At 42.8% G+C, this 230,686-nt stretch carries 201 protein-coding genes, 1 tRNA gene and 2 pseudogenes (1 of these 204 running past the window's edge); 119 read left to right on the top strand and 85 right to left on the bottom strand.

Annotation, left to right across the window (positions count from 1 at the left end):
* Positions 1 to 29: 29 nt before the first annotated feature.
* The 4 genes from SJY28_RS01450 (at position 30) to SJY28_RS01435 (ending at position 9,060) form a co-directional block, all read left to right on the top strand.
* The gene (locus SJY28_RS01450) at positions 30 to 6,893 is read left to right on the top strand and encodes an Hpt domain-containing protein (protein WP_379543185.1); all 6,864 of its coding nucleotides are present in this window, start codon (positions 30 to 32) and stop codon (positions 6,891 to 6,893) included.
* Positions 6,894 to 6,942: 49 nt separating this feature from the next.
* Entirely contained in the window at positions 6,943 to 7,878 is a 936-nt protein-coding gene (locus tag SJY28_RS01445) for a chemotaxis protein CheB (protein ID WP_379544887.1), read from the top strand.
* A gap of 17 nt (positions 7,879 to 7,895) precedes the next feature.
* Complete coding sequence (locus tag SJY28_RS01440; protein ID WP_379543184.1) at positions 7,896 to 8,393, top strand: hypothetical protein; 498 nt, start codon at positions 7,896 to 7,898, stop codon at positions 8,391 to 8,393.
* Between the two features lie 139 nt (positions 8,394 to 8,532).
* A complete protein-coding gene (locus tag SJY28_RS01435; RefSeq protein ID WP_379543183.1) occupies positions 8,533 to 9,060 on the top strand; it encodes a cytochrome b in 528 nt (175 codons plus the stop codon).
* An 85-nt stretch (positions 9,061 to 9,145) separates the two neighbouring features.
* On the opposite strand, the gene minE is transcribed toward SJY28_RS01435, so the two are convergent.
* From minE to SJY28_RS01410, 5 genes are all read right to left on the bottom strand, one after another.
* Positions 9,146 to 9,436, bottom strand: a complete 291-nt coding sequence (minE, locus tag SJY28_RS01430) for a cell division topological specificity factor MinE (RefSeq protein WP_057762631.1) — start codon at positions 9,434 to 9,436, stop codon at positions 9,146 to 9,148.
* Positions 9,437 to 9,438: 2 nt separating this feature from the next.
* Positions 9,439 to 10,251 carry a septum site-determining protein MinD gene (gene minD / locus SJY28_RS01425; RefSeq protein ID WP_057761560.1) on the bottom strand — a complete coding sequence of 271 codons (813 nt, stop codon included), beginning with the start codon at positions 10,249 to 10,251 and terminating at the stop codon, positions 9,439 to 9,441.
* Between the two features lie 289 nt (positions 10,252 to 10,540).
* Complete coding sequence (gene minC, locus SJY28_RS01420) at positions 10,541 to 11,365, bottom strand: septum site-determining protein MinC (protein ID WP_379543182.1); 825 nt, start codon at positions 11,363 to 11,365, stop codon at positions 10,541 to 10,543.
* A 71-nt stretch (positions 11,366 to 11,436) separates the two neighbouring features.
* Positions 11,437 to 12,534 (bottom strand): hypothetical protein, encoded by a 1,098-nt coding sequence (locus SJY28_RS01415; RefSeq protein ID WP_379543181.1) that lies wholly within the window; start codon positions 12,532 to 12,534, stop codon positions 11,437 to 11,439.
* 351 nt (positions 12,535 to 12,885) lie between these two features.
* On the bottom strand, positions 12,886 to 13,848 hold the full coding sequence (locus tag SJY28_RS01410; protein WP_379543179.1) for an acyltransferase: 963 nt from the start codon (positions 13,846 to 13,848) through the stop codon (positions 12,886 to 12,888).
* A gap of 375 nt (positions 13,849 to 14,223) precedes the next feature.
* On the opposite strand from SJY28_RS01410, the gene SJY28_RS01405 reads away from it, so the two are divergent.
* The 7 genes from SJY28_RS01405 (at position 14,224) to SJY28_RS01375 (ending at position 22,974) form a co-directional block, all read left to right on the top strand.
* A complete protein-coding gene (locus SJY28_RS01405) occupies positions 14,224 to 14,880 on the top strand; it encodes an OmpA family protein (protein WP_057761553.1) in 657 nt (218 codons plus the stop codon).
* Positions 14,881 to 15,236: 356 nt separating this feature from the next.
* The gene (locus SJY28_RS01400) at positions 15,237 to 16,697 is read left to right on the top strand and encodes an imelysin family protein (RefSeq protein WP_379543177.1); all 1,461 of its coding nucleotides are present in this window, start codon (positions 15,237 to 15,239) and stop codon (positions 16,695 to 16,697) included.
* Between the two features lie 285 nt (positions 16,698 to 16,982).
* The gene (locus tag SJY28_RS01395; protein ID WP_379543176.1) at positions 16,983 to 18,635 is read left to right on the top strand and encodes a di-heme oxidoredictase family protein; all 1,653 of its coding nucleotides are present in this window, start codon (positions 16,983 to 16,985) and stop codon (positions 18,633 to 18,635) included.
* Between the two features lie 69 nt (positions 18,636 to 18,704).
* The gene (locus SJY28_RS01390) at positions 18,705 to 19,856 is read left to right on the top strand and encodes an imelysin family protein (RefSeq protein ID WP_379543174.1); all 1,152 of its coding nucleotides are present in this window, start codon (positions 18,705 to 18,707) and stop codon (positions 19,854 to 19,856) included.
* 3 nt (positions 19,857 to 19,859) lie between these two features.
* A complete protein-coding gene (locus SJY28_RS01385; protein WP_379543173.1) occupies positions 19,860 to 21,416 on the top strand; it encodes a DUF1513 domain-containing protein in 1,557 nt (518 codons plus the stop codon).
* A gap of 216 nt (positions 21,417 to 21,632) precedes the next feature.
* Positions 21,633 to 22,166, top strand: a complete 534-nt coding sequence (locus SJY28_RS01380) for a M48 family metallopeptidase (protein ID WP_379544885.1) — start codon at positions 21,633 to 21,635, stop codon at positions 22,164 to 22,166.
* A 205-nt stretch (positions 22,167 to 22,371) separates the two neighbouring features.
* A complete protein-coding gene (locus tag SJY28_RS01375; protein WP_379543172.1) occupies positions 22,372 to 22,974 on the top strand; it encodes a methyltransferase domain-containing protein in 603 nt (200 codons plus the stop codon).
* Here the strand turns inward: SJY28_RS01375 and SJY28_RS01370 are convergent.
* Together SJY28_RS01370 and SJY28_RS01365 are read right to left on the bottom strand one after the other, a co-directional pair.
* Positions 22,952 to 23,623, bottom strand: coding sequence for a hypothetical protein (locus SJY28_RS01370; protein ID WP_379543171.1), 672 nt, complete (start codon positions 23,621 to 23,623; stop codon positions 22,952 to 22,954). The two genes, SJY28_RS01375 and SJY28_RS01370, sit on opposite strands and share 23 nt — an antisense overlap.
* Positions 23,624 to 23,663: 40 nt before the next feature.
* Complete coding sequence (locus SJY28_RS01365) at positions 23,664 to 24,575, bottom strand: hydrogen peroxide-inducible genes activator (RefSeq protein ID WP_201568716.1); 912 nt, start codon at positions 24,573 to 24,575, stop codon at positions 23,664 to 23,666.
* A 268-nt stretch (positions 24,576 to 24,843) separates the two neighbouring features.
* On the opposite strand from SJY28_RS01365, the gene ahpC reads away from it, so the two are divergent.
* Complete coding sequence (gene ahpC / locus SJY28_RS01360; RefSeq protein WP_057761534.1) at positions 24,844 to 25,410, top strand: alkyl hydroperoxide reductase subunit C; 567 nt, start codon at positions 24,844 to 24,846, stop codon at positions 25,408 to 25,410.
* 170 nt (positions 25,411 to 25,580) lie between these two features.
* On the opposite strand, the gene SJY28_RS01355 is transcribed toward ahpC, so the two are convergent.
* Positions 25,581 to 25,829, bottom strand: coding sequence for a YdcH family protein (locus SJY28_RS01355; protein WP_057761532.1), 249 nt, complete (start codon positions 25,827 to 25,829; stop codon positions 25,581 to 25,583).
* 439 nt (positions 25,830 to 26,268) lie between these two features.
* Here SJY28_RS01355 and ahpF point away from each other — a divergent pair, with 439 nt between their 5' ends.
* The 3 genes from ahpF (at position 26,269) to SJY28_RS01340 (ending at position 31,353) form a co-directional block, all read left to right on the top strand.
* On the top strand, positions 26,269 to 27,846 hold the full coding sequence (ahpF, locus tag SJY28_RS01350) for an alkyl hydroperoxide reductase subunit F (RefSeq protein WP_379543170.1): 1,578 nt from the start codon (positions 26,269 to 26,271) through the stop codon (positions 27,844 to 27,846).
* Positions 27,847 to 28,105: 259 nt separating this feature from the next.
* A complete protein-coding gene (locus SJY28_RS01345; RefSeq protein ID WP_379543169.1) occupies positions 28,106 to 29,554 on the top strand; it encodes an alanine/glycine:cation symporter family protein in 1,449 nt (482 codons plus the stop codon).
* Positions 29,555 to 29,664: 110 nt separating this feature from the next.
* The gene (locus SJY28_RS01340; RefSeq protein ID WP_379543168.1) at positions 29,665 to 31,353 is read left to right on the top strand and encodes an SIR2 family protein; all 1,689 of its coding nucleotides are present in this window, start codon (positions 29,665 to 29,667) and stop codon (positions 31,351 to 31,353) included.
* Between the two features lie 85 nt (positions 31,354 to 31,438).
* Here SJY28_RS01340 and SJY28_RS01335 read toward each other — a convergent pair whose 3' ends face one another.
* From SJY28_RS01335 to SJY28_RS01315, 5 genes are all read right to left on the bottom strand, one after another.
* The gene (locus tag SJY28_RS01335; protein ID WP_379543167.1) at positions 31,439 to 32,296 is read right to left on the bottom strand and encodes a bile acid:sodium symporter family protein; all 858 of its coding nucleotides are present in this window, start codon (positions 32,294 to 32,296) and stop codon (positions 31,439 to 31,441) included.
* Between the two features lie 387 nt (positions 32,297 to 32,683).
* Complete coding sequence (locus SJY28_RS01330) at positions 32,684 to 33,016, bottom strand: TIGR01244 family sulfur transferase (RefSeq protein ID WP_057761521.1); 333 nt, start codon at positions 33,014 to 33,016, stop codon at positions 32,684 to 32,686.
* Between the two features lie 66 nt (positions 33,017 to 33,082).
* On the bottom strand, positions 33,083 to 33,409 hold the full coding sequence (locus SJY28_RS01325; protein WP_057761519.1) for a beta-lactamase hydrolase domain-containing protein: 327 nt from the start codon (positions 33,407 to 33,409) through the stop codon (positions 33,083 to 33,085).
* Positions 33,410 to 33,645: 236 nt separating this feature from the next.
* Positions 33,646 to 35,349 carry a SulP family inorganic anion transporter gene (locus tag SJY28_RS01320; RefSeq protein WP_379543166.1) on the bottom strand — a complete coding sequence of 568 codons (1,704 nt, stop codon included), beginning with the start codon at positions 35,347 to 35,349 and terminating at the stop codon, positions 33,646 to 33,648.
* Positions 35,350 to 35,395: 46 nt separating this feature from the next.
* On the bottom strand, positions 35,396 to 35,731 hold the full coding sequence (locus SJY28_RS01315) for a helix-turn-helix transcriptional regulator (RefSeq protein WP_238052827.1): 336 nt from the start codon (positions 35,729 to 35,731) through the stop codon (positions 35,396 to 35,398).
* Between the two features lie 330 nt (positions 35,732 to 36,061).
* Here SJY28_RS01315 and SJY28_RS01310 point away from each other — a divergent pair, with 330 nt between their 5' ends.
* The 3 genes from SJY28_RS01310 to trxC all read left to right on the top strand — a co-directional run bounded on the left by SJY28_RS01310 (position 36,062) and on the right by trxC (position 38,298).
* Positions 36,062 to 36,934: an MBL fold metallo-hydrolase gene (locus SJY28_RS01310; protein WP_114701566.1), complete on the top strand. Its 873-nt coding sequence runs from the start codon at positions 36,062 to 36,064 to the stop codon at positions 36,932 to 36,934.
* A gap of 159 nt (positions 36,935 to 37,093) precedes the next feature.
* Positions 37,094 to 37,714: a class I SAM-dependent methyltransferase gene (locus SJY28_RS01305; protein WP_379543165.1), complete on the top strand. Its 621-nt coding sequence runs from the start codon at positions 37,094 to 37,096 to the stop codon at positions 37,712 to 37,714.
* Positions 37,715 to 37,860: 146 nt separating this feature from the next.
* Positions 37,861 to 38,298, top strand: a complete 438-nt coding sequence (gene trxC / locus SJY28_RS01300) for a thioredoxin TrxC (RefSeq protein ID WP_379543164.1) — start codon at positions 37,861 to 37,863, stop codon at positions 38,296 to 38,298.
* A 171-nt stretch (positions 38,299 to 38,469) separates the two neighbouring features.
* On the opposite strand, the gene SJY28_RS01295 is transcribed toward trxC, so the two are convergent.
* The 4 genes from SJY28_RS01295 to SJY28_RS01280 all read right to left on the bottom strand — a co-directional run bounded on the left by SJY28_RS01295 (position 38,470) and on the right by SJY28_RS01280 (position 40,899).
* Complete coding sequence (locus SJY28_RS01295) at positions 38,470 to 38,865, bottom strand: hypothetical protein (RefSeq protein ID WP_057761508.1); 396 nt, start codon at positions 38,863 to 38,865, stop codon at positions 38,470 to 38,472.
* 166 nt (positions 38,866 to 39,031) lie between these two features.
* Complete coding sequence (locus SJY28_RS01290) at positions 39,032 to 39,391, bottom strand: SirB2 family protein (protein ID WP_379543163.1); 360 nt, start codon at positions 39,389 to 39,391, stop codon at positions 39,032 to 39,034.
* Between the two features lie 74 nt (positions 39,392 to 39,465).
* Positions 39,466 to 39,786, bottom strand: coding sequence for a BolA family protein (locus tag SJY28_RS01285; protein WP_379543162.1), 321 nt, complete (start codon positions 39,784 to 39,786; stop codon positions 39,466 to 39,468).
* Positions 39,787 to 40,086: 300 nt separating this feature from the next.
* Positions 40,087 to 40,899, bottom strand: a complete 813-nt coding sequence (locus SJY28_RS01280) for a M48 family metallopeptidase (protein ID WP_057761502.1) — start codon at positions 40,897 to 40,899, stop codon at positions 40,087 to 40,089.
* Between the two features lie 530 nt (positions 40,900 to 41,429).
* On the opposite strand from SJY28_RS01280, the gene SJY28_RS01275 reads away from it, so the two are divergent.
* Both SJY28_RS01275 and SJY28_RS01270 read left to right on the top strand, forming a co-directional pair.
* Positions 41,430 to 41,504, top strand: a tRNA-Gly gene (locus tag SJY28_RS01275).
* A 210-nt stretch (positions 41,505 to 41,714) separates the two neighbouring features.
* Positions 41,715 to 43,122, top strand: a pseudogene (locus tag SJY28_RS01270) (Na+/H+ antiporter NhaC family protein).
* A gap of 34 nt (positions 43,123 to 43,156) precedes the next feature.
* On the opposite strand, the gene SJY28_RS01265 reads toward SJY28_RS01270, so the two are convergent.
* Positions 43,157 to 44,062 (bottom strand): LysR family transcriptional regulator, encoded by a 906-nt coding sequence (locus SJY28_RS01265; RefSeq protein ID WP_201568728.1) that lies wholly within the window; start codon positions 44,060 to 44,062, stop codon positions 43,157 to 43,159.
* Between the two features lie 137 nt (positions 44,063 to 44,199).
* Here SJY28_RS01265 and SJY28_RS01260 point away from each other — a divergent pair, with 137 nt between their 5' ends.
* From SJY28_RS01260 to SJY28_RS01250, 3 genes are all read left to right on the top strand, one after another.
* A complete protein-coding gene (locus SJY28_RS01260) occupies positions 44,200 to 44,580 on the top strand; it encodes a DoxX family protein (RefSeq protein WP_379543161.1) in 381 nt (126 codons plus the stop codon).
* Positions 44,581 to 44,926: 346 nt separating this feature from the next.
* Complete coding sequence (locus SJY28_RS01255; protein ID WP_379543160.1) at positions 44,927 to 45,640, top strand: pirin family protein; 714 nt, start codon at positions 44,927 to 44,929, stop codon at positions 45,638 to 45,640.
* A gap of 105 nt (positions 45,641 to 45,745) precedes the next feature.
* The gene (locus SJY28_RS01250) at positions 45,746 to 46,357 is read left to right on the top strand and encodes a nitroreductase family protein (RefSeq protein ID WP_379543159.1); all 612 of its coding nucleotides are present in this window, start codon (positions 45,746 to 45,748) and stop codon (positions 46,355 to 46,357) included.
* Positions 46,358 to 46,540: 183 nt separating this feature from the next.
* Here SJY28_RS01250 and SJY28_RS01245 read toward each other — a convergent pair whose 3' ends face one another.
* The 3 genes from SJY28_RS01245 to nadR form a co-directional block, all read right to left on the bottom strand.
* Positions 46,541 to 46,975 carry a DUF962 domain-containing protein gene (locus tag SJY28_RS01245; RefSeq protein ID WP_379543158.1) on the bottom strand — a complete coding sequence of 145 codons (435 nt, stop codon included), beginning with the start codon at positions 46,973 to 46,975 and terminating at the stop codon, positions 46,541 to 46,543.
* A 394-nt stretch (positions 46,976 to 47,369) separates the two neighbouring features.
* Positions 47,370 to 48,101 (bottom strand): nicotinamide riboside transporter PnuC, encoded by a 732-nt coding sequence (gene pnuC / locus SJY28_RS01240; protein ID WP_379543156.1) that lies wholly within the window; start codon positions 48,099 to 48,101, stop codon positions 47,370 to 47,372.
* A gap of 127 nt (positions 48,102 to 48,228) precedes the next feature.
* The gene (gene nadR, locus SJY28_RS01235; protein ID WP_379543155.1) at positions 48,229 to 49,287 is read right to left on the bottom strand and encodes a multifunctional transcriptional regulator/nicotinamide-nucleotide adenylyltransferase/ribosylnicotinamide kinase NadR; all 1,059 of its coding nucleotides are present in this window, start codon (positions 49,285 to 49,287) and stop codon (positions 48,229 to 48,231) included.
* Between the two features lie 746 nt (positions 49,288 to 50,033).
* Between nadR and SJY28_RS01230 the strand changes: the two genes are divergently transcribed.
* From SJY28_RS01230 to SJY28_RS01215, 4 genes are all read left to right on the top strand, one after another.
* Positions 50,034 to 50,246, top strand: coding sequence for a PspC domain-containing protein (locus SJY28_RS01230; protein WP_238052839.1), 213 nt, complete (start codon positions 50,034 to 50,036; stop codon positions 50,244 to 50,246).
* A 460-nt stretch (positions 50,247 to 50,706) separates the two neighbouring features.
* Positions 50,707 to 51,693 (top strand): glycine--tRNA ligase subunit alpha, encoded by a 987-nt coding sequence (gene glyQ / locus SJY28_RS01225; RefSeq protein WP_379544884.1) that lies wholly within the window; start codon positions 50,707 to 50,709, stop codon positions 51,691 to 51,693.
* Between the two features lie 9 nt (positions 51,694 to 51,702).
* Positions 51,703 to 53,796, top strand: coding sequence for a glycine--tRNA ligase subunit beta (glyS, locus tag SJY28_RS01220; RefSeq protein WP_379543154.1), 2,094 nt, complete (start codon positions 51,703 to 51,705; stop codon positions 53,794 to 53,796).
* Between the two features lie 298 nt (positions 53,797 to 54,094).
* On the top strand, positions 54,095 to 54,385 hold the full coding sequence (locus SJY28_RS01215) for a hypothetical protein (RefSeq protein WP_379543153.1): 291 nt from the start codon (positions 54,095 to 54,097) through the stop codon (positions 54,383 to 54,385).
* Positions 54,386 to 54,463: 78 nt separating this feature from the next.
* On the opposite strand, the gene SJY28_RS01210 is transcribed toward SJY28_RS01215, so the two are convergent.
* On the bottom strand, positions 54,464 to 54,925 hold the full coding sequence (locus SJY28_RS01210; protein ID WP_201579181.1) for a cell division protein ZapA: 462 nt from the start codon (positions 54,923 to 54,925) through the stop codon (positions 54,464 to 54,466).
* Positions 54,926 to 55,033: 108 nt separating this feature from the next.
* Complete coding sequence (locus tag SJY28_RS01205; protein ID WP_379543152.1) at positions 55,034 to 55,474, bottom strand: hypothetical protein; 441 nt, start codon at positions 55,472 to 55,474, stop codon at positions 55,034 to 55,036.
* A gap of 212 nt (positions 55,475 to 55,686) precedes the next feature.
* Here SJY28_RS01205 and SJY28_RS01200 point away from each other — a divergent pair, with 212 nt between their 5' ends.
* The 5 genes from SJY28_RS01200 to SJY28_RS01180 all read left to right on the top strand — a co-directional run bounded on the left by SJY28_RS01200 (position 55,687) and on the right by SJY28_RS01180 (position 60,939).
* The gene (locus SJY28_RS01200; protein WP_057761477.1) at positions 55,687 to 56,340 is read left to right on the top strand and encodes a UPF0149 family protein; all 654 of its coding nucleotides are present in this window, start codon (positions 55,687 to 55,689) and stop codon (positions 56,338 to 56,340) included.
* 48 nt (positions 56,341 to 56,388) lie between these two features.
* A complete protein-coding gene (gene argE / locus SJY28_RS01195; RefSeq protein WP_379543151.1) occupies positions 56,389 to 57,657 on the top strand; it encodes an acetylornithine deacetylase in 1,269 nt (422 codons plus the stop codon).
* Positions 57,658 to 57,827: 170 nt separating this feature from the next.
* On the top strand, positions 57,828 to 58,556 hold the full coding sequence (locus tag SJY28_RS01190) for a LysE family translocator (protein ID WP_379543150.1): 729 nt from the start codon (positions 57,828 to 57,830) through the stop codon (positions 58,554 to 58,556).
* 781 nt (positions 58,557 to 59,337) lie between these two features.
* Positions 59,338 to 60,552: an RtcB family protein gene (locus tag SJY28_RS01185; RefSeq protein ID WP_379543149.1), complete on the top strand. Its 1,215-nt coding sequence runs from the start codon at positions 59,338 to 59,340 to the stop codon at positions 60,550 to 60,552.
* Between the two features lie 132 nt (positions 60,553 to 60,684).
* Complete coding sequence (locus tag SJY28_RS01180) at positions 60,685 to 60,939, top strand: hypothetical protein (RefSeq protein WP_379543148.1); 255 nt, start codon at positions 60,685 to 60,687, stop codon at positions 60,937 to 60,939.
* A gap of 103 nt (positions 60,940 to 61,042) precedes the next feature.
* On the opposite strand, the gene miaB is transcribed toward SJY28_RS01180, so the two are convergent.
* The gene (gene miaB, locus SJY28_RS01175) at positions 61,043 to 62,536 is read right to left on the bottom strand and encodes a tRNA (N6-isopentenyl adenosine(37)-C2)-methylthiotransferase MiaB (RefSeq protein WP_379543147.1); all 1,494 of its coding nucleotides are present in this window, start codon (positions 62,534 to 62,536) and stop codon (positions 61,043 to 61,045) included.
* Positions 62,537 to 62,883: 347 nt separating this feature from the next.
* On the opposite strand from miaB, the gene SJY28_RS01170 reads away from it, so the two are divergent.
* The 4 genes from SJY28_RS01170 (at position 62,884) to SJY28_RS01155 (ending at position 68,088) form a co-directional block, all read left to right on the top strand.
* Positions 62,884 to 65,016 carry a transglycosylase SLT domain-containing protein gene (locus SJY28_RS01170; RefSeq protein WP_379543145.1) on the top strand — a complete coding sequence of 711 codons (2,133 nt, stop codon included), beginning with the start codon at positions 62,884 to 62,886 and terminating at the stop codon, positions 65,014 to 65,016.
* A gap of 488 nt (positions 65,017 to 65,504) precedes the next feature.
* Complete coding sequence (locus SJY28_RS01165; protein ID WP_379543144.1) at positions 65,505 to 66,185, top strand: hypothetical protein; 681 nt, start codon at positions 65,505 to 65,507, stop codon at positions 66,183 to 66,185.
* Positions 66,186 to 66,561: 376 nt separating this feature from the next.
* Entirely contained in the window at positions 66,562 to 67,545 is a 984-nt protein-coding gene (locus SJY28_RS01160; protein WP_101205831.1) for a malate dehydrogenase, read from the top strand.
* A gap of 303 nt (positions 67,546 to 67,848) precedes the next feature.
* Positions 67,849 to 68,088 carry a DUF2789 family protein gene (locus tag SJY28_RS01155; protein WP_379543142.1) on the top strand — a complete coding sequence of 80 codons (240 nt, stop codon included), beginning with the start codon at positions 67,849 to 67,851 and terminating at the stop codon, positions 68,086 to 68,088.
* Positions 68,089 to 68,165: 77 nt separating this feature from the next.
* On the opposite strand, the gene ribF is transcribed toward SJY28_RS01155, so the two are convergent.
* On the bottom strand, positions 68,166 to 69,245 hold the full coding sequence (gene ribF, locus SJY28_RS01150) for a riboflavin biosynthesis protein RibF (RefSeq protein WP_379543141.1): 1,080 nt from the start codon (positions 69,243 to 69,245) through the stop codon (positions 68,166 to 68,168).
* Between the two features lie 227 nt (positions 69,246 to 69,472).
* Between ribF and SJY28_RS01145 the strand changes: the two genes are divergently transcribed.
* Entirely contained in the window at positions 69,473 to 70,093 is a 621-nt protein-coding gene (locus SJY28_RS01145; RefSeq protein ID WP_379543140.1) for a GNAT family N-acetyltransferase, read from the top strand.
* Positions 70,094 to 70,104: 11 nt separating this feature from the next.
* On the opposite strand, the gene SJY28_RS01140 is transcribed toward SJY28_RS01145, so the two are convergent.
* The 3 genes from SJY28_RS01140 to ampD all read right to left on the bottom strand — a co-directional run bounded on the left by SJY28_RS01140 (position 70,105) and on the right by ampD (position 73,150).
* The gene (locus SJY28_RS01140) at positions 70,105 to 70,728 is read right to left on the bottom strand and encodes a hypothetical protein (protein WP_379543139.1); all 624 of its coding nucleotides are present in this window, start codon (positions 70,726 to 70,728) and stop codon (positions 70,105 to 70,107) included.
* Positions 70,729 to 70,857: 129 nt separating this feature from the next.
* Positions 70,858 to 72,408, bottom strand: coding sequence for a murein biosynthesis integral membrane protein MurJ (murJ, locus tag SJY28_RS01135; RefSeq protein ID WP_057761456.1), 1,551 nt, complete (start codon positions 72,406 to 72,408; stop codon positions 70,858 to 70,860).
* Between the two features lie 112 nt (positions 72,409 to 72,520).
* On the bottom strand, positions 72,521 to 73,150 hold the full coding sequence (gene ampD / locus SJY28_RS01130) for a 1,6-anhydro-N-acetylmuramyl-L-alanine amidase AmpD (protein ID WP_379543138.1): 630 nt from the start codon (positions 73,148 to 73,150) through the stop codon (positions 72,521 to 72,523).
* Positions 73,151 to 73,301: 151 nt separating this feature from the next.
* On the opposite strand from ampD, the gene SJY28_RS01125 reads away from it, so the two are divergent.
* From SJY28_RS01125 to lpxC, 12 genes are all read left to right on the top strand, one after another.
* Positions 73,302 to 75,476, top strand: a complete 2,175-nt coding sequence (locus SJY28_RS01125; protein ID WP_379543137.1) for a DUF4105 domain-containing protein — start codon at positions 73,302 to 73,304, stop codon at positions 75,474 to 75,476.
* A gap of 101 nt (positions 75,477 to 75,577) precedes the next feature.
* Positions 75,578 to 76,417: an SDR family oxidoreductase gene (locus SJY28_RS01120; RefSeq protein WP_379543136.1), complete on the top strand. Its 840-nt coding sequence runs from the start codon at positions 75,578 to 75,580 to the stop codon at positions 76,415 to 76,417.
* 87 nt (positions 76,418 to 76,504) lie between these two features.
* Positions 76,505 to 77,539 carry a hypothetical protein gene (locus SJY28_RS01115; RefSeq protein ID WP_379543135.1) on the top strand — a complete coding sequence of 345 codons (1,035 nt, stop codon included), beginning with the start codon at positions 76,505 to 76,507 and terminating at the stop codon, positions 77,537 to 77,539.
* Between the two features lie 62 nt (positions 77,540 to 77,601).
* Positions 77,602 to 78,318: an orotate phosphoribosyltransferase gene (pyrE, locus tag SJY28_RS01110; protein WP_379543134.1), complete on the top strand. Its 717-nt coding sequence runs from the start codon at positions 77,602 to 77,604 to the stop codon at positions 78,316 to 78,318.
* Between the two features lie 65 nt (positions 78,319 to 78,383).
* Positions 78,384 to 79,355, top strand: coding sequence for a glutathione synthase (gene gshB / locus SJY28_RS01105; protein ID WP_379543133.1), 972 nt, complete (start codon positions 78,384 to 78,386; stop codon positions 79,353 to 79,355).
* Between the two features lie 296 nt (positions 79,356 to 79,651).
* Positions 79,652 to 80,737, top strand: a complete 1,086-nt coding sequence (murG, locus tag SJY28_RS01100; protein ID WP_379543132.1) for an undecaprenyldiphospho-muramoylpentapeptide beta-N-acetylglucosaminyltransferase — start codon at positions 79,652 to 79,654, stop codon at positions 80,735 to 80,737.
* Positions 80,738 to 80,803: 66 nt separating this feature from the next.
* Positions 80,804 to 82,243 carry a UDP-N-acetylmuramate--L-alanine ligase gene (gene murC, locus SJY28_RS01095; protein WP_101205772.1) on the top strand — a complete coding sequence of 480 codons (1,440 nt, stop codon included), beginning with the start codon at positions 80,804 to 80,806 and terminating at the stop codon, positions 82,241 to 82,243.
* A gap of 23 nt (positions 82,244 to 82,266) precedes the next feature.
* On the top strand, positions 82,267 to 83,259 hold the full coding sequence (locus SJY28_RS01090; RefSeq protein WP_240990988.1) for a D-alanine--D-alanine ligase: 993 nt from the start codon (positions 82,267 to 82,269) through the stop codon (positions 83,257 to 83,259).
* A 377-nt stretch (positions 83,260 to 83,636) separates the two neighbouring features.
* Complete coding sequence (locus SJY28_RS01085; protein WP_379543131.1) at positions 83,637 to 84,425, top strand: cell division protein FtsQ/DivIB; 789 nt, start codon at positions 83,637 to 83,639, stop codon at positions 84,423 to 84,425.
* Between the two features lie 164 nt (positions 84,426 to 84,589).
* Positions 84,590 to 85,882, top strand: a complete 1,293-nt coding sequence (ftsA, locus tag SJY28_RS01080; protein WP_057761435.1) for a cell division protein FtsA — start codon at positions 84,590 to 84,592, stop codon at positions 85,880 to 85,882.
* A 265-nt stretch (positions 85,883 to 86,147) separates the two neighbouring features.
* Complete coding sequence (gene ftsZ / locus SJY28_RS01075; protein ID WP_379543130.1) at positions 86,148 to 87,353, top strand: cell division protein FtsZ; 1,206 nt, start codon at positions 86,148 to 86,150, stop codon at positions 87,351 to 87,353.
* 323 nt (positions 87,354 to 87,676) lie between these two features.
* On the top strand, positions 87,677 to 88,594 hold the full coding sequence (lpxC, locus tag SJY28_RS01070; RefSeq protein WP_379543129.1) for a UDP-3-O-acyl-N-acetylglucosamine deacetylase: 918 nt from the start codon (positions 87,677 to 87,679) through the stop codon (positions 88,592 to 88,594).
* Positions 88,595 to 88,892: 298 nt separating this feature from the next.
* On the opposite strand, the gene SJY28_RS01065 is transcribed toward lpxC, so the two are convergent.
* Complete coding sequence (locus SJY28_RS01065; RefSeq protein WP_379543128.1) at positions 88,893 to 89,408, bottom strand: hypothetical protein; 516 nt, start codon at positions 89,406 to 89,408, stop codon at positions 88,893 to 88,895.
* A 249-nt stretch (positions 89,409 to 89,657) separates the two neighbouring features.
* On the opposite strand from SJY28_RS01065, the gene SJY28_RS01060 reads away from it, so the two are divergent.
* Positions 89,658 to 90,386: a CHAP domain-containing protein gene (locus SJY28_RS01060; protein WP_160022325.1), complete on the top strand. Its 729-nt coding sequence runs from the start codon at positions 89,658 to 89,660 to the stop codon at positions 90,384 to 90,386.
* Positions 90,387 to 90,505: 119 nt separating this feature from the next.
* On the opposite strand, the gene SJY28_RS01055 is transcribed toward SJY28_RS01060, so the two are convergent.
* Together SJY28_RS01055 and SJY28_RS01050 are read right to left on the bottom strand one after the other, a co-directional pair.
* On the bottom strand, positions 90,506 to 91,279 hold the full coding sequence (locus SJY28_RS01055; RefSeq protein ID WP_379543127.1) for a hypothetical protein: 774 nt from the start codon (positions 91,277 to 91,279) through the stop codon (positions 90,506 to 90,508).
* Between the two features lie 219 nt (positions 91,280 to 91,498).
* A complete protein-coding gene (locus SJY28_RS01050) occupies positions 91,499 to 91,810 on the bottom strand; it encodes a YhbY family RNA-binding protein (RefSeq protein WP_057761426.1) in 312 nt (103 codons plus the stop codon).
* Between the two features lie 334 nt (positions 91,811 to 92,144).
* Between SJY28_RS01050 and SJY28_RS01045 the strand changes: the two genes are divergently transcribed.
* The 6 genes from SJY28_RS01045 (at position 92,145) to SJY28_RS01020 (ending at position 98,300) form a co-directional block, all read left to right on the top strand.
* Entirely contained in the window at positions 92,145 to 92,777 is a 633-nt protein-coding gene (locus SJY28_RS01045) for an RlmE family RNA methyltransferase (protein ID WP_379543126.1), read from the top strand.
* A 401-nt stretch (positions 92,778 to 93,178) separates the two neighbouring features.
* A complete protein-coding gene (gene ftsH, locus SJY28_RS01040; protein WP_057761422.1) occupies positions 93,179 to 95,074 on the top strand; it encodes an ATP-dependent zinc metalloprotease FtsH in 1,896 nt (631 codons plus the stop codon).
* A 457-nt stretch (positions 95,075 to 95,531) separates the two neighbouring features.
* Positions 95,532 to 96,425, top strand: coding sequence for a dihydropteroate synthase (gene folP / locus SJY28_RS01035; RefSeq protein ID WP_379543125.1), 894 nt, complete (start codon positions 95,532 to 95,534; stop codon positions 96,423 to 96,425).
* Positions 96,426 to 96,552: 127 nt separating this feature from the next.
* Complete coding sequence (locus SJY28_RS01030) at positions 96,553 to 96,834, top strand: succinate dehydrogenase assembly factor 2 (RefSeq protein ID WP_296207081.1); 282 nt, start codon at positions 96,553 to 96,555, stop codon at positions 96,832 to 96,834.
* 52 nt (positions 96,835 to 96,886) lie between these two features.
* Positions 96,887 to 97,345: a hypothetical protein gene (locus SJY28_RS01025; RefSeq protein ID WP_379543124.1), complete on the top strand. Its 459-nt coding sequence runs from the start codon at positions 96,887 to 96,889 to the stop codon at positions 97,343 to 97,345.
* Between the two features lie 241 nt (positions 97,346 to 97,586).
* On the top strand, positions 97,587 to 98,300 hold the full coding sequence (locus SJY28_RS01020; RefSeq protein ID WP_379543123.1) for a YidB family protein: 714 nt from the start codon (positions 97,587 to 97,589) through the stop codon (positions 98,298 to 98,300).
* Positions 98,301 to 98,486: 186 nt separating this feature from the next.
* Here the strand turns inward: SJY28_RS01020 and SJY28_RS01015 are convergent, their stop codons facing one another.
* The 3 genes from SJY28_RS01015 to trmB all read right to left on the bottom strand — a co-directional run bounded on the left by SJY28_RS01015 (position 98,487) and on the right by trmB (position 102,563).
* Positions 98,487 to 99,578, bottom strand: coding sequence for a regulatory protein RecX (locus tag SJY28_RS01015; RefSeq protein WP_379543122.1), 1,092 nt, complete (start codon positions 99,576 to 99,578; stop codon positions 98,487 to 98,489).
* A 40-nt stretch (positions 99,579 to 99,618) separates the two neighbouring features.
* On the bottom strand, positions 99,619 to 100,671 hold the full coding sequence (gene recA, locus SJY28_RS01010) for a recombinase RecA (RefSeq protein WP_101205782.1): 1,053 nt from the start codon (positions 100,669 to 100,671) through the stop codon (positions 99,619 to 99,621).
* A 1,058-nt stretch (positions 100,672 to 101,729) separates the two neighbouring features.
* Complete coding sequence (gene trmB, locus SJY28_RS01005; protein WP_379543120.1) at positions 101,730 to 102,563, bottom strand: tRNA (guanosine(46)-N7)-methyltransferase TrmB; 834 nt, start codon at positions 102,561 to 102,563, stop codon at positions 101,730 to 101,732.
* 201 nt (positions 102,564 to 102,764) lie between these two features.
* Between trmB and SJY28_RS01000 the strand changes: the two genes are divergently transcribed.
* Complete coding sequence (locus tag SJY28_RS01000; protein WP_379543119.1) at positions 102,765 to 103,694, top strand: DUF2628 domain-containing protein; 930 nt, start codon at positions 102,765 to 102,767, stop codon at positions 103,692 to 103,694.
* Positions 103,695 to 103,752: 58 nt separating this feature from the next.
* Here SJY28_RS01000 and SJY28_RS00995 read toward each other — a convergent pair whose 3' ends face one another.
* From SJY28_RS00995 to gmk, 8 genes are all read right to left on the bottom strand, one after another.
* Complete coding sequence (locus SJY28_RS00995; protein ID WP_379543118.1) at positions 103,753 to 105,639, bottom strand: monovalent cation:proton antiporter-2 (CPA2) family protein; 1,887 nt, start codon at positions 105,637 to 105,639, stop codon at positions 103,753 to 103,755.
* A 91-nt stretch (positions 105,640 to 105,730) separates the two neighbouring features.
* Positions 105,731 to 106,435 carry a hypothetical protein gene (locus SJY28_RS00990; protein ID WP_087815101.1) on the bottom strand — a complete coding sequence of 235 codons (705 nt, stop codon included), beginning with the start codon at positions 106,433 to 106,435 and terminating at the stop codon, positions 105,731 to 105,733.
* A gap of 307 nt (positions 106,436 to 106,742) precedes the next feature.
* A complete protein-coding gene (locus SJY28_RS00985; RefSeq protein WP_379543117.1) occupies positions 106,743 to 107,930 on the bottom strand; it encodes a cation diffusion facilitator family transporter in 1,188 nt (395 codons plus the stop codon).
* 234 nt (positions 107,931 to 108,164) lie between these two features.
* Positions 108,165 to 110,453, bottom strand: coding sequence for a primosomal protein N' (locus SJY28_RS00980; RefSeq protein ID WP_379543116.1), 2,289 nt, complete (start codon positions 110,451 to 110,453; stop codon positions 108,165 to 108,167).
* Positions 110,454 to 110,600: 147 nt separating this feature from the next.
* Positions 110,601 to 110,981: a RidA family protein gene (locus SJY28_RS00975; protein WP_057761400.1), complete on the bottom strand. Its 381-nt coding sequence runs from the start codon at positions 110,979 to 110,981 to the stop codon at positions 110,601 to 110,603.
* Between the two features lie 113 nt (positions 110,982 to 111,094).
* On the bottom strand, positions 111,095 to 113,293 hold the full coding sequence (locus SJY28_RS00970; RefSeq protein WP_057761397.1) for a bifunctional (p)ppGpp synthetase/guanosine-3',5'-bis(diphosphate) 3'-pyrophosphohydrolase: 2,199 nt from the start codon (positions 113,291 to 113,293) through the stop codon (positions 111,095 to 111,097).
* Between the two features lie 339 nt (positions 113,294 to 113,632).
* Positions 113,633 to 113,893, bottom strand: coding sequence for a DNA-directed RNA polymerase subunit omega (gene rpoZ / locus SJY28_RS00965; protein ID WP_057761396.1), 261 nt, complete (start codon positions 113,891 to 113,893; stop codon positions 113,633 to 113,635).
* 164 nt (positions 113,894 to 114,057) lie between these two features.
* Complete coding sequence (gene gmk / locus SJY28_RS00960) at positions 114,058 to 114,684, bottom strand: guanylate kinase (protein WP_379543115.1); 627 nt, start codon at positions 114,682 to 114,684, stop codon at positions 114,058 to 114,060.
* 373 nt (positions 114,685 to 115,057) lie between these two features.
* On the opposite strand from gmk, the gene ispH reads away from it, so the two are divergent.
* The 11 genes from ispH (at position 115,058) to SJY28_RS00905 (ending at position 125,414) form a co-directional block, all read left to right on the top strand.
* Positions 115,058 to 116,014: a 4-hydroxy-3-methylbut-2-enyl diphosphate reductase gene (gene ispH / locus SJY28_RS00955; RefSeq protein ID WP_057761392.1), complete on the top strand. Its 957-nt coding sequence runs from the start codon at positions 115,058 to 115,060 to the stop codon at positions 116,012 to 116,014.
* Positions 116,015 to 116,073: 59 nt separating this feature from the next.
* On the top strand, positions 116,074 to 116,322 hold the full coding sequence (locus SJY28_RS00950; RefSeq protein WP_379543114.1) for a hypothetical protein: 249 nt from the start codon (positions 116,074 to 116,076) through the stop codon (positions 116,320 to 116,322).
* Positions 116,323 to 116,376: 54 nt separating this feature from the next.
* The gene (locus SJY28_RS00945; RefSeq protein WP_102092784.1) at positions 116,377 to 117,192 is read left to right on the top strand and encodes a thioesterase family protein; all 816 of its coding nucleotides are present in this window, start codon (positions 116,377 to 116,379) and stop codon (positions 117,190 to 117,192) included.
* Positions 117,193 to 117,725: 533 nt separating this feature from the next.
* Positions 117,726 to 119,687 carry a molecular chaperone HtpG gene (gene htpG, locus SJY28_RS00940; protein WP_379543113.1) on the top strand — a complete coding sequence of 654 codons (1,962 nt, stop codon included), beginning with the start codon at positions 117,726 to 117,728 and terminating at the stop codon, positions 119,685 to 119,687.
* 320 nt (positions 119,688 to 120,007) lie between these two features.
* The gene (locus SJY28_RS00935) at positions 120,008 to 121,489 is read left to right on the top strand and encodes a C13 family peptidase (RefSeq protein ID WP_290178802.1); all 1,482 of its coding nucleotides are present in this window, start codon (positions 120,008 to 120,010) and stop codon (positions 121,487 to 121,489) included.
* A 120-nt stretch (positions 121,490 to 121,609) separates the two neighbouring features.
* On the top strand, positions 121,610 to 122,500 hold the full coding sequence (fghA, locus tag SJY28_RS00930) for an S-formylglutathione hydrolase (protein WP_379543112.1): 891 nt from the start codon (positions 121,610 to 121,612) through the stop codon (positions 122,498 to 122,500).
* A gap of 229 nt (positions 122,501 to 122,729) precedes the next feature.
* Positions 122,730 to 123,011, top strand: coding sequence for a TIGR03643 family protein (locus SJY28_RS00925; protein WP_371547594.1), 282 nt, complete (start codon positions 122,730 to 122,732; stop codon positions 123,009 to 123,011).
* A gap of 114 nt (positions 123,012 to 123,125) precedes the next feature.
* Positions 123,126 to 123,815: a ribulose-phosphate 3-epimerase gene (rpe, locus tag SJY28_RS00920; protein ID WP_057761380.1), complete on the top strand. Its 690-nt coding sequence runs from the start codon at positions 123,126 to 123,128 to the stop codon at positions 123,813 to 123,815.
* 211 nt (positions 123,816 to 124,026) lie between these two features.
* Entirely contained in the window at positions 124,027 to 124,425 is a 399-nt protein-coding gene (locus SJY28_RS00915) for a hypothetical protein (protein ID WP_379543111.1), read from the top strand.
* A 144-nt stretch (positions 124,426 to 124,569) separates the two neighbouring features.
* A complete protein-coding gene (locus tag SJY28_RS00910) occupies positions 124,570 to 124,881 on the top strand; it encodes a hypothetical protein (RefSeq protein ID WP_379543110.1) in 312 nt (103 codons plus the stop codon).
* Positions 124,882 to 125,102: 221 nt separating this feature from the next.
* Positions 125,103 to 125,414, top strand: a complete 312-nt coding sequence (locus SJY28_RS00905) for a hypothetical protein (protein WP_101205798.1) — start codon at positions 125,103 to 125,105, stop codon at positions 125,412 to 125,414.
* A gap of 186 nt (positions 125,415 to 125,600) precedes the next feature.
* Here SJY28_RS00905 and rpmG read toward each other — a convergent pair whose 3' ends face one another.
* The gene (gene rpmG / locus SJY28_RS00900; RefSeq protein ID WP_010201403.1) at positions 125,601 to 125,756 is read right to left on the bottom strand and encodes a 50S ribosomal protein L33; all 156 of its coding nucleotides are present in this window, start codon (positions 125,754 to 125,756) and stop codon (positions 125,601 to 125,603) included.
* A 128-nt stretch (positions 125,757 to 125,884) separates the two neighbouring features.
* Positions 125,885 to 126,121, bottom strand: a complete 237-nt coding sequence (gene rpmB / locus SJY28_RS00895) for a 50S ribosomal protein L28 (protein ID WP_057761372.1) — start codon at positions 126,119 to 126,121, stop codon at positions 125,885 to 125,887.
* 484 nt (positions 126,122 to 126,605) lie between these two features.
* Between rpmB and SJY28_RS00890 the strand changes: the two genes are divergently transcribed.
* Both SJY28_RS00890 and purU read left to right on the top strand, forming a co-directional pair.
* On the top strand, positions 126,606 to 128,675 hold the full coding sequence (locus SJY28_RS00890) for an Ig-like domain-containing protein (protein ID WP_379543109.1): 2,070 nt from the start codon (positions 126,606 to 126,608) through the stop codon (positions 128,673 to 128,675).
* 206 nt (positions 128,676 to 128,881) lie between these two features.
* Positions 128,882 to 129,802, top strand: coding sequence for a formyltetrahydrofolate deformylase (gene purU / locus SJY28_RS00885; RefSeq protein ID WP_379543108.1), 921 nt, complete (start codon positions 128,882 to 128,884; stop codon positions 129,800 to 129,802).
* Between the two features lie 85 nt (positions 129,803 to 129,887).
* Here the strand turns inward: purU and SJY28_RS00880 are convergent, their stop codons facing one another.
* Positions 129,888 to 130,652, bottom strand: coding sequence for an inner membrane protein YpjD (locus SJY28_RS00880; protein WP_379544881.1), 765 nt, complete (start codon positions 130,650 to 130,652; stop codon positions 129,888 to 129,890).
* A gap of 436 nt (positions 130,653 to 131,088) precedes the next feature.
* On the opposite strand from SJY28_RS00880, the gene ffh reads away from it, so the two are divergent.
* The 7 genes from ffh to SJY28_RS00845 all read left to right on the top strand — a co-directional run bounded on the left by ffh (position 131,089) and on the right by SJY28_RS00845 (position 137,623).
* Positions 131,089 to 132,633, top strand: coding sequence for a signal recognition particle protein (ffh, locus tag SJY28_RS00875; protein WP_057761369.1), 1,545 nt, complete (start codon positions 131,089 to 131,091; stop codon positions 132,631 to 132,633).
* 270 nt (positions 132,634 to 132,903) lie between these two features.
* Entirely contained in the window at positions 132,904 to 133,605 is a 702-nt protein-coding gene (tsaB, locus tag SJY28_RS00870; protein WP_379544879.1) for a tRNA (adenosine(37)-N6)-threonylcarbamoyltransferase complex dimerization subunit type 1 TsaB, read from the top strand.
* Positions 133,606 to 133,763: 158 nt separating this feature from the next.
* Positions 133,764 to 134,606 (top strand): undecaprenyl-diphosphate phosphatase, encoded by an 843-nt coding sequence (locus tag SJY28_RS00865; RefSeq protein ID WP_201608189.1) that lies wholly within the window; start codon positions 133,764 to 133,766, stop codon positions 134,604 to 134,606.
* 66 nt (positions 134,607 to 134,672) lie between these two features.
* Complete coding sequence (locus tag SJY28_RS00860) at positions 134,673 to 135,572, top strand: class I SAM-dependent methyltransferase (protein ID WP_379543107.1); 900 nt, start codon at positions 134,673 to 134,675, stop codon at positions 135,570 to 135,572.
* Between the two features lie 91 nt (positions 135,573 to 135,663).
* Positions 135,664 to 135,906: a hypothetical protein gene (locus SJY28_RS00855; protein ID WP_379543106.1), complete on the top strand. Its 243-nt coding sequence runs from the start codon at positions 135,664 to 135,666 to the stop codon at positions 135,904 to 135,906.
* A 129-nt stretch (positions 135,907 to 136,035) separates the two neighbouring features.
* Positions 136,036 to 136,953 carry a 4-hydroxybenzoate octaprenyltransferase gene (ubiA, locus tag SJY28_RS00850; protein ID WP_379543105.1) on the top strand — a complete coding sequence of 306 codons (918 nt, stop codon included), beginning with the start codon at positions 136,036 to 136,038 and terminating at the stop codon, positions 136,951 to 136,953.
* On the top strand, positions 136,946 to 137,623 hold the full coding sequence (locus tag SJY28_RS00845) for a DUF4112 domain-containing protein (protein WP_379543104.1): 678 nt from the start codon (positions 136,946 to 136,948) through the stop codon (positions 137,621 to 137,623). The genes ubiA and SJY28_RS00845 overlap by 8 nt, the downstream gene beginning before the upstream one ends.
* A gap of 143 nt (positions 137,624 to 137,766) precedes the next feature.
* On the opposite strand, the gene SJY28_RS00840 is transcribed toward SJY28_RS00845, so the two are convergent.
* The 6 genes from SJY28_RS00840 to ispZ all read right to left on the bottom strand — a co-directional run bounded on the left by SJY28_RS00840 (position 137,767) and on the right by ispZ (position 142,634).
* Positions 137,767 to 138,411 carry a hypothetical protein gene (locus SJY28_RS00840; RefSeq protein WP_379543103.1) on the bottom strand — a complete coding sequence of 215 codons (645 nt, stop codon included), beginning with the start codon at positions 138,409 to 138,411 and terminating at the stop codon, positions 137,767 to 137,769.
* 82 nt (positions 138,412 to 138,493) lie between these two features.
* A complete protein-coding gene (locus SJY28_RS00835; RefSeq protein WP_379543102.1) occupies positions 138,494 to 138,928 on the bottom strand; it encodes a secondary thiamine-phosphate synthase enzyme YjbQ in 435 nt (144 codons plus the stop codon).
* Positions 138,929 to 139,029: 101 nt separating this feature from the next.
* Positions 139,030 to 141,081, bottom strand: a complete 2,052-nt coding sequence (gene mnmD / locus SJY28_RS00830) for a tRNA (5-methylaminomethyl-2-thiouridine)(34)-methyltransferase MnmD (RefSeq protein WP_379543101.1) — start codon at positions 141,079 to 141,081, stop codon at positions 139,030 to 139,032.
* 124 nt (positions 141,082 to 141,205) lie between these two features.
* On the bottom strand, positions 141,206 to 141,595 hold the full coding sequence (locus tag SJY28_RS00825; RefSeq protein ID WP_102091916.1) for a hypothetical protein: 390 nt from the start codon (positions 141,593 to 141,595) through the stop codon (positions 141,206 to 141,208).
* A 56-nt stretch (positions 141,596 to 141,651) separates the two neighbouring features.
* Positions 141,652 to 141,978, bottom strand: coding sequence for a YciI family protein (locus SJY28_RS00820; RefSeq protein ID WP_379543100.1), 327 nt, complete (start codon positions 141,976 to 141,978; stop codon positions 141,652 to 141,654).
* A gap of 104 nt (positions 141,979 to 142,082) precedes the next feature.
* Positions 142,083 to 142,634 (bottom strand): septation protein IspZ, encoded by a 552-nt coding sequence (ispZ, locus tag SJY28_RS00815; RefSeq protein ID WP_379543099.1) that lies wholly within the window; start codon positions 142,632 to 142,634, stop codon positions 142,083 to 142,085.
* 291 nt (positions 142,635 to 142,925) lie between these two features.
* On the opposite strand from ispZ, the gene SJY28_RS00810 reads away from it, so the two are divergent.
* Together SJY28_RS00810 and SJY28_RS00805 are read left to right on the top strand one after the other, a co-directional pair.
* Positions 142,926 to 143,807 carry a PHP domain-containing protein gene (locus tag SJY28_RS00810; RefSeq protein WP_379543098.1) on the top strand — a complete coding sequence of 294 codons (882 nt, stop codon included), beginning with the start codon at positions 142,926 to 142,928 and terminating at the stop codon, positions 143,805 to 143,807.
* A gap of 293 nt (positions 143,808 to 144,100) precedes the next feature.
* Positions 144,101 to 145,558: a diguanylate cyclase gene (locus SJY28_RS00805; RefSeq protein ID WP_379543097.1), complete on the top strand. Its 1,458-nt coding sequence runs from the start codon at positions 144,101 to 144,103 to the stop codon at positions 145,556 to 145,558.
* Positions 145,559 to 145,663: 105 nt separating this feature from the next.
* Here SJY28_RS00805 and truD read toward each other — a convergent pair whose 3' ends face one another.
* Positions 145,664 to 146,989, bottom strand: a complete 1,326-nt coding sequence (gene truD, locus SJY28_RS00800; protein ID WP_379543096.1) for a tRNA pseudouridine(13) synthase TruD — start codon at positions 146,987 to 146,989, stop codon at positions 145,664 to 145,666.
* Between the two features lie 243 nt (positions 146,990 to 147,232).
* On the opposite strand from truD, the gene SJY28_RS00795 reads away from it, so the two are divergent.
* A complete protein-coding gene (locus tag SJY28_RS00795; protein WP_379543095.1) occupies positions 147,233 to 148,882 on the top strand; it encodes an FAD-dependent oxidoreductase in 1,650 nt (549 codons plus the stop codon).
* Between the two features lie 366 nt (positions 148,883 to 149,248).
* Positions 149,249 to 149,872 carry a GNAT family N-acetyltransferase gene (locus tag SJY28_RS00790; protein WP_379543094.1) on the top strand — a complete coding sequence of 208 codons (624 nt, stop codon included), beginning with the start codon at positions 149,249 to 149,251 and terminating at the stop codon, positions 149,870 to 149,872.
* A 44-nt stretch (positions 149,873 to 149,916) separates the two neighbouring features.
* Here SJY28_RS00790 and SJY28_RS00785 read toward each other — a convergent pair whose 3' ends face one another.
* A complete protein-coding gene (locus SJY28_RS00785; protein ID WP_227511163.1) occupies positions 149,917 to 150,078 on the bottom strand; it encodes a hypothetical protein in 162 nt (53 codons plus the stop codon).
* A 417-nt stretch (positions 150,079 to 150,495) separates the two neighbouring features.
* On the opposite strand from SJY28_RS00785, the gene SJY28_RS00780 reads away from it, so the two are divergent.
* Positions 150,496 to 151,083 (top strand): hypothetical protein, encoded by a 588-nt coding sequence (locus SJY28_RS00780; RefSeq protein WP_379543093.1) that lies wholly within the window; start codon positions 150,496 to 150,498, stop codon positions 151,081 to 151,083.
* 100 nt (positions 151,084 to 151,183) lie between these two features.
* Here the strand turns inward: SJY28_RS00780 and gorA are convergent, their stop codons facing one another.
* The 3 genes from gorA to SJY28_RS00765 all read right to left on the bottom strand — a co-directional run bounded on the left by gorA (position 151,184) and on the right by SJY28_RS00765 (position 153,965).
* Complete coding sequence (gene gorA / locus SJY28_RS00775) at positions 151,184 to 152,548, bottom strand: glutathione-disulfide reductase (RefSeq protein ID WP_379543092.1); 1,365 nt, start codon at positions 152,546 to 152,548, stop codon at positions 151,184 to 151,186.
* Between the two features lie 174 nt (positions 152,549 to 152,722).
* Entirely contained in the window at positions 152,723 to 153,175 is a 453-nt protein-coding gene (locus SJY28_RS00770) for a threonine/serine exporter family protein (RefSeq protein ID WP_160022269.1), read from the bottom strand.
* 1 nt (position 153,176) lies between these two features.
* Positions 153,177 to 153,965 (bottom strand): threonine/serine exporter ThrE family protein, encoded by a 789-nt coding sequence (locus tag SJY28_RS00765; RefSeq protein ID WP_379543090.1) that lies wholly within the window; start codon positions 153,963 to 153,965, stop codon positions 153,177 to 153,179.
* Between the two features lie 129 nt (positions 153,966 to 154,094).
* On the opposite strand from SJY28_RS00765, the gene SJY28_RS00760 reads away from it, so the two are divergent.
* The gene (locus tag SJY28_RS00760; protein WP_379543089.1) at positions 154,095 to 154,376 is read left to right on the top strand and encodes a DUF503 domain-containing protein; all 282 of its coding nucleotides are present in this window, start codon (positions 154,095 to 154,097) and stop codon (positions 154,374 to 154,376) included.
* A gap of 142 nt (positions 154,377 to 154,518) precedes the next feature.
* Here SJY28_RS00760 and SJY28_RS00755 read toward each other — a convergent pair.
* From SJY28_RS00755 to uvrA, 4 genes and pseudogenes are all read right to left on the bottom strand, one after another.
* Positions 154,519 to 155,801: pseudogene (locus SJY28_RS00755) on the bottom strand (IS256 family transposase).
* A 3-nt stretch (positions 155,802 to 155,804) separates the two neighbouring features.
* Positions 155,805 to 158,021 (bottom strand): SEC-C metal-binding domain-containing protein, encoded by a 2,217-nt coding sequence (locus tag SJY28_RS00750; RefSeq protein ID WP_379543088.1) that lies wholly within the window; start codon positions 158,019 to 158,021, stop codon positions 155,805 to 155,807.
* 161 nt (positions 158,022 to 158,182) lie between these two features.
* Positions 158,183 to 158,458 carry a hypothetical protein gene (locus SJY28_RS00745; RefSeq protein ID WP_379543087.1) on the bottom strand — a complete coding sequence of 92 codons (276 nt, stop codon included), beginning with the start codon at positions 158,456 to 158,458 and terminating at the stop codon, positions 158,183 to 158,185.
* A 314-nt stretch (positions 158,459 to 158,772) separates the two neighbouring features.
* Positions 158,773 to 161,679 (bottom strand): excinuclease ABC subunit UvrA, encoded by a 2,907-nt coding sequence (gene uvrA / locus SJY28_RS00740; RefSeq protein ID WP_296208579.1) that lies wholly within the window; start codon positions 161,677 to 161,679, stop codon positions 158,773 to 158,775.
* Between the two features lie 682 nt (positions 161,680 to 162,361).
* Between uvrA and SJY28_RS00735 the strand changes: the two genes are divergently transcribed.
* The 11 genes from SJY28_RS00735 (at position 162,362) to SJY28_RS00685 (ending at position 175,283) form a co-directional block, all read left to right on the top strand.
* Positions 162,362 to 163,726, top strand: coding sequence for an MFS transporter (locus tag SJY28_RS00735; RefSeq protein ID WP_057761326.1), 1,365 nt, complete (start codon positions 162,362 to 162,364; stop codon positions 163,724 to 163,726).
* A gap of 129 nt (positions 163,727 to 163,855) precedes the next feature.
* Positions 163,856 to 164,467, top strand: coding sequence for a DUF3833 domain-containing protein (locus tag SJY28_RS00730; protein ID WP_379543086.1), 612 nt, complete (start codon positions 163,856 to 163,858; stop codon positions 164,465 to 164,467).
* Between the two features lie 317 nt (positions 164,468 to 164,784).
* Positions 164,785 to 165,408, top strand: a complete 624-nt coding sequence (ssb, locus tag SJY28_RS00725) for a single-stranded DNA-binding protein (RefSeq protein ID WP_101204383.1) — start codon at positions 164,785 to 164,787, stop codon at positions 165,406 to 165,408.
* A 1,043-nt stretch (positions 165,409 to 166,451) separates the two neighbouring features.
* Positions 166,452 to 166,775: an H-NS family nucleoid-associated regulatory protein gene (locus tag SJY28_RS00720; RefSeq protein ID WP_101204384.1), complete on the top strand. Its 324-nt coding sequence runs from the start codon at positions 166,452 to 166,454 to the stop codon at positions 166,773 to 166,775.
* 229 nt (positions 166,776 to 167,004) lie between these two features.
* On the top strand, positions 167,005 to 167,832 hold the full coding sequence (gene gspN, locus SJY28_RS00715; protein WP_379543085.1) for a type II secretion system protein N: 828 nt from the start codon (positions 167,005 to 167,007) through the stop codon (positions 167,830 to 167,832).
* Complete coding sequence (locus SJY28_RS00710) at positions 167,833 to 168,738, top strand: type II secretion system protein N (protein ID WP_379543084.1); 906 nt, start codon at positions 167,833 to 167,835, stop codon at positions 168,736 to 168,738.
* 77 nt (positions 168,739 to 168,815) lie between these two features.
* Positions 168,816 to 169,568, top strand: a complete 753-nt coding sequence (locus SJY28_RS00705) for a secretin N-terminal domain-containing protein (RefSeq protein WP_379543083.1) — start codon at positions 168,816 to 168,818, stop codon at positions 169,566 to 169,568.
* A 25-nt stretch (positions 169,569 to 169,593) separates the two neighbouring features.
* Positions 169,594 to 171,060, top strand: a complete 1,467-nt coding sequence (locus SJY28_RS00700; protein ID WP_379543082.1) for a secretin N-terminal domain-containing protein — start codon at positions 169,594 to 169,596, stop codon at positions 171,058 to 171,060.
* Positions 171,061 to 171,532: 472 nt separating this feature from the next.
* Positions 171,533 to 172,489: a TatD family hydrolase gene (locus SJY28_RS00695; RefSeq protein WP_379543081.1), complete on the top strand. Its 957-nt coding sequence runs from the start codon at positions 171,533 to 171,535 to the stop codon at positions 172,487 to 172,489.
* A gap of 100 nt (positions 172,490 to 172,589) precedes the next feature.
* Complete coding sequence (locus SJY28_RS00690) at positions 172,590 to 173,450, top strand: ThiF family adenylyltransferase (protein ID WP_379543080.1); 861 nt, start codon at positions 172,590 to 172,592, stop codon at positions 173,448 to 173,450.
* 36 nt (positions 173,451 to 173,486) lie between these two features.
* Positions 173,487 to 175,283 carry an ATP-binding protein gene (locus SJY28_RS00685; RefSeq protein WP_379543079.1) on the top strand — a complete coding sequence of 599 codons (1,797 nt, stop codon included), beginning with the start codon at positions 173,487 to 173,489 and terminating at the stop codon, positions 175,281 to 175,283.
* Between the two features lie 157 nt (positions 175,284 to 175,440).
* Here the strand turns inward: SJY28_RS00685 and efp are convergent, their stop codons facing one another.
* A complete protein-coding gene (efp, locus tag SJY28_RS00680) occupies positions 175,441 to 176,013 on the bottom strand; it encodes an elongation factor P (protein WP_160022040.1) in 573 nt (190 codons plus the stop codon).
* A 160-nt stretch (positions 176,014 to 176,173) separates the two neighbouring features.
* Here efp and epmB point away from each other — a divergent pair, with 160 nt between their 5' ends.
* From epmB to SJY28_RS00640, 8 genes are all read left to right on the top strand, one after another.
* Positions 176,174 to 177,181, top strand: a complete 1,008-nt coding sequence (gene epmB, locus SJY28_RS00675; protein WP_379543078.1) for an EF-P beta-lysylation protein EpmB — start codon at positions 176,174 to 176,176, stop codon at positions 177,179 to 177,181.
* Between the two features lie 357 nt (positions 177,182 to 177,538).
* Positions 177,539 to 179,296, top strand: a complete 1,758-nt coding sequence (locus SJY28_RS00670) for a hypothetical protein (protein ID WP_379543077.1) — start codon at positions 177,539 to 177,541, stop codon at positions 179,294 to 179,296.
* 310 nt (positions 179,297 to 179,606) lie between these two features.
* A complete protein-coding gene (locus tag SJY28_RS00665) occupies positions 179,607 to 181,694 on the top strand; it encodes an EAL domain-containing protein (protein ID WP_379543076.1) in 2,088 nt (695 codons plus the stop codon).
* A 64-nt stretch (positions 181,695 to 181,758) separates the two neighbouring features.
* The gene (locus SJY28_RS00660; RefSeq protein WP_102090425.1) at positions 181,759 to 182,217 is read left to right on the top strand and encodes a cytochrome c family protein; all 459 of its coding nucleotides are present in this window, start codon (positions 181,759 to 181,761) and stop codon (positions 182,215 to 182,217) included.
* A gap of 43 nt (positions 182,218 to 182,260) precedes the next feature.
* Positions 182,261 to 183,286 carry an AAA family ATPase gene (locus SJY28_RS00655; protein WP_379543075.1) on the top strand — a complete coding sequence of 342 codons (1,026 nt, stop codon included), beginning with the start codon at positions 182,261 to 182,263 and terminating at the stop codon, positions 183,284 to 183,286.
* 247 nt (positions 183,287 to 183,533) lie between these two features.
* Positions 183,534 to 184,550, top strand: coding sequence for a DUF58 domain-containing protein (locus SJY28_RS00650; protein ID WP_379543074.1), 1,017 nt, complete (start codon positions 183,534 to 183,536; stop codon positions 184,548 to 184,550).
* Complete coding sequence (locus SJY28_RS00645) at positions 184,547 to 186,811, top strand: transglutaminaseTgpA domain-containing protein (RefSeq protein ID WP_379543073.1); 2,265 nt, start codon at positions 184,547 to 184,549, stop codon at positions 186,809 to 186,811. The genes SJY28_RS00650 and SJY28_RS00645 overlap by 4 nt, the downstream gene beginning before the upstream one ends.
* 95 nt (positions 186,812 to 186,906) lie before the next feature.
* Positions 186,907 to 187,194, top strand: a complete 288-nt coding sequence (locus SJY28_RS00640) for a DUF4031 domain-containing protein (RefSeq protein ID WP_057761296.1) — start codon at positions 186,907 to 186,909, stop codon at positions 187,192 to 187,194.
* A 90-nt stretch (positions 187,195 to 187,284) separates the two neighbouring features.
* Here SJY28_RS00640 and SJY28_RS00635 read toward each other — a convergent pair whose 3' ends face one another.
* Together SJY28_RS00635 and SJY28_RS00630 are read right to left on the bottom strand one after the other, a co-directional pair.
* Positions 187,285 to 187,803, bottom strand: coding sequence for a DUF302 domain-containing protein (locus tag SJY28_RS00635; protein WP_379543072.1), 519 nt, complete (start codon positions 187,801 to 187,803; stop codon positions 187,285 to 187,287).
* Positions 187,804 to 187,914: 111 nt separating this feature from the next.
* Positions 187,915 to 188,835 (bottom strand): LysR family transcriptional regulator, encoded by a 921-nt coding sequence (locus tag SJY28_RS00630; RefSeq protein ID WP_379543071.1) that lies wholly within the window; start codon positions 188,833 to 188,835, stop codon positions 187,915 to 187,917.
* A 292-nt stretch (positions 188,836 to 189,127) separates the two neighbouring features.
* Here SJY28_RS00630 and SJY28_RS00625 point away from each other — a divergent pair, with 292 nt between their 5' ends.
* A complete protein-coding gene (locus SJY28_RS00625; protein ID WP_057761290.1) occupies positions 189,128 to 190,258 on the top strand; it encodes an S-(hydroxymethyl)glutathione dehydrogenase/class III alcohol dehydrogenase in 1,131 nt (376 codons plus the stop codon).
* Positions 190,259 to 190,380: 122 nt separating this feature from the next.
* Here the strand turns inward: SJY28_RS00625 and SJY28_RS00620 are convergent, their stop codons facing one another.
* The gene (locus tag SJY28_RS00620) at positions 190,381 to 191,076 is read right to left on the bottom strand and encodes a haloacid dehalogenase type II (RefSeq protein WP_379543070.1); all 696 of its coding nucleotides are present in this window, start codon (positions 191,074 to 191,076) and stop codon (positions 190,381 to 190,383) included.
* Positions 191,077 to 191,120: 44 nt separating this feature from the next.
* Positions 191,121 to 191,774, bottom strand: coding sequence for a DsbA family protein (locus SJY28_RS00615; RefSeq protein ID WP_379543069.1), 654 nt, complete (start codon positions 191,772 to 191,774; stop codon positions 191,121 to 191,123).
* Between the two features lie 391 nt (positions 191,775 to 192,165).
* Between SJY28_RS00615 and nfsB the strand changes: the two genes are divergently transcribed.
* The 9 genes from nfsB to SJY28_RS00570 all read left to right on the top strand — a co-directional run bounded on the left by nfsB (position 192,166) and on the right by SJY28_RS00570 (position 201,203).
* On the top strand, positions 192,166 to 192,822 hold the full coding sequence (nfsB, locus tag SJY28_RS00610; protein WP_290178934.1) for an oxygen-insensitive NAD(P)H nitroreductase: 657 nt from the start codon (positions 192,166 to 192,168) through the stop codon (positions 192,820 to 192,822).
* A 334-nt stretch (positions 192,823 to 193,156) separates the two neighbouring features.
* On the top strand, positions 193,157 to 193,828 hold the full coding sequence (locus SJY28_RS00605) for a 2Fe-2S iron-sulfur cluster-binding protein (RefSeq protein ID WP_379543068.1): 672 nt from the start codon (positions 193,157 to 193,159) through the stop codon (positions 193,826 to 193,828).
* On the top strand, positions 193,825 to 194,817 hold the full coding sequence (locus tag SJY28_RS00600; RefSeq protein WP_379543067.1) for an FAD binding domain-containing protein: 993 nt from the start codon (positions 193,825 to 193,827) through the stop codon (positions 194,815 to 194,817). The genes SJY28_RS00605 and SJY28_RS00600 overlap by 4 nt, the downstream gene beginning before the upstream one ends.
* 2 nt (positions 194,818 to 194,819) lie before the next feature.
* Complete coding sequence (locus SJY28_RS00595; protein WP_379543066.1) at positions 194,820 to 197,258, top strand: molybdopterin cofactor-binding domain-containing protein; 2,439 nt, start codon at positions 194,820 to 194,822, stop codon at positions 197,256 to 197,258.
* A 111-nt stretch (positions 197,259 to 197,369) separates the two neighbouring features.
* Positions 197,370 to 198,683 carry an XdhC family protein gene (locus tag SJY28_RS00590; RefSeq protein ID WP_379543065.1) on the top strand — a complete coding sequence of 438 codons (1,314 nt, stop codon included), beginning with the start codon at positions 197,370 to 197,372 and terminating at the stop codon, positions 198,681 to 198,683.
* Positions 198,680 to 199,402 (top strand): nucleotidyltransferase family protein, encoded by a 723-nt coding sequence (locus tag SJY28_RS00585; RefSeq protein ID WP_379543064.1) that lies wholly within the window; start codon positions 198,680 to 198,682, stop codon positions 199,400 to 199,402. Before SJY28_RS00590 ends, SJY28_RS00585 begins: the two co-directional genes overlap by 4 nt.
* Positions 199,403 to 199,450: 48 nt before the next feature.
* A complete protein-coding gene (locus SJY28_RS00580; protein ID WP_379543063.1) occupies positions 199,451 to 200,017 on the top strand; it encodes a GNAT family N-acetyltransferase in 567 nt (188 codons plus the stop codon).
* Between the two features lie 88 nt (positions 200,018 to 200,105).
* Positions 200,106 to 200,318, top strand: a complete 213-nt coding sequence (locus SJY28_RS00575; RefSeq protein WP_379543062.1) for a hypothetical protein — start codon at positions 200,106 to 200,108, stop codon at positions 200,316 to 200,318.
* 165 nt (positions 200,319 to 200,483) lie between these two features.
* A complete protein-coding gene (locus SJY28_RS00570; RefSeq protein WP_379543061.1) occupies positions 200,484 to 201,203 on the top strand; it encodes a hypothetical protein in 720 nt (239 codons plus the stop codon).
* Here SJY28_RS00570 and SJY28_RS00565 read toward each other — a convergent pair.
* The 11 genes from SJY28_RS00565 to hutU all read right to left on the bottom strand — a co-directional run bounded on the left by SJY28_RS00565 (position 201,200) and on the right by hutU (position 213,054).
* Positions 201,200 to 201,865 carry a class I SAM-dependent methyltransferase gene (locus tag SJY28_RS00565; protein ID WP_379543060.1) on the bottom strand — a complete coding sequence of 222 codons (666 nt, stop codon included), beginning with the start codon at positions 201,863 to 201,865 and terminating at the stop codon, positions 201,200 to 201,202. The genes SJY28_RS00570 and SJY28_RS00565 overlap by 4 nt on opposite strands.
* 401 nt (positions 201,866 to 202,266) lie before the next feature.
* Positions 202,267 to 202,881 carry a hypothetical protein gene (locus SJY28_RS00560; protein ID WP_102090409.1) on the bottom strand — a complete coding sequence of 205 codons (615 nt, stop codon included), beginning with the start codon at positions 202,879 to 202,881 and terminating at the stop codon, positions 202,267 to 202,269.
* Between the two features lie 140 nt (positions 202,882 to 203,021).
* The gene (locus SJY28_RS00555) at positions 203,022 to 203,645 is read right to left on the bottom strand and encodes a hypothetical protein (RefSeq protein WP_102090408.1); all 624 of its coding nucleotides are present in this window, start codon (positions 203,643 to 203,645) and stop codon (positions 203,022 to 203,024) included.
* Between the two features lie 124 nt (positions 203,646 to 203,769).
* On the bottom strand, positions 203,770 to 204,519 hold the full coding sequence (locus SJY28_RS00550; protein WP_379543059.1) for a PhnD/SsuA/transferrin family substrate-binding protein: 750 nt from the start codon (positions 204,517 to 204,519) through the stop codon (positions 203,770 to 203,772).
* A gap of 3 nt (positions 204,520 to 204,522) precedes the next feature.
* Positions 204,523 to 205,017 (bottom strand): PAS domain-containing protein, encoded by a 495-nt coding sequence (locus SJY28_RS00545; protein ID WP_379543058.1) that lies wholly within the window; start codon positions 205,015 to 205,017, stop codon positions 204,523 to 204,525.
* A gap of 176 nt (positions 205,018 to 205,193) precedes the next feature.
* Positions 205,194 to 205,556: a roadblock/LC7 domain-containing protein gene (locus SJY28_RS00540; RefSeq protein WP_010201036.1), complete on the bottom strand. Its 363-nt coding sequence runs from the start codon at positions 205,554 to 205,556 to the stop codon at positions 205,194 to 205,196.
* Positions 205,557 to 205,803: 247 nt separating this feature from the next.
* Positions 205,804 to 207,144 (bottom strand): imidazolonepropionase, encoded by a 1,341-nt coding sequence (gene hutI, locus SJY28_RS00535; protein WP_379543057.1) that lies wholly within the window; start codon positions 207,142 to 207,144, stop codon positions 205,804 to 205,806.
* Positions 207,145 to 207,191: 47 nt separating this feature from the next.
* On the bottom strand, positions 207,192 to 208,235 hold the full coding sequence (gene hutG, locus SJY28_RS00530; protein WP_379543056.1) for a formimidoylglutamase: 1,044 nt from the start codon (positions 208,233 to 208,235) through the stop codon (positions 207,192 to 207,194).
* 23 nt (positions 208,236 to 208,258) lie between these two features.
* Entirely contained in the window at positions 208,259 to 209,821 is a 1,563-nt protein-coding gene (gene hutH / locus SJY28_RS00525; protein WP_379543055.1) for a histidine ammonia-lyase, read from the bottom strand.
* A 79-nt stretch (positions 209,822 to 209,900) separates the two neighbouring features.
* Positions 209,901 to 211,265, bottom strand: coding sequence for a YjiH family protein (locus tag SJY28_RS00520; protein ID WP_379543054.1), 1,365 nt, complete (start codon positions 211,263 to 211,265; stop codon positions 209,901 to 209,903).
* Between the two features lie 70 nt (positions 211,266 to 211,335).
* On the bottom strand, positions 211,336 to 213,054 hold the full coding sequence (gene hutU, locus SJY28_RS00515; protein WP_379543053.1) for a urocanate hydratase: 1,719 nt from the start codon (positions 213,052 to 213,054) through the stop codon (positions 211,336 to 211,338).
* A gap of 367 nt (positions 213,055 to 213,421) precedes the next feature.
* Between hutU and SJY28_RS00510 the strand changes: the two genes are divergently transcribed.
* The 4 genes from SJY28_RS00510 to SJY28_RS00495 all read left to right on the top strand — a co-directional run bounded on the left by SJY28_RS00510 (position 213,422) and on the right by SJY28_RS00495 (position 217,022).
* Positions 213,422 to 214,195 (top strand): UTRA domain-containing protein, encoded by a 774-nt coding sequence (locus SJY28_RS00510; protein WP_379543052.1) that lies wholly within the window; start codon positions 213,422 to 213,424, stop codon positions 214,193 to 214,195.
* 429 nt (positions 214,196 to 214,624) lie between these two features.
* Positions 214,625 to 215,461, top strand: a complete 837-nt coding sequence (locus tag SJY28_RS00505) for an amino acid ABC transporter substrate-binding protein (RefSeq protein WP_379543051.1) — start codon at positions 214,625 to 214,627, stop codon at positions 215,459 to 215,461.
* Between the two features lie 74 nt (positions 215,462 to 215,535).
* Positions 215,536 to 216,219, top strand: a complete 684-nt coding sequence (locus SJY28_RS00500; RefSeq protein ID WP_179797881.1) for an amino acid ABC transporter permease — start codon at positions 215,536 to 215,538, stop codon at positions 216,217 to 216,219.
* Positions 216,220 to 216,278: 59 nt separating this feature from the next.
* Complete coding sequence (locus SJY28_RS00495) at positions 216,279 to 217,022, top strand: amino acid ABC transporter ATP-binding protein (protein WP_057761251.1); 744 nt, start codon at positions 216,279 to 216,281, stop codon at positions 217,020 to 217,022.
* 113 nt (positions 217,023 to 217,135) lie between these two features.
* On the opposite strand, the gene SJY28_RS00490 is transcribed toward SJY28_RS00495, so the two are convergent.
* The 5 genes from SJY28_RS00490 to SJY28_RS00470 form a co-directional block, all read right to left on the bottom strand.
* Positions 217,136 to 218,089: a DMT family transporter gene (locus SJY28_RS00490; protein WP_379543050.1), complete on the bottom strand. Its 954-nt coding sequence runs from the start codon at positions 218,087 to 218,089 to the stop codon at positions 217,136 to 217,138.
* A gap of 321 nt (positions 218,090 to 218,410) precedes the next feature.
* Entirely contained in the window at positions 218,411 to 219,157 is a 747-nt protein-coding gene (locus SJY28_RS00485; RefSeq protein WP_379543049.1) for a lysozyme inhibitor LprI family protein, read from the bottom strand.
* 6 nt (positions 219,158 to 219,163) lie between these two features.
* Positions 219,164 to 219,811 (bottom strand): anthranilate synthase component II, encoded by a 648-nt coding sequence (locus SJY28_RS00480; RefSeq protein WP_379543047.1) that lies wholly within the window; start codon positions 219,809 to 219,811, stop codon positions 219,164 to 219,166.
* 72 nt (positions 219,812 to 219,883) lie between these two features.
* Entirely contained in the window at positions 219,884 to 221,302 is a 1,419-nt protein-coding gene (locus tag SJY28_RS00475; RefSeq protein WP_379543046.1) for an anthranilate synthase component I family protein, read from the bottom strand.
* Between the two features lie 86 nt (positions 221,303 to 221,388).
* Positions 221,389 to 221,664, bottom strand: coding sequence for a Trp family transcriptional regulator (locus SJY28_RS00470; RefSeq protein ID WP_114700514.1), 276 nt, complete (start codon positions 221,662 to 221,664; stop codon positions 221,389 to 221,391).
* A gap of 502 nt (positions 221,665 to 222,166) precedes the next feature.
* On the opposite strand from SJY28_RS00470, the gene SJY28_RS00465 reads away from it, so the two are divergent.
* Together SJY28_RS00465 and SJY28_RS00460 are read left to right on the top strand one after the other, a co-directional pair.
* Positions 222,167 to 224,254 carry a TonB-dependent receptor domain-containing protein gene (locus tag SJY28_RS00465; protein ID WP_379543045.1) on the top strand — a complete coding sequence of 696 codons (2,088 nt, stop codon included), beginning with the start codon at positions 222,167 to 222,169 and terminating at the stop codon, positions 224,252 to 224,254.
* Positions 224,255 to 224,476: 222 nt separating this feature from the next.
* Positions 224,477 to 225,751 carry a PepSY-associated TM helix domain-containing protein gene (locus SJY28_RS00460; protein ID WP_379543044.1) on the top strand — a complete coding sequence of 425 codons (1,275 nt, stop codon included), beginning with the start codon at positions 224,477 to 224,479 and terminating at the stop codon, positions 225,749 to 225,751.
* A 98-nt stretch (positions 225,752 to 225,849) separates the two neighbouring features.
* Here the strand turns inward: SJY28_RS00460 and SJY28_RS00455 are convergent, their stop codons facing one another.
* From SJY28_RS00455 to SJY28_RS00440, 4 genes are all read right to left on the bottom strand, one after another.
* The gene (locus SJY28_RS00455; RefSeq protein ID WP_296208453.1) at positions 225,850 to 226,620 is read right to left on the bottom strand and encodes an ABC transporter ATP-binding protein; all 771 of its coding nucleotides are present in this window, start codon (positions 226,618 to 226,620) and stop codon (positions 225,850 to 225,852) included.
* A gap of 77 nt (positions 226,621 to 226,697) precedes the next feature.
* Positions 226,698 to 227,783 carry an iron chelate uptake ABC transporter family permease subunit gene (locus SJY28_RS00450; protein WP_296208451.1) on the bottom strand — a complete coding sequence of 362 codons (1,086 nt, stop codon included), beginning with the start codon at positions 227,781 to 227,783 and terminating at the stop codon, positions 226,698 to 226,700.
* Positions 227,784 to 227,879: 96 nt separating this feature from the next.
* Positions 227,880 to 228,965, bottom strand: coding sequence for an ABC transporter permease (locus tag SJY28_RS00445; RefSeq protein WP_379543043.1), 1,086 nt, complete (start codon positions 228,963 to 228,965; stop codon positions 227,880 to 227,882).
* A gap of 81 nt (positions 228,966 to 229,046) precedes the next feature.
* Positions 229,047 to 230,099, bottom strand: coding sequence for a siderophore ABC transporter substrate-binding protein (locus SJY28_RS00440; protein WP_165598517.1), 1,053 nt, complete (start codon positions 230,097 to 230,099; stop codon positions 229,047 to 229,049).
* Positions 230,100 to 230,583: 484 nt separating this feature from the next.
* Between SJY28_RS00440 and SJY28_RS00435 the strand changes: the two genes are divergently transcribed.
* A protein-coding gene (locus SJY28_RS00435) for an energy transducer TonB (RefSeq protein WP_379543042.1) crosses the window boundary here: on the top strand, positions 230,584 to 230,686 show its 5' portion. It continues 857 nt past the right edge of the window; 103 of the gene's 960 nt are visible here — the first part of the coding sequence; it begins with the start codon at positions 230,584 to 230,586; the stop codon falls past the right edge of the window.

Here is a 230,686-nt window from a genome sequence, read left to right as displayed (position 1 = left end):
TTAGTGCATAGACGAGTTAGGATAACCCTATGAAGAAACAGCCCAATGACATAGTGACACTTGAATGGTTACTACCATTATTTAATCAGCAATTATCACAGGTATCTGATGGTTGGCAATTGGGTGAGTCCAATATTGATCATAAGCAACTGACATCACATTATCACCAGATTAGTGGTGCGCTAATCATACTTAACCTTCCTTTGTTGGCAAGTATCGCTAGCAATTTGAGTCAACTTGCAACACTAGCAAGTAACGATGACTTTTCTATCAAAGAGCGTCGTGTAGGCCAGTTTTCTCACCGGTTATTGCAACGTGAGATCAACCAATATGCACGTACAGGAAGTTACCATACTGGCTTAGTAACTAAAGCTACTCATGAACTGACTCGAGCTTTGTCTCAACGAGATATAGAAACTAACTTATCTATAAAAGTTAATGATATTGAGCATGAATATGCTAATAACGAAAATATTATCAATAGTATTGAAGTGGTCGTACCAACGGGTCCAGCTACTTCTACTTTAACCAATGAACAGTATCAGCAGTTGCTACTCGTATGGCGTCAACAAGTACAAGAGTTATTGATCACTAATACAAACCAATCATCTTTACTAAGTACTCTAGAAAAAGTTAGTCAATACTTATGGCAGACTACACATGATAAGGGACTACAGAGACTTTGGTACTTAACTGAACTGTTGCTAAGTGATCTTACTCACAATGAAACACCGATACCTGAGCATTACTCACCATTATTGAGTCAGCTTGATCAAATTATAGAGTCCTATATCTATTCAGATGTGTTGCCTTCAGGTACGATTTTCAGATTGACTACGGAAATATATATAGAACTAAGCTATCTAACTTATAGTAGCAAACGCACTCAATCTATTTTGGATGAAGTAACACGAAATGCAACGACAGCCCCACGTTTTTTACCAAGATTATTGAATGAACTTGAAGAACTTATCTTCAAGCTAGATGAGCCAGATACTTTGGTAATACCTCTAGAACGCATCAAGAGCCAACTTAAAAACCGAGGCTGGACTTATTACGTGTCTCAAGTGGAATCAATTCTTGCAGATTTAGAACAGGCTTTTTCATCCGAAATGGGCTTTGCGCAAGAGCAATGGCAAATTGAACGCAAACTACAAGAGTTATATAACGCTATTTATAGTACTGAAAAAACAATTTCACTCAAAATTGGGGGGGCAACCTCTTTTACTACTGTGCCAGATATAACGGATGGCGAAGAGAGCAATTCGATAGGTAAGAGTGAAATTATTCCAACCGATGATGGCATACGTGAGCTGCGAATCGCAGTAGAAGAAATAAAGCAAAGTTTCAATGAGTATATACAGCGTCAAGACATTCTATTAATACCAGCTAATAATGATTTTATTAGTATTGGTCAAGCTTTTGATGATATGGGGCTGCCAGTAATTCGTCAAACAATAGAAGACATAGGTAGCATATTTGCACGATTGAACACTCATCAAATTACGACACCAAGTTGGAGTTTGGTTCAAGCATTGGCTGAGAGCTTAACCTCTATTGAGCTATTACTTGATTACCTCGCACAGCAGGTTTTCGATCAGCAGTTACTTACATTGGCAAATGAACATACAGACAAAGCAACACAGCTTCTAAATACTTATATTGAAACACCAGAGCTGCTTGATCAGACAGTGCCTACTCAAAAACTGTCAGCGAACGATGTTGTGCGTTATGACGATAGTGGTGAGGTTGAACCTATTGTCAATGAAGATGCGGAGCAGGTGGCTAGTCAAAATAGTGTGCATTTATCTAATAATATCGAAAGTGATTTGTTGAAACAGGCTCGTCAGCAAGTCAAACCTGACAGTTTTGAGACTGATGTAGAAATTCATAATATTTTCATTGAAGAAGTGACAGAAGTAATTGCGGATCTCAGAGACTTTTTACCAATTTGGCAGCAAGACTCACAAGATTTGACACCACTGACCGAAGTGCGGAGAGGGTTTCATACTCTAAAAGGTTCAGGTCGTATGGTTGGTGCTTTTAGTATCAGCGAGATAGCATGGTCAATCGAAAACCTACTCAATCGTTTATTGGATAAGACGCTGCCTGTAACAGATGAAATTGTGAGCCTAGTGATTGATACGACAAAAAGCTTACCAACACTGGTAACAGATTTTGAAGCGCAGCGCTTACCAAGCTTTGATCCTGCGATTACTATCTTACAAAGTAGCAATCTAATGCGCCAACAGCCAGTTAACACTGGACTGACGCTAGCTGAACTTGCTCCTAAAGAGGTTATGTCAGATGATGCAGAATTAGAAAAATCTCTACTAGAAATTGATGATGCTGATAACAATTCTAATAACGATAGTACCGAATTGGTTACTGACTCGAATAACGAAGAAGCGAATATCAACGAATATTTATCTACGTTGGATATTCCAGAGAATCTTGTACCTTTTATTAGAGAGACTGATCAACTACCAGCTGATGCCAAAGATGCAGATCCTGATATCAAAGAGATATTCATAGAGGAAGCCAATGAAGTATTGGCAGAAATTGTGCCATTGTATGAAAGCTGGCAGAAAACACCGAGCGATCTAGAGGGCTTAAAGGATATTCGCCGTGGTTTCCATACCTTAAAAGGTTCGGGCCGCATGGTAGGCGCTAACTATACAGCTGAACTAGCATGGTCTATAGAAAACATGCTTAACCGTGTTTTAGATAACAGTGTCGCTATCTCAGCTGATATGCGTCAGTTGATTATAGATGTACTGGCAGCGTACCCCAAGATGCTTGTAGCATTTGAACAGGGTACTCAAGACTATCCAGCTGTAGTTCCAGTGTGGATTGCGTGTGCTGATGCCTATAGCAAACAGCAGGGTAATGGATTTAGCTATTCTGCTTTGTTTGCACAATCAGTAGTTAGTTCTATAGATGAGATGGAGGAAACGAAGCCATGGTCTGATACGGCTGAGACTAACAATGCTTATGATGACAACAGTAATGAAGCAATAGATTCTACCTTACAGACCTTTCATTCAGTTAACGAAAGAATGGCTGAGGCAGCGGTTGTTCTTACCCCTCAAAGCGAGGAAGAGAAAGTATTTTGTAAGATATTTATTGATGAAGCAGAAGAGTTGCTTGAGCGTATCGAACAGTTTGTCAAAGACAACAGAGAGCAACATTGTATAGAAATCACAGATGAAATCGTACGCGCATTCCATACTTTGCGCGGCGCTTCTGGTTCTAGTGCCTTGGCCGCTATCAGCGAAGTCAGTGCAACTATTGAACATAGCCTAGAGTTATTACAGCAGCAGGATACTGGGATGAATGCTCAACACCTAGAGGCGTTGGCTCAGTCAGCGAAACTAATAGATGGCTATTTAAATAATTATAAACAAAATACAGAACAGCATGATGTATCAGTAGAGAACAAGGATTCGCAAAGTCAACAAGATATAGCATCATTACAAGCAATGCTAGACGAACAATATGTTGTCAGTGATACTACCGTGATGACAGATAGGAAACCGTCGATAGAAGAGCTATTAGATAGTAATATTGATGCCTTGTTAGATGCTGAATGGGAATTGGAAGATGCACTTAACCATACTGAAATAGAGCATGTCCAGAGCTATGTAGAGCAGCAAGTTTCACAAATAGCTGCTCTCATAGAAAAGGCGCAAGCATTTCCAAAATTTGTCACAATTCTTGATGAACTTGGCAACACATACCGTTATTTGAGTAATTATATCGATAAGGCTCAAGATAAAGACATTCAAGCAATATTACATGCAGGTCACGCTCAACTGATAGGCTTGTTCGATGCTTTAGCCGGAAGTACCTCCTTAAAAATAGATAAACAAGTCATTGATGAGCTACGAAGTATTTATCAAGAAAGGGATGAAAACGAAGACGTTGGTTTTATCGTTAGAGCCGTTCCAGCACCTGAGCTACAGTTTGAGACTATTGATACTGATATCGAGCTGTTAGAAATATTTTTAGAAGAAGCACAAGAGCTTGATACTGCACTAGATGAAAGCTTCAATAAGTGGCGTGCCGATATCGCCAATATCAATGCGCTAAAGGTTCTACAGCGTCATTTGCACACGATCAAAGGCGGTGCACGGATGGCCGGTATCCGTAGTATTGGTGATTTAACCCATGAAGCAGAAAGCGTCTACGAGTCATTTGTAGAGAACCGAAGAGCGCCAACAGCGCAGTGGCTTGAAATTATGCAAATGGTGCAAGACACGATGTCACTGCAAGTGATGCATATTGTGAGTCATAAGAAATCTTTCTTTACCCCAGAGCTGATTGAACAGTTGCGCCAGCTTGAAAAAGCAAAAACGTTACCAGAGGTAGTCGATCTAGTCATACCAGTACCAAAAAATCATTTTGAACCTACAGAGCGTAGCATTGCTGCCAATGTTGTTGACAGTGATAATGAGGTATTGAGTACCCTAAGTCTGGATAGCATGATTAAACAATCATGGGCTAACGGACTCCCTGATCCTGATATATTAGCAGTATTTTTGGAAGAGGCAGAAGAGCTTACCAATCGTAATAAGTATCTGCACTTGTTCTTAAAAGACACGAGTAATACCACAGCGTTACAAGCGCTCCAACGTGACTTGCATACCATAAAAGGTGGCGCACGAATGGTCACTGCCTCTGGTATTGCTGACTTGGCTCATGAAATGGAGTCAGTTTATACAGACTTTGTCAGTGATCGACGTCCAGCCACCAAAAAAGTATTAGAGTTGCTGGTTGCAAGTCATGACTGGCTAGCTGATGCAGTATTTATTCTTCAACAACATATTAACCCACCGACGCCTACGCTATTAATTGAAGCGTTGGAACAATTTGGTAGAAACCCTGATAGCCTAAAAACGATACCTAAAGAGTCTCTACAAGCCCAGCGTGAAGCAATCTTGATTGCCAAAGAAAACCAAGATTCACAGTATCTTGCAAAAGATATCAGTGAAATGCCGTCTATGCTTAGAGATACTCACGAGGAAGGTCAGAGCGCTAGTAGCAATGAGATGATTCGTATCTCAGGTGGTTTGATTGAGCACATGATTAATTTGTCTGGTGAGTCAGCGATTAACCGTGCTCGTATCGATATGGGTATCAGTAGTTTAACAAACAGTATTGAAGAGATGGGTACGACAGTACAACGCTTGGCAGATCAGCTACGTCGTATGGAGATCGAGCTAGAAGCACAGATTTTGTCTCAAATAGATGAGGAGCTCATCGATAATGAAGACTTTGACCCTCTAGAGATGGATCAATACTCATCTTTGAATCAGCTGTCTAAATCTTTAACAGAGTCGGCCTCGGATTTGGTTGATATTAACCATACACTATTAGAAAAGACACGTGATAGTGAAAGCTTGCTGCTACAGTTATCTCGTACCCAGACTGAACTGCAAGACGGTTTGATGAATTCACGTATGGTGCCATTTACACGCTTGACACCACGTCTTGAACGTATCGTACGTCAAACAGCTAACGAGCTTAATAAGTCTGTTGAACTGACCATCATTAATGCTGATGACGAGATGGATAGAACCATCCTAGAGCGCATTACGTCACCGCTTGAGCATATGTTACGTAATGCTGTCGACCATGGTATTGAAACCACATCGACCCGTCTAAAGTCAGGTAAAGAGCGTAGCGGCCGTATCACACTTGAGGTACATCGTGAAGGTAGTGAGATCGTCATCCAATTAACAGATGACGGGCGAGGCATTGATGTTGAAGCAGTACGTAGCAAAGCCATCTCTCAAGGTCTAATTGATGCAGATGATAATAGTCTATCAGACATTGATATTATGCAATATATTTTCAACGCTGGATTGAGTACTAGTAAGCAAGTAACTCAGATTTCTGGACGCGGCGTTGGTATGGATGTTGTTATTAGTGAGATTCGCCAACTAGGTGGAGCGGTATCCGTCGTTTCAGAGTTGGGTAAAGGCTCAAGCTTCACAATGCGCCTACCATTGACGGTAGCCGTGTCTGACGCGTTGGTTGTTCGTGCTGCAGATCGCTACTATGCGATTCCACTGGTACAGATTGAGCGCGTGGTTCGAGTGAATCCAGAGAAGCTTTATGACTATTATCAATCAAATGATGCCACATTGAATTTTGAAGACACTGAGTATCGAGTACGCTACCTAAATGAGATTTTATCAGGCAATAAGTTGAATGAGTTGGTCGTAAATACCAATACTAGCTTACCACTTATCATTATTAAAAATCGTACCGGACAGAATATTGCTTTGCAAGTGGATCAGATTGCAGGTTCGCGCATAGAAGTTGTTGTCAAACCTCTAGGCCAACAATTATCAAATATTCCAGGAGTTTCAGCTGCTACTATCATGGGTGATGGCTCGGTCATGCTCATCTTAGATCTGATTGCTCTTATGCGTAATGCGCAATTGGTCAAGAATATTACGAAAGCTGCTGATGCTAAAAGAGGACGTATAGAGTCTAAATCTACCATTCTAGTCGTCGATGATTCAGTGACAGTGCGTAAAGTAACCTCACGTTTCTTAGAACGCCAAGGGTTCAATGTGGCAGTCGCTAAAGATGGTATTGATGCAATTGAGATATTGCAAGATATGACACCAGATATGATATTGCTTGATATCGAAATGCCTCGTATGGACGGCTTCGAGGTCGCCACTCAAGTCCGACATAACAATCGTTTAAAGCAAATTCCGATTATTATGATAACGTCACGTACTGGCGAAAAGCATCGTGAGCGTGCCTTAGAGATTGGTGTGAATGACTATATGGGTAAACCATTCCAAGAAAAAGAGCTGCTTGATAAAATGCAAAAACTACTAGGTGAAGGGGTCAGCCTGACTAATGAAGGATAATGCACGTGTTTTAGCGCTGCGAAAAAAAAATAGAAACGATATTAAAGTGATGGTGGTGGCAGAAGATCACCGCCAGCGCATGGCTTTTTCAGATACGGTACGTGGTTTTGGCTTTACGCTGGTCGGCTGTGTGTCACGAACACAGTGGCAGGAAACAGGTGAGCTTTCTAACTCAGCTATCGATATTTGGCTGATAGACAGTGATTATGATGACAGTGTGGCAATAGCGACGGTGGCATCCAAACCAGCAGCAGTACTGGTTGGCTTCAGTCAAGCACCGTATCTAAACGAATCGCAAGAATATGCAAAGTGGCAACGTAAGTTAAAGCGTAAATTTGCCCAACTGCTTGACTTGCCAACACTGATAGATGCTCCAGTTTACAAGAGTGCTGATACTGACTGGCATTATGTCGTATTTTTGGGTGCTTCTATGGGTGGCCCTAGTGCGGTTAAAGAATTCTTAGATAACGTACCAGCCACACTGCCAATTTGTATTTTATTGGCACATCATTTTAATCAGGCTATGATTGGTACGTTGCCCCGCATACTTAATCGTCATAATGACTGGCGCTGTAAGATTATCGCTTCTTCACAGCGATTACGAGCAGGAGAGTGTCTGATAGTACCTATTGATAAGCAGGTTGTCTGTGATTCAACAGGTCGCGTGATACTATTGGATCAAGATTGGCATGGTGAATATAAGCCTGCAATCGGGCAGCTGCTCAAAAATACCAGTGATGTTCATGGTAGCGAGCTTATTAATATTATATTTTCAGGTATGGGTAATGATGGCTCTCAGTACTTGGACCTAATCCAAGACAATAACAGTCAATTATGGGCACAAGATCCGAGCTTGAGTGCATGTCCAAGTCAACCTCAGGCTATCATTGACTCAGGGTATTGCAACTTTATTGGTAGCCCTACCGATTTAGCAAAAAAACTAACCGATTACATTGGTGAAAGGGCAGATAGCCATTCACATTAACTTATTGCGAGTGACGTATGACACAAATTTTGAAACATTCGTTTGAGGCTGTGAGTCTGTTGACTACCAACAACGGTATGCTTGACGTCACTATTGTTCCAGCATTTAACCAGCCGGACTGGATCATTCCAAGTAGCCTAATTTTGAGTGTGGATGAGCTCCAACAGCAGGTTTCTAGATACGACTGGCAACAACAAGATTTGGCTGTATTTCATTTGCTACTGCAAGATCAAGCTCCAGACAAAATGATTGTTTTGGAAGGTAATACGACTGATCACCGTTTTGCCTTACAAACGGCAGGTGACTTGCGTCAGCTGCAAGCACGAATTTCTGAAGTGAAAGATGTAGAGACACCGGAACAGTTTAGTACTACCAATGGCAAAGATAGGGAAGAGTATTTTGATAAAAATGACGTCTCCTCCTACCTATATCAAACAGTGATGGTTGATGACGAAATCTACTTAGTGCCAGATTTGGATAAAATTGCCTATCACCTGATTGATTTAGATGGCTAGATTCTCACCTGTATTTAAGGTATTCTCCATTCTATAAATAGTAAGCCAGTAATGTTAATGACTTCATCTGTTGAAGAGTTATTAACTGGCTTATCAAACTGATTAGAGATAATTCCTGATAAAGGTAGTAGAGTCACTCATGAATAATGCCAACTCGAATGTATCAAAGTGGTCGGTTAGTAGCCGTATTTTTCATTGGATTAGTGCAGCCTTACTGTTAGCCACATGGATAATGATACTGCTATATGAGAATTTAGATAGCAATGTGTTTATTGGATACCATAAAGCGTTCGGCGTGAGCTTATTATTTTGGATGATTGCCCGAGTCATCAACCGCGTTTTTACTAAGGCGCCACCACCGTTAGCCATGCCAAAATGGCAAATGCTCATATCTCAACTGTCACATTTTGCTCTTTATGCCATACTGATTGCTATGCCACTAGTTGGCTTACTGATGGCAGTATATGGCGGTCGACCGGTTGATATTTTCGGTATCTTTCAGATCCCTGTATTCGTGACCCCAGATAGAAGCTTGGCTCGTTTTTATAATAACTTGCATACTGAGATTATCTGGCCAATGATTATTGGTTTTACGGTCTTGCATATAGCAGCCGCGTTATATCATCAGTTTGTCAAAAAAGACAATCTTATTGCCCGTATGAAATAATCTGTAATCGATAAACATTAAAAAGCCCCAAGTATCAAACTTGGGGCTTTTTTTATTCATTGTAGAAATACGTACTGTTAGAACGTTATTTCTTATGCTCAGGTAAATTGATATTCATCTCTAACACATCTAAGCTGTCTTCAGAACGATGGTTAATATTGACATCATCAATCTGCACACCGTTAACGTATTTGTTCACAACTTCTAAGATTTCACGTTTCATTTTCTCGATACGATCAACCGTTAAGCGATTGTTCAATCTGTTTTCGCTAGCAACGATAACTTTTAAACGCTCAGTTGCTAAATTTGCGCTACCTGCGTTACTGTTGTCGTCAGTACCGAATAGGCTACTCCAAAATCCTTTTTTCTTAGTCATCATTATCCTCCAAACCAGCGCTGTAATAGACTCTTTTTCTTCACGTCAATATGACGTAGTGGGCGCTCTTCACCCAAGAAACGGGCGACAATGTCTTCATAACATTGACCAGCAACAGAGTCGGTATAATGAATAACTGGTTCGCCATGGTTGGACGCTTCAAGCACTGAATGGCTTTCAGGAACAACCCCAAGTAGTGGAACTTTTAGGATATCATTTGAGATAGTGTCAATATCCATCATCTCATTGGCAGCCGCACGTTCAGGATTATAACGAGTGATAATCAAATGCTCGCGAACAGTCCCTTGGTTCTCTTCTACTTTTTTCGTCTGACTTTGCAGAATACCGATGATTCTATCTGAGTCACGTACTGAAGAGATCTCAGGGTTAGTGACAATAATAGCTTCATCCGCATGATACATCGCTAGCTGTGCACCGCGCTCGATACCGGCAGGTGAGTCACAGATGATATAGTCAAACTGCTTTGAGAGTTCAGCCATCACCTCTGATACCCCTTCGTCTGTCAATGCGTCTTTATCACGCGTTTGACTGGCGGGCAGGATATACAGGTTTTCAAGCTGTTTGTCTTTGACAAGTGCTTGCGACAAGCGCGCGTTTCCAGTGATGACATCAACGAAGTCATAAACAATTCTGTTTTCGCAACCCATGATTAAGTCTAGATTACGTAGACCTACATCAAAGTCGATAACAACCGTTTTATAGCCACGTAACGCCAAACCAGCGGCAAAAGAAGCACTTGTCGTGGTTTTACCCACACCGCCTTTACCTGAAGTGATTACAACTATCTTCGCCACAATGGCACACTCCTATGAATCAATGGGATATCTTTTATATAAATAGCAAAATTACATGTTATTTACCTAACATATATACACTATCTTCGAAGCTAGCCTAGCATAAATAAACAAAAATTTATAGCAGCTCGATACTAAAGCAGAAAAACAACCTATGTATCGCTCAATTAGCCTCTCTGCATGGTATTAGTAGGGTTATAACTATGCTTTTTGGCTTGTTGAACAGAGCAGCTTAACTACCTTAGTTTTCTATAAAGTCACTTCACGGTGTATTATTTTTAATAGTGTCTTAAGCTTCATCCATCACGGTAAACACTAAGCCTTCGCCTTCTACAAATTTTACTTGCACAGACTTGTCGATAACGTGCTCAGGTAAATTGTCTCGTAAGCAATAGGTTCCTGCTACTGACACCAATGACGGATTAAAGACTTGGCAGAATATACGGGCATCTTTATCCCCTGTTGCGCCTGCCACCAAACGCCCTTGTGCCCGGCCATATACATGCAGGCTATTGTCAGTAATTGCTTCAGCGCCGCTATTGATACTACTGGTCAAGATCAAGTCGCCGCCAACGTGATTGAGGCTTTGTCCTGAACGCAGCATTTGATCATAGATTAAGCTAGTAATATGCTGAGTACTTACCAATGTCTCGGTGGGCATATTAGATAGTGTGGTTTCAGTAGCAGGTTCGCTCGTGGTAGAAGTATCATCGACGCTATTAGCATTAACTGCTTCGGCGTTGTTGTTCTCTACTGCCTTTTGAGTAGGAACTGGGGCTTTTTTACTTGGTAATATACGCTCAATACGCTTACCATCTGCTGGAAATATCGCTAAGCGCTGCTCACGTGCTTGCGCATCAAGTACTCCTGTCACCACGCCAATAGGCTGCAATCCCCATGCCCATAACAGCTCTACCAATGCTGATAAATCCTGCTCAACGTCACTATCAATAAGGATAGGAATATTGCTCGATTTATTGCTGAGCGTTTCAGTTAGCTGAGCTTCTATAGCTGCTAGATCGCTCGTACTAAACTGTACGCGTGAAAACGTCAGCATCTTGCCATAGAAAGCTAGCGCTGGTGCAGTCTGGTTATCGTTAGCTGAAACTGTCATATACAAACCCTTAAAAATAATTCTGTCACGGTATTATGTCTCTTATTACGTCATGCTATTAGACAGCTAAACTATAGATTTAGCATATCTTGGTGCTTCCATTGCTGCACTTTTACTTGCGCTTCAAACGCAGTCAAACTGTCATCAATGATACTAGAAATTAAGGTATCTAGCGCTGTATTATTGGTATCTATTTGCGCAATACCGCTAGCAATTTCCATCATTAATATATCCAAGCGCTTAGGGTCTAAAAGTCGCTTGTTTAATGCAGTTACGACGTTCTCACCGATATTGTGCCCGACGTGATGTAGCTGTGATTCAATCAGGCTGCCCGCGATAGGTATCATGCGTAGATAGCGGCGCAATTCAGGTGTGTTGGCCAATCCTTCTTCAATAGCATTACCCATTTCGCTCGCCAATATACTGCCGCCACCTGATGAGGCAGTCAGTTCCTGCAGCTTCGGTGCAAGCTCTGTACGCAGTACGGACAATACGGCCGCTTCAATCTCATTTCGATTTTTTGCAATCGTCGACTCAATGAATGATTTATGCGTGTCTGAACTGGTTAGCTCTTGTCGAAAGTTCTGTATCGCTGTCAAAATAACGCGATCGGAGAGCTCTTCTAACAGTAGGTCAATGTAAAACTTGATTCGGTTGATCCACGTCTGCGGCAGTACTTGATAGCCAAGCTGATATAGACGTCGTCCAATAACGACCGCTCGCAGTAGTCGCAAAGCACGTAGCTGCGGAAAACAGCCTAATACTTCGTACCAATGAACGAATGGGAAAAAGAACCAGCGATAATAGACTTTTTGTTTAATGGCAATCGCCCAGCGCAATAGCAACTCAACGACCAAAAAGATAGTAAAAAAACCTCCAGCAGTGCGTAGAGGATCATGTAGAGTGCTCTGATACCAATTGAGCGCTTCACTGATGGTTAGCCATTCTGCAGCATTACTACTAAAATTGCTCATCAAAATAGCATCGATACTGATCAATAGTAGATCAATACTGATGGCAATAATCATGACAATATCGTAAGTGAGCTTAAAACGACTCGGCTTTGGATGGTTAGGTTTTGGTGGCTCATCACTTATTGGATAAGGAGGCTGACTCAAAACAGATTCGGTAGCTAACGGCGAGCTAGTAGTAGAGGTGGGCACAGTCATACCTTATAAGTAATAAATGGCACAAAAAATGGGTCAGAAATCGATATTTGCTACCATTTACTATCAAAGTAGACATCGAAAATCTATGGGTTCATGATTAGTCACATTATCAATGAATAGGGCTAAAAAACAACCCATCTTTGATTAAAATTTATTTATGATGCATGGCTGTTTTAAGAGAATACATCACAAGTAAGATATGAATATTGTGACATCTGCACCCGTAACTTTGTTGCCTAATAACTTTTTATCTCATTATCGATATTTATTACTTAGTACGCTTGCATAAACTGTTCTTGGCATTTGATAAGGTCTAACAGTCAGCCAGTTTAGTATTGCTGAGCGTCTTTGTTAGGCATCTTGCGTTTTAGGATTGGTTTCAAAATCTGCCAACATAGTGCTAATACGCTCATCTTTTTGACGCCATACTTGCTCAACCCAGTCGAACATTTGAGCTTTTGTATCCTCGTCATTTTCGTAGCCACCTTGCTTGATACTTTCGAACAAGGCATCTGGTATGTCGATGTAGCGCAAATCAACGCCCAAACGTTTGATATTGCCTTTCCAAAGATCGCCGTAGCTTGGCACACCATCAGGGTATACGATGGTCATGTCTAATATGCCATCGATATCTTCACCTAATGCACTGATAGCCAATGATAATCCGCCTGCACGAGGTTTTAATAAGTGTGTATAAGGCGATTTTTGCTGAGCTTGTTTGGCTTTGGTAAAACGAGTACCTTCCAAATAATTTAATAAGGTAAAAGGTTTGTCTTTTAATAGGGCGCAGGCACGTTTGGCTTCTTCGATGTCTTTACCTTTTAGCGCAGGGTTTTTGGCAATGGCCTCTTTCGAGTGTCGGCGCATCATTGGAAAATCTAAAAAGTAAAAAGCTTGACCAACGATAGGGATATAGATCAGCTCAAACTTGGTAAAAAATCGCGTGAGTGGCAAACGTTTTTCGCCAATATACTGCACGATGCTGGTATCGACCCATGATTGGTGGTTGCTCACTAGCAGGTATTTACCATTAATATGAATATCATCTGGTAGATTGATACGCCAATCTTTGCGAGGCAGCATATTGTCGATTAAGGCACTGTTGCTACTGATCCAGTGAGTAGCAATTTTGATAACGGCTTTATCTGCAATAGAGGCGCCAGTAATGACCTTACCAACGCCCATTAGCCATAAAGGAATACTACCACCGAAGCTATTGGCGGCGATGACACCAGTGGCTGTTGCAAGCGACACAGCTTTACCCAGTTTAGGCGAACGTTTATGCATTTTTCGAATGGTAGATGTCAGTCGCATGCTCAATCCTTTTCAGTCTATCTGATTAATAATAAGCTGTATGTCGCTGAATCTGTCATAGTCAAGTCAGGAGCATTATGAATGTAAAGCTTTAAATCATGACTATTTAAAGCCGACAAATTCAGCGATATAATTTTAGCAGAAACATGTTGTAGTGTACGGTTGTAAACGTGACTAGTGGTAGCAAGGCGCGGAGATTTGACCTGTAAAATCATTGAAATATAACCTGCACTTCTCATACATAGGTATGACAAAATATTACACAGAGATAGGTTGTAGTTGCCATAATAATGGGGAATGTAGATAAGTACTTAAAAAAGATTAATGGACAATCTTTATAAAAAGCACGATTTTTTAAACTTAAGAGGAAATATTATGCGTAATACTTTAATGATTGCAGCAGTAGCATCAGGTCTAGCACTTAGCGGTTGTACAACAGATCCAAACACTGGACAACAGCGTCTAAATAAAGCTGCTCTAGGTGGTCTAGTTGGTGCAGCAGGTGGTGCAACTATTTCAAAAGCAACAGGCGGCGACAAAACTGGTCGTGATGCAGCTATCGGCGCAGCACTAGGTGCAGGTGTTGGTTACTACATGGAGCGTCAAGCTCGTCAGCTTGAGCAGCAAATGGCTGGTACAGGCGTAACTGTTGAGCAGAACCCAACCACTGGTAACATTGATTTGGTTATGCCAGGTAGCATCACGTTCTCATTTGATGATGCAACCCTTAGCTCATCATTCAAGCCAACGCTTGATAAGCTTGCTTCAACGATGAACCAGTACAACCAAAACACAATTACTATCGCTGGTCACACTGATAGCAAAGGTTCTGCATCTTATAACATGGGTCTGTCACGTGATCGTGCTTACTCAGTTGCTAACTACTTAACAGCTCGCGGTGTTGCTTCAAACCGTGTAAACGTTGTTGCTTACGGCGAGTCACGTCCAATCGCAGACAACAACACTGAATACGGCCGTGGTCAAAACCGCCGTGTTGAATTAACAGTTAACGCACCACAGAGCGTAAACTAATCAATAGTTATAACTAATAAATAGCTATATAGCTATTAAGTATGTGCTAGATATTTGAGCACATATATTTCAAAAAGAGTCAGCGATATGCTGGCTCTTTTTTTTATGTTTTCATTTTGAATAAAACAGTGATGATTGATAGATATAGTTAATATTAAATTAAATATTGATAATGATTATCAATAACACTATAATTTGTCAGTGTTTGCTATTGATGCAATATTAAACGTCTTATCGTGCGCACTGAGATTCAATGTGCATGGCTAAGATAGCCTGCTGTAACATGGCTTGATTATCAAAATAATTGAGGCTACTTAACCAAAACGAATTTTTTGCTATATTTCTTGAGGATATGTATGACGATTACCACAGTAACGAGCCGTAAGCTTTTACCAACTACTTTAGCTGTTGCACTTGCAGGATTGTTAATGGTGTCGGGCTGTACAAAGCAAGCCGATGAAGACACCAATGCTGCGACAGAAACGCAAACAGAAGTAGCAAACACAGAGACGGCTGATAATACAGAGATGACTGCTGCCGAAAAAGCACATATTGATAGATTGATTATCAGTTATGCAAATATGGCACACGCCGCTTATAAAGATTCGTTAGATACGGCTAAAGCGCTACAAACTGCGGTAGAAACTTACGTGGCCACTCCAACACAAGAAAACCTTGATGCTGCAAAAGCTGCCTATAAAGCAGCACGTCAACCGTATTCACAAACTGAGATTTTCCGTTTTGATGAAGGCTTTGTGACTGCTAATGACAAACGTGCTATCAACAGCATCGATAGCTGGGAAGGGCAGATCAATGCTTGGCCACTTGATGAAGCATTGATTGATTATGTTGGTGATGACTATGAAGGCGAATATAACAGCCAAGAGAACATCATCAATAGCGATAGTATTACTGTCGGTAGTATCAAGCAAGATACCAGTACGATTACGCCTGAGCTACTTGCAGAAATGAATGAAATCGGTGGTAGTGAAGCCAACGTAACGACTGGCTATCATGCGATTGAATTTATGCTGTGGGGTCAAGACAACAATGGCGTAAAAGAAGGCGCAGGTAATCGCCCAGTCACTGACTATGCGACTCAAGCCGGACAGTGTACTAGTGGTGAGACCGTCAATGAAGATGCCAGTATCTGTGAGCGCCGTGGTGAATTCTTAACTGCTGCAACTCAACTATTGGTTGATGATTTGACCGCGATGGAAGCCCAGTGGCAGCCTGATACTGAAAATACCTTACGTAGTGATTTGATAGCGCGCAAATATGACAATGGTCTGCGCCAAATTATGTATCAAATGGGCAGCTTAGCATTAGGTGAGCTTGCTTCTGAGCGTATGCAGGTCGCTTTTGTTACTGGTTCTACTGAAGATGAGCACGAATGCTTTAGTGATTTGACCCATTTAAGCTATGCCAATAATGCGCGCGGTATCCAAAACGTCTTTAATGGTAGCTATACAACAGTCGCTGGTAAGACAGTGGGCGGCTACGGTATCAAAGACTATCTAACGGATAACGGCCATACAGAAGCTGCTGATAAATTGGCTGCTGAGTTCAACAAAGTAGAAGGCGCGTTTAACGTTATCGTTGAAAAAGGCGAAAAAGACGGCATCAAGATTGACCAGATGATTGCAACTGTCGGTCAAGCCAGCCAAGAGGGTATCTCTGCTGAAGAACAAAATGTCCGTCGTGGATGGGTTGAAGCGGGTATCACTAGCTTACAAGAGCTGACGGCCAGCATCGAAAACGCTGCAAAAGCAGTTGGCATCGATAATCTAGACGCAGATGCCGGGTCACAGTTTTAAGGAAAATTTAAGCTAGCGGCCCTTACTTAAAAGCCTTTCATTGGCTTTGCGACGTTTTATTAGTCGTTATAGGTCAGTAACCGCTGTTTATTAGATACTTAGATTAGATATAATACGTGCGTTGTCAGCCACCGTTGGCAACGCATTTTTACGAGCATTAAATAAGCCAATTGGCCGGTGTACCATTTCATTATATTTCGATAAGCAATGATTGTGACGACATATAATGAGATGGTATGACAAAATTTTAATGGTTCTACTCTAGCGCTAAGGCAATTAATTTCTATGAACGCCAATTATGTTAACCCCTCTGAGTCTTATCTTGCTACTCAAATCCTACGACATATACCCTCTAAGATTGCGCTAATTATCGCCAGTGCAATGGCTATCAGTGCGTGTCAACCATCTGACAGCGTTTCAGACGATACTTCAGAGCAGGCCACAAGTAATGAAAGCAGCAGTGAAAAAAGCCAGTCACTGTCATCCGAACATGTCAAAAATATAGAAACACTGGCGGGCATGCCGATGCAGCAACTGGTGAGCTTTGACCCTCAGGAGATCAAGCAAGGCGGCGACTCTGGTATTAGTATTAGCAGTGCTGAAAGCTACTCAAAGCCTTCATCGAATCTAGCAGCTTCTCGTAAAGGGTCGTTCTTTATCGGTAATGCGTTCTTTAAGCAGCCATGGGTGGTCGCTCCTGCTAGTACTGATAGTCGTGATGGACTGGGTGCATTATTCAATGTGGCCGCTTGCCAGTCCTGTCATGTCAAAGATGGGCGAGGTCATGCGCCGATGACTGCCGATGACGATGCTGATAGTTTGTTAATTCGTCTGTCTATGCCAGCGACGACCGATGAGCAGCGCCAACAGCTACAGGATTCGCTGATTGAAAAAGTGGTTCATCCTATGTATGGTGGGCAGCTACAAGATCGTGGTATTCAGGGCGTGCCTGCTGAAGCCAGAATTGCGGTGCAATGGACAGATAAACCAGTTACCTTTGCTGACGGATATGTCGAGACACTACGTGCGCCAACGTTTAATTTGACCAAACCTGGTTACGGTGCTTTTGACGATGACATGATGGTATCACCGCGTGTGGCGCTACCGATGATTGGGCTTGGGCTGCTAGAGCAAATATCTGACGATGACATTAAAAAACAAGCCAGCGACAGTAATGATAGCGATATCAGTGGTAAGTTTAACTGGGTCATGGATCCGCAAACGGGCAAGCGTGCACTTGGACGATTTGGTTGGAAGGCGGGTCAAACCAAGCTGATTACCCAAAACCAAAGTGCCTTTAACGAAGACATGGGTCTGACGTCGAACATCCGTCCTAACGAATCCTGTATGCCAACACAGACCGCTTGCCTAAATGCAGCGACAGGTGCTGATGAACAGGGCAATGGTAAATCACCTGTGGAAGTAAATGATGAGGTTGCGAAATTTGTAGAGTTTTATACTCGCAATCTAGCAGTACCGCATCGCCGTAATGCAGATGATAAGCTTGTGCTAGCTGGCAAAAAGCGTTTTTATGACATGGGTTGTCAAAGTTGCCATACGCCAAGATATCAGTTGCCAAAAACCGACGATGATCATCTTGAGCAGCATGGACAAGTGATTTATCCTTACACAGATTTGCTATTGCACGATATGGGCGATGATCTCGCTGATCGTACGATTGCTGGCAAACTACCACCAAAAGATGCCCAAGTTGAATTTTTAGCCAACTCTTATGAATGGCGCACGCCAGCACTTTGGGGCGTAGGGCTTGCTCAGACAGTTGATCCTCAAGCGACGTTTTTGCATGATGGCCGTGCCCGTACGTTGATGGAAGCTGTTTTATGGCATGGCGGAGAAGCCGAAAAGCAAAAGCAACAAGTATTGAAGTTGGACAAACAGGGTCGCGCAGAGCTTAATGCGTTCCTAAAGTCGCTATAATGAAGTTGCTATTATAAAATCAGTATAAAAACGCTATAAATTACTACCTATAACATTACCGAGAAAACTATGAAAATAAACCACGCTTTGGCAATGGCGCTATCTGCATTGAGTGCTGGACTGCTGATCAGTTGTGTCAAACCTGCCGATGACAACAAAGCTGCAGATGTAGACAGCCAAAAAGTTGTGCAAGACAGTGCAGCTACTGACAGCTCAGTAGAAAACAGCAAAGAAAGTACTGAGCAAGTCGTTGCAGTAGATATCAGCCCTGAGACTGCAAAAACGTACTTGACGCATGTGGCAGACGATATCGTGATTCCTGCGTATGCTGATGCAGCCAAGCAAAGCGATCTGTTGAACGAATTGGCGCAGAAACATTGTACCCAAGCACCAGTAAGTGGCGATGAGCTACAAGCATTACGTGCGCAGTGGCTAGTATTGGCACAAGCCTGGTCAAGTGCTGAGATGGTCAACTTTGGTCCTGCGACTGCCAGTATGAGCAATCTATACATTAACTACTATCCTGACGAGCGCGGACTCGTACATAGTGGCGTGGCTGATTTAATCGCTGCCAGTCCAAAACTAACGCCAGAGCAGCTAGCTGGCGAGAGCGCTATCGTACAAGGCGTACCAGGGTTGGAAGAGGCTTTGTTTGCCAATGACAGTTTAGACGCTGGTCAGTGTGCTTACGTGATTAGTGCCAGTAGTGCGTTGAGCACGCGTCTAAAAGACATCGAGAAAAACTGGCAGCAAAACGCGACTGATTTATTGGCGATAGACAAAACAGCAGAGAGCGATAGAGGCCTAAATCAGTGGATTAACTCTCTACTATCATTGATTGAGACCATGAAGTCTAATGCCATTGATCAGCCACTCGGTCTAACAGGGAAAGCAAAAGGTCATTTACCTGCTGCTACTGCTGGTCAAAGCCGCGCTATCATCAATGCTAAGTTAGATACGATTAATAAAGCCATGACTGACCCTGTGTTGACGGCTATTCTTGGCAGCAATGACGAAAACAAAGTTTCGGATAATCTATCAACTGCATTGGCTGATACAACCGCATTATTGGCACAAATGCCAGAAGATTTATCAAAGGCTAGTAAGGACGACCAACAAGCGTTATACGATCATCTGACTGATGTCACTCGTCTGATTAAACGCCAGTTAATCCCAGCACTTGGTATCCGCGTAGGCTTTAACAGCACTGATGGCGATTAGACAATGTCTACTATCGAAGCGGGTACAGCAGTGTCATTAGCCCAGACTCATGACCAGTTAAATAGGTCTAATCGGTCTGGGACAACTTCGTCAACTCATGAGCTTTTGACGACTTCAGTGCTGACAGCAGTGGGTACGGCAGCATTGGTTGGTATTCACCATCGTTATCGTAAGCAGCAGCATCCAGATGCCAGTCTACAAGATTATGTAGATGGTATTCGTACACAGTTGCAGGCATTACGAGCGGCACCTGATTCAACGCCGAAACTTTCGCGCTTGCGCTATGCTTGTGAGCAAGCAGCGGTAACATGGAAGCAGGCTTATCATGCTGTAGGTGATAATAATAGTGATGTACCTGATTTTGCTGTCATGCATACGACAACGATGCTGGCGCGCCCAGTCAGCTGGGTCAGTGGCGTCGCATCACTACCAAAAGATCAGGCCACATTAAGCCAAAATGAGCATGACTTTGGTGTGGTAGGTATTGATGCTGACAGACAAATCGTTTGGCAAACGACTATGCCTGAGCGTGTCCACGACATCGTTGTTCAGCCTGTATCTGTCAATGTATCTGAAGCTCAGCATAATACTGTCGAGCAGAGACGTGATGTCGTCGTCATGGGTCGTCGTCCAAGCGAAAGATTCTGGGTGCTTAATACGTCAAATGGGCAAGTACAACATGCGATCAAAGCTGATGTAAACCGTCACTTTTATGGTCATGCTTGCTATAGCTTAGATGGCAGCTTGCTCTATGTAACTGAGAATGACACAGTGAGTTTGGCAGGTAAAATTGGTATCTATGATGCCAATGATTCTTATAAAAAAGTAGCAGAGTTTGACTCATATGGTATCGGGCCGCATGAACTGATTATGCATCCTGATAGCGAAACGCTCATCATTGCAAATGGTGGTATCAAAACCGAGCAGGCTTCACGCGAAGAGCTAAATCTAGATACCATGCGACCATCACTGGTTTATCTGAATCGTCATGATGGCACACTGCTTGAGCAAGTGACTCCCGAACATAATCAGATGAGTGTACGTCATTTAGCCATGCACGATGACGGCACAGTGATGATCGGTATTCAGTTCCAAGGTGAAAAACATATCAATGTCCCATTGGTATTGACCCATAAACGTGGTGACGGCAGCTTTACTCCATTGACCATGCCAAACAATCAATGGCAGCGCTTTCACCAATATATCGCTAGCGTGGCGGTGGATAGTGAGCGTAACCTACTGTGTGTGACCACGCCGATTGGTGGCTGTGCAGCGATTTATGATTTACATACTCGCAAGCTGATCGATGATGTAAGCCTGCCAGATTGTGCAGGAGCTTCGGTGTTAGCTAATTCTAGTGTTTCAATGAGTAAAATTGATAAATATGCCGAACCAACAGGATTTATCGTTAGTGATGGTCAAGGACAGTTAACCGCGCTAAGAGTAAATGCCTTACCAAAAGTAAAGTTGGACGTAAACGACATCGAATTTCATGAGCGAATTATAAAAGACAGTCAACTGCATATGATGTCGTTTGACAACCATTTGCAAGCACTGTAATACGTGACATTCAACAAGAGCGACAGACGAACAGGCATGGTGATTAATAATGACTATTACTAGAATGGCAGTAATAGTCAGCCAAGGAGATAGAGCATTAGCTTAGACACCAATTTAGACACTGTCAGACAGCAGCTTGCACAAGCAGGCATCGAGCTACATATCAGTCAAAAGCGTGTTAAAAATATCAATTTTCGCTTAAAGCCCCATACGTTGATGGTCTCTGCACCGATGCATGTCAGCGCATCACAAATGTTGTATGCTGTGGCTAAGCGGGTGCCTTGGGCTATTTCAAATCACCCGCAGGTATTAGAACAGTATAGACGTAGACAGAATACATCGTCTGACCCTTCAGCTGCGAATAACTCAGTTTTATTATGGGGCACGGTGCAATCATTTACGCTCAGTCCCGATCAAAAAATCACCTATTATCGGCAACAACTTTCTGAAGTCGCACCTGCACTATTTGATAAGTCGCAGCCAATCGTTGGCGTTCATGCCAATGAAATACGATTGAAAAAAATGCACACACGTTGGGGCAGTTGCAACACGCGTGCAAAACGAATTTGGCTATCGGTTTATCTTCCTGCCTATCCTATCGAATGCACCGAATACGTAATCGTTCATGAGCTGTGCCACTTGCATCATGCCAATCATAGCCGAGCGTTTTGGCAAACGGTTGCAACAGCGATGCCAGATTATCAGCAATGGCATAATATCCTAGCGGGCAAGACAGGGCAGCTGGACTAAACGTATCATCTAAATATCTAACCATCTAAATAGCCCTGGTAAATAGCTCGGTATCATCTGAGAAACTTTCACTGTGTAGAGGCTTATCATCCCATTTTCGTTATTATTTTTAAAATAAGGACACGTCTGAATAAGCCTGATATGATAAGGAATAACGGTACAAATTGTTTCATTTAATCAGCAGGTTTATATACAGGGATGTTATATGGAAAACGTCAACCAAGCGGAGTTTTGGCAACAGCGTTATGAGAAGAACAGCATCGGTTGGGATATGGGACAGGTATCACCACCGCTCAAAGCTTATATTGACCAGTTACCTGAAAGCGCGAAAGATCAAGCGATACTAGTGCCAGGTGCAGGTAATGCTTATGAAGTGGGCTACTTATATGAGCAAGGTTTTACCAATGTCACGCTGGTTGACTTTGCCCCTGCACCGATTGAGACGTTTGCAGAGCGCTATCCTGATTTTCCTTCTGAACACTTGATCTGTGGGGATTTTTTTAGCTTGTCAGCTGAGCAGTATCAATTTGATTGGATACTTGAGCAGACGTTTTTTTGTGCGATCAATCCATTGCGCCGTGATGAATACGTGCAACAGATGACAAGGTTGTTAAAGCCACAAGGTAAACTGGTTGGATTGTTATTTGACACGGATTTTGGACGAGAAGAACCACCATTCGGCGGCAGCAAGGAAGAGTACCAACAGCGTTTTCAAAGTCATTTTGATATCGATATTATGGAGCCTAGCTATAATTCACATCCAGCGCGGCAGGGTAGTGAGCTGTTTATAAAGCTGCGAGTAAAGTAAGCTCGCGCTTGATATTATCTCGAGCTTGCGTTTCTAACTGATTGTAGTAATGGTCAGTCAGATAAAGTTTGGGATGCGCTAGTAATCCTTGTAGCACTGCAGTGCGCCCATCACGGTAGTTATCATCTGCGACATGCTTATATTCTTGACGTATTGCCTTTGCATACTGCTTGTAGATAGGCAAAGGCGCACCCAAAATACTCAAATCCATATCTAACAGATACGCAGCATCATTATATTTGTCACTGTCTACCAACGTATCTATCTGATGATTAGCCGTCATCATAATGAGAGCATGAATCTGTTGGCATTGCTCTGGACTGAGATATGAGCTCAAGGCATCTGTCGCAAATTCTGCACTTTTTAGCTCGTTATCGGAGCGGGTTGGGTCGTATATTACATCATGATAGTACAATGCCAATGCAATGATATGCGGCTCAGCAAGATGGTGTTTAATACTTTCAAGCTGTATCAAGAGCTGCTCAATATGATTGAGTGTATGGTAAGCACGTTGTGGTTCGCCATAGCGCGTCACGATATTTTGCCAAAGTCTATCTATTTGCTTTGGCGAGATATCGCTGGTCATAGCTGACAAATACTGTGCAAAGCACTTGCCAAGCTCATCGTGCTTATTTGAGGCAGTTTTCATATGTCATTTTTTCACTATGACCGTGGCAAAGATGGTTTGATTATTCTTTGTTAGCTACCGCATCTTTAAATGCTTTATTAAACACCTCACCAAGCAAGCTAACATCATCGACACGCGCATAGTTTAGACGGGTGACAAAGGCAATATGGCGATGCGGCCCGTCTTCAGCCAATGGTATGGCGACGGCATTTTGGTTTTGCAGGTGTAGCTGATCGAGCGCCATTTCAGGCACTAGCGTTGTGCCCATGTTGGCAAGTGCCATTTGAATCAAGGTATTTAAACTGGCATCTGAAAAGCTTGATTTCATTTGTGCACGGTCGAAATGACAGACAGACAGGGTCTGATCGGTTAAGCAATGACCTTCACCAAGTAACATCAGATTGGCAGTCGCCAGTTCGTCAGCATTGATGGTATCAAGCTTGGCATGTATGTCATCTTTTGGAAATACAGCGAAGAAGTCTTCACTCCAGAACTCAAAACTGTGTAGCCCATCTACCGCATACGGTAGTGCAATGATAGCCGTATCGATATGACCGTAGCGTACTTGCTCAAGCAGACGCTCTGTCTGTTGTTCGACGATGGTCATACGGAACTCTGGATATTGTGCACGCAGCGCAGGCAGTACTTTTGGCAGCAAATAAGGTGCAATTGTCGGAATAATACCGACAGTCATAGGATAGGCAAGCGGCGTCTGATGGCTATGGGCACGTGTGGTCAAATCGCTGACCTCAGAAAACACTCGCTGCGCCCGCGTGAGGATATCTTGACCGATAGGGGTAATCAACACCTGCTTATTATTGCGCTCAAAAATCTGAGTATCTAACTGTTTTTCTAATTCTGCGATACCCAAACTCAGTGCAGACTGTGAGATATTGCAATCCTCAGCAGCACGTTTAAAATGACGATGTTTGGCGACGGCTAGGGCAAACTCAAGTTGTCGTAAAGTAATCATAAAACCTCTCTTTTAATGGGTTTTTAATACAATTTATTATGTTTGGTCAACCTTTATAAGGTAGCAAATTACCAATTAAGCACCAATGATAAAATGTAGAGATAATAGTTTAACAAGTTTAATAAAACAAAACATCACATTAAAAACTTTTAACTGGATTAACCATAGAATTCGCGTATAGTTTGTCAGGTAGCCCAGAGAGCTAGAGGGCTAATTGAAAAAACCATATAATTAATTTCCAATTTACTTAACTATAGAGGAGCCAACCATGGCGTCTATCATCAATCAAGAAATCCCAGAATTCTCAGCAGATGCATACGTAAATGGTGAATTCAAAACCATCACTTCAGAAGACGTAAAAGGCAACTGGGCGATTTTCCTATTTTACCCAGCTGATTTCACGTTTGTTTGCCCAACTGAGCTAGAAGACATGGCCGCTCATTATGACGAGCTAAAAGGCCTCGGTGTTGAAGTATACTCAGTATCTACTGACACGCATTTCACACATAAAGCGTGGCATGATTCTTCAGAAGCTATCGGTAAAGTACAATACCCAATGATCGGCGATCCTACTGGTAAAATCACTCGTGGCTTTAATGTCATGATTGAAGAAGCAGGTTTGGCTGAGCGCGGTACGTTCCTAGTAGATCCTGATGGCTTGATCCAAGTCGCTGAAATCCATGCTGGCGGTATCGGCCGTAGTGCAAAAGACATGCTACGTAAAGTAAAAGCAGCACAGTATGTTCGTGAAAATGACGGCGAAGTTTGCCCAGCAGCTTGGGAACAAGGCGGCGACACATTGAAGCCAAGTCTTGACCTAGTTGGTAAAATCTAAGTAGACATTCCATACTTAGATAAAAGTAGTGCTGTATCTTAAATATCTGATTTAAGGCAGTACTACAAATAAAGACCCCATCAACATAAGTTGATGGGGTCTTTTTACGTCTTAAGCATAGATATTGTTAGTATTATTTTCTCAGCATATCTCTAAGTATAGACGCAATATTAAGCGCGAGACTGTGCTTTATTTTTATCAATAGTTTTATAAATCTCGTCTTTGAGTTGTAGCTTTCGTCGTTTCATCTGTTCGATTTCTTCGTCGCGACTGGCATGCTTGACCACATCGTTTTCAAGCTTATTTATTTGTCTATCTAGAGTCGTATGCTCATCGAAGATACTCGCAAAATGCGTGTCCTTTTGCTTTAACTCATCGATAATATCACTGTGATCTTGCCATGTGTCTGTCATTGTCATGTTGTCATCCTTGTTATTTAGTGCAAGCTTAGAATAAGCGTAAGCACGTTATGGTTAAGACGCTTATGATGGTGAGACTTTGTTTGGAAGGGGTGAAAGTTTAATGGTAATAAAGATAGTTGTTTCACGATATTGATAATGCATATTGCTATCAATACCATTCGATTGTAGCGAAAAAATAGACCATGTACCATCACTATCATTTGTTTGTGTATTTGTATTTAATTATTTAAATCAGTAAACGATTGGTTTTATAAAACATAAAGTTTGAGTTTCTCAGCTTGCCGAAACTCGCTAAACGCTTGATAATAGACACATCAAAGGGCAAGAGCCCACTATATATAACCTTTTATACAAAATTATTAACACCAACTATTTCATATTTAGACGCGTAGCATGACAGCTGCCGTTACATATTCAGTCATAATGAGGAACAAACATGATAGATCAGAATTTATTAGATGCCGTTAAGAGCTATAGCGAAAACATGACACGTCCAATTACCTTTGTACTAGGTAATGGTACGCATGCAAAACGTGCAGAATTGGTAGATTTTTTGACCAAGATTGCTGGAACAACAGACAAAATCAACTTCGATGCAGAAGCAACTGACGATAGTTTGCCTAGTGCGATTAGTTTCAAAGTAGTCAGTCATATTAATGGCGCATCAAACGACACTGGTATCGTATTTAGCGGTATCCCAGGTGGTCATGAGTTTACGTCATTGGTTTTGGCTATTCTGCAAGCAGGCGGTCATACGCTAAAGTTGGATGAAGGCATCCAAAAGTTAGTTAAGCGCTTCAATAAGCCATTACAGTTTCAGACCTACGTGTCATTGTCATGCCATAGCTGCCCAGAAGTCGTTCAAGCATTGAATCAGTTTGCGCTACTAAACGATGGTATTAGCAACGAGATGATCGATGGTGCATTGTTCCAAGAGCAAGTAGAAGCGAACAAAATCCAAGGCGTACCAGCTGTATTTTTAAACGGTAAGCCATTTGCTAACGGCCTAATCGATACTGCTAAATTGATCGGAAAATTGCAAGAGCAGTTCCCTGATCTGTTGTCAGAAGTAGAAGACGATGCTGAGCAATTAGAGCAGCAAGATGTTACTATCATCGGTGCTGGCCCTGCAGGTGTGGCTGCTGCTATTTATACAGCGCGTAAAGGCTTAAAGGTCACAATGGTCGCTGACCGTATCGGTGGACAGGTGAAAGACACGCAAGACATCGAAAACTTGATTTCAGTGCCGCTAACTAATGGTACAGATTTATCGACTAACTTTGTCAAGCACTTGGCCGAATACAATATCACGTTAAAAGAGCATGTGAGCGTTAAAGAAATTGGCGAGACTGAAGAAGAGAACTACAGTATTCACCTAAACACTGGTGAGACTTTTAATACACGTAGTATTATCTTAGCGACAGGTGCTCAGTGGAGAAAGCTTGGTGTACCGGGTGAAGAAGAGAATATCGGTAAAGGCGTGGCTTTCTGTGCGCATTGTGATGGCCCATTCTTTAAAGGGAAAGATATCTCAGTGATCGGCGGTGGTAACTCAGGTGTTGAAGCAGCACTAGATTTGGCAGGTATCGTCAAGCACGTTACTGTACTCGAGTTCGCTGATGAATTAAAAGCTGATCAAGTACTGATCAATAAAGCGAAAGAGAAAACCAACATCGAGTTCATTACCGGTGCAGCAACGCAAGAGATCAAAGCGACTGATGGTAAAGTATCGTCTATCGTCTACCAAGATCGCAGCACAGGTGAGACTCATGAGCGTGATTTATCAGGGGTGTTTGTACAGATTGGTTTAGTACCAAACACTGGATTCATCAAAGGCTTCGTTGATCTAAACCGCTTTGGTGAGATCGAAATCGATGAGCGCTGCCGTACAGATCGTAAAGGTATCTTCGCTTGTGGTGATGTAACCACCGTGCCATTTAAACAGATTAACATTGCGATGGGTGAAGGTAGTAAAGCGGCATTGTCAGCGTTTGAATACTTGGTTATGCAGTAAGTTATTCGGTTTAGTTTCAGTATAAAAGGCCACCTCGGTTGAGGTGGTTTTTTTATGCTATCGCATAAATACGTCTCTATAGAATAAATCTTAATATTTAGGAAATAGCCATTTGCGTGAGCCAATAACGCGATTTCACTCAGAAAATATCAGTATTTACGTTACAAATTCGACATTTGCATTACAAACTCGTGTTGTTGATGCAATAATGTATGCAATAAAACCTATCATAGCGTCATGAACTATAAGGAAAATAGGCATGGAATACATTGAAGCTTTTTTTGCCCTAGTCGGGGATCTAACGTGGGGCTGGGCGCTCGTGCCTATGCTAATTATCTTTGGTTTATTATTTACCATCGTAGGTAGGTTTGCCCAGTTTAGATATTTTAAACGTATGTTCCGCGTATTTAAAACGGATGAAGTAGGAGACGACGGGATTTCTGCCCGTCAGGCGTTGCTCGTTTCTATCGGTGGACGTGTGGGCGGCGGTAACATTGCTGGCGTTGCGGTTGCCATCTCTTTAGGAGGACCGGGAGCGGTATTCTGGATGTGGGTTGTGGCCTTAATTGGCATGATGACCAGCATTGTCGAGTGTAGCTTAGCTCAGCTTTACAAGCGTAGAGACAATGATGGTAACTTTCGCGGTGGCCCTGCGACCTATATCTTACATGGGTTAGGTAAAGACTATCGCTGGCTTGCCGTTATTTATGCTATTGCTTTACTACTGTCTTTCTCTATCGGGTTTATCGCATTCCAAGGCAATACGGTAGCAGGCTCAGCGCTTGAAAGCTTTGGGATTGAGCGCTGGATATCGGGTGTGGTATTGGTCATTGCGGGTGGGTTTATTGTCTTTGGCGGTATTCAGCGCATTGCCAAAGTAGCTGACGTTATCATTCCTGTTATGGCATTAATCTATATTGGTATGGCACTTGTTGTTATATTGCTCAATGTCACAGAGCTTCCTGCACTGATGGTAATGATTGTCAAAAATGCATTTGGCATTGAGTCTGTCGTGGGCGGTGGTATTGGTGTGGCGATTGAGCAAGGCATGAAGCGTGGTTTATTCTCTAATGAGGCAGGTCTAGGTTCTGCGCCTAATATTGCTGCCACCGCTTATGCCACTCATCCTGTGAGTCAAGGTATCTCGCAGTCATTATCTGTATTTATTGATACGATAATCGTATGTAGTGCCACCGCATTTATGATTTTACTGAGCGGCGTGTATCAACCAGGTGCTGAAGTCGATGGTATTGTACTGGCACAGCAAGCGCTAACGACTCAGCTTGGGAATTGGGCACAGTATATCCTGACCATATCGCTATTGTTATTTACACTAAGCTCTATCATGTATAACTACTACATGGGCGAAAACGCTATTAATTTCTTGATCAAAAAGAATATTAAAAAAGCGACCTTGGTTTTACGAATTGTCGTAATGGCGATATTATTCTTGGGCGCAGTGGCTCCTGCCGCTACTACAGTATTCTTCTTCGCTGATCCGTTGATGGGTGTGCTAGCGTTAGCAAACTTATTGGCCTTGATAATGTTGTTTCCACGAGCTAAGCGTCTACTTGACGACTTTGCAAGTCAGTTAAAATCAGGGGTTAAAGAGCCGCTATTTGATGCAAAAGAGTATGAAAAATTAGATCTCGATCTGAGCGCATGGGGTAAAAAAGCAGTAAAAGAGGCATTAGAGCAAAAGCAGTAAAACGTTATGCTCGAAGTCTTATCAAACAAAAAACCACTCTGGCTAAGCTGAAGTGGTTTTTTTGTTATGATAACCAGACAAGTATAAGGCTATATAAAGGCGCTTTGACCATGAATAATAATGAAAATCCATATGCAGTAGAAGATTTGGCTAAATTTATGCGGCTTGCCAAAAAGGCAGAGAAGCCATTTATATTTATTACAGGTGCAGGATGTTCGGTAACCGCAGGTATCCCTTTAGCCCAGAAAATTGTATCAGAACTGAATGAAAAATTTGCTTTGGAGTTAAAACCCTTATCTGATGAAGACCGTAGAGATTACGGTAAGTGTATGGGGCGTCTAGAGGCTTCCAAACGTCGCGAATATTTACAAAAATATATTGGAACAGCAAAGATAAATTGGTCACATATCGCTTTGGCTTGTTTGATAAAAGAAGGTTATATTCGCCGTGTGCTGACTTTTAATTTTGATAATCTATTAGCACGTAGTTGCGGGTTACTTGGGCAGTATCCACCGACTTATGATTTTACCGCTGCTAATTTAAATCTGCATCGTTTGATAGATGACCCTGCTATCGTGCATTTACATGGACAGGGACACGGTTTTGTTCAGCTGAATACAGATTCTGAGACAGAAGAACATGCGGCACGGCTCAAAGAATTCGTCGGTCATACTTTGAGTGAGTCACCAACACTGTTTATTGGCTACAGTGGTAAGAATGATGCGTTTTTACCACAAATTGAAGAACAGTTCGACGATCAGCATCGGTTGTTTTGGGTAGATATGGGCGGTCAAGCACCAGATCATCTACAACGCAAACTATTATCCTCTCGTTTGGCACATTATATGAGCTGTGAAAATGGTTCAGATTTATTTCTTATTCAGTTGGCACGGGAGTTAGGCTGCTTTCCACCCACTATTTTTGCAGACCCTTATCAGCATTTACTGGATGAGCTGGATGAGATAGCAAGTTTTCCAATATCAAAGAATGAACTATCAGCACATGAGGAGAATGGAGCAGCACGGTTTAGTGATAGTACACAAGACATTTTGCTAGAAACCAAAAATAAGCTCAAGGAAGTGCAGCGAGATAGAAATGGAGAAAATGATTTTTTACAGGAATATTTGCAGGGTAATTACCAAAAAATAGTCAGAATACTGGAGGTTAAAGACTCTTTAAATCATGACCAATCTTTGTGGCTTGCGCGTTCTTATCTTAGTCTAGCTTTGGAAGAGCCGAACGAATTAGAGAAAATAAGAATATACGATAAGTTAATTAACAAGTTTAGAGAAGGTAATATTTTAGATATACAAGAGCAAGTAGCAAAAGCGCTAGTTAATAAAGCAGTTATGTTAGAAAAAATTGGAAACTTAGATGATGCAGTTGACGTTTGCGGTGAGCTTCTTAATAAATTTAGTGCTTCCAGCGATCTTGTTATACAAGTGCAAGTAGCAAGAGCTCTTAATGGTATGGGTTATTCAAAATTGTTAAAGGCTAAACAGCAATGGAGTATGCCAGATGAAGCAAAGTTCTATCTAAATGCCGCTTTAGAAGACTTGACTATAGCTTTGAGACTACTACCAGAAAATCTTCATGCCATAATTTTAGGCAATATAGCGTATATTAAGTTCTTGCAAGAAAAAATCACTCAATCTGAAACATATTTACGTAAAGCGTTACATTATGGTGGGCGACATTTATATGAAGCAACATTACAAGATATTGTACGATTTCCGATTAATCCTGATTCGGAATTTAAAGAGTTATTAGAAATTATTTGGAAAGAAATAAATGAGTAATCTAAAAACTATAGGCTACTATTTGTTAAAAAAACGCCCGTCCAAATTTTGGATGGGCGTTTTTCATTTCTCGTACTTACTACAATCAGTTCTTGTTTTTGATTAGGAAAATAACGGGCAGCGCAACGACATACATCAGCACACCGTACAAAGCAGCAGGTAGCGCAATAACAGGCAGTGTGCTCACACCCATGATGATAGGGGCTAAGGTGATAGCCGTCGTACTATTTTGGATACTGGTTTCTATCGAGATGGTTTTGGTATCAAACCAGCTGAGCTTTAGGACTCTAGAGATTAAGATGCTAATAGCAAATAAAATAGCAATGATAAAGACTAGCTCTAAACCAATTTGAGTGAACTGTGATTGTAGTAGTTGCCAGTTAGAGGCAATAGCAGCAAAGACAATTAAGACAAAAAACACGCTGGCCAAGCCGTTTAGAAGACTGCTACGACGTATCATAAAGTCCGTAAATTTGTGGCGAGCAAGCATACCAAGAGACACTGGCAATGTGGTCAATAAGAACATGACTAGGCCAATCTTTATCGCGCTAATAGAGTTCGCTTGATCTTTCATAAAATGATCAAAAGCCAACGTAATTAAGATAGGCAGCGTAATGACCGATAGTATGCTGACTACACCGGTCAACGCGATAGAGAGCGCGACATTTCCTTTGGCATAGTAGGTCAGCATGTTGCTAGTGACGCCGCCGGGGCAAAAACTAATCAGCATAATTCCAAAAGCAATGGCTGGTGGCGGAGCCGTTACTAACACGACTGCGAGCGCAACCAACGGTACCAACACAACTTGATTGATTAAGCCAACAAAGAACGCTTTTGGATATTTGGCAATGACCTTAAAATCACTCAGTTTTAGCCCTGCTCCTAGAGTGAACATAATGTAGGCAAGTGCTAGTGGCAGTAATGCTAGCGCGGTATTATTCATCAAACATTCCTTGTAAAACTAAAATGCCATATCAAGATGGCGTTTTGAAAGTAAATAGCAGCGAGGTGACCTTGTCACCATACAGCTGCTCACATTCCATGTGTTTAGGTATTTAATCGTCTAGCTATTTAGGTGTCTCAACCACCAAGCTAGATCAAGCCTATCAAGTGATAATAGCGGTATTACGCTCGTAAAGTAACCCACTTGTCGTGACTATTGAGGTTGGTCGAGGTTGTTGGAAGCTATCGGGAAGTGATTGGGCTGTGACTAGGTAGTGATTGTACTGTTTGTAGTTAATGCAACTTTGAGCATAATGATAAGCGCAATAAAAAGCCCACAAGTTTCTGTGGGCTAAATACTCTAACTGTCTAGTCTGTTCATGCTGTACTAGTCGTCTAGTAAATCCATTTGCTTAGCTGCTTCATAGATACCGTTTGAGCGGTTACCTGTGCGGCAAAAAATCAACATTGGCTGCTCAGCTTGATTAAAGAAATCTGCAAACGTTTCGACATGAGTTTGGTTCAGCTCATTACCTGCAAAAGAAATCTCTTTATAAGCAAGTCCAGCTTCTTTGGCTGCTGCTTCGATTTCGGCACTGGTTGGCTGATTTGGCTCTTCACCATCAGGACGGTTGTTGATAATGGTTTTGAAACCATTTTCGGCAATCATTGGCACTTGGTCAGGCGTGATTTGTCCGGTAAAGCTAACTTCATGGCTCATAAGAGCTCCTTTTTTTATTGGTGTTGTTGGGTTTATAAAACGTGTGAGTTCGTGTGACGGTTATCGTTATAACAGACCTTGCATCAATGCACTTTGGTACAGTAGCTTGGCGCGTGCCCCAGTACCGCAAAACATTAATATAGGCTTGGGCATTGAGTGATAGAAATCGGCAAACTGCTCGACCGTCAGCATACTTAAACGCTCATCATCAAATGGCAGATGCTGATACGCTAGGTTTGCCTGTTCGGTAGCAGTCGCCAAATCGCAGCTATTAGGCTGTGTTTCAATTTCGGCATCTGGGCGAATATTAAGCACTGAGCGATAACCAAGCTCAGCAATCTTAACGCATTGGCTTGGGTATATTTGCTTATAAATCGTTAAATCATCGGTCATAAAATAGGTTCAGTTATATTTGTTAAAGTATATTTATTATTGAGGGTTGGGCTAAGAATATCAAAGGACTATACACCAGCATTCTTTAGGCGGATTTATAGGTTAATTGATTCCCTATTTAGTGCGTCTAGCATAACACAGGCGCTATCATAGCGATATTGTGTTGTAGGCGACAATAGTAATTGAGGTTGAGAGAAGTTAATGTCGCAGCGACTTTGTTGTGGTCAAACTATAGATTATTTTAATGCATCGACAGCATCTAAAGTACTCAGATAGACCTGCCCTGATAGCTCACTAATCAATGGGGTGTGACCGATAATGTCCATCACAGGACCTTTGATAAAGCTAAAATGTAAGCGCTTGTTCTGTAACGCCAACTCGTGGTTTAAGGTACAAAGCATTTCTTGAGCAGTCAGATCTATATGATTGACAGCAGCCATAATCAATATGATTTCATTGGCATTGGGATATTGCTGCATGGCATTTAGGATGTGTCGGTGTACGGATTCACTATTACCAAAGAACAGACTCTCATCGATACGCAACATCAATAAATTGCTAAAAGTCACTACATCATGGCGATTAATATTACGAAAATGCCCTGTGCCGCCCAACTGTCCAACGACAGCCACGTGCGGCTTACTCAACTGCCAGATGAGACTGGCGAATGACACCATTAGACCAATGACCAGTCCCGTGTTTAGTCCAAATATAAGCACACCGACGAACGCAGCCAAAAAGCTAGCACCATCTAAGCGATCACGCTGCCATGCAGATTTCAACGTCGCAATATCTATCAGGCCAATGATAGAGGCCATGATAGTTGCGCCCAGTAGTGCATAGGGTAGTGGAGCAAGCGCATTGCTAAAGGCTATGAGCGCGGCAATCATTACCAGTACGGTAACGAGACTAGCTAGTGGTGTCTTCGCGCCTGAGTCGGCATTGATAGCCGTACGCGAAAAACCTCCTGCAACCGCAAAACTTTGGAACAGTCCACCAGACAGATTGGCCAGCCCAAGTCCAGTTAACTCACGATTGGCATCAAAGCTTTCACCACGCAAGCGCGCATAAGTACTGGCAACTGAACTGCTCGATACAAATACGATCAGTGCCATCAATCCTGCGGTTGGTAAAAGCTTCAGTGCTTCTTGCAGGTCTGAGATATGCGGTAACGTAAAGCTCGGTAGCCCTTGTGGAATACGACCGATGGTCGCCACACCATGTGTGCTCCAATGCAGTGCCATACTGAGTAAGATAGCGATGCCAAGTAAAATAAGCGGGAATAAGCGCTCTGCCCATTTGGCATATGACGATGATAGCCACGTCTGCCATATCCACTCACTTGCATAGCGATTGGCAACCAATAGCGCAAATGCGGTCACACCAATAGCTAAGGTCAATGGATGCAGCTGGCTGGCATAGCGTTGCATGGTAGTCAAATACCCAATCAAACTATTGCCAGTGACCGGAATGTCTGTCAGATATTTGAGCTGACTGACAAATATAAGGACCGCTGCACCGCTTACAAACCCTGCGGACACACCGCGACTGATAAACTGCATGATCCAGCCAAGTTTTAACCTGCCTGCAATCCAGAGCAGTGCACCTACCATCAGTGCCAATAGGCTAGCCATCAGTGCATACTGTTCGGTACCTTGCTCGGCATAAGGCAATAAGCCACTGGCGGTCATGATGGCGGTAATGGCAACCGGTCCTACGGCTTGCACGTTGCTAGAGCCGAGCCACGCATAAACGAGGACAGGTACGATCGCTGCATATAGGCCATAGACAGGTGGCAGTCCTGCAAGCACCGCGTAACCTAGGCTCTGCGGTATGACCAACACGCCCACCACTATGCCTGCGACGAGATCAGTCGGCAACGCTGAGAGCTGGTATTGACGCAGCCAAGCTGGAATCAGACGAGCGACGATAGAGGACATATCAATCACCACAGTAGATAGTACAAATAATTATGCGAGGGCGGCGTTATTCTGCTTTGGCACAAAAACGTTGATACAGCAGATCGAGTACAGCTAGCGCATCTTCGCTTGCGATACTATAGTAAATTTGCTTACCTTCGCGGCGTGTGGCGACCAGCTCGTCTTTACGCAATATACCCAGTTGCTGCGATAAGCTCGGCTGTCCAACTCCAACCAAATCCTCAAGCTCACCGACGCAATATTCACCTTGGGTCAATTGACAAAGAAGAAGTAGGCGATCAGGGTGCGATAGCGACTTTAATAGTTGGCTGGCTTGTAGCGATGCTTGCTGCATTTGCTTGGCAAGATCGGCAGGTACTAAATCTGCAGTATCAGATGACACATCGTCAGTGGTACTGCGAGTAAGTGTACCTTCGGCTGAAATAGAAGTAGTCAGAACAAATTCCTTACATTAGATGGTAACAAATGCCATGATGTTTTGAGCAATATATAGTTGATTATCAATGATATCACGCCACATAGCAAGTTATCATTAATTACATTATATAAATTGATAAATTGTATGGTGGTTGTTATATTGATGGCATCAGATAAGTCGTAGGAACGCATTATATACGACTGAATATCATACTTAAGGGTTAATTAAAGATAAAAATCCCTATGACCAAAATATGTATAAATAACTTATGTATAAATAATTGAAGAGGCCGCCATGCAAGTTCATTCTTTTTTAGATAGCGATACAGAAACTTATACCCACGTACTTGCTGATACTGAGCAAAAATTATGCGCCATTGTCGATCCTGTATTGAACTTCGATGCTAAGTCAGGCCGAACCAATACTAGCAGTGTCGATGAAGTGATTGAGTTTGTACGTGAGCAGGATTGGACGCTCAAGTATATTATCGAGACCCATGCGCATGCAGATCATTTATCTGCCGCCATCCATGTAAAAGAAAGCCTTGGCGGACAGTTAGTCATCGGTCAGCATATCACCGAAGTACAAAAAATCTTTAAGCAAATTTTTAACTTTGACACCAGTTTCCGTACTGATGCCAGCCAGTTTGATATTTTGACAGACGAAGGTGAGACCTTAGAGCTTGGCAACATTACTATCACTGCGATGTATGTACCCGGTCATACGCGTGCTGATATGGCCTATCTAGCCGCTGATGATGAGAAAACAGTGGTATTCGTTGGGGATACGTTGTTTGCGCCTGATGTCGGTACAGCACGCTGTGATTTTCCTGGTGGCGATGCCAAAACGCTTTATCAGTCTATTCAGAAGCTGCTAGCACTTCCTGAAGATACCGTCATGTATCTGTGTCATGATTATCCAAGCAAAGGTCGTCAGCACTGCCCAACGACGACAGTAGCGGCGCAAAAACTAGAAAACATCCATGTCAAAGACAGTATAAACGAAGCAGAGTTTGTACAGATGCGTGAGCGCCGTGATGCGACTCTAGATATGCCTCGCCTTATCATTCCTGCTGTACAAATCAATATCGATGCAGGGCATTTTCCAGAGCCAGAGGACAATGGTACACGTTATCTAAAAGTACCGATCAATGTCCTTGGTGGATAAGTTAAACAGTGCAATAACTGAAAGTCATTACCCGATGCAGCTCTACGTAAGTATCGTATGATTGATATCTATAAGAATGCTAACCTATAGACTGTCCATTTTTAGATGCTATGTATGACCACCTGCAAGCGCTAAGTGCGGCAATAACTGGAGAGAGCAATGAACCCTTACGAGCGCTATGTGTTGCCAAAGATGATAGATATTGCCTGTAGTACAGGCAATGTGATGAAAGCACGTTCCAAAATTGTTCCGCAAGCGCTCGGTAAGGTGTTGGAGATCGGCATTGGTAGCGGTCTGAACTTACAGTTTTATGATGCTAACAAAGTCTCCTCTATCATCGGTGTGGATCCAGCGGCTCAAATGCAGTCGCTGGCTCGTGAGCGCGCGGCTGACATTGGCATTCCGGTTGAAGTGATAGCTGTCGATGTACAAGGTATCCATGCTGATACGGATCAATTTGATACGATTGTGATGACTTTTACCTTGTGCAGTATTGATGATCCAATAGCGGCGCTTCGAGAAATGGCGCGCGTGTTAAAACCTAGCGGACGCTTATTATTTTGTGAGCATGGACTGGCACCAGACTCTTCTGTTGAGCGTTGGCAGCATCGATTGACACCTTTTTGGAAACCTATAGCAGGTGGGTGTCATTTAGATCGCGATATTCCGGCGCTTATCAGAGAAGGTGGGTTTGCTATTGACGAGTTGAGCGAGGCGTATTTGCCCGGCCCAAGACCAATGAGCTATGTGTATAGCGGTGTGGCACAGCAACTGGCATAAAGAATAAGCCCAATTAACTATGCTAAAATTATTTACCAATCAACGCAACGAGACTATAACTACAGCAAGCAACGTAAATAGCCTTTAGATAAAAACATCATGAACAGTATTTGAAATAACAAAATAATTAGAATAGGAATTAAATAATGAGTGAGCAAAGTTTTCATCTAGTATGCCCACATTGCCAAGCAACCAACCGTGTACCTGCTGCACGATTAAGCGCTGCGCCAAAATGCGGTAAATGTGGTCAGCCATTATTGACTGCCAGTCCGCATGAGCTAAATGCGCAAACAGTCAATAAGGTTATCCAAAAAAATGATGTGCTGACTATCGTGGATTTTTGGGCGAGCTGGTGTCAGCCTTGTATCATGATGGCGCCAGAGTTCAAGAGCGCTGCTAGCCAATTACCGCAGGTGGTCTTCGCTAAGGTACAAACGGATAAATACGAGCAGGCAGCCGCGCCTTACAATATTCGCAGCTTGCCAACGATGGTTGCTTTTAGAAATGGTAAGGAAGTCGCACGTCAATCAGGTGCGCTACCAAGTCATCAAATCATCCAGTGGGTGCAAAGCTTACAGTCTTAGTATTAGTCAGGCTAGATTGCTTATCATCCAAGCATTATGTTTTCTTATAAAAATCGCAGCAATAAAAAAGCCAATATGCGATCTGCATATTGGCTTTTTGCTATTTCATGTACTATTTTATGGTGTCATACACCATCTTGATCGTGCAGATAACTTTGCACTTGCTTAACCTTACTCACCATAAATCTTGATGCCATTGGCAAAGCTACAGCGCTGAATGCGCGCCGACTGGACAATTGCATCACGCTCACCGTAGAGACGCGATAATTTTGCATCACGTGCTTTGGTATTGTTACTTTTGCCTAGACCAAAGCTGATATTCGGCGAGATACCCCAGCGTCCGGCAGAGACACCAACACCGACGCCTGATGCCGATAGGGTAGATTGCTCATTGCGAGCCGCTTCGACATAGCGGTTGACGCGAGTGTACTCTTGGCTAAGTGCTTGGCAATTATAATTTTGATAAGTACTTGGCGGTACATATTGCGGGGTGATGTTACCAGTAGAGGCACAGCCTGAGAGCGCAAAAATGCCAGCTAGTAGTGTCGCTGTCGTAAACGTTTTCATAATGGCTCCAGTAGGCTAAGTGATTGTATTTATATCTATTTAAGATAGCAAAAATAGCGCAACTAAGATATTGAAAATCCATCGATGATGAAAAATTTTCGCATCATGTCATCAAAATATCGATAGCTTTCTAAAACGGTTGCTTAGTAATAAAGAAAATCGCTTATTAAAATAAGTTTGCTGGCTTGGCAATGGCAAGTATGACGATCCCGATATAAGCAACGGCAGCAATAAGGATACCTGTTTTTCTTTGCACAGGTGTCGCATCAACCTTAAACGCTTTGATACTTGAGCTAATAGCCGCGATCAGTAAGATGATTTTGGCAAATACCCACTGGACGGGAGCGTTGGCACCCATCAATTGCATTAGCATCATCGCACCTGACAGGATAAGTAGGGCATAGATAATATGTGTGGCTATTTTGACTGCTCGTGGTGCGCGGCGGTCTGCGCTGAGTACTAAGTAACTTTGATATAAAAATAGCACAACAGTCAGCGCTGCCATCAGCATATGTAGATGTTTCATTGAATATTGCTCCCTCTAAAACTGCAGTATATAGGCTAATTTAAAATATGTAGTTGCGATTCAAATCCAGTCGGCTATTTGTTTTGACCAGCACATAATGGACTCGCAGGGCTTTGACCTTGCCATTCTGTCGGAGTATAGGCATGGATAGCGAGGGCATGCACTTTGCCGCCTTGTGAAGTGAGCAAAGGCGTGACTAAGCCGTATATAAGCTGATGACGCCCGACCAGTCGTTTACCTTCAAATGCATCGCTAATGATAGTAAGTTTAAAGTGACTTTCTTTACCTTCAAAGTAACCGGCATGCGACATCGACTCATTGAGCAGTTCGATGTGCTGCGGCGCAAGCGCTTGTAATTCGGCATGAAGTGCGTCGGCAGTAGGTGTGGTACTCATAACAATCCTTCAATGTATTTTGCGCAATTTGATTGGGCAATCTGCAAATAATATTTATCGGTATTATAACAGACACGGTAAGCGGGATAGCGTGCGATTGCCAAATCGATCAATTGCAAATCCTGCCGATTACAGTACTTATCAACTACAATGCTTATCACCTGCAATGCTTGCCAATTATAAAACCTGTTATGTATGGCTATAACTAAAAAAGCAAAGCACAACACTGTGGCTGTACTTTGCTTCTATGATATCTAAACACGCACTGCTAAAGCGTAAAGGTAGCTAATTAGCTACTTATTAACGGCGCGACTGTTGATATAGAGGCGTAACTTTTGGCATCAATGACTGTAACTCTGCGATACGGCTGCTGCTCGTTGGGTGAGTGCTAAGGAATTGTGGTGGCTCACCTTGGCTGGCTTTTTGCATTTTTTGCCATAGGGTAACAGCCGCCTGAGGGTTATAACCTGCACGTGCCATCAGCTCAAGACCAATCTGATCGGCTTCGCTTTCTTGAGTGCGACTGTGGGGTAGGCTCAAGCCTAAATTACCAGCAGTACCAGCTAACTCAGCCTGTCCTTGTGATAGGCCAAATATACTAGCAGCCAGACCGATACCAGTTTGGGTTGCATACTCACGTGACAGACGCTCACGTGAATGCTCACGCAATGCATGAGAGATTTCATGACCCATAATGGCAGCAATCTCATCATCAGTGAGGTTCAGACGATCGATGATGCCTGAATAGAACATAATCTTACCACCCGGCACCACAAATGCATTTAGATCGTTAGACTTAATGGTGTGTACTTCCCATTGCCATTTGGCTGCATCAGCGCGGTAGACGCCAACTTGACCAACCAAGCGATTCGCAATATTTTTTAAACGGTTTAGTTGAGCGGTATTGGTATCTAGCACACCTTTTGATTTTGCGTCTTGTATTGTTTTAGCATAGCTTTGGGCAGATAGTGCTAATACTTGCTCACTAGACACTAATAGCAACTGCTGACGATCAACACCAACTGCGCCAGAATTGGTAGTGCTGGTACAACCAGTTAAGGTCAGTGCTGACAACGAAGCGGCCATCACTGTCGTGGTTAATAACTTCTTCATAAAAATATCCTCTCTATAAGTTGGAAAAACGTAAAGTCAAACAAGTTGAAAAATAGTGCAGCAGATATTGGAGCCGTGTTTATTAATCTTTTAGTAGTGCTCATTCATCCGCTTAAACAGTAAAAGTCTACCTTAACTGCCATTGGACATAAGTATAATAATGTTAACCACTTAAAACCAAGATAGGAAAAGTAACAATAAAGCGTATGATTGTAAGTGCGATATCTTTTTATTAGAGTAAAAATAGTAAGTTTTTCTTTTATCGATTGTCTTATGACCATTATGAAGCTAAAGGAAGTAGAGCTCAGACTTAAAGTCCTATAATTAATGTGAAATATTTTTCATTTAATTAAAATTAATTCCTGTTTTTAAATCAATTGCTTATGTTGATTTATCCGATAAAAAGGGCATTTAGCTAAAAATATTAGAAATAAATTCTAAAAAAGGTGTTGACACCCACAGAATATTTGCTAAAATAGCCAGCCTATCGAGACGGAGTAGTTGTTAACAACGCTGCGGATTGATACTAAGCGGGAATAGCTCAGTGGTAGAGCATAACCTTGCCAAGGTTGGGGTCGAGAGTTCGAATCTCTTTTCCCGCTCCAAATATGGCTTGAAAAAGCGCAAAAAGCCTCACTTCACAGTGAGGCTTTTTTTTATGTGTAAAATCTGTCCTAAGTCAGCTGATAGTGGAAGTATAGAAAGCAAAGGCTAAAGCTAACTATAAGTAGGACAGAGGTTATCAATATTGAAAAATGGATGTGCACACCCTAATACCTGAACGAATTAAACCTATAGCAACATAAGGGCATCCAATGCCACCAAAACCCCTCACATTAATCAGTGCCAAGCTCGCTTTTATTATATCCGCCATCGTCATCGGTATCATGGGTATCACCATGATCGGCTTTGGCTGGGTGCCTCATCTGTCTCTTATCCTCGCCATCTGTGTGCTACTGGCTATCGGTATGTACAAAGGTCTCAGCTTTGATGACATGCAAGCGCAAATGGCCTCAGGTGTCATGCGCGGTATTGGTGCCATCTATTTGTTCTTCTTTATTGGACTGATGGTTGCGGCTCTGATGATGTCAGGAGCGATTCCCACACTGATGTATGTAGGCTTTCAGCTTATCTCACCTGAGTATTATTATATCTCCGCCTTTGTCCTAACCTCCATTATCGGTATTGCCTTGGGTAGTAGTTTGACGACTGCTGCGACATTGGGTGTTGCCTTTATTGGTATGAGTAATGCCTTTGATGCCAATGTGGCGATAGCAGCAGGGGCAGTGGTATCAGGGGCGTTCTTTGGTGATAAGATGTCGCCATTATCTGATACCTGTACTATTGCTTCCTCTGTCGTTGGTATCGATCTGTTTGAGCACATTCGCAATATGATGTATACGACAGTCCCTGCGTGGATACTCACGGTGATCTTGTTTTGGATGTTCTCAGGACAAACGACTAGTGCTGATCTGAGTCAAGTGACTATATTGCAAGGTCAGCTGATAGACAGTGGTCTGGTGCATGGGTACTCGGTATTGCCGTTTGTGGTATTGGTTGGGTTAGCACTGTTTCGGGTCAATGCGATCTATACGATTATCTGTACTATAGCAGTGGCACTGATTATTACTTATATCCATAGTTCACCAAGCTTTGGTCAATTGGGTGGTTATCTGTTTGCAGGCTATGCCCCTGCTGAGTCATTAGAGTTGGGTGAGGTAGGTGGTATGCTGTCACGTGGCGGTGTACAGAGTATGTTCTTTACTCAGGCGATTGTGATACTGGCATTAAGCTTAGGTGGGTTATTAACGGCACTAGGGATTTTGCCAGCACTGCTATCTGGTATTAAGGATACACTCACGACTTCAGGAAGAGCTATCTTTGCGGCAGCGATGTCGGCACTAAGCATTAACGTGCTGATTGGTGAGCAGTACTTGAGTATTCTACTATCAGGTACGGCATTTCGCTCGAACGTTTGAGCGTCTACACCTACATCCTAAGAATTTGTCGCGGACGATTGAGGATGCGGGAACGGTGATTAATCCATTAGTGCCTTGGAGCGTGTGCGGGGTGTTTATCAGTCAGGCGTTAGGGGTGCCGGTATTAGACTATCTACCTTATGCGTTCTTCTGTTACTTGTCATTGCTACTGACGTTGCTATTCGGGTTCACGGGGCTGACGATTAGTCGGGTTAAAGAAGGGAAGGTGGCTCGTAGTCAGTAGCAATTGATATCGTTAGGAATAACAGAAACATGGACTAATACTGATCCCAGTACGGATTGTCACCGAATTGCTCGGCAATAAAATCAATCAAGTAACGACAACGCTGCGACAAAAAACGATTCTTTGGATAAACAGCATAAGCCGTTAGGGTTGGCAATTGATAGTGTTGGAAGACAGGTACAAGCTCGCCCAGCGCCAGTTGTTTATAAGCAATAAAAGTCGGTACAAAAGTAATCCCATGACCTTTGACTGCCAAATCCACTAAGAACTCACCATTGGTGGCTTTGATTTTGGCATCTATCGTACGATGATGACTTCTGCCTTCAGTATCCACCAAGTTTATACTATTGGTTTGACCGAGACTGTATTGCAACAGCGCATGGTTGTCTAAATCGTCTAGCGTCTCAGGCGTGCCCATTCTTGCTAAGTAGTCGGGACTGGCGCAAATCACACAACGAATCAATGCAAGCTGCTTGGCTTGATAGCTAGAATCTTGTAACTCGCCGATTCGAATGGCCAACTCATAGCCTTCTTCAATCAAATCGATACGTCGGTCAGAAAAATCCAGATCGAATCTCAGATTGGGATGTTTATTGGCGTATTTATCAATCACATCGTTCAGATGCATGAGTCCAAAGGACAACGGCGCTGTCATTTTTAGCGTACCTTCAATACGCATAGGAGCATCAGTAGCATGCTCATTGACAGCGTCAACCGCACGCAAGATATTGTTCACTTGCTGATAGTATTGCTCGCCAGCTTGCGTCAATTTAGATTGGCGGGTAGTACGGCTGATTAGTTGACTGCCTAAACGTTCTTCCAATTCTTTAAGTCGGCGACTGACGGCTGATTTTGCAATATTTAACTGCTCAGCAGCCTTGGTAATACTACCTGCCTCAACAATGCGTACAAACATCGCCATGTCTTCTAATTGACCCATTATCGATGCCTCATGATTGTTCTTACACCAAGAACTTATATTTGTGATTATTGCTGTTTATCCCATGCTAGTCAACGCCTATAATCGCGCTATTCTCTACTTAGAGACATGATTAAACACACTTTTGGAGCATTATTATGGACAAATTACAGCAATTGAGCGCACCGCTCGGTCGTCTATTATTATCAGTCATTTTCATCTTTGCAGGCATTGGTAAAATCACAGATTATGCGACTACTCAAGGCTATATGGAGTCAGTAGGTGTGCCTGGTATGTTACTACCATTGGTAATCGCGTTTGAGGTACTAGGTGGTATCGCTATCTTGCTAGGTTATAAAGCTCGCCTGAGTGCCATGCTATTTGTAGGTTTTAATATAGTATCAGCCATTATTTTTCACCAGTTCTGGGTTGATGAATCGCAAATGAATTCATTTATGAAGAACGTCGCGATAGCTGGTGGATTTTTGATGATTTTTGCTCATGGTGCGGGTGTTTACTCAATAGACAATAAGCGATAAACAATCAGTAGCTGAGTTACCTCTTATACGCTTACGAAGAACAATCATGAATGGGTACTTTCAAATAAAGAGCGTCATGAACATTTTCACAGAAAATCTCAACAGCAGACAGTTTTTTATATAAGCATAACTTAAAGTAATTTATATAAAGTTAGCTGTGCTAATATATGTAAAAAATCAATATTACGTTAAAACTGCTCTGATTGTTCTACAAAACAGAATAGTTAATTGCATTTAGCGTTGTTTATCTATGTAGAATTAATAATTATAATAAGCCCATTGTTTAAATAGATTAATCGATAATAAGTATATATAGGATTAATCTGTTGATAGCTAAGGATAAATAATGAAAACAATCTATCATGCAGCAGACTCACGTGGCGATGCCAATCATGGCTGGCTTAAAAGTAGACATACCTTTAGCTTTGCCAATTATCACAATCCTGAGCGTATGGGCTTTGGTGCCTTACGCGTTATTAATGATGATTTTGTCATTGGCGGTCAAGGGTTTGGCAATCACTCGCACCGAAACATGGAAATTATCAGTATTCCTCTATCCGGCAAGCTCGCTCATGGCGACAGTATCGGCAACGAGGGCGTCATAGAGACTGGTGAAATTCAAGTGATGTCAGCGGGTACAGGCATTACCCATAGTGAAATGAACGGTGACGATGCAGAGGCTGTGAGGTTTTTGCAAATTTGGGTGATGCCAAACAAAATGAATGTCGCACCGCGTTATCAGCAGGTGCATATGGGCGATATCCTGCGACCTAACGAGTTTAGCCAAGTGCTATCATCTAATGCCGATGATGTAGGGGTTTGGATTCATCAAGATGCTTGGTTTAGCATGGGTGATTTTGACGAAGGTATATCGCAAACTTACCAGTTAAATAATCCTAACAACGGTGTCTACGTATTTGTCCTCAGCGGTGAAGTCGTGATAAATGGCCAAGTCCTGTCTGCTCGTGACGGCCTTGGCATTTGGGATATTCAGAGCTTTACGATGGACGCAACAGTAGCTAGCCGTGTGCTAGTGATGGAAGTACCACTATTTATGTAGTCAAGAACAAAGCTCTTTATCAATTAAAGCACTTATATCAATAACCATTAACGCTAAAAATTATTTTTATTAACAATTATTTTACTAACAATATGGAGAAACACTATGTCAGATTTAACAACACTACAGCAGCTAGCAGAGAAACGTCGTTCTATCTATGCGCTAAGCAACCAACTGCCAGTAGCTAACGACGAAATCGTGAAAATAGTTGAACATGCTATTTTGCACACGCCATCGTCGTTTAACTCGCAATCTACGCGTATCGTTGTATTGTTTGGCGATGATCATCGTAAGTTATGGGATATGACCGAAGATACATTACGCGAAATCGTTGGTGACGAAGATAAGTTCAAATCGACCAAAGAGCGTGTCAATGGTTTCCGTAACGGTGCTGGTACGGTACTGTTTTTTGAAGATCAAGCAGTCGTCAGAGGCATGCAAGAAGCAGCGCCACTATATGCTGACAACTTCCCAATCTGGGCAAGTCAAACCAGCGCCATGCATCAATATGTTATCTGGACGGCACTAGCCAGTATCGATGTTGGTGCAAACTTACAACACTACAATCCAGTAATCGATCAAAAAGTAGCTAGCGCTTGGGATATCGATAAAGACTGGACGCTAAATGCACAATTGGTATTTGGAACGATTGAGCAGCCAGCGGGCGAAAAAGCATTCAAGCCAGTTGAAGAGCGTATGAAAGTTTTTGGTGCTTAATATAAGCTAGTTTATTCTATTTTATACAGTCCTAAAAGCTTACGTAAACAAAGCGCCACTCAGTAATTGCTGGGCGGCGCTTTTTTATTGGTGACATTCTTTTGTTGAGGGTCAAGATTGTAGAGGTTATCAATAGCCTGCAGCTAAGCTACATTCTTACAGAGATTGCGCAGAAATTGACGACTATTTGCGTTGCATCAAACTATTAGCCACCCATGCTGGACCAATTAACAAAAACTGTAAATCTTTAAAGAAAGAAGGTTTTTTGCCTTCGATTTTATGACCAATGAACTGGCCAATCCATGCAACGACAAATACCGCTGCCCATGCTTTAAAGCCCCATGGCATCGCTGCCATCACTGACAGACAGATAAGAATAAATATTCCCATTGCTAAAAACAGCGGCGTAGATAAACGCATATAAAACAGTAATACCAATGCGCTAAGCACCAAGGTAAACCACACAGATAATGACATACCCATACCTAGCAGACTGACAAAGATAGTTGGCACACATAGCCAATGGATTTTTTTATTGACCAAGTTTTGGTGACTGACAGAGTACTCACTAAGCCATTGCTCTAGCGTACGTTTGGACATTTTTGGTTGACGAGACATACTAACCTCCCTGTTAGTAAATAAGATGAGTAACTCATACTCGCTAATGGACTCGCTACTAAACTCAATGCGAAGATGATTGTTAATATCAGTTGTAGCACTAATTGCGCCTGTCTACCATGTTATCTGATAGACGGCACAGTCAAGCTCACTCGTACTAGGGCGTGTCCTCAATTCAATCGATAATTATCTAAATGGGTTAAAAATGGCTAAATCTTGCCAAACGGTGTCAAATAGCTGACTAATATCTCGATATTATCTGCGCCATTTTCCTTGTTTGACGGCAATTTATCTCATTTTTATCACCATTTTTAAAATGAGGACACGCCCTAATAGCAATATGTCAGCAAGATTTTATTCAAACTCCTAAGGGTTCTTTTGTATAAGAGACGCGTTATCCTTGCTCGCTGCGATGCCATTCATAGAGGCCGATAAAAGCGTTTACTTGATACACCATAGTCTGAATAGCAAAAATATAGTTGCCAGACATCAGATTCACAATGAGCCAAACAAAATTGACGATAATCCACAACCACCAGTTAAATGAATAACGCAGAATCATAGCTGCCTGAGCGGTAATAGAAAGCACAAAGGCAATCACATTAATCCAAAAGAAAGAGATAAATCCCAAAAACAGACTACTATCATCTTGTACGACCGCATAACCATAGCTTGCTAATAAGTCATTTACCGTAGGGAACAGTGCAAGTCCAACGATGATAAATGCAGCAGTGATTAACCAGACAGCTTTACTTGCTGATTTAGGTATCATGTCGCCATCAGGATCGGTGTGTTTGGACCAATAGAAGATACCGTAAACATGGGTAAAAAAGTTAAATAATGGAGCAAGCATCAAACCAACTGCGCCAGACGTTGCCTGTACGATGACTTCGCCAGCCGTTGCCCCCATACCAAAGCCATTGCCCATAACGTTTTTGCGGAATGATAGCGAGACCACGCAAACCAAACCAATGAACGAGACCGCTAAATAAAACCAGTCAAGCGTGGTATGGTCTGTCGTGAGCCAAAAACCTGCGGATAAGGCAAGAACACCACAAATAAACCAAATGATAATCCATTGCATTGCCCATTTTCCGGTGATGTTGTCCAATAGCTGAATACGCATCGCTTTTCCCCTAAAGTAAATACTGATATCAATATAGTGCTAACTACCATGCGCTAGTTGAATAAAGTGTGCATGTTAAATAACATGTGCTAGTTGAATAAATTATTATAAATATGCTCAGTACAGCTTATGATTTTTTGCCATAGATATATTGATCAATAAATAGTAGTGCTTGCTGATAGCGAGCATCATAGTCGGGCTGATCGATCATATGCGGCGCAATATCGTGACGTGCAAAAATATCTATCAGACGCTGCTCAAAGCGTCCACGAGCTTCAGGCGTGCCCAAAGATCGCATACCATCATCAACCCATGGCGTATTGTTATCTAGCATGATGGTGTGGTCTAAACGAAACTCATCAATACAAGCAGCTACAAAAGGATGCGTGCGACCTTCATACTCTTCACAAAATGCTTGCGTAGTGACAAAGTCAGTATCAACGATGGTGATAGGGGCCGTTGCATTGGCTTTAGCTTCTCGGATTGCCTCAGCATGGTCGAGACAAATAGGGCCATAATCACTGTACTGTAATCCAACCTCGCTACCACCCAAATCTGTACTGACATATAGGCGACCCATTTCTAGGGCAAAGCTAGCACCATAATAATTGGCAAGCTTATGGACTAGCGTTGTCTTACCTGAGCTTTCACCGCCGACGATAGCGACAGTCTTGGTATAGTCGACGCGCGCTTGTGGGTGAAGTGCTGACCAATGGGCAACTGGATCACGCGCAATCGCATAAGAATCAAATTCCGGCTGTAGCGGCGTAGTAACGACTGGCAAAAGCAACTGCTCTTGTATGTCATTGCGAGTGAGCGGATGGTTGTCTGCCATAAACAATACAGTCTCTGCTGACAGTGATAGTGCGTCCATTAAGCGTTGCAATTTGGCATTACTAGTAGTGACGTCGATACTGACACCATCGCTAGTGCTATACAGATGTTCGTGCAGCGGTAGCTCGATCTCATGAGTAGTATGAATATGAATAAATGGCAAGTCGGCACAGGCCATCTGTAGCCAACGCGCTTTGTCTTGTAGGGTAATGGTAAAATCAGGATGCGGCGATGGATGCGCCATAATGACGATATGCAAGGTTTTGGCTTGTCCTGCTGCATCCAATATGCTGCGCATCTGTCCTAAATGTAGGGGCTCGAAATGTCCAATCATTAATCCAGTATCGTACATAGTTATCCTTATTATTTTTTTATTCTAATCTCAGTGTTCTATGTCTATTCCAAAAAATATGGCTGATGCTGTCTAAGTTAAATGATCCAAACTAGACATCTATCAAGATCCAAAGCAGAAATCTATTAAGAATCGTAATACCAACCACGTTCTTTACTTCTACTATTCTTCGTAAAGGTATTCTTATCTAATAGTTGAGCACTGTCCTAACTTTCATCATGGAATATCTGAAATCTGAGTTGCTTATCAGCATGGTATAAAGGTTTTGGAGGATTTGCAGGTGGGTTATTGTAAAAATAAGGTATATCGGATGTACAAGGAATCGCAGGTTTTTTAATTGAGAGTTCTTTTAATCGAGTAAAATTGGTCAGCTAAAAGATTATTCAGACTATCAAAAGTTTGACTCGATTTTAGCGTTATAAAGCGAGCTTATCTCTTTGATTAAATTAAAAATAATAAGATATGTAAAGCTAGATTGCAAGGTTATAGCAACAAAGGTAGTTTTGAAACATTTTGAAATAACTATTTAAAATCAGGGGCTTGCATGGTGCTATGACAGATTAGGGTAAGCTTGAGTAGCATAAACTCACAAAGTACTGCTATACCTTCAACAGATAAATCCTGAATTATTGATATACTGATTCGTAAGTTAGCAAAGTAAGATAATGTTTTAGCTAAATACGTAAGAAAATCAGAAAAATAGACTAAAAAAATAAACAAGAATAGAAAATAGAGAGGTATTTGATTTGGCTAAGTTAGCAAAATTACATCGCTCACCAAACAATCGCATGATAGCAGGTGTGATGGGTGGCATTGCAGAATATGCTGGTTGGTCACCAACATGGGTGAGAGTATTATTTGTCATTATCTCATCGTTAAGCGCAGCAGTACCAGGCATTTTGATTTATATCATCCTATGGATAATTATGCCAAAAGCCAATAATCAGTCTTATCAATAATGGGAGCCTAATAGTTATTTTTAAAATTAGGTTTTCTGAACCAGTTAAAGAGTCAAGTTTAAGTTAGACATAGTTGCTAAAAACAGTAGACCTCCAAAAAATAAAAAGCCTGATCAATCAGGATGCCCAAGATACAATTTTCCTCCTGCCCGAATGCTAGCGCATTTGGGTATTTTTTTATTCATGGTATTGGTACGACTTCCATGATGATTTGCCTGAAAATATGCTATACAACTGAGATTTTGTGCTCGCTATGCAAATTTAGTTGATGTAAATATGGATAAAATAGTCAATTTTTAGTAAGGTGAGCAGGCAGATAGAGTCGTTGCCGAATAGGTCGCGCGTGCGCTATCAGAGATTTATTTAATAATACTCATTTCACAGTGGCTTTACTATGAAAACCGAAACTATGACATCCCAAGCGATAACCCCGATGACACAAGATAAAGACTCTCAACCGATGACTTTTCAAGATTTAATCTTAACTTTGCAAAATTATTGGGCCGACAAAGGCTGCGTTGTATTGCAGCCTTACGACATGGAAGTCGGTGCAGGTACTTTTCATACCGCGACGTTTTTGCGCTCATTAGGTCCTGAGCGCTGGAATGCGGCCTATGTACAGCCATCACGTCGTCCTACTGACGGGCGCTATGGTGATAACCCAAACCGCCTGCAGCATTATTATCAGTTCCAAGTTGTACTAAAGCCAAATCCACCGAACATCCAAGAGTTGTATTTGGATTCACTACGAGCCATTGGTATCGATCCATTAGTGCATGATGTGCGCTTTGTAGAAGACAACTGGGAGTCGCCAACGCTTGGTGCGTGGGGACTTGGTTGGGAGATTTGGCTAAACGGTATGGAAGTCACGCAGTTCACGTACTTCCAGCAAGTCGGCGGTATCGAGTGCTTCCCAGTCACTGGCGAAATCACTTACGGGCTTGAGCGTTTGGCCATGTATGTACAAGGCGTTGATAGCGTTTATGATTTGGTCTGGGCAGACGGTGAGTTTGGTCGTGTGACTTATGGCGATGTTTTTCATCAAAACGAGGTCGAGCAGTCTACCTACAACTTTGAGCACGCTGATGTGCCGATGATGGGCGAGATGTTTGATTTTTATGAGCAGCAAGCCGACAAGTTGGTCGATGCAGGACTGCCATTGCCAGCGTATGAGATGGTATTAAAAGCATCTCATGCGTTTAACTTGCTTGATGCACGTGGCGCTATTTCAGTGACTGAACGTCAGCGTTTTATCCTACGTGTACGTACGCTTGCTCGTAAGGTCGCCATTGGTTATGTCGAAGCTCGTGCCAAATTGGGTTTCCCATTGGCTGATGAAGAACATCGCCAAGCGGCGCTTGATAAGTATTTGCCAAAAGAAGACGTGGCAGCAGACGGCATAACAAAAGAAACTACTGACACTAACCAATCTACTAACGATAAATAGGAGCATCCCATGAGTACTATTCTATTTGAACTGGGGTGTGAAGAGCTACCTCCAAAAAGCCTAAAACCATTACGTGATGCACTACAAACCAGTGTCACTGAGCAATTGACGGCAGCAGACATTACTTTTGATAGCATCAAAGCCTTTGCTGCTCCGCGCCGTTTGGCAATTCAGATTCAAGGTATTAGCGATAAGCAGCCTGATCGTACAGAACAAAAACGTGGCCCTGCGATTAAAGCGGCGTTTGATGCAGAGGGTAACCCAACACGTGCGGCCATGGGTTTCGCCAAAGGTTTGGGTATTGAAGCTAGCGAGCTAACGACGATTAATACCGATAAAGGTGACTATGTCGGTTTTGAGCAGACTATCCGTGGTCAAGCGACAACTGAGCTACTGCCTGCTATTTTTCAAACCGCGCTAGATAATTTGCCAATTGCTAAGCGTATGCGCTCAGGTGCTAGCCGTAACGAGTTTGTGCGTCCAGTACAGTGGGCAGTATTGATGCAGGATGATACTGTCATCGATGCCACTATCCAAGGTCATCAGACTGGTACACAAACGCGTGGTCATCGCTTCCATAGCCCTGACTATCACAATATTGCTCATGCCAATGATTATGAGCAATTGCTAGACGGTCTAAAAGTGGTGGCAGATTTTGATAAGCGTCAAATGCTGATCAAAAACCAAGTAAAAGCGTTGGCGGATGAAGTTAATTCTGACGCCATCGTACCGCAAGATTTGTTGGACGAAGTCACCGCATTGGTCGATTTTCCCATTGCGCTACGAGCGAGCTTTGAAGCGCGCTTTTTACAAGTGCCGCAAGAAGCACTTATCTCGACTATGCAAGCGGATCAAAAGTATTTTTGCTTGACTGATAAGACTGGCAAATTGCAGCCGTATTTCATTTTTATTACCAATATTGAATCAAAAGATCCTAACCAGATTATTGAAGGTAATGAAAAAGTTGTGCGTCCACGTTTGGCTGATGCAGAGTTTTTCTTCTTGCAAGATCAAAAACAGCCATTGTTTGCGCTTACAGAAAGCCTAAAAAATCGCGTATTCCAAGATAAATTGGGGACGATTTGGGAGAAGTCTGAGCGTATTGCTAAACTGGCAGCATTCATCGCCACGTTGATGCAGCAGCAAGGCCATGATATTAATGTTGATGAAACCGTACGTGCGGGCATTTTGTCTAAAGCAGATTTGGCCAGCTCGCTCGTCGGCGAGTACCCTGAATTACAAGGTATCGCAGGTACTTATTATGCACGTTTGAATGATGAGCCAGAAGCGGTCGCCGCCAGTTTAGAAGAGCAGTATCTGCCTAAGTTCAGTGGCGATGTGCTACCACAGACACCGATTGGCATTTGCTTAGCGTTAGCGGATCGTTTAGATACATTGGTTGGGATCTTTGCGATTGACCAAGCACCGACAGGTTCAAAGGATCCATTTAGCTTACGTCGTTCTGCCATTGGTATTTTACGTATTCTCATTGAAAAACAGCTACCGATTAACTTGGTAGCATTCGTTGAGCAGGCAATTAAGAACTACACTACGGAAGAAGGCAGCAAGATTACCAAAATGGGCGATACCTTTACCCAAGTTATGGCGTTCTTGAACTCGCGCTATCGTGCGATGTATACCGAGCAAGGTGTCAGTGTTGATACGATCCAAGCCGTACAAGCGATTAACCCGCATATGCCGCTAGATTTTGATCAGCGTATCCGTGCCGTGCAAGCGTTTAGCGAGTTGTCACAAGCGTCAATGCTAGCCGATTCAAACAAGCGCGTTGCCAACATTTTGGCCAAGTCAGAAGTGAGCGTGGCTGATACAGTCGATGAAACTCTACTGTCTGAATCTGCTGAGCAAAACTTATATGCAAATGTGCAGCAAGCACAGACAGTGGTACAACCATTGCTGGAGCAAGCAGACTATACGCAAGTATTGCAAACACTGGCTAGCTTAGATGAGCCGTTGACCCAGTTCTTTGATCAAGTAATGGTCAATAGTGAAGATGCTGCACTTAAAAACAATCGCTTGGCATTGCTAAAGCAGGTTCGTGCCTTGTTCTTGACGGTAGCTGATATCAGCGAGCTACAGCTGTAACTCTGCTAAAAGCTGATAGTTACTTTAACCTAATTATTGTTTTAACTTGATGGTTACTTTTGATAAAAAACCTGGCTTATCATGGCCAGGTTTTTTTATTATAAAGTTGACTGATTTGTTAATAGGTTTATCTAGTGGATATAACTCGTCCGTTAGCGCAATCAGCAATTAAACGGTAAAGGCATTGTATTGTCGCTATTATTGACGGTAAAATTTATGCTATCAAAACGTCTTAAATAATCTTATTTAGTAGATTTCATTATTTCTCACGTTTACCCGTAATCGAAGGAGCACTGCCGTGTTTGCTGTTATTATCGTCATCCTTATTATTTGGGCTTCAATGTGGGCTTTTTATAAGTTTATGTACCCACGTGCGCCTAAAAGCATGATGCCAAAAGAAGGGGATGTGACCACTCCGCGTCAGTGTAATTTCTGTGGCAACAGCTTGGCTGAGTATCGCGGCGTACTCGAAACCAAACCAAGTACAACTATCGATAGCGATGTTGAAGCGAACCAAGAGTTATTCTTTTGCAATTATGAGCATCAGGCAGACTTTCACGCAGGCAAGACCTACACGCCTTATGCATAAATAGATAAATGATTGACCATAAAAAAGCGCCTAACTTTATTGGCTAGGCGCTTATGTGTTTAATACAGTACGATGCATCTATAGAATAGAATGAGCGTCTTTCATAATTTTATTGAGCAATGCCTCAGACTGTTTATCTTTCTGCAAACGATCTTCATCACTTCTTTGATTGGCATGGATTTTTTCATATAGGTTCAAGCAGCACAGTACCAGTATGCTTTCTTGGCTAAGGCTTGGCGCATCTCTTTTTAGATCGAGCGCATAGTTGTTGATATACGAAACCGCTGACAGTAGCTCTTCTTGCTCATGTACTGGACAAAAGATTGGATAAGTAACCCCAGCAATCGCAATATCAACTTTTTTGATTTGTGGTTCTGGCGCTTTAGGTGTTTTGGTATTAGATTGTGCCATGGCGCTTGATATATTCGATGCTGCTGGTGTCGTTTTTTGCGCTGGTACTGTCGCACTTGTTACTGGCGCACTTGGCGCTTGAGTATTTTTTGGTTGTTTTTCTATCGATTTGCTTTGGTCATCGGTCATGATAAATCCTACAATGTCTGGTCAGTGAAATGAGTGATATCAGATTTTATAAATAGCGTTTGGCAATTTAATAAGCAGTACGTCTTTGCTATCTGCTACAAGAATGCGTTAGCCTTCTGCTTGATCGATACGGGTTAGGCGCTGTAATACGACTTGCGTACGCTCGGCTGCCAATTGGTTCTTCTTTTGCAGTTCACTGTTTTGTTGTTTGATATCGCTATACTGCTGCTTTAGCTCATTATTGTGTTGTTGCAGCTCGCTGTTTTGTTGTTGTAATTGGCTGATCTTTTTTTGCAGTTTGTCTTGTTCTTCACCGATCATATGGTGCGCTTCTGCAAGACTTTGATAGCGCTTGTCGAGATCGTTCAGTTGTTTTTTGGCACCGTCACGTTCGTTATGACTGTTATCTAATTTGGTTTTTAGTGCGGCAAATTCTTTTGAATCAGTAACAGGGTGTTGTTTTAAGCTGCTAAGTTCAGCACTGACAAGCTGATACTGTTTTTTGATGTCGAGTACCATTTTTTCTAATATTCTAAGTTGATCATACATAGTCAGTTTTTATCCTTAACAAGTAAGCGTGAATGAATTTTGTTCGCTGCATTTAATAATGCCATAGGTGACCGCATAATATCTATATCAACAAAGTAATTACAAGCATCAGGCTTTGTCTTTTCACTTTTATTTATCGATGACTTGTCTATGACATCTTATCGCGACTATTTTTATTTTATGAGCAGTAATCAATTACTAGGACATCTATTATGAATGATAATATCTCTGGCTGGAATACTTGGCTGACCGCGTTTGATGATTGGACTGACGTGTCTATCAGCGAAGTGCATGGCATGATGACAGGGCTTATGACGGCTTGTAATGCACCCGACGAAGCAACTTGGGCTAAGGTGTTTGAAGAGCTCAGCTTTGCTCCATTACCAGAGCCTGCATTGACCTTGCTAACAGAAGAAGCGGAAGACATTGTGTTTCAGCTAAAAGACAAAGATGATGCCTACGCGTACATGCCGCTCATACCAGATGATGAACATGATTTATACGAGCGCGTGATGGCGTTGAAACAGTGGGCAAACGGTTTTATGACCGGTTTTGGTATTACCGATTGTGGTTTGACCAGTGAAGAAAACGAGATGTTATCTGATTTGGCTAAGATTGGCGCAATTCGTCTCGAAGATGATGAGGATTTTGAAGGTGGGGAAGAGTCTTATCTTTATATCTATGAATTTGCTCGTATGGTACCAGTAAGCTTTGCCACGCGTAAACGCAAGGCTGTCAAAGACATCGCGCTCATCGCTGGTTTGTCTATCGATGCCAAAACAACCAAAGAGCTACAGGCAGAAGGTAAGTTACCAAAACCAATGCCGCCAGTGGTTGATGTGATGAATCATAACAATCCATCATAAGGCAGCTCTGACACATCATAGTTCTGAAAATTGTAGTAAGGATATTTTATGATCCAAGATAACAGTAGTAATAGCGATAACGTTGATAATAGCAGCGATGTTCAGCTGAAAAGTGTCGAACATCCTACTCAAAGCCTTGATTGGCTAACACGTCTCATCGCCTTTGATACGGTCAGTCGTCACTCTAATTTGGCTTTGATTAACGATGTAAAGTCTTATTGTGAGCAGTTGGGTTTGACGGTAGATTTGACCTTTAATGAAGCTAAGACCAAAGCCAATTTGTTTGTGACTGTACCAGCTGGTGAAAACGCTGATATTATCAATAACGGTCTGGTCTTATCAGGTCATACCGACGTTGTGCCAGTTGATGGGCAAGCGTGGTCTTCAGAGCCATTTACCGCGACGATACGTGGTGATAAGCTATATGGTCGCGGTGCGTGTGATATGAAGGGCTTTATCGCTTGTGCGCTAACGATATTGCCGCAAGCCGTGCAGTTATCGAACAGCGGTCAGCTACGTCGTCCGTTGCATTTGGCATTATCGTTCGATGAAGAGGTTGGCTGCTTGGGTGCGCCATTGATTTTGGCAGACCTAAAAGCACGTGGTATTACGCCTGATTATTGTATCGTTGGTGAGCCAACTAACATGGCTATGGTAGTTGCACATAAAGGCATCGCGGTTTATCGTTGCCGTGTACACGGCAAGTCGGCTCATTCCTCATTAATCGCACAGGGTGTCAATGCTATTAGCTACGCCAGCAGATTGGTTGGCTATGTAGATACGCTTGCTGAAGAGCTGAGTGCTCGTGATGATAACGATGCCTTATTTACAGTGCCTTATTCGACACTGTCAGTAGGTACCATACATGGTGGTACAGCGACCAATATCGTACCTAACTTATGCGAGTTTACTTTTGACTATCGTAACCTGCCGCACATGACGCAAGACGATATACTAGCGCCCATTCAGGCAAAAGTCGCTGAGCTAAATGCGCAAATGCAAGCGCGCGCGCCAGAGACCGGTATTGAGCTAATGCAAGAAGAAAGCGTCCCCGCCATGACAGATGACGATAGTGCTGAGTTGCAATCATTGATCGCTGCGCTGACAGGAGATGATGAGCGTCATAAAGTGGCTTATGCGACTGAAGGCGGTCAGTTTACCAATGCAGGTATCCCAACGATTATCTGCGGCCCTGGTAGTATTGAACAGGCGCACAAAGCGGATGAGTATGTGAAGCTTAGCGAAATTGAACGCTGCGATGCATTCTTAAAGAAGCTATTAGATAGCTGTACGACTCAGCCGTCTATGCAGTCATAATTATTCAGTAGAAGGCGCGTAGTTTCTTTAATGATTTTTTCGAGACTTCTTTGACATACAGGTATAAGTGACACCGTCTTAATGACGGTGTTTATTTTTTAGTCGCATATTTGAATCGTATAGCCGTTCGTATTAGAACCATTTACACATGACAAAGTAGGGGTGGGTTGATGTCTTGGCATCTGTTTGCAGTGTTTTTCGCAAGTACGTTTTTTATCTCAGCGACCCCTGGTCCTAATATGCTGCTGGCATTTCAGTACGGCATGAACTATGGCGTCAAACGAACTTTATGGACGCTAGCAGGTCTGAGCCTTGGCTTGTTTGTATTACTGCTATCGACACTGCTTGGATTGGATGTAATCAGTCGCCAGTCACCGTGGTTACTGACCATTATCAAAGCCGTGGGTGCAGCATATTTAATCTATTTGGGTATCAGCTCTTGGCGCGATGCTGGCGACGGTAGCTTGATGAGCGATGCTAAAGAGTTGAGTGCAGAGGTAGCAGCAGACTATGCTGCCACTGACGGCGTACCCAGTACACCACAGCCGCGTTCACTCTCTAGCGCTGCTACTAAAATAGCGCCGAGCAATACGACCTTGTTTCGTACTGGTGTTTGGGTGTCATTATCTAATCCGAAAGCTATCTTGTTCTTTGCTGCTTTTTTTCCTAAATTTATCAATTTTAGTGCGCCACTATGGCCACAATATGTCCTATTGACCATTGGCTTGTTTTTGAGCGAAACGATTTGGCAAATCATATATACACTAGGTGGCAAAAAGCTGGCAAGTTGGCTCGATGTGGGTAATCGCTTAGCGTGGCTCAATCGTGGTTGTGGGGTGATATTTATAATCATTGCTGCCGCTTTATTGGCTGAAGTGATAAACAGTTTTATAGCTTAAAAACTACCGATAATATTTCAAATTAAAGTGATTAATTAAACACACGTTTATTAAATTATTTTTTATACAAGCCAAATTAATTATTGACTTTAATTTTTAAATCGTTATTATTGGCTCATTGATTTATATTGCTTATCTTTCATAAGCGATAAATCGTTTCAATTAACCTGCTATTGTCGTCCTGACATTAGCCACAATCTATGGAGGAATCATCGTGTCCTATATAACTACCAAGACGTTTTTAAAGATTGAATGTGTAAACCACATGACAGCAATGACACCTTCGAAAAGGTTTGGCTAAATTTTTATATAAGCTATTGAGTGATATCCCATCTATCGATATCAGCGAATAGCTTTCTGTATCTACTTGCGCTATCTCTTTTCTAAGTCTACTGTGCCAAATTTGCTCTGCGATTGTGCTAAGCCATATTGCGCATACTGTTATCTGTTTGCCTAACATTTTTCTTTACCGTTATTGCTAATAAAGCGACTCAGGCTATGATTTAGCTAAAGCTTTTCTATGCGTATAATATTTACGCTGTGGCCGACGGTTTTGATTTATATTATATTTCTTTAAAATGTCCATAATAAATTAACCATGCATTTTTATTAATTTTTTAATTAATAAAAATACGGTATTTTATTGTCTTTATTTTATGATTTATTAACTTATGTGCTTATTAAACGTATCGTTTAATGGAGACGGGTAAGTAATGTCTAAAAATTAGTAAATTAAAAAATATGTATGGTTATAAAAATAATAAAACGGAAATAATAAATCATGAGCATTCAATTAATATTAAATGAAAACCGCAAACACGGCGTACCCGTCAAGATTTACACCTCAGATGTTGAGCAAGGTGCGATGCAGCAACTACGCAATTTAGCTCAGCTAGAGTTTGTACACTCACATATTGCGGTGATGCCCGATGTGCACGTTGGCAAAGGCGCAACAGTCGGCAGTGTGATTCCGACCAAGTCTGCCATTATTCCTGCGGCAGTTGGGGTAGATATTGGCTGCGGTATGAACGCGGTACGTTTGTCCCTGACGGCGAGTGATTTGCCTGACAGCTTAAGGTCATTACGATCGATCGTTGAGCAGCAAGTGCCAGTCGGCTTTAACATGCACAAGCAAATCCAAGCTAAGAACTCAACGCTTGATCCGTTGGGCAAACGCCTTAAACCGATTACTGATAAGCACCCAGGTTTACTCAAAATGCTTAAAGGCTTTGAGCGTACGTGGGCGAAGCAGTTGGGAACACTCGGCGGTGGCAATCATTTCATTGAGCTGTGCTTGGATGAAAACAACGATGTCTGGGTTATGCTGCATTCTGGCAGCCGCGGCATCGGTAATTGTATAGGTCGCTATTTCATCAACCTTGCCAAAAAAGAACGTCAATCGCGCTTTGGTCATGTACCAGATCGAGATTTGTCTTATTTCGCTGAAGGGTCTGATAGTTTTGCTGATTATGTCGAAGCAGTGGGCTGGGCGCAGGACTACGCGTTAGAGAACCGCCGTGAGATGATGCGTTTGGTGATTAAGTCATTGCAGTCGCCACAAGCGGAGTTGCCACGATTTCAGCTGACCAAAGAAGCCATCAATTGTCATCATAATTATGTCAATGAAGAGGTGCACTTCGGTGAGCAAGTCTATGTGACGCGTAAAGGCGCGATCAGTGCTTATGAAGGTGAGCTTGGTATTATTCCAGGCTCTATGGGCGCAAAGTCTTTTATCGTACGTGGTCTTGGCGCAGAAGAAGCGTTTTGCTCATGTTCACATGGGGCAGGACGACAGATGAGCCGAGGTAAAGCTATGCGAGCGTTCACCATCGATGAACTAAAAGCGCAGACGGATGGCGTCGAGTGTCGCAAAGACAAAGGTGTCATAGATGAAATACCCGGAGCGTATAAAGACATCGATGAAGTGATGGCCAATCAAACGGATTTGGTTCAGGTGGTGCATACGCTTAAGCAGGCCATGTGTATTAAAGGCTAATACCAAGCCTGCAAATCATCTTAGTATCGTCAAACTCGTTTAATGTACTGAATGTACAATTAGCACTCCTTTTCCTCGCTAAGATGATTTTCGGCATTGGTATCTCAAAGAAATAAAAAAACAGGTAACAACATGAGCTTAAAACAAACCTTAAAAAAGGCCAAACAGATTGAACGGCAGTTAGAACAGCAAGAGCAGTTAGAACGTCAAAATATAACAGGTACACAGCAATCGCTAGGTACTGTCAAACCGCGTAATTACTTGGCGCTTGATCCGCTGTTAAGAAAAGGTGGTATTCATGAGAAAGAAGACATTGATATCGTCCGAAAAAAACGTCGCCGCGAGACCAATCAACAGTTACGGAAGACAGACTGGTTATCAGAATAGTGATGATTGACCTTCACCCGCAAAAAAGCCGTTCGCTATTATAGTGAACGGCTTTTTCTTATTCTTACTCAAATTTATAACTTAACCATTGTTACCTTAACCACTATGCCAATACTTCGATTAGCTCACCTTTCACCATGTGCGGACTGACGAAATCGGTAATACGTACACTCACAAGTTTGCCCAACAGCTCATCCATTTTCTCGACATTATGAGGGAACATAACAGTACGAGTGTTATCTGCTGTACCGATTAGGCAATCGGGATGACGGTTGGCAACTTGTTCAACCAAGACGCGAGTAGTGGTGCCGACCATTTCATGCGTTTTAGCAAGTGTTGAGTCGATAATAACTTTTTGGAATTCAGCCAAGCGAGCCTTTTTAGTCGTGAAGCTTACATCATCTGGCAACTCAGCGGCTGGCGTGCCTGGGCGCTTAGAGTAGATAAAGCTGTAAGAGTGATCGAAGTTCAACTCTTTCGCCAAGTTCAAAGTATCTTGGAAGTCTTGATCTGTCTCACCAGGGAAGCCAATGATAAAGTCACTCAACAAATGAATATCTGGACGAATGGCTTTTAGCTTATTAATCTGGTTAATATAAACGTCGATTGTATGGTTGCGCTTCATCGCTGCCAAGATAGCATTTGAGCCACTCTGAACCGGTAAATGTAAGTGCGAAACCAGCTCTGGCAGTTGTGCATAGGCATCAATGATGTCATCAGTAAACTCTAGCGGATGGCTAGTCGTATAGCGAATACGTTCGACGCCATCGACGTGCGATACATAGTGTAATAGCTCAGCGAAACGGCAAATACTGCCATCGTCTTTTTCGCCGCGATAGCCGTTGACGTTTTGACCAAGTAAATTGATTTCGCGAATACCTTGCGCCGCAAGGCTATCAATCTCAGCCAATACATCATCTAGTGGACGTGATAATTCTTCACCGCGCGTATAAGGAACGACGCAAAATGAGCAATATTTTGAACAGCCTTCCATGATAGAGACAAATGCTTTGTAGCCTTCTACTCTTGGCTCTGGCAAAAAGTCAAACTTCTCAATGCTAGGGAATGACACATCAATCGTACCGATACGGTTTTTAGGCGCGATTTCACGCTGTTCGTTTGATTGATCGTACAGCTCTGGCAGGCGATGCAAGGTTTGCGGGCCAAATACCATATCAACATAAGGCGCGCGTTTTTGAATATTATCGCCTTCTTGGGAGGCAACGCAGCCACCGACGCCAATGACGAGGTCAGGGCGTTTTTCTTTTAGTTTGCGCCAGCGACCCAATTCCGAAAAGACTTTTTCTTGCGCTTTTTCGCGGATAGAGCAGGTATTCATCAGTAGTACGTCGGCCTCATCGATATCATGAGTCACCTCCATACCATGTGAGTCGCCTAATACGTCTAGCATTTTGCCAGAGTCATAGACATTCATCTGACAGCCTTGGGTCGTGACAAAGACCTTTTTTGTCGCTGCTTTTTCGACAGGCGCTTGGGCTGAACTTGCTTCTTTGAGTGCAGTGACAGCACGTGCGGTGACAGTCGTCTCAGCAACAGCATCGTCATCGATGCGGGGATTGAATACAGTAACACTCATAAGGATAAGTCCATGATTGACCAAAAATATAGCGGAGTAGCCGATTAACAGGTGGCGTATTTTATCACAACCCTGTGCCAATGTGAAAAATTAGCACGAGCGATAGGTCCTCAATATGATAAATAATTCATAGCAGTATCAATTATTTACTGTCGTTCATATTACTATTCATAAAAACTGCGGCTCATTATCACTTCTATGTTACACCGTGCTGTCCTATTTATTAACAAAAGGTAAAGGAGATAGTTGAAAGCACAATGAGTATAGTATGATGATTGCTATACCCTTGGCGGTACTTAGCGAACCGTTATTCACATATTTATAGAGATATCATAAAGAGAGTCAGTATGACAAAGTTGCGTGTTGCGCATAGCATCAAGGATGAAGAGTCTATCAGTCAAAAACACGCGTCAAGGCGAATCACAGTAGGTACGCTACGGCTGAGCGCGTTGAGCGTGGCAACAGCAGTAAGTGCACTTGGTGTGTCACAAGTCGCTTGTGCCGAGTTGACGTGGGGCGATGAGGAAAGCTATCAACAAGAAAGTAACTATCAACAAGATTATCAGCAAGACAGTAGTATTGACTCATTTATGGCAGCTGCTATCGCCGCAGATCGTGGTGATGTGAGCGCGCTCTATAACTATGAGCAAGTCATGAGTGGCGGCTTGTTTGCGATGTATCCGACCTATTGGCGTATGAATCTAGATCTCAATTCACAAAGTTCAGCGGCGGTCTCGCAGTTTGTGCGTCAGTATCCAGATACGGTCATGGCTGAGAAATTGGTGGCTGATTTTGCGGAGACCAAAGCAGGATCGAATGATTATGCCTCGGTTAGACAGGTAGCCAATTTGATTACCAATGCCGATGCCAGTGAGCGCTGTGCGGTTGCGCTTGGGTTTAATAATGGCGGTGACACCATGCGTGCTATGGCAGCCAAATCTGATGTGTGGCTAACCACTAAAAAGCAACCAGCATTGTGCGATCAGTTAGCGATGGAGATGAACAACAACGCGCTGATTAGTAATCAAGATCGTGCGGCTCGTCTCAAGCGTATGCTACGTAAAGGTAAGACAGGCGATATTATGGCATTGTCCTCACGCCTTGGTACGCCAATTGCTTATTCGGCGCTTAGTGAAATTCAGCTTAATCCGTCTTCTTTCTTTAGCCGTTTTGGTCGTGAGCCTGCAAGTCAAACCAATCAATACCTATATATGTATGCAATCGGCCGTATGGCTGACAAGTCTTATCGTGAGGCAGCGCTACAGTTAGACTTTGATATCAAGCAAGACAATCAGCGCGCGGTCAGATTGTTGAATGACGAAACCCAACGCTATGCTTATCGTACGCTTGGCGTACAGCGTATGAATCACAACACTGATGACGGCTTTAACGCTGAAGCAGTCGATTGGTTCCGCAACAGTTTGGACAATGATTTTAATTTTGAAGAAGCAGAAGATTACGCTATGGCAGCGATTCGCTTCGGTCGTTGGGATGATGTGGTAGAAGCTATCTCAAAAATGGACGGTGAAACCCAAAAAGAGGCCCAGTGGCAGTATTGGCTAGCTCGCGCGTATGAGCAGTCAAGCGATAGTAGCAAGCGCAATACGTCTAAAAAAATGTATCAGAACTTAGCAAAGAGTAATGACTACTATGGCCTGATGGCAAAAGACAAAATAGGGCAGCGTTTTGATGCTAGCCGTTTAGGCGGTAGTAATTTGCCTAATGTCAGTACTGCTGATCGCGCGCGCGTCATGCAAGATGCTAACTTTGCTCGTGCGTTTGCGTTATATAACTCTGAGGCCAGTCGTGCTTATGCCAACCGCGAGTGGAACTGGGCAGTGAAGCAAGCTCGTGACAATCGTGATGACAATTTAATTATTGCCGCTGCTCGTCAAGCCTATGATATGGGCTGGCTCGATCGAGCGATTTATGCGGTTGATAATACTGATAGAGTGGATAGCTTAGCACTCTCGCATCCGATGCCGCATCAAAGCGCAGTCGTACGTTATAGTGAGTCAGCAGGTATTGATCCAGCATGGGCGTACGGTATTATGCGTCAAGAAAGCCGTTTTGTATCTTCTGCGCGCTCAAACGTAGGCGCGAGCGGACTGATGCAAGTTATGCCTGATACCGCAAAATATATCGCTCGTAACCTAGGCGAGACGTATAGTGCGAGCCGTGCCAACAGTGGTGATACCAATATCCGCTATGGTACGTGGTATATGAGTGATATCTTGGGCAAGCTTAATTATCAGCCAGTATTGGCAACCGCAGGCTATAATGCTGGTCCCAATAACGCCAAACGCTGGCAGCCAGTTTATGGTTCGCTGGCCGCAGATCAGTATGTAGAGTCGATTGCATTTCCTGAGACACGTAACTATGTCAAACACGTAATGGAAAACGCCACTATCTACAGCAGTCTATTGGGTCGTGGTCAGCCGATTACTCAGCGTATGGGTACGGTGCCAGCTGGCTTTTAATCACTGAACTTGCATTTGATAAACCACTAATGATTTATTGTTAGTGGTTTATTTTTATCTACTGATTTGCTTTGTCAATTGATCAACTCTGATTTGCCCAAGCAGCACTTATCTGGCTAAAATAAATTTCACAGCAGTTATCTTTCAGTGATTTATCAACATTTATCGAGATTCCTGACGATGTCGTCAACGTTTACGTTTTTGCTATAGATTAAAAAAAACGTTTTGTTACCATTGCCTTAATGGGAAACCCTATTTTTCAGTCTTGTTCTTAGGTCAATGCGTGTTTTATATATCGCGTCTAATGATTTAAGTTATAGCCTGTGTCTTATCATTGCTAACTAACTGCCTTCAGTCCTATGATCAAAAAATATTTTAGTCTGTCTACGTCGCCAAAAACCAAATATTCGTTATCTAATCGGATATGCTCTTTATCGAAGGCAAATACAAAGACAGATACAAACGCAAGCAACAAGGCTGCTAACTCTATGGTGCAATTGCGTGCAGATTTGGCTAGTAAACACAGCGTAGGCAGTATCAAAGCGACGATGAGCTTTGGCGCTTTACTGCTTATACAAGGCGTTATACTGCTACCAGCACAGGCGGCTAGCACGGTTAAGACTGGTCAGCGCGTATTGATGATTGAGATGACACCAGCATTATGTAATATGCAGCCAACGCGGGCACGTATGCGCCAGTGTTTGGAAGGTTATTCGTTAACCGTATCTGGTCTGGATATGGGATATGGTGAGCGCTGCGGTCGTGGTAGTGAGCCACGTCTCACACCGTTACAACTAAAAGTCGTCAACCGCATCATGCCTGACACAACGGTACGTAGCCAAACGTGGCAACGTTATGGGGCTTGTAGTCCGCTTAGCGCCAGCAGTTACTTCCGCCAGATTACCAATTATGCAGGTGGATTAAAATTACCGAATGAGCTAAATACGGGTAATAGTTATACCGTTTCCAAATCACGATTTATCAGTCAAATGACCCGCCTCAATAGTGGTATGTCTTCAAATAGTGTGGATCTTATCTGTCAAGAAGGCAGCCGTCGCCAATCAATACTCACTGATATACACGTGTGTTATGAAGGTGGTGACTTTGGTACTTGTCATGACGTTGTAGACAGCTGTGGCAGTAAATTTATCATTTCAGGTGGACGATAGCCTTTACTTAGTTATCTGCTCAAACTTCTTTTTTGATACCGTTTTTCATTCCACTTAATCCAATCTAATAGTACAAATTGCCTATTTTAATCATTATATCTACGCATAACACAGTGAAAATGTGCTTGAGTTATTATGTACTAAAACCCTCTAGAGCTTTATCTATAAGCGCTTAGCCTCTATAGAACTCCTCTCGTATAAAATGTAACAATATAATCCCTGACGGGTCTATGACTGTATCTAGACGGTCACTGCGATGAAGTGCTACACTAGCTCTCGGTTTATACATGCTGCTATGCGGCAAACAAGTCGATATCTAAAATGATAATCGTTCATTAGAATTATCTAATAATTAATTAGGGAGTATTCAATGTCAATGAAACAGCCTTTACGTGTTGCCGTCACTGGTGCCGCTGGTAATATCAGCTACGCGATGCTATTTCGTATTGCATCTGGCGAGATGCTAGGTAAAGATCAGCCAGTTATTTTGCAATTACTTGAAATTACGCCAGCTCTTGACGCCCTAAAGGGTGTGGTCATGGAACTAGAAGACTGTGCATTCCCATTGTTGGCTGGTATCGTCCAAACTGACGATGCTAATGTCGCATTCAAAGATATCGATTATGCTTTACTGGTTGGCGCACGTCCTCGTGGCCCAGGTATGGAGCGTAAAGATTTGCTAGAAGCCAACGCTGCGATCTTCTCAGCGCAAGGTAAAGCATTGAACGAAGTCGCTAGCCGTGATGTAAAAGTATTGGTAGTCGGTAACCCTGCCAACACCAATGCACTTATCGCTCAGCGCAATGCACCAGATCTTGATCCACGCAACTTCACTGCAATGACTCGTCTAGACCACAACCGTGCTATGGCACAGTTGGCTGGTAAGACTGACAGCACTGTAAATGACGTGAAAAAAATGATCATCTGGGGCAACCATTCGTCAACTCAGTATCCAGATCTAACTGCTTGTACGGTAAACGGCAAGCCTGCGCTAGATTTAGTTGATCGTGAATGGTACGAAGCGACTTATATCCCAGAAGTACAACAGCGCGGTGCTGCGATCATTAAAGCTCGCGGTGCATCATCTGCGGCTTCTGCTGCCAACGCTGCTATCGCACATATGCGTACGTGGGCACTAGGTACTGATGAGAACGATTGGGTATCTATGGGCGTTTACTCAAACGGCGAATACGGTATTGCTGAAGGTTTGATCTACTCATTCCCATGCACATGCACTAACGGCGACTGGTCTATCGTAGACGGCGTTGATGTATCATCAGATTTCTCGAAAGAGAAAATGGCTGCCACTGAGCAAGAGCTTAGTGAAGAGCGTGATGCAGTAGCACATTTACTACCGTAAATCTAAGCTGCTATCCAGTAAGCTATGATTCAAGTAGTAGAGATAAGTAGTATGAAAAAGCCCTCTGGAATATGAGGGCTTTTTTGTGTCTATAAGAAATATAAGAAATGGGTAAGCGAAAATAATTTATGTCACTACCTTAAATGGATAAAAGCAGTTTAGCGTTAATACAATTGATAACGTTAGATAAACGTTGATTAACAGCTATTAAAATAAAGCTTGTTACAATGAATATGTCAATTTGAATAATAAGCACATTAAACAATAAGTACGACCATATTCGTATCATTTAAGGAGAAAGTTATGTTGGGTGAACCAGAATATAGTATGAATGAGTTATTTGCTCAGTTAGGTCTAGATAGCTCTGATGAAGCAATTGATGATTTTGTCGCAGCAAACCAACTAGCTAGCGAAGAAAAACTGACAGAGGCTAGCATTTGGACGGATAATCAGCGTATGTTCCTGCAAGAAGAATGGCAAAAAGATGCCGCATGGGTAGAAACCATCGATGAGCTAAATGTCCGTTTACATCCTGATGCATAAAAGTTTATCAAGAGATAAAAAACCCCGCAATAGTCTTAATATCGCGGGGTTTTTTATGTCTGGAGTAACACTAAAAATCAAATTTGCTTTTCGCGCCACTCAAGTAGATCTGCAACGTCTTGATGAATACCCGCTTTTAATGCTTCTATTCCATCATAGCGACGCTCACCATGCAAAAAGTGTAGGAAACGTACGTGTAAGTTCAGTCCGTATAAATCAGCTTGCAACTGTGGAAAATGGACTTCTAGTCGCCAGTCATCGCCTTTATCAACAGAAGGTCTTTTGCCAATATTAACCGTGCCAAACAAACTATGCGGACGCAAGCCGGCAACACCTGTATGACCATCGGTGGCAAGCGCAGTCAAACCATCAGCGATCACATTACCATTATCCTCTAAGCTCACCACGTCGACTGCAAAAATACCATGCAGGGCAGGCTTTATACGTTGCAAATCGATATTTGCGGTAGGGAAGTCTATTGTTCGACCTATCTGATCGCCTCGCACAACCACTCCTGTGATTGCATAGTCGCGGCCAAGCAACCGGTTAGCTGCTTGAAGATCACCTGCCAATAGTAAATCACGAACCCGAGTAGAGCTGATACGGGCAGCGTCATTATCGATAGTATCAACACTGTCGCCATCAATACTATTATCAGTACTATTATCAGTGACCGTATGCAGGTTGGTCACATCCAAACCATAACTACGCAAAAACTGACTGTCGCCAGTACGATCATGACCGAAGCGAAAGTCATCGCCCAACACCAACGCTTTGACGTTCAAACGCTTGGTTAATATATCGGCAAACGCTTGTGCTGATAGCGAGCGAAATTCTGTATCAAAACCTGCTACGATCAATGTTTCAACACCATATTCTGCTAGAAGTGCTTGTTTTTCTGCCAGATTGGTCAGGCGCGCAGGTGCTTTAGCAGGTGCAAAAAACTCGCGTGGCTGCGGCTCAAATATCATGACCGCCGCACCCAAATTTTGGGTATGTGCAATCTCACGAACTTGGGCTAGCATGGCTTGGTGACCAAGGTGCACACCGTCAAAATTGCCGATAGTGAGCACGCAAGATGCCAACTCTACTGGGACAGTGTCCGTAGATGAAGCGTGTGGCGACGAAATCAGTTGCTCAAGAAAATAGGTTTTCATAAGTTTTCAGCTATGATGAGACCAAATAAAAAACGAAAAAACACATCTATGCTTAAAATTGATGTGTCTAAAACCAGCCATTATAAAGTAAAATAGCCACACTAACATCCTATAGTCTACGTGTAATGCAAGTATGGCACGTAGGGTAGCTATTCTTTATTGCCAATGATGCTAATAGTAATCCTAACAACAATCCTAACAACAATCCCGACAACGATGGAGATCTTATGTCTGCTGCTGCCTTAAATACTATACCAACTGAACTATCGACATATCAGCTTACCGATCAGTTCGTTGTGCAGCGTGCAAATAAAGAAGATTTAGCAGAAGTCTTAGCCATTTATAATCAAAGCATACCGGGCAAACAAGCAACAGCCAATCTTGCATTGGTTACGCTAGAGGAGCGTGCTACTTGGTTTGAGGAACATTTGGATAGTGCAACCAGACCAATATATGTGGTCAAGGCATTACCATCAAATAATATAGATCAAACAAAAGCACCGATAGTCGCATGGGGCAGCTTTAGCGATTTGTACGCACGTACGGCCTATCACATCAGTACCGAGATTAGCATTTATCTAAATCAAGATTATCAGGGCAAAGGGTTAGGCAGTTTGCTGACCCGTTGGATGTTGACGCAAGCACCAAGTCTAGGTATTCGAAATGTCATTGCCCTTGTCTTTGCTCATAACCATCCAAGCTTAGGATTATTCCGTAAGCTTGGCTTTGAACAATGGGGCTATATGCCCGAAGTCTGCGATATGGAAGGGTTTATCGCTGATGTTGTGATGCTTGGCAAAGCAGTCACGTCAGACGATATTTTAGATAAAGCGTCTGAAACAATTTAACTTAAAACGCTCTAACCCAAAATCTTCCATTGACCTTCTATCTTCTGTAGCTGGTAGGTCAGTGGTGCAGGTTCGCTCTGTCCTTTTAGCATCAGCTCGCCAGTGATAGTGGCACGAGTTTTGTCATCATTATATTTGGTATCAGTAATCGTAACGTCATCCACCGTTTGCTGAAACGCAGACTGAGTATTGGCAAGCTCTTCTTCAAAGTTTGCCATATCGACTTGGTAATATGACGCGGCATCCTTCACGTCACCATAATATAAGCTGTTTAGTGCTTGCTTGACAGTATCCTCTGGCGTACCGGCTTGAGTCGGATTGGTCACTAGGCTTTTCTGTTCGGCCGCATCGGTGACTGGATTAATATTATCACTATCAATCGCTGTCTTGTCTTCAGTGCCATCTGTAATTTCGCCTGTTTCGCTAGCACTGTCATCGGTCATCGCTTGGTCAGTCGTATCATTGTCTAATGTGACGTCTTCTGATGTATCAACGGTCGCTGCCACATCTTCATTATCGGTAGCAGTTTCAGCCGATTCATTATTACTACAACCGCTAATAAGTAGTCCAGTGCTTAGTACACCAGTTACTAGCAAAATTGGTAAGCGCTGGAAGATTGGCTGTTTCGTTGTCATATCAAACCTCAAATGTCATGTATTCATTAGTGATCTATTATGACAATTATCAGCAGCGAGCATTGTCATTTCTCATAACAGGCTTGTTTTGGTTTCGTAAGCCCGTCATGGATTTACTTTTACTTTATCCTAACCGTGCTTTAGCTGACGCGGACGGAAACCAGTTGCTAGCAATACTACACCGTAAACCAGCGCTCCGACGGCACACATAATAATCAGCGCGACGATACGTTGCCACTGAGCCTGATCGGTAGGAAAGTAAGGCAGCATAAAATAAAGCACGCCAATCATAGAGCCAGTCGAGATAGCAAACTGCGTAAACAGCTTTTTCCAATGCGGACCGAAACGGAAAATATCACGCTTGTGCAAGAAGTAATATAGTAAGCCTGCATTTACAAAAGCAGCGCCAGTCGTAGCCAATGCCAGACCACCATGTAACGGTATCTCTAAGAAATAGAATATCCCGATAAAAATAACACTAAAGATCATATTGGCGATGACAGAGATGATACCGATTTTGACAGGAGTTCTGGTGTCTTGACGCGCAAAGAATGCAGGGGCAAAAATCTTAATAAGCATAAATCCTAAGATACCGCCTGCCATACTACGTAGGGCCAGTGAGCTCATTTGGGCATCACGTAAGGTAAACTCACCACGTAAAAACAGCGCTTGCATCAATACATCTGCCAGTACAAATAAGGCAGCTGAGGCAGGCACACCGACCAAGATGATAAGACGTGCTGCCCAGTCGATGGTTTTTTTGAAACTGACGTCGTCCTTTTGAGCTTCACTTTTTGATAGGCTTGGTAATATGACGGTACCAATCGCTACGCCAATCAGACCTAATGGTAGCTCGCTCATACGTTCAGCTGCATAGAGCCAAGAGACGGAACCGCCAATCATTAACGAGGCAAAGATAGTGTTCAATAGTAAATTTATCTGAGTGACAGAGACACCAAAGATAGCAGGTAACATCAGTTTCAAAATTCGACGAACACCTTCGTGCTGGAAGTCAATCTTTGGCGCGACAAGCAGCTTTTGTTGCCAGAGCTGCGGTAGTTGGATCAAAAACTGTAGCAAACCTGCGATGGCGACTGCATAGCCGAGTGCCATAATAGGCGTATCAAACATTGGCGCAAAAATCAGCGCCCCACCAATCATACACAGGTTCAATAACACGGGCGCAAACGCCGGTGCGGCAAAACGACCGTAGCTTTGTAGAATACCACTGGCAAAAGCTGTCATAGAAATGAATAGCAAATACGGAAAGGTAAGACGTAGCAACTCAGCGGTAATGGCAAACTTATTGGGTTGATCGGCAAACCCAGGGGCAAACAACGTTACCACCCAAGGAGCGATTAAGATGACCACCACTGTCAGCATTGATAGCACTAGTAACAATGCGCCCGAGGTACGACTGACCAAGATCTGCACTTGTTGTAAGCTGTACTTTTCTTTGTATTCAGACAGTACTGGCACGAAAGCTTGGCTAAACGCACCTTCTGCAAACAGTCGTCGTAAGAAGTTTGGAATTTTGAAGGCGACCAAAAAGGCATCCATCAAACCACCTGCACCAAAAACCCCTAGCAATACAACATCACGTACCAAACCTAAAATACGCGATAACATGGTCATACTGCTGACCACCATGGTTGAACGAAATAACCGACTTTTTGCCATGAGAACCTATCTTGCCAAGTTGTATATTGAGTTATGTGCCGATGTGATATGGATGAAAAACTGATGAATTATATCACTTTCACCATTGAGATAAATGGATTGAGTGTGGAAATCACTTCTGCGACGGTACATCGTTTTTCGTTGCATCAGCAACTAACTGGCGCAACCTTGCCCATTCAAAATAATCACCAGGGTCAGTCTTACGCCCAGGCGCGATATCGCTATGGCCCGTCAAGTGGCGACGTGTTTTGGGGTAGGCCTTGTAGATGGCGGCAATTACTTCGGCTAGCTTCTCATATTGAGCAGAGGTGAAGGACACAAAATCCGACCCTTCAAGCTCGATGCCAATGCTATAATCATTACATTCAGGTCGACCTAAGTAACTAGACCGCCCAGCATGCCACGCCCGTTCGTTGAAATTGACGAACTGGGTGATAGCGCCATCACGTTCGATAAACAAGTGCGCTGATACTTCTGCACCTTTGATTGTTTGAAAATAAGGATGAGCATCCCAGTCTAATTGATTGGTAAATAATGCTTTTACATAATGTGTGCCATTAGTGTCGCAGGCACCAAATTCATTCGGTGGTAGGCTGATATTGTGTACGACGATGGCGTCAATACTTAAATCTTTTGGCCTTACATTGTAATTGGGTGAGGCCAGCCAAGTGGCTGCTGATAGTAGACCGTCTTTGATGATCATTGACGACGTAGATGATGAGTTTGGCAATAATACGGGCATAATGCTCTCTTTTTATACTAGTATTGATAATGGTGTGATAGACAATCTACCTAAGTAGCTAAACGATAGTGGGCTATGTGTTTGATTTTTTGACCCAGAAACTTTAATAACGCTGATAGCGTATGAATAATAACGTGCGAGATTTTACCTCATGTCTATAAAACTGACGTCCATACCTATCGATTGTACGCTAATGACCATTGGCCTGCGAGCACGTCTGCCATTGGCTATAGCAGGGTTATTGCTCTCGGCTCAAACACAGGCATTTTTACCAACGCCGCTGTCCGTCCTTGAATCAGATGCATTGTCACCTGATGCATCTAGCTTAGCACCTACTAGCACAGCACCTACTAGCACAGCACCTACTTATTCTAATTCAGATGCATTATCTGAGCCGGACAATATTAATAGTGCTGAACCTAACATTCAAAAGAGTATTTTATCTGAATCAAGTTTAGCGACAGACCAGCTGCTATCGACATGGCGGCAACAAGTAAAAATAGACAAATTGGCACAGCATACAACATGGCGACGCTTGTTGTATTTTTACGATGATAAAAACAGTGTATTGGGTAAAAAGAAAACCGAGAGTTTGGTTGACGACCCGAGCTTTTTTTTAAGTGAAAATGGTCAACGAGATTCAGGTGCAGAGTTAGATGCGATGCTCGTGGCACTTGCGCAAGAGTTGGCATCATCAGCGACTGATAACGACCAAGCCAAAACTAATACCAATAATAATTCTGTCTTATGTCGTTTTCCAGCGCGAGTGGCATGGTTGACAGAGGTGCTAGCGATCGATGCTGCAAGTCTATCTGTTGACTGTGCAGAATTGGATGAGTGGATGTCGACATTGGCGCCTGAGCAGCTGTCTATCATGTTTGCGCAGGAGTATTTGGACAATCCGCTCTCTGCGTTTGCTCATACGCTGTTACGCATTGACTCAAAAGCGAGTATCGCCGATCCAAACCAAATTGATAAGGCTTATGCGCTGAACTATACGGTAGACGGTGATTCAAACGACAGTTTTCCAGTCTATGCTACCAAGTCAATGATTGGTAGCTACAACAGCGCTATCGAAATTGACCCTTATCCAGAGATGCTAGCGAAATACCTGCAAGATGATGAACGTGATACGTGGACATATCAGTTGAGTCTGACGCCCGCGGAAGTTCAGCAGATTATGCGCCACGTTTGGGAAACCAAAGCATTGAAAATGCCGTATTACTTTACCACGGACAACTGTGCTTCTGAGATTTTGCGTCTTATTGATGTGGTCCGTCCGCAGCAAAACTTACTGAGCCAATTGTCTTACGCCGTCGTGCCTTCTGATGTGATTCAACTATTAAATGATAAGCAGTTACTGGCAAGTACCACTTATACACCTGCTGATAATACCTTACGTCAAAATCAGCTCAATGAGAAAAAACAACAGCGCGCGCAGTTGGGCTATCATAATAGCGCCAAACAAACCGTGAATGAAATCAAGTCTGCGCAGCTCAACCCTGTATCGAGCATGTCAGATGATGGGCAAACACTACTCAAGCGTCAAATCGACGTATCGGATAATAATCCAATAGACAGGCATCCGCTACAGTTGGGCACGATAGGTATAGGGCAGCGTGGCGACAATGACTATATGGATATTGGGTTTCGAGCGGGGTTTCATGATACGCTTGACCACGCCTCAGGGTATCCACAGTTTTTCAACTTAGAAGGGCTGGCTGCGACATTACGACTGTATGACACAGATGATAATAATCCCAATCAGCCAGATAGTGTGGTCTTGCAAAATGTCACTTTGATTCGAGGTCGCTCTTTTAACCCTGTTAATGCTGCCAAAAAAGGCAATACTTGGGGTGCCAGTATTGAGGCGACGCGAGTAAACGATGGATCGCAAGAGGCAGGTACGGATCATTTGGTCGGTAGCGTGGGTTACGAAAAAGGCTGGTCATGGGCATTTGGTACACCAGCCGCAGGTACTGGTGAGATGCCGCCGCAACTGTGTTATACCTTTTTGGCAGGTACGGGACAAGTAGGACGAGGTATCAATAAAGGTTTTCGTCTAGGCGCAGGTATCAATGCAGGCTGCCGTTATCAGATTAACAATCAGTTACGCGCGCAAGCTGAATTGCAATTGCCATATTGGTATCATGGCAGCAGCGATGAAACCAACGTCCGTGGTCATTATTGGCAACCAATCTCAAGCTTAGGGCTACAATACGATATTGATAAAACACAAGCACTACGTATCAATGCCAATTACGAATGGCAAGATCGTATCGATGCCAATGATGATATACAGCTATCATACAGACGGTACTTTTAGTCACTGGTTTAGACACTGATTTAGGCATTAATTTAAACAAAATGGCTTCTAAGCGCTGTAATCGTTGCATAAAGGAAGTTGTATAAAGGAAAACATGCTTTATGAGTACGCAAAATTTACTAATTATCGGACAAGGTGATATCGGCCTGCCAGTGACCAACAAACTTGCCCAAGATGACTATTGTGTGACTGGCCTTGCTCGTAGTGAGCGCCACCATTATGATTTGGTAGATAGCGCCGATTTTTTGCAGGCTGACGCGTTGACTTTGACGACTGAGCAGCTACAAGCATTTACTCATATTGCGATTATCGTTACCCCTGACGAGTACTCGACCAGCGGTTATCACGACAGTTATCTAGCGATTAGCCAGCATTTGGCAGCGCTTGCTCCACAGCTCACTAAAATTGAACGTGTGGTATTCATTTCTTCTACTGGTGTCTATGGTCAGGACAATGGTGAGTGGATTGATGAGCATACTGTACCTGTTACGCCTGCGCGTGAAGCCTCAAAAGTTATATTGCAAGCAGAACAAGCGCTGCAACAAGGCTTCGGTGATAAAGCCATTATTATTCGCCCTAGTGGCATCTACGGTCGCGAGCGCTTAATGCGACTACGCAAGGCTCGTGAGCCAAATAAAAATCCAGTGCCAGCTGAGCATTGGAGCAACCGCATCATGGATCGCGACTTGGTCAATATCATCGCCAAAGTGTTGACGATAGAAACACCAAAGTCTGTCTATCTAGCGACGGACTATCGACCTGTTACTACGTTTGAGCTAGGGGTTTGGCTTAGTGAGCAGGTTGGCGAGACACCTCCTACTATTGATAATACAAAAACCTCAGTGACAGGAAAACGCTTGCACAGCAACATTCCGTTAGCTTGGCTTGATTATGCTGATTGGCAGACAGGCTACCGCGATATTTTAAATCATCAAGAGTAAGCTTTTAGAGTTAAGCCCTACAGAGTAAAATAGCCCTCGGTATAATCGTTTTTGTTTGTTTCATATTTTATAATCTATGGAGATTTCATGTCCCAGCCTTCTACTTCTGATGACCGTTTATCTCATGCTAATCTGGCAACAGAGGGCGGGCAGCTGGCAGAAGGTCACGTCCAAAAAAAGGCTGAGCAATCGTCTATACTAGCTGATTCACAGCAGCCTGCGATCTTACATCCTAACTTTGATCCCAAACAATCTCCTCTGGATCCTGCCAGACCATTAAGTGATATACCTGAGCCTGCTCGTCGCCTAAATGGTCAACTGCGTAGGCTCTACGGTAACTCGACTCGGTTCTATCAGCCCAATGCAGACAGCTTATCGAAATGGTCGCTGATTGCTTCAGAGGCATTGGCTGAGCATTTATCATTGCTGAATGCGGCCCAGCTTATCGAATTGCCGGATAGCTTTTATCAGAATCACAGTGAGCAGCCACTAATATCGACATTATCAGATATGACGTTGTTAGATATGTCGGATATTCAACAGGCGATTCGCGCTTATCCAAAACTGAACCGTTATGGGTTTTTGCCGACTGATAGCGCTACAGGGGTTGAGCCAAACAACGATTCAAATAATGACTCAAATAATGACAGCAAGGCTCAAAATTCTGCACTATCTATGCGCGCATTGACCAAACGTTATAATCCGGATGAGCTACTCAATAGTCTGTATGCCGACGATTGGCAAGTGATACTACAACCGCAGCAGTTTGAAACAGGCGAGGGCAGTTTGGCCACGGATATTATGGCATGTAGCGTGGCTGTCCATGCGCTAAAGCAATGTAGTACCCGTAAGAGTATCAATCATAGTTATAGCGCCGCAGAAATCTGCCAGCATGTGCGTAGCTATTTGCTCAGTCAGATCGTTTGTGAGCCGTCACAGCGCCATGCATATCGTCAGATTCGACTGTTTGCTGGCCATATTATTGTTGCCGCTTATCATTTGGATTGGGAAATACAAGTCCGAGCAGATGGACAGAGCTATTTTAATATCTCGTCGCGTAGTGGTTTGTTGACTCGCTATGCCAATATGCAGGATTATGAGATCAATGGTTGGTCAAGCTGATCAATAATGCGTACAATAATGCAAATTTTTTGTCCCCTCTTTTTGCTGATAGGAATGTCATAATGTCTCATGTAATACGCCCTCAAGACCCTACATTTTCATCTCATCAATTTATTCAACTGGCTCTAGACAACCAAGTGCTAAAGTTTGGTGAGTTTGTCCTAAAGTCTGGTCGTATCAGTCCATACTTTTTTAATGCAGGCTTGCTGGCGACTGGTGAGATGTTGTCACTGCTAGCACGTGGTTATGCAGATGCCTTGGCTGAACAAATGAGTACGGCAAATAATGGCGATAATGAGCAAGAGCTGGTCATCTTTGGTGCGGCTTACAAAGGTATTCCTTTTGTCGCAGCGACGGCGCAAGCGTTATGGCTACATCATGGCATCAATGCCAAATGGGGCTATAATCGTAAAGAGGCCAAAACTCACGGCGAAGGCGGTAATTTGGTCGGTGCTGACGTAACTGGCAAGGCCGTTTGGGTGCTTGACGACGTCATTACAGCGGGTACAGCCATGCGCGAAGTGGTAGAGATTTTAGAGCAAGCAGGCGCAAGCGTTGCTGGTATTATCGTCGCACTTGATCGTAAAGAAAAAGGTCAAGCCGAGCACTCTGCTATTCAAGAGCTTGCCGCGACACTAGAAGTGCCTGTACGTGCATTGGTCGATATCGATGATTTGATCAGTTATTTGGCCGATGACCATGGTGCACAAAACGGCCAGCATAAAGACGCGACCCAGTTAGCCAAAATGCAACACTACCGTGAGCAGTACGGCGTATAGTTGGGCACTGATGTTGTTTAGTAGGTGTGTTTCATATTAATAATATAACGTAAGTGAGTTTTATCATGAGCCAACAAAAACAAGAAAAGTCGCTAAAAATACTCGTTATTATGGATCCTATCGAGCGGGTCAATTATAAAAAAGACACCAGTCTCGCCATGATGTGGGCCGCTCAAGATCGTGGCCATCAGCTTGGTTACTGTCAGATTCATGACTTGTGGTTGGACCGTGGTCAGTTGATGGTTGATACGCAGCCGCTTACAGTAAAGCGTGATCCTGCAGATTTCTATACATTGGGTGATAAAAGCACAGGGCCAGTCGGCGACTATGACGTGATTTTGATGCGCAAAGATCCGCCGTTTGATATGCGCTTTATCTATGCCACTTATATGCTTGACCATGCCAAAGCAGCAGGCGTGCTCGTGGTCAATGACCCACAGGCGATTCGCGACTGCAATGAAAAGTTATTTGCGACGTGGTTTAGCGATTATATGAGCCCAACGATTGTGACCAGCAAACAAGCACATATTCGTAAGTTCATCGCTGAACAGCAGGACGTCATCGTCAAGCCATTAGATGGCATGGGCGGCACTGGCATCTTCCGTTTGACTGCTGATAGTCCAAATATTGGAGTGACGTTAGAGATACTGACTGAGCTTGAGACTTTGCCCATCATGGCGCAGCGTTATTTGCCAGAAATCAAAGAAGGCGATAAACGCGTATTAATCGTCGATGGAGTCGTGGTAAATTATAGTTTGGCTCGTATTCCAACCAAAGGCGAGACCCGTGGTAATCTAGCAGCTGGTGGTAGTGGCGTTGCTATGCCATTGACTGATATCGAACGCCAAGTAGCAGAAGTTGTGGCACCAATCGTCAAAGAAAAAGGCCTAATGTTCGTTGGTCTAGACTTGATCGGTGGGCGTATCACTGAGATTAACGTTACTAGCCCAACATGCGTACGTGAGATTGATGACCAGTGTGGTACAGATATCGCGACCGATTTTATCATGGCGGTTGAGAATAAATTTACTGCGTAGCTTTCGCTATGTCCAGGAACGTTTTGAATTAAAGAATGTTTTGACTACGTAAAACCCATATTTTGAGGTATTGTTAGTCATTGATTTTTCTTACCGTTTATTAGCATTACACGATGCCAAGCCGTGACTGATCATGGCTTGGATTTTTGTTATTTTTGCTGCATAAAGTACTGTATATAAGACAATGATTTCCTCTATACTATGCGGGCTTTGGCTAGGTCATTATTTTTTATAATTGTTACCGCCGCAGTGAGATAAACCCTTCATATAAATAAAGTAAAGATAGGCAGGCGTTCATGAAAACACCGCATATATTGATGATGGCAGCTGGTACGGGCGGGCATGTTTTTCCAGCGCTTGCAGTGAGCGACGAGTTGACCCAGCGCGGTGCGGTAATTCATTGGTTGGGAACGCCAAACGGTATGGAAAACGGTTTGGTTGAGCCAGCAGGTTATCCTTTTCATGCTATTAATATGCAAGGACTTCGTGGCAAAGGCATTGGTCGACTACTGAAGCTACCAATGACTCTGCTATCCGCGACGATGGCAGCCGTAAAAGTGATTCGTAGTAGTCAGATCGATGTAGTCGTTGGGTTCGGTGGCTATGTCACTGCACCCGGCGGTATCGCTGCGCGTATGACTAATACGCCATTGATCATCCATGAGCAAAATGCCATTGCTGGCATGAGCAATCGCTACTTATCTAAGCTGTCGACCAAAACATTACAAGCGTTTGAAAACACCTTTGCCAATAGTCAGCAAGATGCCAAGCTTGAGACAGTGGGCAATCCTGTGCGTAATGCCATTACTGGTGTCGCAGAGCCAACGGTACGCTACGATGTAAATGACAGTTCACCGCTTAAGCTGTTGGTAGTCGGCGGTTCACTTGGCGCTCAGGTATTAAATGATACAGTACCAAAAGCATTAGCATTACTAGATCAACCATTTGAAGTCCTACACCAGTGTGGACGCAACAATGAAGCAGCCACGCAAACGGCTTATAGCGCACAAGACCTAAACAACCATCAGTTTACTGTACAGCCTTTTATTGATGATATGGCTGCAGCTTATAACTGGGCAGATATCATCGTTTGCCGCGCAGGTGCATTGACCGTGACGGAAATTCAAAACGTCGGCATCGCCGCTATTTTTGTACCGCTACCGCATGCAGTGGATGACCATCAGACGGCTAATGCGCGCACGTTGACCTCACATGATGCTGCAATTCTACTGCCACAGTCAGAGCTATCTGCCAAAAGTCTAAGTGACGAGCTTGGCGCACTCAATCGAGAGAAGTGCTTGGCGATGGCGAAAAAAGGCCATGCATTAGCTAACCGTAGTGCGAGTAAGCAAGTTGCTGACATCATTTGGCAAGCGCTATAGTCTGTCGCTCATACCCCTTATTTGAATTTACTAAGTTTTATTGACCTTTAATAAAGAGAGATCCTTATGCCTACCTCTGCGAAAGCTCTACCTAAGCGTTTGATTGAAATACCAGAAATGCGCCGCATTCAGCATTTGCATTTCATCGGTATTGGTGGCTCAGGCATGTGCGGTATCGCTGAGGTGATGAACAATCAAGGCTATCAAGTCAGTGGTTCTGACATCGCAGAAAGCTTGGTGACTAAACGATTACAGCAAATCGGTATTGAAATATCTATCGGCCATGACTCTAAAAATATTGCCAATGCTGACGTTATCGTTGTCTCATCAGCGATTGATCGTAGCAATCCTGAGGTAAAAGCAGCACTTGAAGCTCGCCTGCCAGTAGTACGCCGCGCTGATATGCTTGGTGAACTAATGCGCTATCGTCACGGCATCGCAGTTGCTGGCGCGCATGGCAAGACGACGACGACCAGTTTGCTAACCACAATGATGGCAGAAGGACAGCTAGATCCTACTTATGTCATTGGCGGTAAGTTAAATGCGTCAGGCAAAAATGCAGCATTGGGTAGCAGCCGTTTCTTGGTAGCAGAAGCTGATGAGTCTGATGCATCATTCTTGTCATTGCATCCGATGGCCGCGATTGTGACCAATATCGACCAAGACCATATGGAAACCTACGAAAACAGCTTTGATAAATTAAAAGCCGCTTATATCCAGTTTCTACAAAACATGCCGTTTTACGGTTTGGCAGTGGTCTGCGGTGACGATCCTGAGCTGTATGCAATGATCGATGATATCGGTCGTCCAGTATTGACCTTTGGTCTTGAGCCGTTCAATGATGTACAAGCTGTAGACTTAGTGACAGAAGGAACCAAAACTCACTTTACCGTATTGCGCCGTGACCGTGAGCCATTACGCCTGACGTTGAACATTCCTGGTACACATAACGTTTATAACGCGCTTGCTGCCATCACGATGGCGACTGATGAAGGCGTTGATGATGCAGCGATTGAGCGTGCCCTGCAAAAATTTGAAGGCGTGGGCCGTCGTTTTGAGCAGCATGCTTCTGTCGATATCGATGATGGTAATGTCTTATTGATTGATGATTATGGTCATCATCCAAAAGAAGTCGATGCGACCATTAAAGCCGCTCGCCAAAGCTTCCCTGATCGTCGTTTAGTGATGCTATTTCAGCCACATCGTTACAGCCGTACCCGTGATTGCTACGACGATTTTGTAGAAGTGCTATCGAGTGTTGATGAGCTATTGTTATTAGATGTTTATTCAGCAGGTGAGAGTCCAATTACCGGCGCTGATACCAAATCACTAGCGCGCAGTATCCGTTTGCGCGGTGAAGTTGAACCGACTATTATTGATAAAGACAATCTAGCCCCTGTTATGCAACGTTTGCTAAAAGCCAACGATATGCTGATTACCCAAGGCGCTGGTAATGTCGGGCAGATTGCTATCGATTTGGCTGCCAATAACCTTTATATTAAGTAAGCTAAAATTTAGGGACGATTCTCATGACAACTGATAATAAAGACAATAATAGCACTCAAAATGCAGCTATCAATGATACATCTTTAGACACGACGACTCATACAAAAGACGCTAGTCAGTTTGGCAAAGTAGCCGTTATTTATGGTGGCAGTAGCAATGAGCGCAGCGTGTCTTTGGACAGTGGTGCGGCAGTATTGCAAGCGCTGCAAAACCAAGGTGTTGATGCGACTCATTTTGATCCAAAGCATCAAGACATCACTGAGCTACGCAAATATGACCGCGTGTTTAATGTATTGCATGGTCGCGGCGGCGAAGATGGCCTACTGCAAGGCGTATTACAGTGGTTTGATATACCGCAAACTGGTTCAGGGATTCTAGCTTCGGCATTAGGCATGGACAAAGTACGTACCAAGCAATTGTGGCAAGGTTGTGGCCTTTCAACTGCACCATTTTCATTATTGACGGCTGATACTGACTGGCAGCAAGTGGTTAACATGCTAGGTTTGCCACTCATCATTAAACCAGTTCATGAAGGTTCAAGCATTGGCATGACCAAGGTTAATCATCTTGATGAGCTGCCTGCCGCTTATGCAACTGCAGTGGAATGTGGTGATGCGGTGATGGCTGAGCGCTGGATTACAGGTCGCGAATTTACAATTGTAATTATCGATGATGAAGCCTATCCAGTGATTCGTCTCGAACCAGCTGATATCACTAATTTCTATGATTTTGAAGCCAAGTATAATCGTAACGATACCAGTTACTACATTCCCTGTGGATTGAGCGCTGCTGATGAAAAGCACCTGCAAGATTTAAGCCTTGCAGCATTTCGTGCAGTAGATGCAAAAGGCTGGGGACGTATCGACGCCATGCAAGATGAAGCAGGCAATTTTTGGTTGCTTGAAATCAATACCGTACCAGGTATGACCAGTCATAGTTTGGTTCCGATGGCGGCCAAAGCTCGCGGACTAGATTTTGATGCACTATGCTGGCACATTTTGGCGCAAACACTATAACTGTCAAATCAACTAAATTGAGCAGATAGTGACGACTCTTTGTGTCACTAGAGCTGCTATACCACAGCTTCATGTAAACTTGTGTAAATTCGCTGCTGGTAGTTGGTGTTTGGCTATTGTTTAACCATAAAATACGTTAATATTGTAAGAATAGGTCTATTTCGGTGATATTTATGTTGTTTTGTGAATACAACTGATAACTTATTCATAATTTAAGAAAAATGTTACGTTTAAATCAACGTAATCGCTGTATATAAGCTATATTTTTAATAAAATTTGATAACATATCGACTTAATAAGCTTCTGCCAAAAATACGCAGATTTATATCAATAAATAGCATGATCAGTTTTATGCAAATATAGGGACAAAGGTCGTTATGGCTCAAACTGTCAACGAGGTAACTGACTTGATGAGTGATAAAGCCGGTCGCCCAAAATCTAAGATCCAAATACCGGCAACGGTAAAGTATCTATTTATGGTACTGGTCTTAGGTTTGCTAGTGCTAATATTAATGATGGGCGGCAAAGCGTTACGTGATGCACCGCCAGCAAATATTTATGTCAGTAATCAAGGTTTGTCTGCTGCTCAATATCGCTCATTACAAGACGTGATGGAACAACAACAAGTAAGCAGCTTTTTTACTTCTGATTTGCAAGCATTGCGCGATATTACGATGGGCTTAGCTTGGGTAGACCAAGTGAGTATCTCTCGTGATTGGCAACGCGGCATCGTCGTCAATGCATTACCCAAGCAAGCAGTTGCCAATTTTGGTACAGAACGTTTGGTTGATGCAAAAGGGGCTGTATTTGTTCCTGCTGATAGTAGAGATTTAACACAAGAGCGTTTTGCGACCTTGCAGGGTGAGATGTCTCAAGCACCAGTTATTATGCAACAAATGCAGCAAGTTAATGATTGGTATGCACCGCTTGGTATGCAGGTCGACGATATCATTCTGTCACCGAGAATGACTTGGTTAATCCGTTTTGACAATGGGCTACGTGTGATTGTAGACAATGAAAATACGGCACAAAAACTACTGAATTTAAGCCAGTTGCTTGGCAATCAGTTAAGTACGCGTCGAGATGAAATGCAGTCTGTAGATTTACGATACAAAAATGGCTTTACCATTGCTTGGAACGTGACACAGAGTGCTGAATCAGAATAGCCTAAGTAAGCACTACATCTATGCATAACCGATGTGAGCTAATACGGTTTATTTAGTTTGAAGAAAATATGTACAACATCATAGCGTATTAGTAACGCTTTTTTTAATGATTTAATAGAAGAGCATCACCTGCTCTTCTATTTAGCGATAATTTGTCTGGTACCATGAAAAATAATGAAAATCTGGTTGTTGTCCATCTAAGTGCCACGGCAGTATATGTCGTCATAGGCAATGTTGTCTCTGCAAAAGACATTCGTATTTTGGGCGTAGGACAAGTTAAAAACAGCGATTTTTATCAAGGTCAAATAAAGCATCGTGAACGTCTGCAAGGTGCTATTAAGCAAGCCATTCAAGAAGCGGAAGACACCGCTAACTGCCGTGTGCATAGTGTTTGGTTAACCCTTGCGACCCCTGAGCTATCTAGCAAAAACAGTGCTGGAGAGGTCAAAGTAGAAGATGAAGTCGTACGTGCCAAAGACATGGTACAAGCATTGGCCAATGCAAAATCGCGTGATTTATCATCAGACTATTATTTGATGCATTGCTGTCAGCAAGGTATCTATGTCGATGAGCAAGATTTTATGGTGGATGATGTCATCGAAATGATGGCACACAATATCACCGTGATGTACCACATGATGATGATGCCTGTTGCCAGCCGTCAGAATATCCAAAAACTATTGCAAAGTTGTGACGTCGGTATTGATCATATTGTTTTCGATGCAGTGACCAGTGCTGAGTATAGTTTGATGACTGAGGAACGCCAGCAAGGGGTTTGCTTAGTAGACATCGGTGCTAGTACGACCAGCATTTGTGTGTATAAAGAGAATAAACTGATTTTTACACATTGTATAGCAACAGGCAGTCATGAAGTGACAATGGATATTTCAGCTGATTTTGGTATTTCCATGATTGAAGCTGAAAAGCTGAAGAAGTCCCATGGCACAGCTGATGTTAATAGTGTCGACCCAAGCGCCTTCTTTTTGTTCAAACCTCAAGGATCGGGCGACGAAATCAATATTGGCATCTATAACCTAGCACGTATTATTGAAGCTCGTTACGTTCAGATATTTACTGAAGTAGCGCGTCAATTACACGAAGCAGGTTTGATAGGCTATATCGATAAAGGGATTGTGTTGACTGGCGGCGGTAGTACGATTAAAGGTATGATACCCTTTGCCAAGAAGCTACTAAAAATGCCTGTCGTACTGACCAACACTCATCCTGCTATCAGTGCTTATAATCATTTTGATAATGATGAGTCATTTAAGCTATTAAATAGTCAAGTGAATGACCGTGCTTATCAGACAGCTTTTGGCACATTGCTATATAGTCAAAGTGAGCAATTCCGCCGTAGCGAAAAAAGCGAACCTGAAGCGATTCAAAACAATCGAGTATCAGGCGTGTTTCGGAGTGCGGGTCAACGGTTTGCAAATGTCTTAAAGAAAATATTATAGATCTGTTTAATCTCATATCTAGAAAATCCATATATTATGGAATGTCTCTAAATTAGTTAAGCAAAAAATAAAGTAACATTGCGAATAAATTAGTTTTAAAAATAAAGTATTAAGTGATAATGACATATTATTGTCTATACTGATCGATTTTAGCCATACCCTGTTTTATTTAAATACATTTATATATAGTATGTCGATAGCGCGCCACATGAGTGCGTTACTATGTATCGACTTACACGCTATCTGCAACTGGAGAATCTTTTTTATGTCAAAATACACCATGCCAGATGATAATCAGCTTCAAAACAATGGCCAAGCAAGCTTCACTGTATTCGGTGTTGGTGGCGGCGGCGGTAATGCAGTTGAACATATGGTACAGCAAGGCATCAGAGGTGTAACGTTCGTTTGTGCCAATACAGATAAACAAGCGCTAGATCGTCTTACTGCACCGCATAAACTGCAACTGGGTGCAAAAACGAACCGTGGTCTAGGGGCAGGCGCAAATCCAGAAGTGGGTCGTGAAGCAGCAGAGAGCGAAGAAGAAGCGATTCGCGCATTGCTTGAGCACTCTGATATGGTATTTATCACTGCTGGTATGGGCGGCGGTACTGGTACAGGCGCAGCGCCAGTTGTTGCTCGTATTGCGAAAGAAATGGAAGTACTAACAGTTGCTGTTGTGACCACGCCATTCAAGTTCGAAGGTGGTAAGCGTATCAAAGCTGCTAAAGCAGGTATTGAGCAGCTGACTAACTTTGTCGACTCAATTATCACGATTCCAAATGATAAGTTAATGAGTGTATACGGCAACATCTCTATGCAAGATGCTTTCAAAAAAGCGGATGATGTATTGCTGCATGCCGTTCAAGGTATTGCGGAAACCATCGCTAGCGAAGGTATGATCAATATTGACTTTAACGACATCCGTACGGCGATGACTGCGAAAGGTCATGCTATGATGGGTATTGGCCGCGCCAGCGGTGATGATCGTGCGCGTCAAGCGACTGAAAAAGCCATCAGATCACCACTACTTGATGATTTGCGTTTAGAAAATGCAAAAGGCCTATTGGTTAACGTTATTTCTTCAGAGTCACTGTCACTAGATGAAATGAGCAAAATCAGTGCAATAGTCGAAGAAATTACTGATATTGATGACGCTCACATTTTCTATGGTTCTGTGATTGATGAAAAAATGGGTGACGACTTACATGTAACCGTCATCGCAACTGGCTTAACGTTAGACGAAAATGCAGGTCAAGAGCCAGAAGTAGTAGAGCAGCCAGTACCTTCTGTTAATAGCACGCAACCTGTCGATCCTAACGTGCATACCAGCGCTTTAAACAGTCAGAAGCAGTCACAAGCTCAGCAGTATCAGGATAGCGTTGCACGTTCTAGTGCAAGTGCACCTCAAGAGCAGCCTAAGACTAAAACAAACAGTATTCAAGACTATTTAAAGCGTCAACAGAATAAATAGTACTTCTAATTTACTGTGAATAAGAAAAGGCCAGCGTTTTGACGCTGGTTTTTTGTGTTTAAGGAAAGATGAAACGTTTTCTATAAGAAAAATCATGAGAATTTTCTATGTAAACTATATGTATATGACTGTCGAAACGTATATGAGCATCGTTGTTTTATAGCATTAGATAGGCTATATAAAGTACAAATCAGTAATAGGATATTGACGATAAGTGTTATCAATCAAGGAGATAAGAAAATTAGCGCTTTTTATATATAGCGAATAAGGGGTCGGTAATGGTACACTATGTCAATTGTAACAAAATATGTGAGAAGACAACCATGAACCAAAGAACCATAAAAACAGCAATAGCCGTTACGGGTACTGGTCTACATAGTGGTCAGCCTGTTGACTTGGAGTTTCATCCACAGCCGATTGACACTGGTATTGTTTTCGAGCGCTCTGATATAGAAGGTAGTCAACCAATTCCAGCGAGTGCGTTTTTAGTACAAGACACCATGATGTCATCGAATTTAGTGTTTGGTGGTACGCGCGTGGGCACCGTTGAGCATCTGCTTAGTGCCATCGCTGGTCTAGGCGTGGATAACCTATTGATTCGTGTCTCTGCTTCAGAGATACCAATTATGGATGGTAGCGCTGCGCCTTTTGTTGCGCTCTTACTTGATGCAGGATTTTGTGAGCAAGAAGCGGCCAAGAAATTTATTAAAATTATACGCCCAGTACGGGTAAAGCTAGAAGATAAATGGGCAGAGCTACGTCCTTATGAAGGGTATGAATTAAATTTCGAAATTGATTTTGATCATCCTGCGTTTGATAAGAACTTTCAGCATGCACAGTTGCAGTTCTCTACACAGAACTTTATCGAACAATTAAGCACTGCGCGTACTTTTGGGTTTTTACGTGATATAGAAGCGCTACGTCAGAATAACCTAGCACTTGGCGGTAGTATGGATAATGCTATCGTTATTGATGATGCCAACATACTTAATGCCGAAGGCTTACGTTTTAACGATGAGTTTGTCCGTCATAAAATCTTAGATGCTTTGGGAGATTTGCATCTGATTGGCTACCCAATTTTAGGTCGTTTTAATGCCTATAAGTCTGGTCATGCTCTAAATAATTTATTAGTACGTGAAATACTGTCTGATGAAGATAACTTTGAAATTGTAACTTTTGATGACAATGTAACCTGTCCTATCGAGTATTTGCCACTTAGTGATTTGGTTATTGAAGGATAAATACAGGAATATACAGGAAGTATCGAAACATTTACGCAATATTACATAGACGGCTCATAATTACATTTATACAATATGCTATATTTTGAATATATTATCTATATGATTATATGAATTTTCTGTTAAGGCATATAATACAAAAGCTGTAGATGGTTTTTAAATCCTTCGTTAGCTATATCCATAATCTGGATGTAACTAACGAAGGATTTTTTTTATCTGATACATTACAAAAATCCATCTTTATCAATGCCATCACCTGCTCTTATTTACATAACTTTACATTTAATGGTCAGTATTTTTAATGATTAATCAAACGCAAAAGGGCTTTTCTGAGATTTTCATCAGTGGTGACATGCTCTGCGGCCTGTGATATAGTCCGTTTTGTGTTCTGGCTAAGCGCCTGATTTTCATTGGCTTTACGAGAATTTGGCAAGTGCAGTGATGATGTTGACGATTGTTTAGATGAATAATTATCGGCAGAGCTTTTAGCCACAACGACACGAATTTGCTTGAGTTGTTTAAATGTAATTGACTGCTCTGTTAGTATTTGCAAATACGAGCTATGTAAATAGCGAATATGATTTGCTGCTGTCATTGAGCTAACACTTAATATCAACTGCTCAGGTGTTAAGCCTACAACCCAACAGGTATTGAGTATTTCTTCAGGTAGACAGTCTACCAATAGCTCTTTTATCTCGTTGGTTGCTTCTATATATAGTCGCATGTTGTTAGCAAGTGTTTGAGGTAGCGCGCTACCAGCAAATGCTTGATGATCTATAAGCTGGGCAAGCCGATTAGGCTGTTTTTTTGACATCGTAAGTACTCATCTAATAGGTGACAAACTCGATACTCATAATAGACATGCTAAAAGCAATATATAGCAGATGGCTTATAAGATAGTTGACTAGGTGGGAAGTACTACTGGCACTAGTCACTATTTGAAAAGAATGAACCGTTGTAATAGGGATTTTATCACGTCTATTTGATGATTATATCCTCTAAATTAATTGATGCTTCGTTACGGATGACGAGCAGACTTGTATTAACAATAGGTAGTAAATTTATGAAACAAGCTTTATTAATTTTGTCAGTATTGGGAATGGGTATCGCACAGACGAGTGGTGCTGCCGAGACAACCTTTCAACCAAATAATACCTTGAGTCATACCATCACAAATATTTCTACTTCTGCGAACTATGGTTCTAGTCGCAATATCTATAGCACTAACAGTGGTGCACATGTATATAGCAACGATGAGATCAGTCAAGCAATTGACAACCTAAGCGCTCATGCTAAGCAAAAAGAGTATCAGCTCGCTTCACTGACCAGTCGTTTGTCTTACGAGCAGCGTCAGCAGCAAGCAAGCCGCGTACCTGACCGCAACTCTGCTCCTGCTATTGCAGCAGCAAATGCCTCTCGCGTCGCTCTATCTAGAAGCTCTGGCTACTGTGCTCGCTATGTACGTAAAGCGTTACAATCAGCAGGTTACGAATTTACACCTAACCCTTCGGCCTATCAGTACGCCTCTCGTGGCACGCTAGCCCAAGCTGGCTTTACCAAGATCAGTAACGACATGGCACCACAAGTTGGTGATGTCGTTGTCTATAACCGCACGTCAAGCCGTCCACATGGTCATATTCAGATTTTTGATGGCAATGACTGGGTATCTGATTTCCGTCAAAACAGCATCAGCCCGTATAGCGGTACATACAGCTATACGACATGGCGTGATTCGCAGTATGTTGATGATGCATCAGATCGTGGTATCTACCTTGCAATGGCTGATAAATAAACATCAGTTAAATAAGATTAAAGTTTTCTCCAAACTCAGTAATGCTCTTTATGACATTACTGGGTTTTTTTTATGCTTTAAACTGGGATGTCTAAGTGAGTACAGCTCATATAAACAAATCAAAGCTCAAAATTTGGCCAATAGTCGCGATTGTGAAAGTCAGGAGGGGAGGCATGGCCCGAGGCAAAATATAAGTCAGTCTTGCCAAACCATAAGATGACACAAGGATGTATTTGTTCGATCATCATGTTTGCAATAGCGTATTGTTGATTCTGTAATTGAGTTATAGGTAGGCTAAAGCTACGCTCATAATGAGCAGGTGTCTGCACTACCGTTGGAGTGCTAGATAAATGGCTTTCTATTGATGTGGCTGTCAAATCATTATGCTTATTCCAGTTAATAGATGCGCGTGTGGTTCCATCGGTTTCGTACAACGGTGCTGGCGGTAGTGTCGAAGGATTACGATAGCTCTTAAATTGATAAAGAGCGTAACGACCATCAGGGCTAGTATTGATCTCTATATAAGCGGTTGCTTGCTGAAGTGGTATCTTGTGAGGTTCGGTCTGGTCAGATGCTACGACATCTTCATTATTAACCTTACTACCATCAACCTCACTGCCAGCAATAAAACATTCAAGGCAGGTTTCTTCCCATAGATAATCAGTGAAATTTACTTGAGTTTGTTGCCATGTTGGCCAATTGAGTTGATTAGCTAGAATTTGACTAGGCAGAGTCACTTGATAGGTCAGCACTAGTTGCAAAGCTGGTTGCTGGATGATCTCTACACTTACTTCGATAGAGATATTCTCAAGCGCTTCTATAGATACACCTAGTTGCTGAGCGTCTTTCGCTATCGTCTCGGTGGCTAGACGGAGGTTAAAAGCTTGTTTCATTATAAGTACATCTCGACGGTAATAATAAAGAGGGGATAGTGACAAGAGAAATTATACTGATTCAGGGAACTAATACTATATGTTAAGTATAACCGAGACTATCGGAGAACATAAAAGCCGCGAGCAAGATGCGTCGCGGCCTTTGTATTTCATTATCGTTTGGCTATGATATAAGTGAACATAAAACCCAGTCACTTAATGCCAGTCTATCATGACATATTACTGCGCGTGACGTGCTAGGTTAGACAGTTTTGGGTTGGCATTTGGGTTTTTGCGTAGTAATAATGCCATACGACCAATAGAGTGAACCAAAGACGCATTAGCCGCTTTAGCAAGTTCAGCGCCAACGATGTCACGCTCTTCTTTCGTACCAGCAGGCAATTTCACTTTGATAAGCTCATGATCTGTTAGCGCGCGATCAATCTCTTCAGTAATGGTTGGAGTAATACCCTTGTTGCCGATCATAACGATAGGCTTTAGCTCGTGACCGATGCCTTTTAGACGTTTGATGGTAGCGTTATCGAGTTGCATAGAATTCCTAGGTGTTGGTAAAAATAAAAATGGTACTGTCAAAAACAGTTATTGATCATTATAGATAATCTGTGACCATCTTGCATGAGATCAGCAGGATTTTGCACGATTTTACGTGACGAAAATGTTAAACTGAATGTTTGGTACATTATAAACGCTACTGCCTTATAAAACAGTTATTTAACCAATAGAATTTGGTCAGTTTGCAACCAACCATGAATAAAAAATTTGATTAACACCGTATTTAGAATAATCCGCATCTGATTAATATCAGTTTGTAAGTGATAGAGCAATTAAAGCAGCTAGATTTAGTAAAGCAATAGGAGCAGGTATTTTGGCCACGCGTATCGAAAACAAAAAACTATCAAAGAGCAGCAGTGCTTGGATGAAAGAGCATATTGACGATCATTATGTACAAAAAGCTCAAAAAGATGGCTACCGTGCCCGTGCCGCTTATAAATTATTAGAGATTAATGAAAAAACCAATCTAATCAAAAAAGGTATGACGGTCGTAGATTTGGGCAGTGCGCCTGGTAGCTGGTCACAAGTCGCTGGTCGATTGGTAGGTGACGATGGTATCTTGATTGCCTCTGATATTTTGGCAATGGATACCTTGCCTGATGTGACCTTTATTCAGGGTGATTTTCGTGAAGCTGAAGTGTTTGACGCTATTATGGCAGAAGTGGGTGATAGACAAGTCGATGTCGTATTGTCTGATATGGCACCTAATACCGCTGGGAACAGTGCTATCGATCAGCCACGTATGATGTACTTATGTGAGCTGGCTGTAGACTTCGCGCTTGCAACCTTACCAGAAGGTGGCGCACTTATTATGAAAGTGTTTCAGGGTGAGGGTACACAAGAATTACGCAAGCAGATGCAGCAGGATTTTAGTAAGATTCGTAGTATAAAGCCAGGTGCGTCACGACCACGCTCAAAAGAGATGTTTTGGATAGCGGTTAAATAGTTTTAACATCAATAGGTTGCTGCTCTTGTAAGCGAGAGTGTAAACCACCATAAAGTGTTATTATCGCGATATAAAATCTGCGTCAATTGTTAAATGAATAATCGTGAAACCTGCTTGAATTATGCGGGTTAGCACCACATATCATGGTATATTACCTTTGTTTTTAGCATACGTTTTAGGCAAAGTCGTCTGATAATAAGCGTTTTACAAGCTCAATGATCGTATATCTATGTTTATCTCATACTGATTATTTATAAAAACAATTTTTATGCTACCTATAAATCATATAAGTTTAATTTAGCAGCTTTTTATTATCGGGATATTCGTTAAAAATGAGCAATACGTTTATAGACGTCACGTGTTTAATAAACACACCAATAAGTAAGGGATGGGAATAACTAGTGAGCGACATGGTAAAAAATACCTTATTGTGGCTGGTGGTAATCGGCGTTTTGGTGCTGGTGTTTAGCGGCTTTGATCAATCTTCTGAGCCGGATAACCTTAACTACTCTGAGTTTGTGACCGCTGTGTCAGAAAACCAGGTAGCCAGTGTCGAGATCGACGGCGAACAGATCACCGGCGAAAAGAAAAATGGCTCATCTTTTGAGACCATTAGACCAGCTGTGTCAGATGACCAGCTCATGCCAATGCTACGTGAGAACCAAGTCGAAGTTCAAGGAACTGCACCAAAGCGCCAAAGCGTATTGATGCAACTACTGATAGCCAGCTTCCCAATTCTATTGATTATTGGTCTGTTCTTATTCTTTATGCGTAATATGCAAGGCGGCGCTGGCGGTAAAGGCGGCGGCCCAATGAGCTTTGGTAAATCAAAAGCGAAAATGCTGACCGAAGATCAAATCAACGTTAACTTCGAAGATGTGGCCGGTTGTGAAGAAGCCAAAGAAGAAGTTGTTGAAGTGGTTGAGTTCTTACGTGATCCAGACAAATTTACCAAACTGGGTGCAACGATTCCTCGTGGCATCTTGATGGTAGGTCCTCCAGGTACAGGTAAAACCTTGTTAGCGAGAGCTATTGCTGGTGAAGCTAAAGTGCCGTTCTTCTCAATTTCAGGCTCTGATTTTGTTGAAATGTTCGTCGGTGTTGGTGCATCACGTGTTCGTGATATGTTCGAACAGGCGAAGAAAAGCGCTCCTTGTATCATCTTTATTGATGAGATTGATGCAGTCGGTCGTCATCGTGGTTCCGGTATGGGCGGCGGTAACGATGAGCGCGAGCAGACATTGAACCAGTTATTGGTTGAGATGGATGGTTTTGAAGGCAATGAAGGCGTTATTGTTATTGCTGCAACTAACCGTGCCGACGTGCTCGATAAAGCATTACTGCGTCCAGGTCGTTTTGACCGTCAGGTGCAAGTAGGCTTGCCAGATATCAAAGGCCGTGAGCAAATATTGAAAGTTCATTTGAAGAAACTGCCGAACACAATCAGTGTAGATGCCAGTTCTCTTGCTCGTGGTACGCCTGGGTTTAGTGGTGCACAGCTTGCCAACCTTGTAAACGAAGCTGCATTGTTTGCCGCACGTCGTAACAAGACTAGCGTCGATATGAATGACTTTGAAGATGCGAAAGACAAGCTATATATGGGTCCTGAACGTAAATCCATGGTAATCCGCGAAGAAGAGCGCCGTGCAACTGCATATCATGAAGCAGGTCATGCGCTAGTAGCTGAGCTATTGCCAGGTACAGATCCGGTGCATAAGGTTACTATTATGCCGCGTGGCTTTGCTCTTGGTGTGACTTGGCAGTTGCCTGAGCATGATCAGACCAGTATGTATAAGTCGAAAATGCTGAGCGACATTGCTATTTTGTTTGGTGGTCGTATCGCTGAAGAAGTGTTTATCAATCAAATGTCGACGGGCGCTTCGAACGACTTTGAACGAGCTACCAAAATGGCACGTGCGATGGTCACGAAGTACGGTATGTCTGATGCACTTGGTATCATGGTGTACGAAGATGATGACAACTCGCAAGGATATTTCGGGGGTGGTGGACGTACTATCTCTGAAGCTACCCAGCAGAAGGTCGATGAAGAAGTGCGTCGTATGCTAGAAGAGCAGTATGATATCGCTCGTGAACTGATTGAGGCTAATCAGGATAAGATGCATGCAATGGTTGATGCGCTTATGAACTGGGAAACTATTGATCGTGACCAACTGCAAGATATCTTAGCAGGTGAAGAACCGCGACCACCAAGAGTTTACCAGCATAACGAAGTAAACTTGTCGAAAAACGATGTCAAAACAACGGGTGCTACACCGCCACCATTACCGGCGATGTAAATGCTAGCGTACTCATGTTTTATAAAAAGCCCTTTATGACAGAGGGCTTTTTTTATTGTCATCATTTTATGAAGGGTTTAGAACCCTATAAGATTTACTGGTATCATAAGCATAGATAACAATAAATAGGGCGTGTTGAACATTCACAAATAGGCACTGCTAATCGCTAAAACTGTTCCAGACAAGGCATAAAGTGACGGTAATGCTCCAGCCTTAACTAGGTTTGCAACGTACTGCTTGTATGGATCTGGGGGCAGTTTTAGGCTCAGCTCTAATATTAACAGAAGGAGACAGGACTCTTTTTTACCATTTCATTGTTAAAAATACACGCTTAGAATGACTAAACTTACTATTTTTAACGTCGAACTGTCTAAAAAATAGTCTCTGTCAATGCCATGGTCGAATGTTCAATACGCCCTAAAGCTGCATTATAAATTTTACTTGTGATGGATTATTCATGTCATTTTTTCAACCTTTACCCAACTATCAAATGTCTAGCCGTGATAAAACATTAGATTTGTCGCAGCCACATGTCATGGGCATCTTAAACGTAACGCCAGATTCATTTTCAGACGGTGGGCAGTTTAACGCAGTAGATAAAGCCGTCGCTCATTGTCAGCAGATGATAAATGAAGGCGCTACTATTATTGATATCGGTGGTGAATCTACTCGTCCAAATGCGAAAACTGTGGCGACTGATGATGAGATACAGCGAGTTGTACCAGTGGTTCGAGCCATTCGTAAGTATTGTAGTGACAGTATTTGGTTATCGATTGATACTAGCAGTCCTGAAGTCATGCAGGCAGCATTTAATGAAGGCGCTGACATTTGGAACGATGTACGAGCACTGAAACGTACTGGTGCGGCAGAGCTGGCGGCTAAGCTTAATATACCTGTTATGCTAATGCATATGCGCGGTGAGCCAACGACAATGAATAATCTGGCACAGTATGACGATGTGATCAATGAGGTGCGTACGGAGCTGCTCGACCGTATTAACGAAGTAGTGAGCATCGGCGTCAAACAAAGCAATATCATTATCGATCCAGGCTTTGGTTTTGCTAAGAACTATGAGCATCATTGCGCGTTATTAAGTCAGCTGAGCAGCTTGCAGACATTAGGGCTGCCAATGATGTTTGGCATTTCTCGTAAGCGTTTCTTGGCAGAAGTATTGACCAAAAGTGGGGCTGAAGTTGTGAGTACGACGCAAGCGGTAGAACGTGATTCGGCAGGAACGGCAGCTGGGCTATTTGCCTTACAGCAAGGAGCAAGTATCATTCGTACGCATAATGTGGCGATGATGCAGCAAGCAGTGGCCTTATGGAGTCAACTGTCAGCATATCGTTGTTAATATCAATTTATACACGCAAATGCGCAATAATATTCTTAGGCTTATAAATATTCTATACGCTATGCTTAACGTCTATTTCTAAACTATCTAAATCCACAAGACTATCCAATTTAATAAGAGTAAATCTATGACTAGTACAACTCAACCAGAACCAACCAATGAGCAACGCCGTATTATCTATCAAGCTCGCCGCGGATTAAAAGAATTGGATTTTTATATTGATCCTTATGTTAAAGAGCTATATCTGACAGCAGATGCTATTGAACAAGCAACATTTGCAGAAATGCTCACTCATGAAGACCCAGACTTGCTTGATTACTTTACCAATCAAAATCGTCCAGAAGAGGACGACATCTGGGCATTGGTCAATAAGATAAAAACATGGCGCCACACCAAAGACTTGGTTTAGGTCTTAAGGAACGGGTCAGCACAATATCTAACGTTTCCCATGGTACGCTTATATGACGCTAGTAACCTCGCTACGTATTGATACAGCTATCACGCCTGCCAGTTATTTACGCGCGCTGCTGTATGTAGGCTTGACTGGGGTTATGATGATATTGGCATGGTTTGCATCTTTGGCTTTGTGGCAGTATTTACTAATCTTAATAGTCTCGGCAGCAGTTGCAAGTTATCTGATTATATCGAGACCAATACTATTACATATTAGTCAGCCATCGCTCAGTCAGCGTATTGATAAAGAATGGCAATTACTGATACGAACGGGCCGCGGCGATGAGTTATGGCAAGCAGAGTTAGTTGATATAAATCGCTATCAGTGGGCAATGAGTGTCGAATTCAATATTGTTGAGCCTTATCAAAAAACGTTTTCGACTACTATATTTCGCGACCAAGTAAATCACGAGCACTGGCGACAGTTAAATATTTTAGCCAATACCAGTAAGAGTAATGCTAGATAACTGGTTATCTACTGGTCTTAGACTTCTCCTTTTACGGTGAAAAATCTCTACACGTCATAACAAAATAGCTATCTCAAAGGACAAAGAGGTTTGTTATATTAAAATCTGTTATATTAAAAATAGAAAATAAAACTCGTAATTCTGCTGTCCCGTTATTAAAGAACATGTATGCAGATATGGTGTTTCATAAATTTTAGCAGTATTTTTGTACTAAACAATACGATAAAAAGAGGAATAGATAATGAGCTTATTAGGGAATTTAGTGAGCCAAGTGGCACGTAGTGCAATGAATCCAGACGATGCTCAGCGCAATCCAGTTAACCAACGTACTGAAACACGGCAGACTGGCGGATTAGGTGATATTTTAGGTAGCGTATTAGGCGGCGGCAGTCAGGCAGGTGGTTATAGCCCTCAACAAAATAGTCGTCAAGCAGATAATGGTTTTGGCTTAGATGACATCATTGGTGGTCTCACGGGCGGTAGTCAGCGCGGCGGTATGAGTTCAGGTGCTGGCGGACTAGGTGATATTTTAGGTAGTGTATTAGGTGGTCAGCGTACTAATAGTGGGTTCGGTGGTAAAGGTATGCTCGTCGCTGCGTTGATGCCTATGGTACTCAGTTGGATCAAACGTAATGGTGGTTTGAGTGGGGCGTTGTCAAAAATCACTGGTATGGGCTATGAAGGTCAAGCACGCTCTTGGATGAGTAATAACGAAGCAAACGATAATTTAAATCCAGACGAAATTAACCGTTTGTTTGACGAAAATGAAATTCAGCAAGTGGCCGCTCATACTGGTGCTAATGAAACTGAGGTAAGACAGGGACTCGCTGAGCTGTTGCCTGAGGTCATGAATCAGCTAACGCCTAATGGTAATCTGGACAATGAGTCTGAGGCCAATGAAGAGATAGATCAAATCATTAGCCAGCTATCTAGCCGTCTTGGTAATTTTAAGTAGTTTGTTCAAGTAGTTTGGCAGCTCAAAATTCGAAAATTTCTAATGGAATACTTAAAAGTCATGTAGATTAAAATAATTGATAGTGTTGATTAAAGGGCACGTTATATAACGTGCTCTTTTTTATGTCTATCACAAGAGTATGACTGTCGATAAATACCGCTTGGCAGTGATAGCGATAGTAAGCCCTTAAAATCGTTCGTCTAGGGTCTCTGTAGTATGGTTAAGTGCGGCAAAGCAGATATCGGTATTAAACCCTCTATACTGTAAAAAACGTAGCTGCTTAGCTTTTTCCTTTTGCTCGATTGGTATCTCATTACCGTATTTTTTAGTACGAGCTATCACCGCCAGTTTTAGCCAATCTACACCATCGACTAGGTTGTCTGCATCATCATCTACAAACTCACTAAATTCATCAGACTCAGTATTTGCCATATCGATTAGCTCATCGATGTTACCTGGCATAGCAATCTTCTTACGATAGAACTCTTGTTTGATCCGACCACGTCCGCGACCTTTACGGATATTCTCACGTATCAGCATTAGGGTAGTGCGGTAATCACTTTGGTAACCTTTTTCTTCAAACTCATCGAGCAGTGCATCAATTTTTTCTGGGTCTTGTTCTTTGTCGATCAGCTTTTGCTTTAGCTCAGCCTTACCGTATTCACGGCGTGATAAATAATAAAATGCGAGCCAACGCAATCGACTTTCAGCTTTGATCGCATCGATTTCTGCTTGTTTTTGTTCAGGGGTTCGTAAGTAGGCTTTGAGCGCGGCTGGTATGTTATCGTTTTGGCTGTCTGTTTCACTATCATTGATAGAAAAAAGCTCAGCTTCATTTTCTGAGTTTTTGGATAGCGGCTCAGTGCTACGACCATTGTCTGTTGCTAAGCTGTTGTCAATTTCGTCATTATGAATGTCGAGTTTAACTTCTGCTAGCATCTCTTTGATGGTTTGCGCTTCAGGTGGTTGATATATAGGGGTGTCACTAGGCTCAGCGGTAAAATTAGCCGCTGGATGAAAACGCTTTTTACGTTTTTTAGATTTAGAGTTCTTTTTTGGCTTAGGAGATGAGTCTTCGAAAAACGCTGTATCAATAGTAGCATCATTCGTGACTGAATCATCTTTACTTGAACGGATAGTCCGTTTACTAAATTTCTCTGGTTTTTTAGACTCTTTCGTATGAGAATCTTTGGACAGTTTTTTTGGTTTACTATCAACAGAACTAGCTGAGTCGGCACCCGACTCAGCTAGGATTTCAGCTAAGGTTTTAATTTTCATAATGAATCATAGTGACTGACAACGGTTAATTGTTAAACCATTATTGTACAGGTTCAGAAGCCTGTTCTGCTTCTTCAGTTTCGTCGGCTTTGCTATTTTTCTTCGTACCAAGCTTTTCGTCACGAATCTTATCTTCGATTTCTTGCGCAATGGCAGGATTCTCTTTTAAGAAAAGCACAGAGTTGGCTTTACCTTGACCGATTTTTTCGTCGCCATAGCTATACCAAGATCCTGCTTTACCAACCGCTCCAATCTCTACACCTAAGTCAATAACTTCAGCTAAGTGGTTAGTACCTTCACCGTAAGTAATTTCGAACTCAGCTTGGCGGAAAGGTGGTGCCATTTTATTTTTAATGACTTTGACACGGGTCTGGTTACCGATGATTTCATCACCGTTTTTGACCGCACCAATACGGCGGATATCCATACGTACAGAGGCGTAGAATTTCAGCGCGTTACCACCAGTCGTAGTCTCAGGGCTACCGAACATAACACCAATTTTCATACGGATTTGGTTAATAAAGACCACCATACAGTTAGAGCGTTTGGCGTTACCAGTGATTTTACGTAGGGCTTGGCTCATCAGGCGCGCTTGCAGACCCATGTGTGAGTCACCCATTTCGCCTTCAATCTCGGCACGTGGTGTCAAGGCGGCTACTGAGTCAATTACGATCATGTCGATCGCGCCTGAGCGTACCAACATATCGGTGATTTCAAGTGCTTGCTCGCCATTGTCAGGCTGAGAAAGCAATAAATCATCAGTGTTTACCCCAAGCTTGCGTGCATAAACAGGGTCAAGCGCATGCTCAGCATCGATAAAGGCACAAGTACCACCTTGCTTTTGACATTCTGCAATAGCTTGTAGAGTCATTGTCGTCTTACCTGAGCTTTCTGGACCGTAAATTTCAACGATACGGCCTTTTGGTAGACCACCAATGCCAAGCGCAATGTCTAATCCTAGAGAGCCCGTAGAGACCACATCGACATCCATAATGGCCGAGTCATCGCCTAGATGCATGATGGTGTTTTTACCAAATTGCTTTTCAATTTGACCTAATGCCGCTTTGAGGGCTTTGGCTTTATTGTCGTCCATATTGGATTCCTTGTTTTCGGTAGTTAAGTTGATGCTATAAATAAAATATTGGTACTGTTAAAACCTTTGGCAAACGCATACTGACTGTTATGAAGTCGGCAATTATTGTTTGGCTGTTTTATCAAAAAATAGGTTGTCACGTGACTGGTATAGGTAGTAGTATCGAATGTATCGTTCTACTATACAGTAAAATTAAATAGCGAGAGAAGTAAAAATAAGTCCGTAATACACTGCCGTTATCGTTGTTTTTAAGTCAGCCTTGGCGTGCTGATTACTTGAATCAACTTCTTGACGCTGTTGATTTGATAAGGTAATTATAACAAAAGCAAGGCACTATAATGAGCATTGAGGGATGCTAGACGACACTATCTGTCGTATGGTATGACACTGAAAATCTATAGAAAAGATGCGATAGGTCGCTGTCTTTTTGAACCTGATAACGACTATGCTTGTCAATAGATTTAGGAGTTGTCCACAACAAATAAAAGGCTTATTTTCGCTGATTGTGAAACATTATGAATAATTAAATTATTTTAGAAATTATTTAAAATAATTTTTTATGTGTGTAGATTTAACGTAAGTTACTGATTTTAAAGGTTTTATAAATTGTACAAAAAATGAACGATTTTACCTTATCCTTTAAGTTGCTTAGCTATAAAGTTGTCAAGTAGTGACTTATGCACAGGGTTATCCACAGCTTATGGGGAGAACTCTGTAAAGCCTTATAATACATAAGTTTACGTAGACTATTAGTATTAGGAATGGATTCTATATTTCGTTTCTAATCACTTTAGAGAAGCAGTTTTGTCTACAAACAACGCTATGAGCGCTATGTTTCACAAATTATAAATTTATCTTTTTTTATGTATAATCATACTATAGGCATTAAAAGTCAGGAGTATGACTCAAGATATACACCTAAGATGTCAGCAGACATAGTTATGTATAGGATGTCTAGTATTTTTAGAGATATTTTCTATAGCCTATAGAAGGCCACAAAAAAGCGGCTACATCAGATAGCCGCTTTGTCAAAACACTTAAAAGTAAAGCTGTATTGATCAGTCTTTGATATAGATCAAATCCCACACACCATGCCCACGGTCGAGGCCACGACGCTCAAACTTGGTCATTGGACGAAAGTCAGGACGCTCAGTGAAATTACCTGTACCTGCTTTGTTGGTTAGTCCAACGAAACCATCCAATACTTCAACCATCCAAAATGCATAATGCTCCCAGTCAGTTGCTGTATGGAACCAGCCGCCTTGTTTTAAGCTGCGCGTAACGATGGTCATACGTTCAGGACTGACAAAACGACGCTTATAGTGACGCTTCTTTTGCCATGGATCAGGGAAGTATAGCTGAATACGGTCGATATGGTTTTCTGGTAGCTGCTTGAGCAATTGAATGGCATCACCGTTGATGATTTTTACGTTGCTCAAATCTTGGGTGCCAGCCATATACGCACATTTACCGATACCAGGCTCATGCACTTCTACACCGACAAAATTACGAGTAGGGTCAGCGGCCGCCATCTCAATAAACGAATCACCCAAGCCAAAACCAATCTCTACCGTAAGCGGCGCATCTGGACCGTTAGGGCTATCAGCGAATAACGTACGTAGGTTGTCAATACCGGTAAGATCGCCATCACCAAAACTGTTGTTGACCAAATACTCAGAAAATTCTGGAGCAGTTAGTGCAAGCTCGGCGTTTTTGTTCATGTGCGTACGGCGCTTCATAAACGTATTGACGATGCGGATATGCTTGTCAGAGGTCGGCTCTATCTCTTGGCTAGTGCTGTTATCGATAGGCTCGCTTGTGCTATTAAGGGTTTGCTCATCAGTAGTATCAGTACTATTGACGTTGTCATTGATATCAGAATGTTGACTCATAGGATTCGTAAGGCTTAATTAGGTGGGTGATGTTTGCTTATTATAAGTCAAATCCATACAACTGTGAACGGACAATCCTATTTTCGCGTATTTGCTGGTAAGTGCTGTGGTTTCTCTATGTTACACACGGGTTTTGGCGTTATCATATAATGGTATCTTTCAAATGATTTTTCTAAGAGTCAGTAAGTAGAGCGTGCTGCCATGTTATTTATCGAGACAGATTCACCGCCTCCGTTTTATCAAGAGTCGTTAACACCTGCTAAACGTAAGCAGTTAGATAAGTGGTTCATCGGTAATCGTACCCAGCGTTATTACCTCAAACGTTTTGAACAATTCGATCAGCAAGGTTATCTGTCGCCAAAATGGCACTGGGCTGCATTTTTTATCACTTTTCCTTGGTTGCTATATCGCAAGCGCTATATGGATGCGATTGTCTATAGTGTCGCAGGGTGGTCTTTTATCCAGCTTAATGTCGCGCTGGTGCTAGTCGCTTTTGAGTTTGTAGCGATGTCCTATGTACCAGATGCTTATCAAATGGCAACACGTATCGGTATTGCTGCTGTTATTTGGCTATTTTGGTCGTTTATGGTGGCACGTTGGACAGATGCGTATTACTACCGAATGGCAAGGCGTGAGATCGCTGATGCGATAAATGACTATCCGCGAGATGAGGCAGCACAGAAAGCGCATCTGCAAAGAGAAGGCGGTGTTAGCTTATTCGGACTGGCATTAGGGTTTGGTTTTTTTGCGTTTTCGCTATTGGTAATTAAGGTGCAGTTTTTACCGATTATTGCCAAGCCAAAAGCAAACGAAGTGTTGTTTGATGCTTATGATGTTGCAAAGAATGCCCAAAATCGAGTGGCGTTGATTTATCAACAGACAGGGCAGTGTCCAGTAAATTTGCCACTTAGTACCGAGCAGCAGCAACTACGCATGCATGTCGATACTCAGGCCGCTGGCGTAACAGAAACCGACTGCGCGGTAGTGGCAACGATTCAGAACGTGACGTTTCCAATACGCTATTTAAACGAGCAGACGCTGGTATTTTATCATATACCAGATAGTGATAATTGGGATTGCACTAGTTCATTGAATAAAAAACAAGCCCCTAAAAACTGCATAGCTGATTAGGGGCTGTATTTCACGAGTACTTGTAGATGTTGCTAGTGCTGAGAGCTGATTCTTAGAGCTAATGCTTAGAGTCCGTTGCAGTATCATCCTTTTCCTCAACTGGTGTTGCTTGGCTCTTTAACGCCTCATAAAAATCGGTCAAATCCATTTTCCGTGCTTTACCAATGTCTTCGTCAAACAAGCTTTCAAGCTCAGCCATTGCTGATTGCGCGGATTCAATCATGCTAGCTTCATCATCGTAGATAGCTTGTTGGCGTTCGATCAAGTCATCATCATAATCACGGAATGTTTTGACTGTTTCTCGCGCTTTTTCTGGTGAGATACCTAATAACTGTAGTGATTCACGTGACATGTCCAAAGATGACAAATAAGTCTCACGCCAGATGTGCCGCACACCAACCTCACGCAAACGATAATAGTGCTGACGATCGCGCGCTCTTGCTAATACAATCAGTTCAGGATAATTCTTACGAAGATACTGAGCGGTAGTGATAGAGCGTTCTAAGTCATCGATGGCAAGAATAAACACTCGCGCTTTCTGAATACCTGCCGCTCGTAAAATCTCAGGATTTTTCGGGTCGCCATAATAGACTTGGTTACCGAATTTTCTTACAAAATCTACTCGGTTTGCGGAGCGTTCGATGGCGGTAAATTCGATATTATGCATGCGTAGTACACGGCCAATAATCTGACCAACGCGGCCAAAGCCTGCAATAATGACCTGATGCTCATGATCGGGAATAGTATCGTATTCGCGACTCGGTTTGCTCTTGGCAAATAGCGGCTCACCCACTTTTTCTAATAATAAGAATGCCAGAGGTGTTAGCGCCATCGAGATGGTAACGATTAAATTAAGGGTGTTAGCAAGCTCAGGACGTAAGACATTTTGGGCAGTGGCGACACTGAATAGGACAAAGGCAAACTCACCACCTTGGGCTAAGGTCACGCCTAATCTAATACTGGTCGGCCACCGATTGCCCGATACTTTGGCAATCCCTGCAATCACTGCAAACTTGATAAACATCAATGCAAGCGCGCAGCCAATAATAAAGATGGGCTCTGCCAAAATGAGTTTGACGTCGGTAAGCATACCGACCGACATAAAGAATAGACCTAATAGCAACCCTTTAAAAGGTTCGATACTGGCTTCTAATTCGTGACGATACTCAGAATCAGCGAGCAACACACCTGTCAAAAATGCACCTAACGCCATTGATAGACCGATTTGACCCATCAAAATAGACACGCCCATCACAATAAATAGCGCGACCGCTGTCAGTAGTTCTGACGCACCACTAGAAGCCACAAATTTAAAGAAGGGCCGAACCACATAACGGCTGGCAAAAATCAGACCGGCAAAGACAGCAAATACTTTCCCAAAATAAATCAAGTCGTAGCTTTGCTCACGCACCCCTGATAAGAACGGAATGACTGCTAACAACGGAATGACCGCAATATCTTGGAATAGTAAGATAGTGAAGGCTTCTCGACCATGTGTGCTCGAAAGCTGCTGTTTTTCAGTCAGTATCTGTAGTACAAACGCGGTAGAAGATAGGGCTAAACCAAAACCAACAATAAAGGCGGTATCTAGTTGTAAGGAGAAAAACTGATGTAGGAGCCACATAAGTAGCGTACCAGTCAAACCGACCTGCAAACCGCCCAATACAAATATAGAGCGGCGCAATGCCCAGAGCCGCGAAGGCTGGAGCTCAAGCCCGATAATGAACAGCAGCATGACCACGCCAAACTCTGAAAAGTGCAATAGACTTTCAGCGTCGCCTGCCACATCCAAGCCACTTGGGCCCAATATGAGTCCAGTGATGAGATAGCCTAAAACCGTTGCAATGCCGAAGCGTTTACCGAGAGGGACAAAGAGCAATGCTGCTCCCAAAAAGATAGTGGCTTGCAACATGAGATTTGGTGAGCCGGCGGCGGCAGCAAACATCTGGGCTCCTTAAAAATTTGAATAAAATACACAATATAAAATGGACGTGACTAAAATCAGTATGGCTAAAACGATATCGCGCTAGTATCTATTATTTTTTGCGATAAATTTTCCACACACCATTGTCTGCAAGCGGATTATTATAAGCATCGTTGCGGCGTTTACGCGGTGTCTGGCGACTATCTACAATCTTAAAGTCAGGCAGGGCATGTACAATAAGACCAGTACGATAAAAGCGTACCCGCTCAGGCTCTAGCATCTCGCCCTTACTATCGCGACAAAAAACATAAGCACGCAGATCGATAAATTCACGATGCGCTACCAGTCGCGCTTCCTCGTCGTTATCTAGCACCGCTGTCATGCGCTCAATTTCATCATCCGTATATTGACCACATTTATCAGTCAGGGCGCCTACTGATCCAAAGCTTTTAGATTCTTTAGCGCGTGTCTTAGTTAAATGTAGACGCTGAACGTGATAGATGAATTGTGGTATTTCAAGGCTGGCAGGGAGCGGTAGATAGTCAGGTGGCATGTTGGCCGCTGGATAAAAATCTTTGGCGCGCTCAAGCAGATTTTGCCAACACTGCTGATAAGTCTGGACTTCGGCTAAGTTGCCTTCGTAGATAGGCATATCGCGAATTTGTCGCAAAATATCAGGCGGAAACTGTTCATTACGAAAGTTTGCAATGTCTTCTTGCAATGTCGATAACAAAACTTTGGCGTGTTTTTTGCCATCTTTTGATGCAGGATCATCGATATAGTCTGGGGCGACAAAGGGTGCTGAGCGTCTAGACATAGTGTTGTATCATCAATAGATAGAGTGAAAATACCAAAAAGTATGATTATAAAAATTAACTGGGGTGCTAAACAAAACTTTATAATAGTTATTATAACCACATAAGCTGATTTGGACTTGAGTTTTTTGAATTGAATAAAGCAAAAGTTTGTCGCAAATCATGACTGCTTTAATGTGATTTAGATTCTAGTTCTAATTCTACGTAACTTTTAGTATAAACCAGTATCAGATGCTTATACTTGTATTTTCTAAGTTATGGTTTGAGTTACTGACTTCTTTATTCAATCACTTAGCTGAAAACGTATCATCAATGATTATGACCAATATGACTATTGTCATCAGGTAGCTGTCCCGAAATATCACAGATCAATGCATCGCTATGTGCGATATTCTGCGGGTGAGACGAGCTTTCGACCTGAATAGTAGCATGGTGAATACCAAGCTCTAGTAGTCTTTGTTCGAGACTGGCAATTAGAATATTTGATTCATGGATACTCATTTCACCATCGACCACCACGTGACAAGAGAGTGCATTGAGACCGCTAGTAATACTCCAAACATGTAGGTCATGTACTTTTTGTACTTGAGCATCTTCGAGTAATTTTTGCTCCAGATCGACTAGCGATATATTGGCAGGCGTTCCTTCCATCAATATATGCACAGAATCACGTACGACGCGGTAGCCACTGATTAAAATAAGTACGGCAACGATTACTGATGCCACTGCATCTGCCCATACCCAACCAAAACCCATCATAAGTAGTGCAGCGATAATCGCAGCTACTGACCCTAATAAATCGCTCAATACGTGCAAATAGGCGCTTTGCATATTAAGGTTGACGGGTTCTGCATTATTAGGTTTCTGCTCTGTGATTTGGGCATCATCCGTACCATGGTTATGAATATGACCATGTGACTCGCCACCTTGACTACCTCGGTGCATTAGCCAAGCGACTAGAATATTGATCAGCATACCGATAGTGGCCACGATAAGCATGCCTTGGGTTGCAATTTCTGGCGGTGAGTTAAAGCGTTTGATCGCTTCATAAAAAATCATTAAGGCGATTATCACAAGTGTCGCGCCATTTACCGTAGCGACTAATATCTCGAAACGCTTGTAGCCGAAGGTTTTCTGGTGAGTGGCTGCTTTTTCGCCAATTTTAAATGCGACCAAAGTGGCACCAAGCGCTATCGCATCGCTTAACATATGCCCTGCATCGGACAGCAAGGCTAAACTACCGGTAAGCCAGCCACCAATGGCTTCGATAAACATGTAACCAGTAATGATAATAAAGCTGAACAGCAAGGTGCGCTGATAGACTTTGGTATCTCGTGCTGTGGTTGTCTGTTCTAGATGCTCATCATGATCGTGATGGTCTTGGTTTTCTTGAGTGTAGTTATTTTCTTCATCTTCGCGAACGTACTTAGGCACATCCGTATTATCATGCTGTTGGCTATGATTGTGCTCGTCAGAGTTTGGATTATTTGGATTCATAATAATACTCAAATTCGCTGATAGTTGCGTTCGATAGATGGTGCTTACTGATAAGTGACGTTTACTGATAAGTGATGCTTGCTATGGGTAGAGTGGGCGTAGAGCCTTTACCACATACCATTTGATAGTTATAAATTTAACATAGCCAAGCATGAGAAGCTGTAACGACGAAGTAAACATAATGAGAGGATGAGCAGAAAGATACACACCTATTTGTTGAGAACTAAGTGAGAACTACCAACCGACAGGATCAATGTCCAAAGTAAGCTTAAGGTATTTAGCGCTTGGTAGGGCAAGCACTGGCTGCCACCACTGTCCCAACACATGGTGCAATTGACGGCGGTCTTTAGCCAATAGCAAAAGCTGAGCATGGTAGCGGCTGTTCTTTTTACTCATGGGCGCATCAATAGGACCGAGAACAGCGAGGTTATGAGCATTCGGCAAATGCGCAATAGCATCCTTGAGCGCTTGAGTGGTAGCTGCCAATGTTTTGCCTTCACAGCGTATCAATGCAGCATGTCGATGAGGAGGTAAGCCCATCATTTGACGTTCTTGCAGTAGCTCGCGTGCAAATGACAAGTAGCCGTCTTTGACCAGTTTTAATAGTAATTCGTTATCAGGTTGCAACGTTTGAATCAATACGCGGCCAGCTTTGTCACCTCGACCAGCACGGCCAGCCACCTGAATCATGAGCTGTGCGGTATGTTCTGGTGAGCGAAAGTCTGCTGATAAAAATCCGCGATCGGCATTGGGTAAGCAAACCAGAGTAACGTTGGGGAAGTGATGCCCTTTGGCGACCATCTGTGTACCGACCAATATGGCAGGGTTGCCTTTATTGATTTGCTCATAAATGTTTTCCCAGCTGTCTTTGCGTCTTGTGGTATCACGGTCTATCTGAATAATCGGATAGAGCTCTTTGCTAGTTTGAGGGTTAGCAAAGATTGCATGTAGATTTTCACTGAGCCTTGTCGTTCCCATACCTTTGGCATCCAGATTTTGACTGCCACAATCAGGGCATACGGTAGGGATATAGGCTTGCCAATCGCAATGATGGCATTTCAAATAAGAGTTGCTTGAGTAACTGTTTCGCTGGGATTGGCTATTATAGTGAACGGTCAGATGAGCGTCACAGCGCGGACAATCAGCTTGCCAGCCACAAGCCTCACACAATAGAACAGGCGCATAGCCACGACGATTCAAAAATATCAATACCTGATCACCGGCTTCTAGCGTTTGCCGTATCGCCCCGATCATGGCATCCGTCAGCCCTGTATCATAGAGCGCACCGTCATCTTGAGCCTGTTGATGGGTACTTTGCAAGCGAGCATCGATCAGCTGCATGGTTGCAGGTCTGGCATTACCCGGACGAGTAAGCAGTTGGTATTCTGATAGTTTGCCATCATCGACCAGTTTTAAATGCTCAAGAGAAGGTGTGGCAGTACCAAGTATCACTGGGATTTTGTACTGCAAACCTCGATAGAGAGCGACATCAGCGGCATGATAACGTAACGTGTCTTGTTGTTTATACGAGCCATCATGCGCCTCATCAACGACAATCAAGCCTAAGTCTGCAAAGGGGTATAGCACAGCTGAGCGTGTACCGATCACGATTTGTGCATGACCCGTGCGGCAGTCTTGCCAACCTTGCAAGCGATGAGTGTTGGTCATGCCAGAGTGCAATAGCACAATATGGGCGGCAAACCGACTGGCAAATCTTGCCCGCGTTTGCGGTGTGAGGCCAATCTCTGGTACTAAAATAAGAACCTGTTTACCAGCCTCTAATACAGCTTGCATCGCTTGCAGATAGACTTCGGTTTTACCACTACCAGTAATGCCGTTGAGCAAAAAACCAGTATAAGTATCAGATTTATGAGCAGCAATAATAGCGTCGACAGCAAGTTTCTGCTCATCATTGAGATCAAGTGGCATTTTTGCCAGCTTAACTGGAGTAGGCGCTTGCTTTGGCTGAATATAGCGCTCGACTAGCCCTTTATCTTCTAGCGTCTTTAAAAATGCTCGTTGCATACCTTCTAGTAGCAATACATCTTCGCTTGCGCCATGCTGACCATGTAGCTTTAGCATGTCGAACTGCTGCTTTTGTTTCTTAGCATTGGCTCGAAAATCATCATCAGTGATATGAGGCAAAATGCGCCAATGGGTAATCAGCAAGTCTAATGGTTTGCCTTGACGGACAAGGCTTGGCAGGATAACTGCTAACACATCGCCAAGCGGATAGTGGTAATAGCGCGCTAACCAATAGGCAAGCTTGAGCATGCTAGCGTCCAAAATAGGCTCAGCATCTAGACATTTATTAATAGATTTGATTTTATTGACAGGTACGCTGCTATCGTCTTGTGAAATATGAGCAATCACAATGCCAATCAGGGTCTGACGACCAAACGAAACTTCAACACGGCTGCCGATTTTCGGTATCGCACTGTCTGGCAAAGCAAGCATATCAGCTGGTAGGCTATAGTCAAACACCCGATAAAGGGGAACGGGCAGAGCAACTTGTACCAACATAAACGGCTTCGCAGTCTTATTAGGTGAATATGAGATCAGAATAATAGAATGGAGACCAATAAGCTTAGCATGACGCTAAGCTTATTGTGATATGACTTATAGGCTGTTGCTAAAATTAGCACTTAATACTAAGCATTCAATATTGTCTTATTCGATATAAAGAATAGACTCAATTTCTACCACACCACCTTTAGGTAGAGCAGCTACCTGGACGGCAGCGCGGGCAGGATATGGCTCGCTTAGATTGGCGACAAACACTTCGTTCAAGACAGCAAAATCACTCAAGTCAGTCAAAGATACATTGAACTTGACCACGTCATTTAGACTGCCACCAGCTGCTTCACAGATAGCTTTGATGTTTTCAAATACTTGCTCAGCTTGTGCTTTAAAACCTTCTCTTAGTTCCATCGTGTCAGGATCAAAACCAAGCTGACCTGAGATATAAACAGTATTGCCGACTTTTACAGCTTGAGAATAGGTGCCAACTGCTGCAGGTGCTTTATCAGTTTGGATGGTTTGACGAGTCATGGGGTATCCCTTTTATATGTTATGTGAGTGATTCATTGCTACTATAATAGCAGTTCTATTTTAGCTATTTGCATCATGACTATAGCAGTGATGCAAATCAGCAAATGCGCTTATTATAATTGATATAACCGTATAATGTTAGGGAAACCTAGCAACGAGCGTAGTTCACGAATGCCCTGTGCTAAGTGATTGCGACTACGCACCACGATATGAATGATGGTATCAGTATTGCGAACATCAACGGTTTCAACACCCATATTGAGCTGGCGTAAGTGATAAATAACTTCACTGATTTGCTCGTCACTAAGCGCAATAGAGAGCTTTAAATAAGCAGGAAAACGAATCTTGCCACTGTTTTTTAAGTCATGCTCGCCGATATCACCTTGTTTGACCGCATTGTCATTGCGCCAACGTAATTGGATCACCTGATAAGGATTGTCTTTGCGGATATCGTCCAGTGAGAAACACTTATGACGATGAACGACCAAACCATGACGTGATAGATGCCCTACGATAGGGTCGCCATATATCGGATGACAGCAATTGGCAAAATCAAGCTCGACGCCAGCAGCATTTGCAATCAGCTGTTGCGGTTGGGTCATGTCATCGCTATGTACTTTTGCCTGTAGGTCGCTCAGCTCATCGCTAAATAAACGTGTCACTACTAGCTGAGGAAGTAGCGTACCTGAGCTTATTTGTTCAAATAACGCATCTTTTTCAGTTAGGCCACGCCATTCAGTCAGGTCTTTCCAGTCAGCATCTGTCAAGTCGTCAAAACTTTTCTGATGCGTTCTGAGCGCACGATCTAATGCTTGCCTGCCATGGTGTTGTTTGTCAGCGACAGACAAGTCTTTGAACCAACGTAAAATCTCTTCACGAGCTTTGTTAGTCACTACAAATCCTAGCCACTCCGCTTTTGGTTCTGAGTGGCTATTCACTTCTATCTCAACGGACTGTCCATTTTTTACCACGGTACCAAGCTTTGCAGCTTTACCATCGATATTTGCACCAACGGCAACGTTACCAATCATAGGCCCGACCGCGTAGGCAAAATCTAGTGCCGTTGCACCCTGTGGAAGCTCGTAAGCACGCCCTTGAGGACTGTAGCAAATGATCTTACTAGAGTGCAGATAATCCATCAGCTCATTGATGGTAGAGACTGCTGCTGAGAAATCAGGACTGTTTTCATTTAGATTGTCTTCGTCGACCAAATCTTTCATGTTGCGCAATGATGCTTGGATAACCGATTGACTAACATCAGACGCGTGCTCTGCCCCGATGACACCAAGTCTCGCAGCGCTTTGCATTTGCTTAGTCAATATAGTGACCTTTACCACGTCATTGTCACGCTCATAGATGAGGGTGAGGGATTGGTTACCACCTGGCAGCGGTCGACGAATATTATCCGCAATATGGGTATCATCAATCTGATATTTTTTGATTAAATAATAGGCCAGCTTGTCGCATGCTTCGATATTGTCGAGGACGATTTCAAACGCATAGTGACGCAGTAGCGCATTAATTTCACCGCGATTGCGGAAAAACTGACGATATATGACCACACGATTGTCTAAGACTTTGACTAGACCATTGAGATCCAAGTTGTTTAGCACGATACTCAAATAACGATGAATCGACTCTCTTTGAAAGTTACGTCCAAGTCCATGCTGGAGCAGTTTATCGGACAGCTTGTTGTACATATCGGAGTCTAAATTGCGATAACACAATACTTCGATATAGTCAGCAATATCATTCAGACCCATTAATCGGGCAAATGGCACATAAAAATCCAAGGTTTCTTGAGCTGTGGTGCGCTGTTTTTCAGGACGTACTGCGTCAAGCGTAGACATATTATGTAGACGGTCAGCAAGCTTGATAATGAGTACACGCGGGTCAGCGAGGGTGGCGGTCAGAATTTTATGAAAGGTGGCTGCTTTATTCTGCTGCTTGTTATGTGAAGATGACTTTAGCTTAGTCACACCATCGACCAGTCTTGATACAATTTCACCATAACGCTGCTTGATTTGCTCATCACTGACTTCGGTATCTTCGACCGTATCATGCAAAATTGCTGCAATGATGGTATCTCGATCTAAGCGAAAGCCCGCTAGTATCTCAGCGACAGCGATTGGATGCGTGATATAAGGTTCCCCTGATTTGCGCTTGTCTTTAATGTGCGCAATATCTCCGAACTCACAAGCATCAACAATATCACGGCGCTCAGCAGCAGTGAGATAACCTACCGAACGTAGTAAATTATATTGAGCATCATCGACGAGGTGATGACTGAGTTTGGGTAGGGTTTGACTCATAAAATGATGATCCTATTTTCCATGACCTACTTATTGGGCCATTTACCGAAGCAAATGGAGGCTAAATAATGACCTACCATACAAAACTTGAGGATGAGTACGCCATTATCTAATTAATCGCAAATCGCTTTCAATGTCAACTGATAAGCGTGTGGGCGATGAAAAAATTTCACTCAGTGGTCTATTTTGGAGATAAATGGTGACCAAAATAGCCAATACATTATTATTACAACCAAAAAACCACAGCCTATGCTGTGGTCTCTATAGTTGATCAAGATGTGTATTTATTTTATAAAAACACGATTGGCTTTATAAAATACATCTTATCAAAACAGCTTATTAGAAGCTGTGGTCGCCTGACAATGCTAAATCTAATGAGCTAGTAGCAAAATTATGCTCTGGCTGATTTAGGATGTCGCGTGTGATTTTGCCAGCGGCAATTTCACGTAGTGCCAATACTGTAGGCTTGTCGTTATCAACGTCAACCAACGGCTCGGCAATACCTTTGGCCAATTGACGGGCGCGTTTGCTTGCGACCAAAATTAGCTCAAAGCGATTATCAACATTATCCAAACAATCTTCAATCGTCACTCGTGCCATAAATAGCTACCTCGGTTGTTTTTATTAGTAACGGACCTTGCCCGCCACTCAATAAAAATAATATCAAAAATATAAAGGGGGATAGCTAAATATTATAGCATTTTTTGCCAAGTCGCGTAGTTGCTTTTTATATCTACTTACGAGATTAGCTGCTTGTGCGTAGTTTACTCTTCTACCTGAGTGTTTAGCAAGTTGCTAATCGTACGATGATAGCGCTGCTGCTGACGACCAAGCGTTTGCCTGTCGGCCACGATAATGGCTTTTAGCTCAGCTAAGGCTACGTCAAAATTATCATTGATCACTACATAGTCAGCATTCACATATTGTGCCATTTCGGTGACCGCGCCAGCTAGACGGCGCTCTATAACTTCTACAGTATCCTGCGCGCGGGTTGAGAGACGTTGACGTAATGTCGCAATGCTAGGTGGTAGAATAAAAACCATAATGGCATCGGGGAAGATATTTCTGATTTGCGTCGCGCCTTGCCAGTCAATCTCCAAAATAACGTCGATACCCGCCGCTAGCTGAGTACGTACACTTTCCTCTGACGTGCCATAATAATTACCAAATACTTCAGCATGCTCTAGAAATAGACCCGCATTGATACCATTGGTAAAACTATCGGTATCTGTGAAATGATAGTGCTGACCATCAATCTCGCCTGGACGCGGTGCGCGAGTCGTATGTGAGACACTGACCGTTAAGTCATTGGTGGTAGCAAGCAACTGCTTGACCAGTGAGGTCTTGCCAGTACCTGAAGCGGCAGTAACGATGAATAATGAACCTGTCATACAATTTATCCTAATAGAAGGTGTCTTAGTAACTCGTAAAATGTATCGTAATAAATGTGTGTTGATAAAAAGTTAAGCAGTGCCTCAGTCAAAAACAAAGACTGGAAAAAATAAAAAACGCCATCATGTATGGCGATAGAAATTATAATAGATGCATTATTATAAACTGCTTTTATACAACTTAAAGCTGGTTTTGCAATATGTCGTGAGTATGCTGAGATTTGCCTATAAAATATTGCTATGAGTAGACAGCTATTTTAGAGAGCGATAAAAGCAAATTATGCTAAAGTAGGGCATTGATTTCGCCTCAACTTTTGAATAAAAAATTCAAAAATACGTTTTAACTATAAATTATCCAATGATAGGCCTTTTTATGCAAATTTATCTTGCCAATCCCCGTGGATTTTGTGCTGGTGTGGACCGTGCAATTGCGATTGTTAATGAAGCATTGACACGTTTTGAGCCGCCTATTTATGTCCGTCACGAAGTTGTGCATAATAAGTTTGTGGTGTCAGACTTGGCCAATCGTGGTGCGGTGTTTGTTGAAGAGCTTCACGAAGTGCCAGACGGCTCTATCGTTATTTTCTCCGCTCATGGGGTCTCTAAAGCAGTCGAAGATGAGGCTGAGCGTCGTGATTTGACGGTGTTTGATGCAACATGCCCGTTGGTGACTAAAGTACACATCGAAGTGGCAAAGTTCGCGCAAGATGGTATGGATGCCGTGTTAATAGGACATGCAGGACACCCAGAAGTCGAAGGCACTATGGGGCGTTTCAATCGTCGCCATGGTGGGCAGATTCATCTGGTCGAAGATGAAGGTGATGTGGCTGCATTAACTGTACAAGACGCCGAACGCTTGGCATTTGTGACTCAGACAACTTTGTCGATGGATGATACTGCGCGCGTCATCGATGCGCTGCGTGAAAAATTTCCTAGTATCCAAGGTCCTCGCAAAGACGACATTTGCTATGCTACTCAAAACCGCCAAGATGCGGTAAAAGATTTGGCCAGTCGCTGTGAAGTGGTTTTGGTAGTCGGTTCACCAAACTCATCAAACTCTAATCGCTTGCGTGAGCTGGCTGAGCGTATGAATTGCCGAGCGTATTTAATCGATAATGCCAGTGAGATGGACAAGCGTTGGTTAGATGGTGTGCAGAGTATAGGCGTGACCGCTGGTGCATCCGCGCCCGAAGTGTTGATCCAAGAAGTATTGCAACAGCTGCAAGACTGGGGTGGTGATCTGCCTAGTGAGCTATCTGGTATTGAAGAAAATGTGACGTTTAGTCTGCCAAAAGCGTTGCGGATACCTGTTACTCAGGTTGGTAAGTAACTAATATTCGTGTTTGTATTTATATTTGTATGAACCATCATTGATATGGATAAGGTCGCATGAAAGAACCAAAAGCCAAATTTGTATTGGCAGAGGCCACGCTCGCTGAAGTCAACAAGCAACTAAAGCTCAATATGCTAGTGATGGCAGCAGTAGTTTTTGTATTGTTTATGAATATTATGAAGTTTATGGCAGAAAAAAGCTTTTTTTATGCGATGCTCGCAGTAGTCATGATCTGTTTGTTATTTTTCATACAAAAAGCTCGCCGTATTCTCACGCTCAGAAAACAAGAGCTTATCCATAAATAGAAAGTACAAGCATAAATAAAAAATACAGATGAAAGTGCCAAATATAGGATAGCTATGACTGCTTATTACAAATTTATTAAACGAGAACTACAAGAAGACGGTGTCAGTGTGGCGCATTATCAGCCAACCAAGCATGCTCAAGGTGCTTGGAATGAGCATGAGCAGCACATGGCGCCAGCAACAGGCCTACTGACAGCTGAGATCAATAGCTTTGCGCCGCAGCCTAATACCCGTATCGCACGTGTGAGCCTTGATATCTTGGGGTTAATACCGCTTGACGATTTTACTATTACTACGCGCTGTATCCGACCGGGCAAGACTATTGAGCTGGTCGAAGCGGTCATGAGTAGCCGTGGCCGCGATGCTATCATTGCAAGAGCATGGCGACTTATTACTCAAGATACCAGTGAGATTGCTGGACTTGAAGATCAACCAGCAGAATACAAACCTGAAGAGTTGCCAGTTTGGGAAGGCATGAAAGGCTGGCCGGGCGGCTTTATCGAAAGCGTACGTCTAGTAGCGACAGAAGACCGTCGCTCTGGTCGCGGTATGGTATGGATTACTAATGATCTCGACATGATTGAAGGCAAGCCGACTGATGACTTGGTGCATCTGTTAGGTATGGTCGATACTGCCAATGGTGTTGTACCAAGATTGGGTCTTGGTTTATCTAAGTTGGAGTGGATGTTTCCCAATACTGATTTGCAAATCCATATGCATCGCTCGCCAAAAGGTCGTTGGCTAGGTATCGAGGCTGTACAACAATATGGCGATGATGGTATCGGATTGACCAGTGCGGTACTGCACGATGTACATGGGCCTTTTGGTCGTAGTGAGCAAATCCTTACTATTCGTCCGATGCCACGTTAAAAACTAAGAGTCAGTCAGGCTATAGTTTTGCAAAATGAAATGATACGTTGTAATCAATTAATTATACAAATAATAGAGAAATGGTTTTAATAGTAGCTAACAAGACAATATTACTAAAAAGATAATATTACTAACAAGCCGATGTTAATCGACATAGAGGTTACTATGAAAACCCATACTCAATTTTCAAAAAAGCTGACGACTCTCTGGGATATATTGATAGAAGCATATTCAGAGTAGTTGCTGTTGTTTGCACTTTGATTGCTATATCAGAAAATGACTGAGCAATTAAATAACCAAGTAAGTAAAGACCAAGCAAACAAACAACTGATACCAGAACACCGCCTTGGTAAACAAGCGCGGTGTTTTTTATTGAATAAAGATTTTGAGCTTGAATTTTTTCTCAATGCCCCTATTAGTATAGACAGTTTAACGGTATTACATAAGGCAAGTTCTCTAACATTATGAGAACGGCTTTAGTGAGTATATCGTTATCTGATAATAGGTCTTTCATAGAATTTAAAGGAGTTTTTATGAGTGAAGCAACTCAAGCTGAAGGTCTGAATCCAGAATTAAAAAAACATACGTTTGAAGCGGAAGTGGCGCAGTTACTGCATTTGGTAACGCATTCACTATATTCTAACGCTGATATTTTTGTCCGCGAGTTGGTATCTAATGCGTCGGATGCTTGTGATAAGTTACGCTTTGAAGGCACAAATGATGATAGCCTTTATGAAGATGATGGCGAATTAAAAATCCGCATCGCTGTTGATGAAGCTGCCAAAACTATTACCTTTACCGACAATGGTATTGGTATGAACGAAGCTGACGCAATCGAAAATTTAGGTACGATTGCTAAATCAGGCACCAAGGCGTTTTTGGACAAATTGTCTGAATCACAAAAGCAAGACGGACAATTGATTGGTCAGTTCGGTGTTGGTTTTTACTCAGGTTTTATCGTGGCTGACACCATCAATGTTGAATCACGCAAAGCGGGCGAGCCTGCGGATAAGGGCGTGCGCTGGGTATCAGATGGTACTGGTAGTTTTACTGTTGAACCTATTACCAAAGACACACGCGGTACGGCGATTACTTTGCATCTAAAAGAAGAATATAGCGAGGGCGAAGATAACTATTTAGATCGCAGCAAAATCAAGCGCTTGGTTAATAAATACTCTGACCATATCAGTCTGCCAATTCAGATGCGTAAAGAGATCTGGCAAGAAGATGTAAAAGAAGACGAAAACGACGACACGCCTGCTGGTGGCGAGATGGTACTCACTGATGAGTGGGAAACAATCAACAAAGCCAGTGCACTATGGACTCGCTCAAGCTCTGAAATTGAAGATGATGAGTATGTCGATTTTTATAAGAATATCTCTTATGACATGGATGCGCCGCTTACTTGGACGCATAACCGTGTAGAGGGTCGCGTACAGTATACGCAGCTATTATATATCCCTAAAAAAGCGCCAGTTGATCTATACACTCGTGAGCAGCAGCATGGTCTAAAGCTATATGTGAAGCGTGTCTTTATTATGGACGAAGCTGAGCAATTGCTACCGATGTATTTGCGTTTTGTGAAAGGTGTGATCGATTCAGCAGACCTGCCATTGAACGTGAGCCGTGAGCTATTACAAGAGTCACGTGATGTAAAATCTATTCGTGATGGTAACGCTCGCCGTATTTTGACCTTACTCGCCAGCCTTGCTAATAGCGAAGACAGTGACAAACAAGAAAAATTTGCCCAGTTCTATGCAGAGTTTGGTGATGTTATCAAAGAAGGCCTAGGCGAAGACACAGGCAATCAAGAACGTATTGCTAAGCTATTGCGTTATGCAACTAGCACCCAAGACGGTCTAGTGACGAGCTTTGAAGACTACAAAGGCCGTATGAAAGATGGCCAAAAAGCCATCTATTACCTCACCGCTGATAACCTAGCCGCTGCAAAAAACAGCCCGCAACTTGAGCTATTCAAGAAAAAAGGTATCGAAGTTATCTTGATGACCAGCCGTGTCGATGAATGGGCAATGAACTTCTTGACCTCATTCGATGAGACACCGCTGCAAAACATCGCCAAGGGCGCAGTAGATTTAGGCGACTTACAAGATGAAGCAGAAAAAGCGGAAGCGGAGAAAGCCCAAGAAACGCTAAAGCCTGTTGTTGATAAACTAAAGGCTGCATTGGGTGAGCGTGCTAAAGACGTCAAAGTGTCTACTCGTTTAGTCGATAGTCCAGCTTGCTTGGTTGTAGGTGAAGGTGAGTTATCGCCACAAATGATTCAGATGCTACAGCAAATGGGTCAGGACGTACCAGCAAGTAAGCCAACACTAGAAGTAAACCCGGATCATCCACTCATTAAGAAGCTTGAAAGTAGTGAGCAGTTTGATGATTTGGCACAAGTGATCTTTGATCAAGCATTATTGGCAGATGGCGGTCAGCTAGACGATCCAGCCGCTTACCTAAAACGCGTCAATGAGCTATTGATGAGATAATGTTTAGTAATTAGCAAAAAAGGGAGGCTTCTTATATAAAGCCTCCTTTTTTATTTGAATTTTTGGCCAAATTTGAGTGAATTTTACAAATCAGCCTTATCCTCTTAACCGACAATCCGTTACAATCGCGATAGATTAGCGAGCTAAAATATTAGGCAATGCTAGTCATCTTCTATAATCACTCCATCGTGAATTCAATATAAATCGATGTCTGCATGCTGTACAAAGAATCGTCAACTGATTACACCGCGCGGCTGTTACATTAAGGTAATTATCATTGAGTCATTTTATTTTTCTCGACTGGCTAGAGGTCTAAGTCTTTGTCACTTACGTCGTTAAAAACCGTCTCGCTTCAGCGTTTTTCGCTCAATTTCGCTGCCAATATTATTGCAACCTTGTGGATGCTAGTGGGCTCAACACGGGCTTTTTCTTGGGTTAAACCCACTTTTGTACAGTTTGCCGTATTTGCGCTATTGGCGCTTGGTAGTAATGTCTTATTTTCATGGTTAGCTGCTGAAAGTGGCAGCATATTTAATGAGCAAGGATTGGTTAGTTATTTGATCTGGCCGATGATTATTTTGCTTGGTGGTATTATTTTGGCTCGGCGAGCGAGCAACCAAGCATTGGTATTTGTACCAGTAGTTCTTTGGTTGGTTGCTGATACATTGTCAGCCCTATTGCAGAGCTTGGTGCAGTTTTTTGGTAGCTATGGTTGGTTGCCAAATTGGAGTTATTCGTTCTTACCAGTACTGTTTTTAGTATTGTTCTTATGGCAAACGCTAGCTCTATTGTGGATTTTCTCCCGTCGTCTGCGTATACCATGGTGGGAGCGAATCATTGTATTGGTTGGCGCGGTAGCGTTGCTGACTATTTGGCAACGTAATGTCGCTGATCAGCCAATCTTTAAGCAAATACCTGTAGAGCCTGTATTAGAAGAAGCGGCACTGTATCAGCAGCCGCGTCTATTACAGCAAGCACTGGATAGTATAGACCCGAGTATCGATGGCAAAACCGACTGGTACTTTATGGGAGTCGCAGGATTCTCAGATCAAAACGTCTTTCGTTCTGAGATTAATAAGGTACGCGAGCTGTTTGATGTGCGCTTTGGTACCAGTGGGCATTCACTATCGCTGATTAATAATACTTATAGCTGGCTAGATGAACCAATTGCTACTAAGACCAGCATTTTGCGTGGTCTAAAGAAAATCGGTCAGCAGATGAACGCTGATGAAGATGTATTGTTTCTGACGTTGTCTTCACATGGTAATCAGGATATCGTCCAGTTGGCAAATCCGCCGCTTGCGATGGATAATTTAGATGCTACATGGTTGCGTGACGCGCTAGATGCATCGGGTATTCGCTGGCGTGTGATTGTGGTGTCTGCCTGCTACTCAGGTTCGTTTATTGACGAATTGGCATCGCCAACCACGGTAGTGATTACTGCATCAGCCGCTGACAAAGCGTCATTTGGCTGCACCAACACAGCTGAGATGACCTATTTTGGCCAAGCGTTTTTTGCTGAAAGCCTACGAGGAAATACCAGTTTTGAGTCGGCTTTTAAGGATGCCAGTATACGGGTCAATGAGCGTGAGAGCGCCATGGGCTTTGAGCCATCAGAGCCGCAAATGGTCATTGGTAGCTTAATGGAGACAGCATTGCCTGCGTTTGAGCAAGTATTGTTTGATAAGGCGCGGCCATCCGTTGCTAGTATTACAAATAATGCTACTTCTATAACGGTTAATACTCTACCTGACAGTGCTACTAATCTGTCAGTAGACGAAGTAGAGATAGCTGCTGAATAGCTGAATAAATACAAAGTATGATTTGGCATTTAATAAATGCCAATATCAGATTTACTATTAGATGATGAGCATTTATTAAACATCGTCATTGGTTCTATTTTGAATAAAAGGATATCACTCATGCAAAATTCCTATAGTCATAGTTTATCTACCAATAAACAGCTTACCCAAAAAAGCGTGAATCGTTGCTTTAACGGTGAGCAGTATTATTATAGTCACGAGTCGACATCTACCAAAACCTCTATGACGTTTAGTATTTATCTACCTGATGAAGCCTTGGCTGGACGACGTTGTCCTGCGATATTGTACCTATCAGGTTTGACATGTAATGCCGATAATGTCACCCATAAGGCGCATTTTCAGCAAAAATGTAGCGAGCTTGGTATGATACTTATCGCACCTGATACCTCACCTAGAAGTAGTGAAGACAGCGATGTACCAAACGACGATCGCTATTTTGTCGGTCAAGGCGCTAGCTATTATGTTGACGCGACCCAAGCGCCGTGGTCAGACAATTTTAATATGCAAAGCTATATTGTCGATGAGTTATATGACTTACTACGTTCAGAGTTTCCTATTCACAGCATCGGTGTCACAGGACACTCAATGGGTGGTCATGGCGCGTTATTGCTAGGGTTTAAGTTCCCAAGTAAGTTTGTCAGCGTATCGGCTTTATCGCCAGTATGTGCGGCGAGTGAGTCTGCATGGGGGCAAGCTGCCTACACAGAGTATTTCGGTGATGATAAGTCTCTATGGGCACAAGCGGACGCCTCACAAATGATTGAAAAGGTCGGTCAGCAGTATTCGAGCATTTTGGTTGATCAAGGCGCGGCTGATAACTTCTTAGCAGAAGGTCAGCTACAGACCTCTAAACTACAAGACGCTTGTGCAAAAGCCAAACAGCCTTTAACATTACGCTATCAAGCGGGGCATGACCACAGCTATTATTTTATCCAAACGGTGATTAATGATCATATCGAACATCATTGGCATATGGCTCAAATGAGCTAAGATGTCATTCAGATGACCGTGTTACATTTTTCGCTATTCCATTCATGCTCAACAGGTGATTTTTATGGCAAGTTATCAAGATTTGACAGCTTCTAATTCAAAGAGTAGGTCAGTAGATACGAGCTCTACAAAAGCGACTATGAAGGCTGATATGGATGCTGCTCTACAAAATAAACAACGTAGCAATGATTATAGTGATGAAGTATTTCAAGTTAAATCAGACGAGTTGATTGCAAAAACCGTCAACGACGCTGGCGATAGAGTACTTGATGACGTGCAGATATCTCGCGTGATAGAGATGGCGTGGGAAGATAGGACGCCATTTGGGGCTATAGAGCATAGCTACGGTCTCGATGAGACTGGGGTTATCAAACTCATGCGCCAAGAGCTAAAGCCGTCATCTTTTCGCTTATGGCGTCAGAGAGTGAGCAATCGCGCCACCAAACATGAGGCAAAGCGCTCTTTCGAAGTTGGCCGTGCTTATTGCAAAACTCAATATAAGCAACGTTAAATAATTAAGTATTTAACATCATTATATAAAAGGCTCTCAGCATATGTGAGCCGCTTGAAATTTTCTTTTTAATTTATCAATATCTTATATAAACATAAATTAGGTAGCTCAATTATGAACAGTCCTGCTAAACCTTATCTTATTGCACCGTCGATACTCTCAGCTGATTTCGCGCGGTTGGGCGAAGAAGTTGAGAAGGTACTAGAGTCGGGTGCCGATGTGATTCATTTTGATGTAATGGACAACCACTACGTACCCAATTTGACGTTTGGTAGCATGATTTGTAAGGCATTGCGTGACTATGGTGTTGAAGCGCCAATTGATGTGCATCTAATGGTTTCACCTGTCGATAGTATGATTGAGCAGTTTTTGGAAGCGGGTGCTAGTATCATTACCTTTCATCCTGAAGCCAGCGCTCATATCGATCGCTCACTTCAACTTATTAAAGATGGTGGCGCAGAGTGTGGCTTGGTATTGAACCCAGCGACGCCATTACATTATCTTGATTATGTCATGGATAAAGTAGACCAGATTTTATTAATGAGTGTGAACCCGGGCTATGGTGGACAGTCGTTTATCGATAGTACTTTAGATAAAGTCCGTCAGGTACGTCAGCGTATCATTACTAGTGGCCGAGATATTCGATTGGAAGTTGATGGCGGTATCAAAGCCAGTAATATACGTGCGATTGCTGAAGCGGGCGCTGATATGTTTGTCGCGGGTTCTGCGATTTTTAATCAAGAAGATTATAAAGCGGCTATCGATGAGATGCGCGCAGAGTTGTTATTAGCCAACAACAGCTAGCGAGTGTTGTATGGTTAATAAACGCTATTAGCCATACAATAATAATATTAGAATGTGCTGTATAACTTATGACTATATAGTTAATCCTCTATAAAAGAGCTACAGCGTTAACCTCGCTTGAAGTATCACGTATACATCTGCACTCAGTTGCCTTGTATCTCTTTTAAATTGAACCAACTCTATATAACGGTCAGTCACGTAAAGGTGAAATATGGACACAAACAATTCTAGCAGTTTAACAGAACCTTCTGCGCAAGCAAGCTCTCATGAAGCGTTGAACCAGCAGGCTAGACAATCACTTGCAAGTGAAACATTGCAGCGCAGCTTGGTGCCTAGAGGTATTACCATTGGCTTAGCGATGTTTGCACTGGTACTTAGTTTGGCAGGTTATGGCTTTCGCCTGATGATAGGTGATGATGTCGAAACCGTACTGCGTCACGCTGCAGTCATTGTGCCTGCATTTATGCTAGGCATTCCGCTGTTTTTTTGGGTAGGCTCTCGCATACTTAATAAAGTTAAAGGTCTGCATATTGAGAGTTGGAATGCGATTAGTTTGGGTTATTTGACCTCTTGTATCTCAATGCTATGGCTGATGGGTACTTATAGTTAAGTTATTTCACTGTAAATATAATGCTTTTTCGCATCCGTATTGTTTATTCGCATCTATATTGTTTATTCACGCCTATATAATGTCGTGATAATTTATATTTTTTAATTATTAAGCCATGTCCTACAAGCATGACTGGAATTTTATATGAGAATCGTACCAGCCAGTATTGCTAAAATTATCTATCCTAAAGACTTACCAAATGGCTTATTTACCAGCTTAATTATCACTTGTTTATTAATGGGATTAGCGTCATTACGTCACGGAACCGACTTACAAGGTTGGCTAAATGTCATTGAGAATTGGCTGCTTATGCTGCTGATATTGCCCACTGCGACTGCCACCGTTGCATTGCCTTTTAAATACCGTGATCCTAGCCTTGAGCTAAAGCTGGTTTATTACCTTGGAATGTTTGTGGCCTTCTTATTTACATTAGGAAAGTTGCGTTATTGGCACTAATATATACAAACGACATGGCATTCAAGTTTGCTTTTATAGCGAAGACTTATGTGACAGCCCTTGAATTCCAGTGTTAAAGCGTCCATTGTATGAGTAAGACAGATTTACCCGCGTTACTGTAAGACGATAGATTTGCCGAATGAGTTTATTTTTAAGAAATGACTGCTTTGCAATGACCAGTTTCTCTACCAGTACTAAACGGGATAATAAGGAACACATTAATGCCATACGATATCGATAATGATATAGAAGTAGATAACGAGAGTAGCGATCAGTTTGCAGGATTTGCCAAAGAAACCACGTTAGAGTTGGTGGAAGCAGATGATGGTAGATTGTTGTTGCGTGATGCTGAACAAGATGAAGCGCCGCTAATGACTATTGATTTTTCTGACAAGCTGAAAGAGCTACTTGGTAGCGATACTCAAGCGATTGGTCAACATATGATTCATGCTGCGATTCAGGTCATTATGCAAAAGCAAATGAGTAAATGGCATGCGCATGTATATGATAAAGAACCAACACACTACAGCTAATCTTTGGTTGTTTTTGGAGCACCAGTTAAAGCAGATGCCAGTCAAAGCGAATAATTGAAGATATAGCTTAGCAACATGAAACTACATGCATAAAAAAAGGGTTTATCAATTGATAAACCCTTTTTTTGTTCAAATAACTTCTTTATAGAAAGTATTTATAAAAATGCCTTCTACAAATGATGGCAGTTATTTGATTTTAGCTTCTTTAAAGATCACGTGCTGGCGTACTTTTGGATCAAACTTTTTGATTTCCATTTTGCCAGGCATAGTGCGCTTGTTTTTAGTAGTGGTGTAGTAATACCCAGTACCAGCTGTTGATACTAATTTAATTTTATCTCTCATGATAGCTTTCCTGTAAATGAGGGGTCTTCAAACGATAGGTACGTGTCTCAAAGAATGAGTTGCCACAATTAATGTAGCAAAACAGCAGCTTAAATGATGAGAGTCATCATTCAGCTGCTATTTTTAACTTAAACTTTTTGACCTTGTGCGCGTAGATCCGCTAACACTTTATCGATACCAAGTTTGTCAATGATGCGCATACCTTTGGTAGACACACGTAGACGTACAAAGCGGTTTTCAGACTCTACCCAAAAACGATGGTTGTGAAGGTTTGGTAGAAAGCGACGACGGGTTTTGTTGTTTGCATGCGAAACATTATTACCCACCATAGGGCGCTTTCCAGTCACTTGGCAAACTCGAGACATGGCGAACTCCTAATCTATGAGGTATGAGTTTTTCTCATACCAGTCTGGGCAAGTTGCACGTTTTTGCGGCATGGACACAGCAAGCGGCAGCTTTGCACCAAACAAAACTATATGAAGGTTGAGCTGGTTTTGCTGCTATCTAAAGGCAAATAACAGGCTGACCAATTCAGAAAATTTTAAAGCCGACATTTATACCATAAAACAGTTGAATACTCAAATATTTTTACAATAACTGTCGAATTAAAGAAGGGCTATTATACCCTGAAATGAGCGATCTATGTTGTTGATTGTTTAATAGTAAAGATTAATTTTTAGTTGTAAGTTATAACAAAAGTCAGTAAAGTTGCTGTTATATATTTAATACAATCTGTTAATACACCAGTATTACTGTAAATCTATGTATCATTACCAATCTCTTTTGATTCTGGGTAATGATTTTTTGCTTATTTGCTCAGATAAATTACTGCTCATGCGGAGTTAAAACATGTCATATACATCCCTGCCCACTTCTAAGTTGTTTCAATTAACAGCACTCACATTATCATTAGCCCTAGCGGGCTGTGGTGGTGGCAGTGACGGTACTGATACTATCGCGCCAGCACCTGATTTGGGTGTGAATGTAGGTACTAGCGACGGTGGCGTGGGTAGTGGGGATATTGGAGACGTTTTAAATGTTAGTACAGTATCTCTATTAGACGCAAATGCTAATCTGACTAGAGTAATTTCTATGTCAGGTGTTACGGCTAGAGTAGTTGTTACCGACTCTGAGGGTAATGGGGTAAGTGGTGCTTTGGTGACATTTAGCGGCGATGGTGTACAGTTTGGTACATCCAATGGAGCAGTATTGACTAATGCTGACGGCGTAGCAACAACGTCTGTCGTACCATTATCTTCTACTGATACTGGTAGTTACAGCTTATCTGCGACAGCAACATATGACGATGTGAGTGCAACCACTGCTAGTTATAACTACTCATTGCAAGCGGTTGATATTACGCTGGTGAATTTTTCGACGGGTGAAAACACTTTAGAGTCTGGTGGCTCTACAATCGTTACCCTGCAAACCAAAGACACAGTAACTGATCAATTTCAGAATGACGTGACTGTTAATTTATCATCGACTTGTGGTTCATTTGAGAACGCTAGCATCAGCTCTTCAAATCAGGGCAATGTGAGCTCGACTTATAGTGCTATTGATAGTAGTGGTAATTTGTGTGAAGGTACCCAAACCATCACTGCAGTCACGGCAAACGACACATCGTCTTCACAAAGTATCGATGTAAATATTAAAGCCATCGAAGCGAGTTCTATTGTCTATACGACGACCAACTCTGTTGTGTTGGGTGCAAAAAATAGCGGCTCATCTTCATCTAGCCAGATAGATTTTACTATTTATGCTAATGGTGTGCCTGCAGCGAACCAAGAAGTTACTCTAGATTTAATTAAATCACCAAGTGACTTTAATTTCGTCTCGCAAGGCAATCGAGCCTCGAAAACTCTAAAAAGTGATTCTTTAGGGAAAGTCACAGTAAATTTATATCCTGGAAATATTCCAGGCCCTGTGGAAATTAAGGCTTCTTTAAAATCAAATGCTGATACTTTTGCCTTGGCGAAGAATATATCTGTTGCAACAGGCCGTCCTACACAGAATGGCGTGACATTAGCAATAGGCAAAAATGTTTTGGCTGATAATGCTATTGACTCTACAAATATATCGGCTTATTTGACTGACCGTCAAGGTAACTTCGTTCCTGATGGCACTGTAGTAAGTTTTGTAGCAGAAGGCGGGACTGTAACGCCAAATTGTGCCACAGTGAGCGGTAATTGCTCAGTAACTTTCACATCGCAAAACCCTAGACCTGCCAATGGTCGTGTTAGTGTCATTGCTTATGTAGAAGGCGACAAAACGTATTCAGACTTAAATGGTGATAACGTCTATACTGTTGGTATTGACGAACTATTAGATAATATTGGTAATTTTTTCCGCGACGATAATGAGGATTTGAAGTATACGCCAGGTGAGTTTGTCTATAAAAGAGGTGAACAGGAAGGTGGTGACCAAGCGACTTGTGCAGCAGCGACGTTGTCACAACCTAATTTACCGAACTTAATAGTAGACAATGGTACTGATGCTACCCAATGTGATAATTTATTGCCGACAGTGCTACGCAAGCAAGTCATTATGGGTTTCGCGAACGATACACCAACTTTCTATAATTATAGTCAGGTGTCTGGGTTTGTCTCTTTCGAGATGTATGGCAATAGCGTGAGAACTGTTTCTATGCCATCCGGAACGGCTTTGAGTCTGACAGTTAAAGATAATACTGATAACGGTGCTACTTGTGAGCCTGAGATTGCTAGTGGTAATATTACAGTACCAAACATTGTTAACCTCAACAGAGTAGATAGTGCTGCTAATCAGAATTACTTTGATGGTAGTGGAGAAGTACGTTATACGGTATCAACGGCTGGATGTGCTACTGGTGACAGTATTAAGTTGTCTGTCGCAACCCCAGCACCAACCTCAAAAACAACTACGGTCCAAATTTTTTAATCAATCTTTCTTATTTATAGAATAAAAACCCCTGACCACGTGTCAGGGGTTTTTAGTTTGTCCTTCTAAATAACCAAATCAGCCTAAATAACTAAAAACAACCAACTCGCTCAGCAAAGTATTGCAAAAAAGATTAAAATAACCGGTTTACTATGCTGTCAGCAATTTTTCAGCGATAAGTCATCATTTTTTATATTGGGCGAATTATGTCAGACAACACTAAAACCGTTTCATTATCGACCATAGCTTCTCAGAGCAAACAGATTCCTAGCGCCATTGATACAGCAACGTTGCTCATCAAATGCAAAGATCAGGCAGGTATCGTACAGGCAGTCTCTGAGTTTATTCATCGTTATGGCGCTAATATCATTACGCTTGATCAGTATTCAACGGCGCATGAAGGCGGTCAATACTTTATGCGTTTAGAGTTTGCTTTGGCAGGATTGGGCGATATTATTGAAAATTTTGAAGCCAGCTTTGCGCATACGGTTGCTAAGCGCCACGATATGGATTGGCGTCTACATAATAATGCAACGAAGACCAAAGTCGGTATTTTGGTATCAAAGTTTGATCATGCGTTGTTAGATCTATTATGGCGACATCAGCGTGGACTGCTCGATTGCGAGATTACTTGCGTGGTCAGCAACCATCCTGATTTAAAGCAAGCAGTACAGAATTTTGGCATTACTTTTCATCATGTGCCAGTGACCAAAGATAATAAAGTAGAGGCAGAAGAGCAGATTCATAAGTTGATGGCAGGTAACGACTTGCTAGTATTGGCGCGCTATATGCAGATATTGTCATCAGATTTTGTCAAACGTTGGCCGATGCAGATTATCAATATTCATCATTCTTTCTTGCCAGCGTTTGTGGGTGCAGATCCTTATCGTCAGGCTTACGATAAAGGCGTTAAGCTTATCGGTGCAACTGCGCACTATGTCACAGCTGAGCTTGATCAAGGGCCTATCATCGAGCAGGATGTACATCGTGTGACGCATCGCCAAGGGGTGACAGAGCTGCGTGCTATCGGCCGTGATATCGAACGCAACGTATTAGCACGTGCTGTAAACTGGCATGTCCAAAACCGTGTGATTGTGGCGGGTAATAAGACAGTCGTATTTAACTAAGAAAACTTAGTAGTGAGTTGGCTAAAAATATAAAAAAGGCGGTCAGTAACTAGTGTTGCTGACCGCCTTTTTTTGAACATATATTTTATAGAAGCATTTCTAAGACGAATTTGCTACCAACAAAGCCAATAGCTAATAGGATAAAGGCATAAATAGTGATATTGGCCGCACGTTTGCCTCGCCAGCCTGCACGCCAGTTACCGAATAGTAGTACACCAAATAATAACCACGACAGCAGACTAAAAACAGTCTTATGCACAATATGTTGCGCCATCAAGTCTTGTACATAGATAAACCCAATCCCCAGTGCGATACTGAGCAATACAAAGCCAACCAAGAGCATATCGAATAATAAACTCTCCATACTTTGCAAGGAGGGTAGTTTATTGACCCAAAAGCGGTGAATGGTATGATGCTTGAGCTCACGTATTTGTAAACGTAGAAATAGCGCTTGTACCGCAGCCATCAACAGCACACAATAGGCAGCCAATGATAATATGATATGGATTTCAAGCCCAATACTTACATCCGTTAATGGTTGATAAGGGGCGCGGCCGACATAACCGACCGTCATACCTATTAACGCAGTGGGTGCAGCCAAAATACCAAGACTAAGAATAGGGCGATATAAACAGAACAACAGATAAAAGAATAAGAAAAATAAACTGGTCAGACTGATTATATTAAATAAGTTGAAATTTAAACCATACAGCGTCACAACGTATGGATATAGCAGTGCTGCATGTGCCGCCATGCCAACCAGCAATAAGCCCAAACTGAGGCTTTTGTGGATAGGTTTGTCCTGAACCAGCGCCCAACCAATATGGATGCTGATTAAGGTATAAGCCATGCTAGCAAGTAAGAATGCAAAGTGCACAGATAAAAAGCCTCATCTTATACTGAGCATAAACTGCCGCTCAATGTGTCGCTAAAGTGGTATTATCAGAATGATTAGAATAATCGTCCAATTTATCATAAAATGGGTGCCAATTGAGCACCATCTTGCTTATAACTTATAAATGATCGGCAGTACTGCATAGCGCAAAACATAAAATATGTCATCTGTAAAAAGTTAACTACAATTATAAGCGCTGTGTCCTTTGCGAAACGACTATAAGTTTTGAGCCATGCTAATGCTATAGTATTGATAATATAATTCTTTTATCATGTCCCTTGTCATGCAATATCCTAATATCTTATAGCGTATCCTAATATTATTTATGAACCATTTTAATGGTTTGATTTAGAGTTATTTTAATTGCGTATTATTTAATTGAGAGTTATTTATGTTTGATACCTTAACAGAACGCTTATCGTCGAGCCTACGTAACATCGTCGGTACTGGGCAGTTGACCGAAGACAATATCAAAGACACGCTACGTGAAGTGCGTATGGCGTTGTTAGAAGCTGATGTGGCGTTGCCTGTCACTCGTGATTTTGTAAAACGCGTAAAAGAACAAGCGCTTGGTGCTGAGGTGCTAAAAGAGTTAGCGCCAGGTCAAGCCTTTGTCAAAATCGTACACGACGAGCTGACCGAAATGATGGGCAGCGCCAATCAGCAGTTAGAGATGACAGGTAAGCCGCCTGTTGTTTATTTGCTAGCAGGTCTACAAGGTGCGGGTAAAACGACTACAGCTGGTAAGTTGGCAAAATATTTACAAGAGCGCCAAAAGAAAAAAGTCATGCTAGTCTCTGCTGACGTTTATCGTCCAGCGGCTATCAAACAGCTTGAGCAAGTAGCCGGTCAAGTGAATGCTAAGTTTGTGAATTCAAGCACGGATGAGAATCCAATTGATATCGCAAAGCGTGCGATTGAAGAAGCCAAAATCCAATATCAAGATATTCTGATCATTGATACCGCGGGTCGTCTACATATCGACGATACCATGATGGATGAGATTAAGGCGCTAACTGCTGCAGTTAATCCATCTGAGACGCTATTCGTCGTCGATGCCATGACGGGTCAAGATGCCGCCAATACTGCAAAAGCCTTTAATGATGCGTTGCCATTGACGGGTGTTATCTTAACCAAGACTGACGGTGATGCTCGCGGCGGTGCGGCGCTCTCTGTACGTGCTATCACTGGCAAGCCAATTAAGTTCTTGGGTCGCGGTGAAAAACTAGACGAGCTAGAGCTGTTCCACCCTGAGCGTATCGCGCAGCGTATCCTTGGTATGGGTGACGTACTGAGTCTGGTCGAAGAAGTTGAGCAGAAAATTGACCGTGATAAAGCCGAAAAAATGGCGAAAAAGATGCAAAAGGGCGGTGACTTCGACCTTGAGGATCTATTGACCCAGTTCCAGCAGATGAAGAGCATGGGCGGCATGGCAGGCTTTTTAGACAAAATGCCTGGTATGGGCGGCTCAGATATGCAAAAAGCGGTCGAAGATGCTAAGCCAGAAGAAAAAGTACGTGAAATGGAAGCATTGATCAATTCAATGACACCATTTGAGCGTAAAAACCCCGATAAAATCAATCCAAGTCGTAAGCGCCGTATCGCTGCAGGTTCAGGCCGTGAGATTCAAGACGTTAACCGTTTGCTCAAGCAGCACAAGCAAATGGCAAAAATGATGAAAATGATCTCCAAACCTGAAGGCATCAGTAAAATGATGAAGTCTATGCAAGGCCTCATGGGTGGCGGTAGTGCTGGCGGTGGCGGCGGTCCATTGTTTGGTGGCGGGCAGCAAGGTGGTGCTAAAGACGTGAACCCAGAACAAATGGCCAAGCAAATGGGACTGGATCCAAATAACATGCCGAGCACCGAAGAGATGCAAAAGCAAATGCAAGAAATGCAAAACCAAGCACCAAAGAAGTTCAAAACCCGCTTTTAAATAACAGTTAGTTATTTCTAAGAAGTTTGATCAAAGCCCCGAAGCCAATGAAGCTTTGGGGCTTTTTATCGTTAGCAGTTGTAGATAAACACTGATGGATAAAGTGTGAAAAATATAGAAATTAATAAAATTCGTGTACCCTAAATGCTATGATAGGCGCTGCTTCACTCTGTCTAGATTATTATAGGACATGAATGACAAATCGTTATAAAAAATTAGTGAAATCTGATAAACCCATTTAGAACGCCAAAAGTAAAAGCCGAGGTTGTGATGTTTTTAGCAATGGATACCGTGTTCGACCAGTGTTCGATCGCGATTTTAGATTCGAGCGGACAGGTACTGTCGAGCCATACCGAAACAGGGAAGCGTCAGCAGACTCAGCAGATTTTACCGATGATTGATGCTGCATTGTCTGAGGCGCAGTTACGTCTTGCTGATATACAGGCTTTAATATTCAATCGCGGGCCAGGTGCGTTTAGTGGTATCCGCATTAATACGGCAGTGGTACAGGCTCTGTCTGTAGCGCATGATTTACCTTGCGTTGGCGTCTCAAGCCTGCAAGCAATCGCACAATGCGCGTATCAGAAGTACGGGCTGACACACCTATATAGCGCCCTTGATGCTCGTATGCAGCAAGTCTACTTTGGACAGTATGAGTTGGTAACTGATGACCAGTTAGGTCATAGCATTATGCAGCCAGTCTTGGCTGATGATAGCGATAGCACTGAGCAGCTATTAGATTATGATAGCCAAACAGTACTCAACCTGCCTATCGCGGGTAATGGCGCGCCGTTATTGGCACGACATGATCAGCAAGACTGCCATGAAGATGTTTGGCCAGATGCGGTTGTCATTGGGCAGCTTGGTATTGCTCAGTTTGCAAACGATGGTGGTACAGAAGCGTCACAGGCATTACCAAAATATCTACGTAATCAAGCTTGGAAAACACTTAAAGAGCAAGGCAAAGCATAGTTTTATAAATATGCTTTTTGCAGCGTCAATTGATAGCAGATAGCTTTTTAGTGTTTAGCAAGCGCATACCAATATAAAATCAACGTTAATATAGGACAGCCAATCGGTCTGTTTTTAGGCCAGTTTTTTTAGGCCAGTCTGTTTCTAGGAAAGTCACTGTGGATATAGTTTTATTCGTTCAAGCTGTCATCATGGGTATCGTTGAAGGTATCACTGAATTTTTACCCATCTCTAGTACGGGATATTTGATTTTATCAGCAGATGTGATGGGTTTCTGGACTAAAGAAAAAGTCGATTTATTTGTCGTGGTGGTACAGCTTGGCGCTATTTTAGCAGTGATTTATGACTATTGGGGTAGATTGTGGCAAGCGCTGATGGGTTTGCTAACTGGTAAAGCAGAGGGCATGACCAATCCTAGACAGCTGGGACTGAGTCTGATTGTCTCTACTATCCCTGTGATGATTGTTGGTTTTACCTTTGCCGATGAAATCAAAGCTTATTTGTTTAATCCTATCGTCGTTGCCATTATGCTCATCATCGGTGGTCTGCTGATATTTTATGTGGAAAAGCGTCCTAAAACGGTCATTGCAGAAGAAGCAGAAGATGTCAGTATAAAAACTGCGTTGATGATTGGTCTGTTTCAATGTTTAGCTCTTATACCCGGGACGTCACGCTCAGGTGCCACTATTATCGGTGCGCTGTGGTTAGGTGTCTCACGTAAGGCTTCTGCTGAGTTTTCTTTCTTTTTGGGTATTCCTGTCATTGTAGGGGCAGCACTGTTGGATTTACTCAAGCATGGTGACGTACTGACGAGCAGTGAAGACTGGCTAGTGCTAGGTATAGGTACCATCGTATCATTTGTAGTGGCGCTACTTTGTATCCGCTTACTTGTGGCATGGGTAAGTCGCCGCGACTTTACTATCTTTGCTTGGTTGCGCATTATCACGGGTGTTATCGTGCTGGTCGCCGCTTGGGGCTTTGGTTATCAAATGGCTGGCTAGATTTGCGTTATGATTTAACACGGCAGTAATTTATAGTGAAAATAAGCAGCAAATAGGATGATGGTTATGACAGATGTGCCCCAGACGTATGACGAGACAGGTGTTTTTGTACATTGTCAGCTATTCTACGTCAAGGACAGCCAGCAAGCACAGGTTGAGAGTCTACAGTCATTGATAGCTAAGCATACATTACCAATTATCTTAGATATAGAGGTCGCTACAGAGAAATTAACTCAAAAGCGCCGTCAGCAATTGAGCCAAGCATCTACTCAGCCTATTTTATTGTTAGATGATAAAGATAAGCTATCATGGCTAAGTGATGGGCTCAGTGTGGCACCTGAGTGGGACAAGTTGCAGCGCCGTGTAGTGAGTGCTGGCCGTAAGTCTGAGTTGCTATTACAAGCGGCCAAAATCACATCAGATAGTCATGTTATTGATGCAACCGCTGGCTTTGGGCATGATAGTTTGATATTGGCCAGTACTGGTGCCCAAGTCACTATGCTTGAGCAGCAGCCGTTGATGGCATTGCTGTTACTTGTAGAGCAGCAGCGTATGAGTGCGCTACCCAATTGGCAAAAGCTCATGAGCCGTCTACAAATTATTAACACTGATGCGCTCAGTTATTTTGCGAATCTAGAAGCAAGCAATGCAATAGATAATGCTACGGCAATCGATGTCGTCTATTTGGATCCGATGTTTCCAGAGGATAGCTATCAAGATAGCAAGACAGGCAAAGGGGCAAAAGTCGGTAAGCATATGCAAGCACTGCATCAATTGGCTCGTCCACCAACTTCAAATGAAGAGCGACAACTGCTAAGTAGGGCGCAGGCCGTTGTCAAACAAAATACGCAAGGCCAAGGTCGCGTGGTCGTGAAGCGCCCACAGTTTGCACCGCTGCTTGCTGATGAGCCTGCAAGTGAAAGCTGGCACAATGAAGCCGTACGCTTTGATGGGTATTTTGTCTGACAGTTGCTGTTTGTGATAACAAATGTACGAGTATAAATGTACGCAATTAATTAGCTTATGTGGGCAGAATTAATGGATTTAGGAGCAAGGAATGTCAGCGTTAATCATTTGGGTTATGGGTGCAGTTTTACTGTTGATTAATATCATGCTGCGTACTCGCATTCTTCGGCTTGAGGCACGGTTAAAAGAGCTGAGCAATCCACAAGAGCAGCTGGTATTTTTACGTCAACAAGCAGCAAAGAAAGACAAAGTCCCAGCGTTAAAAGCTTTGCGCAAGCAATATCCTGAGCTATCACTGATCGAAGCGAATAAATTATGGCAACAAATTCAGTAACCAGGCCATTAACTTAGGAATTAGTCTATTAAAATTTAGTAACCAGCCCCTTCAAAAGTTGATTTAGTTGTTCTGAGCGAAATAGATAAGCGCACATAAAAAGTATTCAATTAATGATAATAAAAAGCCATGACATTTAAAGACAAGCTACAAGCCTACATCCAGCTAACCCGTTTTGATAAGCCAGTTGGCATTGAGCTGCTCTTATGGCCAACGCTTTGGGGTGTACTACTCGCTGCAATGGGTCAAGCGCAGCAGCAAGGAATGACGGCAGCGTTGCCAAGTATCAAGGTATTTGCGATATTTGCCCTTGGTGCAATATTTATGCGAGCGGCTGGTTGTGCTATCAATGACTTTGCCGATCGCAAAGTAGATGGTCATGTGACCCGTACTAAAGGACGACCGTTAGCAGATGGACGCCTATCTGGCAAAGAAGCCGTCGCTGCATTCTTAGTACTGGTGCTGTTAAGTGCCAGTCTGCTATTTTTCTTACCCATAGCTGTATTCTACTGGTCGCTTGGTGCCGTTGTATTGGCGTTTATTTATCCATTTATGAAACGCTATACGCACCTGCCGCAAGTATTTTTAGCAGCTGCTTTTGGATGGGCGATACCGATGTCTTATGTGGCGGTGCAAGGCGCTCCCGATATTTGGTGTTGGCTGCTATTCTTAGCTTATATGTGTTGGACAGTGGCCTATGATACGCAGTACGCGATGGCTGACCGTGAAGATGATTTAAAGATTGGCGTAAAATCAACGGCGATACTATTCGGTCGTTATGATGTGATTATCATCTCAATATTACAGATGCTATTTTTGCTAATGATGGGCGTGGTTATGTGGCACTACTTTGCCCCGACCACATTAGGCGTAACGCCGGTATTTGGATTGGCGCTTGTTGCGCTGATGTTTGCCAAACAAAACAGCGCTTGTGCCAGTCGCAATCCTTTGGCTTGCTTTCAGGCGTTCTTGGCCAATATCTGGGTAGGGCGCTATGTCTTTGCGCTCATCGCAGTTACTTGCATATGGACGACGCTAAATGGATAAATTCGATAAGTTGCCGAGATTCAAATCAAAGAAATTGTCTGATACAAATGGCTCAGGCGTAAACTATCAAGCTAAACTTGCAGAGCATGGGCTAACTCGCGAGCAAGTTATCGCAACTGAGCGTAAACTGGCAAAATTTGCTAACACCATGGATTCACTAGTACGATTGCCTTTTACCAAGCAAGGAATGGGTGCGGATGCGGCGCTTTCAACCATTCCACTAGCAGGAGATTTGGCAGGATTGGCATTGACCAGTTATGCATTTATATTAGGACGTCAGTTAGGTGTGCCTGCTCATAAAATGACACCAGCGGTTAGATTGGCATTTATTGATATGGTCGTTGGCATCGTACCTGGCATTGGTACGCTATTAGATATTTTTATTCGCCCTAGCCGTAAGACGCTGGGTATTGTGCACGAGCATCTACATCATGAGTATGGTATTACCGAAACCATGCATATGGATCGACCGTTTTTGCACCAGTCATTAGAAGACAAACAACAGCAAAGCCGCTTTGGGTTTTTTTGGCGTAATCCAATCGTTGCTTGGTTATATCTGCACATCCCTGATTTTCTTGGACTGCTAGTCATTGTATTTGTCGGTTGGGGGCTGTGGGCATTGATAAGCTGGTTGGTCGGTATGTTTGGGCAATCGACTGGGTTTGGTTAAATACAATCACTCATTAGACAGCTCAGTAGAGACAAGTCAGTAGAGAGCAATACACAGAAACGAAAAAGGCGGCAACGATAATAACGTTTGCCGCCTTTTTTATGGTTTTAAATAGGGCATTGAAACAAAGGCCGCCTCAGACTTTATTCAGTGATGACTTCTGCTTCAGCACTGACGGCATCAAAGCTAGTCACTTTATTATTTCGGATAAGGTCGATAGTGCCGCCACCAGCATGACTGACGAGTTGGATGTTACCGTCAGCTGATTGATAGGTAGGATTGTTGCCTTGGCCTTCTGGTGCGCTCAATGTCATTTTTGGCTGGTTGGGACGAGTAATGATAGCGTTAAGCATACCAGCTGCCGAAGTCTCAAAGACCACAGATAAACTCTCACCTGCTGCACTCTTATAACGGACATCAGTGATTTGTGCGCCTTTGATAGCTTGTTCTGGATTAGGTTTTTCAGCGCTATCACTTACCGTGGAGGTAGTATCACCAAGATCTTTATCTAACTCTGTTAAGCTCATATCACGTTCTGAATCAGTATCGGTCTGCGCTACATTTTGAGCATCATCTGCATTGCTATCTTTAGCTTCATCAACGTTGATATTGGTCGTTACTGGCGTGGTTTGCGTGGAAGTTTCAGCTGTAGTTGTATCAGTTGCTTCAGGTTCTGGATCTTTTTGACAAGCAGTCAGTAGCAACAGGCTGAAGAAAATAGCAGGAGCCGTAATACATAGACGCTTAGACTTATTTGAGTGTATTATTTTTGAGACAGAAGTATTCATAATCAGCTTTATCCGTTAATGGCGCTCTACGTAAATGGGATAATTTGCAAGGGTTAACCTGCTATTTATTGACAGTATCTTATTACGTATTTACCGTAATCACCAGCTTACGCTGTCCGCCATGTTCTTGAAGGTTTCTATGCTCACATAAATAAATACCTTGCCACATGCCTAGACCTAACTCACCATCGACAAGCGGTATAGTCAAGCTTACTCCAAGCATCATGCTTTTGAGATGCGCTGGCAAGTCGTCTGATCCTTCTAAGGTATGGCGATACTCTGGCTGATTTTCTGGTGCGATTTTATTAAGCCAATCCTCTGTATCTAGTCGGACATCCGGATCAGCATTTTCATTGATCGCAAGACTGGCTGACGTATGCAGCAAAAACAGATGAACCAACCCTACCTTATCAGAATGAGGTAACAGCTGAGAAATAGCTTCTTCAATCCTCGGAGTAATGATATGAATGCCGCGCGCATAGGCGGGTAGAGTAAGGGTGGTTTGGTGATAGCTCATGGGGTATATCTCATTATTCGAGTCGACATTAAATTAAGATATCATAAGACAGAATAAACCGTAGAGAGCATTGTTGTTATTTACACAAGAGCCATTTATTCTTAAACAAGCGGCGTCTGTAGCCGTGTACGATTGGGTGATAGACGTGCGAGCATTGCCTCTGACAGTGGTGAAAATGACCCTAGCATCATATCTGCTAATGCTTCAGCACAAATAGGTGCTAATGCATAACCCTTTGCGCCCATCGCACTCATTGTCCATATCCGCTGACTATTTATCAATTGTCCAACGATAGGGTGGTAATCAGGCGTTTGGGTGCGAATGCCAGCTCGTCCCTGCCACAGACTCGTATCTGCCGGAATGACAGATGCCATTTCAGGAATAGCATTGATGAGCTTGTCTCGGCTAATCTGATGTTCCTCATCACGTATGTCAGTACTTGTGTCATTGCGGATAAAACTTGCGCCAAGTAATAAATAGGGCTCGTCAGCGACGACTGTATTTAACTCATCATCTCCAGTCTGTGCGTTGAACCGCGCACAGTAACCACTATATTTAAGCGGTATTTTAGGTAGCTTTATTAATTGCTCCGCTGAGGGGGTAAACCAAGACAACTGCCCACGAATTTTACGACAGTCAAAAATACGCTGATCCAATTGATGACTTTCAAAAGCCGCGCAAATGACGATATTATCAGTAGTCATCGTGACAGTGTTACGGTTTCCATCGATACCTTCGATACGAACTTGCTGCTCAGTCTCGTTGATTTTAGTCACTTCTAATTGCTGAAAGCGAATGAGTGGATGAGTTAGTACGATGTCTTTTAATGCTTGCGGATTGACCAGACCAGACTGAGGTAAGTATAAGTTCTCTGATAAGTTCTGCTCTTTCAGGCCACTAGCAATCTGTGCTTGCTCATGCGATAGGGTGGTCGCCATCTCATCAGGATAGTCGGCAATTTGTTCTGTACCGATATTGGCTTTTATGAGTAAATCAAGGGCGCCAGTCGGTTCAAGTACCGGTGCTGTATTAAGCTGTACAGCTGTTTGATTAAGGTCTCGATATAGCCTGCTGCTATGGAGATAGCCTATGGTATGCAGATGCTCGTCAACATGGTGAATCGGCGTCATTTTGGGCGCAAGTAATGCTCTAGGATTGCCCGATGCACCTGCCAAGGGCGCTGATTTATCTAATAAGGTGACGGTAATGCCACGATTGGCAAGCGACCAAGCTGTCAGTAAACCCGAGACACCTGCACCAACGACGACAGTGTGATCAAATGTGATATAAGTCGTTTCTTGCTTTGCATCGCGACCTTCATTAACACTATCAGTATCACCATTTTCTACATTGGTCATGATGGCCGTTAGCATTTCTCGCTTTCGACCAAAACCTCTGACTTTTTTAATTTGAAAGCCATGTTGTTTTAGTCCACGCTTGACGATACCTGCACAGCTATAAGTAGCGGCAGTCGTATGAGGGCGTGATAGGCGCTGCATTTGGGCAAAGATACTGTCAGCCCACAAGGTGCTGTTGCAAGAAGGCGCAAAACCATCCAAAAACCAAGCATCAATATAAGGCGTATACTGATGGGAGTGGTCTAATGCCAGTTTGCTTAGACTTCCCGCTGCATCACCAAGCCACATATCGACAGTTAAGTTATCATGAGAAAAACTTAAACGATGACAGCCTGAAATCAGGGGCGGATATGCAGCCAAAAGTGGCTTAATAAATGCCATTAGCTCAGGCGCACGCTCACCCCATAGCGCAAGTATCTGGGTCAGATCTGCTAGCGGTATAGGAAATTTTTCAGTAGTGATAAAGTGTAAACGAGCCGTTGCTAATTGCGGATTGGTTTCACGTAATTGTTGCCACAATTGCCATGTTGCTAGTAGATTAAGCCCAGTTCCGAAGCCTAGCTCAGCAATCGTAAAGCATTGCTTTGGTGCAAGGTGTGCTAAACGTTCTGGTAACTGATTGTGCTCTAGAAACACGTGACGCGTCTCTGCCAAACCATCTGCATGAGAAAAATACACATCCCCAAACTCACCTGATACTGGCACCATATTGCCAGTATCATCCATTTGCCAGTCAATCTTGGCAGGTGTGATAACGTTTAAATGTTCAGGGTTTTGATAGTTAGCGATAGACATGAGGCACTTCTTAGAAATATCAGGAACGGAAGCTAAACGATCAGTTATTACGAATCAATGATATCGACATTTGGTCAGACACAGCGAAGTAGAGTAATGCAAGTCAGTGCGAGCACAGCTTACGCTACCAGCGCTCACGACGGACAAATACTAACCACGAGACAAAAATACCGACTAATAGACTGATCAGAACGGTAAACGCACCGTATAGAAACAACTGTCCTTTACTTTCGTAGACCAAGACATTTACTTGAGTCTGTAAATCGTTCACTTGGCGCTGTAATTGTGCATTACGGCTGAGCAGCTCTTGATTGGCAGCTGACAATGCTTTAGTAGATGGTTGCAGCTGTGCCGCCAAGGTATCATTGATATCTAAAGCTGAGTTTTTCGTTGGCAAAGCGCGCGCCGCTACTGGGCCAGTCAGCGGCAGCACTGCTGTCGGATCGGTTGCATCGACAGCAGGTGTTATGGGCGCAGCAGGTGCAGCCTGCGCCGAAACGGCTGTCACTAACATGAGACCAATCAGGGCACTTTTGTATAAACGCGTAGGTGAAAAAGAGACTCTCTGGATCACGATGCAGCTACTTGATTGTTGCTATCAGTTGGTGCTGGCAATGCTTGAACAAATGGTTTGATATCGACATGACTATACACGCCATCACGTAAGTAAGGCTCATGGTTTGCCCATGCTTGAGCCGCTTTGATAGAGTCAAAATCTGCAATGATTAAGCTGCCTGACATATCACTCTTGCCATGCTCGATAGGCGTTGGACCTGCGATAACGAGGCGTCCCTCTTGGTGCAGCGCTTTTAAACGTTCAATATGTTCAGTACGAGTGATCAGACGTTGTGCACTGCTATTAGCCACGTCATGACCAATGATTGCAAATAAAGACATGAGACTTCCTTAGTGAATAATAAAAAAGTAATGATGAGCTTATGTGGGCTTAGTATAAACGTCATAGCGACAAAGTGATTGCTGCTATGACCAGGCAACAGAAATTATTTTGTGGCTTTGTCTGTTAGGGCAGGGTTGAGATGCTTTTTCAACATGGCAAATTGAGCCACGACAAACACCAGCATAATTGGAATCCAGCCATAGGTCTTAAAGTTGATCCATGCTTCATCTGACATTGTGAACGCTGTGATATAATGTAGTACAGCCATTAGGGCAAAAAACAATGCCCAAGCAACGGTTAGCTTTTTCCAGCCGCTAAGCGTCAGGGTAAATACCTCTTTCATAGCAAGCTGCATCAATGGCTTATTAATAGCGGCACTGACGAATAGTGTCAACGCAAAAATACCATTGATAATGGGCGATTTCCAACGTAAATAAATATCATCACGCAGCAGTAATGTGCCGCCGCAGAATAAAATCGTTAATAATAAGACAACCCATTGCTGCTTATCAAACTTACCTTTTTGACGAATAAAATGAATGGCGTAAACGATAATAGTGGCGACGAGCAAAGCCCCTGCCGCTGCTAAAATACCGTTATAACGCGCCGCGATAAAAAAGGCAATTAAGGGAATAAAGTCTAATAATGCTTTCATAGCAAAGGGTATATCCAACAAAAACGTATGGGGTAGTTTACACGTCTACCGCACCAAAAAAAAGCAATCAACACGATAATCATGCGATATACGCAACCTACAGAGTAATACTTTCTTATTGCGCCTGATGACCATGCCACTGGCCAAATATAAACACGAATACAGTAACGATAACGGCTAAATCTACAGAATCAGCAAGACAAATCACAATACTCATAGTAGTAACAATGACTGTCTGCTCACTAGCTTTTATTCTACTTCTACTTTATTTAACACTTTAAGGCTCAGCTTATGAAAATTGACTTACATTGCCACAGTACTTGTTCAGATGGTACCTATGCACCGACCGAAGTCATACAACGTGCCCATGCAGCGGGCATCAACGTATTGGCATTGACTGACCATGACACGCTGGCAGGAATTGACGAGGCGAGAGACGCTGCCAGTGCCTGCAATATGCAGATTATTAATGGCGTTGAAATCAGCTGTGAACATACGTTAAGCGGTGGTTACGGAAAGAATAAATCCACCAATAAAATTATTCATGTACTTGGACTGGACTTTACTGATCGCGAAAAAATGCACGCAACGCTGCAGCAACTGCAAGACAGTCGAGCCACTCGTGGTCAACGTATCGCTGAAAAATTGAGTGAGCTATTAGATATTAATTATGATGAGCTATGGCAAGCAGTGCTCGATAAAGCAGGCGGCAACCCACAAGCAGTCGGGCGCGCCCATATTGGACAGGTATTGTTTGAGCGCGGTGAAGTCAAAACCGTTCAAAAAGCTTTTGATAAGTACCTAGCAGATAATAAACCTGCTTATGTAGCAATTGAGGCATTGACGATGCAGCATGGTATCGAGCTGATTCATGCTTGCGGCGGCAAAGCGGTGCTCGCACATCCCACGCGATATCAACTATCAGCGACACGCGTGCGTAAACTGATCGAAGAGTTTGCGCAGCTTGGCGGAGATGCTTGTGAACTACCAGCCACTAGTGAGCCGATTAGTACCCGCAGAATGGTCGACCGTAGCATTGCTGAGCATGGTCTTGCGGCTTCTATTGGTAGTGATTTTCATGGTAGTAACATGCCTTGGCGACGTTTGGGCGACGTTCCTATTTTGAATGATGATCAGCAAGGGGTTTGGGAGTCTTTTGCAACGCTTGCTTAGTGAGTAGGATTTACCTTTTTACAGTTACTTCTAATAAGGTTATTTTCAGTAGCGATAGGGCCTTATTTATCATGATGAATAAGGCTAAAAATGGGCAAGTAAACAAAATTACATTCATAGAGAAATTATTGGGAAATAAATGCGTAAAATAGATTGATAATAAGGCCAGAACTTGTAACACTTGATATGAAAATTTCAGAGCGAATAATATGCTTTGGCTTTGATTTTAGCGCTTATGTATTCAACGCATTTATACCTTTTAATGTATTTACACTCTCTGCGGTAGCCCTTCTATGGCTGTATCGATATCCCATCTAGGTTACAACAAAATCTCTCAAATGATTTTTGAGTGGCAGGCTGCTGACCGAACATCGCTGATGGCCTTATTTATCGTGTTAGAAGTGTCATTGCATTGGTTCTGGTGCTTGTATGTCTGGTGGCAGCAAGATGCGTTAAACACCTATGTGAACATACATTATTTATATCCATTATGGCTTGGAATTAGCTTTGTCGGTTTGTTCTTTTTGTGCATGGTCAAAGGCTTATTTCATTCGAGCAATGACAACGACATTGTCTTAAGCAGATGGCAAATAGCTTTGGTTTTGGTTTACACTGCTTACATTTCTACTGTTATTGTGATGATAGGGTACAGCAGTCTGTTTGCAGGCGTGTCGCTCGTCGGCGGCGCTATGCTTGGCATGATGCTGATTAAGCGCCGCTATGCTTGGCGTATGTTTTGGCTGCATATTATCTTGATGCTATTAGCGATTATGTCACCTTACTTTGGTATCAGTCTGCCTAATTTACGCCAGTTAACCGTCATTCATCCCATGCTTGAAAGTCATAACTATCTAACTTACAACGAGATTATGGCTGCTGAAAATGCGGTGGCTGCGTTAGCTTTTGAAAATAATGTCTTAAATTGGGATAGTATCAGCGAGTTACAGCGTTCATCGGCCTTTTTTTGGCGGTCGACGCATTTATATTTAGCGCTACCAAAAGCGATTTTTATCGTCTATATGTTCCGTGCCTTACTGTTGGTATTAGATGATAGTCGGTTTGAGACCCTTCTACATGCCAATCAGGACGAGCTTACTCAGCTTAAAAATCGCCGCTACGGTCTGAAAAAGATGAAGTATGCCTTGGCTACTGTGCGAGAATATCAAGACTTAAGCGTCATGCTGTTAGATTTGGACTGGTTCAAACAGATTAACGATAATTATGGTCACGACGTAGGTGATCAGGTTCTGATTGAAATATCGCAGACGCTATCGCAGTCGTTAACAGATGAGTCAATCATCAGTCGTTACGGCGGCGAAGAGTTTTTAATTGTACTACCAGACACGAAGCATGATAGTGCTATGGTGATAGCTGAGCAATTACGACTAAATATTGCTGAGCATGTCATGAAGATTGAAGGTCTGGCTGATTTTAATGTGACAGCAAGCTTTGGGTTATATACCTTAACTCATGAAGAACGAACTTGTATCGCGCAAGGCTACAAAACAATCACACAGCAAAAGACTGTCGCTCAAACGTCACCTCTTATCAAGCCAATTGCTACTCAGCGCGCGGAAAGCAAAATCGCCTCAATGCAAAAGCTGCCTAGTGATATCTGCCAACGACTTATTAGCATAGCGGATAAAGCCTTATATGAAGCCAAGCACCGTGGTCGCAATCAAGTTGTCAGTGCAAACGAGATGTGGGCTGAAAAAGAAGGCGGTAAGCAATCGCTTTACAAAAGTCGCTAGTCGTTCATAAACAGCCATACCGCTAACATTGTGTAAGTATTATCGGTATGGCCGATATTCTATTGATTAGTCCAATTTAGATGCCAGTCTCATTCATCCATCCAATCAATATATCAACTGCTGTACCAAGCTTGCGAGCACACTTGTGGCAAAGCTACCCGTAGTCAAAGTAAAGTTTAATACTAGTGTCTGATCGTCCGACCATTCCCAGCTTAACGCCTCAATCGGTAGGCGTAGCGCTCGCCTTTGCGCCTTAATATCGCGCTGCTCTAATCCAGTTGCTAGTTGCATGAGTAGTGGGCTGTGTTGTACTACCGTGGTCTCTAAATCTGCAGCGCTACCGGTAACTTTATCGTTACCCGTGCCCCATAGCACAGCAGTTGGATGAATATCGCCACTGTCAATACGAGCATGCAACGTATCATCTAGTGTTTCACTAGTAAATATCGATCCTGAGCCATCTAAATTAAAAACCTCGCCTGCTAGGCCAGTGTTCCAGCTGCCATCACGTACTCGCGCTGCCAATATCTCATTAAATATCAAGCTACGTGCAGCAGACAATTCCATCGTATTTTGCTCGCGCGGGGCACGCTTGCGTTTGCTCTTTTTTGGTTGTGGGCGAGGCTCTCGCGGCGGACGAGCAAACAGTGATAAAGCTTCTCTGACGTTATTACCCTGACGTCCAAAGCGCTGTGGACCAAAATAATTGGGTACACCGTTTTTGCCAATGCGCGTTAAGTGCTGCTCGACGGCCTCTTTTGCAGATAGTAGTTGCTCAGGTGATACGTTATTTTCGTCATCAACGTTTTCGTCACCATCGCTCGCAAACTGGATATCACGTAAAGTAATAACAAACTGATTGGCACGGTGCGTACCGCGATTGAGTTTTTTATTGTGCCAATTCTGCGCAAGGATAGTGACAGTCTCATTTTCGCCGATGTCTACTGGTGCAAACTCAGTAGGCGGTAATTGTTTTTTTGGTATGCGAAGGCTAAACCACTGAGTCGTCAACGCATGACGATCCTTCAACCCTGAGTAGCCGACGTCACGCAATGGAATGTCTGCCCACTCTGACAGTAGTTTCGCCAGATAAGCAGTATTCATGCCTGATTTTTCAATATGCAACCATAAATGCTCACCTTCACCAGTGAAATCTAATGGCAATAGCTCATTAACGATAAAATCAGTCGTATTGGCTTTATAAGTCGCTTGCTGTATTGGCTGCAAACTTGGCTGTGGCAAATTTGCAGTATCTGTAATAGTGGCAATATCAATATGAGCTAGGTCAATTTGCTCACTGGCTGTTTGTTCATTAGCGTTTTGATCAATAGCTGTTGGATCAATAGCTGTTGGATCAATAATAGCAGCTTGGCTATCTAAACTATCTTGAGCAGTAGTAGTTATTTCGTTTTGGTTATCTTGAGAAGTCATAAGGTCGTCTTTTATTTTGTTTATTAATAATGATTAGAAGTAAAAAGAGTGCGGAAAGCAAAGTTGCATAATTACGTTTTGCAACGCAGCAAACATACAAAAAAACATCGTGTGCGCGGCGCTCTTGCTACTATCAATGCATAGCATATTAAAAATAATAGGATAAGTTGAATTTGTCTGGTTGGTTACGGTCATTTTCAACCTGCTGTCATCAGACATCATTATAACTGTTAAGGAAGCATTATGACCGACGCAACGATCAACACAGTCACCATCAGTAAAGCGGATATTCCAAGCGGTGGCATGAAGTCGTATAAGCAAGAAGACGATAGTATCATTTTAATCACTCGCGATGACGATGAGTTCCGTGCATTCGATGGCAAATGCCCACATGCGGGCGCAGATTTGGGTAACGGATTACGCTGTGGCAATCGGGTAGTTTGTCCTTGGCATCATGCGACTTTTGATAGTCGCGACGGCACCCTATTAGAGCCGATAGCGACTAAAGGCTTGACCCAGTATGAGCTGATTCATGATGGTGACAATTTGACAGTCGATACCTCAGCTCAGGTAACGGGGCAGGTCGAAAATGACAAATTAACTGACACCCATACTATTATCGTTGGTGGGGGCGGTGCAGGATTTATGACGGCCAACCAATTGCGTCAGGGTGGCTATGGCGGCAAGATTACGTTGATTAGTAAAGAGGATAAGGCTCCTTACAATCGTCCTTTATTATCCAAAGCGTTTTTGGCAGGTAAGATGGACGAGGATAAGCTGCTATTGGGCGGTGTTGACTGGGCGAATAATAACAATATTGAGTTACGCCTCAACCAAACGGTTAGCGAAGTGCTACCCAATGAAGCGTCCGTCGTCATAGAGGATAATGAGGGCAACAGCGAGCAACAAACTGCAGACTTCTTGGTCGTCGCCACTGGTGCTAAACCAAACTTACCACCTATCAAAGGTGCTCAGATAGATGGCGTATATACGCTACGTAGCATGAGTGATGCCAAATTAATTAAAGCGGCCAGTCATGACCAGCGTGTGGTGATCATCGGTACAGGTTTTATCGGTATGGAGACCGCTTCGGCATTAGCGCAAGCAGGCACGACAGCTTCTATTACAGTGATTGGGCAAGGTAGCCGTGTGATGGGCAATATTGTCTCTGAAACGGTGAGTAACGCCTTAATTAAATTACATGAAGAGAAGGGCATTAACTTTGTGTTTGACGCAACCGTCAATGAAATTACTAAGGTTGACCGTCAAGTGGACAAGGATGGAGATAACAATAATCAGGCTTTCTCTAATGTAGGCGGTGTCACGCTGGCGAATGGTGAGCATATTGATGCCGATATCGTGATATTGGGTACTGGCGTGTCTCCACGTACAGAGATATTGAGCGCAGTTAACGATCCAGATGGTGTGCAAGTCGATGCGCATCTACAGCTGCGCGATGGCGTCTATGCGTTGGGTGATATCGCTAAAGCCACCAACCAAATGGGTCGCATGCGTATCGAGCATTGGCGCGTGGCGCTGCAGCATGGCATGGTCACGGCTGCTGCAATCCTAAATGATGACAGTATTGATTCATTAGAGGCGCGTATTCCGTTCTTTTGGACCATGCAATATGGCAAGAGCCTACGCTATAGCGGTCATGCCGAGACACCAGATCACAATATCCTATTTGGTACGCCAGATACGCATGATTATATCGAATACTATTTTGATGATGAAGGCGAAGATACACGGGCTAGTGCAGCAAGTACGCTTGGACGTGACAAAGAGCTGGTTGCCTTCTCTGAGCTATTACGCCGTGGTCATGCACCGACGCGCGCACAGCTTAATGCAGGGCTCGATATTATTGAGCAAGCGCATGCACTATCGCGATAGTACTATCAAGCAATAAGTATTAGTATTTGGGGCATGTTATCAATTAGCACATCAATACATTTAGTGGTCTTAAAATGACTAAATTTTGCTAAACATCGTCAGAAATCTTGCAAATATGTTCATATTAACGGCAATTTCTTCCTCGTTTATCTATAATTTTTCTCATTTTAAGCCGCACAATCTAATTAAGGACATGCCCTAGACTGGCTTAGTGATCTAAGTCAGTTTTTTATATGGCTAAATCCACATAAGTCCGCTACATCGTCACCCTCATTAAGTATACTAATGTATAACTTGCACTCGGTTTTCTTGTATCGAAATTATTTGAATGCAACTATACATAGACGGAAAAGGAAAAATTATAATATGAGCGAAAATAATATAAATAACAGCAATATAAACACAGACCATTTTGATAAAGAGTCGGTATTTTTGCGTGAAGCGACATTAGAGGATATTGGCGCACTTGAGCAGTTATTGAACTGCTGCTATCGCGAGACAGCAGGCTGGACCAATGAGGCCGACTTAATCGGCGGTATCAGGACCACATCAGCGGAGCTCGCTGCCGTAATCAATGATCCTAATCACTATTATTTTGTTTATCCAAAAACCACAACAGGCGACCGTGATGGAGAAGAAACGGATGAAATACTCGGCTGTATCGCTGTCGATATCAAAACCGATGCTGACTCAAATAAAAAAGCCTATATCGGTATGTTTGCGGTACATCCTATGCTACAAGGGAAGGGTGTTGGCAATGTGATTTTACAAGCGGCTGAGACCTTTGCAGATCGCCACTTACAGTCACTGAGTCAGCCTAGCCGTCTGACCATGTCTATACTAAGTCATCGTCCTGAGCTTTTGGCTTACTATCAGCGCCGTGGTTATCAGTTCAATGGTAATAAAATGCCGTTTCCAAACGATGGCAATAATGGCGAGCCAAAGCGTGATGATTTAGAGCTATTAGAACTAGAAAAAATCGTTAGCTAATCAAGTTGGCCTAGTAAAAAACACTAAAAAATATTCTATCTCGCTCAACCCCAAAAATGTCCAAAAGTCATAAATAGACCGATACTCAGCAGCATAAATGCCACAATAATCAAGCGCTTGAACCAGTTAAATGCGGGCAAGCGCGTGGCATTATCATCCGACATCAGATAAGCGAACAAAAACAATAGGCTTGCTGCCAAGGTCATTATCCCAAGCCCAATCGGTAATATAAATAAGTACACCTGCCACACAGTCATCTCTCAACGGTCAGTATTAAGCGCATCATAACAGCAACGGGGTTATGCTGTCTGTAAGGGCAATCCTTACAAATTTAAAAGTAATTAACTCACAAAGCCAGTAATCGATAAAGTGAACGGAAAATAAGAAATTAAGCTGGGTTTATCAGAAATATATCTGTATATTTATGGAAACATTACAGAAATATATAGCATAATATGCATTGTTTAAAAAACTTTGTAATGATACGAGCAAGCTAGCCATTGCAAATAGAGTTAGGAGTATAACTTACACTAGCAAGGTCGTATCTAACCCTACAGTGGGCGTTATAAGCTTAATTTAATATAAGAATTTATTTCTGTTTATTGAAGTATTGGAGAGTAAAAATGAATATCTTGAAAGGCCTGCTGATTGTTGTATTACCATTTTTAGTAATATCTTGTTCTACAACAAACTCTATATATCAACCTAGTAGTCCAGTCGGCTTAATTAATCAAGCACCATCATCAATAGACAATTTTGTATATTCAGACTCAAAAGTTTATCCAAGTGAAAGCTTGGGATATCTTTTAAGATACAGAACAAAATCTAATGGGTTAGCTGATGTTTATGTTTATCCTGTACCAAAGCAGTTGATTGATAAGACTCATGGGGATATTGTCAAAGCTATGACCTCTAGTGCAGTAGCTGATATTAGAGAGCTGGAAAGTCAGGGATTATACAAGAATTTTAATATCATTAAACAAGACTATGAGGTTACAGGTCAAAAGTCGACTGGTAAAGTTTATGCCACAGTAGTCAATAAAGGATTAAATACTTCAACAGCACTATACTTGACTGAAGATAAAGGAAAGTTATTCAAAATACGTATATCAGAACCAAACTCTGAACTAAGTCAGGTGCAACCATATTGGAATTCATTTGCTAATGATATGTTTAGTTTCTTAACAACACATAATATCCCTAATCAATAAATAGTATGTAGGCTGGAAGTCATAATGTCTGTCCAACCTACAAGCCAATATTGACCCTAATCTGTCTAAAGCCTAATACTTAGTACTAACTTGATAGCGCTTAACGCATCGTCACAAACTCTTCTGAACCAGTTGGATGGATGGCAACCGTATTGTCAAAATCAGCCTTAGTCGCACCCATTTTGATCGCGACGGCAAATCCTTGAATCATCTCATCGACACCAAAGCCAATGCCATGCAGGCCAATGACTTTTTCATCATCGCCCAAGCATACCAGCTTCATGGTGCATTTTTGACGATGTTGAGTGACCGCGCTATACATATCGGTAAAGCTTGAGGTATAACATTTGATGTTTTCTTTGCCATAGCGTTCTACCGCGTCGATTTCAGACAGGCCAATCGTACCGATAGCTGGATGGGTAAAAATCACGGTCGGTATCAACGTATAGTCTAAGTGCTCATTTGGCTTATTGTTAAACAAACGCTCGGATAAACGACGACCTGCGGCAATCGCTACGGGCGTTAGATCTACGCTGTTCTCGATAATATCACCAACCGCATAAATACCATCGACGTTGGTGTTTTGGAATTTATCGACTTTGATTTTACCAGTCTCAGTCGTCGCAACCCCTGTCACCTGCAGATTGATACCGTCTGTTGATGGCGCGCGACCAATCGCCCAGATCAAGCAGTCAACAGTATCGATACAGTCTTCACCGCCATCGTTGGTGGTTAAATCAAGGCTGTCATCTTCATTTTTATTGACTTCATTGATCACCGTATTGGTGTGTAACTTAATGCCAGCTTGTTCCATTTCTATCAGCAAAGTCTCTACGATAGTATGGTCAAACGTACGTAGTGGTGAATGTTTACGTACATACAAATGCACTTCGGCACCCAGACTGTTTAACACGCCTGCGATCTCGACAGCGATATATCCTGCACCTACAATCGCCACACGTTTTGGCAAGTGATTTAACGCAAAAAAGCCGTCAGAGTCGATGCCGTATTCTGCACCTTTGATATCTGGCTGAATAGGATGACCGCCCGTAGCAATCAAAATATGGTCTGCGGTAATCAGCTCGCCATTCACTTCTACGGTATTGGTATCGACAAACTTAGCAAAGCCTTTGATCACTTCGACGCCGTTTTTGGCCAAGTTATTGTCATAAGCGCGGTGAATGTTTTCGATATATTGTTGACGGCTCTGTACCAGCTTTTGGAAGTCAAAACCTTTAACGTCGACATCAAAACCATAGTCTGGTGCATATTTATGGATGGCTTCAGCCACTTGCGCGCCATACCACATTACTTTTTTGGGCACACAGCCCAAATTCACACAAGTGCCACCTAATTGATTGGCTTCGATAATGGCGCATTTTTTGCCATAGCTGGCTGCACGGTTGAGTGACGCGATGCCGCCGCTACCACCGCCAATAGAGATATAGTCATAATGTTTGGTCATAATACGGTCTCTTTATTAAGTTGTTATGGGTGCTGTTTCTGACTCTACTGTAATGGGTCTTATCATCCATCTTACAAGTTTTTTATGGTTGGCGTATGTTGAATCGCTAGAGTATCAACAGGGCTTGGTTAAGAAAAGCCCAACATCTGGATATTTAAATCCACTCAAACCCATTTATACAATAGGGCGACGTCTATAAAATAATAGTCCCGGGATAGACAAGCCAAGTACTAATCCTGAGGTCACAAACAGCGCTTCAAACAAGTACACCATCATTTGGCTAAATAACTCGTCTGAAAAGCCAAAGTAACCAATCTGCACCATACTGACCATCGCCTTATAGGCGGCGATACCGGGCATCATACAGATGACGCTAGGCGAGATGAGCGCTTTGGGCGGTAGGGTATATTTCTTAGAAAAATACACACCCAAAAAGCTAGCAAGCATCGCGCCAAAAAAACTGGCAACCACGATATGAATGTGTTGATAAACAAGGGCAGTCTTTAACCCAAAGCCAAACGCTGTCATCAGCAAACAAGGCAGAATATAGCGTTTGGGTACGCTAAACATCAGCGTCCAGCCAAGGGTAATGATACAAGACAGTACGACGGTTTTAATAAACCACATCTTAAAACCCCCAGTGCTGTATGCGAAGTAAAACCAGTGCCATTACGATACCGACGCACGCGGACAAGGTCAGCATATAGGTAAAGACCGCACGCCCAACACCAATATTGACATAGCCTTTTAAGATATCGGATAAAGAGTTAATCAACGGAAAACTGGGCACTAGTAGCAATACGCTAGAGGCAACAGCAATATCGGCATTGTTACCAATATCAAAGTAATAGGTCGTTGCCCCAATCAGTGAAGCGATAAATGCCGTCACAATGACCGTGATAAAAGGGTTAAAGTGGTGTTTGGACAAATAGATCCGAGTAAACATCGCTACCATGCCAGCGATGAATGTCACCGCCGTAATCGACCAGCTGCCACCATTCAGATAAGCAAAGGCGGCACATGAGGCACCAACAAATATACTTACGAGCCACGTCGGATATACGGTCTTATCCAACTCATCAAAGGCAAGGGTAGTGCGGTCAATCAAGTCATTATGATCGACAGTGGCTTCGGTTTTATTGACGATTTGTTGGATTTGTACCAATAGATTGACATTGATGCTCTGATTGATCGTATCTCTGGTAGTGGTAATACAGCGCTCGTCACAGATAGTCGTCAAGGTAATGGCGTTAAAGTTCAGCGAACATTCGACGCTGTTCATTCCCAAGGCAAGCCCCAAGCGTTTGGACAAGTCCACCACTACGGCAGACTCAGCGCCATACTGCATAAGGAGTAATCCGCAGCGCACGCATAGTCGAGTAATGCGCTGCTGCTTTACGTAGCTGATAGAGGTCATGGGTGAGATACGCAGGTTGGTTGGTATTGATACGCTATTATAAAGGGTCTGGATGCTGACGCGCAGGCATTATTGGATATTATATTTGATGTTACTATAAAGGATAAACTTTTTGGCAAGGAGCATAAAATGCATATCGCTATTTTGACACTGACGTTTTCATTGCCCGGTTGTGGCTCGCTAAAAGAAAAACGCCACCGTATGGGCGGCTTGCATGCGCGCTTTGGCAATACGCCAAGTTTCGCGGTATGCGAGAGCGGCAAGCGTGATCGGCATGATGCTAGCGAGTGGACGTTTGTGATCGTTGGACTGTCTAAGCGTGAGGTCGAGTCGCAATGTAGTCAAATTGAGGAAAAGCTAGAACGTACGGTAGATGCACGGTTGACGAATGTTGAAAGAGAGTTTGTTTAGTCTACGGCGTCTTTATAGAGAGGCAATCAGGACTAAACTATGTCTCATGACAACTATTATATAAAAAGCATAAGTTATAATTTTAAACAAGAGCTGGAAAGCTATAAGCAAGAGACCATCCCAGATTCTGTGTAACTGCCATTTAGATTAAATGCTTACTGATACGGTCATCAAACATAATCATAAAACGATTCAGAGCAGACGTCCAGTTACGGATTGGCATCGCCCACTTTTTAGACGCCTGCTGGGTGGCTAAGTACACCACTTTGAATGCTGCCTGATCAGATGGGAACACCTTACGCTTATTCACTGCCGTCCGAATCACACTGTTTAGCGACTCTATCGCATTGGTGGTATAAATCACTTTTCTGATGTCTTTCGGATACTCAAAGAACACCGTTAAGCCCTCCCAGTTATTGCGCCAAGACTTGACCACGTGCGGGTAATCTTTGCCCCAAGTCTCATCAAAGTGCTCAAGATTGGCCTCTGCCATCTCAAGGGTATCAGCGCCGTAGATGGCCTTTAAATCAGCCGCTACGGCCTTTTTATCCGTCCACGGTACAAACTTCATTGAATAGCGCACCATGTGTACGATACACAGCTGAACCTGTGCCTTTGGATAGACGGTGTTAATGGCATCAGGGAAGCCCTTTAGACCGTCAACACAAGCGATTAAGATGTCTTGTACGCCACGGTTTTGAAGCTCGGTAAGAACACCTAGCCAGAACTTAGCGCCTTCATTCTCTGAGAGCCACATACCAAGCAGCTCTTTTTTACCGTTAAGGTTAACGCCTAGGGCTAAGTAAATGGCTTTGTTGATGATCTGCTTGTCTTGACGTATCTTCACGACGATGCAGTCTAGATAGACGATAGGATAAACACTGCTCAGCGGCCGGTTCTGCCAAGCAGTGATGTCCTCTAATATGTTATCGGTGACTCTTGAGACAAGAGAGCTTGAGATGTCGACATCGTAGAGCTCTTTAATGCTCTCTACGATCTCAGTGGTGGTTTGACCCTTGGCGTATGAGCGAGGATAAGCAAGTGTGTGGGGCACACTTGCCCGAAGCGCAAGACGGAAGGCTATGCCTGTAGTGACGATATGATTTTATCATCGAGACCTGAGATACGGGTTTGATGCTTACTAACGAGTACAGGCTCAAAGCTGCTATCACGGTCTCTTGGGGTAGAGATTTCAAGATCGCCTGTATCACTGCGGACGGTCTTTTTAGTGTGTCCGTTGCGCTTGTTTGGTTTATCTGCTTTCTCATGCTTGGGGTAGCCGAGATGGTCTTCCATCTCAGCCTCTAAGGCAGTATCGATAAAGGATTGCATGAGCTGCTTTTGGAAGTCTTTGATGTCATCAAAGCTTTTCATGCTACCAGCCATTTGCTCGGCCAATTTTTTAATGTCAGATTGAGTAGTCATTGCTTATTCTCCTGTTAATGGATTATAAGCAGTTACACAGTTTTTAGGAAACTCCCATAAGCAACACTTTTTATATTTCTTTCCACTACCACAATGACATTTTTCATTCCTTCCGATTTTTTTAGGCATAACTCTAGTTGTAGGATTGAAATTTGCCAATGGTTTTGCCATATGAGATGTTTCTTGTTCCATCTTTTGAGAGTATTTCCAAGGAGAGTCTATATATATACCAAAATTAATTTTTTTAGTTTTAGGATCGATACATATACCATGCCATTTTTTGGACTTTGTATAGTATTTTCTTTTTCTGGCGTGGTTCTCTAATCTTACTTTAGCAGTTGTATAATCGTCGTAGTTGCAATGAATTGTTAACCCTTCACCATCTGCATGTTCAAACCCAATTGTAAAATCATGATTTTTGCCATCTACTAAGCTCTTACTACATATCAGGTCGATGACATCATTTATCTGTCGAATAGAATTTTCATTAATTGTTAATAGTAGTAATCCAAAATCTAATGTACTAGAGTTATTCATCCTTTCAATATTAGAGATGTATTTTCCAACTGTAGTATCTTGATATTTTGTAAGTATACCCTCAGGAGTTTGTATAGAGTCTAATCCGTCTCTACGAGTGAGCATTGCCATATCAAGTTCTGCACAGAAGTCATCTCCGATGTGCATTAAATTCATCCCTTTATCTAGCCATAAATTGCTATTTAAATGGTAGGCTAGTATGTTCATTTCATGATGTGCCATTAACTCCTGTGAGTAGTTAGTTCTACGGTTTAGGTAACTTAAGAAATATAGTGGTGAATCTAGCATTTCAGCAAACACATCCAAGAAGAAGACGTCCATTATGAAGGGTGCTTTTATTGTTTCTGTCTCGTGATATTTTAGGAACTGTTTAGCTTGGAAGAAAAGTGCAGGGTAATGGTCTGATACGATACATACGGGATAAATCTCTTCAAATTTAGTACTTGAAATATCTATTTCATTGTTATTAATATCTACAAGCTTGTATTCACTGCGTAGTAATAAATCGGCACAAAAATAAGCTTGGTCATAAGCATGTTGCACCGCTTTTTTAAAGTCGCTCTGTAAAGATTGATCATTTCCTTTCCGTGAACTTATAGTAAGTTTTTTAGATTTAGCTTGTAATATAATGGCTCTATTACCAAATAAAACTAAAATATCTATTTCTCCAGCAACTACACCCTTTTTTTCAAGAATGTTGACACCTTGGAAAACTCTAGTACTTCCAAAAACACTTTTTAGTCTATCTAAAGAAAATTCTTCTGTAAAATTACCTCTATTTATCATAGCCTGACTACGATATAACTTGTCATCCCAAAACCAGAAGAAAGGAGATTCATATAATGCTTCTAACAAAGTATAATTCTGGAATAATAAGTAAGTATCTGTATCTAGTTTTATAATTGGAAAAGCATTTTTGGGATTGAAATCATCGAGTGCTTCAAATGTGTAATTTTCTATGGAGACAAAGGAATTAACAATTAAGTCTACTGTAGATTTTGATACAGTGGAAAAGACCGCTAGATAAATCTCATCTACTGTAAACGTATAAGGAGCTAAAAAAGACCATTGATTTGGATGCTCTTCGAGAAATTGAGTAAGAATATTGTTGACTTTTTTGAGTTGTAAGTCTCCTATAGCCTCAATTACTATGAACAATTCTTCTAAAGAATAGCCCTTGTTTCTTATCAGCCAATCTTCATCATGTTTATATTTTAACTTTGATAAATCTCTGTATTGAAAGTGATAAGCTGATTCTCCTCCATAAAATATAGGTTCTCTTAGAAAAGCACCTTTATTAAAAGGGTTGTAACTCTTATCTGGTTTATTATTAGCATCTAATCTAGACATGTCTGAGATATCAGGCATCATTGAATGATGAAGTTCTAAAAGAAAAGTTTCTGTTTTTTCTATGTACTCTTGCATTTTAGCAGGGGTTGGCAAGTTCACGTTTAATTCAACTTTAAATGCAAGACCGATTAGCGTAGATATTTCAATGCGTAATAGTCTGTCCGTACCATACTGCTCTAAAAAATCCTCCTTCTGTATTTCTTCGCCACATCGTACAACATTATCTCTAAAACAAAAGTACGCAATAGTGTGTAAATATCCATCAGATTGGCACAATGATTCTAGATCACTAAAGACCTCCGCTTCTGTTCTTTGCCTGTCTTTATTGAACACTGCTATTCCTTTACATTTGTCTATATTTAGTAAAGGCTACCATAGTAAATTACCTTAGCGCTATTAATTATGATCTATAATTTCAGTTCTTTCGTTATAACCAAAAAAAAGCCACTCCCTAAAGAGTAGCCTTTCATCATCAGTCATCTAAAAATTACTAGTTATTGCGGACGGCCTTGACCATGTCCTTCAGGTTTTTTATACCCTTTTGCAGTCATACAGGCTTCTAGCTTCTTCATATCACTTTTACTTGGACGACTTTCTTTAGTCATTTTCACGCCAGCTCGTTGAGCACAATCATCCATGGCTTGCTTCATATCCGCTGATATCGCAGGTCTTTGATGGTTGCGATCGCTTACGCCATTTGATGTGCCGCCTGACGCACAGGCGCTAACGCCAACAGTAGATGCTAAGACAATAAATAGTAATTTTTTCATAGAGAATCCTTAAAATTTCCAGAGGTCGTACAAGAGTGGGTAACGTCAATTTGTGTTGGTTATATCGTTATTAACCAGTTGTTTCTATATCGTATGCGTATACGCATCATATCTAACCAGTTAAATATTAATACATTTAAATTTTAAGTATTTTTAATAAATATTAAGAAAGGTAACGTAGTGAAGTAACTTAAGTCTTAGTTTACATATCGATTTCCGTTCATAGCTTATAGTTTGCGCTTTGCCTTACACCAGCCGCAAAAAAAAAGGCCACCCTATAAAGAGTGGCCTTTTATCAATCATGACTAACGGTATTAGCTGACTTCTTTCATACCTTGCTCAAGCATTGGCTTTAAGAATATACCCGTGTAGGATTCTTTGACTTCAGCCACTTCCTCAGGTGTACCTTCAGCGATGATCATACCGCCACCTTTACCGCCTTCAGGGCCTAGATCAATCACCCAATCTGCCGTTTTGATAACATCCAAGTTGTGCTCGATGACCACGATGGTATTACCTTTATCGCGTAGGGCATGCAGGATATTGAGTAGCTTATCGATATCATGGAAATGCAAACCAGTGGTTGGTTCATCCAAGATATACAGCGTCTGTCCCGTATCACGTTTGGCAAGCTCACGCGCCAGTTTGACACGTTGCGCCTCACCACCTGATAGTGTTGGCGCAGACTGACCCAAGCGAATGTAGCTCAGACCGACATCCATCAATGCTTGCAGGCGACGATAAATCGCTGGAATGGCTGAGAAGAACTCAACGGCATCTTCAACGGTCATATCAAGCACGTCAGCAATGGTTTTGCCTTTGTAGTGAATCTCTAAGGTCTCACGGTTGTAGCGTTTGCCTTCACAGGTATCACATGGCACATACATATCTGGTAGGAAATGCATCTCAACTTTGATAAGGCCATCGCCTTGGCACATCTCACAGCGTCCGCCTTTTACGTTGAAACTAAAGCGACCAGGCTTATAACCACGGGCGCGCGCTTCTTGGGTCTGGGCAAACATCTCGCGCACAGGGGTAAACACGCCAGTATAAGTCGCTGGGTTTGAGCGCGGCGTACGGCCAATTGGGCTTTGATCGATATCGACCATTTTGTCCAAATGCTCAAGACCGCTAATGCTTTCAAATTTATCGGCAATCAGCGTTGAGGCATTGTTTAACTGAGTCGCTGCCAATGGCATAAGCGTACGATTAATCAAGGTTGATTTACCCGAACCTGAGACACCCGTCACACAAGTCATGATACCAACAGGAATGGTCAAATCTACATCATGTAGGTTGTTGCCTGACGCACCTTTTAGCTCGATGGTCATCGGCACTTTTTTGGCTTTGGCTTTACCTTTGACTTCGACATCAATAGTTTTGGCTTTATGACGCACAGTTGGAATCTCGATTTTTTTCTTACCAGACATATATTGCCCAGTCAGCGATTCTTTGTTTGCCATGATGTCATCGACCGTACCTTGAGCGATGACATGACCACCGTGCACGCCTGCACCGATACCGATATCGATGACGTGATCTGCTTGGCGAATCGCATCTTCATCATGCTCAACGACCAGTACCGTATTACCCAAGTCACGCAAGCGCGTTAGGGTTTTTAGCAGACGATCATTGTCACGCTGATGCAGACCGATTGATGGCTCATCAAGTACATACATCACGCCCATCAAACCAGCACCGATTTGGCTGGCTAGACGAATACGCTGCGCTTCACCGCCCGATAACGTCTCGGCAGAGCGAGCAAGGGTCAGATAATCCAGTCCAACGCTCACAAGAAAGTTTAAACGCTCATTAATCTCTTTAAAGATTTTTTCCGCGACTTCACCTTTATGACCGCCAATCTTTAGCGTTTTATAATAGTCCGCCGCATCACCGATAGACAGCTTAACGATTTCTGCAATGGTCTGGTCATCGACACGGACATTGCGTGAGATTTCATTCAGACGTGCACCATCACAAACGTTACAAGTGGTATCTGCGAGATATTTAGCCAGCTCATCACGAACGAGGTTACTTTGCGTTTTAGCATAACGACGCTCTAGGTAAGGAAGCACACCTTCAAATGGTACAGTCTTATTCGTCTTGCGGCCGCGCTCATCGGTAAAGTTAAAGGTCAGTTTTTCTTTACCAGAACCATGCATGATTAGGTCTTGCTGCTCTTTAGACAGATCTTGCCACGGTGCATCCATGTCGATTTTGAAATGCTTACAGACCGTGCTAAGCAAACCAAAATAGTACGCATGACGCTTATCCCAACCATTGATTGCGCCTTGGTTAAGTGACTTCTCATGATGAGTAATCAGTTTTTCAGCGGCGAAATATTGACGTTTACCGAGGCCATCACAGCTTGGGCATGCGCCATACGGGTTGTTAAAACTGAACATACGTGGCTCAAGCTCAGGCACTGCACGATCACAGACAGGGCATGAATGCTTGGCTGACATCACTTGGTTTTCGTCACCGCCTTCTTTTGGATTACCATCCATAAAGTGTAGCGTGACCAGCCCTTGACCTAGACGTAACGCCGTCTCTAAGCTCTCAGCGACACGGTTGCCCAAGTCATCACGGACTTTAAAGCGATCGACCACCACTTCGATGGTATGTTTTTTCTTCTTATCCAACGTCGGTAGCTCATCGGTATCATAGACATCACCGTCAACGCGCACACGGACGAAACCTTGTCCAATCAGCTGCTCAAGCAAAACGGTATGCTCACCTTTACGCTCACGAATCACCGGTGCCAAAATCATAATCTTGGTGTCATCTGGCAAGGCCATGACCTGATCGACCATCTCAGTGACTGACTGCGCGACCATTGGCTCACCATGCTCAGGGCAATATGGCGTACCAATGCGTGCATAGAGCAGACGCAGATAGTCATAAATTTCGGTAATCGTACCGACGGTCGAGCGTGGGTTATGGTTGGTGGACTTTTGCTCGATAGCAATCGCAGGGGATAGACCTTCGATACTATCGACGTCAGGTTTCTCCATTTGCGAGAGGAACTGACGTGCGTAGGCCGATAAACTCTCAACATAACGACGTTGCCCTTCGGCATACAAGGTGTCAAATGCCAACGAAGATTTACCAGAGCCAGATAGGCCAGTAATTACCACGAATTTATCTCGTGGAATGTCTAAATCGATGTTTTTTAAATTATGAGTACGTGCGCCGCGTATTGCGATATGGTCATGTGCCATCGGTTACAGGTTTCCTATTTGCTAAAAGGGGATTGGAAAATATCTCAAGCTAAAAAGTAAATACAGATCAGTAAAGTGGTTGGTTAAAACGTGAATAATTCTAAATTTATGGTGTTGTTATAAGTAGCGTTGTTATTAAGAGTATCGTTATAAAGGTACATACATTGATAAGGTAAAAGTTATGCCAACCTAGTTATTCATTTTCTATTGTTGTTTGGCTTTATATTGTTTGTCGTTCCTACGACTATTTTTTATAGGACTAAGCAAATCTAAATCAAATCAGTGTTAAGTAACAGGCATCGTTTGTTATGGTTTTGACCAAAACTGTCATTTTATAGAAGCGTTCATTATTACGTAGATATAGTGAGTTAGCCATTAATTGTGCTGACAACGTTTTACTTTATTGTCACGGTGACAGCATTATTCAAGGCAGGACTGTGCATCTGATGCACTTGGTAACAAAATAATCTCGTAATATGAATGGCTTGGGTTGAGAGCGCATACATTGCTGCACCAGTAAGACAAAAGTCTCGGCAACCAAACGGCGAATGTCTTATACTAGGGGGCTTGATTTATAGGCCAATGCCTTGATAAACCAGTAGTGATAAATCATGGTATGGCACAGTGTTAGTCGTGAAAGATAGCAATGAGCAACCAGCAATGATCAACCAGTGAGGCAAGTATGAATAGCGTAGAGAAACGGGCAATCCTCGGAGTCGGTGGCATCTTTGCCTTACGTATGATTGGCTTGTTTATGATTGTGCCGGTATTTTCTGTTTATGGTGACAATTATGCACACGCGACGCCGTTTTTGATTGGTTTGGCCGTTGGTATTTATGGCTTAGGGCAGGCTATTTTTCAGATACCGATGAGTTTGGCTGCTGATAAATTTCCGCGTAAGCCTATTATCTTTTTGGGATTGATACTATTCGCTGTCGGCGGCATGATTGCAGCAAATGCGACTGATATTTACGAAGTGATTATTGGTCGAGCGCTGGCGGGTAGTGGCGCGGTCTCTGCTGTGCTTATGGCGCTATTGGCTGATGTGACTCGCGAAGAGATGCGTACTAAAGCGATGGCCACGATGGGTCTGACGATTGCGACCTCTATTATGCTCGCCTTTGCTTTTGGTCCATTATTAGTCGGCTCGCTCGGTATCTCTGGGTTGTTTTGGCTAACATCAGGATTTGCTATATTGGCAATGCTGCTATTGGTGGTTGTACCGACGCCTATGCGCGTGCTCAAGCACAATCTGGATAATAAGACCATCGGTCAACAGTTAGCCACTGTCCTTAAAATTGGCGATCTTAACCGCTTACATATCGGCATCTTTGCGCTACACCTGACGATGACGGCGATATTTGTGATATTGCCGCACCAGCTCAGTGACGTACTTGGCTTGTCAGTACGTCAGCAAGGCATGGTTTATTTGCCGCTATTGTTTATTGGCTTCGCCATTGCGATACCGTTTATTATCATCGCTGAAAAGAAACGCAAAATGCGTCAGGTTTTTTTGGGTGCGATTGCATTAATGACCGCCGCTTTAGCATTGCTAGCGCTTGGTAGTCAGGTCGGTGTTGGTATTATATTGGGTTTGCTGCTGTACTTTATGGGCTTTAACTTACTTGAGGCGACGATTCCCTCATGGATATCTAAGCGTGCACCAGTCGCCAATAAAGCGACCGCAATGGGGCTTAATTCCTCTAGTCAGTTCTTTGGTGCATTTGTAGGTGGGGCAATGGGTGGTCTGTTATTAAGCCAGCCTAATTTGTTGGCGTGGGGCATACTGGCTATTATTATGGGTGCGGCATTGCTTATCATCATTCCCATTTCTCAGCCACCTTATCTATCGAGCACGACAGTTACTATTCCTAAAGACATCAATATTCAAGATTGGTCACGGCAGATGTTGGCAGTAGATGGTGTTGATGAGTTGGTCGTAATGGCAAAAGAGCAAGTCGCCTATTTAAAGTTAGATAAGACACAGTTGACGGATGATTCTCGTCAACAGCTATCGAGTTTGGCGCAAAGTCCGCTAGATATATAGCAGCTTTATACTTGTAGTTGTATACGGAAGTGAAGCCAAATAGCAAAAATTGCACAGACAACAATCTCATAAACCATCAGTATCAATAAGTAGAAACTAACTATTTATCTCTACTTAAAAGGAATTAATATGAGTAAATTTAAGATGTTGTTTGGTAGTGTCATTGAGGGTAAAAAGAAGGCGCATCGTTCAATAGCCACGTTAACCGTAGGTCTTGGTTTATCAGCCATGCTGCTGACCTCTGGTTGCGCTACGCAAAATATTCAGGCATATCAGAATACTACACCGACGCTCGACATGCATGAGTTTTTTTCGGGTCAAATCGATGGTTGGGGTATGTTCCAAGGTCGAAATGGCGAGGTCAAAAAGCGCTTTTATGTTGATATTGATGCGACCCATGAAGGAGATGATGTCATTGTCCTAAACGAGAATTTCTCGTGGGCAGATGGTACGAGATCGCAGCGTATATGGCGACTGACTGAGCAGACAGATGGCAGCTGGAAAGGTGTGGCAGGTGATGTCATTGGCGAGGCAACAGGGCAAGTGGTTGGCAATACGTTGCACTGGAATTACTTATTAGAGTTACCTGGCGAAGACAAAACCTACAAAGTAACGTTCGATGATTGGATGTATCTTATCAATGAGGATGTCATGCTCAATCGCTCAGTGATGAAAAAATTTGGCGTAGAGCTGGGTAGCGTGACGTTAAGTATGCATCGTAAGCCTTCTGATGATAACTAGAAATCTCTAAATCACTTGATAATAAGTAAGGTGCTATGCAATATCGATAAAGGTGAAAGGTGTTCTTCAGCATCTTAAAATGGCAAAATAGCAGCATATTTAACTATTACCTGTTATTTATTGAACTCTACAATATCGACTAGCATACCTAGATAGAGTATCTAAGCGACATAGAATGACGTGCGCCATAGGTAGCCTATAGATATTTCGATAAAAATTGGTTAAAGTAAAACTATACAATCGATAGTGCCGACTGACGCTATCAGATAATGATTAAAACAGTTTATTAAATTATTCATAAGTAAAAGGACGGTATCATGCGCGGAGTCAATAAAGTTATCATCATCGGTAACCTCGGAGCAGATCCTGAGGCACGCCAATTTAGCAATGGCGGTAGCGTAACCAATATCTCGGTTGCGACATCAGAGCAGTGGACAGACAAACAAAGCGGTGAAAAAAGAGAAGCGACAGAGTGGCATCGTATCGCACTTTTTAACCGTCTAGGTGAAATCGCAGCGCAATATCTGCGAAAAGGCAGCAAGGTTTATATCGAAGGTAGTTTGCGTACACGTAAATACCAAGACCAAAGTGGTCAAGACCGTTATATTACTGAGATTCGTGCTGAACAAATGCAGATGCTCGATGGTCAAACTGGCGGCGGTCAGGGTGGAGATAGCTTTGGTGGTCAGAACCAAGGTCAGAGTGGTGGCTATAATAATCAAGGTGGCCAAAACAATCAAAATAACTTTGGTCAGCAAGCAAATAATCAAATGGCACATCAAGGTGGTTACAATCAACCAGCGGCTCAAGGTGGTCAGAATAGCTTTAACAATCAGGCGCCTGCTCAGCAAAACCAGTTCAATCAGCCAGCACAGAAACCTGCACAATCTAAGCCTACAGCAATGCCAGATGGCCCTGTAGATGATGATATTCCGTTCTGAGGATTTACCTAAGACTTATATGTAAAGAATATACTATTAACCCCCGTAATTACGGGGGTTTTTTAATGCTTGCTGTAGTTGATTCAATTAAAAAAGATCCAAGGCAGCTGAGTGCAGATGTAACTGTGATACTTCAAGCAAGGTTAACGCTGTAGCTCTTCTATAGAGGGCTAGCTACATCCAAAAATATAATTCAGTTGATGCTTTTTAACGTAGCTAAACTAATTTTTTATCAAAGAATTTTTAATTTATTTAATACGCTCTTAATACCTAAATGATTAAAATTAAGTTTATTTGGTATTGGTTTAATACTATTAATTATTACATTAATTAATATGCTTACTACCTTCTATACTCTATATTGACCGTTTATACCAAAAAATAATTATGATTAGTGACGTTTAGTTTTAAAAATTGCTATACTAACTTTATATGGCGTATAGTTAATATATATTGATCGTTTTTAAATAAAATAAATCTCGATGATAATAGCCAAATTTTTACTTGTTTCTTATTAATAAATCGAAAGCTAGTTGGATAACAGATATTTATATGAAGTGGTTAACTTCTTTAGAAAGTACCATAGGAACGACATAATAAGTTACTGAGGTAATGCAAGACTACCCTTAAGATTAGCAGTATTTGAGAGTATAGTGTACGAACTTACTACTCTATTATTTTAACAGTAGATTTTTGTCGAAATATTATTGTGAAATTCTAGCAGTAGTCAAAGTACTAGATTTTTTTTATTATTAGAAAATACTTTCAAAGCTATAATAGCAATATATAAAGAATGATGACTTGTGTGTTTAGATTTATCTAAAACTAATTTTATTTAAAATGGATACAATGAGCATCTATCGCTATATATTTTCTATTTATAATGGATTGTTTGGGCTGTTATTAGAAACTAGATACTCTTTAGAATTAATTATATTTTATACATAGATTTAATGGCTAATGAACGATTTGTTCTCCGCATGTTTTCACGAAAAACAATACCTCAATAGAGGCCACACTCTTATTTTATAGTTGGATTTATTATGAGCAAAAATAACGCAATTGATTTAGAAAATTTGAACGTAGATGAGTTACGTGCTATCACTGAAAACGCTCAACAACTTATCGCCAAAAAACAACATCAACGTTTGTATGATGCGTATATGCAGTTTGAGCAGATTGCAGAAGATAGCAATGCAACGATCGAAGAGATACTGAAAGCTGGTGAAAAGTTAGAGAAAAAACGCAGTATTAAATATCGCAATACTGATGATCATAGTGAAACTTGGACTGGACGTGGCCGTAAGCCAACGTGGTTGGTTGAAGCGCTAGCAGCAGGTCGTGATATCGAAGATTTTGCTATTTAATTAGCTGTTTTCTTATAAAATGCCTTTCTGTGAGCCAGCTTGAAATTGCTATTGATAATGGTTTATTTACAATAATTTAGCGATAGATAGAGCTGCTTTCGAGAAAATAAAAGCCAGTATCTTTACTGCCAGTATTTTGGCAAAAAGATACTGGCTTTTTTTCTGTCATCTATATGCCATTGTTTGTTATGATAATGACGTTTTTGTCTTATATAAGAGTTGTACGACTGTGGCCCAAGTATCTGAGTTTTCTCATAAACGTCCCCGTAAGCTCTGGTGGCTAGTTGGGTTTGTGTTGTTTGCGCTATTTGCAGTGTTGCAAATGCCAGCAGCATGGTTACTTGAGAAATACGCGCCAGATACGCCTTATGTCCAGCATGTATCTGGCAATGTATGGCAAGGTGCTGCCATTTGGCAATTGCCTATGTCATCGACGTCGCTTACAGGTATGGCAGAATGGTCATGGCAGCCTTGGCAGTTACTCATAGGTAAGCTAGGTGCGGACGTCAATATTCACTCAGCACAGACACGTCTGAATGGGCAAGTTAAACTTGGGTTAAACTCATGGCAAGTTGACAACATGAGTGGGAAAATTGCACCTGAGACGCTAGCGAGTGTGGTCAACTGGCAGCTGCCAAATACCCCTATTCAAGTAAATAATGTATCGCTAACGCGCCAGTCTGATAAAAGTGAGGCATCTAGTAGTGAGCCTGCCAAAGACGCTGGCGGATTTAGTGCAGCGGATGGTCAATTGACTTGGGTTGGTGGTGAGGTAGGCTATCCTAGTGGTGGCAAAGTTTTTTATATTACGATGCCTGCTCTAAGAGCCGAGCTTAGTACAGAGCAGAAAAACAATAGAGATTTGCTGCATATCAATTTATTGAACAATCAAGATAAGCGTTTGGGAGATCTGTATCTCGATAGCGATAATATGCTCGATGTCAGTTTGACGCAGCGCTTGCTAGAGAACATGCCTGAGTATAAAGGACAGGCTCCTCAAGATACGCCAGTTGTCAGTGTGCGCCAGCCATTGCTAGCTGGTTTGGGGGCGAACTAAATGCTTAATATTGCCGCAAGCCTAAAACCTGTTATCAATACTCTCAATCGCTTTTCAGCTTGGCTATTGTTGTTAGCCATTGCTTGGCTATGCTGGACAGCCGCCCGTCTTTTATGGCTATTGCTAGCAGCTCCTTTAGCACCTGCATTGCCTTTAGCGCCTCTACAAAATAGGGCCAAATCTACCAACGATTATAGTGGCTTATTTGCAATCTTTGCTGATCCCGATCCTATCACTGCAGCCGTGCAACCACCTCCCAACATTGAGCTCAAAGGCGTACTACTAGCCATACCTGAGAGCATGTCTTCCGCCTTATTGAATGTTAGTGGCGAAGTCAAAAATTATCGCATCGGTGATAAATTAAAAGACAGCGATTATATGCTCGTGGCTGTTGATTGGAATTCAGTTATCATCGCTGATGCTAACGATAAAGAAACCGTTATTAAAATGCCAGAGGCGATGCCATTAGACCAAAGTGATATGCTAGCAAGCGGAATAAGTAACCAGCGTTTGCCAAACAATAGCATGTTGCCTACAGCGCCCCAGCCAGTACAAAACGCTGTTCCTGAGGCAGAAGGGACAACTGGCGCAGACACTTCAAGTAATCCACAGTCAGCTATCGAAGAAGCGGTTACGGCTTTGCAAGAAAACCCTGCCAGTTATTTAAGTAGGATGGGGGTGATGGCATCAGGTGAAAGCTACCAAGTTACAGCGGCTATGCCTGCTGGCCTACGTAATCGTTTAGGGCTTGAGCCAGGCGATAAGGTACTAACTGTCAACGGACAGAGCGTAGGTAATAATCCGGCGCAGGATGCTGGTGTACTTCAGCAAGTACAACAAGCAGGTGAAGCGCAGATAGAGGTTCAACGTGGTGAGCAAGTTATTACGATTCGCCAGCAGTTCTAGCAGGGTAGGTTTTTAGCAAAATTGCTCCTTAAAAATTCAGCACATAGTAAGCAATATCACTGTAGGTAATCATCAATATGGTAAGTTTTCAGAATTTTTCAGCCACGCCTTTGTACCGTAGCCTGCAGGGTTTGATGCGCCTGTGTCGTTCACTTTGTCTGGCAGTGCCATTATGGGCTGCTGGTGTTGGTCTTGCCAATGCTGAGAGCTGGAAAGTCAATTTGCAAGACGCTGATATTAAAGCCTTTATCAATGAAGTTGCGACCATCACGGATCAAAACTTTGTGCTTGATCCGCGTATCAATGGCAATGTCACAGTCATCTCTAACAAAGCCTTGTCCCGTGATGAGATTTATCAGCTATTTCTGAGCGTAATGCAAGTGAATGGTATTGCTGCGATTGAATCGGGGACGACGACAAAACTGGTGCCAGATAATATTGCTAAGCAATCTGGTGTGGCAGTTGATTTACGCGGTGATAGTGTTGGCGAGTCGCTCGCTACTCGAGTTATTTATTTGACCAACACCCAAGCTGCAGAGGTGTTAGGGGTTATTCGCCCATTGATGCCGCAGTCGGCTCACGCGGCCGCTGTACCTGGTGTCAATGCGCTAGTATTGTCCGATAGAGCAGACAGCCTTAACCAACTGACAGCCCTTATCCGTGATTTAGACAGCAATGTGAATGACAGTTTGCAAGTGATACCGCTACGCCACGTCGATGCCGAACGTATGATGGAGTTGATTAGCGCTTTAGTCTCAAGTGCGGGTAGTGGACAAGCTCAAGGTGGCAACAATCAGCTAAAGGTGATTGCTGATACGTTCGAGCGATAGACTGTTGGTCAAAGGCAGTCCTGAAATGATTGCTAAAGTCCAAGAAATGGTCAATCAATTGGATACCACGCCGACCAGACGTTTAAGTGGTTTACGTGTCTTTCGTTTAAAGTATGCTAGTGCTGGTCATATCGCCGATATGTTACGCGGCTTACTTGCTAATCAATCTATTAATAGTGCTGGCGCGACCTCGACGTTAGAATCAGCGTCGCTAAATGATGTAAGCAGCACAGGTGCAGCAATCAACAACGCAGCCAGCGATAGCTTAGGTAGCAGTGCGGCCGCTGTCTCGACTAGCAGCACAAGTGGAACAAGCACAGGAGTGGGCGGTCGTCCGTTTAGTATTATCGCTGACGAAACTCAAAATGCCGTTATCGTCAATGCCGCCCCTGAGCTAATGTTTGAGATTGAAGATGCGGTCAACCAATTAGACAGTCGCCGCGCACAAGTATTAATTCAAGCCGCTATTGTTGAAGTGTCAGGTGATGATGCCACCCAGCTAGGTGTTCAGTGGGCGCTAGGTAATGCCAACAGTGGCTATGGAGTGGTCAACTTTAACAATGTGGGGGCCAGCGCTACGACACTTGCGGCGGCGGCTTTAGCAGGGACAAGTACGGCAGGTATTAGCGCTGCTGCCAGCTCTATCGCAGGTGCATTGATAGGCATTGGAGACAGTCGCAAAGACAGTCAGGGCAATACAGAGTTTTATGGCGCTATTTTACAGGCGCTTGACTCATCTACCAGTGCCAACTTGCTATCCATGCCATCGATTTTGACATTGGATAATGAAAAAGCCAGTATCTTAGTTGGTCAAAACGTACCTTTTGTCACAGGTTCTTTTACCACTAGTGGCAATAACTCAAACAACCCATTTCAGACAATTGATCGTCAAGACATTGGTATTAATCTGAATGTTATTCCTCATATTGGTGACAATGGCACAGTACGTTTAGAAGTGTCGCAAGAAGTCTCGTCAGTCGTACCAGGTAGTACGGGTAATGCTAGTGGACTGATTACCAATAAAAGCCTTATTAATACGACTATTCTAGCGGATGATCAGCAGACGATTGCCTTGGGCGGCCTGATGCGTGACAATACCACCACACGTCAACAGAAGGTTCCTGGACTGGGTAATGTTCCAGTCATCGGTAGACTCTTTCGTTCTGACAATGACAGCACCCAAAAGAGCAATTTGATTATCTTTTTACAGCCGACTATCTTACGTGATGGCGGCGCGGTAGCGAGTGTGACTGAACGCAAATTCAATCAAATGCGAGTGTTGCAGTTGGTCATTGATAAAAACGGTACGATTAAGCAATTACCATTGAGCGGTACTGAAGGTTGGAATGGTAATGTCAGTGCAGATTACGAGCTTATGCCGCTCAATCCCCTTATCCCTAAACGTGATCAAGCGCCAAAATCTACTTCGCAAGGTTTTACGAGAGTAGATAGTCCTAATAGCGGTATCACGACCTATCCTCTTAATCGTTAAAATATTAGCTCTATATATAACGGTTAATATGATTCAACTGACATAAGTTAATGTACGATGTGATAGACGATAGTTACATCGTACATTAGCTTGCGTATTCATAACACAGATAAACATAGCTGCTTTTATATTTGGGTATATTGGTTACTAGTAGAATAATGAGTTACGTATCATGTTTTTCACTATAGTAAATCAGAAACTAAGATGACAGATTATAAGAATACAAAAAAGTGGTTTTTACTGAGTGTGGCTGCAACTGCGCTATTGCTCATCCCTAGGCGCAGTAGTCGAAAGGATAATACGAAGACAGTAAGTAACCATGATACCGTATCTGAGAGCAGTATTAATGATGCTCGTGAGAATGCAGCTTGTAAGTAGAAGCTAGTAATTAAAAAGTAGAAGATTAAAAATGCGTCTATAGCAATCTATCATTTAATTCTATGTTCTGAAAAATCAGTTTTGGAGTCTATTGATGTGTGGCAACAAATCAGCGACCATTGCTGAGAGAACAAACGCTAGAGAAGTTTTAAAAAATGTCTATCCTCTTATAGATACGCATACACATTTTGATGCTCCAGTGTTCGACAATGATCGCAGACAACAGGTAGAGCAGGCTTATAGTCAAGGTATTCGTCACTTAGTGCTAGTAGGTTATTTATATCAGTATTTTGATCGCATGTATGATACTCAAGATTTCATTAATAAAATGTCGCAGTCGTCTGTGATAAAGGTGAATAGTAAAGATAAGTGCGATGTTGCAGCCTATATCGCGCTCGGTTTGCATCCTTTTTATATTGAGCAGCATACCGATGATCATTTGATACAACTTGAACAAATGGTGGTGGGTCGTCGTCCATTAGCTATTGGTGAGATTGGACTAGACACCTTTACAGATATAATGAAGCAGCCTGATATATTTGCTAAACAAAAAAGGTTCTTTGCGGCGCAGTTGGATATAGCAGTGGCCCACAATCTGCCAGTGATGCTACATATTCGTAAAGCGCATGCTGAAGCGCTCGCAATATTAAAAGCGCATAAATATGATGCGCATAAATTAGGCGGTATTGCCCATAGCTTTAGCGGTGGCGAACAAGAGGCGAAGGCTTTTGTAAAATTGGGGTTTAAGCTTGGTGTTACGGGTCAGATAACCAATCCGAATGCCAAAAAACTGCGCCGTGCTATTCAAGTAGCAGTTGAGAGTCATGGCATCGAATGCTTGGTCATTGAGACGGATTGTCCAGATATGACACCTATTATGTGTCAGATAACGGATGATACTGATTCACATAATAGGAATGTACCAGCCAATCTGCCATGGGTATTAGCAAGCTTGAGTGAGCTATTAGAAATACCACATGATAAACTTGCTAAGCAGTTATGGCAAAATAGCTGTGATGCTCTGAAAGTAGACTGGGCTTATTCAATGTAACTGTGCTACTTATAAGAAAAGCATAGCTGTAATTAGAAGCTAAAAAGTATGAGCCGTATAAATGACAACCAAAATATTTTAAAAGAGAATTTGATCTGTTATGAGTGACACGCGACAATTTGAACAACCAAAATCCGTCGAAGACAGTCTTGCACAAGACGAATCGCGCCAACAAGATGAGCAGTACGATCGTCGTTTTCAAGGTACACGGACACTATATGGTACCTCTGCGGTTGATACTTTTTCGGCAGCTCATGTCTACATTATTGGTGTAGGAGGGGTGGGCTCTTGGGCAGCAGAGGCGCTGGCTCGGACAGCAGTGGGAACGATTACGTTGATTGATTTGGATGTATTGGTTGCTTCTAATGTCAATCGCCAACTGCCTGCATTGGACAGCACATTTGGTCAAAGTAAAATTGAAGCAATGGCAACTCGTATTAGAGAAATTAATCCCACAGTAACGTTAAATTTAGTCGATGACTTTTTGACAGTAGATAATGTCGCCACACTCTTACCAAGTCGTGAAGCAGTCAAATTTGCCAATGCTCAGGGTAAACCGATTGTTATTTTAGACTGTGTAGACGATATGAATGCTAAATTAGCAATCGCTTTACACTGTCGTTTTAATAAACTAAAGTTGGTCTGTGCGGGCGGTGCAGGTGGTAAGATAGATCCAAGTCAGATTAGAGTAAGTGATTTGCGTGACTGTTATCAAGATCCACTACTTGCCAAGTTACGCAACAAGTTACGCCACGAGAAAGGCATTAACAGTGCTTTAAAAGAAAAATTTGGTATCAAGTGTGTCTATTCGACAGAGCCGCCAATTGTAGATAAGAGCTGTCAGACAGGTGGTCTACAGTGCGGTGGTTATGGCTCAGCAGTGGTCGTTACGTCAGTAGTGGCGATGATTATGGTGAGTGAAGCATTACAATTATTAATAAGACAGACGAGTCGTAACTAATGCGTCTGATATTATTTAATGGAGTTTACCTTGTCTATGTCTAACTCGCCAAAGCAGAGCTACCCTGTCGCGGTAGATGAATCAGAGCGTATTAACAAGCTAAAAAAGTATCAGGTACTCAATGAAGATGATGAGCCTGCATTCGATCGGCTAGTCGCGCTGGCAAAGCTGTTCTTTGATGTACCAGTAGTTACGATTACCTTTATGGATGAGGAAACCCAATATCTAAAACCAGCTTGCACATTTGAAGATGCGCCTGAGAGTATAACCAAAGGACCACGTGATACGGCTTTCTGTAATTATACAATATTGTCTAATGAAGTATTGATAGTACCAGATACATGGAACGACAGTCGTTTTAGCCAGAACCCTATGGTCACAGGTTTCCCATATTTACGATCCTACATTGGGGCACCTATTATTTTGTATGAGGACAATAAGAATTACCGCCTAGGGACTTTATGTCTTATGGATACGAAGCCTAATCATAATTTTAGTGAGCAGCAATCAGAGATATTAGTAGAGTTTGCAAAAATGGCAGCTGATGCTTTGCAGTTGCAAGATAAGCAACGTGATGCAAAGCACGCTAATGAAATGAAATCGAGCTTTTTGGCTAATATGAGTCATGAGATTCGTACACCGATGAATGGAATTATCGGTATGGTAGATATGTTAGGTGATACCGATCTTAGTGATGAACAGCGAGAATACGTTGATAATATTAAGGTTTCTAATGAGCATTTGATGGTCATCATTAATGGTATTTTGGACTTATCGAAAGTCGAGTCTGGAAAAATGACGATTGATTCTATTCCATTAAATTTATCTAGCTTATGTAATGAAGTCGTCAGTTTGTTTGCTATAAAGGCGCGCCAAAGAGGCTTGACTTTAGATTATCATTATACTGAAACATTATCGCCCTACGTTAAAGGGGATTCTGTACGGCTTAAACAGATTATCGCAAATTTAGTCAATAACGCGATTAAGTTTACGCGGGAAGGTGGTCGAGTAAGCATCGATGTCAAACATATGGACAATTGCTACTGCCCAGATAACATTGCCGAAGATGTTATCAGCACTGGTCTAAAAGACGAAGCAAGTAAAATAGAAGGCGACAGAACTGGTCAAAATATGACTTTGTGTATAGAAGTTAAAGATACAGGAGTGGGCATTAAACCAGAATCGTTAGAAGCTATATTTGATGCTTATGATCAAGCAAACAAATTTACCCATCGTCTTTATGGTGGTACTGGACTTGGACTGTCTGTTTGCAAATCTCTAGTCGACTTAATGGGTGGTCACATTCATGTGAGCAGTGAGGTAGGAGTTGGTACTACTTTTAGCGTATTGTTGCCGCTACCTACTATTGCAGAAGACAAATATGAGGTATGGCAAGATTCTAACGATATGACGATGATCGAACCTAGTCACGAGCGAGCTGGTCATATATTGTTGGTTGAAGATGATACTGTTAATGCGATTATTGCCAAAAAAGCACTAACCAACAGTGGTCATACCGTCACTCATGTTACTGATGGTCAGCAAGCAATTGAGGCTTTTGCTCTATTTCCTGAACGTTATGACGTGATATTAATGGATCATCACATGCCGATTTTGGATGGGGTACAAGCTACCATTAAGCTGCATGAATTATATGATCCTCAAGTACTACCGCCCATTATCGCCTTAACTGCCAATGCAATGGACGGCGAGCGTGAGAAATATCTAAAAGTTGGTATGCAGGACTATTGTACCAAACCTTTTAAGCAAGAGCAGTTAAATGCCTTGGTACAGTATTGGCTAATACAGAAGCAATCATTGGAAGAAGAGTAACTTAATAGATATTAGCATTAGCGCCCTTGATTAGCATTTCGATTAACCATGATTGATAAATATAAAAAAAGCTTAACCGCCTATATGGTGGTTAAGCTTTTTTATTGATGATAGAGATATCAGTAAATATCAACTATCAATCATGTTCGGAGCGATATTAGTTCACGCGAGTTTGGTAGTCGCCAGTACGCGTATCAACACGTACCACTTCACCTTGTTGCACAAATAATGGTACACGTACAACAGCACCTGTCTCTAATTTAGCAGGTTTGCCACCACCGCCTGAAGTATCGCCGCGTACGCCAGGATCTGTTTCTACGATTTCTAACTCAACGAAGTTAGGCGGCGTGACTGACAGAGGAGCACCATTAAATAACGTAATGGTACATAGAGCATTGCTGTTTTCTTTTAACCACTTGATTGAGTCACTCATTGCGTTTTTGTCCGCTTGAATCTGCTCAAAGCTTTCAGGATGCATAAAATGCCAAAACTCGCCATCGTTGTATAGATAGTTCATTTCAGTATCCATCACATCAGCAGCTTCTAAGCTGTCACCTGATTTGAAAGTTTGTTCCAGTACTTTGCCACTACGAAGATTGCGCAACTTAACACGGTTAAAGGCTTGACCTTTACCAGGCTTAACAAACTCGTTTTCAAGAATGGCACAAGGGTTGCCATCAAGCATCACTTTTAGACCAGCTTTAAATTCATTAGTAGAAAAACTTGCCACAAGAAACTCCTAGGGGTTGTAAATATAATAGTAAGACATAGGGCTGACTGTACCAAAATTTTCTGTTATGCCAAGTATTTACGGATTAACGAGGATACTTTGATAGGCTAGACACTAAGGGCGTATAATATCGGATTTTGGGCACAGGTAATAGGCTGTCATGATAAACCATTTAATCACACAAAAAAACTGGCAAACGCAATTATCGGAAGCTATTACATCTGTTGATGAGCTATTAAGTATCCTACAGCTTGAATCAATGCGTGCAGAAGTTTACGTACCTAAGCATTTTGAACTGCGTGTGCCACGTGGCTTTGTGGCAAAAATGGCTATTGGCGACCGTAATGATCCCCTGCTTAAACAAGTGTTACCAGACCAGCAAGAGCAAATCAACGTCACAGGCTATGTAGCAGATCCGCTAAGCGAAAACACTCAAAATCCTGTAAAAGGCTTGCTTCATAAATATCAGTCAAGAGTATTGTTAACGATTACAGGCGCGTGCGCTATTCACTGCCGTTACTGCTTTCGCCAGCATTTTGACTATAGTGCCAATATGCCGACTGCTGATGCAAAAGAAAATATCATCAACTATATTAATGCAAATCCTGAGGTCAATGAGGTAATTTTGAGTGGTGGTGATCCACTAAATGTGACCAATCGACGTTTGTTTTCATGGTTAGATACTTTGGAGTCTCTTCCGCAGATTACTACCATTCGGCTGCATACGCGTTTACCATTGGTGATACCCGCACGCTTGGACGCTGCATTGTTAGAGAGGTTATCTCAAAGTCGCTGTCATATTGTCATGGTCATTCACTGTAATCATGCCAATGAGCTAGATGCACCAACCGCCGAATACTTGCAACGTGCTAGAGCAGCTGGAATTACACTATTAAACCAAGCCGTGTTGTTAAAAGGTGTCAACGATACTCTTGACGGGCAAGTGAAGCTTAGTCAGCGTTTGTTTACTTCTGGCGTGCTACCATATTATTTACATGTGTTAGACAAGGTGGCTGGTGCGGCGCATTTCGATAGTAGTGAGCAAGCAGCAATTGAGCTTTATTGGTCATTGTTAGCATCATTGCCAGGTTATCTTGTCCCTAAGTTGGTCAGAGAGTTACCGAATAGACCTTTTAAAGTGCCGATTGATATTTACAGCAATAGCTAATGTAGGGCACTATAACAATTTAGGGGAAATAGTAAACAAAGAATGGTTGTTGTGAGGTGTGTAAATAACACTTATTGAAAATAAAAATTTAAGATTCTTACTTTTCCAATATAATAAATGGTTATATTATGGGAAAAGAATATAGACTATCGGCACGCAGATTAATAAAAGAGCAAGTAAAGTTAAATATATGGTTCCAATAGTGCCCATATATTATTTGAGTGTATTTCTTAATTAAGGCCCATAATAGATAGACATCATCATTCTTCTACAGTCGACCTTAACAAGCATTCTTTATGCCCTGTATAAAGTTACATTGCTGATTACCTGAAAGTGACCAATAATGAAAGGATACTGATGATAAATTTATCGATATTTAAAGATTATTTAAATTCTGCAGCGCCACTACCTCTGTCATCAAATCGTTCAGTAAACGGTCAAGAGCGATACTTACTCAAGCTATTGACAACGCTACCTTCGCAAACTCAGGAGCAGCAAGCAGAACATCTAGAAAGTGTACTAACAGTACTACGTGAAGCCAATATAGATGACCAACAACGCCTTAAACTTACGGCCACAGTAGTCGATGCTTCAGATCGATTGATAGCGACTCTGAGGCAGCATTATATATATGAGACAGGTGCGCTTAATCAGTCTCAAATGTTATGTGTTGCTCAAATACAATCACTACATTATTTGATTATCATGGTCTACGATAGAGTTATACGTCGTGAAGTTTTATCTTCAAATGATCCGTTGAAGTTTTCTTCTAGTAAAGGTTGGCAGCGCTATTTTAGTACTGAGAACAAGCCTTCTAGCACGCTCGCTATTGCGACGTATCAGTCACTATTAAGATACCAAAAACTATTAGGTGAAGAGGCGCTATGTTATCGAAAGCCATCAAATTACCTATGGTCTAGAATCAATCAGTTGTACTATTTAGCGCATAAGCAAAAAGTGACTGATATTGACCTGAGCATACATACTGCCACACATCAGGCAAATAATATTCATCAATTATATTGCCAAATCTGTTTACAACATTTATTGAACGTGCGTGCTATGAGACGCCCCACAATCTTACTGGTACAACGATTACTGCCTGAGTGGGCTAAGTATATGGTTGCAACAATGGAGCCAACCACTGAGACACGGGTTTTTGTTGATCTTCATAGTAATAGCCCACCCAGTTATTTAACTGCCAACTCTAATATTAATCCGTATGAAGATCGTCATGATTGTCTATTTATAGAGCTTACGCCGATGGTTCTATATTTCAATTCACGTAAGCGAGCTTTTATAGAAGAAGGTAGTGTAGGAGTGGAGTATAGTTTACTCAATACTATTTCAATGACTATTAGCTATCGTTACTTACAGCCGCCACTTACCTTGCCAACCAAATATAGTACCACCCAGCATGCGAAACTAATTACTAACTTCAGTGATATACACTATCATGCTAGTCATTCACAAAGCTTTGCTAACCTAATTTCTATAAAAGATCTGAGAGAAGAAGAGCGCCCTCTATACAATACATTCGACAAAAGACGTGCTTACGACAGTGCAACCATAGAACTGTTTGACGATCATGACAATTTTTCACAATATCGCACACTGCATCTGTTACCGAAAGATAGTGAGCTAGATAAGGATTCTATTGATGAAGCTGTTCTCAATAAAGGTGGGCTCAGTGTAGAAAAAGCTGACCCTGACTTTTCTACAACGGCACCAAAGCCCTTACATATCATGAATTTGCTTCTAGTCTGCCGCTCTGATGACACGGTTCAACCTGACTGGTCAATAGGCGTGGTACGCTGGCTCAACCTAGATACCAAAAATCTAGAAGTAGAATGGCAGGTACTCGGACATAAGCTTGTAGCGTGTGGGTTACGTTTGGAAGGCAGCAAAACGAGAAGCCGCCATTTTGTACCAGCATTTATCCTTGGAAAAGATGAAAAGTTGGACACTGCTGGCACGTTGATAGTGCCGCCTTCTTATTTTCAAATCGATGATAGAGTCGTCATGCGTATCGGCAATAAACAAACCTCTTTACGATTAGGGCGTAGGCTGATGATGACTGATGAGTTTAGTCAATATGAGGTAGCGCAACTATAGGCCTTATCTTTGTTCCTAAAATGCAGATAGATAGGTTAGTAGCAGCGAAGTTATACAGGTTTTTAACAAAAATATGATGGACAACAAGGGGCGTAAGTTAATCTGCAGCGGGCTGAATTATTGTCTATAATGACGGATGTTGTTACTCTGACTTCTATGATACCCCTAACAATAAAAAAACAACCTAAACCAAAAACTCAGTCAATACGATAAGATTTTCTGAACTTCATCCTAATGCTTCTTTCATGTTAGGCTAGTCTGAAGGAAAGGTGTAAGGTATCAAGATAAAAATACGACTAAAAGGCTCCCTATGCGCTCTCAATCTCTTTTGAATTTATTGGTAATCAATGATGATCAGCTCTACGCTGAACGTCTTGTGCAGTTATTGAGTCCTTATTACGATAATGTGAATTTGGGTTTTTTGGACGATAAAGAAGAGCTATTGAAACTCTTACGCCAACCGTGGGATGTCTTGGTATTTGGTAAGGCTTATGATATGAGCTTTACGGATGTAGTGAGTCTAGTGCAAGAGCAAAGTATTGATTTGCCGATGATTTGTCTAGTGAACGAAGAGATAGCGACGACAGCTTGTAATGAGGAAGGGCTACCTACTGTTATTAGTGGCACAATGGTCAAAGCGCTCACCATCGATCAAGAAATGCCTGTCGTAATGACTATTTGTCTACAGCATAGTAGTTTGCGCAGTCGTCGTGAGCTAAAAACTTTACGTCAAGTACTTTCTGAAGCAGAACAGCGTGCTAATGTATTGATTAAGAACTCTAAGAGTGCGGTTGCTTATATTGATGAAGGGATTCATATCTTTGCTAATGATCCCTATCTCCAATTATTCGGTTTCAAATCAATGAATGAAGCGGTAGGCGTGCCTATTATTGACCTGATTTCGGGTGGTGATAGTGTCAAAGGATTTAAACAGTTTTTACGTCAATTTGACAAAGGCAGTCGCCAAGACGTTGAGTTCAATTTTGAAAGTGTGCGAACAGATGGCAGCACTTTTGAAGCAAAGTTACAATTGGCATCGGCAACATTAGAAGGTGAGCCAGTCACTCAGATTATTATTCAACAAAACAATAGTAATAGTGCAGAGGTCGCTAAACGCTTGGCTGCCGCTGAGCGCAAAGACAATTTAACAGGCCTTGATAATCGTCGTGGTTTTGAAGAGCAGATGGCAATAATACATCAGCAGGCAGTACAAGGATTGTTGACAGCAGCACTGCTATATGTGCAGCTTGACAATGTAGGTAGAATAAGAAGTAGCTTAGGTCTACAAGGAATAGATACGACTGTCAAACAAGTTGCCTATACGTTAGATGAGCTAGTACTTGATGGTCATGTGAGCCGTTTTAGTGATACCGCGTTTACGATACTTGTCAAAAATAAGACTGCAAGTGAACTTGAAGAACTGGCTGTGCATATCGGTTCCTCTATTAAGAATATGTTTATTGAGGTAGATAAACGTACGACGAATACAACGGTTAGCACTGCTATTGTCAAAATTGAAAAGAACACAGCAGAGCCTACTGTCATACTAGAACGTGCTATGGATGCTATGAGTCAAATCATGGTAGAAACTTCTAATAGCGGTGGCTCTTATCATATATATGATCCAAGCGAACATGCTAATAGTGACGATCATGCACTTGCCGAATCGTTGGTTGATGCCATTACTAACAACCGATTTGAGCTATCATTCCAATCAATATACGATATCAACAACGATCGTAGCGATTTCTTTGAAGTGTATCTAAGGCTACCATTGTCCGATGCGGACAATACTGTATTGACCCCTGATCAGTTTATGGCAGTGGCTAAAACGCATCAACTATTAGAAAAGATCGATCGATGGGTACTTATTAATGCCTGCAAAAAAATTAATGATGTACGTAAAGTGCATCCTGAAGCCAGATTGTTAGTACAGTTAACCAGTGCTTCATTAGTTGATAAAAAATTGCCGATTGTTGCCAGTCAGTTGATAAAGGCAGTAGGTGGTACAGCTGGTGTATTAACACTACAGTTCAATGAAATAGATATCTCTGATCATTTAACCGTTGCCAAATCCCAATTTTCCGCGCTCAACGATGTCAATTGTCAAATCGGTGTTAATAACTTTGGCTCGTCTGCCAAATCTATCGAAATTGCCAATTTTGTCCAGCCTGATATGGTACGCTTGGCGCGCAGTTATATCCAAGATATTGGTTCAGCAGAAAATTTAGAAACGGTCAAGTCTCTTATCACGCGTACTAATGACATTAAAGTCGATGTGCTTATGCCTTATATCGAAGATGCAGCAACGATGTCAGTCGCTTGGAGTGTGGGCGCGCGCTATTTGCAAGGGTATTATTTAGAAGAGCCTAGTAGCACAATAAAGGTAGCGAGTTAAAAGGCCAATATGTCGTATCGTTTATGTCATGGCGATAATATTCCTCAACCAAAGATTGCTAAAAATGACACTTATTAATAAATATCAAATGAGCAGTCTTTTGGCTGCTGTTTTGTTGCTTGCAGCTTGTGAGAAAACGCCACCTGACCACCGTGCTCCTGTGACTCTGCCCTTATATACCGATGGAGATGCGGACAACGGTTCGATAATTTATAAAGATGCTTGCGGTCAATGCCATCAACGTAATGCAGGTCTGAATAAAAAAGGCCCACAATTAATGAATATATACGGTGCGCCGGCTGCCGAGTTGAAAGACTATACCTACAGTAAAGGGCTAGAAGATTCAGGTTGGGTATGGGATGCAGAGACACTCGATCCATATATTGCAGATGCCCAAAAAGCCATGCCAGACTCCAAAATGCTGTCTGACCCGATGCCAGATGCGAAAGAGCGTGCCGATATCATTGCTTATTTATCTACGCTCCGTGCCGCTGCACCAACCGTTACAGATGATGTGAACTGACTTTATCATCGTTATGACCTAAAAAATGAGCCAATAACCTACTATGACCCATGCAGCTAACGATAGATCATTATCTACCCTTCAGAAAACAGCGAAACCGTTTAGCCAGTCCATATCTAGTACGGCTGATTTTCAACGCAATCAGCAGCAAATTGCACAGCTGTTAGCGCAATTAAATCAGATTGTATTGGACAAGCCGCAAGCAGTTAGGCTAGCGCTCAGTTGTATATTAGCGGGCGGTCATTTGTTGTTACAGGACTTGCCTGGTATGGGTAAGACGACTTTGGCACAGGGCTTGGCACAGCTGTTAGGTTTGAGCTTTAGCCGAGTGCAATTTACCAATGATATGTTGCCTGCTGATATTTTAGGTATGAGCATCTACGACCAAAGTAAACAGCAACTTGAGTTTCGTCCGGGCGCTATCTTTACACAGTTATTACTTGCTGATGAAATCAACCGTTCCAGTCCTAAAACACAGAGTGCGCTACTTGAAGCGATGGAGGAGCGACAAGTCACGCAAGATGGTCAGACTTATCCTTTGCCGCAACCGTTCTTTGTCATTGCCACCCAAAATCCATTGCAACAAGCAGGTGTCTATCCGCTCCCAGAGTCGCAGTTAGACAGATTCTTGTTATGTCTGTCATTGGGTTATCCAGCGCCTGCCGCAGAGCGTGAGCTGCTAAAAGGTAAAGATCGTCGCGAGCTACTCAAAGATTTGGATACGGTACTTGATACTGAAGCTGTACTACTGGCTCAGCATGCTGTCAGGCAGGTTTATGTGGCAGATACAGTATTGGATTATTTGCAAAGACTGGTTGCAAAAACTCGTGCAAGCCAAGAGTATCATGGCTTATCGCCTCGCGGCGTGTTGTCGCTACAACGTGCTGCCCAAGCGCATGCCTATGTATCGGGATATATGGAAGTAACCCCTGAAGATATCCAAGCGGTGTTTGCTGCGGTCACTGATCATCGCCTCGGTCAGCGTTTCGTACCCGCGCATGTGACTGGTGGACAAGCGACAAAAACCATCGCCCAACGTATATTAGCAGAAGTGTCAGTCGTCGCTTAGCAGCTGATATGCTGTTTGACCCTATTGATTAACTGCATCGGTGAACCATAGTTCTACACATAGTCAACGCTATATAACTTAGAGAAAATATCAAAGTCACTCAGTTCACTATTTATGGTATTTTCACCCGCTTTCCTTGTATTCGAATTGTCCTGAATCAACTATATCGTTCTATTCGTGAGTTTGTTTGTCAGTTAGATACAAATACTGACAGCATTGTTATTTAGATGGTAATAATAGGGTAGTCATGAGCTTGTTACCAAAGACCTTAACCGCACCAATAAAATTAGCTCTGAGCCGCTGGTTTGCCTCGCGCGCACCTAAAAGTAATAGTGCTACGCTTAATTTGCGTAATGTCTATATTTTCTTTAGTCGTGAAGGAATGCTATTCGCCGTATTGTTAGTAATTACCTTTATCGCGGGTATTAACTATGGCAACAATTTGGTGCTTGGTTTGTGCTTTTATCTGGTCAGTATTTGGCTAATTAGTTTTCATGTTACTTTTGCTCATATATCTGGTCTGCAAGTGCGTTTACTAGAAGTCACTATGACAGAGGCAGGTGCGCCTGTTTGGGTTACACTACAGTTGAATAGTGATAGTCGCCAACCAAGGCGTCAGTTGCTATTTGAATTTGAGCAGTTAGCCAATAAGAAAACCAAAAATGGCATAAACGCGCAAAGTTCAGTGCTTATCACGAGATTACAAGGCGAGCAAGTCATTCGACTGCCTGTCCAGACTTACAACCGTGGCCAACTTGAACTACCACGGTTAAAAATAAAAACAGTTTATCCCTTAGGTATCATGCGTGCATGGTCTTATGTCTACTTTGCGCGTACAGCGTGGGTATATCCAAAACCTGAAGTTTTTGACTGGCAAGCAAAATATGCAATCGCAAGCTTAGAGGATTTACCAACAGGTGGGCAGTATAGACAGGGTCAGGACGACTTTGAGCGACTAGATAACTATGTTGAGGGTGAGTCATTGGCCCGAGTCTCTTGGGGGCATGTGGCGCGAGGACAAGGTATGCTGACCAAGCACTTCGCTGATCCGGTCGGTCATGAGCAAACGCTTGATTATGCAGATATGCCAGCTGCACATCACGAGCAAAAACTTGCACAATTGACTTATGGGGCATTGACGCTGGGTCAGCTAGGTGTGCCGTTTCAAATGCGTTTACCTAGTGATACTCCTGCTACTGCGGAGATGGGTAACGGGGAATCCTTTGCGCAAGCATGCTTGCTAAGGCTTGCGAAAGCACCATGACCAATTCTAAACGCTTATCTTCTGCTGATGTTGATACACGGTCCACAGAATATTCTGCGGTCGATACTACAAAAACGGCCAGCTTTGAGCAGTTGGCTTTAGGTCAAAAAGTCTCGTTTCGACCTGAGCGAAATGGCGCTAAATGGTATCGTAAGTTATTTGCACTGCCAGCTTATTATTGGTTATTAATTGCTCAAGTCGTCGTTGTGTTACCGCATGCCGCACATTTACCATTATGGTTGATAGGATTTGCCGCCGTCAGTATCGCCGCTCAATTGCCTCATATCAAAGCTAAATTCAAACAAATATCGCACCTAAAGCGTATTTATCAAAGTGTACAAATGCTAGGCTTTCTGCTGGGGCTATTAGGTCTGTGGCTAACCTACAATACAGCATTTGGGCTCGATATGGGCGTGGCGTTTTTGGTGCTATGCCTAGTTAGTAAGCTATGGGAGCTGTATAAGCGCCGCGATGCCTATGTGGTGTTGAATTTATCATTGTTCGTGCTTGCGGCATTGTTTTTGATGGACCAAGGTTTACTGACTACTTTAGAAGTGATCGTTGGCGCAGTCATTGTATTGCTAGCATTTATTGCGCTTAATGATGATAGCAATGCTAACGGTGACGGACGCTTGCGTACATTGGGCGTGTTAGGGATTGGTGCATTGCCATTATTGGTGGTGCTATTTTTGTTTTTTCCGAGACTGCCACCGCTGTGGTCTGTACAGCTCTCAGGTCAGCAAGCCGTTACAGGTGTCTCTGATAGCATGTCTCCTGGTGATTTTGCCAATTTAGGGCAGTCAACTGAGCTAGCCTTTCGCGTAGAGTTTGCTGATGAGCGTCCACCGCAACAGCAGCTGTATTGGCGCGGTTTGGTATTTAGTGATTTCGATGGTGTCACATGGCGTCCGGCTTCCCAAAAGGATCAATGGTCGTTGAGATTGCAAGCACCTGCATGGATTCAGAACGCCTTCGCTACTGTACCTGATGAATCAAGGACGGCACCTGTCAATTACAAGGTTATCTTAGAACCCACTCAGCAAAACTGGCTATTTGGTCTTGATTATCCGTTCTCCCAGCAGCCAGATATCAATACTACCTCTGAATTTACCTTATCAAAGGATCAACCTGTTACGCAGCAACTTCGCTATGATGTGTTGCAGTTTGCACAGATGCGTATTGATCCGGTTCTAACAGAGGCATCAAGACGTGAGAACCTTGCCTTGCCTAATGAAGGTAATCCTCAAGCGCGCGCGCTTGCTAAGCAGTTATTTGAGCAGTCAGGTTCAGACCCTATTCGCTACATAGCTGCTATTGAGCAATGGATCAATCGAACAGAGTTTCGCTATACGTTGTCGCCACCACGGCTCAATACCAATCGGATTGACGAGTTTTTATTTGAAACCAAAGCAGGGTTCTGTGAGCATTATTCGTCAAGCTTTACCTTTATGCTACGCGCCGCTGGTATTCCTGCACGAGTAGTAGCAGGCTATCAAGGCGGTGAGCCAAGCCGCAATGGTAACGTATGGGAAGTGCGGCAAATGGATGCGCATGCGTGGACTGAGGTTTGGCTTGAGGGCCAAGGCTGGGTGCGTGTGGATCCGACAGCATTTGTGGCGCCTGAGCGAGTAGAGCAAGGCATGAACACGATGACCCAGCAGCAAGGGGCAGCTATGTTTGGCAATGGTGCCAGTGCACAGATCAGCTATCAGCAGTATCAAATGCTACAAACGCTACGCCGATTATCAGACCAAGCGAGCTACTACTGGCAAAAAGACGTAGTCGGCTATGACCAAGATAAACAGGCAGACTCATTACTCAAATGGTTCAATATTAGCTCAATCATGCAGCAAATTATCTGGTTAGCCACCAGTGCGGTTTCCGTTATGGCTATCTTAGTATTTGTCATTTGGTATCGCCGCCGCAAACGTTGGCACCCAGCAGACTTACCTCTTGCTCAGCTCTCAAAACGTGTTGCCAAGCATGATAAATTATTAGCCCGCAATGATAATGAAGGGCAGCTAGCTTGGTTGGAACGTTTGGCATCGGCTATTGATAGCCGTCAGGGTGACAATGCCCAATCTGCTACGAGTCAGCTAACAGATAGTAGCGACCCAATCGTTATTCAGACAAAGCTTATTGAAATCAGACAAAACTACCGTCAGTTACGCTATGGACGACTGAGTACATTTGATAGCAGTCATAGTGAATATCAAGAACGACTCAAACAACTTAAAAAAGATGTACGCGCATTGTTATAAAGGTTTTTGATGATAGTGTTATTAAGTTGCTAAGGTGTTTTGAGCTAATTAAAAAACAGATAAGCGAATTAGTGAATAAGTAGAGAGGCGGTTATATGGCGATATATGTAGATTTTGTGCAGATAAAATTCAAAGGCCATAAGTGGTGTCATATGCTGGCGGATAGCTTGCAAGAGCTGCATGATTTTGCGGCATTTATTGATGTGGATGCACGCCTATTTCATCGTAACGCCAGCTATCCTCACTATGATATCACGGTTCAAATGCGTGAAATCGCTATTGCACAAGGTGCCATTCCTGCCGATAGAAAAAAGATTATCGAGTGCGCAAAAAAATTAAAAGTAGAGCTGAATGACCAGATAGAGCAATCTAGTCATTCTTGATATGAAAGCTTTTTAAGTAAATAAGTAATGTTTCAATTGCCTGTTCACTTATCTGCTCGAATGTATATTTATTCAACTATATCGAGCGCATTATTTTGCCGTGGCTGCAGTACCGATCGCGTTGAGTGCTTGTGAGATATTAGCAATCTCGGTATCGCAACCTTTGATATTGTGACGTGTCTTGAGGTAGTCAGGGTTGTTGTATGACAGCCATACTTTTTTATCGGCATCTTCGCTAATTAAGATTTTTTGCGGCAAATCAATGGCAACAGTTTGCTCACAGTTCATTAATGGCGTACCCGCTTTAGGGTTGCCAAACATAACGACTTGCGTTGGTCTTAATGATAAGTCGGCACTCTGTGCATTTTTCTGATGGTCGACTCGTGCAAATACTTTCATACCCTTGCTTTCGATAACTGAGACCAGCTTGTCTGCGGTATCTTTGACGGAGTGATTGCTCTGTAAAGTTACCAAGCCTTTTTCAGCATTGATAGAGGTTGTTGTGTCTGTCATAGCACCAGTACTCTTGGTTTTATCCAATAGCGTATCGATACTGGCACAAGAGGAAACGGCTACTGCTAGCGCAGCGATAGAGACGATTTTAATCATAATTACACCTTTAAGTTGTCTGTAGTATGGTCAGTCCTAACTATAATGAGCAACATCAAATATTCATTGTGCGTAATCAGGTTTGCGATTGCAAGACTTCTTAACAGAACGTTAAACCAAATGTTCTGCCAAATAATCTACGAGCAGTCTAATCTTTGGTGATAAATGACGGTTATGCGGATAGATGGCCCAAATGCTTTCTTCGGGCTCTCTATAGTCATCAAGTAAACTGACCAACTCGCCAGATGTTAAGTACTTTTGCACATAGTAATCAGGCAGCTGGACGATGCCCAAGCCTTTTAGTGCAGCATCAACTAGGCTATGGCCGCTATTGTATTGCACAGTACCAGAGACACGCAGGTTTCTTTCTACACTTGCTTGTTGGTTGTCCGTCTTACCATAAGTATCGCTGTTCTCTTTTGTTTTAGTGGTATCTATAAAATGCCAGTAGTCACGAGTACCCAATAGGCAGTTATGTTGACTTAAGTCACTCAGTTGGTGCGGTATGCCGTGTTTTCTCAGATAAGAGGGCGCAGCGCAGACAAAATTAGTACGCAGGCTAAGTTTCTTTGCCATCATCGTGGAGTCATGTAATTTGCCAATACGAATCGCTAAGTCATAACCCCCTTCAATCAAATCAATTTTCTGATTACTCAAAAAGGCAGTCACTTCGATATCGTGATACTGCATCATAAAATCATTGATCAGTGGTAATAATTGCTGCTCACCATAAGTAACGGGCGCTGTTAGTTTTATCCTGCCTTGAGGCTTTGATTGTAAGTTGCTTACGGCTTGCTCAGCGGCATCCAAGCCGTCGAGTACACTGCGGCAATGCTGATAGAATACACGGCCTTCTTCAGTCAGTGAGACCTTGCGCGTGGTTCGATATAGCAGCTTTATGTTTAAACGTTTCTCTAACGCGCTGATCTGGCGGCTGACTTGTGCCGTTGAGATACCCAGCTCTTTTGCACCACGTGTAAAGCTCTCATATTCTGCAACATAGACAAACTCACTAATCCCTTCCCAGCGCATGATTATTACCAATATGTAAAAGATATTTGCAAATATAGCATATTGTTATCCGCTCAGAAATAAATATAATGGTTAGTATCAATGTAAACAGATGGTGTTTTACTGTCATCGATGCTTGCCTATAGAGGGCAGGCAAGATAAGCTCAGTCTATCTTTATTTGTTTTAACTGTGGATATAGTGACCGATAAAATCCATAAAATGTGTTAGCAAGTTATTAGAATTGTTTGTGCTTATAGCGCAACTGTCATGTTATCACCCATAAATAACAATCAATTAAAAAGAGAGATTCTTATGTCTGATAAATTTATTAAATCAAAAGCCGCCATCGCTTGGGGTCCAAAGCAGCCATTATCTATCGAAGAAGTGGACGTCATGCTGCCACGCAAAGGTGAAGTATTGGTCAAAATCGTTGCCAGTGGTGTGTGTCACACAGATGCTTTTACCTTATCTGGTGAAGACCCAGAAGGTGTGTTCCCTGCGATCTTGGGTCATGAAGGTGGCGGTATCGTTGAGCAAGTTGGCGAAGGCGTGACTAGCGTTCAGGTCGGTGACCATGTCATTCCGTTATACACGGCAGAATGCGGCGTTTGTAAAATGTGCCGCTCAGGCAAAACCAATCTGTGCTCGGCAGTACGCGAGACGCAAGGCAAAGGCTTGATGCCAGATGGCACTACACGTTTTTATAAAGACGGCGAGCCTATTTACCATTATATGGGTTGCTCGACTTTTTCTGAGTACACGGTTTTACCAGAGATTTCTTTGGCTAAAGTTAATAAAGAAGCGCCATTGGAAGAAGTTTGCTTGCTTGGTTGCGGCGTGACTACCGGCATGGGCGCAGTCATGAATACTGCAAAAGTCGAAGAGGGCGCTACAGTGGCTATCTTTGGTCTGGGAGGTATTGGTCTGTCAGCGGTCATCGGTGCTGCCATGGCAAAAGCCAGCCGTATCATCGCGATTGATATCAATGAAAGTAAGTTTGAGCTAGCCAAAAAGCTAGGGGCAACTGACTGTATTAACCCGAAAGATTACGACAAACCAATTCAAGAAGTGATCGTTGAGTTGACCGATGGCGGTGTTGATTATTCGTTTGAATGTATCGGTAATGTCGATGTTATGCGTTCAGCGCTAGAGTGCTGCCATAAAGGTTGGGGCGAGTCGGTCATCATCGGTGTCGCTGGTGCTGGACAAGAGATCTCAACCCGTCCATTCCAGTTAGTGACTGGTCGAGTCTGGAAGGGCTCAGCATTTGGCGGTGTAAAAGGTCGCACAGAACTACCAGGTTATGTCGAACGCTATCTAGCAGGCGAGATTCCGCTACAGGACTTCATCACTCATACGATGCCGATAGAAGACGTCAACGAAGCGTTTGACTTGATGCACAAAGGCGAAAGTATCCGTACGGTTGTACACTTCTCAGAGTAGTTAATGACAGCAGTAACGACGTCATTGTCTTAGAAATGCTTTGTTAAAAATAAAAAGGCTGCTTCAATATTGAGGCAGCTTTTTTAATGTTATTTACACACACGACTTAGTGATTGAAAGTCTTAAGCACTCTTTTTGCTAATGATTAGATCCGCTAGTGTCGATAAATCTGATGCGGTCAAATCTGGAACTGGTACATTGGGCGCATTTAGCATCGCATTATAGGGACGGGTCAAAAATGCACCGCGACAACCTGCCGCTTGTGCACCTATAGTATCCCAGAGGTGACAGGCAACAAGACATAAGTCTGACGTATCAACGGCTAGCGTATCAGCCACCAATTGATAAGTATCAGGTGCTGGCTTGAATTTGCCAACAGTCTCAATACTAAAGTGCTGCTCAAAGTACTGACTGAGACCTGCTTTTTCTAATGGCGTTGGGGACGCACTGCTTGCTGAATTGGTCAGCGTGACCAGTCGAAACCCTGCATCACGCAAACGAGTCAGTGCTGGCGCTGCATCAGGATGGGCAGGTAACGCATTCATTCTTTCTTTGAACTCATTAATATCGGCGTCTGTCAAAGTGACTTGTCTGATGTTAGCAACCATTTGCAATGCACCAACCCCAAGCTCGCCAAAAGGCGTATAGAGGCCGGACAACGTCATAGTTTGCGAGTACAGTACCAGCTGAGCGAACCATTCTCTTAGCACTCTTTGCTTGCCAAAGACGCGCGTGAATAAAGGCGTTAGCGTGTCGATATCGAGCAGTGTTTCATTGACGTCAAACACAATAATCGAGGGAAAACGTTCAGAAGACATAAAGTATCCTTTTATAGAATGACATTTTTATAACGTCAGGTGGTTTACTCAGTCATGTTGGCCAATTGCTCTAATATACTGATGTAGTTTTCGACCCCTTGAGCACCGCTGACCAGATGACGCTCATTAAAGATAATCGCTGGTACACTTTGGATGCCTTGCTGTTGCCAATGCTGTTCTTCTGCTCGTACTTCTTTCGCAAAGAATTGACCTTCTAACACTGCCAATGATTCACTAAGATCAAGCCCAGTCTCTGCTGCAATATCGGCAAGCACATTGATATCGGAGATATCTCTGTTATTGGTGAAATGCGCGGCAAATAAGGCTTGCTTTAACTCATGCATGCGGCCTTGTTGATCAGCGAAATGTAGCAGTTGATGCAAGTTAAAGGTGTTGTGCATACGTGTGTCATCATTGAAATTAAATTCAAAGCCAACTTCCTGTCCAGCTTCAGTCATTCTGACTCGACTAGCCTCTGACTCTTGTTTAGTAGAGCCGTACTTCTCGATGATGTGCTCACGTAGGTTTTGACCTTCGCTTGGCATATTTGGGTTTAGCTCAAACGGATGCCAGTGGATAGTGTGAGCGGTATTGGTTTGCTCAAGCGCTGCTGCCAATTGACGATAGCCGATAACGCACCAAGGGCAGACGACGTCTGAGACGATATCTATTCGAAGTGGTTTTTCTGATGTGCTCATATGTCCTCGCAGGTATTATTATGTATGTTTTGTTTGGGATGTATATATAGTGGCATATCATTTGGAATCAAGCAGATATACCTAGTTATCAGACAACTATAACTAGTTACCATATATCAAGTCAGTTCATACTAAGAGAATGACTAAGTGATTACAATGTAGTCTGCGCAGTCGACGTCGCCAATTCGGTAGCGTAATTGTAACCATTACTAATAAGAAAGTAGGTGTTTTTGCAATACGCTGACTCAGTCATAACAAAACCTACGAATACTTAACCAAGCAGGCATGGTCATAAAATAGCTTTTTATTTAAAGTGGCTTCGTTAAATGGCAATCGAAGAATAAAAATTCTAAGAAAGAATAAAAAATTAATATCAATAATGGAGTCACAGATGAAAAATATCACCGAAGCAATGAACTGGCGCTATAGCACAAAAGAATTTGATACCGATAAGAAAATATCAACAGAAGATTTCCAAAGTCTAAAGGATATTTTGCGCCTCAGTCCTTCGAGTACCAACATTCAGCCTTGGCATTTTGTCATTGCTGATGATGAAGCTGGTAAAGCCCGAATCGCAAAAGGCACGGAGGGCATGTACGAGTTCAACGATGCCAAAGTAAAAGGTGCCTCGCACGTCATTGTATTCTGTAGCCGTGTCTATGCCGATGATGAGTTTCTAGATGACATCTTAGAAAAAGAAGATGCAGATGGTCGTTTCGCAGAGCCAAAATTTAAAGAGCAAATGCATCAGACGCGTAAAATGTTTTTGGACATTCGTCGTTATGAGCAAAAGGACGAGCCACATTGGTTGATAGAGCAATTGTATCTTAATATGGGCGCTCTACTACTAGGAGCGGCAACCTTAGGTATTGATGCGGTTCCGATGGAAGGGGCAGACTTAAAGGCACTTGATGAAGAGTTTGATTTACGTAGTAAAGGCTACACTGCTGTGGCGGTCGTATCGCTTGGTTATCGTAGTAAAGATGACTTTAACGCTGAGCTGCCAAAATCACGTTTTGATGAAGAAACGATTATTACGAAAGCCTAACCAGTTGTTAACTAAGCAAAGAACGATTTAATAGAAATATCTACTAAATACTATACGTAAAAAGTCTATTTAAGAGCCTCATAAACTGAATGTTTATGAGGCTTTTTTTATCGAGTTTTATTTTAAAATAACGTTAAAAACTGAGGATAAAAAATATACCACCTATTAGCAGCGCTAACATTTCAATACTCTCGTAGATTAGAAACTACACTGGAATCCCTACAAAGTAAAAACAAAACAACTTTTTTCATACGTCATAATAAATTTATTGACGCTGTCATTTTGAAGCGTATTTCACCACTCTATTATATTCATCTGCCAGCGAGAAGCCAGCATGTCTACTTTGACCTTAACAATCAACAAGCAAGATTATCAGCTTGAAAATCTTGACGCTCGTACGACACTGCTCGACGTCTGTCGTCAGCACCTACGAATTACTGGACCCAAAAAAGGCTGCGACCATGGTCAATGCGGGGCTTGTACCATGCTTATCAATGGACGACGGGTCAATTCCTGTCTGACACTCGCCGTTATGCATGATGGTGATGACATCATAACGATCGAAGGCATTGGAATGCCAGAGTCATTGTCGGCGCTGCAACAAGCGTTCAAAGACAATGACGCTTTTCAGTGCGGATATTGCACCCCAGGTCAGATTTGCTCAGCTACCGCCTTGATAGAAGAAGTAAAGCAAAACTGGCCAAGCCATGTCAGCACAGATCTGCAAAACCCTGATGGCCGCCTTGTACAAGAAATTGCTGAGCGCATGAGCGGTAATATCTGTCGCTGCTCAGCTTATCCAAATATTATCAAAGCCATTTCACAAGTGCTTGAAAGTCAGGTTTCAGAGAGTCAAGTATCAGAATCTAGTGCTCAAACAACAGACAACGTAGTGCAAAACTCAAGCGTGACAGGTATCTGGTCACCGCCACCGAGCGAGGCGCAACTTGGTAAGACTTCAGCGAATAACAAGACAGTAAATGCTACAACAGGAGGCCGCTCATGAAACGCTTTGAATACAGTCGTGCTGATGCACCAGAGCAAGCGGCAATATCTGCCAGTGCCAAAGATGCGTCTTTTATCGCAGGTGGTACCAACTTATTAGATCTGATGAAACTGGAGATTGAGACGCCAGTTAAATTGGTCGATATTACCCGCTTAGAATTAGAGCAAGTTGAATCTACTGCTGATGGTGGTTTGCGTATCGGTACGCTTGTGACCAATAGTGATTTAGCAGCGCATCCTGAAGTCATTGCAAATTATCCAGTATTGTCCCGAGCGATTTTGGCAGGAGCGACTGGACAGCTGCGTAATAAAGCAACGACTGGCGGTAATTTCTTACAGCGTACCCGTTGTTATTATTTTTACCAGACAGATAGCGCCTGCAACAAGCGTGAACCGGGAACAGGTTGTCCAGCTATCAATGGCGAGAACCGTACGCTAGCTATTTTAGGCACGAGCGATGCCTGTATTGCGCAGCATCCATCTGATATGGCAGTGGCGATGCGCTTGCTGGATGCCACTATCGAGACAGTCAAGGCGGACGGATCGACTCGTTCTATCAATGTAAAAGACTTTTATTGCTTACCAAAAGATACGCCGCATATCGAAAACGTATTAGAGGCAGGCGAGTTAATCACTCACGTTGTATTACCTGCGCCTATCAAGGGTATGCACACCTATGACAAAGTGCGCGATCGCGCCTCTTATGCATTTGCGCTTGTGTCCTGTGCTGCAGTGATAGACGCTGATGATAGTGGCAATCTGAAAACGGTACGATTGACATTTGGCGGTATCGGTACTGAGCCATGGCGTAACGAGGAAGTTGAAGCACTGCTAACGGGTACCGATGGCAATAATGACGTTATCGTGCAAGCCGCCGATCTGTTATTGAATGATGCCAAAGGTAATGGTCAAAATGACTTTAAGATACCGTTGACGCGTCGCTTACTAAAACAAGTCATTCAGCGCGCATTAGCGGGCGAGGGAGCATAATCATGTCATTATTTGAATCAATCACTCAGTCAGAACCGACCAAAAAAATGACCATGGATGAGCCTGTTGAGTCTTTGTTTAGCACAACAGCGAGCAAACTGGTCGGTAAGCCAATCAATCGTGTTGACGGCTCGCTCAAGGTTAGTGGTCAAGCGCCTTATAGTGCTGAGATCCATTTAGACAATAAAGCGTACGGTGTCTTGGTCGGTGCGACCATTGCCAAAGGACAAGTTGAGAATATCGATAGCAGTTCTTTAGATGGCATTCCCAATATTATCAAGGTCGTGACAGACCCTAAGCACTTTTTGCGTAATTCTCAGCAAGGTGGATTAAAGAAAGCACCAAAGCAGGGAGCGACTGAGATTTTTTATCATGGTCAACCTATCGCTGTTGTAATCGCTGAAACCTTTGAAGCAGCAACGGAAGGGGCGAATGCGCTTAAAGTCACTTATAAAGATGAGACTGACCAAGCGGCATTAAATTTTACTAAAGAGTTGTCTAACGCCCATGAAGTTGATGAGAAAAAAGGCTCTGACAAAAATTATGTCCAAGGCGATCCTGAGCAAGGATTGGCTGATGCTGAGGTAACGCTTGATCGCTTTTATCATACGCCAAGTCAAAACAGCTCGGCGATGGAGCCACATGCAACATTGGCACATTGGGAAGGGGATAAGCTCGTTCTTTATACGGCAAATCAAATGCTCGCGTCTTGCAAGCAACAAGTGATGGATGCGCTAGACTTAAATAAAGCTCAAGTTCAGTTGATCGCGCACTATGTCGGTGGCGGGTTCGGTAGCAAGCTCGGTATAGCGCCTGAATCTATTGCCGCTGCTATTGCGTCAAAAGATCTTGGTCGACCAGTATTGATTACTATGACTCGTCCACAGGTGATGGAAGCAACGGTCAGACGCTCAAACACTCGTCAGCGCATTGCAATTGGCTGCGACAAGGATGGTGTTATCGATACGCTGATTCACGATACCATTTCTAGCAATTTGCCAGATGAGGCATTTTTTGAGCCAACTGCCTTGTCTACGCACTATCTATACAGTGGTAAAAACCGCCGTGTAAATTATGAAATGGTCGACATGAACCAAGTGCTATCAGGTTCGATGCGTGCGCCTGGTGAAGCGGTCGGTATGATTGCCGTTGAATGTGCAATGGATGAATTGGCTGCGCAGTTAGACCTTGATCCTCTAGAGCTGCGCCGCCGTAATGAACCCGAAAAAGACCCTAGTAAAGACATTCCATTTTCGACGCGCCAGCTGATTGCCTGTATGGAGCAAGGTGCTGAGCATTTCGGTTGGAGTCAGCGCAACACAAAACCTGCCAGTCAATTAGAAGGCGACTGGTGGATAGGCACAGGCATGGCTGCGGCCGCACGTGGTAATCAGTTACAGTCTTCTGAAGCGCGCGCAACTTTGCAAATCGATAAGTCAAAAGCGCTCGGTGTCAAAGCGGTTATTGAGACAGATATGACAGATATTGGTACAGGGTCTTATACCGTATTTTCTCAGGTAGCTGCAGATTTATTAGGACTACCTATTGACCATATCGAGATGAAGTTAGGCGATAGTGCCTTACCACCTGCATCTGGTTCTGGTGGTAGTTGGGGCGCAGCGAGTGCAGGTAGTGGTGTATACCTTGCTTGTGAGCAGCTGCGTGAGATGCTAGCAGAAAAAGTCGGTCTATACCCTGATACGATTCAGCTAGATAATGGTCAAATTAAGCAAGTAGGCAAGCATGATCTGACTGCGGTAGAGGCAGCCAAAGAGAATGGTCAAGCGTTTGCTGATAGCAGTATTGATAAAATATCTGAAACCACAGGAGTTTCATTTTCAGAGAATGTATTAGAAGAACAGTCAGAATCAGAAAAATATAATTTTGACAATACAGAATCATATGCGCTTGCTGACGTGATCGCAGGCTATGAGGAACAAAAAGTCAGTGCCAAAGGACAGATAAAGCCAGGTAAAAATGGTAAAAAGTATCGTCAGTCTTCTTTTGGTGCAAACTTTGCTGAAGTGGCCGTGCATAAAGTCACGGGTGAGATCCGAGTAAAACGCATGACAGGCGCATTCGCCGCTGGTCGTATTCTTAACCATAAAACAGCGACTTCGCAATGCTATGGCGGTATGGTATTTGGTATTGGTTCAGCGTTAATGGAAGAGGTCATCCATGATAAACGTGATGGTCGCCTGTGTAACCATGACCTCGCTGAGTATCATGTGCCAGTCAATGCCGACGTACCGCAGTTAGATGTGATATTGGTCGAAGAGGATGATCCTTATACCAACCCAATGCATATCAAGGGTATTGGTGAGACTGCTATTGCTGGTGCTGCCGCTGCAATTGCTAACGCTGTTTACAATGCCGTCGGCGTACGTGTTTATGATTTTCCGATTACGCTTGATAAATTGCTTTATGAGATGCCAGAGTAATTTTTTAAGCCATATGTACGACAGGAACCCGCTTAATGAGCGGGTTTTTATAACTTAATCAGCTGTATATTTCGTCATTATCAAGAAAATAACTACCAAATAAGAGGCGTTATGAATCAGGTCGCTGACATTCTTAAGCTGGCAATCAAAGCTAAGCAACAAGGTATTGACGCTGTATTGGCAACGGTTGTACGTACTGAAGGCTCAGCATATCGCCGTGCTGGCGCGATGATGCTTATCTGTGAGGATGGTCGCTCAGTTGGGATGATTAGTGGTGGCTGCTTGGAGCCGCATATTATCAAACGTGCCTTTTGGCTTACTCGTAACGGTGCCAATGTGCAAGTCTATCAGACGGGTGATGATATTCAATATGCTGACGATGGCCAAGCGCAAGCGGGTGCGAGGGAAACTAAGTCTGATATATATGATGAGCTAGATAGCGACTTAGATGACGCGGACTTTGATGAGCTAAATTTTGGATTGGGCTGTAATGGGCGAGTGCATGTATTGTTTGAGCGACTAACGACAGCAACGCCATTGCTAGAGACAATCCGTAATGTTCGACGTACTCAGCAGCCGATTACTGTAGCGACTTTAATTCGTGCTAACGATTATCAGTATCAAGATTCTATATCGCAAAACAGTGATAATTTTCGAACTGGAATGCGTATTAATTTAGATGAATACCGCAGTTTGGGAAGCGTTTCTGCACTAGGGAAAACAGCTCTTTCCAGCATACTTGCCAATACTGTAGAAGAATTAGCAGAATATAAGCTGTCTGAGAAAAATGCTAAATATGTGACGGTGGAAAACGACAAGGTAACAACAGAGTGGCTTGTGCAACGCCTGCAACCACAGTTGCGTCTATTGATTTGCGGGGCAGGTAACGATGTGATGCCACTGGTGACCATGGCTAAACTACAAGATTGGCATGTGACGGTCGTAGACAGTCGCGCGCAATATGCAACTCGTATGAGGTTTCCTCAAGCAGACGTTGTGATGTCGCTATCTTTAGATGACAGTGAGGCTTTGCTTAAGCTTAGTAACAACGCAGCAGTCGCTCTGATGTCACACAGCTTGAGCCAAGACCGTGCTCGTCTAGCAATACTGCTCGAGCATCCAGACACTTATAAGTACTTAGGACAGTTAGGGCCGCGCTATCGTACCGAACGGTTAATCAATGAAATCAGCATAAACCTTAGCAATCCTACTATGTTAGAAGCTGGCATTCATAAATTGTATTATCCGATTGGTTATAAGCTGGGTGGAGATGGCCCTGAGGCACTTGCACTTGGTATCATGGCAGAGATTAATGCGGTCATGCACAATCAAGACGCTCCAGTAAATGGTTCATATAACAATGTTTCAAGTATCCCAGCGGTGAGTAACGATACGGATGCCAATATTGTCCAGAGTGGCGTATGAGAAAGCGTGTATTTACTGAGGGTGCTGAACATACAGAAAGTACTGAACAGCAGAGCCAAAACCATGCGGTCATTATCTTAGCAAGTGGTCTCAGTCAGCGTCTCGGTCAACCCAAGCAGCTACTCATTAAGAATGGCGAGCCGTTAATTACTTATATGACACGACTGGCAATAACTACCAATCCGCAAGTTATTGTCATTGTCGTCCCTGATAACCATCGTTTTACTGCTAGTACGATGATAGAGTTGGCTAATCAATATCCAACGGTTCAAATAGTGGTGAACTCACAAGCTGATACTGGTATGGCGCATAGTTTGAGTCTGGGTGTTGAGGCAATTGTTGCTCTTGAATCAACTTCAATCGATCGAGTGCTCATCATGGGAGTAGATCAAGTATTATTAGATGAGCCACATTTAACCGCTTTGCTAGCGGGCAAGCAGACGGTAGTGGCCAGTCGCTATCACAGTTGGCGACGTTTAGAAACACATCAAAATCGAGATAAAACGGTGTCCGATATCATAGGTCTGCCTTTAGTAATTGACTATAAACTGCTGAGACAGTGGCAGTCAGGATTAACAGGAGATAAAGGGCTTCGTCACCTCATTAGAGGGTTGCCTGCTGATCAAATAGGTGAGGTCGATAATGACCAACTTAGCTACGATATTGATACGCCCGAGCAGCTAGCTTATGCGAAACAACAAGGCTGGCTTGATAGCTAGCCTGATTAATTTAATTGATTTTGAACAGTATTCCTTCTGAACAATAAAATGCGAGAGAATAAAATTATAAATACGATAGAAACCGAACGACTGTACCTTAGACAATGGCAAGCGAGCGACTTTGCGCCATTCGCTGAGATGAATGCTGATCCTAAAGTAATGGAATACTTTCCTAAGTTATTAACTACTTCCATGAGTAATACTATCGCCAAAAAATGCCAGTCGCTGATTGATGATAATGGGTGGGGTTTTTGGGCGGTGAGTCTAAAAGACACAGATGCTTTTATCGGTATGGTTGGGTTAAATAACGTGCATGCCGATATGCCGTTTTCTCCTGCTGTCGAGATTGCTTGGCGATTGCATAATAATTATTGGGGATTAGGGTATGCGACTGAAGCTGCCCGAGCATCTCTGAATTTTGCCTTTGTTGAGTTAGGGATTGAGGAAGTAGTTTCATTTACAGCAGTCATTAATAAGCGCTCACAATTGGTTATGGAGCGCCTTGGTATGACCAATACACAGGAGGATTTTTTTCACCCTATGCTTGAGTCTAATCATCGGCTTGCTGAGCATATGCTATACAAAATTACTTGGCAGCAGTGGAAGCTTGCTTAAGTAGTTATTTACGTAGTCAAACTAACTGGATTTTATATGCCAAAACTGATATATAATTATCGATTTATGTATACAGATTGAGAGCGTTATGGAAAATATTATACTAGAAATTGATGACGGTGTAACAAGTTTAGTTACATTAGCCAATAAGGTACAAAATGCACTTGGCAACGAACCAGTGTCCAGTGATGTTAGACATGCTATAAAAATGTTTAGTAGTTCTCATAAAAATTATACGACTGCTGTAAAAGAAAATAGTGCTAACCAGGTAGCTGAAGCTGCGCAAGCAATTTGTCTTTGAAGTACGTTACTTGCCAATGCAGTTTCTTCATCGGAAAACCAAGAAGTCAGCTCACTTAGAAATGAGCTAGGAGTAAATGCTAAAAAGCTTAAAAAACTAATAGAAAACTCAGCTTTATCGACTTTCCCTTTAGCAGATAATGATCGTCTAGATATTGCAAATGATATGCAAGATTTTCAATCGTTAAAGAAGGAGATGAAAAAAGTATCTCAGAATCAAAGCACTCATTACGAACATATTAAAAATATTTTGACTGAAAGTGAGAAAAAGACTGTCAGTTTAAAGCAAGATATCGAATCATTAGAAGATATTTATAATAAAAAAATTGGTTCTATATCAACAGAGTATCAAGAGCAGCTAAAAGCTATTCATGATAAGAACGATCAGTTAGATATTCTTCTAGGTAATGCCGCAAGCAGAGTAATTGTTACTGAGTATGCTGATAGTGCAGATCAAGAAAAAAGAGCTGCTGATTGGTTGAGAGGAGGATCGCTTTTTTGTATGGTGCTCATCGTTGTTGTAGCAGGCTATTCTTTCATAGAGTCGATGCAACAAAGCTTTGATCTATCTAATTCGCTTTTACGATTGGCATTAGTGTTCTTATTATCTGTTCCAGCTGCTTACTTAGCACGTGAATCTACTAAGCATCGTCAGCAACAATACACTCATCTTCAAACATCATTAGACTTGAAGGCTATTAATCCATATATAGCATCATTGCCCGATGAAGAGCAACATAAAATAAAATCAGAAATTGCTCAAAGAATATTTGCTCCTAAAGACTTTCAATCTATCAGTAATGAATCTTATCCCATCAACTCTCAAGAAGTTATCATGGCACTTATTTCAAAGTTTGGAAACGATAAAGACAAACAGCCAGATTAATTGCCTCGAGAAAACGTCAGAATATGCCCTTTAAATGGCAAATCTAGATAAGTAGTATTTTCAGGTTTTACATGCTTACTACTAAAGCCAAACTCAGTCATCTTATTGGTTAGCTTGTTCTTGCGACCGCGCCCAGGATCGACCACGATGACCTCGCAAGTCGGCATAGCATGACGGTCAATGAACTCGGCTAATATATCAATGTGTTGGTCTTCATAGAGTAAGTCACTGCCGATAATCATATCAAACTTGCCAAGATGGCTATTGTCCTCTGCCCAGTCTAAACGCTCAAAGTTTATCTCTTTGTTATTATTCAGCGTGGTATTCCTATCAAGGAAATACTCAACCGTTGGATGATAGTCAGTCGCTGTAATGTCCGCATGTCTATGATTCAGTAGCAGACTAGAGAGCGCCATACCACAGCCAACTTCCAAAATACGTTTGCCTGCAATATCGTAATCGAGCATATGATTGGCCAGCACCAAGCTTGACGGCCATATCACCCCAAACATCGGCCAAGAAGCAGAGCAGATGCCAAGGTTTAACGCTTCGTCATCAGGGTCGCTAAATTGTTGATTGTCACGCAAAGTACAAATATGAATGTCGGTATTGCCAATTTCAATCGTTTGATAACGCACGCGCACAGTGGTCAGCGAAGTCATAAACTGTCCTAAAAAATAAGCAAGAATGCAAGGTTTGGCAGGGGTTGCCGATTTCGGTAGGGTACAACATTGGAAAAGATAATTAAAATATTGGAAGCGGTATAGATGTTTGAATAATTAGAGATTTGTGGCAACTTAAGTCGTGGCAAGAAAATACCTAAGCGTCTGAGGAGAGTATGACCTAAATTCTGACAAGTTATTGTTAATTCTGAGAGTATTGTTATTGCTGCGTAGAATTGGCTGATATCAGAGAGTGATATAGATAAGAATGGTACGAACATTTTCGTATGAAAATAAGCGGTGCGCTTGATTTGAGCTAAGCGCACTGTTTATTCTTGCGTAAAAGATAGAGCTTGAGCCTTAAATCAGTCGATGCAACGGAATGAATTAAGCGAGTTAAATCAGTTAAGAAACCTCAATCCAGACGTTTTGAGTGCCCATACCAGCTCGACAAAAGCCCGACTATTGGTCAAAGGTTCGCCATCGATGATGAGAACGTAGCCTGCATTATCTATCCATAAAAACACAAAGCTGGTCTCAGGAATGAGTAGGTCAACCTGCTGAAAAAACGAGATTGCCTGACTCTCTACTGCCCATCCACGTTGCTTTTGGCGGAGCATAAAGCCTGAAAAATCAGCGGCGGCGACACTGAGCATGTCCGCTTCTTCTTGACTATAGCCAACTCGCGCTAAACAAAACCCTTCATCAGATCCAATCGCGGCTCGGCGTTTACCAGATAAGCTCGCCACGACATAAGGCAAAAACTGGTCTAATGGCAAGTTAGGCGCTGGTAAAAACAGCGACAGCTTTTCAATCCAACCTTGTTCGATGAAACCTTGTAGCCATTGTTCAGAATAACGCTGAAGCCAGTCAGCAGCGAGCAGTGTCTGATCATAAGACAGCAAATCCTGTAATGCCAACTGCTCATCAGTTGGTTCGTTCTGTGAAAACGCCTCAAAAATACCAGCTGGCGTCAGGGTAAGATAGGTTTTATCAGCATTTAAGTAAGAGGACATAGTAACTACCATTATGATAAAAGTGATTAATAGGTGACAAATTAGGCTTTCATATCGTTGAGTTCAAATAATTTCGATACAAGGAAACCGAGCGTAAGTTATACATTAATATGCTTAGCGAGGATGACGATGTAGCGGATTTATATGGATTTGACTATAGTTTGATCGAGATGTTGTTGGCAGTTGTCCCAACGTGCATCGAACTGCCAATCACTTCTACCCAAGCGAAACCATACCAGCGAAAATGCGAGACGATCATTGCGCGCAGTACAATGGGCAAAAAACTCATTTTCGATTTGCTCAATTGTACCCCAGTCTTCGTCCTCACGCGCTTGCATCAGCTCAGTGGTGATATCTTTAGCGATTTCTCGGGCATCGTCGCTGCTGATACGCAGCCGTTGCTTTTGCTCATTGAGAGAAGGGGATATCAGCACACTCCAACGAGTGGCCAACATACTATTGCGCTGGATGTATCTTTTCTTATCAATGCAATCGCGAAAGCCTTGCTGGACATGAGGATACAAACGATCTTTGATACGAGTAAATAGGTTGTTTACATCATATGGGATATCAAACCAGCACCCATAAAAAAAGTCCGCTACAGCGCCTTGTAACGGCTCTTTCTCCGTCAACAGTAACGCTGCATTGATACGCTGCTCATGAAAGTGACGGTTGTTAGGAGCTAAAAATACTTTACGAGAGTAAAACCGAAATACTCGATGCGCGACTCTTTCATTTTCTTTGATAAGGTCTGAATCAGACATAATAATACCCTCCTGTCATCGCTATTATTACGACGGTGCTTGCTTCAGTGATAATGATGTCATACGACAAGCGATGATGTAATCCAGAGAAATAGCGCTTGATATCAATATAATGATTGAGCGACTAGTCCAATAACGTTTGCATTAAATCAATCATAAACTCGGCATCTTCTTCGCTCATTGGCTCAAATCCTTGAGGCATGCCAAGCTCAGCCAATGCTTCTTTACCATCGTCATCGTTGTGCAAATTGAGGATGGCTTCTAGAAAGATTTGTGCATCGGGAAAGTCTTCTTTGACTAGTAACACATGACTGATATCAGCCAAGTCACTTTCGATAAGTACTGACAGCTGAGTCTTGGTCAAACGTGAAAAGCTATGAAATATCTCTGCCAAGAAAAACGCAACTTGGGCTTCACCTTTAATGACTTTTCGGGCAGCCGCTTGATAGGTCTCGGTCACATCCCAGTTGAGATCAGAGGCTTCTATATCGACGGCTTCTAGCAATCGCAAACCAATCAGTTTGACATCTCGGTTGTCAGCCATCGCAACAGTAGCCCCTGCTTGAATGTCTTCCAAACGGCTAATAGTGCTATTAGCTGCGGCTGCAATGATCATCTCGTCAGATTTTCCGATAGGTCGGGCAATGGCTCGATAGCCTTGCTCGCGGATGAGAGTCGCTGCATCAAAGGGGTTAGCATAAATGATTTGAATGTCACCAGCATCAATGACCTGCTCTTGCTCAGCGTGAGAGGCAGGAATATTGAGATGCATGTTTAAGTTGGCACGTTTTTGAATCAAGGTGTTGAACATGTGCCAGCCTGCAAAGCGATCAGGTGAGAAATCAGGGGCGATTAACATATTGTGTGTCGTCATGACTTAGCCTTCCTCATCTTGTTTCATTTGGGCATATTGAGTCATCGCCGCTTCAATTTTGCTGCGTGATGGTTTGCGTCGTACCGAGGTGTAGCCGACGGTTTCGCCGCGACGCACGTTAGGCACCACAGTGGCATAGACCCAGTAATGACTGCCGTCTTTGCATAAATTTTTGACATAGCCATGCCATTTTTGTCCAGACTCAGCAGTACTCCATAAGTCTTTATAGGCGGCTTTTGGCATATCAGGATGACGCAAAATATAGTGCTGTTGGCCAATCAATTCATCTACATGATAGCCACTGATTTCGACAAAGGCGTCGTTGACGTGAGTGATGATACCGTTGAGATTGGTACGCGAGACAATCAGTTTACCGTCTGGGTAGGGGCGCTCTATACCAGTATCATAGACAGTTCGCGAGGTGCCATCATGATAAGTCATCGTGATTTGCTCAGCAGGCATATCGGGTTTGTGTGCATCAGGGATTGGAGAACCCATGGTCATCTCCTTCGTTGATCGTTATATCGTCAACCCTCTATAAATTGGATACAGTGTCAGCCTTGCTTAGCCTACTACTTGTAGTACTCTCACTCGGCTTCCTTGTATCCAAATTATATTGAATCAACTATGTTTATAGTAATTAAAAGCTAATAAATTCGATAAGCAGTCGCCAATCAAATGAGCTTTGCCAACGCTTCTGAGGCGCGCTTAATATCTAGGAATATCAAGCCAAGCTTGGCATTGGGTTTTGCCATGATGGTGAGTACTGCTTCATCGCCTGATGAGGTCATGATAACGTAGCCTTTCTCGCCTTGAATCATAATGCGATCAATACTACCGCGTGCCAACTCGCGTCCTGCACGATCACCCAATGATAATAATGCTGCTGACATAGCACCCACGCGATCTTCATCCACGCCGGTTGGTAGAGCTGAAGCAATCATAAGACCATCGTTAGAGATTAGGGCAGATGCTTCAACATCTGCTGATGAACTGTTTAAGTCTTCCAATATCTGCTGAAATGAATCTGTACGCATATCGCTTTCTCTATACTGTTTGTTAATTTTTTATTTATGAACTATAGTTAGCCAAAAATAACCCTGTTTAAAAAAGGGTATTATAAATCCTTACTAATAATATTGATATAGTAAATCCCTATTTAAAGTGAGGTTATGAAGTTTTTTTTCTTCAATTTCATAAAATTTGCAGCCTTTCTACCAAAAGAAGCCCCAATCATTTAATGACTGGGGCTTCTTTTAATGATGATAAATGAAGGTAGGTTGATTATATTGTGTCGCGCCATTGTCCTTGAACCATAATGCCTTGGATAGGGTTTAGCCCCATCTGATAGGCCAAGTCAGCAGGACGAGCGATATCCCATAGCGCTAAATCAGCATCGTAGCCCACTTCTATTCTGCCTTTGTTAGGTAGCCCTAACGCTTGTGCTGCATAAACGGTTGAGCCTGCCAATACTTCTTCAGGCGTGAGGTAAAATAGCGTACAGCCCATATTCATCGTCAATAACAGCGACGTTAACGGTGAGGTGCCAGGATTACAATCGGTTGAAATAGCCATAGGAACTTGATGTTTACGTAATGCCTCAATCGGTGGCAACTTGGTGTCACGTAGCGTATAAAATGCCCCTGGCAATATCACGGCAACGGTATTGCTAGCCGCTATTTTCTTGATGTCTTCTTCTGACAAGTGCTCTAGATGATCGCTCGATAGGCCTTTATATTCAGCAACTAAGGCACTACCACCTATATCAGACAGCTGCTCAGAGTGCAGTTTGACTGGTAGATTTAATGAGCGAGCTACTTCAAACACTCGTCTGATTTGCTCTGTGCTAAAGGCGATGTTTTCACAGAAACCGTCGACCGCATCGACTAAGCCTTCTGAGTGTAGAATGGGTAGCCACTCGCAGACTTGCTCAATATAGTCATCTGCACGATTTTTATACTCAGGTAGCAAGGCATGAGCCGCCAAATACGTGGTACTTACATGGATGTCGTATTTTTCTCCTAGCTGACGAGCGACCGTGAGCATTTTGCGTTCAGTGTCCAAGTCCAAGCCATAACCTGACTTGATTTCGATACTGGTGACACCTTCTTTCATAAGTGCGATTAAGCGTTTTTCACTTTGGGCAAATAGCGATTCAATACTGGCGGCGCGGGTAGCACTGACCGTCGCGACAATACCGCCGCCTTGTGCAGCAATATCTTGATAACTAACGCCCTGCAATCGCGCTTCGAACTCATTGCTGCGGTTGCCGCCATAGACAATATGCGTATGACAGTCGATAAGCCCTGGAGTTATCCATTTACCATCTACATCTGTGATTTGGCTAGCTTGATATTCAGGCAGATGAGTATAGATTTGATTCTGTTTACCAACCCAAGCGATTTTACCGTCTTTAATACCGATAGCCGCCTTTTCTAACTGACCGTATGGGATGCTATCAGCGTGTTTATTTTCATCATCACTTATCTCAATACCAAAACCATGCTGCGCTGAAAAGGTGGCGATATTGGCGTTAATAATAACGTGATCAAAAGATGTCGTAGTAGATTTGTCGAGCGTCTGTTCTGTAGGGCTTTTCAATACGGAATTCTTTGATTCATTCATAATATGCTCCTGATTTTTGTGAAGTCGATGATCTTTGTTGGCAAGATTTAAGCGCTAAGTAAGTGCTGCTCTACAATAGTGGCCAGTAAGCGAGCAGCGACTTTGCAGCTACGACTGTCAATATCAAAGGTAGGGTTAATCTCAGCAATATCTGCGATTTTTACTTTGCCTGATGCCATAATGGTTTTGACCATACGCTCAACAAAACCAAGATCAATGCCATAAGCAGCTGGGGCACTCACACCAGGCACAACACTAGATGGCAAGCAGTCCATATCGATGGTTAAATATATGATATCGACCTGATCTACAAAGCTTTTAACTTGCTCAGCAAGTGTATCCCAAGGCTGATAATGACAGTCTTCATCACTGATAACCTGTACGCCCAATTGCTCGGCACGATCGAAAAGCGCCGCCGTGTTAGAAAAGCGACTGACGCCAATACAGCAATAATGAAAGGGTTGACCATGTGCGTCAAGATGCTCGGCAATCTGGCGAAATGGTGTCCCAGAAGTCGCTACATCAGACTGACGAATATCAAGATGGGCATCAAAATTAATAATCCCGATAGTAGGCGTGGTATTTGTTTTGCTGGTATTTTCTAAGGCCTGCCATAATCCTAAAAAGCTACCATAAGCAATGGCATGACCACCGCCAAGTCCGATGGGTAATCCACCTTGCTTGACGATTGTACTCACTGCATTGGCATATTTGAGCTGAGCTTGCTCAAGAGAGCTGTCGGCAAAGCCATCATGATCATCACAATGAATGTCGCCAGCATCACCCAACAAGGTTGATAATTGACCATCAAAACGTTGTTGCAATTCAGCGATGACTGGCAGCGTAGCAAAAGCTCGACGAATCAATGGCGGAGCAGCTCTAGCACCTACGCGGCCTTGATTGCGTCTGACGCCTTGATCACACGCAAAACCAACCAACCCAATATATTGAGCCTCATAAGGCTGAGCAAGCTGATACCAATAACGGGCGCGTGCAGTCTCAAACGGCTCTGCGCGTCCTGTCCATTGGGTCATATCAGCAGGGTCGTGGCTAATGTGAGTGGTAGTCGTTGCTGTTCCCGCTATTGTCATCGCCGTTCTCCGCAAATTAATATTTATTTAGACTCATACCAGTTGCTGCGTAGTGACTGCCAGTGTTCAGCAAGCGTACCGTCTAATACTAGCTGCTTGGCTGCTTCGATATCAGGGGCTAGGTAGCGATCTTTGTCATAGAAAGCCACTTTTTCACGTAGTTTTTGATGCGCGACTGTCAACGGCTCTGAGGTGTCTAATCCGCGATGGAAGTCGATGCCTTGACCAGCAGCCAGAAGTTCAATACCAATAATGGTGGCGGTGTTTTGCGCCATCTCGTATAGGCGGCGTGCGCAATAGGTGGCCATTGAGACATGGTCTTCTTGGTTGGCAGAAGTTGGGATACTATCGACGCTACCAGGATGGGCGATAGATTTGTTCTCTGAAGCCAGTGCTGCGGCAGTCACATGCGCAATCATAAAGCCTGAGTTTACCCCAGCATTATCAACCAAGAATGGCGGTAAGCCACCTGATAAGGTTGCATCGATCAGTAAAGCCACACGTCGCTCAGACATCGAGCCAATCTCGGCGATTGCTAAGGCTAAGATGTCAGCGGCAAAAGCGACTGGCTCAGCATGGAAGTTACCACCCGATATAGCAACAGGGCCATCTTCGTTATTAAAGATAAGTGGGTTGTCTGTCACCGCATTAGATTCGATTAGCAGCGTTTTCCCTGCTTGGTTGATGATATCAAGGCAGGCACCCATGACCTGTGGCTGACAGCGTAGGCAGTAAGGGTCTTGCACTCTATCGTCTTGCTCGCCGTCATGTGAGGCACGGATAGCACTGCCTTTGATGAGTTGACGGTGTGCTTTGGCGATTTCGATTTGACCATGATGGCCACGTACTTCGTGAATACGCGCATCAAATGGTGAGTCCGAGCCTTTTGCTGCATCAATCGACAGTGAGCCGACAATGGTGGCGGTCTCAAGCAAATCACGCGCTAAGAAATAACCACGTAATGCCAGAGCAGTTGATACTTGCGTGCCATTGATAAGCGCGAGGCCTTCTTTAGCTGCAAGCGTAATAGGCTCAAGTCCATGCTGCGCTAGGGCATCAGCGGCAGGCACTTTTTTGCCAGCGACAAACACATCACCTTCACCCATCATCGCAAGCGTCATATGTGATAATGGCGCTAAGTCACCAGATGCGCCAACTGAACCTTTGGCTGGGATATTTGGCGTGATTTGATTATTGATTAAGCCAAGTAAACTATCTACTACCTCGCGACGTACGCCAGAGACACCTTGCGCCAAACTGGCAACTTTCATTACCATAATCAGTCGTACGACGCCGTCTGGCAACGCTTCACCAGTACCCACTGAGTGAGAAACGATCAGGTTACGCTGAAGTAGCTCAAGCTGATCATCACTGATACGTGTCTTAGCAAGCAGGCCAAAACCAGTGTTGATACCATAAGCGCTTTTGTCTCGTGCAATGATGGTTCGTACATCTTCGTGCGAGGCATCTATCGCTTCATAAGCACTCTCAGGCAGTGTCAATACGACAGGCTGCTCGTAGATATCACGTAGCATTTTAAAGCTAAGCTGGCGAGGATGTAGGGTTAGTTTTTTGATATTGCTCATATAGGTAGTCCTAGTATCTTTATTAAAATGCCGTTGCTGAAGAGTTTTTAGTTAACGCACACTATTGGATTTGAGTTTTTTAGCCAATCCAGTTGAAGTACATAGCCAGATGTCCGAATGCTGCAGCCAATAAAATACTGAGTACCACGCGCTCGAACCAAATGATGACCATTTTGCCAACGGAGACAGGAATCTCGGTCGCAAGCACACACGGAATCATGGCTGAGAAGAACAGCACGCTGCTGATGGAGATGACCCCTGCGACATAGCGTGTCAGAATATCTGCCTCACTCAGCAATAGCGCTGGCAAGAACATCTCAGCCAATCCCGCTGACATTCCTTTAGCGGCGACGAGCGGTTCTGGTAAGCCGCCAAGCCATGTAAATGGATAGAGAAGCAAGCCTAATGCATCGAATACGGGCGTATATTTTGCTAATAGTAATCCTGTTAAGCCGACCGCGATGATAGATGGCACAATGGCGGCTGCCATCGTCAGGCCATCACGAAAGTTAGACCACAAGATTTGTTTGAGGTCAGTGGCACGGCGCGAAGTGGATAATCCCAAGTCAAATGCTGCAGCTAGCCGTGTACCACCTTTATAATCTAAAGCTGGACGTTCGACATGATCATCAAAGAGACTGATAGGCGGAATACGAGCAGTAATCGCAGTAACAATAAAGGTAATTACTAGCGTAGACCAAAAGAACACATTCCAGAACTCCATCAGACCAAGCGTTTTGGCAACAATCACCATAAACGCCGCTGATACAGTCGAAAACCCAGTCGCAATGATAATGGCTTCACGTGCTGAATATTGTTTTTGTAAATACACGCGATTGGTGATGAGCAAACCAATAGAGTAGCTACCGACGAAGGAAGCAACGGCATCAATCGCTGATGAGCCTGGGGTTTTCCAAATAGGTTTCATAATTGGCTGCATAAGCACACCAACCATTTCTAGTAAGCCAAAACCAACCAAGAAGGCCAATATCAGTGCCCCAAGCGGTACAATCATACCGACTGGTAAGGCCAGTTTTTCAAATAGAAAAGGTAGCATGTCCTTTTCCATCATAAAGGCAGGCGCTATGTCAGCCATATACATCACTGCCAACATCAGACCAATAATTTTAAAAGTCGTCATAATCATGTGAGTGATATTTTTACGCCATGAGCCATCGATAAATGGCTTACTCACGCCATAGAGCATGAGTAAAAATAATAGCGTCACGGACAAGGTATGCTGCTGAGTGACTAGATAGGTTGCGCCATGATCGAACAAAATCGTGCTTTTCTCGCCAATGGTAAATGGCACAAAAAACATCACTAAACCGATCGCACTGAATACGATCAGCTGTATTAATGCGATAGGGGTTGATAGCAGTTTTTTGGACGATGTCGTTGTACTTTCATCGTTTAGACTAGATGTCGTATTTTGCTCAATCATATTATCCTCCTTGATAAGACGCCGATTATGTCCTTATACCCAGCTACAGCGTATAAAGACAAGGGACAAACTATTTGATCATTGGCAGATTTAGACCATAGTCTTTCGCTGTTTTAATCGCCAATTCATAACCTGCATCGGCATGACGCATAACGCCTGAGCCGCAGTCATTGACTAACACGCGTGACAGTCTTTTGGCTGCGGCGTCTGTACCGTCTGCGACAATGACCATACCTGAGTGCTGCGAGTAGCCCATGCCAACACCGCCGCCATGATGTAGTGATACCCACGTCGCGCCACCAGCGACATTGAGCATACCGTTTAATAGCGCCCAATCAGACACCGCGTCTGAGCCATCTTTCATGCTTTCTGTTTCGCGGTTTGGACTGGCAACAGAACCCGTATCTAAGTGGTCACGACCAATGACGATTGGGCCTTTTAGCTCACCATTCTTGACCATTTCATTAAATGCTAAGCCTGCTTTATCACGCTCACCAAGCCCCAACCAACAGATACGAGCAGGTAAGCCTTGGAATTGAATGCGCTCTTTTGCCATATCTAACCAGCGATGAATATGTTTGTTTTCAGGGAATAGCTCTTTGATTTTTTGATCAGTCTTATAGATATCTTCTGGATCACCTGATAACGCTACCCAGCGGAATGGGCCTTTACCTTGGCAAAATAGCGGACGAATATAAGCAGGGACAAAACCTGGGAAGTTAAAGGCATCTTTGATCCCTTCATCAAAAGCGACCTGACGGATATTATTACCGTAATCGGTCGCGGGAATGTCCATCGCTTGCAAGTCTAAAATCGCTTGGACGTGTACGGCACAAGACTGAGCGGCGGCTTTGGTCAGTGCTGCATGTTGCTCTGGATCTTCTTGTGCTGCTTTCCATTCCTCTACCGTCCAGCCGCTTGGCAAATAGCCATTGATTAAGTCATGTGCTGAGGTCTGATCGGTGACCAAATCAGGTTTCATGCCACCCGCATTAGCACGCTTGACCATCTCAGGCAAGATGTCTGCGGCATTGCCAAGTAGGGCGATAGAGACGGCTTCACCCGCATCGGTATGTTGTTTGATTAACTCATAAGCATGGTCAAGATCATCTGCTTGCTTATCGACATAACCAGTACGTAAGCGGAAATCGATACTAGACTGCTGACACTCGATGTTTAACGAAGTCGCCCCTGCAAAAGTCGCGGCTAGTGGCTGCGCGCCGCCCATACCGCCCAGACCGGCGGTCAAAATCCAACGACCCGCCCAGCTACCGTCATAATGCTGACGACCCGCTTCCACAAAAGTCTCATACGTACCTTGGACGATGCCTTGCGTACCGATATAAATCCAGCTACCAGCAGTCATCTGACCATACATAAATAGGTCTTTGCGATCTAACTCATTGAAGTGCTCCCACGTTGCCCAACGCGGTACAAGGTTGGAGTTAGCAATCAATACGCGTGGTGCGTTTTCGTGTGTTTGAAACACGCCGACTGGCTTACCAGACTGTACTAGCAACGTCTCATCATCTTCTAATTCTTTTAATGACTCTAAGATTTGATCATAGCTTTCCCAGTTACGGGCTGCGCGCCCAATACCACCATAAACAACTAGGCTTTTCGGGTTTTCTGCCACATCAGGATGCAGATTGTTTTGCAACATGCGATAAGGGGCTTCGGTCAGCCAGCTTTTGCAATGTAGCGTGCTACCGGTAGGCGCAGCAATATTACGGCTCTCATCGCGGCGAGTCAGCTTAGTCTCTTTGTTGGTTCCGTTGTCAGTAGTCATGATCATATCCTTGTCATAGCGAATAGGGCGATAAAGTCATTAAAGTAAGTGTCTTACAGTCAGTTTAGGTGTTCATCTACTAAGCATTCATCTAAATTCATAAAAATATCGAATCGATAAAACAAATTTTCTAGCACCGCTGTAAAGTTGTATATACAAATTATCAAAGATACTTTTTTCATGCAAGGTTTTTTTTCGTGAGCTGATTATTTTTGTTATTCACTTAGCCGATTTAGATAACATCGAGTGAGTTGAAAAGCGCCCTAGTCAATACTGAACGCTCAGACATTTTGACTAAGGCTTGCACAGTGGTCTCGTGATATTATGTGGTCATTCCTATTAGCAAAACTGACGGTTAAAGGCGGATATGACAAAGACGATTCCGGCGTATCAACGCATAAAAAACGCCATACTAGACAACATTCATTCTGGTAAGTGGCAAGCAGGCAACGCGATTTCGACAGAAATGGCACTGGCTGAAGAGTTCGGTGTGTCAAGAATGACAGTCAACCGTGCGCTAAAAGAGCTGAGCGAGGAGCGGGTGTTAGAGCGTCGGCAAGGGTCAGGCACGTTTGTCGCGCAGCAGCAGTTCAATCATACGTTTGTTGAGGTACGCAACATCGCTGAGGATTTAAAGTCAGCCAATCGCGACTATGAGGCACAGGTCGTGAGTAAGCGTGCTATTACGGCTGATATGCTCGATAATGAGCTGCGTCGTAAGTTTGGTATTAATGAAGGGGTTATGATTGATAAAGAGTCTGGGCCTGTTAACGCAAGCGCTCATATAGACGCTAGTGATGAAGCTCTTCTGTATGAAGTAAAAATCATTCACTTTGCCGATGGTCAGCCCATACAGTTTGAAGAACGCTGGGTCGATGCTAAAAAAGTGACGAAGTTTATCGATCAGGATTTTAGTGTGGTCAATACCAGTGATTACTTGATTGCCAAAAGCCCTCTAGAGAGTGGCAGCTATACCATCCGAGCATTGGCAGCCCCGGATGAGATTGCTGAGTTTTTGCAAATTGCGCCGCAGTCACCAACGCTTGTGTTGCGTCGACAGACCTATTCGGCTGGCCAAGTCGTTACCTTTGTAAAAATGTGGCATGCGGGTGATCGCTATCAGTTCTCAGGCGAGTTGTAGTAGATATAGTCAAGCCTATATAAATCCGATACATCGTCATCCTCGCTAAGCATACTAATGTATAACTTGCGCTCGGTTTTCTTGTATCGAAATTATATTGAACTGACTATAGCTTACGTATGCTCACTGATTTTGTACGTTTTTCTGTCTAAAGTGAGATACTATATCCATAAGCTGCTATTTAATAAGATAGCAATTGCTCTTACTTAAAGTCGTCAGAATATTTGAACAATCGTTAAAAATTAAAATATAATATAGAAACAGTATTGAAAAATAGCCCAAATAGCCTCAAATCGGGCAACCAAAGCCGAATATCATAGAAGAGCTTATATTGTTCTTCTGTGTCGGCTTGTCCTATTTATTAGCACCATATATTTTATTAGCATTATGTGTTTTTACTTTATTCATTCACTCTTATAAGGACGTCTTATGAAACGTCGTACTCTTTTAGCCCTTGCCGTCAGCACCATGTTCCTTGCCGCTTGTGGTCAATCTACTACCAACGAAGCCGATACCAGTGCAACTGACAGCGCTGCAACAGGCGGTTCTGATTTGCTACAACGTATCAACAACGGCGGCACTATCAACGTCGGTACAGAGGGTACTTATCCTCCGTTCACGTATCATGATGAGAGCGGCAAACTAACGGGTTATGATGTCGAAGTAACGCGTGCAGTAGCGGATAAATTAGGCGTAGACGTTGAGTTTAAAGAAACCCAATGGGATGCGATGCTGGCTGGTTTGGATTCAAAACGTTTTGATATGGTGGCTAACCAAGTTAGTTTGACCACGCCTGAGCGTAAAGCAAAATATGACAAAGCGATGGCTTATAGCTGGTCAGGTGCAGTTGTATTGGCACCTACTGATGACAACCGTTACAGCTCGTGGGAAGGTCTAAAAGGCCTACGTACGGCGCAATCACTTAGCAGTAACTACGGTGAGCTTGCAGAGCGTTATGGTGCAGAGATCGTTCCTGTCGATGGTATGGCGCAAGCGATTCAATTAGTGAAGCAGGACCGTGCTGACTTTACGATGAATGACAATCTAGCGGTATTGGATTATCTCAAAAAATTCCCAGATTCTGATCTTGAGATTAAACTGACTGCACCTGCTAGTGAGTTGCGTGGTTCAGGCCTAGTGCTTATCAAAGGTGATGATGAAGTTGTAGCAAAACTGGATGAAGCGATGGCTGAATTGGCGGCTGAAGGCACACTTACCAAGCTTAGCGAACAGTTCTTTGGTGCTGATATAAGTCAACAAAAATAATGTCAGTTTCTATCATGTCAGCTTCTGTAATGTCTACATCATGGTTCGCGGACTTATTGGCAGTATTGCCATTTATGAGTCCTGATCGAGCGCAGATTGTCATCTCGTCGTTTTGGCCAATGCTCAAAGGCGGTATCTATTATTCGATACCGCTGGCATTGATCTCATTTGCGATCGGTATGGCCATTGCACTGACAGTGGCATTGATTCGTATCATTCCGCGTGCCACTTGGTTCCATGAAATCATCTATCGGCTCGCTCGTGTCTATGTGTCCGCCATTCGCGGTACACCGATGCTGGTTCAGCTGTTTATTATTTTCTATGGTCTGCCAAGTGTTGGGGTGAAGCTTGATCCCTTTCCCTCAGCGATTATCGCGTTTTCACTGAACATCGGTGCTTATGCATCGGAGACAGTGCGTGCCTCGATTTTATCGATACCAAAAGGACAGTGGGAAGCAGGCTCGACGGTTGGTCTGACGTATCTACAGACTTTCCGTCATGTGATTTTACCGCAAGCGCTTAGAGTGTCGGTACCGCCGTTATCTAACACCTTTATCAGTCTGGTAAAAGATACCTCACTTGCTTCATTGGTGCTGGTCACTGAGCTGTTCAAACAAGCGCAGATTATCACAGCTCGCAACTATGAGTTTATGCTGGTCTATACCGAAGCGGCGATTATCTACTGGGGTATCTGTTTGTTCTTGACCTTTATCCAAGGCAAGCTTGAAACTCGGCTAGATCGCTATGTGGCAAAATAAGCTACGTAGTAAAATAAATTATCGCTCAATAGACACGCCCTAGTACAACAGGAATTTTTATGATCAAAGTCACTAATATTCATAAAGCCTTTGGTGGCAATCAAGTGCTAAAAGGCATCGACTTGACCATTAATAAAGGCAAAGTGGTCGTAATATTAGGACCTTCAGGATCGGGTAAAACCACCTTTTTGCGTTGTTTAAATGCGCTAGAGATTCCTGACCAAGGTGTGATTGCTTTTGATGACGATAGCTTGAGCGTCGATTTTGCGACTAAGCCAAGTAAAAAAACGCTACTAGCTTTACAGCGTAAGTCAGGTATGGTGTTTCAGTCTTATAACTTGTTTCCACATAAGACAGCCATTGAAAATCTCATGCTTGGGCCTACGGTCGTACAAGGTCAAAGCAAAGCGCAAGCCCGTGAGCAGGCATTGGTACTACTTGAGAAAGTTGGACTGTCGGACAAAGCGGATCTGTATCCGTTCCAGCTATCTGGTGGTCAGCAGCAGCGTATCGGTATTGCTCGTGCGCTGGCTATTGAGCCGTCGCTGTTACTATTTGATGAGCCAACCTCTGCGCTTGATCCAGAGCTGGTACAGGATGTGCTTGAGACGATGAAACAGCTCGCCTCTGAAGGTTGGACGATGGTCGTAGTAACTCACGAAATCAACTTTGCCCGCGACGTTGCCGATCATGTTGTACTGATTGAGGATGGTCATGTGGTCGAAGAAGGCAGTGCCAAGCAGCTCTTTGAAGACTCAAAGCATCCTCGTACGCAGGCATTTCTGCAACGTATTGAACAGTAAAAACGTTTGTTTTGGCGTAAGTAATAAAACAAGAAGCCCCAATCATGACGTCATGGTTGGGGCTTTTTTTATCACAATAAATAGGACGTATCTCAAATAAATAGACAGTAACACTATGCCCTTTGTCGTTGTTTTAACCAGCGAGGTACGCGAGTGGCGGTACCATTTAATACAGCATTTAATAAAGCTGCTAGCAAAATAAGTGCCACGCCCAAATACTGAATCCAAGACAAAGATTGATGCAGTAACAGCATCGCGAGTGCAATTGCAGTCAATGGCTCAAAAATCGTAAATACCGATGCACGAGTGGCAGGCAGCTTTTCCAATGCCTTCATATATAGCCCAAATGGCACGACGGTCCCCAGTAATGACAATCCTAAAACATAGCCCCAAGTCATTAAAGGGAGGTCTAATAGCTGCTCATAAGTGTTATAGGTCTCAGGCAAGAGCAGGAGTACGCCAGCACTAATGATAATGGAAGTGAAAAATACCAAAGGGGCAGGGTGAGCATAATGCATCGCGCGCTTGCCCAATACGCCATATAACGAATAGCACATCCCTGCTGACAGACCGAGTAAAATCCCCCAGTTAACTTTTGCTTGTTCACCTAACATGGTTAAGCCTACGCCAAACACCGCCATCAATGCCAGCAACACTGATTTACGAGTGATGGACTCGCTCAGTAAGAATTTTGAGAACAGTAAGCTAAATACGGGCGCGGTATAGAGTAAGGCCACGGCAGGGCCAGCACCAACGTAGCTTACCGCAAAAAAATAGCAGACCGACATGCCAAGGACGCCTATCAACGACTGCATCGCCAGTCCGAGCCATTGTTTTGACTGTAATTTGATAAGGTGTGGCCACAGTGTTGGTAACATGGCTAAAATGATAAAGGCCGCCGTGACGATACGTAATATGGTTACTTGCCAACCACTAAATCCAATTTGGTTTAGGTAAGTCGAGAATATACCCAACGTACCCCAGCAGATAGCAGCCGTGATGATTTGGATGGTGCCTAGCCATGATTGATGCGAGTGGGTCGTCATTCCGTTGTCGATGTTTGCCATACTGTTTTCTTCTTACGATCTAAGTGACACAAGATGTTGTAAGATTGCTATTGATACAATCTCTCCAAGCAATACTGAAATAAGAAAAGACAACCTGATTAAAGGCTGTCTTTTGTTTGTTCTTTTGAGTCTATCACTAAAAGATAATAAGTGGCTACTAGGTCGTGTGCTAAATTCAGTCAATAGTCATTTAAATGGCTAAAAAATGGCTAAAAAATGGCTAAAAAATGGCTAGCGTTTGCTAAATAACCTAAACAATATCGAATCATTAACTCATATCATATTCGTGTTCGCACCATTTTTTTATTTCTATATTCTCTGTTAATCAAGCCCTGCTGACAATGCTTGCTCTCGAAGAGCATTTTGCTGAATAAAGCACACTTTTTCCGCTTGGGTTCTTGGTAAATGATCCGTATCAGCTCCGCAATTTTTTGAGCGCTGTTTTATCCACTGAGTCTGCTCTTTTTTAAGATCAGCCGCCATATCCTCACCGTACAGGCGTCTGACTTCATTTCGCGTTACTCTGTAGCTTTCATTCAATGCTTTATCAGACGTGTTATATATCTGATCAATCAGAGCAGCTTGTGATGCTAATGGCAGATAAGTCGCGTTTTCTTTGTAGGTGGCACTATAGGTATCGACTGTCCATTTATTTCTTATAGATATTTCATGGTTCGACGTATCTATAAATCCATCAAAATCTTCGCCCTCAAAGGTATAACCCTGAAATCGACACGGGGTCACGCCATCTTTACATAAGCTATGCTTGGTTTCTGCAGAGTAGTATTTAACAGCGTAGGGCGACTTACTAGGTTCTGGTGTTGTCTGCAATAGTCGTCCTAAATCGGGAGCGACTAGCAGCATATTGTTGCAAGTGACGCTTCCTTCTGCACAGCTCTCATAAAGGTTGAGACGTTGACCTTGGATATCCATGCCCATGGTAAAGTTTGCCTGTACAGGAGCTACAGCCGAACTGATAGACGTCATTAGTGTTAAGCTCAAGAGTAACGCAGTACGTCCGAGTAAGCCGGATGTATTTAGGCTTAAGCTAAATATGGAGACAGACATATAGATTTATACCTGTAGCAAGAAATTACTCAGCAATCGCTTAGCGCCTTCAGTGGCAAATGACTCAGGGTGAAACTGTACGCCTTGGATTGGGTACTCTTTGTGCGCCAGTCCCATAATTTCATCACCAGTCAATGCTGACTCAGCAAAGCTCAATTCAGCACGGCTATCATTGGAGACTACCGAGGTAATCGTCAGACAGCTTGGTATGGTGTCGGCCTTTACCACCAGTGAGTGATAGCGCATGATCTCAAGCTCTTGTGGCAAGCCTTGATAGATACCTGAGTTATCATGGCGAATTGATGAGACTTTGCCATGCATCGGTACACTGGCGCGTACCACATCACCGCCAAATACATGAGCAATGCCTTGCATACCTAGGCAGACGCCTAGTAGCGGCACAGTTTTGCCTAGTGTTTCAATGACCTCGCTACAGATGCCAAAGTATGCGGGATCATCAGGGGAGCCAGGGCCAGGTGAAATGATAATTCTATCAAGATTCATCGCTTGTACGTCTGCTAAGGTAATTTCGTTATTGCGTTTAACGATGACGCTGGCTTCTTTATCACTGTCTAAGGTTTGTAAAATCTCGCCCACGTATTGGTAGAGATTAAAGGTAAACGAGTCGTAGTTATCAATAATTAAAACATTCATGGGTCATAAACTCTTTTGTAAAAATAGTGCTAGGTAAAATATGGTCAATTTATGCAGTACGTTTAGCTTCAATTATGATTGCATAAAGCTGTCTAACACGACTTTCATCGCCGATAGTTTACGCTGAATCTCTAAGTATTCATCGGCTGGGTTTGAGTCGTAAACGTTACCGCCGCAAGTTTGAGCGTAGGCAGACTCGCCATTGATAAAGAGGCTGCGAATTGGAATGGCAAAGATACAATCACCATTAAAATTGAACGAGCCTAATGCACCGCCATAAGCACCGCGACCATCTGGCTCTAGCTCATTAATTACTTTGATGGCTTCAACTTTTGGTGCGCCTGATAGTGTCCCAGCAGGGAAATTGCTGGCAAGCGCACTAAACATATCTTCATTAGGATGCAAGATACCAACGATTTCAGAAGAAATATGCTGCACGTGAGAGAAGCGTTTGATATCCATCAGGCTACGTACTTTCACCGTACCAAATCGTGCCACACGGCCAATATCATTACGATGTAGGTCGACTAGCATATTGTGCTCGGCAATTTCTTTGTCATCGTTGAGTAAGGCGCGGGCAAGCTTACGGTCTTCGATTACATCTGCACCGCGCTTGGCAGTCCCTGCTAGCGGATAGGTTTCCATTTCACCCTGACGCAAGCGGAATAGCAGCTCAGGAGAAGCGCCAATGATGCACTGCTGGGAAAATTTCATAAAATACATATGCGGCGATGGATTGACGGCACGCAGCTTTTCATAAATCGGCATCTTGTCACCGGCAATACGGTACTTAGATTTAAAGCCTACCTCACACTGAAAAATACGCCCAGCGATGATGTCTTCTTTGACTTGCATAACGACATTGGCATGCTCTTCTTGGCTCATGCCGTCACCTAAAAATTCAACTTTAGGCGCTTCATAGCTAGGCGTTGGCTCATCGAGTAGGGCTTTGATTTGCTCGATACGGTTTTCTTGTTGAGCAGTGGGGTAATAAAAGTAAAAGATTTCCCCAGTCATCTTATCTAGGGTCAATCCATCTAGATACACGCCAAACTTAAATGGTTCAAAGTCTTCACTGGCTTTTGCATTAAGGCTAGGTTCAAAGAAGTTCACGCAGTCATAACCCAAATAGCCAACCAGACCGCCGCTTTGGTCACGAGCGATGACATGCTGCGGTGTTATATCACGCAGTAGCTGATAAGGATTGTCGGTTTGATAATGGCTTGTCTCAGCGGTTTTATTATCGGTAATCGCAAGCGTGTTGCGGTCTAATGCGGCGATAGTCGTCACAGGGTCAAAGCCAATCGCATGATGGCGCGATATATGGCTGTCTTCACCTAATGATTCGAGCAAATAGCAGGTATCAAATGCGCTTTCAATACGTTTGAATAATGCAAAAAAATCGATATCTTGAGTGAGTTTGATACGTTGTGGTTTGCTCGGGATGTCGATAGGAGCAGGTTTGGTCTGTATGCGAGTACTAGAGGTCATAACAAAGTCCGAAATGGTTCAAATATGTGTTGATTAATAAGTATAAGTTTCGTCAGTAAAAAGATAGATAGTATCGTCGTCAGAGGCTAAGAGCAGTCTCTATGAGTGGCCAATAAAGCGCTGACATCATGGCTTTGCTTGGCCTTGGCACCGCGAGAGACAGTGGCGATACCAACACCTAGCTGCTCAGAGATATCACGTTGGGTGATGCCACGATCTAGCAAGTCAAAAATGCGAATACGATTGGCGATGTCATGCTGTTCTTTATCCGTCAGCAAGGCACTGAGCAGCTTTTCGATATCTGCACTATCAGTACAGTTGGTCAAATGTTTCACTAAGCTTTGATAAGGATCGGTAGTCATAATAGGTAATCTTAGCCAAAGAAAATAGATAGGTCGGTTAGTGAGCAATTTTTCGCTGCGGACTATCTTGTTTCAGTATTCTAGTACAGTAGTACAAGAAAAACAAGTGATGAGCTAAGTTAATAGCAGACTGATATATACGTGATAAGTTCCTACTCTTGACTACATATAGCCTTAATACATAGCTAGAATTATATTGAATGCTATATTTACGGCTAGCGCAGAAGCATTTTTATACCTCCTCAGCATATTTAGAGCTAAAACTGAGAATTTATTATATTAATTATTGCCAAAGTGTTAATACTTCGTTATTATGCCTCTCATTATTTAAACGCTAATCATTATCATTAACATTAATCATGTTATTCGCACAATGAATTATGTGTTTTCAAGATATTCCATCTTCTGGTAGGCACTATTTTAAGGGTTGTTTGACGACAGCCTTTAAAAATAATTCTAAACATTCTAATTTATGACAGTAAACAAAGTGAGTAAATGTGTTATGCGCGAAGTAAAGTTATCTAGTCAATTGACAGTATTGTCTATCGGTGTCGCAGCTGTATTGTGGACACAAGCTGCCAGTGCCGCAACAGCAGCAGATATGCCAAACACAACATTACAGACTATCACTGTAACAGCAAATAGCTCAGTACGTGACGCTGTACAAGAAGACTCTGTCTACATAGATGACTACACCCCAGCTGCACAAGCTAGCCATTTGAGCGATTTTCTGGACGTTGTACCAGGGGTAAGCGTAGGCGGCACCTCATCGGTCAACCAACGTATTCGTGTACGTGGTCTTGATGATACCAATCTAAAAGTCACGATTGATGGCGCACGTCAAGAAGGCGCGTTGTTCTACCATATGGGTGACGTCACTATTGATCCAGATCTGCTAAAACAAGCAGAAGTCGCTGTTGGTAATAACTCGGTGACGCTAGGTAATGATGCTCTTGGCGGTGCGGTTGCTTTTGAGACAGTCGACGCGGCAGATTTGCTTAAGCCAGGTCAAAAGGTAGGTGCTAAGCTGCATACAGGTTATGCTAGCAACAATGATGAACTGCTAACTTCTGCCACTGTATATGGTGCACCAACAGAAAATATTGATTTACTGGCTTATTATGGCAAACGCAATGCGGACGCTGGTGAAGACGGTAAAGGCCGTAAAATCCAAACGGAAGACAGCGAAGGCGAAAACATCCTATTAAAAGCTGGTGCTTATGTCGGTAGTGATCATCATGTAGGCGCTAGCTTCAGCCGTACCGAAAACAAAGGCAAATTCCCATTACGTCCAGATTTTCCTGCTGGTGGCTGGAACCCAATCATCCCGCAGGAAGTCAAACGTGATACCTATGCGCTTGACTATGCTTACAACCCTGCCAACCAATTGGTTAATGTAGACGCTAATGTATATCAGACTAGCACGCAGATTTTGCGTAACTCTGATGGCGAACCTGGGTTTGAGTTTGATGCAGAAGTCCAAACCACAGGCGCAAAAGTACAAAACACCAGTATCATCGATAGCAGTATCATCAACGGTGTGCCAGGTGTTCATAAGTTAATCGCTGGAGTTGAGCATTATAAAAAAGAATCTGAGATGACACGTGACTTTGGTAATGCGAGCACCGATGAAGCAACTAATACTTCAGTGTATCTAGAAGACCAATGGCAAATGGGTAAGCTTAGCTTAACGCCAGGCGTCCGTTATGACCGTTATGAGTCTCCAGAGTATGTATCTGCTGGCAAGACTTATGATAATGTCGTTGGCGCATTGGCTGCTAGCTATGAGATTGCACCGCGCACCCAGCTATTTGCAAGCTATACTCAGTTATTTAATGGTCCAGATCTTAGCCAAACGATTTTTAACACCGATGGCGCTGATACGTATGTAAACAATGACCTAAAAGCAGAAGAAGGTGACAATGCAGAAGTCGGTATTGCTACAACGCTGCGTGGTCTGACTATGGCTGATGACTCTTTAAAATTAAGTGCTAAATACTTTGAAACCAATATCGAAAACTATATTGAGTTTGTACGTGCAGGTGGTAGTAGAACTGGCATGAATTGCACAACTGGGCAACTAGGTACAAGTGCTGCCCCTGAAGCCTGCCAAGGTGTCATTAACAATGACGAAGATTTCAAAATCAAAGGTGTAGAGCTATCGGCCGACTATCGCGCAGATAACTTCAACATGGGTCTAAGCTATGCTAGTGCGCGTAGCAAAGGCGAAGATACGGGTTACAATATCTCTTCTGTCAGTGGTAGTGGATCTGAGTCTGGCGATAAGTACATGGTCAACTTGGGTTACGCTCCAACCAATACTACTGAGCTTGGCTGGCGCAGTACTTATGTGGCCGATGTGACACCGAATACCGCTGGTGATGACAACGAAAAACCAGGCTATGACGTGCACGATATCTTTATGACTTATACGCCAACTCAAATTGAAGGTTTAAAGGCCACACTAGGTGTGTACAACATCTTTGATGAGACTTATGCAAGCCATGCATCACGTAACTCTATCGATGATGACTATACCGATTTTGAAATGGGACGTAATATCAAAACGTCTTTAACGTATCAGTTCTAATCTAGCTTATCGAATTTAAGTCTAATCGTACTTATAAAGTCAGCTGTCTTATACGGGAGCTGGCTTTTTATTGCCTACTAGCTTTTACATTGGCTGTAACAGCAATGACGTGCCAACTGATAAGTACCTACTAAAACAATATATGATAAAGAACCAACACTAATGATTTCACTCAATCCTCGTCAAGCTTGCCTATGGCTCCATCGTTATACTGGGCTTGCCATGGCAGCTTTTTTAATTATCACTGGTATTACTGGCACATTATTGGCATTTCATGACGAGCTAGACGATGTCTTCAACCATAAACTGGCTCAGGTTGAGAAACAAAACGCATCACATCTGCCTATTGCCGAGCTTCATGACAAGGTCATCAGTGCGTACCCTCAATATGCTTTTTCTAGCATGCCAACCTCGATAGCAGCAGAGAGGTCGGCTGTATTTTCGGTAGATAGAGCACGAGGAAAAGCCGCCCAAAACCAACCAAAAGCACCGTTTCAACAAGTTTATGTCCACCCTTATACTGGCGATATCATTGGTACTCGTGATAGAGATGAGTGGGCATGGCGCAACACCATGTGGAAAGTGTTTTGGTTACATCGCGATTTATTACTGGGTGATATTGGAAAATTGCTACTAGGGATTGTCGCGCTCGTGTGGACGATTAATTGCTTTATTGGCTTTTACTTAACGTTTCCTAGAGCGATCAAGAAAAAAGCACAGAACCAAACCTCGCCTAAAAAACGTGCCTCATTTTTTAAACGCTGGTTACCAGCGTGGAAAATCCGTACTAAAAGTAATATGTTTAAATTGAATTATGATCTACACCATGCCTTTGGGCTATGGCTTTGGGGGATCTTGTTTGTCATCGCGTGGTCGAGTGTTGGTTTTAACCTAAGAGAGGTCTATCAACCTGTGATGTACGCTGTCGTAGGACTCGAGGAAAGAGGTGAAAGACAGGAGAAATCAAGAAAGCCATCAGAAAAAGCTGAGCAGGCGTCTGGTGCAGAAACAGCGAATAGGGTTAAGGCTGTAAACAATGAAGATGTCGATGTCGAGGCTGTTGATGTGGTCAACAAAGCCAATAGCATTGCTTATTTAAGTCAGCAGGCAAACATCGCTGCCCAAAGCAAGGACATGATAGTACGGGAGTTTTTAGGCATACGCTGGATTGAAGATGAGGGTCAATGGCAGCTGCGCTTTAAGACAGATAAGGACATTGGTAAAAAAGGCGGTGCATCATCCATCACAGTCAATGCAAAAACGGGTAGCGTTGAACAGGTGAATTTTGGCTATCAAAACTCATCATTTGGTAGCAAAACAAACAATTGGTTGATGACTTTACATATGGGTCATATTGGCCATGGCATCGGTCACTTACTGTATCAAATATTTTTAGCACTGGTAGGTTTGGCTGTGACAGTGTTGTCCATTACCGGCGTCTATTTATGGTGGAAAGGTCGACAGCAGCGACTTAAAGCATCACAAAAACTTAAATAGATATTAAGATATAAAATTAATATGCTCAATATATTGCTAGTACCAATGTGCTAATAATATATTGAGTTTTTTATTGCGTACTTGAATATAACCAGTCATTAAACCGTATCAACAATCACTGGACGACCCTGATGACTTAGGACAGTGACATCGACGTTGTATAAATCTTTCATCGTCTCTTGAGTAATAACATCAGCAGGACGACCTACAGCGGTCACTTCTCCTGCTTTCATCGTAACCACAGTATCTGCAAACTGTGCCGCTTGGTTGATATCATGCAGGACGATCACCACGGTTTTTTGCTGATTATGGCTAAGCTGGCGTAGCTCACGCATGAGTCGACCAGCATGATACATATCTAGGTTGTTCAGTGGCTCATCGAGCAATAGATAGGGCGTATCTTGGCAGACAATCATGGCTATTAGCACGCGCTGTCGCTGTCCACCCGATAGCGTTGACAAGAAGCGCTCGGCAAGTGGCTCAAGCTCAAAGCGCTCGAGGATTTCCTGTATTTTTTGCTGATCGTCGGCGGTCGGTTGTCCTTGATGATAAGGGTAACGACCAAACATCAGTAGCTCATGTACGCGCAGGCGTCCTTGTACATGGTTGTCTTGCCCGAGCATCGCGACCGTCTTGGCCAGCGTCCGCGCCTGACAGCTGACAATATCACGTTCCTCATTATCTACAGCGAAGCTCACCTGCCCAGATTGTAGCGGCTGCAAACGGGCCATGACAGAAAACAACGTAGACTTCCCAGCACCGTTAGGCCCAATCAAAGCAATCACCTGCGCCGTTGGGAGGGACAACGTAATGTCATGCAAGATTTGCTGTTTGCCAATATGGTGAGAGATATTATTCAGTTTAATCATAGTCAGTCTTATTTAAAAAAGTCTTAGGGTTTTCTCTATCAACAGCATCAGCTAAATAAACAATGTCAGCTAAGTAGTCATAACGAACGGCGTTGAGACATAAATATCAATGCTAAGAACATCAATCCACCTGCTAGCTCTATCACGACGGACAATACGCCTGCCATATCTAGCACTTGCTCAAAGATAGTCTGACCCAGCACTAAGCAAATCATAGCGACCAAGCTGACCAATATCAGCCGCTCAGTGTGATACATATGTCGCGCGATACGATTGGTCAATGCGCAAACCAATAGACCAAAGAAAGTCACTGGACCGACCAGAGCAGTGGCCGTGGCAACCAATACAGCAATGACAGTTAATAGACCAAATGCTAAACGTTGATAGTTGATACCAAGGTTGACGGCCTGCGCTTGTCCGAGCATCAACACATCGCACTGGTAACGCCAGCGCCATACAAATATCGCGGTGATGACACAGATAAATAAGCTGATACCTAGTAGCTGAGGGTTGACTGTGTTGAACTGCGCGTAGCTAGCAGACTGTACAACCACAAAATCATCAGGATTAATCAGCCGTGCAATAAGTGCTGATAAGCTGCGAAACAACACACCAAAGATAACGCCCACCAATATTAGCCGCGTCAGATCCTGACTGCTTTTAGAAAATAATAACTTAAACAATAATAAAGATGCCCCAAACATCAGAACAATCTCTAGCGTGAACTTGGCAATAGGATCGAGACTGGTAAAGCTAATCGCACCTAAAAAGAAAACCAGTAAGCTCTGCAACAGAACATAGAGTGAATCAAACCCGAGTAGGGAGGGCGTTAGGATTGGATTGTGAGTCAACGTCTGAAACAGTAACGTCGACACGCCAATCGCATAGCCAACCACTATCAGTGCCAGCAGTTTTTTGCCGCGTAACGGTAGCGCAAAGTCCCAATAGCCATTGACATTGAGTGTCATAAACAAGGTCATCGAGATAAGTAGAATAATAGCTGCTATGGATTTTGGATGGGCAGCTATCCATGCCCAAAGCTTTGCCAACTGACCTTGTGCAGCGGCTGAATACTGACCATCTGCTGAAGATGAGTTATCTATCGCTGTGCTGGTTTTGGTAGCACCAGTCTTGGTAGAAGTAAGCTTAGTTGATGAGAACATACAAAAATCCTATGGTGCCAAGCTTATCTAATAAGGCAAAAAATGAACGACGGTAAGTGAGTGTTGAAAATTAATACATAGTTAGTGAACATGGTGCTACTGCTCAGCTGGCGCACGTAATAACAGCCATAAAAACAGCACTGTACCAACCACACCAAAAATAGTGGCGACAGGTACTTCAAATGGGTAGCGAATAGAACGCCCGATAATATCGCACAGCAATACAGCTGAAGCACCAAGTAGGGCAACTGCTGGCAAGCTACGACGCAATTTATCTCCCATTAGGCGGCTCACAATGTTTGGTACGACCAGCCCAATAAAAGGAATCATGCCTACAGTCACGACCACGACAGCGCTCATCATGGCTACCATACCCACGCCAATCCAAGTGACTTGACGCTTATTAATACCCAAGTTTAAGACGATATTGTCACCCAAACCGACGATGGTCAGCTTGTCAGCAATAATATAGGCCAGCACACACAGTCCACCCGTGAGCCACAGCAGCTCATAGCGCCCTGCCAATACGCCCGAAAAATCACCAAACTGCCAAACACTCAGCATCTGTAGCGACTCGGTTTGATAGGCGATAAAGGTAGTAACTGCTTCGATAATGCCACCAAAGACAATGCCAATCAGTGGAATCATCAAAAAATCAGTGGGCGGAATACGGTGAATGAGCAGCATAAATAGCATCATGCCAAAAACGGCAGCGATGGTTGCCACGCCCATTTTGACAATAAGCGCACTGGCAGGGAACAGTAAACTGACTACCAGCAAACCAAGTGCAGCGCTCTGAGTCGCACCAACCATGGATGGCTCTACAAAGCGGTTTTTTAGCACTACTTGGATAATCATCCCAGCCACTGCCATTGCAATACCAGTCAAGATAATGGCGATGGTACGCGGTATACGGCTAACCAATAGCAATGAGCTATCAGAATTAGCACTCTGATTCAGCAAACTCTGCAAGATACCTGACCACGAAAAGTCAGCCACACCAATGGATAAGCTCAATAACACCAAAAGCCCCATAAGAATGAGGCTTGCTGTATTGATGAACCACGGTGGTACGACAGTACGTCGATGTAACGCATTGCCAGTACCGCTCTGCCAGCTTGATGCTGATGGAGCAGTACTGGATTTGAGCCTAGCATGAGTACGGGGTGAAAATAACGACATAATCTCTACTGGCTTAAAAATGAGCAGGGTTAACGGTAATAATACTTACTTGTGCAATAATCGTTTTTATAAGCAACGACATTATTTAGCGTTAGTAAAAGCATCTTTGATCGTCGTTAGATCTTGCATCCACTGGTAGTAGCCGCCAAATGCCAAGTAAGAGTCTGGGCTCAGATAAACCACTTGCTGCTTACTCCATGCATTGCTCTGAGCAACCAGTGGATTGTCTAATACGGCCTTGGCGCCAATACCGTCTTCACCAATTGCGGCACTGCGGTCGATGACAAATAACCAATCTGGATTGGCTTTTTGGATATATTCAAACGATATGGGCTGACCATGAGGCGCATCGGCAATTTTGTCATCTGCCATTGGTACACCTAACACAGTATGGATAAAACCATAGCGAGACTTGTCACCATAGGCTGACATTTTATTGCCATTGACCATGACGACTAGGCCAGTGCCTTTATTTTCTTTTGTTAGACTCTTGGTCTCAGTGATGAGTCCATCGATGTTCTGTTGTAGCTTAGCGGCTTGATCGCTTTTACCAAACAATGCACCTAGATCATGCAGGCGCTGCTTGCTTGACTCATAGATATTGGCTGTATCAATACTCATGTCCAATGTCGGCGCGATACTTGATAGCTCGTCGTATTTTTCTGCCATGCGTGAACCGACCAAAATAGCTTGTGGCTGCATTGCATTCAATGCTTCAAGATCTGGCTCAAATACAGTACCTACCGATTTTGGATCAGGCTGTGTTTCTGAGTGTAGGTTCTTTAGTAGTAGACCACCAGGCATACCATCGACCGCCACATCTAGCGCGGCCAAGTCTTGCATCAACGTCATGTCATAGACGACAAGTGGCGATGGGTTCATAGCCAGCTCAACATCACCTTTTACGGTATTAACCATGATTTTTTCAGCAGATACAGCATCGTTATTAGCAACGTTCTGTGATTCATCAGCCGTTGGGTTTTCAGTTTTGGCGTCTGCTGGCTCAGAGTCATTTGATTCAGGCGAGCTACATCCTGCCACTACCGTAGCTAATAACGCTGTCATGGCAGCAGTCAATAATGGACGTTTGAAAAAAGAGGCGGTAGATCTGCTAGATAATAAGGGTGTCGGCATAATGAACTCGGTCTATCAAAAAATGTTTAAGCAATCGTCTAAAATAATTGCAAATGAATGACGCTAAAAATATTAAGTCTGAAAGATGCTGAGATAAAAGCATAAAATAAATAGTACTATTTAGTACCAATTACTAACTTTTTATACGAATAGTTTTTATAAAAATAGTATGGGTAGACAACACAGCGGTTATAATAAAGTAGTTGAGACTCATTATCAATATAAATGATAATGGTTTTTATTAACAGTACTTGTTATATTAAACGCAACGTATCATTTGATAAAAAGATAAGTTTCATAGTAGCGAAATCTAGAAGTAGGTATGTTCATAAAAATAAGCGTTCTGAGAGGTAAAGCTACTAAGCAACATCACGTGTCAGAGATGTATTAAATAGCGAAAATATTGTAAATTATTATTGATAATAATTATCGTTTGCATTATTATCTACGCCATTCTACTCTGAGTAATAAACATTAGGCTGTTATGAGTTCAACGGATTTAGACGCGCCACCACTTAAGTCGTTATTGCTAGCTATTGTTGCAGTCTTAGGACTCCATGTGCTTGCCGCAATTGCACTAGTGGCAA

It is taken from the genome of Psychrobacter sp. R86515 (assembly GCF_042466315.1).
GTDB lineage: Bacteria > Pseudomonadota > Gammaproteobacteria > Pseudomonadales > Moraxellaceae > Psychrobacter.
The sequence above is the reverse complement of the archived record's forward strand: the minus strand, read 5'-3'. Positions and strand labels throughout refer to the sequence as shown.

Coding starts and splice junctions, on each gene's coding strand:
- SJY28_RS01450 (WP_379543185.1), top strand. CDS start 30: ATGAAGAAACAGCCCAATGACATAGTGACACTTGAATGGTTACTACCA.
- SJY28_RS01445 (WP_379544887.1), top strand. CDS start 6,943: ATGGTGGTGGCAGAAGATCACCGCCAGCGCATGGCTTTTTCAGATACG.
- SJY28_RS01440 (WP_379543184.1), top strand. CDS start 7,896: ATGACACAAATTTTGAAACATTCGTTTGAGGCTGTGAGTCTGTTGACT.
- SJY28_RS01435 (WP_379543183.1), top strand. CDS start 8,533: ATGAATAATGCCAACTCGAATGTATCAAAGTGGTCGGTTAGTAGCCGT.
- minE (WP_057762631.1), bottom strand. CDS start 9,436: ATGACTAAGAAAAAAGGATTTTGGAGTAGCCTATTCGGTACTGACGAC.
- minC (WP_379543182.1), bottom strand. CDS start 11,365: ATGACAGTTTCAGCTAACGATAACCAGACTGCACCAGCGCTAGCTTTC.
- SJY28_RS01415 (WP_379543181.1), bottom strand. CDS start 12,534: ATGACTGTGCCCACCTCTACTACTAGCTCGCCGTTAGCTACCGAATCT.
- SJY28_RS01410 (WP_379543179.1), bottom strand. CDS start 13,848: ATGCGACTGACATCTACCATTCGAAAAATGCATAAACGTTCGCCTAAA.
- SJY28_RS01405 (WP_057761553.1), top strand. CDS start 14,224: ATGCGTAATACTTTAATGATTGCAGCAGTAGCATCAGGTCTAGCACTT.
- SJY28_RS01400 (WP_379543177.1), top strand. CDS start 15,237: ATGACGATTACCACAGTAACGAGCCGTAAGCTTTTACCAACTACTTTA.
- SJY28_RS01395 (WP_379543176.1), top strand. CDS start 16,983: ATGAACGCCAATTATGTTAACCCCTCTGAGTCTTATCTTGCTACTCAA.
- SJY28_RS01390 (WP_379543174.1), top strand. CDS start 18,705: ATGAAAATAAACCACGCTTTGGCAATGGCGCTATCTGCATTGAGTGCT.
- SJY28_RS01385 (WP_379543173.1), top strand. CDS start 19,860: ATGTCTACTATCGAAGCGGGTACAGCAGTGTCATTAGCCCAGACTCAT.
- SJY28_RS01380 (WP_379544885.1), top strand. CDS start 21,633: ATGGTCTCTGCACCGATGCATGTCAGCGCATCACAAATGTTGTATGCT.
- SJY28_RS01375 (WP_379543172.1), top strand. CDS start 22,372: ATGGAAAACGTCAACCAAGCGGAGTTTTGGCAACAGCGTTATGAGAAG.
- SJY28_RS01370 (WP_379543171.1), bottom strand. CDS start 23,623: ATGAAAACTGCCTCAAATAAGCACGATGAGCTTGGCAAGTGCTTTGCA.
- SJY28_RS01365 (WP_201568716.1), bottom strand. CDS start 24,575: ATGATTACTTTACGACAACTTGAGTTTGCCCTAGCCGTCGCCAAACAT.
- ahpC (WP_057761534.1), top strand. CDS start 24,844: ATGGCGTCTATCATCAATCAAGAAATCCCAGAATTCTCAGCAGATGCA.
- SJY28_RS01355 (WP_057761532.1), bottom strand. CDS start 25,829: ATGACAATGACAGACACATGGCAAGATCACAGTGATATTATCGATGAG.
- ahpF (WP_379543170.1), top strand. CDS start 26,269: ATGATAGATCAGAATTTATTAGATGCCGTTAAGAGCTATAGCGAAAAC.
- SJY28_RS01345 (WP_379543169.1), top strand. CDS start 28,106: ATGGAATACATTGAAGCTTTTTTTGCCCTAGTCGGGGATCTAACGTGG.
- SJY28_RS01340 (WP_379543168.1), top strand. CDS start 29,665: ATGAATAATAATGAAAATCCATATGCAGTAGAAGATTTGGCTAAATTT.
- SJY28_RS01335 (WP_379543167.1), bottom strand. CDS start 32,296: ATGAATAATACCGCGCTAGCATTACTGCCACTAGCACTTGCCTACATT.
- SJY28_RS01330 (WP_057761521.1), bottom strand. CDS start 33,016: ATGAGCCATGAAGTTAGCTTTACCGGACAAATCACGCCTGACCAAGTG.
- SJY28_RS01325 (WP_057761519.1), bottom strand. CDS start 33,409: ATGACCGATGATTTAACGATTTATAAGCAAATATACCCAAGCCAATGC.
- SJY28_RS01320 (WP_379543166.1), bottom strand. CDS start 35,349: ATGTCCTCTATCGTCGCTCGTCTGATTCCAGCTTGGCTGCGTCAATAC.
- SJY28_RS01310 (WP_114701566.1), top strand. CDS start 36,062: ATGCAAGTTCATTCTTTTTTAGATAGCGATACAGAAACTTATACCCAC.
- SJY28_RS01305 (WP_379543165.1), top strand. CDS start 37,094: ATGAACCCTTACGAGCGCTATGTGTTGCCAAAGATGATAGATATTGCC.
- trxC (WP_379543164.1), top strand. CDS start 37,861: ATGAGTGAGCAAAGTTTTCATCTAGTATGCCCACATTGCCAAGCAACC.
- SJY28_RS01295 (WP_057761508.1), bottom strand. CDS start 38,865: ATGAAAACGTTTACGACAGCGACACTACTAGCTGGCATTTTTGCGCTC.
- SJY28_RS01290 (WP_379543163.1), bottom strand. CDS start 39,391: ATGAAACATCTACATATGCTGATGGCAGCGCTGACTGTTGTGCTATTT.
- SJY28_RS01285 (WP_379543162.1), bottom strand. CDS start 39,786: ATGAGTACCACACCTACTGCCGACGCACTTCATGCCGAATTACAAGCG.
- SJY28_RS01280 (WP_057761502.1), bottom strand. CDS start 40,899: ATGAAGAAGTTATTAACCACGACAGTGATGGCCGCTTCGTTGTCAGCA.
- SJY28_RS01265 (WP_201568728.1), bottom strand. CDS start 44,062: ATGGGTCAATTAGAAGACATGGCGATGTTTGTACGCATTGTTGAGGCA.
- SJY28_RS01260 (WP_379543161.1), top strand. CDS start 44,200: ATGGACAAATTACAGCAATTGAGCGCACCGCTCGGTCGTCTATTATTA.
- SJY28_RS01255 (WP_379543160.1), top strand. CDS start 44,927: ATGAAAACAATCTATCATGCAGCAGACTCACGTGGCGATGCCAATCAT.
- SJY28_RS01250 (WP_379543159.1), top strand. CDS start 45,746: ATGTCAGATTTAACAACACTACAGCAGCTAGCAGAGAAACGTCGTTCT.
- SJY28_RS01245 (WP_379543158.1), bottom strand. CDS start 46,975: ATGTCTCGTCAACCAAAAATGTCCAAACGTACGCTAGAGCAATGGCTT.
- pnuC (WP_379543156.1), bottom strand. CDS start 48,101: ATGCGTATTCAGCTATTGGACAACATCACCGGAAAATGGGCAATGCAA.
- nadR (WP_379543155.1), bottom strand. CDS start 49,287: ATGTACGATACTGGATTAATGATTGGACATTTCGAGCCCCTACATTTA.
- glyQ (WP_379544884.1), top strand. CDS start 50,707: ATGACTTTTCAAGATTTAATCTTAACTTTGCAAAATTATTGGGCCGAC.
- glyS (WP_379543154.1), top strand. CDS start 51,703: ATGAGTACTATTCTATTTGAACTGGGGTGTGAAGAGCTACCTCCAAAA.
- SJY28_RS01210 (WP_201579181.1), bottom strand. CDS start 54,925: ATGACCGATGACCAAAGCAAATCGATAGAAAAACAACCAAAAAATACT.
- SJY28_RS01205 (WP_379543152.1), bottom strand. CDS start 55,474: ATGTATGATCAACTTAGAATATTAGAAAAAATGGTACTCGACATCAAA.
- SJY28_RS01200 (WP_057761477.1), top strand. CDS start 55,687: ATGAATGATAATATCTCTGGCTGGAATACTTGGCTGACCGCGTTTGAT.
- argE (WP_379543151.1), top strand. CDS start 56,389: ATGATCCAAGATAACAGTAGTAATAGCGATAACGTTGATAATAGCAGC.
- SJY28_RS01190 (WP_379543150.1), top strand. CDS start 57,828: ATGTCTTGGCATCTGTTTGCAGTGTTTTTCGCAAGTACGTTTTTTATC.
- SJY28_RS01185 (WP_379543149.1), top strand. CDS start 59,338: ATGAGCATTCAATTAATATTAAATGAAAACCGCAAACACGGCGTACCC.
- SJY28_RS01180 (WP_379543148.1), top strand. CDS start 60,685: ATGAGCTTAAAACAAACCTTAAAAAAGGCCAAACAGATTGAACGGCAG.
- miaB (WP_379543147.1), bottom strand. CDS start 62,536: ATGAGTGTTACTGTATTCAATCCCCGCATCGATGACGATGCTGTTGCT.
- SJY28_RS01170 (WP_379543145.1), top strand. CDS start 62,884: ATGACAAAGTTGCGTGTTGCGCATAGCATCAAGGATGAAGAGTCTATC.
- SJY28_RS01165 (WP_379543144.1), top strand. CDS start 65,505: ATGGTGCAATTGCGTGCAGATTTGGCTAGTAAACACAGCGTAGGCAGT.
- SJY28_RS01160 (WP_101205831.1), top strand. CDS start 66,562: ATGAAACAGCCTTTACGTGTTGCCGTCACTGGTGCCGCTGGTAATATC.
- SJY28_RS01155 (WP_379543142.1), top strand. CDS start 67,849: ATGTTGGGTGAACCAGAATATAGTATGAATGAGTTATTTGCTCAGTTA.
- ribF (WP_379543141.1), bottom strand. CDS start 69,245: ATGAAAACCTATTTTCTTGAGCAACTGATTTCGTCGCCACACGCTTCA.
- SJY28_RS01145 (WP_379543140.1), top strand. CDS start 69,473: ATGTCTGCTGCTGCCTTAAATACTATACCAACTGAACTATCGACATAT.
- SJY28_RS01140 (WP_379543139.1), bottom strand. CDS start 70,728: ATGACAACGAAACAGCCAATCTTCCAGCGCTTACCAATTTTGCTAGTA.
- murJ (WP_057761456.1), bottom strand. CDS start 72,408: ATGGCAAAAAGTCGGTTATTTCGTTCAACCATGGTGGTCAGCAGTATG.
- ampD (WP_379543138.1), bottom strand. CDS start 73,150: ATGCCCGTATTATTGCCAAACTCATCATCTACGTCGTCAATGATCATC.
- SJY28_RS01125 (WP_379543137.1), top strand. CDS start 73,302: ATGTCTATAAAACTGACGTCCATACCTATCGATTGTACGCTAATGACC.
- SJY28_RS01120 (WP_379543136.1), top strand. CDS start 75,578: ATGAGTACGCAAAATTTACTAATTATCGGACAAGGTGATATCGGCCTG.
- SJY28_RS01115 (WP_379543135.1), top strand. CDS start 76,505: ATGTCCCAGCCTTCTACTTCTGATGACCGTTTATCTCATGCTAATCTG.
- pyrE (WP_379543134.1), top strand. CDS start 77,602: ATGTCTCATGTAATACGCCCTCAAGACCCTACATTTTCATCTCATCAA.
- gshB (WP_379543133.1), top strand. CDS start 78,384: ATGAGCCAACAAAAACAAGAAAAGTCGCTAAAAATACTCGTTATTATG.
- murG (WP_379543132.1), top strand. CDS start 79,652: ATGAAAACACCGCATATATTGATGATGGCAGCTGGTACGGGCGGGCAT.
- murC (WP_101205772.1), top strand. CDS start 80,804: ATGCCTACCTCTGCGAAAGCTCTACCTAAGCGTTTGATTGAAATACCA.
- SJY28_RS01090 (WP_240990988.1), top strand. CDS start 82,267: ATGACAACTGATAATAAAGACAATAATAGCACTCAAAATGCAGCTATC.
- SJY28_RS01085 (WP_379543131.1), top strand. CDS start 83,637: ATGGCTCAAACTGTCAACGAGGTAACTGACTTGATGAGTGATAAAGCC.
- ftsA (WP_057761435.1), top strand. CDS start 84,590: ATGAAAAATAATGAAAATCTGGTTGTTGTCCATCTAAGTGCCACGGCA.
- ftsZ (WP_379543130.1), top strand. CDS start 86,148: ATGTCAAAATACACCATGCCAGATGATAATCAGCTTCAAAACAATGGC.
- lpxC (WP_379543129.1), top strand. CDS start 87,677: ATGAACCAAAGAACCATAAAAACAGCAATAGCCGTTACGGGTACTGGT.
- SJY28_RS01065 (WP_379543128.1), bottom strand. CDS start 89,408: ATGTCAAAAAAACAGCCTAATCGGCTTGCCCAGCTTATAGATCATCAA.
- SJY28_RS01060 (WP_160022325.1), top strand. CDS start 89,658: ATGAAACAAGCTTTATTAATTTTGTCAGTATTGGGAATGGGTATCGCA.
- SJY28_RS01055 (WP_379543127.1), bottom strand. CDS start 91,279: ATGAAACAAGCTTTTAACCTCCGTCTAGCCACCGAGACGATAGCGAAA.
- SJY28_RS01050 (WP_057761426.1), bottom strand. CDS start 91,810: ATGCAACTCGATAACGCTACCATCAAACGTCTAAAAGGCATCGGTCAC.
- folP (WP_379543125.1), top strand. CDS start 95,532: ATGTCATTTTTTCAACCTTTACCCAACTATCAAATGTCTAGCCGTGAT.
- SJY28_RS01030 (WP_296207081.1), top strand. CDS start 96,553: ATGACTAGTACAACTCAACCAGAACCAACCAATGAGCAACGCCGTATT.
- SJY28_RS01025 (WP_379543124.1), top strand. CDS start 96,887: ATGACGCTAGTAACCTCGCTACGTATTGATACAGCTATCACGCCTGCC.
- SJY28_RS01020 (WP_379543123.1), top strand. CDS start 97,587: ATGAGCTTATTAGGGAATTTAGTGAGCCAAGTGGCACGTAGTGCAATG.
- SJY28_RS01015 (WP_379543122.1), bottom strand. CDS start 99,578: ATGAAAATTAAAACCTTAGCTGAAATCCTAGCTGAGTCGGGTGCCGAC.
- recA (WP_101205782.1), bottom strand. CDS start 100,671: ATGGACGACAATAAAGCCAAAGCCCTCAAAGCGGCATTAGGTCAAATT.
- trmB (WP_379543120.1), bottom strand. CDS start 102,563: ATGAGTCAACATTCTGATATCAATGACAACGTCAATAGTACTGATACT.
- SJY28_RS01000 (WP_379543119.1), top strand. CDS start 102,765: ATGTTATTTATCGAGACAGATTCACCGCCTCCGTTTTATCAAGAGTCG.
- SJY28_RS00995 (WP_379543118.1), bottom strand. CDS start 105,639: ATGTTTGCTGCCGCCGCCGGCTCACCAAATCTCATGTTGCAAGCCACT.
- SJY28_RS00990 (WP_087815101.1), bottom strand. CDS start 106,435: ATGTCTAGACGCTCAGCACCCTTTGTCGCCCCAGACTATATCGATGAT.
- SJY28_RS00985 (WP_379543117.1), bottom strand. CDS start 107,930: ATGAATCCAAATAATCCAAACTCTGACGAGCACAATCATAGCCAACAG.
- SJY28_RS00980 (WP_379543116.1), bottom strand. CDS start 110,453: ATGTTGGTACAAGTTGCTCTGCCCGTTCCCCTTTATCGGGTGTTTGAC.
- SJY28_RS00975 (WP_057761400.1), bottom strand. CDS start 110,981: ATGACTCGTCAAACCATCCAAACTGATAAAGCACCTGCAGCAGTTGGC.
- SJY28_RS00970 (WP_057761397.1), bottom strand. CDS start 113,293: ATGAGTCAAACCCTACCCAAACTCAGTCATCACCTCGTCGATGATGCT.
- rpoZ (WP_057761396.1), bottom strand. CDS start 113,893: ATGGCACGAGTGACGATTGAAGATTGTTTGGATAATGTTGATAATCGC.
- gmk (WP_379543115.1), bottom strand. CDS start 114,684: ATGACAGGTTCATTATTCATCGTTACTGCCGCTTCAGGTACTGGCAAG.
- ispH (WP_057761392.1), top strand. CDS start 115,058: ATGCAAATTTATCTTGCCAATCCCCGTGGATTTTGTGCTGGTGTGGAC.
- SJY28_RS00950 (WP_379543114.1), top strand. CDS start 116,074: ATGAAAGAACCAAAAGCCAAATTTGTATTGGCAGAGGCCACGCTCGCT.
- SJY28_RS00945 (WP_102092784.1), top strand. CDS start 116,377: ATGACTGCTTATTACAAATTTATTAAACGAGAACTACAAGAAGACGGT.
- htpG (WP_379543113.1), top strand. CDS start 117,726: ATGAGTGAAGCAACTCAAGCTGAAGGTCTGAATCCAGAATTAAAAAAA.
- fghA (WP_379543112.1), top strand. CDS start 121,610: ATGCAAAATTCCTATAGTCATAGTTTATCTACCAATAAACAGCTTACC.
- rpe (WP_057761380.1), top strand. CDS start 123,126: ATGAACAGTCCTGCTAAACCTTATCTTATTGCACCGTCGATACTCTCA.
- SJY28_RS00915 (WP_379543111.1), top strand. CDS start 124,027: ATGGACACAAACAATTCTAGCAGTTTAACAGAACCTTCTGCGCAAGCA.
- SJY28_RS00910 (WP_379543110.1), top strand. CDS start 124,570: ATGAGAATCGTACCAGCCAGTATTGCTAAAATTATCTATCCTAAAGAC.
- SJY28_RS00905 (WP_101205798.1), top strand. CDS start 125,103: ATGCCATACGATATCGATAATGATATAGAAGTAGATAACGAGAGTAGC.
- rpmG (WP_010201403.1), bottom strand. CDS start 125,756: ATGAGAGATAAAATTAAATTAGTATCAACAGCTGGTACTGGGTATTAC.
- rpmB (WP_057761372.1), bottom strand. CDS start 126,121: ATGTCTCGAGTTTGCCAAGTGACTGGAAAGCGCCCTATGGTGGGTAAT.
- SJY28_RS00890 (WP_379543109.1), top strand. CDS start 126,606: ATGTCATATACATCCCTGCCCACTTCTAAGTTGTTTCAATTAACAGCA.
- purU (WP_379543108.1), top strand. CDS start 128,882: ATGTCAGACAACACTAAAACCGTTTCATTATCGACCATAGCTTCTCAG.
- SJY28_RS00880 (WP_379544881.1), bottom strand. CDS start 130,652: ATGGCTTATACCTTAATCAGCATCCATATTGGTTGGGCGCTGGTTCAG.
- ffh (WP_057761369.1), top strand. CDS start 131,089: ATGTTTGATACCTTAACAGAACGCTTATCGTCGAGCCTACGTAACATC.
- tsaB (WP_379544879.1), top strand. CDS start 132,904: ATGTTTTTAGCAATGGATACCGTGTTCGACCAGTGTTCGATCGCGATT.
- SJY28_RS00860 (WP_379543107.1), top strand. CDS start 134,673: ATGACAGATGTGCCCCAGACGTATGACGAGACAGGTGTTTTTGTACAT.
- SJY28_RS00855 (WP_379543106.1), top strand. CDS start 135,664: ATGTCAGCGTTAATCATTTGGGTTATGGGTGCAGTTTTACTGTTGATT.
- ubiA (WP_379543105.1), top strand. CDS start 136,036: ATGACATTTAAAGACAAGCTACAAGCCTACATCCAGCTAACCCGTTTT.
- SJY28_RS00845 (WP_379543104.1), top strand. CDS start 136,946: ATGGATAAATTCGATAAGTTGCCGAGATTCAAATCAAAGAAATTGTCT.
- SJY28_RS00840 (WP_379543103.1), bottom strand. CDS start 138,411: ATGAATACTTCTGTCTCAAAAATAATACACTCAAATAAGTCTAAGCGT.
- SJY28_RS00835 (WP_379543102.1), bottom strand. CDS start 138,928: ATGAGCTATCACCAAACCACCCTTACTCTACCCGCCTATGCGCGCGGC.
- mnmD (WP_379543101.1), bottom strand. CDS start 141,081: ATGTCTATCGCTAACTATCAAAACCCTGAACATTTAAACGTTATCACA.
- SJY28_RS00825 (WP_102091916.1), bottom strand. CDS start 141,595: ATGTTAGTGACAGCCGTTTCGGCGCAGGCTGCACCTGCTGCGCCCATA.
- SJY28_RS00820 (WP_379543100.1), bottom strand. CDS start 141,978: ATGTCTTTATTTGCAATCATTGGTCATGACGTGGCTAATAGCAGTGCA.
- ispZ (WP_379543099.1), bottom strand. CDS start 142,634: ATGAAAGCATTATTAGACTTTATTCCCTTAATTGCCTTTTTTATCGCG.
- SJY28_RS00810 (WP_379543098.1), top strand. CDS start 142,926: ATGAAAATTGACTTACATTGCCACAGTACTTGTTCAGATGGTACCTAT.
- SJY28_RS00805 (WP_379543097.1), top strand. CDS start 144,101: ATGGCTGTATCGATATCCCATCTAGGTTACAACAAAATCTCTCAAATG.
- truD (WP_379543096.1), bottom strand. CDS start 146,989: ATGACTTCTCAAGATAACCAAAACGAAATAACTACTACTGCTCAAGAT.
- SJY28_RS00795 (WP_379543095.1), top strand. CDS start 147,233: ATGACCGACGCAACGATCAACACAGTCACCATCAGTAAAGCGGATATT.
- SJY28_RS00790 (WP_379543094.1), top strand. CDS start 149,249: ATGAGCGAAAATAATATAAATAACAGCAATATAAACACAGACCATTTT.
- SJY28_RS00785 (WP_227511163.1), bottom strand. CDS start 150,078: ATGACCTTGGCAGCAAGCCTATTGTTTTTGTTCGCTTATCTGATGTCG.
- SJY28_RS00780 (WP_379543093.1), top strand. CDS start 150,496: ATGAATATCTTGAAAGGCCTGCTGATTGTTGTATTACCATTTTTAGTA.
- gorA (WP_379543092.1), bottom strand. CDS start 152,548: ATGACCAAACATTATGACTATATCTCTATTGGCGGTGGTAGCGGCGGC.
- SJY28_RS00770 (WP_160022269.1), bottom strand. CDS start 153,175: ATGTGGTTTATTAAAACCGTCGTACTGTCTTGTATCATTACCCTTGGC.
- SJY28_RS00765 (WP_379543090.1), bottom strand. CDS start 153,965: ATGACCTCTATCAGCTACGTAAAGCAGCAGCGCATTACTCGACTATGC.
- SJY28_RS00760 (WP_379543089.1), top strand. CDS start 154,095: ATGCATATCGCTATTTTGACACTGACGTTTTCATTGCCCGGTTGTGGC.
- SJY28_RS00745 (WP_379543087.1), bottom strand. CDS start 158,458: ATGAAAAAATTACTATTTATTGTCTTAGCATCTACTGTTGGCGTTAGC.
- uvrA (WP_296208579.1), bottom strand. CDS start 161,679: ATGGCACATGACCATATCGCAATACGCGGCGCACGTACTCATAATTTA.
- SJY28_RS00735 (WP_057761326.1), top strand. CDS start 162,362: ATGAATAGCGTAGAGAAACGGGCAATCCTCGGAGTCGGTGGCATCTTT.
- SJY28_RS00730 (WP_379543086.1), top strand. CDS start 163,856: ATGAGTAAATTTAAGATGTTGTTTGGTAGTGTCATTGAGGGTAAAAAG.
- ssb (WP_101204383.1), top strand. CDS start 164,785: ATGCGCGGAGTCAATAAAGTTATCATCATCGGTAACCTCGGAGCAGAT.
- SJY28_RS00720 (WP_101204384.1), top strand. CDS start 166,452: ATGAGCAAAAATAACGCAATTGATTTAGAAAATTTGAACGTAGATGAG.
- SJY28_RS00710 (WP_379543084.1), top strand. CDS start 167,833: ATGCTTAATATTGCCGCAAGCCTAAAACCTGTTATCAATACTCTCAAT.
- SJY28_RS00705 (WP_379543083.1), top strand. CDS start 168,816: ATGGTAAGTTTTCAGAATTTTTCAGCCACGCCTTTGTACCGTAGCCTG.
- SJY28_RS00700 (WP_379543082.1), top strand. CDS start 169,594: ATGATTGCTAAAGTCCAAGAAATGGTCAATCAATTGGATACCACGCCG.
- SJY28_RS00695 (WP_379543081.1), top strand. CDS start 171,533: ATGTGTGGCAACAAATCAGCGACCATTGCTGAGAGAACAAACGCTAGA.
- SJY28_RS00690 (WP_379543080.1), top strand. CDS start 172,590: ATGAGTGACACGCGACAATTTGAACAACCAAAATCCGTCGAAGACAGT.
- SJY28_RS00685 (WP_379543079.1), top strand. CDS start 173,487: ATGTCTAACTCGCCAAAGCAGAGCTACCCTGTCGCGGTAGATGAATCA.
- epmB (WP_379543078.1), top strand. CDS start 176,174: ATGATAAACCATTTAATCACACAAAAAAACTGGCAAACGCAATTATCG.
- SJY28_RS00670 (WP_379543077.1), top strand. CDS start 177,539: ATGATAAATTTATCGATATTTAAAGATTATTTAAATTCTGCAGCGCCA.
- SJY28_RS00665 (WP_379543076.1), top strand. CDS start 179,607: ATGCGCTCTCAATCTCTTTTGAATTTATTGGTAATCAATGATGATCAG.
- SJY28_RS00660 (WP_102090425.1), top strand. CDS start 181,759: ATGACACTTATTAATAAATATCAAATGAGCAGTCTTTTGGCTGCTGTT.
- SJY28_RS00655 (WP_379543075.1), top strand. CDS start 182,261: ATGACCCATGCAGCTAACGATAGATCATTATCTACCCTTCAGAAAACA.
- SJY28_RS00650 (WP_379543074.1), top strand. CDS start 183,534: ATGAGCTTGTTACCAAAGACCTTAACCGCACCAATAAAATTAGCTCTG.
- SJY28_RS00645 (WP_379543073.1), top strand. CDS start 184,547: ATGACCAATTCTAAACGCTTATCTTCTGCTGATGTTGATACACGGTCC.
- SJY28_RS00640 (WP_057761296.1), top strand. CDS start 186,907: ATGGCGATATATGTAGATTTTGTGCAGATAAAATTCAAAGGCCATAAG.
- SJY28_RS00635 (WP_379543072.1), bottom strand. CDS start 187,803: ATGATTAAAATCGTCTCTATCGCTGCGCTAGCAGTAGCCGTTTCCTCT.
- SJY28_RS00630 (WP_379543071.1), bottom strand. CDS start 188,835: ATGCGCTGGGAAGGGATTAGTGAGTTTGTCTATGTTGCAGAATATGAG.
- SJY28_RS00625 (WP_057761290.1), top strand. CDS start 189,128: ATGTCTGATAAATTTATTAAATCAAAAGCCGCCATCGCTTGGGGTCCA.
- SJY28_RS00620 (WP_379543070.1), bottom strand. CDS start 191,076: ATGTCTTCTGAACGTTTTCCCTCGATTATTGTGTTTGACGTCAATGAA.
- SJY28_RS00615 (WP_379543069.1), bottom strand. CDS start 191,774: ATGAGCACATCAGAAAAACCACTTCGAATAGATATCGTCTCAGACGTC.
- nfsB (WP_290178934.1), top strand. CDS start 192,166: ATGAAAAATATCACCGAAGCAATGAACTGGCGCTATAGCACAAAAGAA.
- SJY28_RS00605 (WP_379543068.1), top strand. CDS start 193,157: ATGTCTACTTTGACCTTAACAATCAACAAGCAAGATTATCAGCTTGAA.
- SJY28_RS00600 (WP_379543067.1), top strand. CDS start 193,825: ATGAAACGCTTTGAATACAGTCGTGCTGATGCACCAGAGCAAGCGGCA.
- SJY28_RS00595 (WP_379543066.1), top strand. CDS start 194,820: ATGTCATTATTTGAATCAATCACTCAGTCAGAACCGACCAAAAAAATG.
- SJY28_RS00590 (WP_379543065.1), top strand. CDS start 197,370: ATGAATCAGGTCGCTGACATTCTTAAGCTGGCAATCAAAGCTAAGCAA.
- SJY28_RS00585 (WP_379543064.1), top strand. CDS start 198,680: ATGAGAAAGCGTGTATTTACTGAGGGTGCTGAACATACAGAAAGTACT.
- SJY28_RS00580 (WP_379543063.1), top strand. CDS start 199,451: ATGCGAGAGAATAAAATTATAAATACGATAGAAACCGAACGACTGTAC.
- SJY28_RS00575 (WP_379543062.1), top strand. CDS start 200,106: ATGGAAAATATTATACTAGAAATTGATGACGGTGTAACAAGTTTAGTT.
- SJY28_RS00570 (WP_379543061.1), top strand. CDS start 200,484: ATGCAAGATTTTCAATCGTTAAAGAAGGAGATGAAAAAAGTATCTCAG.
- SJY28_RS00565 (WP_379543060.1), bottom strand. CDS start 201,865: ATGACTTCGCTGACCACTGTGCGCGTGCGTTATCAAACGATTGAAATT.
- SJY28_RS00560 (WP_102090409.1), bottom strand. CDS start 202,881: ATGTCCTCTTACTTAAATGCTGATAAAACCTATCTTACCCTGACGCCA.
- SJY28_RS00555 (WP_102090408.1), bottom strand. CDS start 203,645: ATGTCTGATTCAGACCTTATCAAAGAAAATGAAAGAGTCGCGCATCGA.
- SJY28_RS00550 (WP_379543059.1), bottom strand. CDS start 204,519: ATGACGACACACAATATGTTAATCGCCCCTGATTTCTCACCTGATCGC.
- SJY28_RS00545 (WP_379543058.1), bottom strand. CDS start 205,017: ATGGGTTCTCCAATCCCTGATGCACACAAACCCGATATGCCTGCTGAG.
- SJY28_RS00540 (WP_010201036.1), bottom strand. CDS start 205,556: ATGCGTACAGATTCATTTCAGCAGATATTGGAAGACTTAAACAGTTCA.
- hutI (WP_379543057.1), bottom strand. CDS start 207,144: ATGAATGAATCAAAGAATTCCGTATTGAAAAGCCCTACAGAACAGACG.
- hutG (WP_379543056.1), bottom strand. CDS start 208,235: ATGACAATAGCGGGAACAGCAACGACTACCACTCACATTAGCCACGAC.
- hutH (WP_379543055.1), bottom strand. CDS start 209,821: ATGAGCAATATCAAAAAACTAACCCTACATCCTCGCCAGCTTAGCTTT.
- SJY28_RS00520 (WP_379543054.1), bottom strand. CDS start 211,265: ATGATTGAGCAAAATACGACATCTAGTCTAAACGATGAAAGTACAACG.
- hutU (WP_379543053.1), bottom strand. CDS start 213,054: ATGACTACTGACAACGGAACCAACAAAGAGACTAAGCTGACTCGCCGC.
- SJY28_RS00510 (WP_379543052.1), top strand. CDS start 213,422: ATGACAAAGACGATTCCGGCGTATCAACGCATAAAAAACGCCATACTA.
- SJY28_RS00505 (WP_379543051.1), top strand. CDS start 214,625: ATGAAACGTCGTACTCTTTTAGCCCTTGCCGTCAGCACCATGTTCCTT.
- SJY28_RS00500 (WP_179797881.1), top strand. CDS start 215,536: ATGAGTCCTGATCGAGCGCAGATTGTCATCTCGTCGTTTTGGCCAATG.
- SJY28_RS00495 (WP_057761251.1), top strand. CDS start 216,279: ATGATCAAAGTCACTAATATTCATAAAGCCTTTGGTGGCAATCAAGTG.
- SJY28_RS00490 (WP_379543050.1), bottom strand. CDS start 218,089: ATGGCAAACATCGACAACGGAATGACGACCCACTCGCATCAATCATGG.
- SJY28_RS00485 (WP_379543049.1), bottom strand. CDS start 219,157: ATGTCTGTCTCCATATTTAGCTTAAGCCTAAATACATCCGGCTTACTC.
- SJY28_RS00480 (WP_379543047.1), bottom strand. CDS start 219,811: ATGAATGTTTTAATTATTGATAACTACGACTCGTTTACCTTTAATCTC.
- SJY28_RS00475 (WP_379543046.1), bottom strand. CDS start 221,302: ATGACCTCTAGTACTCGCATACAGACCAAACCTGCTCCTATCGACATC.
- SJY28_RS00470 (WP_114700514.1), bottom strand. CDS start 221,664: ATGACTACCGATCCTTATCAAAGCTTAGTGAAACATTTGACCAACTGT.
- SJY28_RS00465 (WP_379543045.1), top strand. CDS start 222,167: ATGCGCGAAGTAAAGTTATCTAGTCAATTGACAGTATTGTCTATCGGT.
- SJY28_RS00460 (WP_379543044.1), top strand. CDS start 224,477: ATGGCAGCTTTTTTAATTATCACTGGTATTACTGGCACATTATTGGCA.
- SJY28_RS00455 (WP_296208453.1), bottom strand. CDS start 226,620: ATGATTAAACTGAATAATATCTCTCACCATATTGGCAAACAGCAAATC.
- SJY28_RS00450 (WP_296208451.1), bottom strand. CDS start 227,783: ATGTTCTCATCAACTAAGCTTACTTCTACCAAGACTGGTGCTACCAAA.
- SJY28_RS00445 (WP_379543043.1), bottom strand. CDS start 228,965: ATGTCGTTATTTTCACCCCGTACTCATGCTAGGCTCAAATCCAGTACT.
- SJY28_RS00440 (WP_165598517.1), bottom strand. CDS start 230,099: ATGCCGACACCCTTATTATCTAGCAGATCTACCGCCTCTTTTTTCAAA.